Below are 223,969 nucleotides of genomic sequence, written 5' to 3'. Positions count from 1 at the left end.
AGTGGCGGGCAGGCAAAGCGTTCACCGTATGTCTCGGCCAATTGATCACAACGTTCAGCCGCATAGGGTGTGCCGATGATGTCCAGCCAGCTGAACGGACCACCCGACCACGGGGCAAAGCCCCAGCCCAGAATTGCACCGACATCGCCCTCGCGGATGTCTTCCAGAACACCCTCTTCCAGTGCGCGGACGGCTTCCAGAACCTGAGCAAACATCAGACGTTCCTGCACTTCGATCAGGTCAGGCTGGTCATCGGCAAGCGGATACTTCTCTTGCAGGCCCTTCCAGTATTCGACGCGCTTGCCCTTCTCGTCATAGTCGAAGAATCCGGCATTTGCCTTGCGACCCAGACGGCCCTGTTCCTCCATCCAGAAGATCAGATCGTCCGAGGGGCTTTCCGGATAGGCATCGCCCATCGCCGCCTTTGTCGCGCGGGCGATCTTGGCACCCAGATCAATCGAGGTTTCGTCGGTCAGCTGGATCGGGCCGACCGGGAAACCCAATTGCCGCGCGGCGTTGTCGATCAAAATGGGGCTGACGCCTTCAGTGACCATGCGCGCACCTTCGTTAATGTATGGAATGATGCAGCGGTTTGCGTAGAAGAAACGCGCATCGTTGACCACGATCGGGGTCTTGCGGATCTGACGCACATAGTCCAGCGCCTTGGCCACTGCACGATCCCCGGTTTCCTTGCCCTTGATGATCTCGACCAGGAACATCTTTTCGACCGGTGAGAAGAAGTGAATGCCGATGAATTGGTCAGCCCGGACCGAAGCTTTGGCCAGATCGCTGATCGGCAGGGTCGATGTGTTCGATGCAAAGATGCAATCTTCGGGGATAATCGCCTCGACCTTCTTGGTCATCTCAGCCTTGACGCCCATGTCCTCAAAGACCGCTTCGATGATCAGGTCACACCCTTTCAGGTTGTCCAGATCCGGCGTCGCGGTGATGCGACCCAGCATGGCCTCTTTTTTCTCAGCCGTGACCTTGCCGCGCTTCATGCCTTTGTCCAGGTAGGTCTCGGAATAGGCTTTGCCTTTGTCGGCAGCCTCCTGATCGCGGTCGATCAGAACCACTTCCATACCGGCCTGCGCCGATACCAGAGCGATACCAGCCCCCATCATGCCTGCGCCCAGAACGCCGATCTTCTTGACGGACTGATCCGGAACGCCTGCAGGACGCACGGCACCTTTTTCCAGTGCTTCCTTGTTCAGGAACAGCGATCGGATCATCGCACCAGACGACGGGTTCATCAGCACAGACGTGAACCAACGCGCTTCGATTTTCAGCGCGGTGTCGAAATCGACCAGAGCGCCTTCGTAAACCGCGCTCAGCAGAGCCTTGGCTGCCGGGAAGGCCCCTTGGGTCTTGCCATTCACCATCGCCGACGCGCCAACGAAGTTCATGAAGCCCGCAGGATGATAAGGGGCGCCACCGGGCATTTTATAACCCTTCGCGTCCCAAGGCTTGACCAGATCGGCGTCCTTGGCGCTCAGAACCCACTCCTTGGCTGCTGCCACTGGATCGGCTGCGATTTCGTCGATATAGCCTGCGCCCTTGGCTTTCTTGACGTCCAGCATTTTGCCTTCCAGCAACAGCGGAGCCGCCGCAATGGCGCCAACTTTGCGGACCATACGGGTGGTGCCGCCCGCGCCAGGGAAGATGCCGACCATGATCTCGGGCAGGCCGTACTTTGCCTTTGGGTTTTCGGCTGCAAAGATACGATGGGTAGACAGGGGCAGTTCCATACCGATGCCCGCAGCGGTCCCGGGCAGAACGGTAGCAATCGGCTTGCCGCCTTTCTTTGTCTTGGGATCCATGCCCGCCAGCTCGATCTTACGGAGCAGCGCATGCATCTGCATCGTACCTTCGAACAGGCCCTTGGCGGGATCGTCACCGGCCTGTTCTTTCATCACGGCCAGCAGGTTCAGGTCCATGCCGCCAGCAAAGGACCCCTCCTTGCCGCTGGTGATGACGATGCCTTTAACCTCGTCATCGGCCAGCGCCTGATCGATGCAATCGCTCAATTCTGCCAGCCCGTCAAAGGACATCACGTTCATGGTCTTCCCGGGCACGTCCCAGGTGATCGTGGCGACGCCGTCTGCGTCTTTGCTCAGAGTGAAATCAGTCATTGTCATCTCCAATCTGGTCAGCCGTCAGCGGGCTGCCATCCTTGCGGGTGAAGGAGAATCCGTTCTCATCAACCTTCACCATCATGTCCATGTCGCTGTAATAGCCGGTCTCGGTCGGGGTCCGTGTGCCCACCACCAGAAAGGTCATGGGCGCATCGGTGTTGTTCACAAGGTGATGGCCGTTGGCCTCACCTGCGGGCCAGGCGGCGCAATCGCCGGGCTGCATCTCGTGCTCGCCATCATCATCGACCAGCGTGCACGAGCCGCTGAGGATGATGGCAAACTCGTCCTGCTTCATGTGGTAATGGCGCAGCGATGACAGGCCCTGCGGATCCAGCCGCACGATGTTGACCCCGTATTGGGTCAGCCCGCCCGCATCGCCCACGCGCTGCGCAAAGCGACCTGTGGTCGCTTCGGCCAGCTTGCCGGGATAGGCCGAGCCGCCCTGAAACGGGATCTTAGAGAGATCCAGCTTGGGCATCAGACACGCTCGATAATGGTTGCCGCACCCATGCCAGATGCAATGCAAAGCGTGGCCAGACCGGTTTCCTTGTCCTGACGCTCAAGTTCATCCAGCAGCGTGCCGATAATCATTGCACCCGTGGCACCCAGCGGGTGACCCATCGCGATCGAGCCACCGTTGACGTTGACCAGTGCGGGATCGACATCAAATGCCTGCTGGAACCGCAGCACGACCGAGGCGAAAGCTTCGTTCACTTCAAACAAGTCCAAATCGCTGATCTTCATGCCATTGTCGGCCAAAATCTTTTCAGTCACCGGAACCGGGCCAGTCAGCATGATGGTCGGATCAGTGCCAATCTTGGCGGTTGCTTTGATGCGGGCACGCGGCTTGAGGCCGTATTTCTCGCCAAATTCCTTGTTGCCGATCAGAACAGCAGCGGCTCCGTCCACGATGCCCGAGCTGTTGCCGGCGTGGTGGATGTGGTTCACGCGCTCAAGATGGGGGTATTTCAGCATCGCAACCTTGTCGAAGCCAGGCATCTGTTCGCCCATCATAGCGAATGACGGGTTCAGCGCACCGAGGCTCTGCATGTCAGTGCCGGGGCGCATGTATTCGTCGCGGTCAAGAATGGTCAGGCCGTTCTGATCCTTGACGGTGATCACGGATTTCTCGAACCGGTTGTCGGCCCAGGCTTCCGCAGCACGTCTTTGCGATTCAACCGCCAGCGCATCCGCGTCATCACGGGTAAAGCCATACTCGGTCGCGATGATGTCGGCCGAGATTCCCTGAGGCACGAAATAGGTCTCCATCGCCAGCGAGGGGTCAACAGCGATTGCTGCACCGTCGCTGCCCATGGCCACGCGACCCATCATCTCGACACCGCCCGCAATATAGGCTTCGCCAGCGCCGCCTTTCACCTGGTTTGCGGCCAGGTTCACGGCTTCCATGCCCGAGGCGCAGAAACGGTTGATCGCGAGACCCGGGATCGACTGGTCGAGGTCGGATGCCAGAACGGCCGAGCGCGCAAGACAGCCGCCTTGCTCCATCACTTGCGTGACGTTTCCCCAGATCACGTCTTCGACGGCGTGACCTTCCAGGTTGTTGCGCTCTTTCATCGCGTTCAGGGTCAGGGCGGACAGGCGCACCGAGGTTACCTCGTGCAGGCTGCCATCCTTGCGGCCCTTGCCGCGCGGCGTGCGCAGGGCGTCATAGATATAGGCTTCGGTCATGGGTCTTCTCCTCAAGCTCGATCCGACGGGTTGCCGGGCATCAGGTCATAGGGGTGTTTCCAGCCGGGCTGTTCGGACAAGCGGGTCAGCCAGGCGTCGATATGGGGCCAGTCGGCACGGTCAAAGCCAAATGGTTCAGGGTAATACAGATAACCACAGCAGCTAAGGTCGGCGTTGGTCACACCATCACCAACGATCCAGTCGCGGCCGTCCAGGTGGTTGTTCAGGATCTCATAAGCTGCCTTCAAACGCCCTTTATTGAATGCAATGACATCAGGGTTGCGGTGCTGCTCGGGTAGAAAATTGATCAGGAACCGCGTCAAACCTGCCATTGAGCTGAGTTTGTGATTGTCCCACAAAACCCAACGCAGAATATCGTAGTCTTCTTCCCGGTCCTTGCCACCGAACTTGCCGGATTTCTCCGTGACATAGGCCTGAATCGCACCGGATTGGCTGGTGTGAAAATCTCCATCGACCAGAACTGGTGCTTCACCCAACTCGTTTACGTCAGCACGATATTCCGGCGTACGGGTTACACCTTTGAAGAAATCGACAAAGACCGGTTCCCACTCCAAACCGGACATTTCCAGAGCCAAAGCAGCCTTGTAGCTGTTTCCACTTTCTCCGAAGCAATGAAGTTTGATGGTCATGTGCTCGCCCCTCCCAAGGCGCATGTGGCTAGGCCGGATTTGAGTATTTTTGAAAAGATGAAGGGCAGTAGGTAATCTTTCATCAACCATCTTCGTATTCAGTGGTCGTGCGGTACAGGCTGGAGAGCCGATGACCGCAAAAGGTGAAGTCGTTCCTGTCCTGATGGCGAGTGTGCCCGGTGGCAGGGACGCATCGCCGCTTCATCTTTTCACAAATACTCCCGCCGGAGGCGTCCGGCATTCAAATTAAAGTCGCCGTTGAGTTTTCTCCGCAGCAGTTCACCTCTTCCGTGCCTCAAGTTCGGAATTGAAGATGCGCAGGCGGTGGGTCAGGTTCTCCTCATCAATCACGCTGTTGAAATTCTCGAACAAGAAAGACAGCGCTTCACCTTCGTCCAGACCGGCATCACGCGCGAACGCTTTGAGTTTGCGATACCCATCTTCAGTCATCGCAACCGGAAAGCGGCGGGTCAGGCGAAAACGTTTTGGCATTTGGTCTCCTCCGGTAAGCTGGGTCCGGGCGGTGTTGCCCGGACCCAGACTGAGATCAGAAGTTCGCCGCGTCCAGTGCCATTACCGTGTCCGCGCCGGTCTGGATTCGCGCCAGATGCATCGCTGTCGCGGGCAGGCGGCGGGCCATGTAGAAACGGCCGGTGGCAATCTTGGTCTCGTAGAATTCTTTGTCCGAGGCTCCACCATCCAGCGCTTCCTGAGCCGCTTTCGCCATTTGCGCCCACATCAGGCCCAGGCAAACATGGCCGAACATGTGCATAAAGTCATAGGAACCGGACAATGCGTTATTCGGGTTCTTCATGCCTTCCTGCATGAAATACATGCCAGCGGTCTGCAAATCCTTGGATGCGGCTTTCAGCGGTTCGATGAACGCCTTGTCGTATGCTTCGTTCTGGCCCGCGTTTTCCTTGCAGAAGGTTTTGACCATCTCGAAGAACGCCATGACGTGCTTGCCGCCATCCTGCGCCAGCTTGCGACCCACAAGATCAAGCGCCTGAACGCCATTTGCACCTTCGTAGATCATCGCGATGCGGGCGTCGCGGGTATATTGCGACATGCCCCATTCTTCGATGTAGCCATGGCCACCATAGACCTGCTGCGCCTGAACGGTCATGTCGTAGCCTTCGTCGGTCAGAAACCCTTTGATGACCGGGGTCAGCAGCGAGATCAGCCCGTCCGCATCCTTGTCTCCCGCGCGGTGCGCCTTGTCGATCATGGTCGCGCCCCAAAGGATGAACGCGCGCGCGCCTTCGGTAAAGCTTTTCTGATCCATCAGGTTGCGACGGATATCAGGATGCACGATCAGAGGATCGGCCGGACCATCCGGGTTCTTGACACCGGTCACATCGCGACCCTGCAAACGGTCCTTGGCGTATTCCAGAGCATTCTGATAGGCCGCTTCGGCTTGCGACAGGCCCTGCATGCCCACCCCCAGACGCGCTTCGTTCATCATGGTGAACATGGCGCGCATGCCCTTGTGCTCTTCGCCCAGCAGCCAGCCGGTGGCTTCGTCATAGTTCATGACGCAGGTCGAGTTGCCGTGGATACCCATTTTCTCTTCGATCTTGCCGACCGATACGCCGTTGCGCTCGCCCAGGCTGCCGTCTTCGTTCACAATGAACTTGGGCACAATGAACAGCGACACGCCTTTGATGCCCTCGGGGCCACCCGAGATCTTGGCCAGCACCAGATGGACGATGTTGTTTGCCATGTCGTGGTCGCCAGCCGAGATAAAGATCTTCTGGCCGGAGATCTTGTAGCTGCCGTCACCCTGCGGTTCTGCTTTGGTGCGCATCAGGCCAAGATCGGTGCCACAATGCGGTTCGGTCAGGTTCATGGTGCCGGTCCATTCACAGCTGACCATGTTGGGCAGGTATTTGTTCTTCTGCTCGTCTGTCCCGTGCGCCAGAATGGCCGAGGCTGCGCCATGGGTCAGGCCCTGGTACATGGTGAAAGCCTGGTTGGAGCCCGAGAACATCTCACCTACGGCTGTGCCGATCACGTAGGGCATGTTCTGGCCACCATACTCTTCCGGCATGTCAAGGCCAGTCCAGCCGCCTTCCTTCATCTGCTCGAAGGCGTCTTTGAACCCGGTAGGGGTGTACACGATACCGTTTTCCAACCGGCACCCTTCGGTGTCGCCAACAACGTTCAAAGGATGCAGGACGTTGGCGGCAACCTTGCCTGCTTCTTCGAGAACTGCGCCGGTGAATTCGGCTTCCAGTTCGTCATAGCCGGGGATGTCCGACTGTGAGACTTTCAGAACATCGTGCAGAATGAACTGCATGTCTTTGGTTGGCGCGTTGTAAACGGGCATGTGAAGCTCCCTTAATTCATATGTCCGGAAGGCAGGGCGAGGTTACTCGGCCGCCTTCTTTTCCTGTTTCATCGAGGCGATGACTTTCTCGCCCCAGCGCAACTGCTCTTTCAGATCGTCGATGGCCTGCGTCAGCTCTTCGCGGCGCGATTCCATGTCAGCCAGACGCTCGCACGCGATTTCATATGTGCGATTCATCTGGGTGACCTGTTGATCGCCCACATGGTAGAGATCCAGCAGCTGTCGAATTTCCTCGAGGCTGAACCCGAATCTTTTGCCGCGCAGGATCAGCTTGAGCCGCGCCCGGTCACGTTTGGTGAACAGACGTTTTTGGCCTTCGCGGATCGGGAACAGTAGTTCCTTTGCCTCATAGAACCGCAAGGTGCGTGGTGTGACATCATAGGTCTCGCACATCTCGCGGATGGTCATCACATCTTCGGTCATTCGTCATACTCTCGTCACTGGCGTCATGAGACATGAGTTGCGCAGTTGGTGGGTGCTTTACAACATGTGAGTGACGTTTACGTAATCCAGACGCTGCGTCACTTTGAAGTTGACGTAACATCCGTGCACGTAAGGGGCTTTTGGCGTAATTTTGTTACCGTTACGTCAACTGATTTCCGGCATGAAAAAACGGGTGCCTTGAAGGGGATGCGCATCGGTTTTGACAGGTTCTGCCACCTGCAATGCTTAGTTATGAAAAATCGGAAAAGGTTATTCCAGCGACTTGGCCGTTTGGTCGCGCAGGCTTTTGAGTTCGTCCATTGCCTCATCCAGCTGCTGTCGCTGCTGCTGAAGCTCACTCATCTGGCGGTCCGCCATTTCGACAAAGGTGGCCATCTGGGCCTCGTTTCCCTGATCTTCATAGATCAGTAGCCATTGGCGAATCTCTTCTAGAGGAAAACCAAACTTTCGGCCGCGCATGATCAGTTTCATCCGCGCGCATTCCCGGGCCCCGTAAAAGCGCGAACGCCCTTCGCGGTCCGGTTGCAAAAGCTCGATATATTCGTAGTAGCGCAGGGTGCGCGGCGTTACGTCAAACTCGGCGCACATTTCTTTGAATGACAAACGGTTGTTGGACATTCCCGGTCTCCTCGTCAGCAACCTAGGCGGTCCCGATCCCAAGCGCAACAGGTAGGCTTGCTCTTTACCGGAACACCGGCTCATAAAGGCGGTGCAGAGAACAGGACGCATACTTATGGTCGATAAGACAGTTTTAGCCCGCCAGTTTATCGAGGCGATCCCCCATGCGCGGGCATTGAACCTTACGCTCACGCAGATCGGCGAGGGTGAGGCAGAGATAACTCTGCCCTACAACAAAGACCTGATCGGGGATCCGCGTACAGCGGTGATTCATGGGGGAGCGATATCCACGATTCTGGACACCTGTTGTGGCGCTGCGGTGATGAGCCACCCATCGGCCCCCGGAGGAACCGCAACAATCGATCTGCGGATAGACTATATGCGCGCGGCGACGCCAGGTCAGACGATTACTGCACATGCCGTCTGTCACCATATCACGCGAAACGTTGCCTTCGTGCGGGCCACCGCAATGGACAACGACACGGACCTGCCGGTGGCGACAGCCTCAGGGTCCTTTACGGTTGAAGGGAAGTAATATGCCAAGACCTCGTCCCGAGCCGATGCAGGTGGTCAAGCAGCGCCGCGATGCAGCCCTGCGTGCGCTTGTCGACGGCGTACCGTATATACGTTTCCTGAACATCAGTTTTGACAGGCGCGGGGATGAGCTGACCGGCGTTTTGAATTTCGATGACAAGTTGATCGGCAATCCGTTTCTGCCTGCAATTCATGGTGGTGTGACGGCTGCCTTTTTGGAAGTGACAGCCGTTATCACGCTGAGCTGGGAACACATGTTCCCAAGTATTGAAAGCGGAGAGATCGATGCAGAGGCCATCGTGTCAGACGAAAGCATCCGGTTTCCCAAGACGATCGACTTTACCGTTGACTATCTGCGTTCGGGCTTGCCGCGAGACGCCTATGCGCGGGCATTTATCAGCCGGTCGGGGCGGCGTTACGCCTCGGTACGGGTTGAAGCCTGGCAGGACAATCATGCGAAACTGTTTGCGCAGGCCTCCGGGCATTTCCTGATGCCGCAACCGCCTCGGGGCAAGAGCTGACCATGCAGGACGCCTCGGCGCCCATCACGCATCGACGGGTGCTGAAGATCGCTGTGCCGATTGTCCTGTCGAACGCCACCGTTCCGATTCTGGGTGCAGTTGATACCGGCGTTGTCGGCCAGTTGGGGCTGGCTGCGCCAATCGGGGCGGTCGGGATCGGTGCAGTGATCCTGTCAACGATCTACTGGATTTTCGGCTTCTTGCGGATGGGAACCACCGGGATGGCGGCGCAGGCACGCGGGGCAGGTGACGCTGTTGAAACCCGGGCATTGCTGATGCGCGGCCTGATGCTTGGCGGCGCGGCCGGGCTGTTCTTTATCCTCACGCAAGTGGCTGTGTTCGCCGCTGCATTCGCCCTTTCCCCGGCAAGTCCCGAGGTCGAAACGCTCGCCCGCGCCTATCTTGAGATTCGAATTTGGGGGGCGCCAGCAACTATCGCGCTTTATGCGGTTACCGGATGGTTGATTGCGGTTGAACGCACGCGTGGGGTTTTTGTTCTTCAGGTCTGGATGAACGGATTGAACATCGTTCTGGACCTGTGGTTTGTGCTTGGTCTTGGCTGGGGTGTCGAAGGGGTTGCCATAGCCACTTTGATTGCGGAATGGACAGGTCTGGCGCTGGGCCTTTGGCTGTGTCGGGATGGGTTCGAAGACGGAATCTGGCGCGACTGGGCCCGCATATTTGATGCCGCTCGGCTGCAACGGATGTTGCAGGTCAACGGCGATATCATGATCCGGTCGGTTTTGCTAACCGGATCCTTCACGACTTTTCTTTTCGTCGGTTCGGATCTCGGTGATGTCAATCTGGCGGCCAATCAGGTCTTGCTTCAGTTTCTAGAAGTCACAGCTTTCGCGCTGGACGGGTTCGCCTTTTCCGCCGAGGCTTTGGTCGGAAGCGCGGTGGGTGCCAGAGACAGGTATCAGGTGCGCCGTGCGTCTGTCATGACCTCGCAATGGGGTGTTGGGGGTGCCCTGTTACTGGGTGCGGTTTTCTTCGTCGCCGGACCGGCGTTGATCGACGTCATGTCGACCTCACCGCAGGTGCGTGAGGCGGGGCGTGAGTTTCTCGTATGGGCCGCGTTGGCACCCGTTATTGGCGTGGCAAGCTGGATGTTTGACGGAATCTACATAGGCGCTACCTGGACCCGGGCAATGCGCAGCGCGATGTTCCAATCGGTTGTGTTCTATCTGGTTGCGCTGTTTATTCTGGTGCCAAGCTTCGGAAATCACGGCCTGTGGGCCGCGTTGATGGTGCTTAATATCGCGCGCGGCGTGACTTTAGGATGGCGCTATCCCAAGCTCGAGGCGCAGGTGGCCTAGAGCAGCGTAAGAAGGTTTTCCGGTGGACGCCCGATGGCGGCTTTATCCCCCGCAATGGCAAGCGGACGCTCAATCAGGATCGGGTTTTCGGCCATGGCCCGGATCAGGGCGTCGTCTGGCGAAGCCTTTGTCAGCCCCAGTTCCTTGAACCGGGATTCTCCGGTACGCATCATCTCAACGGGCGAAAGCCCCAATGCGGATTGTGCCGCTCGCAGCTCATCGATTGATGGTGCATCCTCAAGATATTTGCGCACCGTGACCCGTGCGCCATTCTCTTCCAGCAACGCAAGACCGGCGCGGGACTTTGAACAGCGCGGGTTGTGCCAATATTCGATCATAGCCAGTCCTCTCGTTTGCTGCCGACGGCTTGGGCTACATTCTCAAAGCCGTCGCGGGCCAGCAGTTCATCCAGCCCGTTCGCAATGTCAGCCGCCAGAGAAATGCCGCCATACACCATCGCCGTATAGAACTGCACAGCAGATGCCCCGGCGCAAATCTTGGCATAGGCCTGTTCCGCATTGCTGATGCCACCCACGCCGATCAGGGGAATGTCACCTCCGGTCAACTGGCTGAGCCGTGCCAGAACACGTGTTGATTTCTCGAACAGCGGTGCGCCGGACAATCCGCCGGTTTCACCTTTGTGCGAACTGCGCAACCCGTCACGCGACAGGGTGGTGTTGGTGGCGATCACGGCATCCACACGGGTCTCGCGCGCAACATCGGCAATGTCCTGCAACTCGGCATCGGTCAGGTCCGGCGCGATTTTCAGGAAGATGGGCAGTGGGCGAGGCAGCGCATCACGGGTTTCAATCACACCGTTCAAAAGCGCGCTTAGCGCCGCCTTGCCCTGCAAATCCCGCAGCTTTTCCGTATTCGGGGATGACACGTTGACCGTGGCAAAATCCAGATGCGCGGCACAATGCGCCAGCACCTTTACGAAATCACCCGCGCGATCCTCGCTGTCCTTGTTGGCGCCCAGATTCAGGCCGATCACCGCATTTTGGGGGCGATCAGCAAGCCGTTTTTCCATCACCTCCATGCCTTCGTTGTTGAAGCCAAAACGGTTGATCGCCGCTTTGTCCTCGGTCAGGCGAAACAGGCGTGGTTTGGGGTTTCCCGGTTGCGGGCGCGGTGTCACGGCCCCGACTTCGATGAAACCGAACCCTGCGCGCGACAGCGGCGTCAGAACTTCACCGTTTTTGTCGAAGCCCGCGGCCAATCCTACCGGGTTAGGCAGGTCCAACCCGGCAAGGCTTGTTTTCAGGCGCGGCGTTGTCACCGGCCCCGGCGCAGGCGCAAGCCCCGCCTTCAAAGCCCTGATCGACATCCCGTGGGCGGTTTCGGGGTCCATGCAGTGCAGGGCTGCAAGCCCGAATTTCTCGGTCAGTTTCATCCGAACGCTTTCCTGCTTTCGCTTGATCCGCACCGGATCAGGCGCGAGGTCTCTACCGCAGCCTGCCGATGGACCACCGCCGCCCGGTAGGCCGGATCGGTCACCATTTCAAGAAACGCATATGCAGTCGGATAGCGTGCGATAAAGACGGCATCCCATACCTCATCAGCCGGTCCGATCAGTGTCGTTTCAAAGACACCCCGCCATAGGATGCTTGCCCCGATACGGCCAATGATTGGGGCGGTTTCAGTCCCGTATTTCTGATAGGCCTGCGCCCCGGTCAACCCTGCGCCCGCCAATTCATGTGATTTGGGATACTGCGCCTCGGCGCGGAACTTCACCAGATTGAGCATTTCGATCGGCTGGTCGCGGTCCAGGGCCTTGAACGCCTCGAACTGGCCGCGATCCGGATCGACATAAGATATCATGCCATGTCCTCGGGAAACTGATGTGCCGTGCCGACAAAAGGCAGGGGTCGCGCCCAGACAACGTCGCTTAACCTGATCTGACGATACAGATGTGGAAACAGGGCGTCTCCTCGCGACACTTCCCATTTCAGGTCATCGCCCATGGCATCGGCATCACAGGCCAACAGCGTAAGCCCTTCAACGCCCGCAAAATGCTTGGCAGCGGTTTCAGCAGCTTGTTCAGCGGTAGAAAAGTGAACAAACCCGTCTGACACGTCAATGGGTGCTCCGTCTGTGGCGCCCAGACTTTGCAGTTCAGCCCATTCGACGGCTCGGAAAATCTTGTAGATCAGCATGATGACCTGATGCCCCGCACAGCGCTTGGAATCAAGCTGGATTTCTCCTTTGACTCTCGGTCGACATAAGCGCACGATCCCCGGCAATAATAACAGGGAGTTCCAAGATGTTGACCCGATTTTTAACTTCGGTCGCGGTGGTGGGCCTGACGGCGGGTGCCGCAGCAGCCGATTACAAGCTGACAATTCTGCACACCAACGATTTCCATTCGCGCTTTGAGCCGATCAACAAATACGACAGCGGTTGCGGTGAGGAAGACAATGCAGAAGGCAAGTGCTTTGGCGGATCGGCGCGCCTAGTAACGGCAGTTGCCGACGCGCGCGCACGGGCAGAAAATTCGATTCTGGTGGATGGAGGTGACCAGTTCCAGGGGTCCCTTTTCTATACCTATTACAAGGGCAAGGTCGCAGCCGAGTTCATGAACAAGCTGGGCTATAATGCCATGACCGTCGGCAACCACGAGTTTGATGACGGCCCCGAAGTGTTGCGGGGGTTCATCGACTCGGTCGACTTCCCGGTCCTGATGTCCAACGCCGATATTCACGACGAAGAGCTTTTGACAGACAGGATCAAGAAATCGACCGTTATCGAAGTAGGCGGCGAGAAGATCGGCTTGATCGGCCTGACCCCAATCGACACGGATGAGCTTGCCTCGCCCGGCCCCAATGTCACGTTTTCGGACCCGGTGCCAGCTGTGCAGGCCGAAGTCGATAAACTGACAGGTGAGGGTGTCAACAAGATCATCGTTCTCAGCCATTCCGGCTATGGCGTCGATCAGCGTGTCGCACAAGAGACGACTGGTGTTGACGTGATCGTCGGCGGGCATTCGAACACGTATCTTTCGAATGTGTCGGATAAGGCGGCAGGTCCGTACCCAACAGTGGTAAACGGCGTACAGATCGTTCAGGCCTATGCTTATGGCAAGTTTCTGGGCGAATTGAACGTCACTTTCGATGACGATGGCAAAGTGATCGAGGCAGCTGGCGAGCCTTTGATCATGGACAACGCAGTGACCGAAGATCAGGCCGCGCTGGACAGGATCGCGGAACTGGCGGTGCCTTTGGATGAAATCCGCAACAAGGTTGTTGCAAGCGCTGCAGAAGCCATTGAAGGGGATCGTTCAATTTGCCGCGTGCAGGAATGCCAGATGGGTAACCTGGTTGCGGATGCGATGCTGGCGCGTGTGGCGGATCAGGGCGTTCAGATTGCCATTGCTAACTCGGGTGGGTTGCGGGCTTCTATCGATCCCGGTGATGTTACCATGGGCGAGGTTCTGACGGTGTTGCCTTTCCAGAATACACTGTCGACCTTTGAAATCAGCGGACAGGGTGTCATTGACGCACTCGAAAATGGCGTAAGTCAGGTGGAAGAAGTGAAAGGCCGATTCCCGCAGGTCGCCGGTCTTAGCTTTACCTGGGACCCAAGCGTGGCACCGAACGAGGGGCGCGTCAGCGAGGTGATGATTGCCGAGGGTGACGGTTTTATTCCGATCGACCCGAACAAGACCTACCTGGTCGTCACCAACAACTACGTCCGCAACGGTGGTGACGGGTACAAGATGTTCGAAGGCGATGACAAGAACGCCTATGACTTCGGCCCGGACCTTGCGGATGTCACCGCGGAATACCTGGCGGAAAATGCGCCCTATCAGCCCTATGTAGACGGGCGTATCAAACAGAAGTAACTTGGTTTACGACAAAGACAAAAGCCGCATCCCTGTGATGCGGCTTTTTTGTTTGGGAACGGATCAGCTGAAATCATATTCCGGCCAGAGTTTCGGATCGAACCCGTCCAGCATCGGTTTGATGTGCTCAGCAACCCCGCGCCAGCCGCCGATAGACTTGGTCGAGATCTTGTTGCGCACCTGATCGATGCTTGCCGTACGTACCTGTTTGGTGTTTTTCTCGGGGTGCATCATCGTTTCGGTCCACTCCAAATCGCAGAACGCAGCGACCTGCTGGCTGTAGGTTTTCGGGTCGGCCACCAGTTCTTCGTAAGGTACCGTCAGAATACGATTTCCGAACACGGTATCCCAATGCGCCATATAACGACGATACATATTTGCCGAATGGGCGATGGCTTGCATATTCGAGGCATAGCGCATTCCGCCCGCAGGAAAACATCTGATCCATTTGGACAATCCAACATCACGCGGATCGCGCAGCATGTTGATAATCTTTGCCTTTGGGAAGGCAGACAGCAGGAATCCAATACGTTGATAATTGTGCGGCATCTTGTCGACAAAGGCGACAGAGTCGCCCGGAATGGGCGGCATCAATTCGAGGAATTCCCGCGCAAGCTCGGACGCTTTGGCAGCGTCATACTTCTGGCCTTTTTTCTCATACTCACGCGACAGATCGGCCCCCAAAGTCAGTTCGCCGCAACCGGAAATTCCGGGGGCTGAACTCAGCATCATTTCCATCAATGTCGTGCCCGAGCGAGGTTGACCCAGTACAAAGATCGGTGCTGGCCCCTCGGCAAAGCCGGACTCTGGTGCATCGGAATCGACAGGGAACAAGCTGGTGATCCGGAACAGTTTTTCCTCTTCATCCGCCGGGACATAGGGGTTGCCTTGGTGCTGAATTTCATTGGCCCGTGCATAATGCGGCATGGCGGCATTCAACCCGTCTAACTTTGAAATCAAATGCGCCTTGGCGAACTGGAGTTCCAGCTTATCATCTCCCTTTTCGGAGATGGCTTTATTAACGGCTTCCAGCAGCTCCGGAGCTTCTTCTGTGGTTGCAATTGCCGATAATTGCAGCAAAGCCGACATATGCTCGGGTTCGTTTTGAAGAACGCGCCTCAGTATTGCCTTGGACTCGTTCTTTTCACCCGTTTGGTGAAGGTTTACAGACTTAATAAGGGCAATCTTTGTGTTCTCGGGGTCCAACTCGTAGGCGCGGGCGACATCCCGCGAGTTTTCATCGTCAAAGCCGATATTGGCGTAAGCTCTGGCACGTTTTGCAAGAAGGTCCACATTGTCTGGATCGCTCTCCAGCTTCTTGCTCGCATGTTCGATCATCATGCGCCAATTGGTGCCTTTGAGGTGAATTTCATCCAGCACGCGGTTCAATTCCTGGTTGTTGGGGAATTGCTCCAGCTTTTGTTCGGTATAGTCTAGGGCTTTGGAAATTTGCCCGGTCTGCATCAATGCATTCGCCAGGTTTTCGACAAACTGCAGGTCGTCCGGTTTCATCCGCGAGGCTTCAACAAAATGCGGAATAGATTTCTTGTATTGCTTCATCTCGGTCAAAACAAAGCCGGCGATGGCATGATAATCCGAGTCTTTTGGGAATTTCTTGACACCCAGCTGGGCCTTTTTCAAAGCTTGCGGCAGCTTGCCTGCTTCCAGAAGCGCCAGTGCTTTGCTCTTGAGGGATTGCGTTGTCTGGTATTCCATGTGACCCCGTGAGATCCTGTGCCTGTATCAAGAATGTATCGGTGGTTCATTACCCATGTGCGGACGGTTTGCAATAACTCTTCCCAACGACGCAATGGCGCAGCTGTTTTCAGCGCGCCCGGCAAATGCGCTACCTGTGGTGCCGAATTTCAATGTTTGTCCGACAAATCAGGTACATGTCGTGCGTAGCGGCGAAACAGGCCGCCATCTGGATGCGCTGCGCTGGGGATTTCTGCCACATTGGTACAAGACCGAAACGGCGGGGCCGTTACTGATCAACGCCCGGGCCGAGACCCTGGCGGACAAGCCCGCCTTTCGCGATGCCTGCCGGACGCGCCGCTGCCTGATCATAGCGTCTGGGTTCTATGAATGGACAAAAACCAAACAGGGAACGCGCCTGCCTTGGTATATCCACCGTCAGGACAAAGCTCCCATTGCCTTTGCCGGGGTCTGGCAGGACTGGGGCCCTGAAAGCGAACGGCAGGGCACCTGTGCTATCGTGACGACGGCTGCCAACAAATGGCTTGAGGTCATCCATCAGCGAATGCCCTTGATCGTAGAACCCAATGACTGGCCATTGTGGTTGGGTGAAGCCGGAAAAGGGGCCGCGCGGCTGATGCAGCCGGGGAACGAGGATGTGTTGACCTTCCACCGGGTCGGGCCTGCGGTGAACTCGAACCGGGCCAGCGGGCCAGAGCTGATCGAACCTTGTGACGCGTGACCTTTTCATCGGAAACGCAGCAAGCTAGACCTTCGGCATGGCTCTGAAATTTCCTGACCTGACCCAACTTTACGCGCACGGCTATGATACCGTGATCGACGTTCGCAGCCCTGCCGAGTTTGCCGAAGATCATCTGCCGGATGCAATAAACCTGCCTGTGCTGAACAACGAGGAACGCGCCCGGGTCGGAACCATTTATGTACAGGACAGCCCCTTTCTGGCGCGCAAGCTGGGTGCTGTTATGGTATTCCGCAATGCAGCCAATCACATCGAACACCACCTCAGCCATCATGACGGAGCGTGGCGCCCCTTGGTCTATTGCTGGCGCGGTGGACAGCGTTCCGGATCATTCACATGGATGTTGCAGCAAATTGGCTGGCGCGCCGAAGTGGTAGACGGCGGCTATCGTACCTACCGTCGATTGGTGAACGCTTATTTGTACGATGATCCCTTGCCACATCGGCTGATCGCGCTGGATGGCTACACGGGCACCGCAAAGACCGATCTTTTGGCTCTGTTGCACGCACGAGGCGTACAGATTCTGGACCTTGAAGCGCTGGCCAACCATCGCGGGTCCTTGCTGGGCGAAAGGCCAGGGGGGCAGCCCAGTCAGAAGGGGTTTGAATCTGCCCTGTCCGCTGCGCTGTGTTCAATGGATCCGGCGCGTCCAGTCGTGGTCGAAGCGGAATCATCCAAAATTGGCAGCTTGATCCTGCCACCCAGCCTTTGGAACGCGTTGTGTAATGCTCCGCGTGTGAACATCACGGCTTCGATTGAAGCACGTTCGGCCTATCTGGTGCGGGCTTATGACGACATCCTGTCTGACAGTGACCGTTTGTGTGACCGGTTATCGCCGCTGCGGTTCCATCGCGGGCATGAGGTCGTGGACGGATGGCTGCGATTGATTGATGCGGGTCAAAAACAGGCGCTGACACAGGCGTTGATGGAACAGCATTATGATCCCGCATACACCAAATCCCGGCAATCCCGCCCGGCGCAAGTGTTGGCCAGTCTAGATGTGGAAACTTTGGACAATGCGGGGCTGAGCAACGCGGCCGCGCAAATTGAAAGCCTTCTGGATCAGCTTTGAAGGCGCAAACCCGGTGTGTCGGTCAGCTGGCCAATAATCATTGCCGGATATCCCGCGTCCAGAAGATCTTGCAGAAGGGTTTCGGCGTCCTTCGCATTAACGGCGGCCAGCAGGCCCCCGGCTGATTGCGGATCAAAAAGCAGCGCCGCCTTGCCCCCGGACGGAAGATTGGGCGCAATCGCGCTGTTGTCGGTGAAAATCGTTGACCGGACCCCCTGATCAGTCAGCGCAAGCGCACCGTCCATCACATTTACCGCGTCCAGATCAAGCGTGGCGCCGCAATGCGATGCGTCGCAGATGCCTTGCAGATGCCCGGCCAGACCAAACCCGGTCACGTCGGTCATCGCATGGGCGTTGGCCAAAATGCGGGCTGCATCGCCTTGGGGCTGTGTCATATGTTTGTAGGCTGCCGCGACCCAGGCCCCCTCGGCAAGACCGGCCATTTCCGCCGCCATCAGAACACCGCTTCCCAAGGGTTTGGTCAGGATCAGACGGTCCCCCGGCTGACCACCCGCCAATGTAATCGGGGTAGCCTTGCACAGGCCGGTCAACGTGAAACCGACCGTCATCTCGTCGCCCATTGAGCTGTGCCCGCCGACGATTTCCGCGCCCGCATCGCGCATGACGTCACTCGCGACGGACATGATTTCGGACATTGTGCGGCTTTGCAGGGCGGCAGACATGCGTGGCAGGATGATCGTTGCCGTGGCTGCCTGAGGTGCAGCCCCCATGGCCCAGATATCCCCCAGGGCGTGAATGGCGGCGATACGCGTCATAAGTGTGGGATCGTTGGTGAAAGCCCTCAGATGATCGGACGTCATGACTTGCCGCGCCCCGCCCGTTTGCAAAAGCGCGGCATCGTCGCCGGGCAGGGGGGTGACGTCGGTACGAGTAGGGGCGGGGAGGGATTTCAGGGCGATCTGCAATGCGTCGCGCCCGACCTTTGCTCCACATCCGCCGCACATGGGCTTTTCACCCAAAACCCCATCAAGCCCGGCGGCCCGGTCGCGGGGCAGGGTGGGCGGTGTCATTTGCGGCAGGTCGCGAAACTTGTTCATAAAGGTCTGGTCGATATGGTTCTTCCATGTCCACATCAACGGGCCGCTGAACGATGTTCCCAAACGCTCGGCCAGTGCTGACTTGCCACCCAGTGAGATCAGTTTGAGATAATCTTTTTGCGGTGTGTATTTTCGCATCTGTCCCGCGCCGAGCGCTGCGCGCAGATTATCGTACAAAACCGGCGCTTCGCGCACCGCATAGACACCAGCCTTCGGTCTGGGGTTCTCCGTAAGATGGGCACAATCCCCGGCGGCAAACACAGCCGGATCACTGGATTGCAGGTAGCCGTTCACGCGGATGTATCCGTCCTGAAGGTCAAGCCCTGTGTTTGCGACCCAGTCATAGGCGCGGGCTCCGGCGGCACCGGTCACGAAACTAGCCGGAATTGTGCGCCCGTCCTTTAGTTCCACGTGATCCTGCCCGATCCGGGTGATCACCGCGTTTTCAATCACCTCCACACCAAGGTCGTGCATTGCAATCCGGATTGTTGCCGCCGCCTTGGGTTTGGTTGCAGTCAGGGCCGACGCACTATCGATCAGGGTAATCTGTGCTGCCCGCCCCCTGGCCTTCAACGCATGTGCCATCGCCATGACCAGTTCGACGCCCGCGACGCCGCCACCGATCACAGCGACCGAGGCCGGGCCTTGATCCTTTAGATACTCGGCCCATTTTGCGGCAAAGGGTCCCAACGGCTTGGCTGGCACTGCATATTCCGCAAAGCCCGGCAGGGCGGGCATGTCCGACGTGATCCCTACATTGACCGAAGCCACGTCGAAGCCTACCGGAGGATGCCCAGGGACGTGCACTTCGTGTGTTTCGGTATCGATGCCATTGACCGTGCCCAAGATCACCCGCGCGCCTGCGAAACGGGCCAGTCTGACAAGATCGATATCCAGCTCCCACCGGTCGTAATGTCCGGCGACATATCCGGGCAACATCCCGGAATAGGGGGCGGTGGGGCCGGGGTTGATCACGGTTACCCGGGCGCCGGGCAAAGGGCTCATTCCCCATTTGCGCAGCAGCAGGGCATGGGTGTGGCCGCCGCCAATTAAAACCAGATCACGGGTCAGGGGCAGCGGAGATGTGTGCATTTGTGTTAATTCGCGCTGTGGTCCGGAACATCCTCGACCTGCTCGACCGCATGGGTGGCCCAAAGCTCATCCTCGCCAGCATCGGGCAGGTCACTGGGCAGTTCATGACGGTGAATGTGCCATTTTGCAATGAACAGGGCCGTGATCGGAGCCGTCAGGAATAAAAACAGCGTGATCAGAAGCTCGTGCAGCGACAGTTTGCCTTCCAGCAGAACGGAATGGGTGATCGAAGCCAGCAACACCCCGCCCACACCCAAAGTAGTCGCCTTGGTCGGCGCATGAAGGCGGGACATAGGGTCATTCAGCTTGATCATGCCGAAGGACCCGACAAACCCGAAAACACCCGAGATTATAAGGAAAACGGCGATCAGCAGCTCTGCAATGAATGTCATATCGCCCTCATTCGATGATGTTGCCGCGCAGCATGAAGCGCGCATATGCGACGGTCGAGACGAAACCCAGCATCGCGATGATCATGGCCGCTTCAAAGAAAATCTCGGTCCCTTTCGACAGGCCATAAAGGATCATCAGGGCAATCGTGTTGATGACCATAGTATCCAGAGCCAGAACCCGGGTCCCAACGCCGTCTGCGGTGATGATCCGCCACAGACACATCATGATCGCCGCGCCGAAACAGGCAAATGCAAAGTAGATTGCGTATTCGATCATTCGAAAATCTCCTTCAGGCGACGTTCATAGCGCTGCTTGATTTCGTCGCGCACCTGATCCGGGTTTGGTGCATCCAGGCAATGGACCAGCAGATTGTGCCCCTGTGCCGACAGGTCGCAACTGACGGTGCCGGGTGTCATCGTGATGGTCCCGGCCAGCACGGTTATGGCCTCGGGTGTCCGAAGCTCCAGTGGAATGCACACCCAGTTGGGCCGCCGGTCTTCATTGCGTTTGAACAGGACGATGCGGGCCACGGTCACGTTCGCGACGACAATATCCCACAGCACTACGATCATGTATTCGGCGACCATTGGCCAGTTGCGCAGCTTGGGCCTGTCGGGCCAGTAGGGTTGTGTGACAAAGGGAATGATGATCCCAAGGATCAGGCCAAAGACCAGAGAATTCAGCGACGGCTTGTTCGCCAGCAGGATCCAGACGATCGTCAACAAAATGGTCAGGTGCGGGTGCGGAAATATCCGGTGTAGCAGTTTCATCACTCGGCCCCTCCCAATACGGCAGAGATGTAGTTTTCAGGCGTAAACAGCTGCCCTGCGGTTTGGCTTGTATATTCCAGCGCAGGGCCCGCGAACAATGTTAGCAGGATCAGGCCGGCTACGGCGCCAAACACGGCAGTAAAGGCCAGACCGGGTTGTGGTTCAGGTGCGACCGGTGCGGGGGCAGCTTCATTTTCCGCTGGCTCTGCTATCGGAACAGCCTGAGTGTCGTAGCTTTTCCAGAAAATCAAAGTTCCGGCTCGGGCCAAGCCAATTATTGTGACGAATGAGCTGATCAGAATCACGGCCCAGACCGTCGTGGCATCCGAAGCATCGCGCGAGGCGTCCAGCACAAGCAGCTTGCCTATAAAGCCGGACAAGGGCGGCATTCCCGCCATCGCAATCGCCCCCACGAAGAACAGTGCGGACACCAAACCGCTTTGCGGCATCGGTGGCGTCGGCGCGATGGCCCCGCCGCGCCGCGCCATCACCAGATCGGCAACCAGGAACAGCAGGGCTGTCGCCAGCGTCGAATGGAAGACATAGTACAGCGCCGCGGCTGTCGCATCAGGCGTGAATTGCGAGATCGCGATCAACAGGGTGCCCATGGATGCAATCGCGCAGAACGCCACCATGCGGGCGATGTGTTTTGACCCCAGAATGCCGATAGTCCCGACAGCCAAAGTGACAAGTGCAGCAGGTTGCAACCACTCACCCGCCAGACCCTCTGTCGCTGCGACATCGGGGCCAAAGGCCAGTGTGAACATCCGCAGAATTGAGTAAGCCCCGACCTTTGTCATGATTGCAAACAGGGCCGCGACGGGCATTGGCGCATTGGCATAGCTGGCAGGTAGCCAGAAATGCAGGGGCAGAACGGCGGCCTTGATGCAAAAGACCAGCAGTAAAAGGACCGCGCCAACCCGCAGCAATGCTGTATCCTCGGCGGGGATTTCTGCAACCCGTAAGGCGATATCCGCCATGTTCAGTGTCCCGGTCACGCCATAGATCGTGCCCAACGCAAACAGGAACAAAGTCGATCCCAACAGGTTGTAAGCCACATATTGCACACCCGCCTTCAATCGCACCGCACCGCCACCATGGGTCATCAGGCCATAAGAGGCGATCAGCAGAACTTCGAAAAACACGAAAAGGTTAAAGGCATCTCCGGTCAGGAATGCGCCGCAGACACCCATAAGCTGAAAATGGAACAGGGCGTGGAAGTGTTTGCCCCGATCATCCCAGCCTGTTGCAATGGCATAAAGCACAATCGGCAAGGCAAGCAGAGCTGTCAGCAAAACCATCATAGCTGACATTCGATCCAGCACCATGACAATGCCAAACGGGGCGGGCCAGTTTCCAAGCTCGTAAACCTGAATATCTCCGCCCGAAGCCTGCGCTGTGATTGTCAGCGCAATCCCAAGCAAGGCCACAACACCGGCGACCGAAAAGATGCGCTGCAGATCCAGATGGTATCGCAGGACCATGATGCTAAACGGAGCCAGGATCGCGGGCAGGACGATCGGCGCAACGATCCAGTGGTTCATGCGTCTTCTCCTGCTGCGTCCACGCTGTCCTGCGCTGTCATGTCGATATGGTCATCCTTGGAGGACAGGTACGCGCTGAGCGAGATCATCACGATCACCGCGGTCATTCCAAAGGAAATCACAATTGCGGTCAGCACCAGCGCCTGTGGCAGAGGATCGGTGTAAGCGACGTCCTTGTATTTGTTCAGAACCGGGGGGGCGTTCAGCGCAAGACGCCCGGTCGCGAACAAGAACACGTTGACCGCGTAAGTGATCAGCGACAGGCCCAGAATGACCGGAAACGTCCGGCGGCGCAGGATCAGGAATATTCCGGCAGCGGTCAAGATACCGACGGCAGAGGCTACGAGCGCTTCCATCAGACCTGCTCCTTCTCTTGTTCTTGTTCCGGTGGAGAGTCCCGCAGGGGATTGATATCCATCGGGAATTCCTGTGCCATCCCGGGCTGCCACGCAAAGCGGGACAGGCTGTCGAGTGCCAGCATGACCGCACCCAGAACCGCAAGGAACACGCCCGTGTCAAACAGCATGGCGGTGGCCCATTCGAATTCCTCAAGCGGGGGCCAGTGGAGATAGCCAAAATCGCTGGTCAGGAAGGGGCGTTCATTGAACCAGGCCCCCAGACCCGTGGCGGCGGCGATCAGCACGCCCCAGCCAATGGTGCCGTGGTAATAAAACCGCTGCCGCTCAATCGCCCAGGTATAGCCGCTGGCCATGTATTGCATCAGATAGGCGATGGCGACGATCAGCCCGGCGATAAATCCGCCGCCGGGCTGGTTGTGCCCACGGAAGAAAATATAGGCTCCGACCATCAGCGCAATCGGCATCATCACGCGGGTCGCCACAACCATCATCAGCGGGTGTGAATCACCGGACTGGGGCCAGTGCGGTTTGCGATTCAGCAGGTAACTGCGGACATTGGTGCTTAGCACGGATTCCGTCAGCGCAAAGATAATCAGCGCGGCAATGCCCAGCACGATGATCTCGCCAAACGTATCAAAACCCCGGAAGTCGACCAGGATCACGTTGACCACGTTGGTGCCGCCACCGCCCTTATAGGAATTGGCCAGATGGAAATCTGAAATCGTTGGAAATGCAAAATCGCGCATCATCATCGCGTAGACCAGCGCGCCGGTGCCAAGACCTGCAACGACGGAAATCGCGGCATCCCGCCATCGTCGCGCTGCGCTGCTGTCCCATGGCGTCTCGGTCGGCAGGAAGTTCAGCGACAGCAGCAACAAGATCATCGTTACCACCTCGACTGAGATTTGCGTCAGGGCAAGGTCCGGAGCGGAAAGATAGTTGAACGCGATGGAAACGATCAGGCCAACGACGCCGATCAACACCAGCGACAACAGGCGGTTCCGGTGGAACCACATGATACCAAGCGTTGCGCCCACCAGACAAATCCAGCCGATGATCGGAATGATCTGCGCTGGCAGCGGAACGCGGGTTTCCACGCCGATGGTTCCTGTCGAATAGGCGTAATAACCAAGGCCCACGGTGAAAGCGACGAAGATGACCGCATAGCGGCTGAGAACACCGTTATGCATCTCATCGGTTATCCAGCGGCTTAATCTGGTCAGCGCGTCGATGATAGCCTCAAAGATTACCTTGGCCTCGGGCCGGGGCAGGGCATTCCAGACCTGCTCGCCGCGTTTGTGCAGCGCCAGCAGGAAAAGGCCGCCCAATGTCGCAACAACCGACATGTAAAGTGCGGGCGTGAAGCCATGCCACAGTTTGAGCGAGTAATACGGCAGCTTCTCGCCGCCTATCACCGCGCTGGAAACCACGGCGATCAGGGGGCCAACGATCGCGGCGGAATTCAGACCGATCAGGACGACCAGTACAACCAGCAGTGCGGGCGCCAGCCACAGCCCGACAGGCGGGTCATGCGGATGGCTGGGATAGTCTTCTCGCTTGGGTCCAAGGAAAACATGGCTGACGAAGCGGAAAGAATAAGCGGCCGAGAACAGCGCTGCCAAAAGTGCCAGCCCCGGAACCAGATAATGTGAATGCAACCAAGTGGTGTGAACGGTCTCTTCCAGCATCATCTCTTTCGACAAAAAGCCGTTCAGCGGCGGCAGACCCGCCATGGACAGGGCCGCGATGGTGCCGATGGTGAAGGTGATCGGCATCAGGTGACGCAGACCCCCCAGCCGTTTCAGGTTCCGCGTGCCGGTCTCGTGATCCACGATTCCGGCGGTCATGAACAGGGCGGCCTTGAAGGTCGCATGGTTGATTATGTGGAAAATGGCGGCCACGGCGGCAATTTTAGTGCCAAAGCCCAATAGCATGGTGATCAGGCCCAGATGGGATACAGTCGAAAAGGCCAGCAACGCCTTTAGATCATCCTTGAACAGCGCGATGACCGCACCCAGCAGCATGGTGATCAGACCAGTCGTGGCCACGATGTAGAACCACGCATCTGTTCCTGCCAGAACAGGCCACATCCGCGCCATCAGGAACAGACCGGCTTTCACCATGGTGGCCGAGTGCAGATAGGCAGACACCGGCGTCGGCGCGGCCATTGCGTGGGGCAGCCAGAAGTGAAACGGGAACTGTGCCGACTTGGTGAAGGCGCCCAGCAGGATCAGGATCAACGCTGGCAGGTAGTAGGGGGACGCCTGGATCAGCTCCTTGTTCTGCAAAATGACACTCAGGTCATAGGATCCAACGATATTGCCGAGGATCAGCATCCCGGCGATCATCGCCAACCCGCCCGAGCCGGTGACGGCCAAAGCCATGCGCGCGCCCTGACGGCCATCGGGCAGGTGTTTCCAATAGCCGATCAGCAGGAATGAGCTGAGCGATGTAAGTTCCCAGAAAACAATCAAAAGTAGGATATTGTCGGACAGGACAATACCAACCATCGCCCCCTGAAACAGCAGCAGATAGGTATAGAACTGCCCCATCGGATCTTCGCGCGACAGGTAGAACCGTGCGTAGAGGATGATGAGCAATCCAATGCCAAGGATCAGCAAGGCGAAAAGAAATCCCAGCCCGTCCAGCATGAAATTCGCGTTCAGGCCCAACCTCGGTATCCAGTCAAACCGGGCAGTCACGACGTCTCCGCGCATGACCGAAGGGATGTGGATCAGCAGCCCCATCAGGGCCAGAAATGTGGTCAACCCGGCTGCGGATGCGGCGGCATTTCGGCCCGCGCGGATCAGCAGTGCGGGAAATACAGCACCAAGGAAGGGAAGGGCCGCAATAAGGAATAGGGACAAGTGCGATACTCCGGTCTGGGCGGTCAGGGTGAGGTCAATTTTGTAAGGATATTTTGCCGACTGTCCAGAGATGGCAACTTTTTTGCCGGGCTCCAATGGATCACCAATGCATTGGTGGCATTGCGCATTAATGACGCGATCTTGATCTGCAAGCTGTGTTTCACCGCGCAACTTGCTGTCTGGTTGTGATAGAACCAGTGTCAGCGAACAGGAGGCTGAGGTGTGGCCGAAAAAATGAAACGATCCCGACGGTGGCTATTGATTGGTGGCGGTGCCGCGATTGCTGCCGGGTTTGCGATCAGGCAATACAGACTGATCCCCGAGGATCACAGCGGCGGCCGGATCAGTGTGGCCGACGCCCATGAGCAGGCTGTGGACGGGCGCGTTCTGCTGGTTGATATCCGCACACCGCGCGAATGGCGCGCCTCGGGAATAGGCGAGGGCGCGGTACCGCTGGACATGCGGCGCGAAGATTTCGTCGACGTTCTGACACAAATGACCGGTGGTGATCAGGCTGTTCCCGTGGCGCTGATCTGCGCCCGTGGGGTGCGGTCCGCGCGCCTCAGCAATCGTTTGATTGAAGCCGGATTCACAAATATCATCGACGTACCCGAGGGTATGTTGGGCTCGGCGGCCGGGCCGGGATGGGTAAGGACCGGTTTACCGGTCCGTAAATACAGTGAGGATGCAGGATGATCAGGGAAATCAGCCTGGCAGCAGTATTTGCCTTCACCGCGCAGTTGGCCTTGGCGGATTGTGCTGATCAGGGGGAAATTTGCGAAACCTCTTTGGGCGCGTATCACATCGAATTGCCCGGTGCGGAAAACCCGCCGTTGTTGGTGTTTCTGCACGGGTATGGCGGCAGTGGATCTGGCACGATGCGAAATCGCGGGATGGTCGAACCTCTGCTGGCGCGGGGGTATGCTGTGATGGCACCGGAAGGTTCGGACAGGCCCAACCGGGGCGGCAGAAAAAGCTGGAATTTTATTCCTGGATTTGGCGAACGGGATGAAACCGCCTTTCTGTCCGAAGTGGTTCAGGACGCGGAAAACCGGTTTGGAATCAATGCGGACCGGGTCATGCTGGGCGGGTTTTCGGCTGGTGGCTTTATGGTCAACTATCTCGCCTGCAAGGCGCCCGAGACATTTTCGGCATATGTTCCGGTGTCCGGAGGATTCTGGAGGCCACACCCGGAAACCTGCAAGGGTCCGATCCGGATGTTTCATACCCATGGCTGGACGGACAACGTGGTACCGCTTGAGGGGCGCGTATTGGGCGGTGGCCGGTTTCAGCAGGGCGATATCTATGCAGGGCTCGAAATCTGGCGCGAGGCAAATGGCTGCGTCGATCACAAACCGGCCGGCTTTAGCACAACGGGGAATTTCATGCGCCGCCGCTGGACCACCTGTGCCAAAGGCAGCGCGCTGGAGTTTGCCTTGTTCCCGGGCGGTCATACAGTTCCAGTCGGTTGGGCTGATATGGTCGTGGATTGGTACGAAGGGCTTCCCGGCAGCTGATCACTCTGCCGGGGTCATGTTGATCTTGCCTTCAACCAGTTGCTTCAGCTCGGCTCGGTAACGGCGGGCCGACCGGGTGATGGCAGGTTCGCGGAAATCCTCGCGCATTCCGACCATCCGGCGTGCGGCACCGGCCGAAACACCGCTGAGTGCCGATAGCGGAATGGCAAGTGCGAGACTGATGGCAATCGGAGCCAGCCAGATCGAGACCAGCCCGGACAGGATACCAACACTCAAGGCTATGCCACTGACGGTTTCCAATGCGTGACACAGGATCAGCGTGCGCAATCCGTAACTGCCACCGTCGCGTGCTTGCGGCGACCAGCCCCGCTGAATGCCAAGCGCTGTCCGGAAAACGGCGATCATCTGTTGCACCATCAAGATCGGCGCATACAGGATCGACAGAATGACCTCGGCCAGAAACGAGGTCAGGAACTTGAGGCCGCCTCCGAACTCGGAATAACGCACACCGCTTAGCGGCAAAGCCAGAACTCCCAGCACCTTGGGTGCCAGCAGCATTGCATACATCACGAGAATGATCAGAACGTGCCGGGTTTCCGACATTTCCGGCCATTGCGGGAACAGCGGATTATCGGGGCTGAAGTAATGCAGGACAGAGGCGTCTTTGCCCTGACCGATCAGTGCCCACATCAACAGCAGCGCAAACCACAGCGGTGACATCAGGTATCCTACGGCACCGTGGAACATGTGAAAACGCGAGACGGCCCGGAATCCAGTCGAGCCCAGCAGTTTCAGGTGTTGCAGGTTGCCCTGGCACCAACGCCGATCCCGCATCGCATGATCTATCAGTGTGGGGGGCGTTTCCTCGTAAGATCCCCGAATGCGCGGCAGGAACCGCACCGCCCATCCGGCACGGCGCAGCAATCCAGCCTCGACGAAATCGTGGCTCATGATCAGCTTGTCCTGACCGTTGAACGCACGCAGCTTGGGCAGTCCGGCACTGGTGGCGAAAGCCTTGGTGCGGATTATGGCGTTGTGGCCCCAATAATTGCCCTCTTGCCCGCACCAGCGCGCCAACCCTTCGGCAAAGGCGATGCCATAGACCCCATTGGCGAATTGTTGCATCCGGGCAAATACCGATTGCGCGCCGATCAGTTGCGGATAGCTCTGGATCAGCCCGGCACCGGGATCACGCGCCAAAGCATCGGTCAGCCGGTGTATGGCGCGACCGGTCATAAGGCTGTCCGCATCCAGAACCAGCATCGCGTCCCAGTCTGCGCCCCAGCGACTGACCCAGTCGGCGATGTTACCCACCTTGCGGTCGGTGTTCTGCTCGCGGCGGCGGTAATACAACTCCAGCCCCGGGGCGAGCGTGGTGCGCAGGGCTTCGACGCTGGCTTGTTCCTGTGCCGCGATTTCAGGGTCGCGTGTGTCGGACAGGATGAACATGGCATAGTGATGCTGCCCTCCGCGTGCCTGCAAATCTTCAAGCATGGTGCGGGCGTTGCCCAGTACGTTCCATGGCACTTCGTTGTATACCGGTGTCAAAAGGGCCACGCGCAGGGGCTGTGCTGTGCGCTTGCGCTGCGGACGATCCTGTCGCGACAGCGAAACCATACCCAGCAGAACGGTGCAGACCGTGAACGAAATCCAGAAGAAGTTGAACGAGATAAGCGCCAACAGGATGCCCTCGATCAGATTGATTCCCTGGGCGCTGAACCAGTCGCTCATAATCCACAGCAGGCCCAATGTCGCCACCATCGCCGGTGAAAACGCAAGCGCGCGCCAAAATCCAGTCGCGCCCGTGTCTGTGCCCGACGGGGCATCGGCATCGTGGAACCCCACGTTGAAATTCTGCGCGGGCATCGCCAGAGGTGCTTCAGGCGGCATGATATGCAGATCGCGGTTCATATGGTCCATCGGTAAAGCCACACCTCAGAGGCGGGCTGTTTGTCTTTCAGCAGTTGCGCGCGCAATTCGACATGATCGCGCCCATCAGGCTGGAACGAAAACGCCAGACGCAATCCACCCGTATCCGGGTTGCGTTGCAGAACACCGTCCGAGGTTTCGGCATGAGGGGAATCCACGAAGACACTGATCGCCTCGATATCATCGAACAAATCGCTGCCTTCGAAATCGATGACGGCCAAACGCCCCTCACCGAAGGTGTTTTCGCCCATGGCGGTGTTGGTCACCCGTGGCATCGGAGTGCGCTGAGGCTCCTCACCCCAGATCAGACGATAGGACAGATCAACCCGACTGCCTGCCGCATAGGGCTCTGCCGGACGCCAATAGGCGACGATGTTGTCATAGATTTCCTGATCGGCCGGTATCTCGACCAGTGTAACGGTGCCTTTGCCCCAGTCGTCCCGAGGCTCGACCCACAGACCCGGGCGCTTGTGATAATTCGCCTCAAGGTCGGCATAGTCCGAAAACTCGCGCTTGCGCTGCATCAGCCCGAAGCCGCGCGGGTTCTCGTCAACGAAAGACGATATTTGCAGGCGGGCCGGGTTTGCCAGCGGACGCCACAACACCTCGCCCGCGCCATTGCGGATCAACAGCCCGTCGCTGTCGTGGACGGCCGGACGGAAATCGTCGAACCGGCTGTGGTTGGTCTGGTCGAACAGAAACATCGAGGTGCCCGGCGCGATACCTACATGAGGTAGGTCTTCGCGGGGAAACAGCGTGGCCTCGACGTCGATAATGCAATCCGCCCCCGCCGTGACATTGAAGCGATAGGCACCAGTCACGCTGGGACTGTCCATCAGCGCATGTACGACCATATTCCGATGGCCGGGCTTGGGGCGCTCCAGCCAGAAACGGATGAACTCAGGAAATTCCTCGCCATCCGGGTCGCCTGTTTTCAGGGCGAGACCGCGTGCCGACAGACCGTAGACCTCGTCCAGACCAATAGCGCGGAAATAGCTGGCACCCTGCCAGACGCAGAACTCATCCGTCTTGCCGGGTCGGTGCATCTCGGTCCGCAGCCGTAGGCCTGAAAAGCCCAGAGTCTCGTCGATGGGCAATTGCGGCACATCTTCGGATTTGTCGAACATCCCCAGATCGAAATCGACTGGTGTTGTCATGCCATTTTCGACCGTTTCCACCTTGATGGTCCGGGGGAAATACAGGCCCGGTGTGAAGAAATCGACGTTGAATGGCGTTTCGGTTTCGTACCACAACGCCCGGTCCAGCCGAAAACGGATCGAGCGATATTGTTCGTAAGTCAGATCCTGCCATTCTTGGGGAACCATTTCGCGTTCCGCATAGGGGCGGCTGGCCAGTTCGCGGGCCAGTTCGATCACGTGGTCGCGGTCAAAGGGGACTGCGCCCCCGGTCGCATAGGCCGATGGGGCAAAGGCCAAGGCAGTCGTCGAGACTAGGAATGCGCGACGGGTGAAATTCATCTCTTCAATTTCCAGGGTTGAGACTTAAACCAAGCTGCCAGATAGGCCACACCGATGATCATGGCAAAGCCAATTATGTTGGCGACAAAGACGGTGGCAACATCCCGCCCAGCTTGATCGAGGGCAACGCCGATAAGTCGTGCTGCTGCCATGGAAAATACAAACACCGCAAGGGATTGCTGACCGACTTTGGTGATGACAGTCAGAAGGAATTGCCAGACACGCGCGCCTATTCCGTGACCCGTCGCTATCAGGCGGTGACCATGTTCGCCTGCCGCGACCCAGCCCAGATAGGCCAGTGACAGAAAATGGACATATCGCAGCGCACCAAACTCGGTCTTGTCGCGCAATTCGTCGGTCAGTGGCCAGATCTTTCGGATCGCAGCGCCCAACTCAGGCGCAGCGCTGTTAACCCAGAGGAAGACCTTCCAAGATCCAAACGGAGCTGACAGGATCAGGAACAAGGCAGCCGCCCAGACCAGAGATTTCGATACTGGTGGAGCGGGAATCCATCCGCGCATCAAGGCAAATCCGGTGAAGAACAGCAATTGCCAGCCAAACGGGTTGAAAAACCATTGCCGATCCGACCAAGGCTCGGCCGGAAGGGCCAGCGCGCCGGTCTGAGTGATGCACCAGATGGTCACAGATGCAGCCGCCATCAGCCAGAAACTGACACGGTACAGCGCGATGTAGAGCGGCATCAGCGCCAGTACCACCAGATACATCGGAAGGATGTCAAAGTAGTTCGGTACATAAGTCAGGGTAAAGATCCCCACCATCTGCGGGGCGGGATCATTGAAGAAATGCTGAAGGTTCAGGGACGAGACATAGGTTTTCCCGAACGCGCCGGTCAGGTCCAGCGCTGCCATTGTCATGGCGACAAAGAAGAACAGGGCAATATGGGCCCAATAAACCTGCCAGATGCGATAGGCCACTCGGGCCGTGCCCATCCACCAGCCTTTGTACAGGAACGCCCCGCCGAAGGCGATGGCCGAGGCCATGCCCGAACAGAACACGAAAATCTCGGTTGCGTCCGAATACCCAAAGCGCGCCGGGATCCAATTCGCCCAAGGATCATTGGGAATGTGGGCGATCAGGATGATGAACATCGCGATGCCGCGATAGAAATCCAGTCGCGGGTCACGCGTGCGGGCGGGGGCCGCAGCCGGGGCTGCGACGGGTGCAAAATCAGCAGCGGGCGATATGGTCGCCATACGGTCTCTGTCCTTCTTGGTCGTCTTGTTATTCGGCGGGGACGCTTTGCATGTCTCCGCCGTCGCGTGCCGCATCAATCAGGGCGCGGCGCGCGATGGCATAATTGTCTTCACCCCCGGCGCGCTTGGCGCGACGGTCATCCAGAATGCGTTCAACCGCATCAAGACGACCGGCCCGAAGCCCGGAATCGATGGTAATGCGTTCAAATACATCACGTTGCGCGTGACTGCCACCAGCCAGTTGCATTGAACCGCGCGCTGCCAACAGGTGATCAAATGCCGTGCCATAATGGCCGTCACCAAAGGCTTCAAGGCCCATGGCGGCCGCGACACCGGGATCAGCCATACGGCGGGTGGTGTCGTCATTGGCACGCGCTGCATCCTTGCTCATGCGGTTCAGCATTTTGGCTGTGGCGTCGACGCGATTGTCGCCTGTCAGTGCCAAAAGGTAATGCAGATCGGCGAAGATCAGGCAGCCGTCTTCGGTGCGTGCGGCACTCAGGTCAGCCAGTTCTTCCCAGCGATTTCCGACATTTACGCCTTCTAATTCAAGCCGCATCAGAAGCGAAGTTCCGTTCGAGATGTCGCGGTAATCGTCGGTTTTGTCCTTGCGGACGTGGTTGTCATACAGGTCCATCACCTGATCGACCTGACCCAGATCCAGATGCATCAGGGCCTTGTGCCACCAGACGTGATAGCGGAAGTTGTTGCAATGGGCCCAGGCCGCCTCGCGCCCGGCCAGCCAGTCAAGGCCCAGCTGCGCGTTGCCGGTCATTTCATGGACATGGGCCACCGCGTGCAGACCCCAGGCATCATCGGACACCATCCAAAGCGCCTGACGTCCCGCGATTTCGGCCTTTTCGTAGGCTCCGGTTTCTTCCAGCGCGAAGGAATGGCAGCCCAGCAGATAACCCCGACCGGGGTGATCGGGTTCATATGCAGGCATAACCCGTTCGATCGAACGGCGCATTCCGTCCGGATCGCCCAGAACGAAACGGGTCGCGTGGCTGAGTTTCATCGCCAACGTATCCTGCGGATGGTCGCGCAGGACCGCTTCGAACTTTTGCACCGCCTGTGTCAGTTGGCCCGCAAGATACAGCCCCAATGCATCGACAAACAGCCGCTCGCGCGTCGAGACGGGCTGCCGTTTCATCGCAGCATTGGCTGCTGCCAAAGCCTCGACCGCAACCGCCATCATCTCTCGTCGACCGAGAAGGGCCATGAACAGGCCTTTAACGGCATGGCCCAAAGCAAAATTGGGCTCAAGCTCCAACACTTTGCCCAGATGTTGGGGCGTAACCGCGGCATGTGCCATGAACCCAAGCAGAACACCATTCCAGGCTTCGACAGCTTCAGGCTGCGCCAAGGTGTTCATCTGTCCAAAAATGTCTTGTTTCATACTTGGGTCCAATCTGATTGCGGTATTTGACACTGTTTGATGTAACAGAGTGTGCGAGAGCGGCGTATCAGTATCGACCCCGCTCTCGAATTGGTGAAATGTCGTGTGTGAAAAAGTCGAAAAAATCCGCCGATTCAAAGGCATGTTTCAGCAACTTGCCGCCTAGTTGTGCAAGTGTTTCAATCGTCGAACGGGTTTTCAGCGTTTAATACCCAGTCAGTGTCCGCCCCGCAGGTGGGTGGTGCGCTGCGATATGTTACAGGCGTACGTGACAGGTTAAGGGGATTCCCGATCAGGTTCACCTTACCGGGCTGGGCCTGCATCGAAATCTGCATATTTCGTGCTGCTACCTGTTCCGTGTCAAAAACCTGATCCAGCGTCTGGACCGGACCAACAGGCACTTTCACGTCTTCAAGACCGGAAATTACGGATCGCGTATCCAGCCGTTGAACAGCCGGCCGAAGAATGGCGTTCAGCGCATCACGGTGTTCCAGTCGCGCCGGGTTGGTCACGAATCTGGGGTCGTCGGCAAGTTCGGGTTGTCCCAGGAAACCGCACAGTTTTTTGAATTGGCCATCATTTCCAACCGCCAGAATGACATGCCCATCGGATGTCTCGTAAACGTCATAAGGCACGATATTGGGGTGCCCGTTTCCGCGGCGTTGCGGAACGTTGCCAGAAGTCAGGTAATTGACGCCCTCGTTGATCAGCCATGCGATCTGAGAATCAACCAGTGCCAGATCGACCTGCTGACCTTCACCGGTCAGGTCGCGGTGGCGCAGTGCGGCCAGAATACCAACGCTCGCATACATTCCGCACATCACATCAGCGATTCCGACCCCCACTTTCATCGGCGCGCCTTCCGGGTCGCCGGTCAGGGACATGATCCCTCCATAGCCTTGCGCCATCAGGTCATAGCCGGGCTTGCTGGCATTTGGTCCGGTTTGGCCGTAACCCGAAATCGAGCAGTAAACGAGGCTGGGGAACTCCTGCGACAGGGTGGCATAGTCCAGCCCGTATTTCGCCAGACCGCCGGGTTTGAAATTCTCAATCAGAATATCCGCGTGTGAGGCCAGCCGTCGGATTTCCGCCTGACCTTTCTCAGTCGCGATATCCAGCGCCACGGATTTCTTGTTTCGGTTCGCTGACATGAAATAGGCGCTCAGGTCCGAGCGGTTGCCGTCGGCATCGGTGACATAGGGCGGACCCCATTGCCGCGTGTCGTCGCCCCCGGTGGCAGGGTTTTCGATCTTGATGACGCTTGCGCCCAGATCACCCAGCAACTGCGTGCAGGTCGGCCCGGCCAGAATACGGCTGAGGTCCAGAACCTTGACGCCCTTCAGGGGGCCCTCAGATGCGGCCATCGTATCCTCCACGGTCGATTTCAGCGGCGATGACGGTAAATGTCTCGGCCTTTACAGCAGCTTCAAGTGCTGCACGCAACTCTGCCCGGTTGCGGACAGTGTGGCCGTTCCCACCAAATGCACGGCCCATGGCGGCGAAGTCATGGTGGCCGAAATCCACGCCATTCTTGCCCATCTGCCGCTGCCGCTGTTTCAACTCGATAAGGGCAAGGCTGGCATCTACGAAGACAAGAAAGATCGGATTGCCGCCCATTTCAGCCGCCGTCGACATTTCCCCGGCGACCATCAGAAACCCGGCATCACCCGAAAAGCTGATCACCGGGCGGTCGGGCTCGGCCAGTTTCAGACCAATGGCCATTGGGACAGCACAGCCCATGGTGCAGAGCGCCGAGGATTGGATCAGCCCACGTTCTTCGCGGCAGTCCCACATCTGGCTCAGCAGAATGCGATGCGCGCCGCTGTCGGCGGTTGCCAGCGTTTCGGGGGGCAGGGTAGCGCGCGTTTCGGCGATGACCGCTGCGGGTCCCCAGTCCTCATCGGTGGGAAAGGCCTGTGCCAGAGCAGATTTGACCTGCGCGGGCTCACCACCCGGCCACGTTGCGCGGGCAGGGTTTCCCTTGGCGATGGCCTCCAGCGTCTCGCCCGTGTCGGCCACCAGATTAAGACCCGCCTGATGCATGTAGTGGTCATTGATCACCGCTGATATGTCGATGACGCGCTTTTCTTCGGGGTCCCAGATTTCGCGCCAGCCGGGGCGCATTTCGATCGGGTCATACCCCAGACACAGCACCAGATCGGCGTGTTCGACCAATGGGACAAGGTGCTTGTCTGCCAAAGGCGACAGGCCCGCGCCGCCCAAACACAAAGGGTGATCTTCGGGAACAACACCCTTGGCCTTGTAGGTGGTAACAAATGGAATTCCGAAATGTTCCAAAAACGCCTGCACCACACTGCGCGAGTCGTCATAGAGGACATCGAGACCGATAATGGCGATGGGGCGCTCGGCCTCGGCCACCCAGCGCCTGGCTTTTTCCAGGCATTCGCCATTGGGGCTGACAGGCGCGACCTTGGCCAGACGGCGGCGTTTCACACCCGTCACCGGCGTATCGGCGACCGAGATCGGAACATCGATATGGACCGGGCCCGGCCGCGGTTGCGTGGCCAGTGACACCGCCTTGTCTGCGATGATATCCGCGCCCTTGGCCGTCAGTGTAAACGTGCCCTTGGTGATGGAACGGTAAACCTGGCTGTGGTCCATAACCTGATGGGTGTAGGTCAGCGCTTCGTCCGCATCGACGCAACCGGTCAGAACGATCATCGGAACACGGTCCTGCAACGCATTGGCCACCACGTTGATGCCGTTCATCGCGCCCGGACCCAAAGTGGCGACCAGAATCGCAGGCGCGCCGTCGCGGTGATGCACGGCCTCGGCCATGAATCCGGCCGAGTTTTCATGTTTTGTCAGATGAAAAGTGATGCCCGCCTTTTCAAGCGCATCCACCAGTGTCAGCACCTCACCCCCCGGCATTCCAAAGGCGTGGCGGCACCCCGCTTCGTACAGGCGTTGGGCCAGAAGATCGGCGGCGCGCGGCGTGGGGTCCTGCATCAGTCATGCTCCGAGATAACCGTTTCGAAGCAGATTGCGGAGGACGCCACCAGACGCAAGGCGGATCACGTCAGTGTGACTATTTGACTGCGTCTTCAGCGACGGATTGAAAAGTTTTATCCAGTTCCGCGGCAATGTCCTGCAAGGCTTGCCCGCCTTCCGCCATGTAAGGGTCAAACACGAAACTGGGGGTCTTGTAAGACAGGGTTGCGGTTCCGTCCTCGTTCTCGGTGACATAGAAACGGATCGGTGCTTCGATCATCGCATTGGTAGAGGTTTCCAGCACCCTTACGGCGTAATCGTTGTTGAACGCGCCAATCACCATGTTACCCGGAATGGTGATCCCTCGTGCCGCAGCTGCCTTGGTGGGTCCAGCCTGCGTCACCACTATCAATCCGTTGTCCTTGATCGCAGCCTTGGTTGCATCGACCAGTTCCGAGTAGGTCTTGTCCGCGGGAAACACGGTCCAACCGGTTGGGGCGTCCTGTGCCCAAACGGGTAAAGCGATCAGGCAGAGCAAGGGAATGAGGGCTTTCATTGTCACGTATCCTGTATTGAGGTGCAACCTGTGTGCCAGACCTGACCGACCCGCGACATCACAAACCCGTGTTCATGTGCCCGTGCGTTACTTCCGTCGAGCCTTCAATAGGTAGATATCCATGATCCAGCCATGTTCGGCGCGGGCTTTCGCCCGGGTCTCAAGGATATTCTGCGCAACCTCATCCAGCGGGCCACTGATCAGAACCTCTTCTTTCATACCCACATAGGCGCCCCACCAAATGTCATAACTTGCCAAATCAAGGGTTTGGAACGAGCATTCGCCGTCCAGCATCACAGCGACGTTCGAGGCCGCATCAGGCCAGCCTTCATCCCGGATACGACGACCGGTTGTGACAACGTAGGGCGCGCCCAGATCATTGATCGGAATCGCATGGGCGGCGGTCAGCGCCTGCAAGGCGGTGATGCCGGGGATAACCTTGGTATTGGGTTGCGGGTTCAACCGGGCAGCGATGCGCAGTGAGCTGTCATAGAGGGACGGATCCCCCCAAATCAGCAGCGCGACATGCTGCGCCTCTGGATGAGCGGCTATGGCCGCTTGCCAGCGCAGGGCGATGGCGTCGTGCCATTCATCGACACCGCGCAGGTAGCCATCGTCGGCCCGGCGCTGGGGAATATCGAAATAGGCAATCTGCGGCGGCGTTTCGGCGACACGCTCGATGATCGCTTCACGCAGCCCGGCCAGATCAGCCTTGTTTTCCCCCTTGCGTGGAATCAGGATCAAATCCGCCGCCCGGATCGCCTGCGCGCCCTGAAACGTTACATGATCCGGATTGCCGGTACCGATACCGATCAAGCTCAGATCAATCATCGTCGAACTCCGCCAGCGGACCATAAAGGATCAGCGCCGGTGCTTTGCCAATCTCGGTTCTTAGCTGCTCTGCCAGCGCGCCAATCGTGGCGCGTTGCAGCTTTTGCTCGGGGGTCGAGACGGATTCGGCCATAAGCGCCGGAGTATCCAACGGCAATCCTTGCGTGTGCAGGGCTTCGACCAGCAGGGGAAAGGTGCGCTTGCCCATGAAAACGACGGTCGTGGCCTGCGGATCAGCCAGCGCCTTGAGGTTCAGGTCGTCGGGCAACTCACCACTGACGTCATGGCCGGTCACGAACTGGACCCGCCGGGCCGTGAGCCTGCGCGTCAATGGAATGCCTGCGGCCGCTGCCGCTGCCACTGCTGAGGGGACGCCGGGAATAATCTCATAGGCGATTCCGGCTGTGCGCAGGGCGACAAGCTCTTCCTCAAGCCGTCCGAACATACCGCCGTCGCCTGATTTCAGGCGCACCACATGCTGACCGGACTGCGCGTAATCCACCAACAACCGGCTGACATGGCCCTGCTTGGGGGACGGACGACCGGCCCGCTTTCCGACGCCAACCAGATCCGCATCGTCGCGCGCATGGCTCAGGATCGGGCCGCTGCTGAGATCGTCGAACAGGATCGCATCGGCCTTTTGCATCCGGTCCACCGCCTTGAGTGTCAGCAGTTCCGGATCACCGGGGCCAGAGCCGATGAAAGAAACAAAGCCGCTCATGCCGACGCCTCCGCAATCAGGTGAAAGAACGTGCCAGTGACATTGCCACGCAGTGATCCGGTTTGCGGACCTTCTTCCCCTTCGGCGTCAAACACGCGTGCCAATGGGGCGTCCGGTTGATCCACGATCGAGGAATAGTGGAACTCGTGCCCGCGCAAGGCTGCGCCTTTGGCAAAGCCGGGCATGGGGGCCAACAACTCGGCTTTTCTGTAGCCAAGATTGAACTTGCGCTTCTGGTAGGATGTGACGAGCCCCAGCAAGCCGGCCATTTCATGTTGCACGCCGTCCTTGTCGATCAGCGCCTGACCAAGTGCCATGTAGCCGCCGCATTCTCCGTGCACCGGCTTTGTTTCCGCATGTTTTCGCAAACCACTCAGGAAGGTGGTGGCCGCTGCCAATGTTCCGGCGTGCAATTCGGGGTACCCGCCGGGCAGCCAGACCAGATCGGCATCCGCCGCCGGAAGTTCGTTCGCCAAGGGGGAAAAAGGCAAGATCTCGGCACCCGCATCGTGCCACCCCTGCAAAAGGTGGGGGTAGGTAAAGGAAAAGGCGGCATCGCGGGCCAGCGCGATCCGCTGGGCGGGGGGGCGCGGCAGCGCGGCTGACGATGGCCCGCCGGGGCCTGAGGAAGCCGCCCGCTTGATTGCGTCAAGGTCCACATGTTCTCGCAAGAACGCGGCATAACCTACAATGGCGCTTTCCAGATCGGGATGTTCGACCGCCTGAATAAGTCCCAGATGCCGCTCGGGCAGGGTCAAATCACCACGCCGGGGCAGGACGCCCAGAACAGGCAGGCCCGCGCGCTCCATCCCCAGACGGGTCAGGCGTTCATGGCGGGGGCTGGCGCATCGGTTCAGGATCACTCCGGCAAAGGGCAGGTCAGGATTGTACATCCTGAACCCCAGCGCCGTTGCCGCCGCTGATTGTGCCTGCCCGCCCACATCCAACACAAGCACAACGGGCCAGCCCATGCGCAGGGCGGTCTCGGCGCTTGAACCGTGTCCAACTTCGCCGGGCTTTGCGACACCGTCGAACAAACCCATCGAGCCCTCGGCCACCACAATGTCAGCGCCTTCAGCCTGAGCGGAAATAGCGCTGAACAGGGGATCCGTCATTGCCCAGCTGTCCAGATTGAACGAAGCCCGCCCGGCAGCCGCCCGGTGAAAGGCGGGATCGATATAATCCGGCCCGCTTTTAAAGGGTTGCACGGTCAGGCCATCTTCGGCCAGCGCGCGCAAAAGGCCCAGCATGACCGTCGTCTTGCCGGTACCCGAAGATGGTGCTGAAATCAGAATACCCGGAGGGTTAGTCATCACCATGGCTCCAGCTTGACCAAGGGCTGTCGGCACTTTGCGGGCGATAGCGGCGGTCGTAATCTCTGGAATAAAGACAGCTTTCGTCAAATCCCTCACCGGCCAGCGCGGGGCCGACCATGATCAAAGCGGTGCGCGAGATGCTTTCGTCCAGCGACCCTTTCAGGGTTTCCAGCGTTGCGCGGATGATCTTTTCATCCGGCCAGCTTGCGCGATACACAACGGCCACCGGACAATCGGCGCCATAAGCCGGGATCAGGTCTGCGATAACCTTGTCCAGATTGCCGATTGACAGATGAATAGCCAAAGTCGCGCCGGTACGGGCAAAATTCACCAGCGTTTCACCTTCGGGCATGGATGACGCGCGCCCCGGCGTCCGGGTCAGAACCACCGATTGCGCCAGTCCCGGCAGGGTCAGTTCGGCGCCCAGGGCCGCTGCGGCGGCGGCAAAGGATGGTACGCCAGGGGTCACACTGACCGGAATGCCCATTTCTTTAAGGCGGCGGATCTGTTCGCCCATCGCCGACCAGACTGACAAATCGCCCGAATGCAGCCGCGCCACATCCTGACCCGCTTTATGCGCGACTTCGATCTCGGCCATGATCTGGTCCAGATCCATGGGCGCAGTGTTGATGATTTTTGCGTCTTTGGGGCAGTGGCTCAGAATTTCCTCGGGCACCAGTGATCCGGCATATAGGCACACAGGGCACGAGGCGATGATGTCGCGCCCGCGCAATGTCAACAGGTCTGCAGCGCCCGGTCCGGCGCCGATGAAATGAACGGTCATGTTTGTCCTCCGATGGCGATGGCGCAGGTGGCCAGCCGGTCGTCCGAAATGTGTCTGGGTGAAAGCAGCCGCGCGCCGGACCCGGCGGCGGCAAGGGCCGATGCTTCGGCAACGCTGCCGGTGCCATAAGTGGCGCGGCTGCGGTTAGAGCATGTCAGGGTGCGTTGTCCGGCCAAATCGGCAGCCGCCACGAAATGCAGCGGAAGAGCAAGGCTTTCCGCAAAGGCCACCAGCGCAGAGTGGCCGCTTTTGTCGGCAACCGTCGCCAGAGCTTGGACATCATGGCTGGCCGCTGCCGCGTCATAGGCGGCGCGCAAACTGTCTGTCGTCGCGTCTGATGAAAAGCCCAAACCTGCCACGATCATAGCGTCACGCTCCACTGTACGACTGGATAGGCAGCCTTCCAGCCGCGCCGCGGTCCGAGCGGTGCAGAATGTGCCAGTTCGATCCGCAAAAGGTCTCCGCCCAGGTCTTCGTGCCATCGCGCCAACAGGGCTTCGCTTTCCAGCGTTACCGCATTGGCGACCAACCGGGTGCCAGCGGGCAAGGCATCGCGAAGCCACGCCAGCAGGCTAGTGCTGAGCCCACCGCCGATGAAAACCACGTCCGGCAGGGGCAATCCGGCCAGCGCTTCGGGTGCGGTACCGTGGACAACTTGTAACCGATCCTGCCCCAGCGCGTCGGCATTGCGACGAATGCGTTCGGCCCTGTCGGCACGGGGTTCGATACTGGTGGCGGTCATGGTCGGGTCGCACATCAGCCATTCGATGCTGATCGAGCCGGTGCCACCGCCAATGTCCCACAGATGCTCACCTCTCTGTGGCGCCAATGCGGACAGGGTCAGCGCCCGGATCGGGCGTTTGGTGATCTGGCCGTCGGTTTCAAAAAGATCATCTGGCTTGCCCGAGGCCTTGGACAGTCCCCGCCCAGTGCCGGTCACTTCCAACCCGACGCAGACGGGATGATCAAAGGTTCCCAGCAAAGCTTCGGTCAGGCTCACTGTCTGGACGCTTTCACGCGGGCCGCCGAGGGCCTGCATCACATGCAACGCGCTGTCGGCAAATCCGGTTTCGCTAAGATATGTCGCCAGTTCAGCAACTGCCTTGCCGTCACGCAATAGCGCAATGGCATGAAGTCCCGGGGCCAGATGCGGTCGCAATCGGGTCAAAGGCGCAGCGTGCAGGCCAAAGGTCAGCGTGCTTTCCAAAGGCCAGCCCAGCCGCGCAGCGGCCAGCGAAAATGTGGACTGGCCGGGCAGGGCGGTCCACTCGTTGGCATCGAAGTTACGCGCGATGACGGACCCCGCGCCAAACCAGAACGGATCACCTGACGCCAGAACCACCGTCTGCCGTCCGCGCAGGCCTTTCAGGATCGGCAATCCGTCCGAGAACGGCACCGGCCATTCGACGCGCTCAGCCTCGTTTTCCGGCAGCAGCGACAGGTGACGAGGCGGCCCCATGATCACTTCGGCCCGGTCCAGCACTTGACGGCTTGCAGGCGACAGGCCATCAAACCCATCTTCGCCCAATCCCAGAACGGTCAGCCACGGAGTTTCAGACATGCCCAACCTCCTGATTCTTGGCGGCACGACCGAGGCCAACGCTTTGGCCAAAGCTGTTGCGGAACAAGGGATTGCGGCTGTGTATTCTTATGCGGGACGGGTGGAAACCCCGCGTCCGCAGCCGTTGCCGGTGCGAGTTGGCGGGTTTGGCGGCCCGGAAGGTCTGGCCCACTACATCCGTGAAAACGCGATCACCCATGTCGTGGATGCGACCCATCCATTTGCGGCGCAGATGAGCCGGAACGCGATTGAGGCGTGTCACACAACTCAGGTTCCACTGGCCGCCTTGACCCGCGCGGCGTGGAAGCTGCAACCCGGCGATGTCTGGCACCGCGTGCCCGATATCACTGCCGCCGTCGATGCGCTTGCAGGTGATCCGCAGCGTGTGTTCCTGGCTGTCGGGCGTATGCATCTTGAAGACTTTGCAGCCCAGCCCCAGCATCACTACCTGCTGCGTCTGGTGGACGAGCCTGACAGCGTGCCTTTTCCTTTGGCGCAGGTTGTCGTGGCCCGGGGTCCTTTTGCAGAAGCCGATGACTGCGCATTGATGCAGCAACACAGGACGCAACTTGTGGTGTCCAAGAACGCGGGCGGCTTGGGCGCGCGCGCCAAGCTGGACGCAGCGCGGGCGCTGGGCCTGCCAGTGCTTATGATCGAGCGCCCTGTTCTGCCAAAGCGGACCGAGCTTTCGACTGTCGCACAGGTGCTGGACTGGGTGTCTCATCCCTGATCCTCGACCGGGGTGAAGCGTGGCGTATAGACGATCGGCGTGCCTTTGCGTTCGATGACTCGGGTGCGCGACGAACCGACAATAACCACGGTCTGCATATCCGCCATCTCGGGCGTGGCCTCGGCCAGGGTAGAAACCCGGATCACCTCATCCGCTCGTGACACGGCGCGCGCAAACAGGATCACCCGCTCGGGCTCGCATTCTTCGCGTAGGATTTCCAGTGTCTTTACAAAGCCTTCCGGGCGAGACTTCGAGCGGGGATTATAGAAGGCCATCGAAAAATCGGCTTGCGCAGCCAAGCGCAGGCGTTTTTCGATTAGCGTCCAAGGCTTTAGGTTGTCGCTAAGGTTGATGGCGCAGAAATCATGCCCCATCGGAGCGCCCGCGCGGGCAGATGCGGCCAGCATTGCGGTGATCCCCGGCAGCACATCTACCTGAATGTCACGCCATTCTGTTGGGCCATTCTCCAACGCTTCGAACACAGCGGCAGCCATCGCAAACACACCGGGATCGCCCGAGGACACAACAACCACCCGCCTGCCTTCGACGGCCATTTGCAGCGCGTGTTGCGAGCGGTCGATTTCAACCCGGTTATCACTGGCGTGCAGGGTCAGGCCGGGTCGGTCGGCCACGCGGGCTACATAAGGGATGTAGCCCACCACATCGGTGGCGTCGGCCAAAGCCGCTGTAACTTCGGGGGTGACCAGCGTCTCGTCCCCCGGACCAAGGCCTGCGATCTTGACCCAGCCGCTCATGGTCGCCGCCCCTGACCGTGCACAACGATGATCGAGAAATACGGGGTGATCTTCCCGCAGGCTTCGGACAGTTTTGTCACCGTCTGGTTCGGCATTTGCGCATATTCGACAATCCAAGCGCGGTCGTACAACCCCGAGGTTTTCAGTGCGCGTTTTACCTTGTCGATGTTCCGCCCGATTTTCATCACGACCAAAGCATCTGTCTGCGCCATACGTTCAGCCAAAACCTCCTCGGGCAGGGTGCCGACCAGCACGGTCAGCACATCATCGCCCCATGTGATCGGATCGCCCGTGGCCGTCCACGCACCGGACATGCCGGTGATGGCTGGAACAACCTCGACCGGAGCTTCGTCACGCAACCGATTGTAAAGATGCATGAACGAGCCGTAGAAAAATGGATCGCCCTCACACAGGACCACCACATCCTCGCCCTGTTCCGACAGCGTCTTCAGGTGTGCTGTGCACTCTTCATAGAATGTGGCCAGCAACTCGTTATAACGTGGATCGGTGACCGGGATCTCGGTGGTCACAGGGTATTCCATCGGGAATTCAATCGCGCCTTCGGGGATCATCCCGTTGACGATTTTGCGGGCCTGACCGCTGCGACCCGGTTTGCGAAAGAATGCCACATGCTTGGCGTTGCGCAGCAGGCGATCAGCCCGGACGCTCATCAGATCCGGATCGCCGGGTCCAAGGCCCACACCGTATATGGTGCCCATCTTCATTCTGCCCGGCTTGCAATGGCGTTGATGGCCGCCACGGTGATGGCGCTGCCGCCCAGACGACCTTTGACAATGCAGGACGGCACCGGTTGCGCCTGCCATAGCGCATCTTTGGATTCCATCGCTCCGACAAATCCGACCGGGCAGCCGATGATCGCGGCAGGGCGCGGGCAATCCGGGTCTTCCAGCATGTTCAGCAAATGAAACAGCGCGGTGGGCGCATTGCCGATGGCGACCAGCGCGCCCTCCAGATGCGGCCGCCACAATTCCAGCGCAGCGGCGGAACGGGTGTTGCTCATCTCGGCGGCCAGGGGACGCACGCGTTCGTCGTGCAGGGTGCAGATTACCTCGTTGTCGGCAGGAAGACGGAAGCGGGTCACACCTTCGCTGACCATGCGCGCGTCACACAGGATCGCCGCGCCGTTTTCCAGCGCCGTGCGTGCGGTCTGCACAAACCCGGGTGAGAAATGTACAAACTCCTCCAGCCCGACCATGCCGGCGGCGTGGATCATCCGAACGGCGACCTGCTCTTCATCGGCATCAAAGCGGGCCAGATCAGCCTCGGACCGGATGGTGGCAAAGCTTTCCTTGTAGATCGCCGCGCCATCAGTTTCGTATGTATAGGGCATCAGGTGAAGTCCATAGTCATGAGTGTTTCCGGGTCGAGCCCGCGTTGGCTGGGCTCATCCCCCGCGCGGCCCTGTTTGACAAGATCAAATCGCCCGTTGTTGCCGACCACAGTGATGTCGGCCGGGCCCATATGGGCGCATCCCTTGGCGCAGCCCGAGACATGCAGGCGACCGGGAATGCGCCGGGCCAATGCACGGGCGATGTCGCGCGTTTCCACCTGCGCTTGCGGGCAGAACGGCGCGCCGGGGCAGGCGTCGGTTGTCATCATCGGATCGGCTCCGTCAGTGACAAAATCCGGGGCGGGTATCGCCGCCCCGCCTTCCAGCAGGATCAGCCGCCACGGTGTGACACGCAAGGCAGAAGCGCCGCTGGCTTCGATCAGTTCACAAAGCTTGTGCGCAGGCAGCGAGCCGAAAGCCGCGCCGTAGAGAGCACCCAGTTCACAGGGGCCGGGTTGCAGTTTTTCACCGAAAGGACCGGGGGCAAATCCCTGCCATTCCTGTGGCAACGCGTGGGTGACCCGCGCCATGCGACGTGTCTCGGCCGTGTAAGTCTCAGAAAACCACAGGGCCAATGCGATCACGTTGTCAATGGCGTTATCCTCGGTCACAGACCGCCCGGTTTTGCAGCCGTCGGCGCGCAGGATCGGACCGCCGGCACCCAGCTCCAGACGAATATCTGCAGAATCCGAGGCCAACAGGCGCTTCGGGCCTGTATCTATGGCAAAACCAAACTTAGCGGGCAGAGCAGGCAATTCGGCCAGTCGATCAATCAACTCCAGTGTCAGCCGCGCGGTCAAATCGCCCGCCTGATAGAGCGGAGTGACCAGAATATTGCGGCGTACTTCGATGCCGGGTTCCGTATCAAGCAAGTTCAGCGCTGCAAGTTCCACAAGCAACGGCTGGTGGTCGCGCTCATCCACGCCGCGCAGTTGCAGGTTGGCACGATTGGTCAGGTCAATGGTGCCGTTGCCGAACCGTTCAGCCAGTTCGCACAAACCAATAGCCTGCCTGGCACTCAGTCGCGCCAGACGCGGACGGACCCGCACGACCAGCCCGTCGCCTGACATCATCGGGCGATGTGCGCCAGGGCACCAGCCTTGAACGATAGGTGCACTCATCCCAAACCCTCCAAGTCGGCACGGATCGAATTCCGGCGTGTGTTCCAAAGCCCCGCTTCCAGCAATGCACGGAACCTGTCTTGCATGGCCTGATGGGCCTTCGGGTTGGCCTCTTGCAGAAAGGCATCAACGGCCTCATTGCCCAATGTGGCTTCGTGGTAGAGATCAAATAGATGCGGAGCGACGGTTCCGGACAGATGCGCAAAAGAGGCCATGTGATCCAGCGTCGCAGCAATCTCGGCGGCGCCGCGAAAACCATGGCGCTGCATCCCCGCGATCCAGCCAGGGTTGGCAGCACGGGCATGAACGACGCGGCTGATTTCTTCCGGCAGAGTCCGGGCGCGCGGATTATCGGGGTTGGTGTTGTCCAGATGGTAAAGCTGCGCGGATCCGCCGACGAATTTCTTGGCGGCGGCAAAACCGGCCTCATGCGTGGCATAATCGTTGGCCAGCAGCAGGTCAGTTTCCGTCAGATCCTGGAGGTGAACAAAACTGTCGGCCTTGGCGACACGATCCGTGATCCCCGCTTTGTCCTGCGCGATGTGTTCACCTTCCAGCGCGTACGAACTGGCCTCAAGCCATGCCTCCCCGGCTTGGGCGCGCGCCTCGTCCGTATAGGTCTCGGACAGATGGGTCATGTTCAGGCCGTAACTGCCGGGTGCCGGGCCAAACACCCGCGCAGCCGGGGCGTGACCGGCATAGGGGTTCCAGTCGGTCGCTTCGTCACGCTCTGACAATGCCCGAACCGCCTGACCATAGAGGGCTGACAACGTGGGGAACACATCGCGAAACAAGCCCGAAACCCGCAAGGTGACGTCCAGGCGCGGGCGGCTCAGGTCGGTGATGGGCAGCACTTCAATACCCGAAACCCGCTCGGATCCCTTATCCCAAACCGGCTTTACACCCAGCAGGTGCAGGGCCATGGCGAATTCTTCGCCCGCAGTGCGCATGGTGGCCGATCCCCACAGATCGACAATCAGCCCTTTCGGGTAATCGCCTTCCTCCTGCAAGTGCCGCCGTACCAGTTCCTCGGCCAGTTTCACGCCTTGCGTGTAGGCTGCGCGGGTGGGCACAGACCGCGGGTCGGTGGTGAACAGGTTTCGCCCGGTCGGCAGCACGTCAGAGCGGCCCCGATAGGGCGAGCCGGACGGGCCAGCCTCGATCCGCTTGCCAGCCAACGCATTGATCAGTGCCTTGCGTTCGGCATGGGCGGATGGGGCTGGGTCGAAACTGCCGATCACATCCGGAACACGCCCATAGACGTGCAGCCCGTCGCCAAACTGGCTTTCTTTGATATCGCAGACAAAGCGGTCGATGCGCGTGATTGCTTCCGCGGTGCTGGTGGCCTGGTTCAGGCCCAGATCGTGCTCCAGCCCAATGGCTTGCGCCTCATCCCGGATATCTTCCTGCAACCGGTCACGGCGTCTGGGGTCAAGGCCGTCCGCGTTTGAGAACTCGTCCAGCAGGGCTTCCAGTCGCACCATCCGGTCAGGCGTTCCGCTTTCTTTCATGGGGGGCGGGATGTGGCCCAGGGTCACCGCGCCGATCCGGCGCTTGGCCTGCGCGGCCTCACCTGGGTCGTTGACGATGAACGGGTAGATCACCGGCAGGTCACGGATCAGCGCCTCGGGCCAGCAGTCTGCTGATAGGGCGACCGATTTGCCGGGCAGCCATTCCAGTGTGCCATGCGCACCGATATGGATCAGCGCGTCCGCGCCAAGACCTTTGCGCAGCCACAAATAGAAGGCGACATAGCTATGGCGCGGGGTACGCGAAAGGTCGTGATAGTCGTCATCACGCAGTTCGGGTGTTCCGCGCTCTGGTTGCAGTGCGACCAGCGCCTTGCCGCGTCGCAAAGCCGTGAAGTGAAACGCACCCTGAGTGAAAGTTGGGTCTTGCTCAGGATTGCCCCATACGGTGTGCAGATCGGTGCGCAGGGTTTGGGGCAATTCAGCGAGTGCGCTCAGATAATCCTCAAGCGGCCACGATATCCGGGCGTCCAAGAGTGCGTCGGCAACCGGATCGCCAGCCGCGATGTCGTAGCCTTCACCGCAAAGATCAGACAGCATCGCCTCAGCCGAGGCCAGCGCGTCGAGACCAACCGCATGGGCCATTTGCCAGTCTTTGCCGGGATATGTGGACAGTACCAACGCGGGGATCTGGTCTGCCTTGGGTTTGTCATTCAGGGCAAGCCAGCCCGATACCCGATCGATGATCGCCTCGATCCGGTCCGACTCGGCCCGATGCGCAAAACGCGAGTATTCCAAATGCGGATCGCGCTTGCCCGGTTCTTTGAAAGAGACAACGCCTGCCGATATTCGCCCGTCCACTTCGGGCAATACCACATGCATGGCGAGGTCGGCGGGTGACAGGCCGCGTTCGGCCTCCGCCCAGGCCTTGCGTCGCGAGGTGGCGAGAGCGACCTGAAACACCGGCACATCCGCTGCGTCCAGAGGCGACGTGCCGGACGCGCCCTTGCCCGAGAATGAAGTGGCGTTGATGATCGCCGACGGTCGCAAGGCGACGACCTGTTCCCTGAGCCAGTCGGCAGCGGCTGGGGTCTTGAGCGACGGGGCAAACAGACCCACCGCCTGAAGCCCGCGGGCGCGCAGGCTGCGGATCAGGGCCGCGACCGGGGCGGTGTCTGCGGATGTCAGATACGCGCGATAAAAGGTGACAAGGATGCGTTTCGTATCGCTCTGGAATGCGGAACCCACCGGGACGACACCCTGATCTGGACACCACGCACCGCATTCGGGCAGGGTTTTCGCGCCCATCACTGGCCCGGCATAAAGCCCTGCTGCCAAGGCCATCTGGGCCAATGCGGCCTGCGCGGCGACTTCGCCGCCGGTGTCACACAGATGTGCCAGCCGCCTCAGGGTCGAGAGGGGCAGGGTCGAATACTCATCCAACCGAGTGTCTTCACGCCCATCCGCCGGTAAAACGGCTAACGCGATGCCTTTGGCTTGCGCCAGTGCCAGAACCTGTTGCAGCCCGTAAGACCAATAGGGCACGCCACCTATCAGACGGATCAGGATGCCCTTTGCGCCCTCAAGTGTCTGTTCGACATAGGTATCGACGGACAGAGGGTGCTTCAGCGCCGCAAGATTGGCCAGCCGCATCGTGGGCATCCGCCCCTCAGGCCCGCCGCCGCGATGCCAGCCCGCCGCGAAAGCGCCCAGGTCACTGTCGGAAAAGGACAGCACAACCAGATCACCCGGGCTTTGGCCCAGATCGGTTGGGGTCTCGGTTTCCTCGAGCCCGTGGCTTTCGCGAAAGACGACGTGCATGACTTACTCGGCAACCTCGGTCACACCCACGAGGATATCACGGATTTCGGCTTCTTTGATGTCGTCATGCTCGGCAATCACGACCAGGCGCGAGCGGCGCTCTTCACCGGGCTCCCACGGGCGGTCGTATTGGTGACGAACCCGCGCGCCGACAGCCTGAACCAGCAGGCGCATCGGTTTGCCAGCGACGGCGGCATAGCCTTTGACGCGCAGGATATTCAGCTCAGTCGCAAGACGTTCGATTCTGGCTACCAGTTCCGCAGGGTCGGTCTGTTCCGGCAACTCGACGATGATGCTCTCGAAATCGTCATGCTCATGATCGTGATGGCCATCGTGATGTGACGGGCGCGCGTCCATGTCATCTTCGGCGGCAGCCTCAAGGCCAAGCACGACACGTACGTCGACGACACCCTCTGCAACCTCGACGACGGGAAGCGGGCGCGGCGCCTCGGTGGCGATGATCTGTTTGGCTTTCGCGACACCTTCGGGACCTGCCAGATCGGGCTTGGTCAGCAGGATGATATCCGCGCACGAGATTTGATCTTCGAACACCTCGGACAAGGGTGTTTCGTGATCGATCGAGTCATCAGCCAGCCGTTGGGCATCCACCGCTTCAACGTTCGGAGCAAAGCGACCGGCGGCCACAGCCTCGGCATCGGCCAGCGCAATCACGCCATCAACGGTGATTTTCGAACGGATATCAGGCCAATCAAATGCTTTCAGCAGCGGTTTGGGTAGTGCAAGGCCGGATGTTTCGATCAGGATGTGATCCGGGCGCGGTTCCAGCGCCATCAGCGCCTCGATGGTCGGGATGAAGTCATCGGCCACGGTGCAGCAAATGCAGCCGTTTGCCAGTTCCATGATGTTTTCCGCAGGGCAATCCGGTATCGCGCAGGATTTCAGAATGTCGCCATCAACACCCACATCGCCAAACTCGTTAACAACAATCGCAAGACGCTTTCCCTGCGGGTTCTGCATCAGATGGCGCACCAGCGTGGTTTTGCCCGAGCCCAGAAAGCCGGTGATCACGGTGACGGGAAGTTTTTCTAGGTTCGACATGATCTCAGCCTCCAATCGGGGGAATGCGCGAGGCGCAGTTTTTGCGGAAATGTTCAGGACGGTCGCGCCACTTCACCAGACCATCGTCTGTGGCCAGATACTTGGTCACACCATCGATGATGACATCGACGTGATCGACTTCGTTCAGGTTCTCGTAAACAAAGGTCCAGCGATCCGGCCCGCCCCGAAGAACGATGGAACAGCCCTGATCGCAGTTCGAAAGGCATTCGACAGGTTTCAGAATGATGCCATCTGGCAGGGCAGCCTGTTCCAAGGCCTTGTGCAACAATGTGCCGGGACGCTCAGCATCATCCTCGAAGGGCAGACCCCGGCGGCAAGTCGTGCAGACCAGTAATTCTACCGGTGCGGTCTCGGTCATGTCTCTCATCCCCCCAAATCCTCTTCGCGGGGGACGGGGTTTCATGCGGGCACCACGTCTGCACATGGACCCGACACCGGAACACCCCGCCCGGTTTCAACTTCGGGTGTTGGCAGGTCTCCCGGCTTGCGGATGCCAGAGCGGTCGCTCTGTCGGATGTCCCGCCTTCCCGGCACAGGCCAGTGGCATTGGGCATCCTCTCCGGTCACGGTCGCGGGGGCGGCTGCGTTTGGCGGATGAACCGTTGACGCATTCCCTTTTCATCGGCTGTCGCCGACACCAACGACAGGGACATGCGGCACCGCTGACCCGCTTGTCAAGCGGTTCGCGCGCAACAAATAAGCCAAGGTGAAAAAAGCGACCTGTAGGCGTCGTTCGGCGGCATGAAGAACGTGTTCGGTATATGGTCGCATGACGGGAAAACGACGAACTTGGAGATGCGTCATATGAAAGTGGGATTTATCGGTCTGGGTAACGTAGGCGGCAAGCTTTCGGGATCCCTTTTGCGCAACGGCATTGATCTGACTGTGCATGACCTGAACGCGGATCTGGTGGCCGAGTTTGTCGCCAAAGGCGCAAAGGCGGCAGAAGGGCCCGCCCAGTTGATGCGCGATTGCGATGCGGTGATCACCTGTCTGCCGTCTCCGGCAGCATCGGACGCAGTCATGCAGGAGATGTTGCCCGAAGTGGGCCCCGGCAAGATCTGGATGGAGATGTCGACCACGGACGAGGCCGAAGTCAAACACCTGGGTGCCGAAGTCATATCGCGCGGCGGTGCGGCCGTCGATTGCCCGGTTTCTGGCGGGTGCCACCGTGCCGCGACGGGCAATATCTCGATCTTTGCGGGCTGCGACCGGGAAACGTTTGAACGAATTCTGCCGTTCCTGACGACAATGGGCCGCCGGGTTTTGCACACCGGTGAACTGGGCTCGGCGTCGGTGCTGAAAGTGATGACCAACTATCTTGCCACCGCCAACCTGATCACCTGCGCCGAAGCACTGGTTACGGCAAAGGCTGCGGGGATGGATCTGAACACGACCTATGAGGCGATCAAAATCTCGTCCGGCACGTCCTTCGTGCACGAAACCGAAAGTCAGGTCATCCTGAACGGGTCGCGCGATATTTCCTTCACCATGGATCTGGTGAAGAAGGATATCGGTCTGTTTCAGGAGGTCGCCGACCGCGCCGGGGTGCCGCTGGAAATAAACCCGGTGATGATCAGCATCTTTAACGATGGTATCGCGCGCTATGGCGAACGCGAGCTTTCACCAAATATTATCAAACGGCTGGAAGAGGCAACCGGCCTGGATATCACCGCCCCGGGCTTTCCAGCCGAAATGACGGATGATGAGCCGGAAGAGCCGGGATACGAGGTTGTGCCACAAGGGCGCGCCTGAACGTAAAGCATATACCAGACAAAATCGCGCCCCGTGAACGAGCAGGGGTAGGCAGGAGTTCCGAAAAACACGCAATATCTGGCCCGCAATTCGACAGAATCGCGGGCCATGAACGTCTGAAAATACCAAGCGTCGCACGCGCGTACTGCGGGGTTAAGTCAGCGATTAGGATGTGGTTGGAGGCGAGTACCGGATTATAAGATGAAAGTAAAAACTTAATAAAAATAATAAGTTAAGTTATTGATATCCTCCTGATTATCCGCCTTGTATCCTCCCTTTTGTATTTTGTTAACGAGTGTTCAGTTTTGTAAAGCTGACTTCCTCGATCCATCCTAGATGCAGTGGGTCTTCTACATTCTAATCATCACACCATATCTTAGAGCTTTCTCTTGTGCGTAAACACCATCGATAGCAGGATTGGATTTAGGTAATTGTTTTCAACAAGATTTGAGGCGGCAAAGGGTGGCAAATAATAATGAGACACGACTGGAAAATACCATCTCTCGTAGATCAACTCGCGGAAACCAATATCCCACTTTTTGAGGGGCAGGTTGTATTTGTAGTGGGCGCAAACGGGTCAGGGAAGTCTGCACTAATTACGCAGTTGTATCAGACAGCGGGTGCGCCGTCCGTAGTTAAGATAGCAGCCCACCGACAGTCTTGGTTGAACTCAAGTTCTGTTGACGTAACCCCAAAAGCCAGAATGGAGCTTCAAAGCACTATCAACGCTCGAGACAAGCAAGACGAAGCACGTTGGAAAGATGATTACGCCTCTCATAGAACGCAGATTGCCTTGTTTGATCTGGCTAACGCTCAAAACTCTGTAGGTCGAGATGTTCTGGAACTCTTAAAAAGCGACCAATTTGAATCCGCAAAAATCTATGCCAAAAGGCCATCTCCTTTGGAGGCATTGAACGATATTTTGTCGTTCAGTTCTTTGTCAGTTCAGCTTTCCATAAATGACGTTGGTGACGTTTTAGCGAGTCACGGCGGTGGGCCGACTTTCAACATTCCGCTCTTATCGGATGGCGAGAGAAACGCGGTAATGATCGCCGCGCAGGTTTTAACTGCAAGGCCCGGAACACTGTTCCTCATTGATGAACCAGAACGGCACCTGCATCGGGCAATAACGGAACCGATGTTGTCCGCGCTTTTTGAGAAGAGAAAAGACTGCTGTTTCGTTATTGCGACACATGAGCCAGAACTCCCTAGTTGTAATCCCGATGCGAAGGTCGTGATCGTGCGAAGTTGTAGTTGGACGGGAGCGCGAGCAAATGGCTGGGACATCGACGTACTTATGCCGGGTGTCGAAGTGCCCAGTGAAATCAGAAGGGCTATACTTGGTGCCCGTCGCAGGTTGTTGTTTATTGAAGGCAACGCCGGTGGAAGTTTGGATTTCCCTCTTGTTTCGGCGTTGTATCCCGAGGTTTCGGTCGTTCCACGTGGAAGTTGCCGTGAGGTGGAGCGTTCTGTTGCGGGGCTTGAAGGGACCACTGGACTACACTGGCTTAGCCCTATTGGATTGATCGATAGGGATGATAGAACGGATGATGAAGTGTCCGCGCTCGAGTCAAAGAAAGTTTTTGCGCTCGAACGAAGTTCGATTGAATCCGTATTCTATTCTTCATGTTCAGTAAATGAGATGGCTTTGGTTCAAGCTGAGGTCTTTGGTAGTGATGCAAAGAAGATGTCAGAGGACGCACAACGCGCTGCTCTAGCCGTTCTTGATACCGATACAAAAGAAGACCTAGCCGCACGACGCGCTGAACGTTCAGCAAGAAACCGTTTTCTTAGAAAACTTCCAGATTGGCGTCAGATCAAGCAGACGGAAGGCGCAAGAATCGTCGTATCGGAAGAGACAACGTTCAAAACAGAACTGGACAAACTTACTGATGCGCAAAACCGAAATGACTTGGATTTCATCGTCAGTAGATATGCTATCAAACACACAAGAATACCAAAGACGATTGCCGAGGCGATGCGGTTCAAAAGTGCATGGTACTTTGAAGAGGCCGTAGTGAATCGGACGAAGAGAAATATGGATTTCCAACTGGCGCTTCGTGGTCTGTTGGGAAACTTGGAGAGCCATCTGTCTAGCCTAAAGTAGAACCAGTTAAAAAGGCGGAAAAGTAACAAGAGTGAGTGGGGCGGTGACTTGCGTATGACACGTTCGGATTTTGAGCCAAAAATCTGAGCGGGTTAATATTACGTGATCCTTTCCCCGGCCCCCCCCTACCCCCTCAGTGAACCCCCAGTAAATTCATCAGTCACCACCCAGGGTACGCCCTTCGACCGGGCAGGGGATGAGCGCCTCGCAGATAACCCAGAGGTCACCGACGGCACAACATCTTGTGCTTCGGGAGGCGTAAGTCATGTCCGATCATCTAAGTAGTTGATATTGCTCAGTCTCAATGAGTCAATAATGGCGATTATGTTAAGTGTCATGATGTCCATGACCTAGCGGGATCACGCGGGGTTTGACCTTGAGTTGCATGCGCGGGGCATGAGCATACTCTTGGCCACCACTTAGACAAGCGCGTCGGTTAGGTGGCTCAGTTCGTCGTGTGTTTGGCTTGTTCTTGTCCTTTCCAGCGTGGTGGTCTGGATGTTCAAACTAAGGGCGGTATAGCCTTATTCCTCACCACAGATACTTGCGATATCGTAGGGGTTAACATATTGTAATCCTTACACAAATGCCGCGCAATTGTTATTGACATCGATGATTCCGCGCCTCTATTCAGGTCCCATAAGACACGGAATAGAGGGAATTACCAAATGACACTGACACACTTCGCGAACACCCAAGATGCAATTGCGTTCGCCATCGATGAGAAGATCGCCGATCTGCGAGAAGAACACGCGGTAGCAATGGGATCACTTGCTGATCAATACACCGACGACGAGTTCTACGCGTTGGAGAACAAGATCGACGACCTGCTCACCGTCGCGAGAAGCATGGGCTTGCCACAGTAGGGTCAATTACAGCTGACTTCTGAATTAACCCCAAAACGTCTCGGCTGGTGTCCATCTGGCCGAGGCTCTTAAACCCCTAAAACAGCGTTTTGTAGGTCACCCTACCTGACCTCTGTTTTTAGCCTCTTATTTCCCAATAAAATCAAAGGCTCACAGGAGCCAAGATGGAAGGTCGAGGACCTGCGAGGTCAACACCATCCGCGTCGTGGAGATCGACGGGAACCCGTGGTTCGTCGCCAAGGACGTGTTGGACGTTCTCGCCATCAAGAATGTTACCAACGCGACGTCTAACTTAGGTCAGACGGAAGTTAGGCTACTGAGACTGAACGGTGGTACACGCGGACGCCCCAACAAGCTGATCTCTGAGAGCGGCCTCTACAAGATCATCATGCGCTCCGACAAACCCGAGGCCCGTGCGTTCCAAAACTGGGTCACTCAGGTTGTCCTACCGTCGATCCGCAAGGACGGAGGATCACCCCATGACCGATGAGGGAACTCGGGTGCCAGAAACCCAATGAAACAAGGGGATTTGAATTAGTGCACCCTTATGAGACAGAGAAGAAACGAAAAGTTATACCTCAAGGTATCACCCAGAGTTCCCCCATAGGTTCACCCTCGGTAACTCCTCTGTGTTGATGATCGATGATGATCATTACCGGTCGATGACACCCTCGGTACACCTCGTTGTAAATCAATGGGTTGGAATTACTGCACGCTTATGAGTAACAGATACAATGAGATTTACCTCTAGTTACACGATCAGCTTCCTCTCGAGGCTTCACGGTTCCCCATCAGTGTACGTTGGGTGAATGTCCATCACCGACAACCATCAATCCTAATCCTTATGCCGCTTCGACCTTGGTCCTTGGTCGATGTTGGTTCAGGTCTCACACGCATCCCTGTCGTTACTGACGGGTCGATGTAGTGAGACCTTTTACCGTTTCATCTCGCCCGTGATGCACTGTCAGCTTGTGCATCTGGGCGGGTTGATGGGGGCGTCTCTTTATTCCTTGGTGGGACGCCCCCTAAGTATCCCCAAAGCACAACCCAGCGTAACCGTTCAGCGAGGCCGTCATGATTACCAGCCTCTACGGCGTCTGTGCCTCCGCTACATGCACTAATCCGCTTCCTGCCTATGAGATCACCCAACGGCTACCCCAGCGGTGGGGCTTGTGTTCCCGCTGTCAGTCGGTCGTCAGGAGCCGAGGGGTTCCACTTGGGGGCTTCATACCTGGTCACGCTATCAACACAGTTGCCCGGTCGGTCTTGAGGAAGACCAAGCCGACAAAATCAGAGGTTGTCGAGGCCGTCAGGTTAATCCGAGGTGGGCGGCATCGTGTCGGTGATTGGTCAGATCGACCCACATACAGGATGGCCGTACTGAGATACGGCAGAGCAAGGGAGCGGTTGCCGCATCTCCTCATCGGCAGACGACACGAGCCTAACGCTTCAGCCATTGTCAGGGCCTTCGTCCATTACGTTCTTGCCCGAGAGTTCCTCGATACGGGACACCGCTATAACGTCTTCCTTGCAGGAGGGACTTACATGGGCCGTCAGGGGCTTTGCGTCCCTCCCGGTCGCAAGGATGAGGTGCTGACCGGCGATGTCCAATACTCGAAGTACCGCCTGAGTTACGCTGACTTTGCCGTTGTCGGCACAGCCACGCTCAAGGCTGCTGAGAAGCTCGGTCTACGTCGATCTGACCGTGACCTAACAGCATTCATTGTTGTCACCTATGGACGTCTCCTCGCGTCTGGTGAGGTATTCCCACCGGTCTCGGTACCAATCCGGTCGATGCGTACCGACTTCCTCGGTGACTCGATATTCGACCACAAGTTACCGCGTTCACCCCACGTACCCCCGAGATACCACAAGGCACTTCGCAGGTCCTCTGGTCTGATCTCCGGGGTCTATCCCGAAGGCATCGACCCAGCCGCCACGACTTCGGGGTCAGATCGGACACCCCGACCGTCGCCCCCGCCCAAACCACACGCACCTCCGATGCCGTCTGCGGACTGGCTGTTTGACATGTAAGGACCACGACGATGCCCGTTGCCAAGTCGAAGAAGTCACCCCGGCAGATGTACCTCAAGACCTGCAACGCATGTGGTGAAGAACACGCAACCCACAAACCGAAAGCGTCGAGGTGCGAGACGTGCATCGCTGAGAACCGCAGGATTACCTACAAGACCTGCATCTCCTGCGGCGTGAAGTTCCCGGCACCGTTCGGTGATGAATACAATTGCTCGTCTTGTGCGGAAGCTCATGGGATTGGGCAGGCCGAACTCACCTCTGAACAACGCGAGATCATCAAGGCTGAGGAGACACTCGCTCGATGGAAGAACAAGGTGCTGCTCCTCGAGGCAGAACTCGACAAACGCAGCAACGCGAAACCCAAAGGTACAAAACTCATGAACGAAAAGACGAAGGCATCGGCTGTTGGTGTCGCATGGCTCGAGCTGTGCGCAAGGGACGGACAGGTCTCTGCGCTTTCGCAGATACATGAAAGGGACTTGGACGATGACACGAAGCTGCGTCTCGTCCTCGCGTATTCCCGCATTCGACTGAGGGGATACTCGGTCGAGGCAATCTCGAAGCTCTGCCCGGTACACCTGATGAGTCTGGACGAAGGCAAGGCAATCGACGGCCTGCCATTCGTAGAAACCCAAAACCCACCAACGCCGCAACAATTGGCCGAGATCGAACTTGGCTTGGCGTAATCCCTCAACTGAAAAGGACCAAGGAAAATGACAGTAGAAAGAGTCACGTTCGGAAGTGACGGACCCATTGAACAATCGATGCCATCCTCGAAAGGGTATGCCTCGAGTTCAGACTACTCGAATGGCGGCGTCACCGTGCGCACTGGCGGTTTCAACCGCGAGGTACACTCGACGACTGACCTCAACGACAACGATTTGATGACCGTCGATGGCATGGAGTTGACCGTCGCACAAGCCCGACAACTCGGTCTGTTGAACACAGCCTTTGACGAACAGTTGTCTTTCGGTGCTGCTCAACGGGCCGCACAGGAACACGGTGCAGCGCAGGAAAAGGCGTCTGAGCAAACCCAAGGTAGCAACACCGGTGTCGCTGAGTTTGACGGCGTGATCGATGGTCTTAACGCTTCACTTGATGACGGTGTCATGGAGTTGGGTGAGGCCCAAGAGTATGAAGTGGCATTCGGCCAATTGGCAATGTCCGGTATGACCATAGACCAAGCTGCCGAAACCATGCGCGGTCTTGCTGATGGTTCGGTCTCAGAACTGGACGTGTCCGGCGACACCCGCGCGATGTTCGAGAATGTACAAAGCACAATCACCAAGGCCGCAACGCAGAGTGCAATGCAGGAACTCGGGCAGGATGGTTTTGACTTCCTGACACAGGCGTCAGCCACAAATCCAGGAGTTGACCGCGTGGTGCGCCAGTTCGCTGTGGATCGTGCCGCAGGTAAAGCCGATGGCATCACTTGGGCCGAGTTCGCTCAGCACATCCGTGAACAGCTTGGTCACTAACCTTCGGTATCAGTACGAATGACCAATCTATCAGACATGGTTTGGGACACAGATATCGATCTGGTCCTGAACCGTATCCAACCCCGTGCCTGCGCTGACCCCGATTACTTTAACGAGACAGTCGATCTGATCGAAGACGGTTTTTCACCAACAGGGACCGGGCGGTTGACGCTCAGTGAACTCGAAGCATGGGCAGAACGTGTGAAGAAAGGAACCAAGGCCGATGCTCAAGATCAAGAGAGCCGATACATACCTGAGAACAACAATGTTCGCCACGTTGCCCCGCGAGAAAACCACGGGTCTGATGGTTCGTTACACCCATCACCCAGCCGATCCACGAATAGACGCGGCGATAATCGACGCTGAACACGCCAAGACCGGTCGTTTCGGGATCGGCTATCACTACTTGGTGCTTGTCGATGGAACGGTAGAGGTTTGCCGCCACCCGCTGTCGGTCGGTGCCATCGGTCGAGAGAACTTCACGAGAAGCCATATTCAAGTCGGCGTGGTTGGTGGACGGGATCGTGAGACAGGCAAGTTCTCCGAGACTTTGACATCTACCCAACGCGCCGCCCTCGAGGAACTTTACCAGAGGCTCGCGGATACTCTTGGTGTTCCACTCGAGATCGACGAGAGCCTAGAGAAGTACACCCTCGCACAGAACGAGAAAGACGAAGCCGCAGAAGCCGAACTCGAAGAACTCCTAGACCGTGCTGAGGCGATGATGACAGGCGCTTAAAGACGCCCAAGAACAACAATAAGAAAGCTGACCCCATGAAAAACCAAACCGAAATACCCGAGGAAACCCGCAGCTGCCGCCACTGTGCAGGACCAATTCCATCTCACAAGCAACGCAGCGCGATCTACTGTCATGGAAACTGCGCTCGCAAGTATTACTACCGCAAGTACACCTCGCAGAAACGCGCCGAGATCAACAAGCGGTCGAACCAAAGGCGGTACGTCAAAGACCTGCTGCCCCGCATTCAGTTGCTCAAGCGGGTCGCCTCAGAGTTACACGCAGGTAGCGACATGGGTTATGCCATCGCTGCGCTTGTTCACCGGCAGACGATAACCGATTGGCGGTGGTCGCTTGCCATCGGCTATGCCCAATCTCAAGAGGCACTCGTTCACCTTGCAGGTGGCCCTGAGTATCTCGAGGAGATCATCGAGGACGAACTCGAAGCGGTCGCTTTGCACTGACACGTCTGAGTATCCAAACAACCACCCTCGACCCCCGAAAACACCTCCCGTGATCCATTGATTTCATTAGCTTTTCCAAGGCTAAAATCGACCCTCCGCAGGGGTCGGTAGGCAAGTGCTGTTTTAGGGGATCTGAGGGCATTCCAAAGGACCCCCCAAATGGCCAACGCCATCACAATCGGTGACGCCAAACGTCACTACCAGAAACATACCCCGCTGCACGGTAGAACCCGCCAGCACACGGCAGACCTCGACGCGATCTCAAAGTCATCCACCCCGATGACCAAGGCAGACAGTCTGATCGCCAAACGCCGCGATGAGGTTATCGACCGGAAGATCGACGAGATGCTCACGCGGCTTCAAGGCCAACGTACCCGGCATCGCTACGACCAGTCCGCAGTGATCGCCCTCGAGCATCTGACCGAGGAACCTCTCGACCCCCACACACAGCTGCCGATCTGGCGGGACATGTTGCGCCGGTCGAAAGGCACGACCCTGCCCAAGGCTGAGTTCTATCGGGATGCCCGGTCGATCTTCATGCAGCACTCAATGTTCAACCCAACGGCTCAGTGAAGCCGCAACTTCAAAGGACTCAACATGACATCAGATACCAACCCCACACCGGGACCAGTGACCGACGAAAGCGAAAGCTGGACGCGCACTCTGTCCATCCTTGCGGCCCTCGATCAGGTTGCCCGAGAGATACGTGAAGAAGCCCGTCAGATCGAGGTGGCTTACCCCAACCGGATGAGTAAACCGGGGTACATCGAACGGGTCGAAATCGTCTCTGTCCTATCCAAAACATACGACTTCATGAACGCAGACATTCGCGCGATTGCACGGACTTGTGGCTTGACGATGCCCGAGGGGTTGAAGTGATGAAAGCGCCAAGCCTCAAACACTGTGCGCTTGAACGAATTTGGGGCAGGGCGAACCTTCTATCAAACCTCATCAATACCCAACACCTCAGTAGTTGTCGGCAATGCTTTTCTGAGCTGAACACTGTTGATCTTTGCACCCTCAGGTGAAACTCTGCCGACAACAAAATGAGCAGGAAGACATGTACGAGAACGCGTTCAACAAGATCGAGCGGGACCTCCGCGCCGAAGATGGCATCGCCAACGAGCTGGACTATGTAGAGCAGACATCTTGGGTCCTATTCCTGAAGTATCTGCATGACCTCGAAAGCGAGCGACGCGACAGAGCCGAACTTGATGGCGAAGACTACTCGCCCATTATCGAAGGCGACTACCGTTGGGACAATTGGGCGGCACCCAAGGTCAACGGTGAGTTCGATCACAAAACAGCACGTATCGGCGATGACCTGATCAAGTTCGTGGATCAGGAGCTGTTCCCGTATCTCGCGGCCTTCCGTCAGTCTGCCACCGGTCCGCAAACGATCCAGTACAAGATCGGTGAGGTGTTCACCGAGCTGCGCAACAAGTTTCGCTCCGGGTACATCCTTCGAGACGTGCTGGAGGCAGTAGACGGCTTGTCATTCAACACCCAAGCCCAACGCCACGAACTCTCAGAGCTGTATGAAACCCGCATCCGTCGCATGGGTAATGCAGGTCGCAATGGGGGCGAATACTACACCCCTCGTCCGCTTATTCGGGCAATGATCAAGGTAACTGACCCCAAGATAGGTGAAACGATCTACGACGGCGCAGTAGGCTCCGCTGGCTTCCTCTGTGAAGCCTACGACTACATGCGCACTGACAAACTGTCGGCGTCCGACTTCGAGACGCTGCAGACCCACACCTTCTACGGGCAGGAGAAGAAGGGTCTCGCCTACGTCATCGGTATCATGAATATGGTCCTTCATGGGATCGAGGCACCCAACCTGATCCACTCCAACACGCTCAATGAAAACGTGATGGATATCCAAGAGAAGGACCGCCACGACATCATCCTCGCCAATCCTCCTTTCGGGGGCGGAGAGCGGCGAGAGGTGCAGCAGAACTTTCCGATCAGAACTGGAGAGACAGCCTATCTCTTTCTCCAGCACTTCATTCGCAAGCTGCGAGCTGGTGGCAGAGCGGCGGTCGTTATCAAGAACACCTTCCTCAGCAACACCGACAACGCCTCGATAGCCTTACGCAAGGAGCTGCTGGAAGCGGCTGAGTTGCATACTATCCTCGACTGTCCGCAAGGGACCTTTCAGGGTGCTGGTGTGAAGACGGTGGTGTTGTTCTTCGAGAAGGGCGCACCCACAAGAGACATCTGGTTCTATCAGCTCGATCCCGGTCGCAGCTTGGGTAAGACCAATCCACTCAACGATGACGATCTGGCTGAGTTTGTGGAGCTGCAGAAGACAAGACCCAACGGGCCACAGAGCTGGATCGTGAAACGAGCCGATCTTGATGAAGAAACTTACGATCTATCAGTGAAGAACCCCAATGCACCTGAGGAGGCTCCCTTGCGGTCTCCTGAGGAAATCATTGCGGACATGCTGGCGCGAGATGCTGAGACAGCCAAGATCCTCGAAGACATCCGGGGGATGCTGTGAAGGACTTCATCAAAGTAGGCTGGGAAGCGAAACCACTTGGAGATGTGTGTAAATTCACTGGCGGCGGCACTCCTTCAAAGCAAAACACAAGTTTTTGGGGCGGTGACATTCCGTGGGTTTCGCCAAAGGACATGAAGTCTGACGTAGTGTCGGACAGTATTGACTATATAACCGATATTGCCGTCGAAAAGTCAGCCGCAAAAAGAATACCTGAGGGCGCTATCTTGATCGTAGTGCGATCAGGCATCTTGGCCCGAACAATTCCTATCGCAATCGCGGGTCGAGAACTAACGGTCAATCAAGACCTCAAGGCAATCATTCCCGACAAGCGACTAGATTGCCGTTTCCTCGCCTATTATTTCCAAGCCGTCGAACCTCTACTTTTGGATCGAGTAACAAGGGGGGCAACAGTCCACAAACTGGATATGCCCGTTATCAAGTCTCTCTCCATCCCCATCCCACCCCTCGAAGAACAACGAAAAATCGTTGCGGTACTGGACGAAGCCTTCGAGGGTTTGGCTCGCGCCAAGGAGAACGCTGAGGCGAACCTGCAGAGTGCGCGGGAGTTGTTTGAAAACTCCGTAGAAGCTGAACTTGAAGCCGTAGGACAATCAAAAGAAACCAGCCTTGGCGAACATATAGACTTGCTGGCTGGTTTTGCCTTTAAGAGCAAGGGCTATACCGAAGACCGCGACGCAATGCGGTTAATGCGGGGCGACAACATCGTTCCTGGAGCAGTTCGGTGGGAAGGCGCTAAGTATTGGCCTCTCGACGATTGCGAGGCATATGAAAAATTCCAGCTAGCGGCCGACGACGTATTGATCGCAATGGACCGCACCTGGATCAAAGCGGGCATTAAATTTGCGGTGCTTTCGGATGATGACGTCCCAAGCCTTTTGGTGCAACGTGTAGCAAGGATTCGTTGTTTGGCATCTCTTGATAAAAACTTTTTGGCGCTGCTGATCGGTAGCAAGTCTTTTGAGCGTTATGTGCTTTCTATCCAGACTGGCACAGGTGTCCCTCACATCAGCCCGACGCAAATTAGGGATTTTAGTTTCTCACTGCCGTGCATTGAGGCGCAGGCCAAGACTGTCGAGCGTTTGTCGATTGTAAAGGAAGGCTTTGACGAGCTTTCGGAAGCCTACTCCAACAAACTCCAAGGCCTCGAAGACCTCCGCCAGTCACTCCTGCAGAAAGCCTTCGCGGGTGAACTGACATGATCGAAGCGATGGCTCCGCATTTTGAAGCGTTTCAAAATAGCTTTTCAGTAGAACTCCGCCCTGACGATCCCGGGGGTAAGCCATGGGACAAGTTCTGCATTGGGCTGCGGGGAGTGAACAACGCGAGCCTCGCGCCCGCAATACCGCCGAAAATAGGCCGAGACGAGGTCTTTCGTATAGCAGGTAACCCTGACGTGGGAACTGCTGACGTAGCTGCCGCAGCCTTAGCTTGGGGCGGTATGAACATGGCCTATCACAAAGCCTTTTTCGAGGCCGCATCAAACGGGTGGCTCAGTGTTGCAGAGGCTATTCGGGCTGGCGAAGTGAATAGAGCAGATGCCTATGAGGCTTTTCGAATTCTCCGTGGACAAGGGAAGATGCCCGGAGTTGGACCGGCCTACTATACAAAGCTCATCTACTTTTTGGGCCGTGCAAAGGCGTCTGCCGATAACCCCCAAGGGTACATTGTTGATCAATGGACAGGCTGTTCGATGAACCTGCTACTCAAAGCACCTGTCATACATCTGAACGTTTCCATGTTTCCTGATAGGACTGGGACCTCCCCGCGTTATGACTTCAGGGTATCGGATGCCAACTCTGCCCAGATGTACGAGCAATTCTGTTGCGCCTTCGAAGAGTTGGTTTCATTGACTGGACACAGCATCGACGAAGTGGATCATGCATTGCAACGACAGGGATCATGGCGAGAGCATGTGAGGCAACACAGGAAACCATGAGCATCCACGACGAGACAGAAGCGGAAACCCGCACCAACCGTATTCTCCCGGCGCTTCAAGCCGCTGGATGGGGAGTTGTCGAAGGGTCTCGCATTCGGGAAGAGTTGATTTGCCCGGGACGCATACAGTCAGGCGGTACGCGTGGAAGAGGTCTCTCAGCTGATTATGTTCTGATGTACAAGGGCCAGAAGCTGGCGGCGCTTGAGGCCAAGCGAGCAGGCAAAAGCCACCGTGACGGCGTCGGTCAGGCAAAGGATTACTCATCACGGCTCGGGTCTCGCTTCGCCTATGCTTCGAACGGTTTGAAGTGGTACGAGATCGATATGCTCTCTGGAGCAGAAGGCGACATGGCGTTGCCGTTTCCCACACCCGATGAACTCTGGGATCGTACGTTCGCCGTTCAGAATGACTGGCGCGAACGCTTCGGTGCTGTAGACTTCGAGACAGACGGCGGCAAGTGGGAGCTGCGCTATTACCAGCACAACGCTATTGCAGCCGCCTTGGAAGCTCTAGCAAATGGCGACAAGCGGATATTGCTGACGCTTGCAACCGGAACAGGAAAGACGTCCATAGCCTTCCAGATCGCTTGGAAACTATTTCAGTCAAAGTGGAACCTGTCAGGTGAGCCGGTCAGGCGACCGCGTATCCTCTTCCTAGCTGACAGGAATATCCTCGCCGATCAGGCTTACAACGCATTCTCGGCGTTCCCGAACGATGCGGTTACTCGCATAGACCCCGACACGATCCGCAAGAACGGTGGCAAGCCTCCGAAGAACGCGAGCCTGTTCTTCACGATCTTCCAAACCTTCATGACGGGTGAAGGTGATCCGGTCTATATGGATTATCCCTCGGATTTCTTCGACTTCATTGTGATCGATGAGTGCCACCGAGGTGGTGCGAACGACCAGAGCGAATGGCGTCATTTGCTGGAGTATTTTGAACCTGCAGCACAGCTTGGCCTGACGGCTACCCCCAAGCGCAAGCACAATGCCGATACCTACGCTTACTTCGGCGAACCGGCTTACACCTACGCACTGCGGGACGGTATCGAGGACGGCTTCCTGACGCCTTTCAAGGTGCGTCAGATGGCAAGCACCATTGATGAGTATGTTTATGACGGCTCCGATGAAGTGATTGTCGGCGACATCGAGGCCGGTGAAGCGTTCACCGAGAGCGATTTCAATACCCGTATCGTGATTGAAGAGCGCGAGCTGAGCCGTGTGCAGGAATTCATGAGCCAGATCGACCAGCGACAAAAGACGTTGGTGTTCTGTGCTACACAGGATCACGCAGCTCTCGTACGTGACCTCATCAATCAAGTTAAGGACAGCACGAACCCAAATTACTGTCACCGCGTGACTGCCGACGACGGCGCAGTTGGTGAACAACACCTTCGCGACTTCCAAGACAACGAAAAGACGATCCCAACGGTTCTGACCACTTCGCAGAAACTCTCGACGGGCGTCGATGCGAGGAACATCCGCCATATCGTTCTGATGCGCCCAATTCGTTCAATGATCGAGTTTAAGCAGATCATCGGTCGGGGGACACGGACCTTTGAAGGCAAAGACTTCTTCACGATCTGGGACTTCGTGAAAGCGCATGAGAACTTCAACGATCCTGAATGGGATGGGGAACCGCTTGAGCCTGAAGCGCCCCGAGGTCCTCGTGTTCCACCGAGCGAACCCCCGATAGATGAAGGCGAACCACCAGAAAACGGTGAAGATGCGGATGACCTCCCCCGAGAGAAGATCCAAGTCGCGCTCTCGGATGGGACAGTTCGCAATATCAAATACATCGCGGCCACCACCTACTGGAGTCCCGAGGGCAAACCGATCTCTGCGGCGGAGTTCCTGAAGAGGCTTTTTGGTGATCTTTCTGGAATTGTTGCGGATGAAGACCAACTGCGGACGGTGTGGAGCGACCCTGACAACCGCGAACACTTTCGCGGACAACTGTCTGACCGAGGATATGATAAGGACAGGCTCGATGACATTCGGCGGTTAGTCGATGCTCCGGAGAGCGATCTGTTTGATGTACTGAGTTACATCCTTTTCACAAACGCCCCCAAGACGAGACACGATAGGGCTGACCGCGTTAGAGAAGGGTCGATGGATGTCTTTGAGGCGGAGACTAAAGACTTGCTGCTCGGCATCCTCAAGGCCTACGAAACAGATGGTGAGAGTGAATTGGCAACTAAGAAGTTGGGCCAATTTCTAGTGGCGCGATATGGCAGTATTGGCGAGGGCAAAGAGAAACTCGGAGGCCTTGCCGCCGTATCAGACGCATACCGAAGGCTGCAGCTGAGTCTCTACAACGATTAGCCAAAGTCTACTCTGCGGGAAATTTACCGGCTTGGCAGTAGTGTAAAATCCTGATCATCACCGGGTGGCAGATGGAACCGGGGGGTGCTGTCCCAAGCCTCAGACCACCTTAGTAATGTACTCGAACTTCAATCTCTCGATTGCTTCCTTCCGAACCTTCAAGCTCGGTCCTTCACCGTAAGAACCAGCCACATCGCCCGAACCGTGTCCGGTGATGAAGTCGTTTATCTCCTTGGATACGCCTGCGTCCCTCAGCATGTCCTTGAAGTTCCCCCTAAGTGAATGAACGACCTTTGTGGGGTCCTCAGTGACCCTGCGCACCCATGGCATCAATGCCTTGGAGGCAGGACCCTGCGTCTTACCATCGCGGTCTCGGGGAAACTCTGGGAACATCTGACCGGATTTACCCGTCTCGATCCACGTAAGGGCAGGGTGGACGGGTACCCGCCGCTTAGACCCCGAGTTCTTCACGATGGCACCCGTGAGGTCAAAGTATAGAACGCCTTGTTCCTCGTCCTCTTTGATGTCCTCCCACGTCAATAGAGCGGCCTCGTCGAGCCTCATGCCGGTGGTCGTCAAGATCGACAATAGGCGGCGAAGGTGCGGCTCCATGGGTTGCTCAAAGAGTGCCTTGAGTTCTCTCTTGGTAAATGGTGTGTAGCTTTGTTTTTTGGTTCCGAGGTTCTTGTCCAGCTTGATCCCTGCGAACACGTTTTGAGGAACCCAACCTTTACGCACTGCATGATCAAACATACGCCGGACGTAGCCGATCTTCTTATCGATGGTCTTTCGGCTTTTTGATGCACCGATGATTTCTGCGAACTCATGAACCTTGACCGCAGTGACGTCAGACAGGGCAATGTCCCCCGCGAAGTCCTTGAATTGCTCAAGGGCATGTTCCGCTTCGCGCTGTGTTTTGATCGTGCTGTACGGCTTGGTTTCAAGGTAATCTTTAGAAGCGTTAGCTAGGTAAACCGTTCCCGGCGCAGCCGCCCGCTCGGTGCCGCCAGCCTTCCATTCTTGGTATATCTTGAGAGCCTCAACCGCGTTTTCGTTGATTACGTCGATAACGTAGTCTTCGTCCTCGTCTTCTGTGTACTCAAGATTCTTGTGGTACTGAATCAGACCCTCTAGTTCCCCGATGTCCTCCATGCGTTGCACCTCGTCAGCATCACCGATCCAGCCGAGTAGATCACTGATAACGTCGCGTGGATCAGGCTTGCAGTTGTCGAGTTGAGCGTAGAGTTCAGCAGATATGTTGTGTTGCCTACGCTTGGCATCAGCCAAATCACTTGTACCAGTGGATTTCTTGAGTTGCTTCCTACCGTTGAAATGCTGGCGAAGCTCCGCAGGGATCGTCAGGAGAACGTAATATTTACCTTTGTTCTGCGCCAAGGTCGTCGCGGGGTAATCAAGCACCTGTATCCTCCAAAGTATCCTCCATGAGATACTCCAAGTGTCTAATATATTGAGAAAAAACACAATAAGGAGGATTGGAGGCGAGTACCGGAATCGAACCGGTGTACACGGATTTGCAATCCGCTGCGTCACCACTCCGCCAACTCGCCTTTTCAAGTAAAATCAAATACTTGCTGTGGTGTGACTGGGTTTTTAACAGCTTTCCTCTGGGGCGTCCAGTGGATTGCGCGCGAAATTGCCGGCAAGATCGAAATTTGCCGAAGTCCACGCCCAAGGAGTTGATCAAGATTCAGGTTGCGGCAACAGGGGCGTTGCTGGAAGGTTCAGGATATGGCACAAGCCGGACATCTTTGGGAATGAGACGAGATATCCAATGACTGACTTCGCAGCCCGGCGCCGCACAATGGTTGATACACAGATCCGCCCCTCTGACGTCACCAAGTTCCCGATCATTGAGGCGATGCTGAGTGTTCCGCGGGAAAGCTTCGTGCCCGATTCTCAACGCGAGGCGGCCTATGTGGACGGCCTGATTGATCTGGGGGACGGGCGCAGCATGTTGGAGCCGCGAACCCTAGCTAAAATGCTGGACGTGCTGAACATATCCAAGGATGAGATGGTCCTCGATATCGCTCCGGCAATGGGGTATTCCACGGCTGTCACCGCGCGGATGGCTGAGTTGGTTGTGGGTGTTGAAAGCGACGAAACCCTTGCAGCCGAGGCGCAAAACCTCTTGGCCGAAGCTGACGTGCACAACGCCATTATCCACGTCGGCGCGCTGGAACAGGGTGTGGCGGAACACGGCCCCTATGATGCGATCATGGTGCAGGGCGGTGTCGAGCAGGTGCCTGATGCCCTGTTGGATCAACTCAAGGATCACGGTCGGATCGTGTGTCTGTTTGTCAACGGCAACCTGGGCACCGTGCGGATCGGTCGAAAAACTGGTGGTCGCGTCAGTTGGCGTGATGTGTTCAATGCCAATGCTCCGGTTCTGGAAGGTTTTTCGGCAGAGTGTGCATTTTCGCTATAGTCCGCCGATAGATTTTTCTATCACCTTGATTAGTTGAAAAGAAGGCCGCAAACTGCCTGCAGGGCAGTGTAATTTCGTTTGAGAGGATTTTGGTATGCGTGGTTCGGCGACAGGTAAGCTGGTCAGGGCGTTTGCTGTGACCGCAGGACTTGCCATGAGCGTGATGCCAGGGCGTGCAGCGTGGGCAGACAACATAACGGATGCGTTCATCGGCGCGTATAACACCAGTGGTTTGCTTGAACAGAACCGGGCGTTGCTGCGCGCCGCGGATGAAGATGTGGCCATTGCGCTTTCTGCGTTGCGACCAATCATCAACTGGACCGTGCAGGTCAGCCAGGATTACACCCGGTCACGGGTCAATAACGTCGTGACGACAAACGAACCGTCGCGGTTCTTTTCGGGCCTGACGCTGAGCCAGCTTTTGTATGATGGCGGCGCGTCTGTGCTGGGCAAGCAGTCGGCGCAGGAAACGGTACTATCGACCCGGCAAACCCTGATCGATATCGAACAACAGGTTCTTATCCGCGCAGCAAATGCCTATCTGGGCGTCCTGTTGCAGGAAGAGACCGTGGCGATCCGCCAGAACAACGTGGATGTGTCAGCAGAGGAACTTAGGGCGTCGAATGACCGCTTCGAAGTGGGCGAAGTAACCCGGACGGATGTCGCATTGTCCGAAGCACAGCTGGCAAGCTCTCAGGCGGATCTGGCAGTGGCACGCGGTGAATTGAGCATTGCGCAAGCCGAATACGTGAATGCAGTCGGAAAGGCACCGGGGCGAACGGCTGGTCAGCCGAGCCTGCCCAATCTGCCGCGTTCCGAAGCAGAAGCTGTGAATCTGGCGCAACGCAACCACCCGGCCATTCTATCGGCTCAGCATCAGGTCAGGGCGTTTGATCTGGTCGTGCAGCAACAGCGGGCAAACCTTGGGCCGAATGTCAGCCTGAATGCCGATGCTGGCGTGTCCGAGCGCTATGACAACAATGACTATGTGAACGACGCGACCGTGTCGCTGAACTTCACACAACCTATCTACGCGGGTGGCCGGTTGGCGGCAAATGTCCGCCGCGCAATGGCCAGCCGGGATGCCTCGCGTGCGAATCTTCTGAACGTTCAAAAGAACATCACGCAGGGTGTGACCGACCGTTATGCGGCGTTTCAGGCGGCCAGCGCCAGCCTGAGGGCATCAACCGAGCGCGTTAACGCCTCGCAAGTGGCTTTTGATGGCATCCGGGAAGAGGCGACTCTGGGCGCGCGAACAACTCTGGATGTATTGAATGCACAGCAGGATTTGCTGGATGCACAGCTGGCAGAAGTCGCTTCGCGCACCGAACGGTCGCGGGCTGCCTATCAGTTGTTGCAGGCGCAGGGCCTTCTGACAGCCGAGCGTCTTGGGTTGGCGGTGCAAATCTATGATCCGACTTTGTATTACAATCTGGTCAAGAATGCGCCGGCACAGGTCAGCAAGCAAAGCAAGGATCTGGATCGCGTTCTCAAAGCATTGCGCCGGGACTGATCGACAATACTATTTGTTGTGAGGCGCGGATTGTTTGGCTACACTCGATCCAAGGATAGAGCGGTAGAGAACAATGTCTGATAATGTCGTGAAAGCAGGGATCGAAGACGTTCTGTCTTCGGTCAAACGTCTGGTCAGTGAAGACAGTCGTGATAAAACCGTCTCGGATCAAACGACTAAAGCACGAAAGCCGGGGCGGCTGGTGCTTACTGATGCTTTGCGGATCAGCACACCAGATCAATTGGGGGTGATTCCCGCTAAAGCTGTATCGGAACCCGAAGTTTCAGATGCCGCCAAGCCCATGTTGTTGCGCACCTGTGACATCGTTCAGACGGGTCAACCTGCGAACGCGGACCAGGACAAGCCAGAAACAGCCGAGACGAAACACGCCCCGTCGGATGATGCAACAAGCAGCCTGAGTGCAAAGATTGAAGCGCTGGAAGCGGCAATTGCGCAAACAGAAGATCAGTGGGAACCGGACGGTGACAGCCAGGATGCATATTCGGGCACACCGTCACACGCGCTGCCATGGGATGTCGAAGAAGAATTTGCCGCTGCGATGTCGATTGATGCTGCCGGTGGTGACGAACCAGAGGCGGTTCAGCAGGACGAAGACGCATCTTGTCAGGCGGAATTCATCCGGTCGTCTCAGGCTGTTGTGTCTGATGCTGATGCCGAAGAACCTGATTCCGACGAAAACGTCAGGACGATCGACATGGATGAAGACGCTCTGCGCACCTTGATCGCAGAGGTTGTCCGCGCCGAGCTGCAAGGAACGATGGGTGAGCGGATTACACGAAATGTGCGCAAGATGGTCAGGCGAGAGATCGCCCGCGCTCTTGCGGCTCAGGATCTGGAGTAACTCTCAGCCACGGTGCGGGGGCTGCGCGAGGCTGAGCAGCAGGTCAAGGTCCATGTGGCGCTCCAGATGATCGGCCAGATCGTCCAGCGCCTGCTCGACGCCGTCCTCATAGGACAGGTCCGAGGTCACGCCTAACGCTGCCAAATACCGCGCCCGGAATGCGTCGGACGAAAAGATACCGTGCAGATAGCTTCCCTTGATCCGCCCGTTTGCGCTGGCCGCGCCTTCAGGGCGGCCTTCGACCTCAAGCCATGCATTGGTGCAATCCGGGCCGTCTGTATGGCCCATGTGGATTTCGTATCCGGTGACCGGCTCTCGGTCCGGCAAGGCATGGGCCGTACGCAGAACAACTTGCTTTTGTTCTCCCATGACCGTGTCTACATCCAGCAACCCCAACCCTTCGACCTTACCTGGTCGACCGTCCACGCCATCGGGGTCAGAAATGGTCTTGCCCAGCATCTGAAAGCCACCGCAAAGACCCAGCACATGCCCGCCGCGCCGAACATGACCGTACAGGTCGATGTCCCAGCCTTGTGCACGGAAATAGGCCAGATCTCCGATGGTGGATTTGCTGCCCGGTAGCAAAACCAGATCGGCATCGCCCGGCAATGCGCGTCCGGCCGGAATGATCTCGACACTCACACCGGGTTCGGCCGACAATGGATCAAGGTCGTCGAAATTCGCCATTCGTTCAAGCTGTGGCACAACAACCTTGCAGGTGCCGCCTGTGTGAGAGCGGATGTCCATCATATCTTCGGCCGGAAGTTTCCAGGCGTCATGAAACCACGGCACAACCCCAAGACAGGGCCACCCTGTACGAGAGGCAATATCATCGCGCCCTTCGTCAAATAGGGACACATCGCCTTTGAACCGATTGACGGCGAAGCCCCGAATTCGCGCAAGATCGCCGTCGTCCAGAACCGCCTGAGTGCCGACGATCTGTGCGATCACACCGCCGCGGTGAATGTCGCCAGCAAGTATTACAGGTATGTTCGCAGCGCAGGCAAAGCCCATATTGGCGATGTCACCCTTGCGCAGGTTTGTTTCGGCCGGGCTGCCCGCCCCTTCGATCAGAACCAGATCCGCGTCGTTGCACAGCCGGTCAAAGCTTTCCAGTGCGGCGCTTAGCAGCCTGGATTTATCCTTGCGGTAATCACCGGCTTTCATGGTGCCCGCGCGCTGCCCCTGAACAATGATCTGCGCGCCGGTATCAGTTTCAGGTTTTAGCAATACTGGGTTCATATCCGTATGCGTCGCCCGCCTTGCCGCCCGTGCCTGAAGGGCCTGTGCGCGACCGATTTCCCCACCGTTTTCTGTAACAGCAGCATTGTTCGACATGTTCTGAGGTTTGAAGGGCGCAACCCGAAGACCCCGCCGTGTAAAAGCCCGCGCAAGCCCCGCCACCAGAACGGATTTTCCGACATTGCTGCCGGTGCCTTGAATCATGATGGCGCGAACCATGGATTGTCTCCTACCTGTCAAGGCGCAGATGACCTGATTTAGGCGGGCAGGGGAAGCCCTGAACTCACCCTGACGCCCAGGATCGTGGTGGGATACGCATAGAAAAACGCGCTCTGATGGCAGAGCGCGTTTTTTCTGAGTTGAAACAGCCTTGGATCAGGCAGCTTCAGCCTGCTGAGCGGCATTGCGACGCTCGCTTTCTTCACGCGACAGCGCGACCGAGGTCCGCACGCCACGGCCAACGAACTCCATCAGTCCGCTGACAACCCGCTCGTTCGGGTCGATTCCCGCGCAAGACAGCACTTCGCGTCCATCGCGCGAGCGCGCCCAACGGGCGATTTGTTCCGGGCCATTGCCATACTTCTTGTCATCGGCAATGGCGTCATCGAGTGCGGCCAACACAACGGCCGCGAAAAGTTTGCGAGCACGATTGCCTTGTTCGTTGTTAAAGGCAGTGCCGTCAACGAAATCTCTCATCTCGTCTTCCTTGTTTTTCTTGCTCTTGCAATTTTCGGCGTGACGGTCCTTATGACCGATAAAGTGCGATTCGGATACAGCTAATATGCATAGTTGCGTTGCGTCACTTGCATATCTCGCTGCACGTGCAGCACTAGGTTTGGTTGTCTTGTCAGGTATGTTCCCGCCAGATATAGGAGGCGCAACTGACGCATCAACCGTTTGTGAAGGAATTATGTAATGCCCAAGATAAATGGGAACGAAATTCGCCCCGGCAATGTGCTTGAGCATAACGACGGCCTTTGGGCCGCGGTCAAGGTTGACCATGTGAAGCCCGGCAAGGGCGGCGCTTTCGCGCAGGTCGAACTGCGCAACCTGCGCAATGGTTCGAAACTGAACGAACGGTTCCGCTCGGCTGACAAGGTTGAGCGTGTGCGCCTTGAACAGAAGGATCAGCAGTTCCTGTATGAAACCGATGGCATGCTGGTCTTCATGGATGCCGAAACATACGAACAGATTGAATTGCCAGCGGATTTGCTGGGCGAGCGTCGTCCGTTCCTTCAGGATGGCATGACGATTGTTGTCGAATTCTACGAAAGTGAAGCGCTGAACGCGACGCTGCCGCAGAAAGTAACCTGCAAGATTGTCGAAACCGAGCCGGTCGTAAAAGGTCAGACCGCCGCGAACTCGTTCAAGCCTGCAATTCTGGACAATGGCGTGAAAGTCATGGTGCCGCCGTTCATCGGTCAGGATGAAATGATCATCGTGAACACCGAAACGATGGAATATTCCGAACGCGCGTGACGTTTCGTCGCTTTTTGTGTCAGACCGCGCAAGCAGCCGCTGCGCGGTCTTTTTTATGCACTGTTGCGGTACCGGTAATGCGCGGGGTCCGGGCCGAATAGTTCTAGCATCAGCTCGTATTTGATGCGGTTGGCACTGACTTGTCTGTAAAAGGCGATCAGGAACGCGGTCGGGCCCTGTATCCGGCCAAGCCCGCTGATCGCGGCCACCACCGTGCCGACATCGGTCTTTCCTTGCAGCACCAGATAACCGCCCAACATCAGAATACCTACGGTTCCGGCGCCGTTGATTACGCTCAATAGGAACTTGGCCGAAAGCTTCCAAAGAAACATGCGCCGCCTTGTGTCATAGATGTCGTCGAACAGGGCATTGATATCCCGCTCGACGGCATCGATATCCTCGGTGGTCAGCCTATCAGTGGCGCTGCGCAAAAGGCGGACGCGTTCGGCGACAAACGTGTTCACTTTGCGTTGCGACACCAGAACGATAATGATCTGCGGCACAATCATGGAAAACGCGATAAGGCCAAGGCCTGGCTGCGTTGAGGATATGTACCCGATCACGCTGACCAGCGTTCCAACCTGAACCACCGGGTCCGAGAACGCGCCCCCTGCGAACTTGCCCAGCTCCTCAGCCTCGGCTGAGATGGCGGTCGTCATGGTACCTTTGCGCAGATTTTCACCCGTTTCCTTCAGGTCGGTAGCACGCCACAGCAAGCGTTGCCGGATCAGCCGGATCATGTCTTCGCCCAATGTACCCGCGCGAAAACCCAGAACCCATTTCAGGGCGAGGCTTAGCAGGATGACAATCATCATGCCGATGCCCAGCAGAACCAGCTTTTCGACATGAAGATCGTTGGACGTAAGGTGGTTGACAATATCGCGTTGAAATTCAAGCGGAACCGCGGCAAGCGCAGCAATGGCAATGGATAACAGAATGAGGACAATCTGCCGTCCGGCGCTGGCGCGCCAAATCGCGGAGTAAAGCTGAAACATGCGGGTATCCGTGTTGCCCCTGTGCCGACACATTGGCAGGGCTGGGTAACGGGTTCAAACTTTACGAGATAAACGGCGGATAAGGCCGTGCCGATTTGGCAACAAGTTATTCTTGGTCCGTCAGGCGAACCACGACGTCTCCGGCCAACATGTCTGCATTCGCACGGTCAAAGCGCAGATACGCGATTCCGTGTCCGCCTGATTGCGTGAACAGGGTGCCGACAGGTTTGCCGTTTGCGGCAATCTCAGTCCCCACCGGAACCGAGCCTTCGACAAAGACCCGCCGCAAGCCTTTGCGTAATTCTGTCTTGTGCTTCATGCGCGCAGTCACTTCCTGACCGACATAGCAACCCTTTTTGAAGTCCACGCCGTTCAGCGCCTCGAACCCGGATTCGAGGATATAACTGTCTGGCGTCAGTTCGACCCCAGCCTCGGGGATGCAGTGTCGAACGCGCAGCGCGTCCCAGTCGGTTCCGTCATCGCCTTCCGAAGCTGTCGAGTAATCGCGCCAACCCATATCCGGGTGACGAGGGTCAGGAAGGGCGGTGTCCGGTGCTGGCCCAGTGCCGCGTTGCAGATGTAGATCCGTGCCTTCGATTACTACATCCGCCCGGAGTTTGTACATGTTCAGGCGCTTGATCAGGTCATTTGCAAAAGGCTCGGCCACGTCCAGCAGCACTCCACCGTCATCGCGTTTCAGAAAGAAATCGGCCAGATACTTGCCCTGTGGAGTAAGCAACGCCGTATAAACAAGCCCATTGCCCAGCCCCCGAACGTCATTGGTGACAAGGTCCTGCAAAAAGTCTTCGGTGTCCGAGCCGGTCAGGCGCAGGATGCGGCGGGTGAGCATGGCTTGGTCCTCGTCATTGCCTTTGGCCTCGTGATATAGGAAGTCCCGCAGTCAAGACCAGAGGTTATCGGACGTGCCCGCACCCGTCACTGTAGTGATTCCAACCTTGAATGCCGCCGGTTCCTTGCCTGCGTGCCTTGAAGCCCTGATGGAAGGGGTGCATTCCGGGCTGATCAGGGACCTGATCGTCAGCGATGCAGGCTCAACAGACCAGACGTTGAGAATTGCAGAAGATGTTGGCGCGCTTGTTCTGAAAGGTGAGCCGTCGCGCGGCGGTCAATTGCGCCGGGGGTGTGCGCAGGCTGATGGTGAATGGTTGTTAATCCTTCATGCCGATACCGTGCTGCAACAGGGATGGGCCGAGAGCGTAAGCGCCCATCTACCCTCCAACGCACCAGCTGCGTTTCGGTTGGCTTTTCGCGCGCGTGGGTTTGCGCCGACCTGGGTGGCCGGATGGGCCAATTTGCGCAGCAGGCTGTTCGGTTTACCGTACGGAGATCAGGGGTTTCTGGTTCCGCGTGATGTCTATCTGGCGGCTGGTGGGTATCCGGACCAACCCTTGATGGAAGATGTGGCGCTGGTGCGCGCATTGCCACGGATCGCAATACTCGAGTCGCGCGCCTTTACGAGCGCGGAGCGCTATGAACAGGCAGGTTGGACTCGACGGGGCATGCGGAACTTGTGGACACTTCTGCGCTATTTTCTGGGGGTTGATCCACAGGTGTTGGCGCGGGGCTATCGACGTTGAGCGCCCGGCGCAATTCGACCAAAGATTTTCCCAGTCGAAACGGGGCAGCAAAGCTAACAAGACAAAGCGCCACGATTTGCAGAACCAGAATATGGGCATTGGCCTGCAGGTATTCCCATTCGTCCTTCAACTTGCCGACCTGCTGGATCAGATCGTCATAGCTTTGTGCCAGGATCTGATAATCTCCGGCAATCGCGGGTACCTTACGGCGCATGTTGTCGATGGCCACCTGAGTTTTGTCGTCCAGAGACGTGAATACGAGGAACTGGTCGATATTGAAAGCATCAGCTTTTGCCGTCATATCCCGCAGCTCGTCCATTTCATCTTTGCCCTGACTTCCGAACAGGAAGTGCAGGCCCTGCAGGGGGGCCACTTCGTTGGTTACGGCGATGAACAGGGGCAATTCCGAGTTGCTGGCAGTTGATGCCGACAGGAATTCAACCTTGTCGCACAGCACTGCCGTGTCAGGATCGTAAGCAGGGTCGCAGAAACGCAGACGAAACCGTGCGGCATCCCGGTCGAATGCCAATGTTGCGGCGTAGGCTACATCAATCTGGCGATCCAGTCGCGAACTGTCCGACGTATAAAGCCCCGCCAGAACAGCCACCAATGCGCCGATGCCACCCAGCACGACCCAGACCAGATCGGCCAGTTTCCATGCCCTGTGCCCTGCTGGCTTGCGGAACAAAAAGGCGGTGCCGATCGATCCTGACAGAAAAAACAGGATTAGCAGGGGCAATTGGTTGTCTGTCACAAAACTCATGTGCCCGATCTTAGAACGTGATGCGCGTCCTGCAACCGGGATCACGTGCAGTTGTAACTTCTTACCGGGCACAAGGGTGCAGGACGAGACCGGAAACGGCTTGCGGACACGTCCCCAACAGTGGCGGTAATTTGACCACTGGAATCCGGCTTGACAAAAATCCCGGTTTTGGCAGACACCACGCCCAAGTGAAATGGGGCCAAAGACCCTTTTTACGCACGAATTCTGCGGGAAAGGTTCGGGTATGACCCTGTTCGTCATTCTGATTATTCTGTCGGCGGCGCTGCTGCATGCCGTATGGAATGCCATCGTGAAAACGGCAGCGGACCGCACCACCATGCTGGGTCTGGTCGCGTTGGGTCAGGTCTTGCCGGCGGCGGTTATGGTGATGGTGCTGCCGCTGCCGAACACGCAGAGCTTTGTCTATATCCTGCTCTCGACCGTCGTGCATTTCGGCTATTACTTCATGCTGGGCAAGGCCTACCAGCATGGCGATCTGAGTGTGGTTTACCCCATAGCACGCGGGATTGTTCCGGCACTGGTCTCGCTTTGGGCGATGGCGCTGGTGGGCGAAGTTCTGCCCTGGCAAGCCTGGGGTGGGATCGCCTTAATCGCGGTTGGCATTCAGCTGAGCAGCTGGGCGGCGCTGCGTTCGGGTGTCGGGCGCAGCGCGCTGGGATTTGCGCTGGGAACCGGGTTCTGCATTTCGATCTATTCGGTGGTTGATGGGATTGGGGTGCGGCTGTCAGGCAATACGCTCAGCTATTGGGCGTGGGGGGCCTTTCTGCACCTGTTCATTGTAGGGTTTATCGGGGTCAGGAAACGCACCACCCTCAAAGACCTGCCAGTCAGAATATGGATGACGGGCCTTTTGGGTGGGCTGGTTTCGATGACAGCGTATGGTCTGGTGCTTTACGCCAAGAACTTTGCGCCGCTTGGGGCGGTTTCGGCCCTGCGGGAAACCTCGGTCATCTTTGCGGCGCTGATCGGGTTCATTTTCCTGAAAGAAGGCAACTGGATGCGACGCCTGGGCGCCGCGGTCCTCATGGCGATTGGCGTCGCGCTGATCGGCACGGCGGTCTGATCCGGTCCCCGAGCCATGGCGAGACGCGTTATCCGGCTGCGCCTTCTGACTGAAGCGTCCGGAAATACCGGATCGTTGCGTCCAACCCTTCCTTCAGCTGTACTGTGGGTTCCCAGTTCAGCAGGGTCCGCGCCAGCGTGATATCGGGCTGACGTTGTTTCGGATCGTCCTCGGGCAACTCTTTGAAACTGATAGGGGTTTCCGCGCCAACAAGCGCCTGCACCTCGCTGGCCAGCTCGTTCATCGAGAATTCGTTGGGATTGCCCAGATTAACGGGGCCGGTGACGTCCTTGCCTGTGTCCATCAGGCGGATGAACCCTTCGATCAGATCATCCACGTAGCAGAATGACCGGGTCTGCGTGCCGTCGCCAAAGATCGTGATCGGCTCGCCCGTCAGGGCCTGCATGATGAAGTTCGACACAACGCGCCCATCGGCGGGGTGCATTCGGGGGCCGTAGGTGTTGAAGATGCGGGCGACCTTGATCTCCAACCCCATCTGCCGGTGGTAATCAAAGAACAACGTCTCGGCACACCGCTTGCCCTCGTCATAGCACGAGCGCGGCCCAACCGGGTTCACGTTGCCCCAATAGTCTTCGGTCTGCGGATGGATCGTCGGGTCACCGTAGACCTCAGACGTTGAGGCCTGAAAGATCTTGCATTTCAGGCGTTTCGCCAGACCCAGCATGTTGATCGCGCCATGCACGCTGGTCTTGGTCGTCTGCACCGGGTCGTGTTGATAATGCACGGGTGAGGCGGGACAGGCGAGGTTATAGATCTCGTCCACTTCCACAAACAGCGGGAAGGTCACATCGTGGCGCATGAACTCGAACCGCGGGTTGCTGTGCAGATGGTCGATATTGCGCTTGGTGCCGGTGAACAGGTTGTCGACGCACAAAACCTCATGCCCCTGATCCAGAAGCCGGTCGCACAGATGCGAGCCCAGAAACCCGGCCCCACCGGTTACGAGAACACGTTTTCGACTGTCATAAAGGCGGGCCATTGCAAATCCTTAATCGTTAAATCCAAGCCAGCTTGCCACGGGGAAGCCGGGTCTTGATCTGATTAGTAAACCGAAGGGATTTGAATTGCAGTAGATTTTGGTTTTTTGAGGGCGCGTGTGGTGGTGGTGGGTCTTCCGCCCCGTCAATGCTTGATGCGAGGCATCAAGCACGCACCCGACCCGCCCCCAGGGCGGGCGCGAGGATTTTGATCGGGTAGGATGGGTGTTTACACGCATCTCGATGCGGGCAATTTGATAGGTGCGAACATCCACCCTGCGAATGTTAGCTGCGAAAAAACTTCTGAAAGAAACTAAATGGTAAATGAAGCTGAGAACCTCTTCGAACACTTAAAGACGGACTTCTTTAGGTTGCGTGTTGAATGGAGGTTGTACCGGTCGCTATGGGGGACCAATAAAGAAACCTTTGATATGCTCCAGTCAATTTCGGCTTCAACCTCTCAAACCTTGGAGGCAATCGTTTTTGAAAGAGTTCTACTTGGATTGAGAAAGCTAACTGATCCACCGCATGGTAGAAGAATGAGTGCAAAGTCTGTTTCCATACGTGCTTTGCCAAAGTACTTTGACGATGGTGAAAAGACACTTACCAAACTTGTTTCGAGTAGCCTTAGGTCTTCGAGCTTTGCTCGAAACTGGTCAGACAAGCGGATTGCACATTCGGATTTTGAATAACGTGTAGGAAACGCGCAACTCGAACCCGCCAGCAGAGCAAAGGTCGAGAAGGCTTTAGAAAGCATCGCGACAATCGTCAAATGGATCGCGCTAAACCACTTTGATACAACGTTGATTACTCATCCAATACCGCCGCTTTCCGACGAGAGAACGTTTCTTCGTTGTCTTTATGAAGGAAAACAGGAAATGGAACGTAAACGCGAACTGTCTAAACAGCTTTCTCTTCAAGGCAGGTATGAGGAAAGAAACAAGTTGAGAGAAATGCCCGATTGGCTCAAGAGGTCTGAACCGCCGATAGACTCTTAACCCTCAAACATCCAACTCCTCCACAAACCGCGCGTTCTCCTGAATGTATTGGAACCGCAGTTCGGGCTTCTTACCCATCAGGCGCTCGACCAGATCGCCGGTTTCGCCGGGTTCATCCTCGTCGATGGTGACCCGGATCAATTTCCGGGACTTGGGGTCCATCGTGGTCTCTTTCAGGTCCTTGGCGTCCATTTCGCCCAGACCCTTAAAGCGGGACACGTCGATCTTGCCCTTGCCGCCCAGACCTTTTTTCAGCCATTCGTCGCGCTCGGCCTCGTCCAGACAATAGACGCGTTTGGCGCCCTGGGTCAGGCGATAGAGGGGCGGGCAGGCCAGGTAAAGGTGGCCCGCGTCAATCATCGGGCGCATCTGGGTGAAGAAGAACGTCATCAGCAAGGAGGCGATATGCGCCCCGTCCACATCCGCGTCGGTCATGATGATGACCTTGTCATAACGCAGGTCGTCGACGTTGAACTTGGTGCCAAGCCCGACACCCAACGCTTGGGTCAGGTCGTTGATCTCGGCATTGGTGCCCAGCTTGGAACTGGCCGCGCCCAGCACGTTCAGGATCTTGCCGCGCAGGGGTAGCAGGGCCTGCGTTTTGCGGTCGCGACCCATCTTGGCCGAGCCACCCGCAGAATCGCCTTCGACGATGAATAATTCGGTGCCGTCGCGTGTTGAACTGGAACAGTCCACCAGCTTGCCGGGAAGACGAAGTTTCTTAGTGGCGGACTTGCGTTGTGTTTCCTTCTCGGCCCGACGGCGCAGGCGTTCTTCGGCCCTCAGGATGAGGAAGTCGAGGATCGCGCCGGCGGATTTCGTATCAGCCGCCAGCCAGTTGTCGAAATGGTCGCGGACCGCGTTTTCGACCAGCCGCTGCGCCTCGACCGTGGCCAGGCGGTCCTTGGTCTGGCCCACGAATTCCGGCTCGCGGATAAAGCACGACACCAGCGCGCAGCCACCTGTCAGCAGGTCGTCGCGGGTGATTTGCGCGGCCTTTTTGTTGTTGATCAACTCGCCATAGGCCTTGATCCCCTTGAGGATCGCAGCCCAGAAACCGGCCACATGGGTGCCGCCTTCGGGGGTGGGAACGGTGTTACAATAGGATTGGATGAACCCGTCACGCGACGGTGTCCAGTTGATCGCCCATTCGACCTTGCCGGGGGTGCCGAATTTCTCGTTGAAATCGACGGTGCCCGCAAAGGGTTGCTCGGCATAGGTAGACGAGCCGTTCATCGTCTCTTTCAGGTAATCCGACAGGCCGCCGGGAAAGTGGAACGAGGCCTCAAGCGGGGTTTCACCGTCATCGATGGCGGTTTTCCAGCGGATTTCGACGCCCGAGAACAGATAGGCCTTGGAGCGGATGGACTTGAACAGCCGCGCGGGTTTGAACTTGTGATGGCCAAAGATGTCCGGGTCGGCGTGGAAGGTCACCGTTGTGCCGCGCCGGTTCGGGGCCGCGCCAACCTTTTCGACCGGGCCAAGTGGGATACCGCGCGAGAAACGTTGTTCATATAGCTGCTTGTCCCGCGCCACCTGCACGACCATCGAATCAGACAGCGCGTTCACCACCGACGCACCAACCCCGTGCAAGCCACCCGAGGTCTGGTAAGCCTTGCCCGAGAACTTGCCGCCCGCGTGCAGGGTACACAGGATCACCTCCAACGCGGACTTGCCCGGAAATTTTGGATGCGGGTCGATCGGGATACCGCGCCCGTTGTCACGGACGGTCAGGGCGTAGTCGGAATGCAGCTCGACCTCGATCCGGTTGGCATAGCCTGCCACGGCCTCGTCCATCGAGTTGTCGAGGATCTCGGCCAACATATGGTGCAGCGCACGCTCATCCGTGCCGCCAATATACATGCCGGGGCGTTTGCGAACCGGTTCCAGCCCTTCGAGCACCTCGATCGAGGAGGCGTCATAGGTAGAAGTGGCGCTGGGCGTCAACAGATCTTCGGGCATGGGTGCTGCTCTTGTTTTTGGGTTTCCGCCATTATGGCAGGTGATGTGGTCCGGGGGAAGAGGGACGCGAGGTGTTGTGCGTTTTCTGTCAAGCCGCTTGCAATCCGTGCAGATAACCAGTCCTTTGATCCCGGTAAAGCGGAGGTGAATAAATGAGCTGGATCAGAACCGTTCCGTTCGAAGACGCGACTGGAAAGTTGAAGAAACTCTACGAACGCGTGACCGGGCCGAACAATAACGTAGACAACATCATGATGGCACACAGCCTTCGACCGCATTCGATGGAAGGCCATATGGCCATGTACAAGGCAGTGCTGCATCATTCGGGCAACAAGATACCGAAATGGTTTCTGGAAGTGCTGGGGGTTTGGGTCAGCTCACTGAACCGGTGCGGGTATTGCGTCGAGCATCACTTTGCAGGTCTTCAGCGCTTGCTGGGTGATACGGTGCGTGGCAACGCGATCAGGGCAGCGATTGAGGCGCGCGATCCCTCGGCTGCACCGCTGGATGCGGCGCAAATGGCTGCGATGGATTATGCCCGCAAGCTGACCGAAGCGCCGGGCGATCTGGTCGAGGCGGATGTCAGCGCCCTGCGCGACGCGGGGTGGGATGATGGCGAAATCCTAGAGATCAATCAGGTTTGCTCCTATTTTTCATATGCAAACCGGACGGTTCTGGGGCTTGGGTGCTCAACCGATGGTGATGAGTTGGGGTTGTCGCCGAACAACTCTGACAACCCTGACGATTGGGGGCACCGGTAAGGTGCTACAGATATCGTTGGTGCTGCGACAAAGGCTGCCTGGCTTGCCGTTGCGCGCGGGTGGGGCCTGATTACGTCAGGCCAGTCCATTCCAGAATGGCCTGCGCCACGGCCCGCGGGTTTTGATGATGCAACCAATGATCGGTCCCAGGGATCGTGACACGGGTGAGGTGGGTGGCAAACGCCTCCAGCCCCTCAGTGGCTTCCGGTAAAAGGGCTTTGTCATCCGGCCCCCAAATCAACAAGTGCGGACACCTGACATGCAACCGGTCGAGCGGCAGGTCGGGCAGGTCTGTCGCGGGGACACCGGGTTTGGCGACAACCAACGGAGAGGCTCTGTACCAGTTCAGCATCGCCTGCAGCCGACCGGGTCGGGCCCATTCAGTGCGGTAGTCGGCCATGCGAGCTTCGGTCAACCAGTCCAGCCCCATACCATGGCGAAAGAACTGTTCCAGCATCGCAAAGTTGTTTTCGGACAGTTTTTGTGCGGCATCGGGTGCTCGCAGCAGATTGATATATTGCGAGGCTGTGGATTGTGCGCCACCTGAGGCCATGGCGCGTTGAAACGGCACCGGATGTACGCCGTTTGCAATGATTAACCGATCAACGAGTTCCGGGCGGAACATGGCAACGCCATAAGCCACCGATGCGCCCCAGTCGTGACCCAGCAGCGCAACTGGCGCGCCGCAGGTTTCAATCAGTGCGGCCATGTCTGTGACCAGTTGCGACAGGGTATAGTTCTGCACCCCTTCGGGACACCAGCTTTGGCCATAACCGCGCTGGTCCGGAGCAATACAATAAAAGCGTTCTGCCAGATGAGGCGCAAGATCGGCCCAGGCACCGCTGTATTCGGGGAAACCATGCAGCATCAATAATGGTGGCGCGGCTTTGTCGCCCCATGTCCTGACGTGGAAAGAATGGCCGTTCAGCTTGAAAAAAGACGTCTGCATTGGAACAAGGGATCCGCGCTGGAAATCATGGGTTTTTGAGGCATCTATTTGACACCAATCAAAGCGCATTTCCGAGCTTTCTGCTAGCCACCCTTCAGGACAGTAGAAAAGGACAGGATGTATGGACGCCATTGCCACGACCAACGCAGAACCCACCCAGATCAAGACCACGCTCACCAAAGACACCGACCCTTCAGCGCCCAGCCCCGAGAAAATCCGGCAGGCGTTTGAAAGTGGGAAATACCCCTATGGCCGCAAAATGGCCCGGTCGGTGTATGAGACGCAAAAAGCCAATCTGCAGGCCGAGCTTTTGAAGGTTCAGCTGTGGGCGCAGGAAACGGGGCAGCGGTTTGTCTTGTTGTTCGAAGGGCGCGATGCCGCCGGCAAAGGGGGTACGATCAAGCGGTTCATGGAGCACCTGAACCCGCGTCAGGCCCGTGTCGTTGCATTGAACAAACCCACCTGGGAAGAGAAAGGCCAGTGGTACTACCAGCGCTACATTCAAGAGATGCCGACCGTGGGCGAGATGGTGTTCTATGACCGGTCCTGGTACAACCGCGCGGGTGTGGAGCGGGTCATGGGGTTCTGCACGCCCAACGAATATCTTGAGTTCATGCGGCAAACGCCCGAGTTGGAACGGATGTTGGTGCGCTCGGGCATTCAGCTATACAAATACTGGTTCTCGGTTACACAGCAAGAGCAGCAACGCCGTTTCAAAAGCCGTGAAACCGACCCCTTGAAGCAATGGAAACTGTCGCCCATCGACAAGGCGAGCCTCAGCAAGTGGGATGATTATACCGAGGCGAAAGAAGCCATGTTCTTTTACACGGATACGGCTGACGCACCCTGGACGATTATCAAGTCAAATGACAAGAAACGCGCACGCCTGAACTGCATGCGTCACTTCCTGTCCTCGCTGGATTACCCTGGCAAGGATCACGATATCGTGTGCGAGCCTGATCCGCTGATCGTAGGGCAGGCGCATCACGTTATTCACCGGTCCGAGCATATTCTGGGCACCGCGTTGCATCCCGACGCCCGCTGAGCATCAAAATGCCCGGCCACAGGGAAAGGTCGGGCACCAAAGTCTCAATCTGAAATATTGCAGATCCGCTCTTGTCCCGCGCCAAAGCCGCGCATATGGCTGGAGCGATGACAAAGGTGATGACATACCCGGCCCATTTTCGGGCAATTGCCGTTCTCGGCCTGCCACTGGTTGGCGGTCATCTGGCGCAATACGCAATCGGCTTGACCGACACCATCATGCTGGGTTGGTACGGGGTCGAGGCGTTGGCGGCCGTTACCTTGGCCAACAGTTATTATTTCGTGTTGTTTTTGTTTGGTGCGGGATTTGGATGGGCCGTCATGCCCATGGTTGCCACAGCGGCGGCGGAAGGGGACGAGACCAGCATTCGCCGCTCGACCCGGATGGGGCTATGGTTGTCGTTGCTGTATGCCGTGGTTGTCATGCCCTTGCTGTGGTGGTCCTATCCGATCCTGATCGCCATGAAGCAGGAACCGCAAATTGCTGAAACCGCAGCCGAATATCTGCGAGTTGCCGGTTGGGGATTGTTTCCGGCCCTCATTGTGATGGTGTTGAAAAGCTATCTGGCGGCATTGGAGCGAACGCAGATTGTTTTGTGGATCACAATTGCGGCGGCGGCTGTGAACGGGCTGACCAATTATGCGCTGATCTTCGGCAACTGGGGTGCCCCCGAACTGGGCGTGACAGGGGCGGCAATCGCCTCGATCACGACACAAGTTGTTTCGCTGATCGCGGTTGTTATCTATGTGATCCGGACGTTGCCAGAGCACAGCCTATTCCAGCGGTTCTGGCGACCGGATTGGGAAATGTTTGCCAGCGTATGGAAGTTGGGTGTACCCATCGGCTTGACCACATTGGCCGAAGTTTCACTGTTCGCGACTTCTGCGGTGATGATGGGCTGGCTGGGTCAGGTCCCGCTGGCTGCGCATGGGATCGCCCTGAATCTGGCTTCTGCCACTTTCATGGTTCACCTGGGGTTATCAAATGCGGCGACCATCCGGGCTGGCAATGCGCTGGGTCGTCGGGACAGGGCGCATCTGGAAAAGGGTGCAATTTCCGTGACTGGTATGTCGCTGGTCATGTCGGTGGCAACCATCATTCTGTTCCTGACCTGCGCCGAGCCTTTGATTTCCCTGTTCATGGAAACAGATGACCCGCAGCGGGGCCAAATCCTGACTATCGGTACCGGATTGCTTGCCATGGCGGCTTTGTTTCAGCTGGTCGACGGCGCGCAGGTGATTGCGCTGGGCCTGCTGCGCGGGTTGCAGGATGCCAAGATCCCAATGGTCATGGCGGCGCTCAGCTATTGGGTCGTAGGGATTCCCGCGTCGTATTATTTCGGCTTTGTCCGTCATATGGACGGCATCGGCGTCTGGCTGGGCCTGGTGCTTGGTCTCGCCTTCGCAGCCGTGCTTCTCATGACCCGATTCTGGATGTATTCGGTACAGCAGATACAGGCATCGGCCGAGCCCGCCTAGTCTTTGTCCAGCCGATCTGCCTTTTTTCGCACCAGTACCGTACGCAGGTCGTGCATGGCCATCAATAACCTGTCTGTCACATCCTCCAGCTGCGTGTCGCTTGCCTTGGACTGTGCCCATTGCGTGGTCAGATTCAGATAGTCGACCGCGCGATGGATATCGTCAATGTCGCGCTGGGCCAGCAGGGCCCGGCGCTCTTCCATCCATTGGGCAATCTCGGCCTGATCCCGGTCTGACAACGTCCGCTGCCCGTGCGGCTTGACCTCGCCATTGCGGATATTGATGACGGCAATCTGGTCCATCTCGATCCGGCGCTGACGGTTTTCCGTATCGATCCGAAACACCGCAGCACCGTTTTCACGTATGCGAAAGTAATACTCAGGCAGTTCGGCGGACATGGTCACCTCAGAGAAGCACAAAAACGCTGGATGCGGCTGCAAGCTTCGGTCAGTGCCGCGTCGGACGTAGCATAGCTGACGCGGAAATTCGGCGACAGGCCAAAGGCGGCGCCAAATACAACGGCCACGTCGGCTTCTTCCAGAAGTGCGGTTGCAAAGGCTTCGTCGTCTACCAGAACGGTCCCAGCGGGCGTCGTCTTCCCGATCAATCCGGCGATAGACGGATAGACATAAAAGGCCCCTTCGGGTGTGGGGCAGGTGACGCCATCAATCTCGTTCAGCATCCGAACCACCAGATCGCGCCGGCGCCTGAATGTCTCGTTATTCGGGGCCAGAAAATCCTGAGTTCCGTTCAGGGCCTCGACGGCAGCCCACTGACTGACCGAGCAGGGGTTCGAGGTGGATTGCGACTGGATCTTGCGCATGGCCGCGATGATTTCGACCGGACCGGCAGCATAACCGATGCGCCAACCGGTCATGGCATAGGCTTTTGAAACCCCGTTGCAGGTGAGGGTTCGGTCAAATAGACCGGGTTCAACCTCGGCCGGGGTGCAGAACTCAAACCCGTCATAGGCCAGATGTTCGTACATGTCGTCCGACATGATCCAGACATGCGGATGACGCATCAGAACATCGGTCAGCGCCTTCAGTTCATCCCGACTGTACCCTGCGCCCGTTGGGTTCGAAGGCGAGTTAAAGATGAACCACTTTGTCTTGGGCGTGATGGCGGCTTCCAGTTGTTCTGGGGTCAGCTTGAAACTGTTTTCCAGCGTCGTCTCGACCACAACAGGGGTGCCACCGGCCAAAAGCACCATATCGGGGTAGCTGACCCAGTACGGTGCAGGGATGATCACCTCGTCGCCTTCATTCATCGTCGCCATCAGAGCATTGTACAGCGTTTGCTTGCCACCGGTCCCGACCGAGATCTGGGCCGGCGAATAGTCCAGCCCGTGGTCACGTTTCATCTTGGCACATGCCGCTTGTTTCAACTCGGGGATACCGTCCGGCGCGGTGTATTTGGTTTTGCCTGCTGCGATGGCCGCAACAGCGGCGTCTTTGATGTTCTGGGGCGTGTCAAAATCCGGCTCACCAGCGCTTAGGCCGATGACATCACGTCCGGCGGCCTTCAGCTCGGCTGCCTTGGCTGTCATGGCGATGGTGGGTGAAGGTTTGACGCGTGACAGTGTCGCAGACAGAAAACTCATGCTCGGCCTCGGTTTGTATGTTCAGCCCGACTGTCATAGGGTGCGTCCGAGTGACGATCAAGCAGTATAGACAATGTGAGATGGAGACCCGAATGAATGATGAAAACGACTGGTACGGTCCGGATTCTGCGACATTCGGAGACCGTCTGGCAGGCGCACGCGAAGCCGCGGGAATGACGCAGGCGCAACTGGCGCGGCGTCTTGGGGTCAAAAAGGCGACAATTTCAGATTGGGAAAACGATCTGTCCGAACCCCGGGCCAACAGGCTGTCAATGATGGCGGGCATGGTCAATGTCTCAATCATGTGGTTGTTGACCGGCGAGGGCGACGGCATGGATGCGCCCGTGGATGAGGGCGAAGGCGGGATGGAACTGTCCTCGGCCGTGGCCGAACTGCGCGCCATCCGTGCGGAAATGCGCGCCTGTTCTGAACGTGCAGCGCGTCTGGAAAAGAAAATGCGTCAGATGCTGGAGCAGAAGAATTGAGCGAACCCCGGGATGTGCGTATCAAGCGCATGCAAATGCGGTCGATGCGACGCGGCATCAAAGAGATGGACATTATCCTGTCCGCCTATGCGGGGCGCAACCTGGCCGACATGGATGCCGACGGTCTGGATGTCTATGACGCGCTGTTGCATGAAAACGATCAGGACCTTTATCAATGGGTTACAGGGCAGGTGCAGCCTCCGGCGCGATTTGCCAGCCTGATTGCAGACATAGCTCAAACCTTTCAGAAATAAGGCAAAGTTCCGCTTAACCGATTTTTCGGATTTTCGGTTCATCGTGTGTCAAACAGCGCGACTGAATCGGAGGGTCGGATGAGTATGGAAATGCAGGTCTCCACGCCAGAGACTAAGGGTTTCATAACCAGCTATCTTGAGGCGCTGGCCCTTGTGGAGCGACTGCACCGGTTGTTGCTGGATGTCATCAAGGATGAGTTTGAGCGCGTCGGCGTATTGGAAATCAATGCGGTTCAGGCGTTGTTGCTGTTCAATATCGGTGATCACGAAGTCACGGCAGGCGAGCTGAAAAGCCGTGGGTACTATCAGGGCAGCAATGTCAGCTATAACCTCAAGAAACTGGTTGAGATGGGCTATATGCACCACCAAAGATGCGAGATTGATCGCCGTTCAGTTCGCGTGCGCCTGACGCCGCAAGGCAGGGAAATCCGCAATATCGTGTCCAAGCTGTTTGCGCGTCACGCCGAAGGCCTGCAAGGCAGGGGGGTGCTTGGGCTTGAAGGCATCGAAGATATCACCAGTTCGCTGCGTCGCGTTGAACGGTACTGGACGGATCAGATAAGGTATATCTATTGATCAGTGGCGGGCGTCAGACAGGACAAGACTGTCCAGCTCACGAAGAAGTTTGCGAGTCATGGCCTCTTCATACGCCTCAAAGCCCAGTGCCACTTCTACGAACGCGTTTGGCCCCAAAATGACCCAGGCTGAATAATAAGCTGAAAGTTCACCCACCTGAACATATCTCCGATCACCTTCCTTCGGATCGTCAGCGCCGATCACCAGCCCGTTAATCGTGATCCCGCCATGTCGTAAACTGGCTTTCACATCCCGTGGATGCGGTCCAAGGTTATGTTTACCATCTCCGGACAGATCCAGCGTACGGCGCCAGCACTCCCTTTGCTGATCAAGCAGGGAAGAGCCAAATAACATGGCCGACCCTACCGCCGTTCCTTGCGGTGCTGTGCTGCGCGAGGTCCGGATCAAGCGATCACTGATTGCGATCAGGTCGGCGGGGGACCGTACTTCTGTCCACTCCAGCAGCATCCGTTCATGTCCCCGCTCGCTCCATTCGAAGATCGCCAGACGTAAGGAGGTTGCGCCGTCCGACAACATCAGCTGGCTGACTTCGGGGCGGCTCAGGGCCGACGCCAGCCCGTCCAGTTGCAGCCTGTATTCCCGGCTGTCCACCGAACCCGACACATCCAGCCCCAGCGCAAGGGCCTGCCGGCATTCGCCAAAGGCAGGTCCTGATATCAGGCAAGCCAGAAAGACGATCACCTGACGTATCATGGGCCTTCATTCCGTAATGCACTGATTTGCAGACCGCTCAGTTCCCGTTTCAGTTTCTTTCGCATGGCGCGCTCGAAATCTTCAAACCCGGTGGCAATTTCCAAAAAGGCGCCGGGCCCGTGCAGGACGTTATTTTCGAAGAAAGGGATCAGGAACAGCTCTCCCTCGAAATCCGCCGCGTTGATCACAAGCCCATTCACGACAATGTTTTGGAAGGGAAAGTGCCGATAGGCGATCTGCGGCCCATAGCCATCGTTGTTCGTGCCGTCGCCGGACAGGTCAATGGTTTGAAACAAGCATTGCGGCGCTTGCTCCATAAGGGTTGCACCGTATGCCAACGCATAGCCCATAGCTGTTGCCGATCCGCCGTCAGATCGGACGGATTGGCTGACCTGGCTGGATGCGAACAGCAGATCACCAACGTCATCGATCATTGTCCAGTTCAGGACGACATTTTGGGTTGAGCGGCCACTCCACTCATATACCGCCAGGGCAACGGGCATCGGTGAAGAAAAGAAGGCCTCTTGCACTTCGGGTGCAATCAAGGCGGCGGCTAACCCCTGCCGTTGCAACACATCTTCGGCCTCATCGACTGAAACGGAAATATCCATCGCCAAGGCCAGCGCCAAGCGACATTGCTCGGCCTTGACAGGGCTGGCCTGAACGACCAGCCCAAACGCTATCAGCCAACGGATCACCAGTGACCACTGCTCTCCATGCTGGCCCAGGGTTCGGCTGGTTCAAGTGCTTCGCCATTCTGCAGAAGCTCAACCGAGATATTGTCGGGCGATCGAACGAAAGCCATGCGACCATCCCTTGGCGGGCGATTGATCGTAACGCCGTTGTTCTGAAGATGTTGGCAAACCTCGTAGATATTATCGACACCGTAGGCCAGATGGCCGAAGTGACGGCTGTCGGCGGGCAACTCATCATCGCCGTCCCAATTGTACGTCAACTCGATCGGCGCGTCTTCTTGTCCCGGAGGGGCCATGAAGATCAGAGAAAATCGCCCGGCTTCACTGTCATACCGGCGTGTTTCTTTCAGACCCAGAAGCTCGTAAAACGCCATGGATTTTTCCAGATCCTTCACGCGGACCATGGTGTGAAGATATTTCAGCGCCATTTCGGCCATCCTTTTTCGACTCACATTGCCAAGAGCTTAGCGCTCCGCCTCGATGTGTCGATAGAGCCCTCAGCAGCAATTTGTTTTTTGCGTCCGCTGCGGCATATATCGCGGTTCCTGTGCCGGGATCGGCGATATATAGTAGCAGGCGACTCATTGCCAGAAAGGAAGATTCGATGCCGCTGTCCCCTGACCAACAGGCCGAGATCGACGCGCAACGCGCGCAATCGCATCCCACGCGTCGAGTTGTCTCGGCGGGAATGGAAGACCACCTGTACACGGCGCATCAGGTTCTGGATCATGGCTTTGTCCGCGTGATCGACTATATGGGGGACGATGCCGCCATCTGTCAGGCTGCGCGCGTTTCATATGGCACAGGCACCAAATCCGTTCAGAATGACGAGGGGTTGATCCGGTATCTGATGCGGCACTGGCATTCCACGCCATTCGAAATGTGCGAAGTCAAATTGCATGTGAAATTGCCTGTGTTCGTGGCGCGGCAGTGGATCCGGCACCGGACCGCCAATGTGAATGAATACTCGGCACGGTACTCAATTCTGGATCGCGAGTTTTATATCCCAGCCCCAGAACATGTGGCGGCACAGTCCGAAGTGAACAATCAGGGCCGTGGGGCAACGTTGGAAGGCGAAGAGGCCGCGCGCGTATTGGAAACCCTCAAGGCCGACAGCACGCGGTGCTATGACAATTACGAGTCCATGATCAGCCAGGACGGGCAGCAGGGGCTAGCACGTGAACTGGCCCGCATGAACCTACCCGCAAACGTCTATACGCAATGGTATTGGAAGGTGGATCTGCATAATCTGTTCCACTTCCTGCGCCTGCGGGCCGACCCGCACGCTCAGTATGAAATCCGCGTTTATGCCGAGGCGATGTGCAAGATCGTCGCTGATTGGGTGCCGTTTGCGTATAAGGCGTTCGAGGATTACCGGCTGGGTGCGGTGAACCTGTCTGCCCAGATGGTCGAAAGCCTGCAACGCATGCTGGCAGGAGAGGCGGTCACGCAAGAAAACTCGGGGATGACAGCGCGCGAATGGCGTGAGTTCGAGGCGATCATTCGCAAATAGAGCTGACGAGCTGCATAGCTTTTGTCTATACGTGTCGTCATGGAATTGTTACACTTGTTCCATGGCCCGCATTTTGCATTTTGCTCTGTTATGTCTGTTTTTTGGTCTCGCCTTGCCTGCGCAGGCCAAGTCCCCCATAGCTGAGGTTTTGTGCGAACCGACGCTCCGGTTGCACCAGAAACTGGAAAGGCAGTTCGGTGCGCGGCGCGTGGCATCGGGTGTTCGCGGGCCGGAACAGATTATGGAAGTCTGGGCAAGTCAGCACGGGGACTGGACCATGGTTGTCACCTACGCGACAGGCACATCCTGCATCGTTGCCATGGGCGAAAACTGGAATACCCACGCCGACGCCAAGCCCGCGCGAGGGTAATGGAACGAAACCGGTGGGGGATGGATAACGGCCGGAAATTGGCCGTCATCCTTAATGATCAACCGCGTGTTTAGCGGGATGTCGTTACAGTGGTTTCAAATCAGCTGCCATTTGGCGGCCGTCGCGTCCGTCCTGCAACTCGTACGAAACTTTTTGGTTGTCTGCGAGTCCGGTGAGGCCGGACCGTTCTACGGCCGAGATATGTACAAACACATCTTTGCCCCCTTCGTCAGGGGCAATAAATCCATAGCCTTTAGTGGTATTGAACCATTTCACGGTGCCGGTTGGCATGTCCCGTGTCTCCTTCTACTTACGCATTGTCCCACAAATTGGTGGGGGCTGTGGTCAGCGTCACCACGAAAAAGTTGTTTTGGCACTGGCTGAACAGTCCAATTCGTGTGTTTCGCCTTTTTCAACATTGCACGGTGAAGTAAAAAATCAAGAATAACCGCAAGAAGCGGGCAAGATTGCTTAAAATCAAAGCATGGGCAGGAGCGTCAAAGACATGCAGCTTTATGGATTGAAAAACTGTGACACCTGTCGCAAGGCATTGAAATCGCTGCCAGACGTCAAATTTTCTGATGTACGCAGCGACGGTGTGCCGGATTCGGTGCTGTCACGGGCCTTTGCCGAGTTCGGCAATGACTTGCTTAATACCAGATCGACGACATGGCGCGGATTGGACCAAACCCAGCGTGCCAAGGCCCCTTTGGAGCTTTTGAAAGAGCACCCGACCCTGATGAAACGCCCATTGATCGAAGTCGATGGCAGGCTGTTGTTGGGTTGGACAGCTGAAACCCGTGCTCAGCTTGGCATTTCCTGAACGGGTGCTTATCTGCGTGAAAGCTACAATGAGGGTTCTCAATGCGTAATGCCGCAATGTTATTGGGTGTAATCGCCGGGTTGATCGGAATGATCGTCGGGTTCTTCGGCTATGCAAAGGTGGTCGTGGTTGACCATGTCGGCGAGATTGACGGAGTTCTAAGCCAGGTCGACAATCCTGATCTGGTGCAAGCCATTTCGATTATCGCGCCCTTGCTGGCAATCGCGGGCGGGGCCATGGCACCAGCGCGCGCGTTGATTGGCGGGGTCTTGTTGCTGGGGTCAGCGGCTGCGATGTACTACGCCTTTGGTTTTGGTGTTTTCACCATGTTCCCGATCACATTTGCCGGGATCGCCGGGATACTTGGGCTGGCCGCGGGAAAACCGGACCAGCCCAAGGCACATTTCTAAGTTACTTAAGGCGAAGGATCCGGTCGAGCGAGATCGGCCCTGCGCCGTTGATGACGATCACCAGCATCAGGAAGGTCCACATCGTGCGCTGATCCATCAGGGACGGCGCCGCGTCGAACAGGCTGCCCAGTTTCACGCCATGGCCGGTGACGTCGACAAGAGTCTGTACCCAGATAAAACCGATCATGCCCAAAGCCGCCAGACGCGAGAACAGTCCAACCAGAAGAAGGGTCGGAAGAACAAATTCGGCAATTGTTCCCATGAAGATGACGATGCGTTGGAAGAACGTCATTTGGGAGACGTCATACAGAACAGCCTCGGCCGCTTTTGGGAATATCTGACCAAAGGCACCTGCCGAAGGCGAAAAGATCGATCCGTCGATCTTCAGCATGGCTGAGTTCCAGTAATAAACCAGAAGAACCGCAACAAAGACCAGTCGTGCCAGCGTAGGGGTCAACCAGCCAGACGCAAGGTCCAGTTTTCCCATGGTGTTATTGTAGGTTGAGATCAAAGCAGTCATGTCTCCAGCCTTTCGATAGTCACAGAGGTTATTGCACCGCCCTGCAACAGCAGTGCCAGAGTGGTTCCAAGATCAAATTCAGGCAGTTCGGCAGTTGTTTTTTCAAATGCTTCACCGATTGTGTCGCCGCTCAGCATATGGGCGATCCAATCTGCACCACCTGCCGGAAGCAGATTGGGTGTGGGATCGAATTCGGCGCGGGTGATCAACACATCCTCGGCCCGTGCATCCGGTTTCGGAGCATTGGTTTCCATGTTGAAGCGCCAGATTGCGTGAATGGGCCAATCCGAGCGGATCACCTGCATGGCCGGTGCAAACTGCAATCGGGCCTGCATGACCTGTTCGGGCTCGACCGCTAGGACATCTGCCGGTGCAGGTTCGCTGTCGGAGGCGTGGTAGGACTTGCGCAAGGCAATCTCCAACCGGGCCACGTCCGGCAGGTATCCAAGGTGGGAAAGTTGAGGCATTCCGGCCAGAAAATCAGGAAACGCCTCGCCATAAAACATCATCAGCGGAGAGGAGGGCGGATGTTGACGCAGGAAAATCCCGGCCAGCCCATCCATGTTCTGCGCCCCTAGCAGTTTGGCAATCACGGGAAACGCCTGATGCATCGCCTCGGTCAGCGACACCGCAACATTGTTGCGGTACACGCTGAACCTGCGACCGGCAGGTCGCGCGCCGCCATCCAGTAATCCACCGGGAACGGGCGCTGACGCATCCATCATGGCCGCGCGGAATTCAGACTGCGAAACGCTCATACCGGTATCCGGTCCAGAGCGGATTGCGCGCGAACGGCCTCATCCCGCAGAACAGGCCAATCCGGCACATCCGTGTCCCATTCGATCAGAACGGGTTTTGGCCCCGAACGCTCCAGCACATAATCCAGCAGAGTCCACACCGGGTCGACCACTTCTCGTCCGTGACTGTCGATTAGCAGCGGATGACCGTGATCGTCTTCATCCTCATCATGGCCGCCAAGGTGAATTTCCGACACTTTTTCAAGCGGATAAGCGTCAATATAGCCTTGCGGCGAGAAATCCAGATTGGTGGCTGAGACAAAGACATTGTTTACGTCAAGCAACAGGCCGCATCCGGTGCGCTTTGCAATCTCCCTCAGGAAATCAGGTTCGGACCAGGTGCTTTCCTCGAAGGCCAGATAGCTGGACGGATTTTCCAGCAGCATCTGCCGCCCGACAGTGTGCTGGACCTGATCGATATGTTCACAAACCCGCGCTAGAGTTTCGTCTGTATAGGGCAGGGGCAGCAGGTCGTTGTAGAAATGGCTGTCATGGGTGGACCAAGCCAAATGTTCGGAAAAGCTTGCGGGGTTCAGCCAGCCGACCAAGTGTTTCAGCCGGGCCAGATGATCGGGGTCCAGCGCGCCTTCACCGCCAATGGACAGGCCAACGCCATGGACCGAGATTGGGAAATGTTCGGAAAGGTGGCGCAGCTGCGCCAAGGGCCGCCCGCCGTCGCCCATATAATTCTCGGCATGGATTTCCAACCATGCGACGGGCTGTGCGTGTTCAAGTATCTGAGCGAAGTGTTGCGGCTTGTAACCAACGCCCGGCGCTGCGGGCAGGCGGTTTGACCGGCAGGTGTCATCCAACATGGGCCAGTTCCTTGATCACGAAAGGGAAAGGGCGGGCGATGGTGCCCGCCCCTTGAAATCGTCAGGCCAGTCTTATGCCGGCAGGTCGCGGTCCAGCGCTTCCAGCGAACCTTTGCGCGGTGTGCCGTTTGCTTCCGCAGGCAATTCGATGTCGGCGCAGGTGCCTGCGTCAACCAAGGTCCATGCGTTGCCCTGATAATCAACGGTCGAGGTGCCCGCGCAGGTGGTGCCGGGGCCTGCGGCACAGTCGTTCTGACCGGCCAGCGATACGCCATAGCACTTTTCTTTTGCCTGTGCGCTTGCTGTGGTTGCGACACCCGATACGGCGGCTGCGACTGCGGTTGCGATAACCAGGGACTTAGCTGTGTTCGACATCTCGGTAATCCTCTTGATGACTGGGTATGTCTGCTTGTGACAATGACAAAGGTAGTGGCTTGGTGGGCAGAGTTGAATTCACGAGCCCGTGTCTCACAAGCGCGTCATGGGGCGGCCTGCCCCCTTGCAGCGTAATACACTGTTTTTGATGAAGAAAGGGTGAAATGTTACAATCCGACCCCTTAGTAGGGGTCGGATTTTTTTGGAAATGGTGCTGTTTGTTACAGCAGATCTGGCGGGGTGGCGGCGTGTGCCAGCTCTTTTGTTACAACATCAAGCGGTTGTACCTGGGTCTGTTTTTCACCCAGTCGCCGCACGCTTACGGTGCGTTCGTCAACTTCGCGGTGACCGACGGCCAGAATTACAGGTACTTTGCCGACCGAATGCTCACGGACCTTATAGTTGATCTTTTCATTGCGGATGTCGGCCTCGGCCCGCACACCCGCAGCACGCAGGGTTTCGACCACTTCGGTGACATAGTCGTCCGCGTCGGACGTGATGGACGCGACGACGACCTGACGCGGGGCCAGCCAGAACGGCAATTTGCCTGCGTGTTCCTCGATCAAGATACCGATGAAGCGTTCGAACGAACCAAGTGTTGCGCGGTGCAGCATGACCGGGCGGTGCTTGGCCCCGTCGGCGCCGATATAGGTGGCATCCAGCCGTTCGGGCAGAACGAAATCGACCTGGAAGGTGCCGCATTGCCAGTCACGCCCGATGGCGTCCGTCAGCACGAATTCCAGTTTCGGACCATAGAATGCACCTTCGCCCGGGTTCAGTTCCGGTTCGATCCCGGCGGCACGGGTGGCGGACAAAAGCGCCGCTTCGGCCTTGTCCCAGACATCGTCCGATCCGGCGCGGGTTTCGGGACGGTCTGAGAACTTCACCGAAAAATCCTCGAATCCCAGATCCTTGTAGATCACACTGAGGAAACGGATGAATTCGGCGGTCTCCGCCTCGATCTGTTCTTCGGTTGAAAAGATATGGGCGTCGTCCTGCGTGAACCCGCGCACCCGCATGATGCCATGCAATGCGCCAGAGGGTTCGTACCGGTTGCACGATCCGAACTCGGCCATACGTAGCGGCAGGTCGCGATAGGATTTCAGACCTTGCTTGAAAATCTCGACATGGCAGGGGCAGTTCATTGGTTTGAGCGCGTTGACGGCCTTTTCGCGGGCATGTTCCTCGTCGACTTCGACAATGAACATGTTTTCCTGGTACTTGTCCCAGTGGCCTGAACGTTCCCAAAGCTTGCGGTCAACGACCTGCGGCGTGTTTACCTCCACATAACCACCCCTGCGCTGCTGACGGCGCATGTAGTCCTGCAACTGGGTGTAGATGGTCCAGCCATTGGGGTGCCAGAAAATCTGACCGGGGGCTTCTTCCTGCATGTGAAACAGGTCCATCTCGCGGCCCAGTTTGCGGTGGTCGCGCTTTGCGGCCTCTTCCAGCATATGCAGGTGGTCTTTCAGCTTTTCCTTGCCGGTGAAGGCCACGCCGTAAATGCGTTGCAACATCGCGCGGTTGCTGTCGCCGCGCCAATAGGCGCCAGCGATGGACATCAGCTTGAACGCATCACCGGGAACCTGACCGGTATGTTGCAGATGCGGACCGCGGCACAAATCCTGCCAGTGGCCGTGCCAGTACATGCGCAACGGCTCATCCCCGGGAATGGCTTCGATCAGCTCAACCTTGTAGGGCTCGTTATTGGCCTTGTAGAACTCGATGGCCCGTTCGCGGTCCCAAACCTCGGTGGTGACAGGGTCGCGCTTGTTGATGATCTCTTTCATCTTTTTCTCGATGAGACCAAGATCTTCGGGCGTGAACGGTTCGTCCCGGTCGAAGTCATAATACCAGCCGTTTTCGATAACGGGTCCGATGGTGACCTTGGTCGCAGGCCAGATTTCCTGCACGGCGCGGGCCATGATGTGGGCCAGATCGTGGCGGATCAGCTCGTTGGCCTGGACGTCATCCTTCATGGTGTGGATGGCAATTTGCGCATCGGCTTCGATGGGCCATTGCAGGTCCCAGTGTTTGCCATCAACGGTGGCTGAGATGGCTTTTTTGGCCAGCGAACTTGAAATATCGGCAGCCACCTGCGCAGGCGTAACCCCTGCGTCATAGGAACGTGCATTGCCATCTGGGAAAGTGAGAGAGACGGATTTTGAATCCAGGGCCATGTCGGCTCTCCTCGTCGGTTTGGCGCCCACTGAACGCCCGGTTGCGGGTTATTTGCGTCTGGCTGATGTGGCAGGTGGATATGCCTGTGTCAAGTGTAGGGGCGAGGGGCCAGCCCCTCGCGCTCCCCGGAGTATTTGAAAAAAGATGAAGTGGGCGGAATTGCACTCGGGGGTGGGGCGTGCATGATGCAATAAAAGGAAAGAAGGTTTCATGGCAGCGACGAATTTTCTGGAGACGCCGCAGGGGCGGCGACTGGCTTATCACAAGACCGAAGGGGCAGGGCCGACCATCGTTTTTCTGGGTGGGCTCATGTCGGATATGGAAGGCACCAAGGCAGTCCATCTGGAAGCTTGGGCGCAGGCGCGGGGGCGGGCCTTTTTGCGGTTTGATTATTCCGGTCACGGCGAAAGCTCTGGTGCTTTCACGGATGGCTGCATTGGGGATTGGCATGAGGACACTGTTGCTGCGGTCGATGCCTTGACCAAGGGGCCGCTGATTGTTGTCGGCTCGTCCATGGGAGGGTGGCAGGCGCTTTTGCTGGCCAAGGCCATGCCGGACCGGATAGCAGGTATGGTCACGATCGCCGCCGCGCCGGATTTCACGGAAGATGGCTATTGGGCTTCATTCACCGATAACCAGAAAGCCGCCCTGGAAACGGTCGGGCATGTCGAGTTGCCGTCCGATTACATGGAGCCTTATATCGTCACCAAACGGATGATCGAAGATGGGCGGCAGCGCCTTGTACTGCGCGACACGTTGAACCTGCCGTTCAAGGTTCGTTTCCTACAGGGAACAGCGGATACAGCCGTATCGACGGAAACGGCCGTTCGGTTGCTGGACCACGCAACAGGGCCGGACATGCAGCTTCTTTTGGTCAAGGATGCCGATCACAGGTTCTCGGATGATGCATGTCTTGGCTTGATCGAGGCGGCGGTTCTGGACGTGTTGGGAGACGCATGATACGGCGTTTGGGACGGCTTCTGGGGCGCTTGTTCCTTGCGTTGATTGCCCTCGGCGGCCTTGTCTACTGGTTTGGCCCGCGCGAAGAGGTGAACTTGCACCCAAGCTTTGATCCGCGCAAGTTTGGTGAGGGCGTACAGGTTTATTTCGAAAGCACCGAAGCCGCGTTTGACGATATCGTTCCGGGTGTCGAAAAACGAGTAGTCTGGCAAGATGGCCATAACGAGCGGCGCACCCCGTATTCCGTTCTTTACATCCATGGCTTTTCAGCAAGTTCCGAGGAAATCCGGCCAGTACCAGACCTTGTGGCAGACGCCCTGGGGGCCAATCTGGTTTACACACGCTTGCAAGGTCACGGGCGAACCGGATCAGCCATGGCAGAAGGCACTGCCTCGGGCTGGATGCAGGACACCGCCGAGGGATTGGCAGCCGCGCGTGCTGTTGGGGACAAGGTGATTGTGATCTCAACGTCGACCGGTGCGACGCTTGCAGCCGCCGCCGCTTTGGATGCCAGCCTCAGCAAAGATGTTGTCGGCATGGTCTTTGTCTCACCTAATTTCGGGGTCAACACGTCTGCGGCCTGGATCCCCACTTTGCCATGGGCAAGGGATTGGTTACCGGTCCTGATGGGGGACGAACGCGATGTATCGGGGCCAGACCCGGAGAAGAACAAATATTGGTCTACTGTCTATCCGTGGGAATCGGTCGTACCGATGTCCGTTCTGGTTGAAAAAGTCTATGCGCTGGATTTCTCGAATGCCCTGGTGCCCGTGCTGTTCTGGTTCTCGGACAACGATCAGGTGGTGCGCCCTGACCGAACCCACGAGGTCGCCAAACTGTGGGGTGCACCAACATCCGTCAAACTGGTGACAATGGGCCCCGAGGATGATCCGTCATCTCATGTTATTGCCGGTCGCCTGATGTCGCCAGGGCAGACCGGCGCGGCTGTGGACGGTATTCTGGATTGGCTAAAAGGGCTGGGGGTGGAATGATGGCGGCCTCGGGTCGTGGGACGATGCGAAAGCCGGGCAGTATGTGGAGCCTTGAGACGTTGGGGCGCGTTCGTCTGTCCCGGTATTTCTTCATGCGCGATTTCCTCTATTCCGAGATCGGGAACTTTCACCAGAAACAGAACATTCCAGACAACCCGGATCTGGCAATCGAGACAGGACGTGCGTTCTGTGAAACTCTGCTGGACCCTCTGGAAGAGACCTTTGGCAGGATCGCCGTGCGCTCGGGCTATCGCTCACCGTCGCTAAACAGGTTTGGGAATGAAAACAAACTGAACTGCGCCCGGAATGATCACCCGTTGGAATGCCACATCTGGGATCGTGGGGCCGGTGATGCGCGGATTGCCGGGGCGTCTGTTGTAATTCCCTGGTTCGCGGATCAGTATGCGCAGGGCAGGGATTGGCGGGATCTGGCATGGTGGATGCATGATCACCTGGATTACTCCGAGATCTGGTTTTTTCCGAAACTCTGCGCTTTCAATCTGGTGTGGCGCCCTAAACCGCAGCGCCGGATTGACAGCTACATTGCGCCACGCGGATGCCTGCTGAAACCGGGCGCTGAGCCCGAGGAAAGTACAGCTTCACGACGGTCCCGCTATGCTGACTTTCCGGCTTTTCTGGCAATCGCCTATCCGTGACGTTCCGCTGGTTTGAATGTAATAAACTCTCAACCTGACTACAAACCCAAAGACTCGGAAAACCGAGCGCATGGAGGCCCCGTGTGATCGAGCCGCTGGTACTGCTACCTGGACTGATGTGCGATGCCCGACTGTATCGCCCTCAGATCGAGGTGTTTTCGCAGACGCGACCCGTAACCGTTGCGCCGATTTCCGCAGGTGAGCGTATCGAAGAGATCGCCTCGGGTTTGCTGGACCAGCTTCCACATCGGTTTGCACTGGCCGGATTAAGCATGGGTGGTGTGGTCGCGTTAGAGCTGATCCGCCGGGCACCGGAACGTGTGTCACGCCTGTGCCTGATGGCCACTGATGCACAGGCGGACACGCCTCAAATGGCTGCCAGTCGCGAAGACCTGATCATTGGCGCGCAGGGTGGCCGGTTGGAGGAGGTCCTGCGGAAACTTGTGGGGTCCGACACGCTGGCACCGGGCCCGCAGCGCATTCCCATCCTGAACGGCTTGTTGGCAATGGCACAGGATTTGGGTGTTGAAACCTTCGTGCGTCAAATGCGTGCTCTGCAACGCCGCCCGGATCAACAGGCCGCATTGCGCCGCATCAAGGTGCCCACGTTGGTTCTGTGCGGTGCGCATGACACTCTGACACCGGTTAAACGACATTCTTTCATGGCAGAGCTCATTACCGGAGCGGAACTGCTGGTTATTGAAAAGGCGGGTCACTTGCCGACCCTCGAAACGCCCGACATCGTCAATGAGGCGCTGCAAACCTGGTTGGACGCCCAGCAACGGTTTGATTACTGGTAAAGCGTCGCGCGTTCGGTCTTTGAAATGACAGTTGGCGTCACTACGGGTTTACCGGTTTCTCGGTCGAAAAACGGTGTGTTCTTCCATCGCCCAGACAGGCGCGATCCGACGGCCCTGCGCAACAGTCCAAAAATAGCGGGGCCGGGATTTTCGTGCTTTTGCTTTCCGTTCGGTTGGGGAACAAACCCACGTGTCGTGACGGGCCCAAGCGCTGAAGCACCTCCCGCAACCCTGCCGACGATAACGCCAGCAAACGGGAGTTTCGCGGTTTTGGGCGTTGCCGCCAAAGGTGCGTTACAGCAACTGGCGTACCAACGCAGCATGCCCTTGGGGCTGAGTTGCATCGCCGCAAGATACTGACTTCCGGTGCTGATTTCGATCTCATCCGGTGCGATCTGAAAAATCTCGACAGGCGCAGGTGCAGGGTCGGGTTGCTTGAAATATAGTTGAGCGGCACGGCAATCGTGACAGAAACACTCAACATGTGTCCCTTGCTGAACACCGCGGGGTGAAATGCGTCCCTGCAAGTTGCCGCATTGGCAGGAAAAGGTAAGGCCATTTTGCGCTGACCCACTCATTTCGGTTAGGCAACCTTGTTGGAATTGGCCGCGCGACGGTTTGGTTTTCGCGCATTTTCGTTCATGAAATCAATCACAAGAGGACGAATGTTGTCGCGCCAGCTGCGGCCTGCGAAGATACCATAGTGACCGGCGCCGGGTTCAACGTGGCTTGCCTTTTTGCTGTCGGGCAGGCCGGTGCACAAATCCAGCGCGGCAATACACTGGCCGGGTGCAGAGATGTCATCATTTGCACCTTCGACAGTCTTCACCGCAACATCGGTAATCTTACTGATGTCCACCTTGTGACCCGCGACCACGAACTCGTTTCTCGCAATCTCTCGATTCTTAAAGACCCGCTCGACCGTCGAAAGATAGAACTCGGCAGTCATGTCCATCACGGCCAGGTATTCGTCGTAGAAGCGGTTATGGGCATCCTGATCCGAGGCTTCGTCCCGCATGACGCGCTGGATCTGGTCGGAAAACGCTTTGGAGTGACGATCTGCATTCATGGACATGAACGAGGCCAATTGCAGCAGTCCCGGATAGACCATGCGCCCTACGCCCTTGTACTTGAAGCCAACACGCTGAATCATTGTTTCTTCCAACTGGCCCATAGTGACGCGACGGCCGAAGTCTGTCACATCGGTCGGCGTGGCGTCCGGATCGACGGGGCCACCAATCAGCGTCAGAGTGCTTGGCTGGGCTTTGGGTTCAATCTCGGCCAGGTACGCCGTTGCAGCCAATGTCAGAGGCGCAGGTTGGCAAACGGCAACAACATGGGTGTCTGGCCCAAGCTCTTTCATAAAATCTACAAGATAGAGCGTGTAGTCTTCGACATCGAATTTGCCTGCGGATACAGGGATATCGCGCGCATTATGCCAATCTGTGATGTAGACTTCGCAATTGACCAGAAGGCTTTTCACCGTCGAGCGCAGCAACGTTGCATAGTGCCCGGACATCGGGGCAACCAACAGCACTTTGCGGGGTTGTTCTTTCCGGCCATTGACGCGGAAATGTACCAGATCACCAAAAGGGCGTTCCAGAACAGTTGTGATTTCAACCAGGTGGTCCTTGCCATCTTCGCAGGTGAATGTGCGAATACCCCAATCGGGCTTTGCCACCATCCGCTGGAACGTGCGCTCGGTCACTTCACCCCAGGCGGCCATCCAGTTGAATGCGGGGTTCGGCACCATGGAAAACATCGGATAAGACGCCATCGCGCTGGCGGTTGCACCAAGCCACTGGTTGGTGTTTCTCGTAGTTTCCATCAGGTCGTAGGTCATCATGTAGCGCATAAATGGGGCCTCCTGAGTGTCAGCCTGATAGTTCGGACCATTCGTCGCTTTGCCCCCCAGCACCCACGACGTTATTCTGCATAGCAGCGAGGTTAGGGGGGAATTGTTAAAATGACAACTAGTGAAGACCACATGCCAGACGTATCCGAAGAACACATTGAACGCCTTAAAGAAAATATGGATAAGGTCGAGAAGTTATCGAAGCGCCTGATTGAGGTCATGGCTGTAAAACGGCCCCACACGCCCGCGCTGGACGGCCCGAATCAAGAGCTTTTCGCACGAGCAGCAAGTGCCTATTGGGCAGAGGCTTGGCAAAATCCCGCCAAGTTGCTGGAACAGCAGATAGAATTTTGGGGCAAGTCAGTGTTGAACTTTGCCGAGGCGCAGAAAGCACTGACTGCGTCTGACGCGGAAAGCGAAGCACCCAAGCCAGAAGACAAGCGATTTTCGAACCCCCTTTGGGAGACCAATCCCTATTTCCGTCTGATCCGCCAGCAATACCAGACCAATGCGCAAGCAATAGCGCAGGCTGTTGCGTCCGTGGATGATCTGGATGCCAAAGACAAAAGGCGGCTGCAATATTTCTCGCAACAAATCGTCGACATGATGGCGCCGACAAATTTTCTGGCGACCAATCCGGATGCCTTGCAAAAAGCGGTCGAAACTGAGGGCCAGTCACTGATCAAGGGGTTGGAAAACCTTGTGTCAGATCTTGAGGCCAATAATGGAGAATTGGTCGTCAAACTGGCAGATGAAAGCGCTTTTGAGGTCGGCGGTAATCTGGCGACGACGCCGGGGGAGGTGGTTTATCGCAACCGGATGATGGAACTGATTCAGTACAAGCCAGCTACCGAAACGGTCTACGAGACCCCGATTGTTCTGTTTCCGCCCTGGATCAACAAGTTCTATATTCTGGACCTGAAAGCCCAGAACAGCATGATCAAATGGATCACCGAACAGGGGTATACCCTGTTTGTTGTAAGCTGGGTCAATCCGGACGAAAGCTATGCCGAAACAGGCATGGAAGACTACATTCAGGACGGTTTCCTGACTGCAATCGAGACGGCCAAGAAGATTTGCAAGGTCAAACAGGTCAACGCTGTGGGGTATTGCATCGCGGGCACCACCCTGAGCCTGACGCTGTCTCTGCTGAAACAGCGCGGAGACAAATCGGTCAAATCGGCGACCCTGTTCACCGCATTGACGGATTTTTCCGATCAGGGAGAGTTCACGCCCTTCCTTCAAAACGATTTTATCGACGGAATCGAAGAAGAAGTGAAAAAGGAAGGTGTTCTGCGGTCGTGGATCATGGCGCGCACTATGTCCTTCCTGAGATCACGTGACCTGATTTATGGCCCGGCCATTCGCAGCTATATGATGGGTGAAGTGCCCCCAGCCTTTGATCTGCTGTACTGGAACGGTGATGGAGCCAACCTGCCTGCGAAAATGGCGGTGGAGTACTTGCGTGGACTATGCCAGCGCAACGAATTTGCCACCGATGGCTTTGAGTTGCTGGGGCATAAGCTAAAGCTTGGTGACGTTGATGTGCCCCTGATGGCCATCACATGCGAAACCGATCACATCGCGGCATGGAAAGACTGCTATCGCGGTGTGCAAAAGATGGGCTCGCGATCAAAAACTTTCGTGGTTTCCGAGTCGGGTCATATTGCGGGTATTGTGAACCCGCCCAGCAAGAAAAAGTACGGGCATTACACTAACCCGGATTTGAAACCAGACGCCGCCACCTGGTTGAAGGAAGCCGACTTTCATGAAGGGTCATGGTGGCCCATGTGGGATGCCTGGCTGAAAAAGCGGTCGGGCAAGCAGGTACCGGCCCGCAAACCCGGCGATTCGAAGCACCCGAGCCTGGCTGCTGCACCCGGAACGTATGTAGTGGCAAAACCAAACGACTGATTTCATTCTGAAATTTAAAATTTTCTGCAATGCAGCAAGAAAAAACTTGCAATGCTGCATTGCAGCAATCATATTGTCCTCAAGCTGATGAAACCCGGGGTGGGCCCGGACTGGCTAAAAGGATTATGACAATGGCTAAGACCCAAGACTTTACCGCGATCATGAAAGACATGATGGGTGCATTCCCCGTGGACACAACCGCAATGGAAGGCGCATTCAAATCGACCGCTTCGCTGAACGAAAAGCTGTCGGGCGTTGCTCTGGAAGCAGCTGAGAAATCGGCAGAGATCTCGAGCAAATGGACAAAAGACACGTTGGCCAAACTGACCGAGATGTCGAAAGCCAAGGCAGAGCCTGCCGACTACGCAAAAGCAGCAACCGATTTCGCAAGCGCGTCCGCTGAAGTTGCAGCCGAGAACATGGCCGCTTTCGCAGAAATCGCAAAAAAAGTTCAGACCGAAACCGTCGAACTGCTGATGGCTGCTGGTAAAGAAGCTGCGGAAGAAGCATCCGCCGCTGTTAAAAAAGCAACCAACGACGTGACCACGGCCGCTAAAAAAGCTGCTGCTGCGAAGTAAGAAAAGTCAGCGAAACGCACCCGACCCTCCCTATAGGTGCAATCGCGTTGGGCAGGTCCATTGACCTGCCCTTTCTTTTTGTGCTGCACTCGCATAACCTGTGCTGCAACGCATCATCCTTGGGGAGGGAACCCGGTGTCGGACCAAGAAAAACCGCTGCTGATCAAGCGCTATGCCAGCCGTCGGCTGTATAACACCGAGACCAGCGATTACGTGACGCTCGAAGATATCGCGGGATTCATCCGTGACGGGCGCGAAGTACAGATCATCGACCTGAAATCCGGCGACGACCTGACACGGCAGTATCTGCTGCAAATCATTGCTGAACATGAAAGCCGCGGCGAGAATGTGTTGCCGGTCAATGTTCTGAATGATCTGGTGCGCAGCTACATGCTGCCGGGCGGGGGCATGATGCCGCAATTCCTGCAAAGCTCGTTCGATATGCTGCGCGAAAGCCAAAGCAAGATGATGGAAAACATGAACGCCATGAACCCGATGTCCCAGATGCCGGGTTTTGAAGCGTTGCAAGCACAGCAGCAGGCATTTCTGAAGGCTATGACGGGTGGGTTGTCTGGCAGATGGTCCTCGCCAGAGAAGGAAAGTGAAAAGTCAGAGCCGAAAGAGGATCTTGACGATATCAAGAAACAGTTGGCTGAACTTCAACAGAAGCTTTCGAAACTGAAATAGGGTGAGCCGGAGGAAAAGGCCCACCATTTAAGTGGGCCAGTTCTAGTCTCAGGTACCGTAGACCGGCATTGGGCCGGTCACTTCGCCAACGGCGGCCAGCAAAATATCTGCAATCACGTCCAGCTCTGCGCGCGTCAGGCGTACGGGCAGTCGGACGTCACACGCTTTCATCAGCATGTCACGTGTTTGCGGAAGCTCGAACGTTTCCGGCAGGAATTGCCAGTTCCAGAAGGCGCGCGCATTGTCCTGGCTCAGGCCAAAGACCTGAACTTTGACACCGCGTGCCTCGGATGCGGCGGCAAATGCGCGAATCTCGTGTTCCTGCAACCCAACCAGATTGAACTGAATCGAATCCGGCGCGCGCTGCTCGGGGGGCAAGGGTGCGGGCACGTTGATATGGGGTGAGGTATTCAAGCGTCCGGCAACATAGTCGTGGTTCGCCAGACCGTCGCGAACACGACGGGCCAGTTCCGGGATCTGCGGGCGGATCACAGCGGCGCTCAGGTTGTTCAAACGCAGGTTATAAAGCGGCAACTTGTTCTGCCAGCGAGCGAAGGCCTCTTCCAGCTCGGGCGAGTTGTCGCCGTGCGGTCCTTTGTGTTTCTTCCAGTTATGTTCGTACGCGCCCGACATGATGACGGCACGGGCCACCAGATCAGCATCGTTTGAGATCAGAATACCGCCTTCGCCCGCATTGATCATCTTGTAAGACTGAAACGAGAAACAGCCGACCTTGCCGATGGTGCCGATATTTCTGCCATGCCAGGTCGTGCCCAGCGAATGCGCAGCGTCTTCGATCACCGGGATGTCACGCGCGTCGCACAGCGCCATGATCGCGTCCATATCAGATGTGTGGCCGCGCATGTGACTGATGATCACCGCCTGAACGCTGTCGAGCTTGCCCTCGAAATCGGCCATGTCGATGCGATAATTCTCACCCACTTCGCACAGAACCGGGATGCAGTCCGCGTGAATGACTGACGAGGGAACCGCGGCAAATGTGAAGCCGGGGATCAGGACGCGCGCATCGCGCGGCAAACCCAGTGCCTTGAGTGACAGAAACAGCGCAGCAGAACAGGACGAAACAGCGAGAGCGTATTTTGTGCCCAGCAGTTCGGCAAACTCGGCCTCTAGCAAAGACACCGGGGCATCTTGCGGGGCGGTATAACGAAACAAGTCGCCCGACTGCATCAGGGCGTCGATGGCTTCTTTTGCTGCTTCTGGGATGGGTTCGGCGTCATGAACGTTTGGTGGAAGCGTCATATTTGGATTTCCCGAATTCTATCTTTGGTAAAGATAAAGCTATTCAGGTGGCAATCCAAGCCCTCAATCGCCGCGCCAGCGGAAATTCACCAATTTGTCACAAGTAACGTGGATCAGATCCCAAGCCGGTCCCGCAAGGCGAACCATGTCATTGCCAGCACCAGCAGCGGGTTGCGCAGGGCGGACCCGCCGGGGAAGGGCAGAGTTGGCACGCGGGCCATTGTATCGAACCCTTCTGCCTGTCCCTGAATGGCCAGCGCCATCAGTTGCCCGGCATGGGTCGCGGTGCCTACACCATGACCGGAATAGCCGGAAGCAGACAGAATGTTGGGTGCGATACGCACCAGATAAGGCATCCGCCGCATGGTAATGGCCAGCGTCCCACCCCATGCATAGTCGATTTTGGCGTCGCGCAGATGTGGGAAAATCTCGGTCATCGGCTTGCGGACCTTCGCAGCGACATCCGCAGGAAAACGATAGCCATAGCTTTCGCCGCCACCGAACAAAAGCCGGCCATCGGCGCTGAGGCGGAAATAGTTCACCACGAACTTGGTATCCGCGACCGCGACATCCTGAGTCAGGACCCGCGCAGCCTCGCTGCCAAGGGGTTCGGTCGCTGCAATGAAGTTGTTGATGGGCATGACACGGGCCGCGACGGTCCGGTTGAGATTGCCAAGATAGCCATTGCAGGCCAGCATAACATGGTCGGCCCTAACGTTCCCCCTGGCGGTCCGGATCAGGGCAGGCCGGGTTTCGTCAATACCGATGACTTCGGTACCCTCAAAGATGCGAACACCCGCTTTGGCCGCAGCCTGTGCCAACCCCAGCGCAAAGTTCAATGGGTGCAGATGAGCGGCCCCCATGTCCAGATACCCGCCCTTGTAAGCGGGTGAGGGGCACAGTTTGTGGCCTTCTTCTTCATCCAGTAGCTTGATCTGGTCATAGTGATACCGGTCGGACAGATGGCCTGCATGGTTATGCAGCTCTTTTCGTTCTGAAGCTGACAGACCCAGAACCGCGACACCGGGTTGCAAGTCGCACGCGATCTGATGCTTGGCGATCAGTGATTTGACCAGATCCTTGGCGTCTTCGGCCAACTCCCACAGCTTTGCGGCATCCGGGTCGCCAACAAGACGCTCGAGGTCTTCCTGATCCATCCGCTGCGCGCTGCCCAGTTGGCCACCATTGCGCCCCGAGGCACCAAATCCGACACGGTGGGCTTCAAGCAGAACGACATCTAACCCCGCCTCGGCCAGATGCAATGCTGCGGACAGGCCTGTGTAGCCGCCGCCCACAACGCAGACATCCGCCGAAATATCTTCGGCCAAAACAGGAAAGCGTTCCGTTGGGTTTGCCGTCGCGGCATACCAGCTGGCAGGATATTCGCCCTTGCGGTCATTGGAATAGAGCAGGTTCACGAAAAGTCTCAGACGTTGATCAGCAGATGTTCCCGTTCCCACGGAGAGATGACCTGCAGAAATTCTTCATACTCGGCCCGTTTTACGATGCCATAGACACGGGCAAACTCGGGGCCAAGGATTTCGTGCAGGGCGGTGGCTTCGTCAAACAGATCCAGCGCATCGCCCATGACCTGCGGGATATCCCCTTCGCCTTCATAGGCGTCACCATAGAATTGACGACGCGGACGCTCCTGTTCGACCAGACCCAGATAGCCGCACGCCAGCGACAGGGCGATGCCCAGATACGGATTGCAATCCATACCGGCGATGCGGTTTTCGACACGGCGCGATTCAGGTCCGGACAGAGGAACGCGAATGCCGGTAGTGCGGTTGTCGCGAGCCCATTCCAGATTAATCGGCGCCGCGTGGTCTTTCACGTAACGACGATACGAGTTCACATAAGGTGCCATCACGGCCAGACCGGCGGGCAGATGGTTCTGCAGCCCGGCAATGAAGTGATAGAACGCGTCCGTTTCGCCGCCCTGCGGGCCCGAAAAGATGTTCTGGCCGGTCTCCATGTCGATAATCGAATGATGGATATGCATGGCCGAGCCCGGCTCTTCCTCGATCGGTTTGGCCATGAAGGTTGCAAAACAATTATGCCGCAATGCCGCTTCGCGGATCAGGCGTTTGAAGTAGAAAACCTCATCAGCAAGTTTGACCGGGTTGCCGTGGCGCAGGTTGATCTCCAACTGGCCCGCACCGCCTTCCTGGGTGATGCCATCGATTTCGAACCCCTGATGTTCGGCAAAGTCATAGATATCGTCGATGACCGGGCCGAACTCGTCCACCGCAGTCATCGAATACGCCTGCCGCGCCGCAGCGGGGCGGCCAGAACGCCCCATCATCGGCTTGATTTCCTGTGCGGGATCGACGTTGGGGGCGACCAGAAAGAACTCCATCTCTGGCGCAACAACCGGTTTCCAGCCTCGGTTGTGATACAGCTGGACCACGCGTTTTAACACGTTGCGTGGGCTATAAGGGATCGGATCACCATCCCGGTCATAGGCGTCGTGGATCACCTGCAGCGTCCAGTCCCCGGTCCAGGGCGCGGCTGAAGCCGTCGAATAGTCGGGCTTCAGGATCATGTCCTTTTCGATGAACCCGTCGTCACCCGCGGCTTCACCCCAGTCCCCCGTGATGGTCTGGAAGAAGATGCTGTCGGGCAGGTGAAAATAGGATTGCTTGGCGAATTTCGTGGCAGGCACGGCCTTGCCACGCGCAATTCCGGGAAGGTCCGAGATGATACATTCAACCTCGTCCAGCCGCTGTCCGTGGAAATAGGCTTTGGCGGCTTCCGGCAGTTTATCAGTCCAATCAGCCATCAGGCTCTCTCTTTCTTTAAAAACTCGGCCATATGGCGCGCGATTGTGGCGTTGTCATCCGGAGCGGTTTCGCGATTTGCGGCCTCGCGCATCAGGTCTTCGGGGACGACGCCTTTTCCCCGTGTGCGCATCAGGCCCGCGACAAAACCATTGGTGAATTCGGGGTGGGCCTGAACCGTCCAGATCGTGTCTCCATAAGCCAGCATAGCGTTTTCGCAAAATGCGTTCTGACCCAGAACGCGCGCCCCTTCGGGTAGCTCGACAACCTGATCCTGATGCCAGGCATTCAGCCAGACAGTGTTGCCGTCAAACTCGTATTCAGTGCGTCCGACAGCCCAACCGCCCTTGAATTTCTCGACCTTGCCGCCCAGTGCCTGCGCGATAATCTGATGCCCAAAGCATACGCCGATCAGTGGCTTTCCGCTTTGCTGTATCTCTCTGACCAAGTCTTCCAGTGGGGCGATCCATGGCAAGTCTTCGTACGCGCCGTGGCGCGAACCGGTAATGACCCAGCCATCTGCGTCATCCGCGCTGCTTGGGAATATGCCGTCGACTACGGCGAAGGTCTGGAACTCGAATCCGTTGCCACCGAGAAGTGCAGGAAACAGCTCATCATAGTCGCCGAATTCGCCATGCAACGCATCTGGTGTGTGGCCGGTTTGTAATATGCCGATTTTCATGTGTCACCAAATTTGATCAAATTCACTCTAGCTGAGTCCGAATGAGGCGGCAAGGGGGGTCAAACCGCCTCGAGATAGCTCAGCCAGTGATCTTCAGGAGTGATACGCTCAAATCGTTCAACTTCCTGTCGCTTAGTCATGGTCAGGTACTGGATCAGGTCAGCCGAGAAAAGTCGGGCGACCAGGGGGTCGGTTTCAAACCTGTCAATTGCAGTTGCCCAGTCCGGCATCAGTTGGGGCAGGTCTTCAATATCGTAAGCATTGCCTGTGATCGGGGCAGGGGGGTGCAGGCCGTCTTCGATCCCGACAAGGGCTGCGCCCAATACCGCCGTCAGCATCAGGTAAGGGTTGATGTCACCACCCGCGACGCGGTGTTCGATGCGCCGCGCTGCCGGTGCTCCACCCGGGATGCGAATTGCGGCTGTTCTGTTCTCATAGGCCCAGCAGGCCCCGGTCGGCGCATGCGCACCCGGTACAAGCCGGGTGTATGAATTGCCATGCGGAGCAAAAATCAACGTGCTGCCTGGCATGGCCGCCACACAACCCGCGACAGCGGAATGCAGAATGCTGGTCCCTTCAGGCCCGCCATTGTCGAACACATTGCGACCGCGTTGGTCCAGCACTGAGAAGTGCACATGCATCCCATTGCCCGCATCATCGGCATAGGGTTTTGACATGAATGTTGCGGCAAACCCGTGTTTGCGCGCAAGGCCGCGTGTCAACGCCTTGAAAAGCCACGTATCGTCGGCGCAGCGCATGGCATCCTGATGATTCAGGTTGATTTCGAACTGGCCAACGCCACTTTCCGAGATGGCGGTTTGTGCGGGGATGTCCATGGCGGCGCAGCCATCGTAGAGGTCTGTAAAGAAATCCTCGAACGCATCCATTTCAGCGACCGACAGAACGGATTCGTGCAGCAGGCGGCGCCCGGTGATCGGGTTCAACGGAGGTTGCGGTTGCGCGCCCGAGGCATCGATGAGTGTGAATTCCAGTTCGGTCGCCGCGACGACCGACCAACCGCGTTTGGCATATCGGTCAAGAATGGCAGACAGAGCGTGACGCGGATCACCCGCAAACGGAGTGCCTGCATCGTCAAACAAGCTCATCGGAACCAGCGCCGTTTCTTTCGGAAGCCAGGGGACAGGCACCGGGCCCCGGTCGGTTGGTCGCAGCACGCCATCAGCATCGCCCGTTTCAAACACCAGCGGGCTGCCGTGGATGTCCGCGCCCCAGAGATCGACATTGAGCGCCGAGAACGGCATTCGCACTGCACCTTTCTCCAGCTTGCTCGCATATTCAGGGGGCACGCGCTTGCCCCGCATCTGACCGTTCAGGTCACAGGCAGTCACACGAAAACTGTGCAGGGCGCTCAGGTCCATTTGGGGCTCCGTCAATTCTGTTTCCCCGTGATGTACTTCAATGGATCGGATTTGTCACCAAATTTGATCAAATTTTGATTTTTGGGTCAGATGCGGCTGCTCGACATAGATTTTTGGTTGAGTGCAAAAGTGGTCCTGCCGACAAAGCTCGCGTCTCGCATTTCCAGCAGTGAAAACATCATGGGAGTATCTGTTAATCCATTGAACATATTCCACAATGGCGATGTCTGCGGCAAGTCAGAGAGTGGTTAGATTTTCCCAGTGTTGAAAGCGCGGCGATCGGATTTGATGCGACGCCTGAATCCGCAAAGCAGCTTCTTTTGACCACTCCTCGAAAATTGGCTTATTTCGACGATTTTTCTATGATAGCTGCGGGTTTCGTACTCTTGAGGATAGTTGAGTTGACTGCACGTGGAAGAGATAACATTCAACACCATGCCACGCTGAGCATTGCGCCGATGATGGATTGGACCGACCGCCACTGTCGGTATTTTCATCGGCTGCTTAGCTCGGAAACCCTGCTGTATACCGAGATGGTAACCGCACCGGCGCTTGTTCGGGGTGGGGCGCTGCATCTGTTGGATCATTCACCGCAGGAACATCCCGTGGCTTTGCAGTTGGGTGGGTCCGATCCGGAGGAGCTGGCGCAAGCGGCGCGTTTGGGTGCTGATGCAGGATATGATGAGATCAATCTGAACTGTGGGTGCCCGTCGGACAGGGTGCAGTCTGGTACTTTCGGGGCGGTTCTGATGAAAGATCCAGCGCGGGTTGCAGAATGCGTCGCAGCAATGCGCGACGCGGTTAATGTGGATGTCACGGTCAAATGCCGCATCGGTGTGGATAATCAAGAGCCCGAAGAAGCTCTGCCTGCGTTTCTTGAGCAGATCAGTGCGGCAGGTTGTCAAAGAGTAACGATCCATGCGCGCAAGGCGTGGTTGCAGGGGTTGAGCCCCAAGGAAAACCGCGATGTTCCACCGCTTGATTATGACCTTGTGCATCGGATGAAAGCCGCGTTTGCGGATCTGCATATATCGATCAATGGTGGTATCGCCAGCTTGGATGAAGCAGCAGCACATCTGGACGCGGGTCTTGACGGTGTCATGATCGGTCGGGCGGCCTATCATCAACCCGGTGATATCCTGGCAGATGCTGACCGGCGCATATTTGGCGTTGGAACCGTTCGCGATCCGATGACGGTTGTTCAAGAAATGGTGCCCTATGTTGAGGGGCACCTTGCCAATGGCGGGTGTTTGCACCAGATCACGCGGCATATGCTGGGTCTCTTTGCGGGGCGTCCCGGTGCGCGGGCATGGCGGCGCGCCTTGTCCGAAGGGGCCGTGCATGAAGGGGCCGGGCCAGAAGTCATGCTACAGGCCCTGAACCACATAGCGCCGATGGTCGAGGTTTAGACGGCAAAAGGGGGGACGATGCCCGAGACAATTTTGCTGGCCCAGATGATGGGCCTTTTGCTTGTGATCGGCGCGCTGGCCGGTGTGCTTGCCGGGCTGTTGGGAGTGGGCGGCGGTATCGTTCTGGTCCCCGCGTTCTTCTATGCGTTTCAAACGCTTGGCTATGGCGGCCCGCAACTGATGCAGCTCTGTCTGGCGACGTCGCTGGCCACGATCATTGTAACGTCGATGCGGTCAGTTCTTGCCCACAACAAGAAGGGTGCGGTGGACTGGGATATCCTGCGCGATTGGGGGCCGGGTATTGTCGTCGGCGCAATTGTCGGAGTGTTGGTCGCATCGGCCCTGCGGACCGAGGCTTTGCAGGCACTGTTCGGAATTCTGGGCATGGTGATCGGTGCCTATCTTGGGTTGGGTCGCGCAGAATGGCGGTTGGGCGACTCAATGCCCGGCGGTATCAAACGGGCCGTCCTATCCCCGCTGGTCGGGTTTCTTTCCGTTCTGATGGGCATCGGCGGCGGCAGTTTCGGTGTGCCGCTGATGAGCCTCTATAACACCCCTATCCACCGCGCGGTCGCGACCGCGGCCGGGTTTGGGGTGATCATCGCCGTACCGTCGGTCATTGGGTTCTTGTTTGTGGATATCGCGCCCGAGCATCGCCCCCCGTTGACCATTGGCGCGGTTAATCTTGTGGCCTTCGGGATCGTTGTCGCAATGACAATGATCACCGCGCCCTGGGGGGTAAAGCTGGCCCATGCAATGGACCCAAAACCGTTGAAACGTGTCTTCGCCGTGTTCCTGACGCTGGTCGCTCTGAACATGCTGCGCAAGGCCGTTGGCTTATGAGCGATTTTTCTGCCCGGGGCTGGGTGAAATTCCCGTATGATCCGGTGCTGGCCGAATGGGTGAACCACGCTTTGCCTGCCGCACGGGCGTCGACAACGGACCCGGCCCACGCGGAATGGTTGGATTGCGAAGGGACGTGGTTCATCGGTGTCGACGCACTGCCCAATGACACGAAGGGCAGGGTCGGGCAGTCCGGGTCTCTGACCGGAAAGGCCATGGCGTTCATCGACAAACACTTTGGAGATTTACCGCTGCACAAGGGGCAGGTTTCTGTCGTTTATCCGGGTTATCCGCGCCCGCGCCGGGGCGAGAATGAAGCGGCCACCCGGTACCGTCGAAACAGGGATGCGGCCCATGTGGACGGTTTGCGCCCAACAGGGCCGGATCGCCGCCGCCGGGTTGATGAACCTCATGCCTGGATTCTGGGCATTCCACTGACCGAGGCCAGCGCAGACGCGTCTCCGATGGTGGTGTGGGACGGCAGTCATGACATTCTACGGACCGCGTTCAGGCGGGCGCTTGAAGGGATACCGCCTGAGGTCCTGCACGACGTTGACATAACGGATATCTACCAATCCGCCCGTCGCGAGGTGTTTGCGACCTGCCCAAGGATCGAGGTGCCTGCAAAGCCGGGAGAGGCCTATCTGCTGCACCGCCATTGCCTGCACGGGGTTGCTCCCTGGGCCGCAGGGGCGACGGCGGGGCAGGATGGTCGAATGATCGCCTATTTCCGCCCCGAATGCTCCGGTGGAGTAGCCGAATGGATCGAATCCGCCTAACGTCCTGTCATTATTTGGCTTTGGAGGTTTTGACCGATGATGACGGTTCATACGAATTCTGACGGTGCACTCATAGAAGTCGAGTTGTCGGGGCAAGTGACCAGCGCCGACTACGCCAATACTCTGGTTCCCGCGATCGAGGCTGCGCTGACCGAACATGACACGGTTCGGCTGCTGGCAATAATCCAACCTGAATTCCAGGGGTACGATCTGGGCGCGGCCTGGTCCGACACCAAGCTGGGGTTAAGCCATTGGCGAGGTTTCGACCGGATCGCAGTTGTTGCTGACCAGGGCTGGGTGCAGACAAGCGTTCGTCTGGCTGCCCCCATCCTGCCCTGTCCGGTTCAGGTGTTCGATCTGGTCGAGCTTGAGGCGGCCCGACGCTGGATGCGTGAGTCCCTGGGATCGATCCACGTGACTGACCTGAGCGGCCCATGTGTTCAGATCAGCCTATTGGGCAAGCTGGACCCTGAATGGTACAAACAGGCAGAACGTGATCTGGATGCATTGTTACAGGACCGGCCAGGGTTTCGCCTGCTGATAGACCTCAGGGAGTTTGACGGCTGGCAAGGGCTGTCAGCGCTTGCGGCGCATTTTCGGTTGGCCAGCCGACATATCGGACAACTGGACCGAGCTGCCATCGTTGGGGACAAAAGCTGGCAGCGCATGGCGCAGAAGGTCGCCAGCCATGTGTTAGGGACCCGGACACAGTTTTTCCCGTCCGAAGAGTACGAGAACGCCAGGGCTTGGCTTGCCGCCGGATAAAACCTTCGACTGTGGAACGCCTGAGCAGGCAACACCCAATCGGTCAAGGTTCGTGATGCAGCCTCAAATCCGGTTGTGCGATGTCAGGCATGATTCGACTGCTGACGGCGGATTTTCACAGCTTCAGCCCCAACTTTCCCAGTCTTGGCAAAGTCGAATCGAAAAGTGACGTAAGGAAATTATGGGCTTTTGTGAGTTTTTCTTGATTGAGGCGTCAAAAACGATCAAAGGCCGCGTGTTTTCCCCCTACTTGTGACGGGAAATACCTTTAGCCACACCCTGTCGCTGCGGGTTACCACTCACGTTGAACCTCAATGTTCAAGAGCTAGACCCCCTCGGAGCTCGAACTCGACCCGCAGTGGCACGGTTACTGGAAACGGGACGTCCGCAATGCCACTTAAGACTTTGATCGGAAGACTCACTAATACCAGAAAGACCAAACGTGCGGCTGACGTGCTGCAATCGGAATGCGCGCGCAATGATGATCGGCGGCCCAAAACCAGCCAATCCGAGATTGCGCTTCTGTTTCAGAAAGAACTGCGTGGCACCGCGCCGAACGCACCTATCCCGAAAAGGGCCGCACAGTCGGCAGAAATGTCATCAAAACGTCTACGCTGATCGGTCAGGAGCCATTCATGCGAGCGGCACGCCCGCCGCGCCGCTTGCTGAGCCGCGGTTTACGAGACGGCAGGTCGTTCATGATTTCAGCGCGTTCGCTGCTGTCCATCCTGGACCAGCGAGAGATCTCGTCAATCGTGCGGTAACATCCGGTGCAGATACGCTCGGCTGGATGGACAACACAAATCTGGACACAAGGGCTTTCGACCTCATTGCGCTTCCAAACCATGTTCGTCATCGATCGGTCTCCGACCTGTTACAAAAAGCGCAGCCTGTCCAGCGCTCCCTGCAAGATATAACCTGCTGCAACGTGATCAATAACCTGTCCGCGACGTTTTCGTGACGTATCCGCCTCAAGCAGTGCTTTTTCTGCCGCAACCGTACTCAGCCGTTCATCCCAGAATCCGATAGGTAATTCCGTCAGACGGGACAGGTTTCGCGCAAATGCCCGCGTAGATTGGCAGCGCGGCCCCTCTGTGCCATCCATGTTTTTGGGAAGACCCAACAGAATGCCGCCAATCTCGCGATCCGTAGCAATTTCAATCAACCGGGCGGAATCGAGTGTGAATTTCTTGCGCCTTACAGTCTCCAACGGGCTGGCCACGCCCCGCATCCGGTCGGAAACTGCGACACCGATGGTCTTTTCGCCCAGATCCAGCCCAATCAGCGCTTGCATCGGGGGCAGCGCCTTGGCGAAGTCTTCGAAAACGTCGTGGATCATTTCGCAATCCCTGCTTGCAGGGCTGCGGCATCAATGATCTGCAAGGCCTCGGTGTTTCCGGCAAACACCTCCAGCGCCTCATTGTGGATATCCATGGCCCGTTGGCCCTGACCCAGAACACCCAGTGCGGCGATCAAACGAGCCCATTCCTCGGGTGCGCCGCCTTCTGTCGCCAGGCGGTCGGACAACTGATCCACCATTCCCTGAATCATCTGCTGCCGTTCCTCGGGGCTCATTTCCGCTGCTGCGGCCATGTCTTCGCGACTTGGTCCGGACGGTGCGCTCATGTCCGGTGCATTGAAAACCCCTGCCCGAAAGGCCAACTCATCAATCTGATCCCGGATCGCACCTGCCCATGGTGCGCCTGTTGGGGCTTCCCTCAGCGTTTCAACCCAAATGCGGTAGGCAAGGTCTGGTCGTCCGGTCTGAACCAGCATTTGCCCCCAGTAATACCGGGCCGGACCGTGATGAGGATCGCGTTTCAAAGCTTCGGCAAGGGCCTGTTCAGCTTCGGGCGACACATATCCACCCGCAGCCAGGATCATCATCTCGGCAAAATCCGCGTAATGCTCGGCTGTGGCTGCGTCGCTTGACAGTTCGATCACCCTTTGTTGCGCGGTATATCCGTCCTTGAAGTTCCCTGAATTGGTCTCATGCTGCGCCAAAAGCATCTGCCCCTGCAAATCATCCGGGCGGGCCGCAACGGTCTCTCGCAACTGCTTGAGAAGGGACGCGTAATTTTCGTCAAGCTGCGCCGCTTGAGGTGGGGTCGCCAGTTCTTCTGCGGCGTTCTGGGACGGGCGATTGGCACGGACCTCCTCGGCCAGTTCCAGTCGCGCGGTCAGGGGCATGTCGGGCAACCCGACGGCGCCAATACGATGATACATCGCCATCGCGCCCCCGATGATGATCAGCATGACAACCGGGATTGTCACAATCGAGACGGTCCGTGATGGCCCGGCACCCGAGCCACCCTTTTTCATCTGTTCGTCAGCGGCAAGAATTCGTCGGGAGATTTCGGTGCGGACCCGTTCCGCATCTGCCTCACCAATCACCCCGCGCGCCAGATCCCGGTCCACACCGGTCAGCTGTTCGCGATACACCCGCAGATCGTACGCCGCCGCAGGTTCATCCCCGCGGCGTTTGCGCAGCAATGTGAAGCTCAGAAATGCCGCAATCAGAAGCGCGACAAGAAAAATCAGAACCCAGAACGTCATGGCCCCTCCGAAGATACTGCCCTGACTTAGACCTGTGGGGCGTCCGACAAAAGGGACAAATGGCCGCGAATGAACGACATGTCGCAATAGTGCGATATTGCGGCGTTGCGCGGCGCGGTTAAACTGTCGCCGCGCGGCATATCTGCGCGCAATCACCGAACCGGATGGATTCGCTTATGAAACACTACTCAGCCTTTGCTGTCGCGCGGGAGGCCCTGCGCTATCACACCGGATGGGAACGCGCCTGGCGTTCGCCCGAGCCCAAGAAACGTTATGACGTCATCATCATCGGTGCTGGCGGGCATGGTCTTGCAACCGCGTATTACCTTGGCAAGAACTACGGCATTCAGAATGTCGCGGTGATCGAAAAAGGCTGGCTGGGTGGTGGTAACACGGGTCGAAACACAACGATCATCCGTTCGAACTACCTGCAGGATCCTTCAGCGGCGATCTACGAGAAAGCACGTGGCCTTTATGAGGATCTGAGCCAGGATCTGAACTACAACATCATGTTCAGCCCGCGTGGCGTGATCATGCTGGCGCAGACCCAGCATGAGATTCGCGGCTATCAGCGCACGGCCCATGCAAACGCCCTTCAAGGTGTGAAGACCGAATGGATCGGGCCCGAACGCGTCAAGCAACTTGTGCCTATCATCAATCTGGACGGTCCCCGCTATCCGGTTCTGGGCGGGCTCTGGCAGGAACGCGGGGGCACTGCGCGTCACGATGCCGTGGCGTGGGGCTATGCGCGCGCCTGTTCGGCGATGGGTATGGATATCATCCAACAATGCGAGGTCACCGGCGTACGCTCGGAAAACGGTCGTGTCGTCGGCGTAGACACCACCAAGGGTGCCATCGATTGCGACAAGCTGGGTATCGTCGTTGCGGGCCACTCCGGTCAACTGGCCGAGATGGCGGGCTTCCGTCTCCCGCTGGAAGCCGTCGCATTGCAGGCACTGGTATCCGAACCCATCAAACCCTGCATGGACGTGGTCGTGATGGCCAACACCGTTCACGGCTACATGTCGCAGTCTGACAAGGGCGAGATGGTGATCGGTGGTGGTACCGACGGGTTCAACAACTTCACCCAACGTGGCAGCTTCCATCATATCGAGGAAACCGTCCGCGCCTTGGTCGAAACCTTCCCGATGATCTCGCGCCTGAAGATGCTGCGCCAGTGGGGTGGGATTGTGGACATGACCGGTGACCGCTCGCCTATCCTGTCGAAAACTCCGCTGCAGGGCTGCTTTATCAATGGGGGCTGGGGCACCGGCGGCTTTAAGGCAATCCCTGGCTCGGGCTGGGGCATGGCGCAGCTGATGGCCACAGGTCATTCACCTTTGACCGAGGCCTTCTCGCTGGACCGCTTCAAGGAAGGCCGCTTCATCGACGAAAGCGTGGCCGCCGGGGTGGCCCACTGAAGGTGGGTCCGAGGTTGCCAAGAAACAGAATTCTGGTTGGCCGCTGCGCCAACCAACCGCCAAAAGGATGACAACATGCTGATCCTGAATTGCCCTTACTGCGGCGTTGATGCCGAAGAAACAGAACTGGCCGCCGGTGGCGAGGCGCATCTGAAGCGTTTTGGTCCCGGCTCGTCGGATGACGAGTTCCACGACTACCTGTTCATGCGCGAAAACCCCAAAGGCGTGCACTTTGAACGTTGGCGCCATGCCAATGGCTGTGGCAAGTGGTTTCACGCGGCGCGCTGCACAAGCACGCTAGAAGTGTTCGGCACTTACACGGCTCAGACCTCCGAGCCACCGCAGGACATCAAAGAGGCCATCGCCGCAAAGCGCCCTGGATGGACCTGGAGAGAGTTCTCCTGATGCTTCATCTTTTCACAAATACTCCCGCCGGAGGCTCCGACGCCTCCACCCGCGAAAGGTCCGCACAATGAGCACCCGTCTCGCAAAACAAGGCCGGCTGATTGACCGGTCGAAAAAGGTCACGTTTACCTTCAACGGCACGTCGATGCAGGGCTATGAGGGCGACACGCTTGCCTCGGCGCTGCTGGCCAACGATCAGATGATGATGGGCCGGTCGTTCAAATACCACCGCCCCCGCGGCGTTGTCGCCAGCGGTGCGGAAGAACCAAACGCTCTGGTCGGGCTGGGGCAGGGCAACCGGTTTGAACCGAACCAGCGCGCCACCACGACCGAGCTGTTCAACGGCCTGACTGCGATTTCGCAAAACCATTGGCCAAGCCTTGAACACGACATCGGCGCGGTGAATACGGCATTCGCCCGGTTCCTGCCGGCTGGCTTCTACTACAAGACGTTCATCCACCCCAAACCGTTCTGGAAGCACGTCTACGAGCCGTTCATCCGTCAGTCTGCCGGTCTGGGCAAAGCGCCCGACAAGGACAGCCGCGATGCCGATACCTATGAGCACTTCTATGCCTTCACCGATGTTCTGGTCATCGGTGGCGGTGTGGCTGGCCTACAATCGGCAAAGGCGGCGGCAGCTTCGGGTGCCAAGGTTCTGCTGATTGAGCAGAGCGCACATTGGGGCGGTCGCGCTCCGGTTGACGGCGGCACAGTCAATGATGAGCCTGTGGATAAGTTCGTGGAGCAATTGGTTTCCGAACTCGAAACAATGGACAACGTCACCATGCGCTCCCGCTGCATGGGCGCGGGTGTTTATGACCATGGTTACGTTCTGGGTTATGAACGCCTGACAGACCACACGCCGGGCGTGCAAGGCCCGCGCCACCGCCTCTGGCGTATCCGCGCCAAGCAAATTGTAACCGCAACTGGCGCAATTGAACGCCCGTTGTCCTTTGCAGGTAACGATGTTCCGGGTGTGATGCTGGCTTCGGCCATGCGCGATTATGCCGTGAACTGGGGTGTCACCTCGGGCGAACGTGTCATCGTCGCCACCAACAATGACGACGCCTATCGCACCGCGATTACGCTGAAGCAAGCGGGTGTGGATGTTTTGCGTATTGTTGACGCACGGGCAACGGCTGGACCTTTGGCAGAGGAAGCCCGCCAGTTGGGTATCCGCGTTGATCCGGGCAAGGCCATTGCCAAGGTCAAGGGCGGCAAGCGCGTCAAAAAAGTCGCCATCTGCAACCAGGAAGGTGTTGGAGGCGCTCGTGAAGAGGTTGAAGCAGATGCAGTGGCCATGTCGGGCGGCTGGTCGCCGGTCGTTCATATGTGGTCTCATTGCGGTGGCAAGCTGACCTGGGATGACGCGAATGCCTTTTTCCGCCCCGATCCCTCGCGCCCGCCGCTGGGCGCAAATGGCGAAGGTTTTGTTCTGGCCGCCGGGGCATCGAATGGCGCGTTGGCGCTGGGCGATGTTCTGACTGACGCCCACACTGTAGGAAAAGCAGCAGCCAAGGCGGCCGGATTTAAGCCCAAAAACATCAAGGCTCCGGTTGGCGAAACCACTGCAGAAGCTCCTATGGAGGCTGTCTGGCTGATGCCAGCAAACGCAGAAATCCAGCTGCGCATGAAATCCTGGCTCGACTTCCAGAATGACGTCAAAGTCTCGGACGTCCAACTGGCTGCGCGCGAGGGCTATGAGAGCGTTGAGCACACCAAGCGTTACACCACACTTGGTATGGCGACGGATCAGGGTAAGTTGAGCAACATCAATGGCTTGGCGATCCTCGCTGATGCGTTGGAGTCCGAAATCCCGAAGGTCGGCACCACGACCTTCCGCCCGCCTTATACACCCATCTCGATGGGCGCGATCGGCGGTGAAGCGCGGGGTGAAGTGTTCCAGCCGATCCGTCAGACCCCAATGCACAACTGGCACGACAAGAACGGCGCGGACTGGGAGCCGGTCGGCCACTGGCGCCGGACCTACGCCTATGTCCGTCCTGGTGAATCCGTGCATGACGCCGTGAACCGTGAGGTGAAGAACACCCGCGAAAACCTTGGCCTGCTGGACGCCTCGACGCTGGGCAAGCTGATCGTCAAAGGCCCCGACGCTGGCAAGTTTCTGGACATGTTGTACACCAACATGATGTCCACGCTGAAGGTCGGAAAATGCCGCTATGGCCTGATGTGCTCGGAAAACGGCTTTCTGATCGACGACGGCGTGGTCGCACGCATCGATGAGGACACATGGCTGTGCCACACCACCACCGGCGGTGCCGAGCGTATCCATGGTCACATGGAAGAATGGCTACAAACCGAATGGTGGGACTGGAAAGTCTATGTCGCCAACGTGACCGAGCAATATGCTCAGGTCGCTGTAGTCGGCCCCAATGCCCGTAAGGTTCTTGAAAAGCTGGGCGGCATGGATGTCAGCCGCGAGGCGCTGCCCTTCATGGAATGGCGCGATGGCAAGATCGGCGCGTTCGACTGCCGCGCCTATCGCATCTCGTTCTCGGGCGAGTTGTCCTACGAGATCGCCGTTCCCGCCTCGCAGGGTCAGGCGTTCTGGGATGCCCTGATGGAAGCAGGCAAGGAATTCGGTGTGATGCCTTATGGCACAGAATGTCTGCACATTCTTCGGGCCGAGAAGGGCTTTATCATGATCGGCGACGAGACCGACGGCACCGTGATCCCGCAGGATCTTGGGCTGCACTGGGCGCTGTCGAAAAAGAAAGAGGACTACCTCGGTAAACGCGCCCATTTGCGCAGCCATATGGCGGACCCCGAGCGCTGGAAACTGGTTGGGCTTGAGACTGTGGATGGTTCTGTTCTGCCTGATGGCGCATATGCAGTGGGCGAGGGTGTGAATGCCAATGGTCAGCGCAATATGATCGGGCGGGTCACCTCGACCTATTACTCGGCCAACCTCGGTAAAGGGATCGCTATGGGCCTGATCAAGCACGGCCCGGACCGGATGGGCGACGTGGTCGAGTTCCCGGGCACCGACGGCAAAACCTACAAAGCCAAGATCGTGGACCCGATCTTCTTCGATAAGGACGGGGAGAAGCAGAATGTCTGAACCTATCAGCGCATTGAACCACGCCAGCTATGATGGCATCGCTAATGTCAGGGAATGTGGCCTGCAAGGCATGATCACCCTGCGCGGTGACTTGTCCGACAAAAGCCTCGCCAAGGCCGTCAAGGACGCGACTGGGCAGAACGTACCCGGTCAGCGCGAGGCGCTGGTCAGCGGAGATACCGGCGTATGCTGGATGTCACCGGACGAGCTGCTGGTGCTGGTCCCTTATGCCGAGGTCGAGGCCAAACTGGCCGCAATTATCAAAGCTTTGGGAAAAACTCACGCACTGGCCGTCAACGTCTCGGATGCCCGCGCGGTCTTCACAATATCAGGCGCCAGCGCACGAGAAGTGTTGGGCAAAGTCGCTCCGGTTGATCTGTCGGCCGAGGCCTTCCAACTCGGCCAAATCCGCCGTTCGCGCCTGGCGCAAGTGGCAGGTGCGTTCTGGATGGACGATGCCGAAACTTTCCGCGTGGTCTGCTTCCGTTCGGCTGCGGATTACGTTTTCAAACTGCTGAAGGTTGCGGCGCAACCGGGCAGTGAGGTTGGCGTTTACTGACCTGTCTACACATCTGACGTTTTATTCGATGGCCGCCTCGTCCTGGACAGGCGGCCATCGAATTTTGTGCTGCTGCAAAGCGATTTGAGTGTGGGACACACAACAGGGTCTGTCGAGAATTTCGTTGCGCGATTTCTCCTGTTGCGGGAGCGGTGTGATTGGGCTAACGATCACCAAAAGGCTGAAAAATAAGAACTTTATTATGAATTTCTTTAGACTAATCGCAAGCGGCTTAATTGCTATTTCAACTATACCTAATGTGGCCATAGCCGAGACTTATTCAGAGACATTTGAGTGTGTTTTTGCCAAAGGCCTGGCAAATCGGCCAACTCCGACCCGCGTTGTTTTTTCAGTTGACGTGTACGGGCGCCAGGCGTTGCTCCACGAAGTTGAAATGCGGGGTATAGACACGCCGAAAAGATCGGCTTCTATCAACAGAAACAGCTTTCGGGTACTTTCGATCAGTTGGCCGGGCGACGCCTATACGTTTTCACGAACTGGCAGACGAACCAGAAGCGGTGACCCTCGCAGGATGGTTCTTGATTTAGGGCGCCAAGAGTTTTCGATTTTCCTGAATCGCGAAACAATGAAGGCAATAGCCAGCTCGAATTCGGATGTACAATCTTCACATGACGGAAACGCAAACGGGATCTGCGTTGAGATACCATTCCAAAGGTAAGGAAAGAGCGGAGTAATACTTTGAAAAAGATAGCATTTGCATTGACGCTTGGACTGTTGTCCACACCTGTTGTTTCAGCTTCTCAAACCTTTACAGAGACGTATGAGTGCAAGTTTGGCCATGGCCTTGTCAACAAACCGACTCCCGAATTCCTTGTGTTTTCGGTCGATGAATATGGTCGTTCCGCCTATATCCATGAGATCGAGATGCCAGATATCGATACACAGCCAGGACCAGCCAGGGTCAAGCGCGACAGTATTCGAAACTTGTCGGTTGCCTGGGTCGGTCGAGACTATGTCTATTCTGCGACTGGCAGAAGCTACGCGTCGAACGAGTCGCGTATTGACGCGATCGATCTACTCAATCACGAGTTCACAGTGTTTCTGGACCGCCGAACTTTGAAGGCGACCACACGATCAACCTCACACAGTGCGTACCTGCCGCGAGATGGTTTTGCCCGAGGAAAATGCAAACAGATACCCACACCATCCAGTTGACAAAAAGGTGCTGAAAATGAAAAGAAAATTTCTTGCTATTGGTTTTTCTGTATTGGCCGCTGCCGCGCAAGCCGAAGTTGCGAACTATATGTGTGAGCTTCATAGTATGGAAGCTCGGGGGTGGATCCCGCCCGAGGTTTGGCTGAGTGTTGATGCTGAAAACAAGCGTGCTCGGGCTTATGATTGGGTGATCGGCGAAGACAACAGATCGGCGGGTAGGAACGAACAGCAACCCAAGGACACCAAGTTCAAGGTCAACCGACGCGGTGAATACCAGATGAATTGGCGGGTCAGCCTCATGGCGAACTCGGGCGGTCAAGTGCGTGTGTCCTACACCGCAATGATGAACCCGCAAACGAATGAGTTCGAGATGATTGCGCGTTTTCCGCAGGCGAATGTAACTAACCGGCCAAGCGGTGTCGGACGCTGCAAAGCGGTCAATACCCACACGCTATACTGATATTCGGATCGCGGAAGGGGGGAGCGTTTCGCGCGTTCTTCCCAATCCGCAGACAGCTGTTTCTGATCGTACTAGGACGTGAAAAGATAGGTCTGGAAGCGGGTCAAGGCACCCTCATCCGTCATCGAGTGATCTGACGCAGCACCTTCCCGCTGGCATGTATCGTAAAACGACAATAGGTCGGCCAGATGCTTCATTCTGTCGGCTCGGTCTTCCTCATTCAGTAGTGGCGCATGTGTTGACAGCAGCAATGGGGGACGATGCTGTTTGAGCCAGGGTATTAGCGTGGGAAGTACAAAAAACTCCGCCCCTTCAATGTCCATTTTGACCAGTGAAACCTTCGACAGATCACAGGTCGACTGGAACTGCTCCCATGTAATCGTCAGCGCGTCATTCCCATGGGCTTCATTGTACAGCAGGGATGTGGTCGAATCCCCGGGCTCACCCCAGACCGACGCCATGCGGGCCACGCCGAACTTGTCAGACAAAGCGACCCCGAAGGCTGAGACATTCCTGATCTGGTTCAGGTCCAGATTCCACGCCAGAAATCGATAGGCCGAAGGATCTGGCTCAAAACACCAGACATGGCGAGCCTTGCGCGCGCCGTATAAAACGGTCGGTCCGATCCATGCGCCGATATCCAGGTAATCGCTTTCAGGCGAAAGATACCGGTCGAGAACAGCAAAGGTTTCAGGCTCCCACTGGCCTGTGGAGGCTTTGCGCCAGAACTTTGAGTGATAAGGGTCCAGACGAAACGGCTCACCGTTCAGGTTGCCCGCATAGTAACCGCGGGCGCGGTAGAACATCTTGCGCGCCTGTGTCAGCATCGCCTGCCTCCGGGTTTTCTTGTCTCGGCCCTTGACCTGCGGCGGCTGCCAAAGCATTTAACCTTGGGAACCGCAACTCAAATTTATACAGGGGGCCGACATGGCTTTTGAACTTCCTGATCTTCCTTATGCACATGACGCGCTGGCAGCCAAGGGTATGTCCGCGGAAACACTGGAATATCACCACGATCTGCACCACAAAGCCTATGTCGACAATGGCAATAAACTGATCGCCGGCACCGAATGGGACGGCAAGTCGCTGGAAGAGATCATCGTTGGCACCTACGACGCAAATGCCGTCGCGCAGAACGGTATCTTCAACAACATCAGCCAGCTGTGGAACCACAACCAGTTCTGGGAAATGATGGGCCCCGGCGACAACGCCATGCCCGGTGAGCTTGAGAAAGCTCTGACCGAAAGCTTTGGTTCGGTCGACGAATTCAAATCGCAGTTCAGCGCCGCTGGTGCCGGTCAGTTCGGCTCGGGCTGGGCGTGGCTGGTCAAGAACGCGGATGGTTCGCTGGCCGTGACAAAGACCGAAAACGGCGTGAATCCGCTGTGCTTTGGTCAGACTGCGCTGCTGGGTTGTGACGTTTGGGAACACTCATACTACATCGACTTCCGCAACAAACGTCCGGCTTATCTGTCGAACTTCCTCGACAATCTGGTGAACTGGGAGAACGTCGCGTCGCGGATGTAAGTCATTGAACCGACGCCGGTTTATCAAGGGCCTGCTGGCGGTGACGCTGGCAGGCCTAATCACATCAGTCTACGGGTTTTTCATCGAACCCGCCCTGCGGCTGCGCGTGCGAAAATGGCGCGTCCGGCGAGAGGATTGGACTGCGCCGCCGCTCAGGATTGCCGTACTGGCAGATTTGCATCTGGGCGAACCTTTGGTCGGGCTGGACCGAATAAAACAGGTGGTACGGCGTACGAATGCGCTTGCGCCGGATATGATCCTGCTGCTGGGTGATTTCTTCGCAAGCCACAAAGGCGTTTTGCGTCCTGTCGAAATGAAAGATCTGGCACCGGTTCTTGCCAACCTTGAGGCCAAGAACGGTGTCTTTGCTGTACTTGGCAATCACGACTGGTGGGATGACCGGCAGGCGCAGCGCCGTGGTGCTGGCCCCAACCAATATGTCGATGCGCTGGAGCAGAGCGGAATTACGGATTTGTCGAATACCGCCATCAAGCTAGAAGCTCTTGGTTTCTGGTTGGCGGGTCTTGAAGACCAGCTTGCGATCTGGCGCAACGGTAAACCGCAGGGGCTGGATGATCTGTCGGGGACACTGGCGCAAATCACCGATGATGCCCCGGTTGTGATGATGGCGCATGAGCCCGACATCTTCCCTCAAGTACCCGACAGGGTGGCTTTGACGCTATCCGGTCATACGCATGGCGGTCAGATTCGTCTGTTTGGCTGGTCGCCGATCGTGCCCTCCAAATACGGCAACAGATATGCCTATGGGCATGTGCGCGAAGGCGGGCGTGATCTGGTTGTGTCCGGCGGCATTGGATGTTCCATCCTTCCGGTTCGATTTGGTGTAACCCCCGAGATCACGGTTATCGAACTGTCTGCCTAAAGACCTGAGGCTTCACCAAATCGACCAGCCCAATGTCTTGCCCGCATATGTGCGGCAACGATGCAAAGCTGCGTTCGGTCAGACACTTTCGCGACCTGCCGGGTTTACCGCAGCTTATCGCGCAGGGCCGTCATTGCTGTTTCTGCATCTTCAGCCCAAATGACAAAGTCACCCAGTGATCGATCTGCAAAGCCTTGCCCGATCACCTGATGCAACAGGGTTTTCAACGCATCCCAATAGCCGTTCACATTGACGATGACGATGGGTTTGTCGTGCAGGCCCAGCTGCCGCCAGGTAAGCGCTTCAAAAAGCTCGTCCAGTGATCCCGGCCCGCCGGGCAGAACAACGACGGCGTCAGCATTCATGATCATGACCTTTTTCCGCTCGTGCATGGTTTCGGTGATCACGAAATGGGTCAGGTCGGTCTTGCCGACCTCTCGTTTGACCAGATGCACCGGAATGACACCAAAGGTCTCGCCACCGGCTTGTTGCGCGGCCCGGGCGACTTCGCCCATCAGCCCGACATCTCCGGCACCGTAAACCAACCGCCAGCCTTCCTGCGCAAGCAGGCTGCCAAACTGTCGTGCGGTTTCAGAATAAGCCTTCTCGGCCCCATTGCGTGACCCGCAATACACACAGACGGATTTCTGAGACATGAAAGAGACGCTCCGGGGTTGTGTCAGAGGTTTTGACCCCTGATAGCGGGATTGATAGATTGGCTCAACTGTCCGCTGGAAGGCTTTTGAAGACAAAGCTTTTGTACGGCGGGGTGAAAGGAAAACAATGGACGCCAAATCGGGAAACGGAAGCTCGGGCAATTTTGTCTGGGGTGTGATTGCGGGTCTGGTTGCCGTGCTGGGCGTTGGGGGTTTGTATCTGTCCGGCGCTTTCACCAAAGCGCCAGAGCCTGAGGCGGATGCACCGCAGGAACCCGCGTCCGTTGCAGCCACGCAGCCGCAGGAACAAGCCGCCGAAGCGCCCGCAGAAACCGCCACAACAGAACCAGCTGAGCAGGCCACCGTAACACCGGATGAGGCACCAACCGCTGAACCTGTCGAAGATACGGCTGCGGCAACAGATGTTGTTCCAGATACTGAACCTGCGGCGGCTCAATCGGAAGAGAATGCACCGGCACGCACGGCCCCCCCGGTTTTAGATCAGATTTTTGTTGAAGCAGATGGAACGGCGCTTCTGTCAGGTGACGCCGAACCGGGCAGCCAGATTGAAGTTCTGTTGAACGGTGAAACCGTGCACACGTTCACGGTGGACAGCAGCGGGCAGTTCGCCGAGTTCGTCTCGATCCCCTTCAGCGATGCCGCGCAGGGGCTAATCCTGCACAGCAAAAACGGCGGGCAAACAACCCGGTCTGACGACTATCTGATCGCCGCTCTGCCGAAGCCGGTCGAAGAAGAGCCGGTTGCGCAGAAACCTGATGCTGCCGATCAGGGCGAAACAACCGAAGCTGAAGAACAGATAGCCTCGGCGGTTGTCGATCCAGAGACCGAAACCCAAGCTGAGACCGAAACATCAGACCCTGTGGCGACCGCGCCAGAACCCAGCGAAGCGCAGATTGCCGACCAGTCGGCAGAGACATCTGAAACGGGTCAGCAGATCGCGGTACTGCGGTCGGGCGAAGAAGGCGTTGAACTCGTGCAGCCACCCGTGGTTCGGGATACCCCGCCGGAACAGGTCGCGCTGGATACCATCGGGTATTCTGAGACCGGTGATGTCCAGTTGACCGGGCGAGTACAGGACGGCGCGGCCATCAGGGTGTATCTGGACAATCGTCTGGTTGCCGACCTCACTCCGGAACAGGATGGATCCTGGCGGAGTGATCTGGACGGTATCGACCCCGGTGTTTACACGTTGCGTGTTGACGCGGTGAACACGGACGGGAAGGTCCTCAGCCGGGTCGAAACCCCGTTCAAACGCGAGCCTGTGGAAGTTTTGGAAGCAGCATCAGGTGGCGGTGACGGAACGGCCGCGCAGGACAATGCCCCGGCAATCCGGTCGGTCACTGTGCAGCGGGGCGACACGCTGTGGGCGATCTCGCGTGACCGCTTTGGTGATGGCATCCTGTATGTGCGCCTGTTCGAAGCCAACCGCGACTTGATCCGCGACCCGGATCTGATCTATCCGGGGCAAATCTTTACGATACCGGAATAATCAACGCGCTGGCCCTTTGCGGGCCAGAGCCTTTCTCTGACCGCAGACAAGGTACGTGATGAGACGAACATCTCCGATGGCCTCGAGTGACGGGGTGCAGAGCGGCGGGCGCAGTTCAGGCTGGCGCACAATCCGCAAGGTCGCGCCCTACCTCTGGCCGCAGGACGAGGTTTGGGTAAAGCGCCGCGTGGTTATTGCCATGGCGATGCTGGTTTTGGCCAAACTGATCGCGGTTTATACCCCAATCCTTTACAAAGGCGCCGTTGACTCATTGGCAGGTGAAGGCGTGCCGCCGCTAGCGCTGGGCGCAGTGGGTGTGACGGTTGCCTACGGCGTGGCGCGCATGATGACGGTTGGGTTCCAGCAATTGCGGGACGCCGCCTTTGCCCCTGTTGGACAGCGGGCCTTGCGGGCGCTGGCGCTGGAGACGTTCAGACATATCCATAACCTTTCCATGCGCTATCACGTCTCGCGCCGCACCGGCGGGCTGAGCCGTATCATCGAGAGGGGCGTCAAAGGCGTTGAATTCCTGCTGCGTTTCCTGCTGTTCTCAATCGGGCCGCTGATCCTTGAGCTGTTGCTGGTAGCGATCATCCTGATGTGGTTGTTCGACGTCTGGTATCTGGTCGTCGTCGCCGTCACCATCGGCCTTTACATTTGGTTCACCTTTGCCGTGACCGAATGGCGGGTAAAGCTGCGGCGTGAGATGAACGACCAGGACACCGAAGCCAATCAGCGCGCCATTGACAGTTTGCTGAACTTCGAAACCGTCAAGTATTTCAACGCGGAAGCGCGCGAAGCTGCACGTTACGACGTGTCGATGAAAGCCTATGCCGGGGCGGCGCTGAAAACCGCCTATTCGCTGGCGTTTTTGAACTTCGGCCAATCCTTCCTGATTACCTGCGGTCTGATCGGAGTTATGGTTCTGGCAGCAATTGGCGTTCAGAATGGAAACCTGACCGTGGGCGACTTTGTCATGGTCAACGCGTATATGATCCAGATCACCGTTCCGCTGAACTTTCTGGGGACGGTCTATCGTGAGATCCGGCAATCGCTGGTTGATATGGGGCAGATGTTTGATCTGCTCGAACAACCTGCCGAAGTCACCGATCAGCCTGATGCACCCGAGCTTGTTGTCAAAGGTGGTGAGGTCACACTTGAGAATGTGCATTTTGGGTATGACCCCGAAAGGGAAATCCTCAAGGGTGTTTCCTTGATGGTTCCGGCCGGACAGACGGTCGCAATCGTCGGGGCGACTGGGTCTGGCAAGTCGACCATCGGGCGGCTGTTGTTCCGGTTTTACGACGTGACCAAAGGCGCGCTGAAGATCGACGGGCAGGACGTTCGGGACGTGACCCAGACCAGCCTGCATGCAGCGATCGGCGTTGTGCCACAGGATACGGTGCTGTTTAACGACACCATTCGCTACAACATTGCGTATGGGCGCGACGATGCCACCCCTGAGGATGTCGAGGCCGCAGCCCGCGCCGCCCAGATTCATGACTTTATCACTTCGCTGCCCGACGGGTACGACACCATGGTGGGTGAGCGCGGTCTGAAACTGTCCGGCGGCGAAAAACAACGGGTTGGCATAGCGCGGACATTGCTGAAGAACCCTCCGATCCTGTTGCTGGACGAGGCGACCTCGGCCCTGGATACCGACACGGAACAGGACATCAAGGATGCGCTGGCGCGCGCAGGGGAAGGGCGCACCGTGATCACGATTGCCCATCGCCTCAGCACCATTGCCGAGGCTGATCGGATTGTTGTTCTTGAGGCCGGTGAGATCATCGAACAGGGCACACATGACGAGCTGTTGGCACGGTCTGGGCGATATGCTCAACTGTGGAACCGCCAGCAGTCGGACAGTGAGGCCGCCTGAGGGGCTCATCTTGCCCTGCGGAATGTGCTAGGATGCGCCGTGCATGAAGGGGAACGCCATGATCAATGGATTAGCAAGACGAATAGTACCTGTCGCTGTTGCGGTTCTTCTTCCGGCTATGGTCGCAGCTGACCCGATCGAGGGCGTTTGGAAGACCGAGCCTGATCGAAAGAACCTGATCTCGCATATCCAGATATCCGCCTGCGCGGACAAGTTCTGCGGCACGATACTTTCGGCTTTTGATTCATCGGGCAAAGAAGTTCAAACGCCGAATATCGGGAAAAAGCTGTTCTGGGACGTGTCCAGCGAAGGCGGTGGAAAATACGGCGGGGGTGAGTTCTGGGTTCCCCTGATCGACGTTGACGCTGTTCCACAGATGACGTTGCAGGGTGACAAGCTCATGGTCAAAGGCTGTGAACATTCGATTTGCGCGCACCAGACCTGGTCCCGACTGTGACGACAGAAAACGAAAAGGACCGGAAATCCCGGTCCTTTCATTCTTATTCTGCGGCTTTTAGCGGCGATCCAGGAATGTGATCTATAGGCTCGTCTCGCGGCCGGGTCTCGGATTGTGACGGCTCATCCCACACAATCTCGGTCGCCTGGAGCTTGCGGGCCGAGCGGCCAATAGCCATGTCCTGCGCGATCTGACTGGACCGCCCCGCAGTCACACGGGCAAGCCCGCGGCTGAGCCAGACAGCGTAAGTTGTCACCCAGACACGCAGTGCCAGAAGCGACGGCGTCACGATCAGTGTAAGAACAGTGGCGATGCCAAGACCAAAGACAACCGCTGTGGCCAGCTGTTTCCACCACAGGGCGGTGGGACTGTCGATGGAATAGCCGCCGTTGATAAAGTCCAGCGAAAGCCCAAACATCATCGGGGTAAGACCTGCCATCGTGGTCAACGTAGTCAGCAGAACCGGGCGGATGCGGGATTCCGCAGTGCGGACGATTGCATCGATCCTCGGCATATAGGCACTGTATTCCTGATAGGTATCGATCAGAACAATGTTGTTGTTCACCACAATTCCTGCCAGCGCAACGATACCGGTGCCCGTCATGATGATCGAGAAGGGTTGCTCCATTACGATCATGCCGATCAGAACCCCGGTGGTCGAAAGAACAACCGCCAACAGCACCAGCACCGAATTGTAGAACGAGTTGAACTGGGCCAGCAGGATCACGAACATCAGCCCCAATGCGCCCATGAAGGCGTTCACCAGAAATGCGCCGGATTCTTCCTGCTCTTCCTGATCACCGGTCCATTGCCAGCTGATCGAGTTGGCAAAGGGGCTGGTTTCCAACCATTCGGTCAGAACTGCGATCCGCTCATTCGGGTTGATCAGGGCGAACTGCGCGTCTCCTGCGTCAATCACGCTACGCAGTTGATCAATACTCTCTGCACCGGTCAGTTGAACTAGTTCGTAGGACTTTCCACCGTCGCCGTCTAGCACGGTGCCGGTAGGAGTATAACCGTCGGTCACTTCACGCATTACGGCCAGACGTTCTTCTTTCCCGTCCGGCCCTTTGGTCACAACCTTGCTCAGCCCCGGTTCGACATCCGCCTTGACGTCATAATAACGTTGCTGGTCGACACGGTTGATCTGGGCCAGTTTCGCCACGGGTTCCCGGGTCACGAAGTTCGACAGCGGAACCAACCCGTCCGGAGTGCGGACCTTGAGCGTGTCCAATGTCGACAGCACGCGATCCTGTTCCGGCAATCGGACACGGATCTCGATCTCTTCATCCGTGCTGTCGGGGCGCATCTCACCCAGCAGGATGCCGCGTGTTACCAACTGCACCATGGCACCGACGGTGGCCACATCAGCACCGAACCGGCCGGCCTTGGCCACGTCGACGTCGATCTGCCAGTCGATGCCCGGCAAGGGCAGGGTGTCTTCGGTTTTGATCAGCCCCGGCGTTTCGTCAAAGACCTGGCGCGCGGTGACGGTGGCCGATGTAAGCTCGTCCCAACCATCCCCCTTGATGCGCAGGTGAACGGGCTTGGCCGAGGCCGGGCCCTGTTCCAATGCCAGAATTTCAACAACGATACCGGGTATTGTCGCAAGTTTGTCGTTAAGATCGTCGATTACGTAATCGCCATCAAATTCAGGAGCTACAAAGTGGCGTTCAAACAATCCCCACAAAGCGGATTCTGAAACGTTCGGGCGATCTTCCCATGGGATAATTTCGAACTGGACGCGCCCCACCGTATCGGCCGGTGCCTGCGCGCCGCCGGTATTCTGGTTCAGACCGCCTTCGCCTGCAAAGGAAAAGACGTTGATTACTGCCGGATGAGATCCAATGATCTGTTCAGCCTGCAGCACCATCTCGTCTTTTTCGGCCAGTGACAGGTTGCCACGGGCACGGACGTAAGCAGTTGCCTGTTCCGGTTCGCTTTCAACGAAGAATTCGACACCTCGGGATTCCTGCGGGAACCAGACGAAGGTCACGAAATACACGGCAGAGAAAACTGCCGCCAGCGACACGATCGGCATGATCGGGTTGCCGACAAGGAACCCGATCACATGTCCGAAAGGTGTGTGTTCGTCCGCCGTGTGAACGTGGTTTTCTTCCGCCCGCTCGAACTTGGCTGCGCTCAGCGTTACAGACCCGGCAAAGGCCCCGAACAGGAACAGCAGGGCACCAGCGACCACTCCTCCGGGCAGCAGATAGTCAGGGTTCAGAACTTGCATCGCACCCAGGAAAATCATGTAGAGCGACGGGGGTACCATCACTGCCCGAACCCACCACCGGGTACGCGCCCGGAGCCAGTTCGAAGACCGGTCGAAAACACGGCTCAGACGCCCCGAAACGCCTCCCATGACCGGCAGGTAGATCAGCGCCACAATCAGCGAAGCCGACAGAACAAAGATCAGCGTGACCGGCAGCATCCCCATGAATTCGCCCGGTATACCGGGCCAGAACAGCATGGGCAGAAAGGCACATAGCGTCGTCGCGGTCGAGGATACGATGGGCCAGAACATACGTTGGGCCGCCTCGACATAGGCATGCATCGGGCCGACACCTTCCTTGATGCGTTTGTCTGCGTATTCCACCACCACGATGGCACCGTCGACCAGCATCCCCACGGCCAGGATGAGGCCGAACATAACGATGTTCGAGATACTGATGCCCATGACCGCAAGAAACGCGAAACACAGAAGGAACGAGGTCGGGATCGCAAAACCGACCAAAAGCGCGGCCCTCGTACCCAAAGATGCCAGAACCACGATCATCACCAGGGCGATTGCAGTCAGAACCGAGCCTTCAAGCTGGCTGACCATTGAACCGACAATGCGGCTCTGGTCGTTTGACGTCCCAAGCTCGACCGCCGCCTGAAGCTCGGGCGGCCATTTTGTCTTGGCCTCAGCAATGGTTTCCTTCACCTGCGTTACGGTGTCGATCAGGTTATATCCCTTGCGTTTGACAACCTGCAGCGCGACGGTCGCTTCGCCGTTGAAACGGGCGGTACCTTCGCGATCTTCAAAAGTGTAGTTGATCTGTGCAAGCTCACCCAGCGTTACAACCCGGTCGCCATTGACCTTGACCGGCAAGGCATAGACATCCTGCGCCGTTTTGAATGACGATGGGATCTTGACCGAGAATGTACCCTGTGCGGTTTCGACTTCGCCTGCTGCGATCAACTGGTTGTTGTTTCGCACGACATTGATCAACTCGGCCGCGGTCACGTTGTACGCCTCAAGCCGCAGGGGGTCGATGATGACCTCAAGCAACTCGTCACGATTGCCCGCGATACCCGCTTCGAGAACGGAATCCAGCGCCTCAAGCTCGTCCTGCAAATCCTTGGCGACACGGGCCATTGTGCGTTCCGGAACAGCTCCGGTCAGGTTGACGATGACGATCGGGAATTCGGAAAAGTTGATTTCCGTCAGCGAGTATTGTTCCGCACCTTCAGGGAAATCAGCCTGGGCCGTGTTCATGGCATCGCGCACGTCCGCCATGATCGAGGTCTTGTCCCAGCCGAATTCAAACTCCAGCGCGACCCCGGCATAGCCTTCGGCCGCAGTCGACGTCATTTCCTTGAGCCCGTCGAGATCCGCCAGCTCGGTCTCCATCGGCTTGACCAAAAGGTTTTCCGAGTCTTCTGCTGAAATTCCGGGAAACTGCACCGAAACGAAAAGGGCAGGGATTTCGATATCCGGTTCACCCTCTTTCGGAAGCGAGACATAGGCTAAGCCGCCTACGACCAGTGAAATGGCGATGAACGCCATAACCATTCGGGCCCTGCCTGCGGCCCATGCGACGATACCCGTCATTGCGAGGCTTCCCGATAAGTTGGTGCAACGGTAACACCGCGGATCACGAATTCCTGCCCGACCACGATGATATCAACCGTTTCCGGAAGACCGTCGATCCAGACACCTTCGGCGGTGTCGCGCAGGATGCGGACTGGCATGAAGTCAACAACGTTGCCTGCGCCAACTGTGCGCACACCCAATTGCCCTTCGTTGCTAAGAGTCAGCGCCGATTGCGGCAGCAGGTGGGCTTTCGCGCCCTCGGCGGCGATGCTGATTGTCGCCGTCTGACCGTCGCGAATGGTCAAGTCGGGGTTCGGAACGGTGATTTCCACCTCGAATGTACGTGTTGTCTCGTCCGCGGACCGGCTCAGGAACGTGACCCGACCGCCCAGTTGCCGACCGGTCACAAGTGTTGCCGATGCTTCGGACCCAACAAGCACCCGATTGACTTCGGTCTCGGGTACGAAGCCGACCAGCTTGATCGGGTCCAGTTGAATGACAGTCGCGCAAAGTGATCCAGGCTGCATCAGGCTTCCCAGTTCTGCAGTGTCGCTTTCCAGCAAGCCCTTGAAGGGGGCTTTGATGGTCAGGCGGCCAACCTCTCGCTGTGCGGCCTCGACTGCTGCCGCGGCTGCTTCGATGCCTGCACGCGTGGCTTCCAGTCCGGCTTCGGCTGTTTTCACACCGGCTTCCGCTGAGCTCATCACCGCTTCGCTGGAGATGCGACGGGTTTCCGACGCATAGCCGGTTTCAGCCAGTTTGCGCGAGGCTGTCAGATTGATCTCGGCCTCGGCAACAAGCGCATGTGCCTCTGTCAGGCGTGCTTCGGCTTCGGGTATGCGGCTCTGGGCTTCCAGTTTGCCCGCCATGGCTTCGGCCAGTTGTGCCGGGCGCGTGCCGGGATCAAGCTCGCATAATATATCGCCCGCCTCAACAAACGCACCTTTACGTTTAGGTTCAGAGATAACGGTGGACGTGGTTTCCGAAAGTACTTCGACCTGCCGGTTTGCCTTGGTCTGACCGCGCAGCAGCACGGCGCTGTCAATTTCACGCGCTTGCGAGCGCAGGGCGACAACACCCACTGCAGAGATATCGGAGTTATCGGTTTCCGCTGCTTCGTCTTGTGTTGCTTCCACGGCATCACCGCGTCCGGCAAAGGCGAACAAGGTGTCACGTTCAAACACCAGAAAATACAGTGCAACAATCACGAGAAGGGCGTTGATGAATGAAATCAAACGCATACAGTGTTTCTCCTAAGAATCTGCGCCATTAATACTTGGGCTGTCACGCCATGAAATGGGGTCTGTTCGGCATCTTTTCCATACTGAACTGAATAGTTCGGTTTGCATTTTTTCGCAAGAGGGAAGCAAAGCGGTCAAAATGTGCAAAATCGGACCCTTGGCTTGGCGTTGGTGCCGGGGTATGACATGGCGCACTTATACAAGATAGACAGCCCGGGGGCTTGGATGAGCGATATTGACAGTTTCATTGATGAGGTCACCGAAGAGGTGCGCCGCGACCGGATCTATGTGTTGCTGCGCCGCTGGGGCTGGGTGGGTGTCGTCGCCGTCGTGTTGATCGTAGGCGGTGCCGCTTTCAATGAATACCGCAAGGCGCGGGACACGGCGCAAGCTCAGCAATTGGGTGACACCATTCTTGCTGCGTTGTCCGAAAATGACCCGGCTGCAAGGGCTGCTGGTCTTGCGCAGGCAGAGGCGATGTCACCGGGCGGGAAAGCCGTGCTGGATATGTTGCTGTCCGCGTCACAGGTCGAATCCGGATCCCGAGAGGACGCGGTCAACAGCCTGAACGCGGTTGCCGTTCAGGGCGACCTGCCGGAGATTTACCGCGCGATTGCAAGCTTCAAATCGCTGCTGTTGCAAGGCGATACTTTGCCTGCCGCCGATCGACGGCAACAGTTCGAGGCGTTGGCATCCCCCGGAGCTCCTCTGCGGTTGCTGGCGGAAGAACAGTTGGCCCTGATTGACGTGGCCGACGGCAATGTCGATGCTGCGCTGGACCGGTTGCAGGCGCTGCGGCAGGATGCCGAGGTGGGTATCGACCTGCAACAGCGCGCCGCGCAAATGATCATTGCTTTGGGTGGGGAACCTGAACCATTGGTGGCGCAGCAAGGCTGACCAGGCGGGACAAAAGACTTAACGACAGGCGAGTTCGGAGTATCATGGTAAAAAGATTTTTTTCCCGCACGGGAATGCCTTTTGCGGCGCTGGCCCTGACCGCATTGGCGGCCTGTGAGCCGCCCGAAGCCATTCTGCCGGGTGAACGCGAGGATATTCGCCCTGTTTCAGATCTTGAAACGGTCGAAAAGCGCGGCTCGCAACCGATCAGCTTGCCGGGGCAACAGGTCAACGCCAATTGGTCCCAAAGTCCGGGAACGCCCGCGTACCGGACCACGCATGCCGCCTTGCGCGCGACGCCACAGCGGATCTGGTCTGTTTCGATTGGGCAGGGTGACTCGCGCAAGCAGCGCATTACCGCCGAGCCGGTGGTTGCGGGAGGATTGATTTTTACACTGGATTCGGGGGCGACCGTTTCAGCGGTCACACCGCAGGGGCAGTTGGCATGGGAGACCGACCTGATCCCGCCAAGTGATGGCGACTCGGATGCAACAGGTGGTGGTTTGGCTTATGCCGACGGCGTCCTTTATGTGTCGTCAGGGTTCGGTCGGCTTACTGCGCTGGACGCCAAATCGGGTTCTGTGCGCTGGCAAAAACGCTTGGAAGCGACTGGCAGCGGCGCACCGCTGGTGAACGACGGGCTGTTATACGTTGTGGCCGGAGACGAAACCGGCTGGGCTGTAAACACCAAGGACGGACGCATAGCCTGGCAATTCGAAGGCACACCAAGCGTCGGGAACGTTCTGGGTGCGCCTGCGCCTGCAATAGCGTCTGATCTGGCCGTATTTGCCTTTGGCTCGGGCGACGTAGCCGCCACGTTCCGCCGCGGCGGTATCCGTCGATGGAACGCGTCTGTGGCAGGGGGGCGTCGCGGGCGCGCTGCGGCACAAATCGTCGATGTGACCGGCGGTCCGATGGTTGTTGGCAACAGTATCTACATCGGCAATCACTCGGGCCGGACCGTCGCATTTGATGCCGCTTCCGGCGAGCGCCAGTGGACGGCGGATGAAGGTGCGGTCGATACAGTCTGGCCTGCGGGCAACAGCATTTTCCTGATCAGTGATCGCAGCCAGCTGGTGCGCCTGAACGCGGCGGACGGGTCTGTCATCTGGGCGCAGGACCTGCCGGGCTTTGTCAAGGACAAGCGTGGCCGCCGGGGACCGATCTTCGCGCACTACGGCCCAATTCTGGCCGGGGGTCGTATTGTCGTTGCATCCAACGACGGGTATCTGCGGTTCTTCAATCCAGTTGACGGAACACTGGTACATCAGGCTGAAGTTCCCGGAGGCGCGACAGCATCCCCCGTTGTGGCCGGGCAGACGCTGTATGTTGTTTCGACCAAAGGTGATCTACACGCTTTCCGTTGACGGCAAGATGCGTTAAAGGGCGCAACTTGAGTCTTGAAAGTAGAGTATCATGTCGCTGACCCTCGCCATCGTGGGGCGCCCGAATGTGGGCAAATCCACATTGTTCAACCGCCTCGTAGGCAAACGTTTGGCGCTGGTCGACGATCAGCCTGGTGTGACGCGTGACTTGCGCGAGGGCGAAGGGCGTCTGGGCGATCTGCGCTTTACCGTAATCGACACGGCCGGGCTTGAAGACGCGACAGATGACAGTTTGCAGGGCCGGATGCGCCGCCTGACCGAGCGCGCCGTGGACATGGCCGATGTCTGCCTGTTCATGATCGACGCGCGGGTCGGGCTGACGCCCACGGATGAGATGTTTGCAGAAATCCTGCGCAAGCGGTCCAAGCACGTGATCCTTGCGGCCAACAAGGCTGAAGGCAGCGCAGCGGATGCCGGGGTGCTCGAGGCATACAATCTGGGTCTGGGTGAACCGGTGCGCATGTCGGGTGAACATGGCGAGGGGATGACCGACCTTTATGCTCAGCTGATGCCATTGGCGGATGCAGCCGAGGAAAAGCAGGTCGAAGAAGCCCCGGAAACAGATATTGAGTTGGATGAAGACGGTGAGGGCGAAATGCCCCTGATCACCGCTGCCAAGCCGTTGCAGGTGGCCGTGGTCGGCCGTCCGAATGCGGGCAAGTCCACGCTGATCAACAAGATCATCGGCGAAGACCGCCTGTTGACGGGGCCCGAGGCCGGGATTACCCGTGACGCTATCAGCCTGCGGATCGATTGGGCCGACCCGGACGGAGAAAGCACTCCGATGCGGATCTTTGACACGGCGGGAATGCGCAAGAAAGCAAAGGTACAGGAAAAGCTTGAAAAGCTTTCGGTGTCAGACGGTCTGCGCGCGGTGAAGTTCGCCGAGGTTGTCGTCGTACTGCTGGACGCGGCCATTCCGTTTGAACAACAGGACCTGAGAATTGCCGACTTGGCCGAACGTGAAGGCCGGGCTGTTGTTGTTGCTGTAAACAAGTGGGACGTCGAGGAAAACAAGCAGGAAAAGCTGCGGGAGCTGAAAGAAGCCTTTGATCGCTTGCTGCCGCAGCTGCGCGGTGCCCCTCTGGTTACCGTCTCGGCGAAAACGGGCCGCGGGCTTGAGAGATTGCGCGCCGCCATCCTGCGCGCCCATGATGTCTGGAACCGCCGTGTGCCAACCGCGGCGTTGAACCGGTGGCTGACTGCCATGCTGGAACAACACCCGCCGCCGGCCCCGCAGGGCCGCCGCATCAAGCTGCGCTATATGACCCAGGCGAAAACGCGGCCGCCGGGTTTTGTTGTGATGTGTTCTCATCCCGATAAGATGCCCGAAAGCTATACCCGCTATCTGGTCAACGGGCTGCGTCAGGACTTTGACATGCCTGGCACCCCAATCCGTCTGACGCTGCGCGGGCAGGGTGACAAGAACCCATATAAGGGGAGGCGCAAGAAGAATGCGGGCGCCTTGGCCAAGCATCTCAAAGGCCGCGCGTAACTGCGCCAATTTTCAGCATCTTACCTCACGGGGGCGTGACAGTTTCTGTTCTCCACGCTAGCATTCATGCGTGTGCATTTGTTTGGGCACGCACTGCTTGCACGCGGACTAGCCGCACCTAGATTTGAACAGAAAACTGAACGGCCATCGTAAGGAGACGGCTGGATGGATTTGAGGGAATATACAAGACATTACGCGGTGCAGGACAACAGATTGGCCGCGGCAAGTTATTTTGGCACATTTGCGGTGTATTTCGCGTCGCTGACCGTTGCGATCACATTTGTTGATCGATGGTACATCATGATACCCGCCGGGATCGTGTTCGCCTTTGCCGCAGTACGGCTTTATGTGCTGCAACATGATTGCGGGCACCACTCTCTGTTCGAGACACGTATGCAAAACGAATGGGCAGGGCATGGCCTGTCTCCCTTCACTTTCGCCCCGTTCGAGGTGATGAAACAGAACCACAATTTGCACCATGCGGGCATCGGAAATCTTGAGCACCGCGAGACAGGTGAAATTCACACGATGACCCTGCGAGAGTGGAATGCAGCTGATTGGAAAACACGTTTGTTTTACCGGCTGTATCGCAATCCGTTCATCCTGGTTCCGGCCGGCGCGTTGTTCACCTATTTCATCCGATACCGCTGGCCCAAGAATACGGCGCGTTTTGGCGCCAAAGGTGTGGTGTTGCACAACCTGTCGATCGTTGTTTTTCTTGGATTGTTGTATCTGATCGCGGGTATGACGGGCATTTGGGTCTGGCTGGTGTTTTCCTTTTTGGGTGGAATGCTGGGCGTCTTCCTCGTTTATCTTCAGCACAATTTCGAAGACACCTATTGGGATCGCCGCCCTGACCTGAATCCTCAGACAGCAGCGCTTAAGGGGTCATCCGCGCTGGATTTCGGATGGTGGTTCGATATGGCTGTGGCTTGCATCACGTTGCATGATATCCACCATTTCAACGCGCGTATCCCATCATATCGCCTGCGTGCCTGCCACTATAACCTGCCGCCGGAATATACCCCCCGCCGGATCAAGTTTCCCGAGGCCGTGGCGGCATTGAACCTGAAGCTATGGGACGAAGATGCCAAGCGCCTTGTACCCTTTCCGAGAGACAACCGAGCCGCTGGTCTTGCCCATAACTAAGCTGGCAGAACAGGGACGACCACCACACAGCTTGCGGGCCCGTGTATCTTTTGTATATACGAGCCAGTAATCAGACAGAGAAAGGACCCAGAATGACCGCTGTGACCGACATAAAAGGTGTAGGAGAGGCACTTGGCCAGGCCCTTGTTGCCAATGGCTTCAAGACGGCCGAGGCGATAGCCAAGGCCACTCCTGCTGATTTGGTCAAGGTCCCTCGGATCGGTGAGGCGCGCGCGTTGGTTTTGATTGCATCTGCCAAAGATGCCGTTGCTGCAAAACCGCCTGCTGCGAAACCGGCAACACGCCGAACTGCGGCCCGGACGCCCGCGACGCGCAGACCGACCGCACGCAAAGCCGCGCCACGCAAAACAATCGCCGCAGCCGCAGCCGAGAAACGGGTCGAGGAAGCCGCACGCAAGGCAGCAGAAGAAAAAGCAGCCGCCGAAAAAGCCGAGACTGCTGAAAAGAAAAAGGCCAAAGCCAAGGCTAAGGCCGAAAAAGCCGCGAAGAAGCGCAAAGAGATGGAAGCCGCCTTTTCCAAGGCCAAAGACAAGGTGAAAGCCAAGTCCAAAAAGGACAAAAAGTCAAAAAAGGACGGAAAAAAGAAAGACGGCAAGAAAGGCGGAAAGAAGAAGGACAAGAAAAAAGCGAAGAAGTAAAACCTCTTCGCCTTCAGTTGATGTCCTAACCGGTGCCTGACGGTGCCGGTTTTGTGTGTCAGGCCAAAGTACCGTCAAGTTGCAGGGTCAGCTTGCCGCCCAGATAGGGGCCAAGTACCTCGGGCAGCGAAACAGTGCCATCTTCATTCTGCCCATTCTCCAGAACTGCGATCAGGCAACGTCCGACAGCCAGGCCGGAACCGTTCAGAGTATGAACAAATTCGGGTTTGCCACCACTTTCAGGCCGGAAACGGGCATTCATCCGACGCGCCTGAAACGCACCTGTGGTCGAGACCGAGCTGATCTCGCGATAGGTGTCCTGTCCGGGCAGCCACGCTTCGATGTCATAGGTGCGGCGCGCGCCAAAGCCCATATCACCGGTGCACAAAACAACAGTGCGATAGGGAATACCCAGCTGTTCCAGCAGATCCTCGGCGCAGCGCAACATGCGCTTTTGCTCATCGTCTGACGCGTCGGGATGGGTGATCGAGACCATCTCGACCTTTTCGAACTGGTGCTGGCGCAGCATCCCTGCGGTGTCCTTGCCCGCACTTCCGGCCTCGGATCTGAAACAGACAGTATGGGCGGTCATACGGATGGGCAGCGCAGCCTCTTCAAGAATGTCACCAGCCACTGAATAAGTCAGCGTGACCTCGGAGGTTGGGATCAACCACCAGCCATTGGTCGTCTGATAGCTGTCGTCACCGAATTTAGGCAGTTTATCAGTGCCATACATCGCCTCATCCCGAACCAGAACCGGTGTCTGCATTTCTGTCAGCCCGTTCTTGTCGATATGTGTGTCCAACATGAACTGGGCCAGCGCACGGTGGAGCCGGGCAACCCCCTTGGACAGGTTCACAAACCGGCTGCCGCTGGTTTTAGCGGCGGTTTCGAAATCCATTGCGGCTGCGACGGCGGGAATGTCGTAGTGCTCTTTCGGTGCAAAGCTGAAATCGCGCGGGGTGCCCCAGCGGTTGGCTTCGACATTGTCGTTTTCGTCCGCGCCTTGCGGTACGTCATCGGCGGGCAGGTTGGCGATGCGGGCCAGTTGATCGGTTAGCAAGGCATCCAGATCCTTGGCCTCGGTCTGCATCCGGGCGACTTCGGCCTTTTTCTCGGCGACCAGCGCGCGCAGGCGTTCGAATTCAGCCTCGTCGCCGCGCCCTTTGGCTGCACCGACTTCCTTGCTGGCCTTGTTTTGTTCGGCCTGTGCGGTTTCGGCAGCCAGAATCTTGGCACGCCGGCTTTCGTCCAGCCTCAGCAGATCTGACGACACCGGCGCGTCCCCACGGCGCGCTAAGGCGGCGTCGAAAGCGGCAGGGTTTTCGCGAATGGCGCGGATGTCGTGCATGTCTCAGATCCTTGAATGCGTGAATCACTGAACCCGCTTATGCACCATCTGCGGGGCAGGGTGTAGCACCGGTTACGTCTTATCAGCGTCTTCGTGGGTTTCATGCGCCAGATGGCCCTCCCATGCCCCGGCCGGTATTTTAGGCTCAGGCGGGTCAGCCACATAAGAAGGCGTCATGATCTGCACATTGTTTTCGTTAAATACCGCAACAATGTTTCGATGCAGGTCCGAACGGATTTTGGGAATGATGCTGCCGCGGGTGGTATAGCCGTTGATCTGATAGTTGATCGCGTAATCGGCCAACGCCGTCCACAGCACAAAAGGTTCAGGATTGGCCTTGATACCTTTGGTGCGGTTGGCGGCCTCAATCAGCATCGCCTCAACCTTTTCAGGGGGTTCTTCGTAGCCGATGCCAACGGTCGTGTGCAGCAACAGCCCGTTACCATCAGTTTTCTTCGAAAAGTTCACGACATCTGAATTCATCAACTGTGCATTGGGGATTGAAATCAGTTCGTTCTTGATCGACTTAAGATGGGTCTCCATCAGTTTGATCTGAACGACATCGCCGATATGGTCTCCGATTTGGATACGGTCGCCGATTGAGGTAGACCTGCGGTAAATCACAAACAGCCCGGCCAGCATGTTGGACACGACTGAATTCGCGCCCAAAGACAGCATGGCGCCGACCAGAAGGGTTAACCCCTGGAACGCGGCCGAGTCTGAGCCCGGAATATAGGGAACCGCAAAAACCAGCGCGATCAGAATAACGACGACACGGGCAATGTTGAACGTCGGGTTGACCCAGTGTTTTTCGAAATCACCCATTTCGAACGAACCGGCTTCGACCGCATCAAAGAACACGCGCAGACCTTTGATGATATACAGCGTGACCCATGTGATCAGGCCCAGCATAATCAGATTGGGGATATAGCTGAGGATGCCCCGGAAGATAAGCAGCACCGGCTCGGTCAGATAGGTTAGCAGAAGCTGTGCGAAATATCTGGTTTCCGCAAAAGCCAAAAGAACAAAGGACAGGTAATAGTAGAAACCGAGAAAGAAGATGATCAGCAGCACGAAGTTCAGACCATAGCGGATAAGGGCCGCGATTGCTTCGGCCTGAACGCTTTTGGCTGTCGCCGTTTCGACATCCTTTAAGTAGCGTTTTACCAGCTTCAATGTGCGACGCCTGATCCGACGGTGCAGCCACAGGATTGTGACAACAAACAGGGCAAATCCCAACGTCCAGGCAGCCGCTTCGATAGCACCGGAAACGCGCGCCTGATCGGTTCGGTTGGCTCGATACGCCTCAATGGATTGTTTGATCGCATTGCCATGCAAAACGCTCAGAACACTTAGTTCCATCTGATCCAGTTCAGAGTCAGCTTTAGTAACGATCGAGATTCTTTGGCCATCGGCCAGAATCCAGATGCCAAATTCGGTCTCTTCATATGTGATCTCGACCAAAGGTGCTTCCGACGCTTCCGCAACCGCAATGATCTTGTTCTGTACGTCCTCGGCGCGCTCCGGAGCAGGCAGAGCGCTTGATCCTCGCACCTGAAACAGAACGTCCCCGTCCACGATGACCGGGGCCATGAACGTGTCCGATTCCGAAGTCTCGGACAGGGGCGATTCAGCGGGTGCTTCCTGCGACAAGGCCGCACCAGACAGCCACACGCTCACCGACAGGGCAGTCAGTAAATAAAGCAACGAAAGGAAAGGCTTGAGTGGCCGTGTCATGTGTCCCCCTTCAGATAAACTATACCCGGTTTCGGTTATGTTCCTAGGACATATCTGCAACGCTTTGCCCGTAGTTGCCGGGACATGCCTGTATTCAAGTGGGTTACATGACCGCCTTTGCTTGCAAACCGACATTTCAAAGCATAGGTTCCGCCCAAATTTGCGGAACTGTGCCGCAAGACTAGAACAAAGGAATGTCCCATGGATGGTGGCGCAATCGCCCAGTTTCTCCCGCTGATCCTGATCTTCGCGATCATGTATTTCCTGCTGATCCGTCCGCAGCAAAAGAAGATGAAGGAACATCAGGCCATGGTTGATGCCGTGCGTCGGGGTGATCAGGTGATCACGCAAGGCGGCGTGATCGGCAAGGTATCGAAGGTCAAGGAAGGCGATAACGAGATCGAGGTCGAAATCGCCGAGGGCGTCAAGATTCGCGTGGTCAAATCGACCATCGCCCAGGTTCTTAACAAGACCGAGCCGGCGAAGTAACTTCGCGCGACAATTCCTTGAAAAGGCAGGGTAATGCTGCAATTTGATACCTGGAAGCGGGTTCTGATCTGGCTGGTCTGCGTGACCGGTCTGCTCATGGCCCTGCCAAACGCGTTTTACACGCGGGTCGAGCAATCCAACGACGCCAAGGCTGCGATCGAGCTGGGCAATGACACGCCGCAGATACAGGCTGAAGCCGCGCAATGGCCGAACTGGCTGCCGTCATCCCTGGTCAATCTTGGCCTCGACCTGCGCGGCGGTGCGCATCTGCTGGCTGAAGTTCAGGTGCAGGACGTCTACGAATCCCGGATGGAGGCGATGTGGCCGGAAATCCGCGACGCGCTGCGCGATGAACGTGCCACGGTGGGAACCATCCGCCGTCAGGACTCGGCCGCGGATGAGATTCGCGTGCGCATCAGCCAGCCCGAAGGAATGCCACAGGCGTTGGAGGTTGTTCGCGGTCTGGCCCGGCAGGTGCAGACACTGACAGGTGTAGGTGCCACAGATATCGAAGCCCGTGCGGATGGCGACACGATTGTTGTTCAACTGTCCGAGGCAGAAAAACTGGCCTCGGATGATCGCACGGTGCGTCAGGCGCTGGAAATCATCCGCCGCCGGATCGACGAAGTCGGTACGCGAGAGCCCACAATCCAGCGTCAGGGGACGGATCGCATCCTGATTCAGGTGCCGGGTATCGGCAGTGCGGGCGAACTTAAGGAAATTATCGGAACAACGGCACAGTTGACGTTTAATCCGGTTGTCGGGCGCGGAACCGATCCGGATGCCGTCGCAGGCGTCGGTGAAAAAATCGTGCCGTCGATTGACGAAAACGAAGTTTATTACAACATCGAATCCGCTCCGGTCGTGACAGGAGAGGAACTGGTCGACGCCCAGCCGTCCTTCGATCAGAACGGCCGCCCTGCGGTCAACTTCCGGTTCAACACATCCGGTGCGCGCAAGTTCGGGGATTATACCCGTGACAATATCGGCGCACCCTTTGCCATCGTGCTGGATGACGAAGTGATCTCGGCCCCCGTGATCCAAAGCCATATCCCGGGCGGGTCGGGCATCATCACCGGTAACTTCACCGTTGAGGAAAGCACCAATCTGGCCGTCCTGCTGCGTGCCGGTGCTTTGCCTGCGGGGCTGGAGTTCCTGGAAGAACGCACCATCGGCCCCGAACTGGGGCAGGACAGTATCGACGCAGGTAAAGTTGCCACAATCGTGGCCTTTGTCGCGGTGCTGGTATTCATGGCGCTCAGCTATGGCCTGTTCGGTGTCTTCGCCAATATCGCGCTGATCATCAACGTGGGCCTGTTGTTCGGCTTGCTGTCCCTGATCGGCGCAACACTGACACTGCCGGGGATTGCGGGGATCGTTCTGACGGTCGGTATGGCAGTGGATGCCAACGTGCTGATCTTTGAGCGCATCCGCGAAGAACTGAAATCCGCCAGAGGTCCGGCCCGCGCCATCGATCTGGGCTATGAAAAGGCGTTGTCGGCCATTCTGGACGCCAACATAACCACTTTCATCACCGCCGTTATCCTGTTTGCCATGGGCAGCGGCCCTGTGCGCGGGTTCGCGATCACTCTGGGCCTGGGTATCCTGACATCCGTCTTCACCGCGATCTTCGTGACGCGCCTGATGGTTGTCATGTGGTTCGAACGCCGCCGACCGAAAACGATCGAGGTTTGATCATGAGACTGAAACTCGTACCCCAGAACACCTCGTTCGACTTTTTCAGTCGCTGGAAAATCTGGCTTGGAATTTCCGGTCTGATGATGGTGATCGCGTTCACCTCTTTTCTGCTGCAGGGGCTGAATTTCGGGATCGACTTCCGGGGCGGCACCACGATCCGGACCCAAAGCGCACAAGCAATTGACGTAGGTGTATACCGCGATGCTTTGTCTCCGCTACAACTGGGTGACGTCACCATCACCGAGATCTTTGATCCAAGTTTTGGTCCTGATGAAAATGTCGCGATGATCCGTATTCAGGCTCAGGAAGACGCCGAAGCGGTCACAGCAGACGTGATCACCCAGGTCGGCGAAGCGCTGGCTGCCGCAGACCCCGGACTCAAACTGCCCTTTGAAAGTGTCGAATCCGTTGGCCCAAAAGTCTCGGGCGAGTTGATCCAGACGGCTGTGATCGCGGTTGTCTTGGCCATCGGTGCCGTTCTTGTCTACATCTGGCTGCGCTTTGAATGGCAGTTTGCCTTGGGGGCGGTTGCCGCATTGGTGCACGATGTGATCCTGACCATCGGCATCTTCTCGGAACTGCAAATCCGCTTCGATCTGGCGATCATCGCGGCGCTGCTGACCATCGTCGGCTATTCGCTGAACGACACGGTTGTCGTCTTCGACCGGGTGCGCGAGAATCTGCGGAAATACAAAAAGAAGGACCTGAAAGAGGTTCTGAACGTATCGATCAACGAAACCCTGAGCCGAACGGTGATGACCTCGGTCACAACATTACTGGCGCTGATCTCGCTTTATCTGCTGGGTGGGGACGTCATCCGCGGATTTGTCTTCGCGATGATCTGGGGTGTCGTTGTCGGGACCTATTCGTCGGTCTTCGTGGCTTCGACCATCCTGCTTTGGCTGGGGGTCAAGCGCGACTGGTCCAAACCGTCGAATACGGCGGGCAACCAGTTTGCCAATATTGATGCCTGAGGCTCTACAACAGGCCTTGGCCCTGCCGGGCCTCACTTGGCTGATCCTTACCATTGGAGCCGCGGGACTTGTCCGCGGCTTCACAGGTTTTGGCACCGCGATGATCTTTGTGCCGGTGGCGACTCAGTTCCTGCCTATTGCAGATGTGGTCTTTCTGATGGCCGCCACCGGTATTGCATCAACCTTTGCCTTGGCTCCGCAGGCGTGGCGGGATTGTGACAAGGTCGAAATCAGCACTCTGGGCTTTGCCGCAACGATAACCGTTCCGCTGGGGCTGTGGATCATGGTGCAGGTGGACTCGGTTGCGCTGCGCTGGGTTGTTTGCGGCATTACCGGTCTGACCCTGCTGGCCGTGGTTACTGGCTGGCGGTGGGAGGGTAAACTGGCACTGCCCGGACGTCTCGCCATCGGCGGTAGCGCAGGCGTTGTCGGCGGCATGACCGGGCTGACAGGTCCGGTTGTCATCGTGTTTTATCTGGCCAGTTCCACCGACGTGCGCAAGATTCGTGCCAACACCATCATTTTTCTGGCATTGCTGGACGTTGTCATCGTTTTCAACATCCTCATCAGCGGTGCCGCAGATTTGTCGATCCTATGGATTGTCCTGCTGCTGTGCGTGCCTTATCTGATCACTACGCTTATCGGCAAGGCATTGTTCGACCCGAAACTGGAACGGATCTACCGCCTCGCGGCCTATTCGGTCATCCTGATTGCGGTCATTTCCGGACTGCCGCTTCTGGATTGAAGAAGGGACATCATGCGTCTGAATCAGATTACTTTTGCAGATGCCAAACCCATAGACGGTTATGGCCCCGGTTTTTTTCGAATTGGTGGCGATGTCTTCCACGGCGCTGTCCTGACAGGCCCGGCAGGCCCGGCAGAGTGGGGCGGCTATGACGACCGACACCCCCTTCTGGACCTGGCGGGCAGAATCGACGTCCTGCTTATCGGCACGGGCGCAGACATGGCCCACATCCCCCAATCGCTACGGGTTGAGCTGGAAAATGTCGGAGTTGGTGTTGAAATCATGAACTCCCCCGCCGCCTGCCGCACCTACAATGTGCTGCTCGCCGAAGGTCGCCGCATCGCACTTGCCCTGATCCCTGTCTGACGGGATTCTCTTCATCTGGCCAAAAATATCCCGGGGAGTGTGAGGGGCTGGCCCCTCACTCCGACATGTGTCAGCTGTGGTGCGCTGGCATCCTGCGGCAAATCTCGCCTTTTGCCCCTGCGGACAATCCGCTAAGCGGGTCTCATGACTTTGACTGTAACAGATCTGTCGATCACACGTGGCGGTGTTCCCGTCCTAGAGGGCCTCAGCTTTCAGCTGTCGCCGGGCAAGGCTCTGATCCTGCGGGGCCCAAACGGGATCGGCAAAACGACGCTTCTGCGCACGTTGGCTGGCTTGCAGCCTCCGCTGGAAGGCAAGATCGAAGGGGCCGAGGACCGGATCGCCTACGCGTCCCATTCGGACGGGCTCAAACCGACATTGTCGGTGACTGAAAACCTGACATTCTGGGCAGCGGTCTTTGGTACATATGACATCCAGCCGGCGCTGGACGCTTTTGAGTTGAACGAACTCGCCGACCGTCACGCCGGCAATCTGTCGGCGGGCCAGAAACGGCGGTTGGGGCTGGCGCGGATGCTGGTCACAGGGCGGCCAATCTGGATGCTGGACGAGCCGACCGTCTCGCTGGACAGGAACGCGGTGCAAATGTTTGCCGATGCGGTGGGGGCACATCTGGGGCAGGGCGGGTCAGCCCTGATCGCGACCCATATCGACCTTGGCCTTGATGGCGAGGTTCTGGACGTCGGTCCTAACAAGGCCAAACCCAAACCCATCGACGATTTCGACGGAGGTTTCCTGTGATCGCCCTGTTGCTGCGCGACCTGAAACTGGCTTTCCGCGCAGGCGGCGGGTTTGGGCTGGGTCTGGCCTTTTTCCTGATCGTGACTGTGATGGTGCCATTTGCCGTGGGGCCGCAATCCTCGCTGCTGTCCACGATTGCGCCCGGTGTGCTCTGGCTGGGGGCCTTGCTGGCCTGCCTTCTGTCGCTTGACCGCCTGCTGGCACTGGACTGGGAAGACGGCTCGCTCGACCTGCTGGCCACGGCACCGCTGCCGCTTGAATCGGTTGTCACAGTCAAGGCGCTGGCCCACTGGCTGACCACTGGTCTGCCGCTGGTTCTGGCCGCGCCGTTTCTGGGTGTCTTGCTGAACCTGCCGCTACCGGGGTTTTTCTGGCTGGTGATCTCGCTCCTGATCGGTACCCCGGCCATGAGCGTCATCGGGACATTTGGTGCTGCGCTCACCGTTGGTCTGAAACGTGGCGGGCTATTGCTGTCGCTTCTGGTGTTGCCGCTTTACGTCCCCACCCTGATTTTCGGGGCCGAAGTTGCCCGGCGTGGAGCAACAGGGATGGAGGTGCAGACGCCACTGCTGATGCTGGCCGGGATCACGGCGGCAACCATCGCATTGTTGCCCTTTGCCAGCGCTGCCGTGCTACGTATCAATCTGCGGTGAACCGCGACAAGTTTGATGGATGTCAATTGAGAACCACCCCAACTCGGACTAGATAGGGCCCATGTCAATCGCAGCCAAAGCCAACGCCCTCTGGGAATATGCCAACCCGCGCAAGTTTCTTGAAACCAGCGAACGGGTCCTGCCGTTTTTCTGGATCGTCTCGATCCTTTGCATCGTTGTCGGTCTGACCTGGGGCTTTTTCTTTACACCGGACGACTACAAGCAGGGGTCGACGGTCAAGATCATCTATCTGCACGTTCCGGCGGCGTTGATGGCGATCAATTGCTGGCTGATGATGCTGGCCACCTCATTGGTCTGGTTGGTGCGCCGCCATCATGTCAGCGCGCTTGCGGCACGCGCTGCTGCACCGATCGGGATCGTAATGACCCTGATTGCGCTGCTGACCGGGGCCATCTGGGGACAGCCCATGTGGGGTACATGGTGGGCCTGGGACCCGCGCCTGACATCGTTTCTGATCCTGTTTCTGTTCTACCTTGGCTATGTCGCCTTGTGGGAAGCTATCGAGGATCCTGATACCGCAGCCGATCTGACCTCGGTTCTGTGCCTGGTTGGGTCGGTCTTTGCGATCCTCAGCCGGTATGCGGTGAATTTCTGGAATCAGGGCCTGCATCAGGGCGCATCGGTCATGCGGGCCGGGGCCGTTACCGGGGCGGATACGGAAGAGAAAGTCAGCAATGTCTTTTTCTACCCTCTGCTGGCCTGCATCATCGGATTTGTTCTGCTGTTCATCGCCTTGGTGTTGTACCGCACCGGAACGGAAATTCGCGCCCGTCGTATCAAGGCGCTACAGGCACGGGAAAGGGTAGGCGGATGATCCCCGATCTTGGAAAATATGCAGACGCTGTTTTGTCGTCTTATGCTGTTTCCATCGCTCTTATCGTGGCGCTAGTTGCGTTCAGCGTGATGCGCGGGCGCAAGGTGCGCGCGGAAATGGAGAAGGTCGAACAGAGGATGTCGCGCAATGGCTAAAGTCTCGCCCCTTATGATTGCGCCGCCTCTGATTTTTGGCGCATTTGCGGTTCTCGCAGGCATCGGCATGTTTCGCGAAGATCCCAACGCCTTACCCTCGGCCCGCGAAGGGCAACCAGCGCCGCCCGTGGTTCTAACCGAGTTTCCGGGAAAGACCCTTTTCGACGACGAAACGCTGCGCGACGGAGAGGTCAAGCTGGTCAACTATTGGGCCAGTTGGTGCGCGCCATGCCGTGCCGAGCATCCCAACCTTGAGGCATTGGCAGCTGAAGGCATCCCGGTTTACGGCATTAACTACAAAGACAAGCTGAGCAATGCCGTGGCTTTCCTGGATAATCTTGGCGATCCGTACACTGCCATCGGCCGCGACGAACAGGGCCGCATGGCGATTGATTGGGGTTTGTACGGTGTTCCCGAGACCTACGTGATCGACGGTGATGGAACGATCATTCTGCGCTTTGCAGGCCCGATCACGCAACGTGTCATCGAAAACACCATCCGGCCTGCGCTTGAGAAAGCGGCAGAGTAGGGTCTTTCAACCTCTGGTTCAGGCGAGCTGGTAGGTTTGGAAATCCTGCTCGACCTCAAGAAAATCGTTGATTCGCAGAAAATCGCCTTTGTCGGCACGCCAGTTCAGGTAGGCTTCAAGCGCGTCGGGGTTTTCCCAGATGTTAACAACGACTTGTTCGTTGTTTGCGGGCGAGAGCAGAAGATAAGCGGCACGACATCCGGGGAATTTTCGGGTTTCGGCAACCAGATCCCCGATCAGTTTGGCAAGCGCCGCGAATTTCCCCGGCAGGGGCGTGGATTTGACAATGACGACTTCCTGCATACGCTTCTCCGGTTTTTGTAGCAGGGTCAAGGAATCCACTTAAAAATGCGTGAACGGGATACTGAAATACAGAAAAGGAAAGGGCGCCCCGCAGGCGCCCCTGTCATTTGTCCAGACCGGTTAGGCTTAGTTGGCCTTCGCCAGATTCCTCAGCACGTATTGAAGCACACCGCCGTTTTCGATGTATTCGATCTCAGGCGCGGTATCGATCCGGCATTTCAACTGGATGGTCGTCTCAGCCCCATCTGCGTAGGTGATGGTGCAGGGCACGTCCTGCAACGGCTCGACCGTATCCAGCCCGTGAATTGAGACGGTTTCGTCCCCTTTCAGACCCAGGGTTTTGCGGGTATCTCCACCGGTGAATTCGAACGGGATCACGCCCATGCCGACCAAATTGGACCGGTGGATTCGCTCAAAGCTTTCTGCAATCACGGCTTTGACGCCCAGCAGTGCGGTGCCCTTGGCCGCCCAGTCGCGGCTTGAGCCTGCGCCGTATTGTTCGCCACCAAACACGACTAGCGGAGTGCCATTGGCCTGATAGGCCATCGAGGCATCGTAGATCGAAGTCTGTTCACCATCCGGACCTTTGGTGTATCCGCCTTCAACTCCGTCCAACATCTCGTTCTTGATGCGGATATTGGCGAAGGTGCCGCGCATCATGACTTCGTGATTGCCCCGTCGCGAGCCATACGAGTTGAACTCGCGCGGCTGAACCTGACGGTCGGTCAGATACTTGCCAGCCGGCGTCGTGGTAGCGAATGATCCCGCAGGTGAGATGTGGTCGGTGGTTACCATGTCGCCCAGAATGGCCAGAACCTTGGCGCCTTCGATGTTCGAGATCGTGCCCGGTTCCGCCCCCATACCCTGGAAATAGGGCGGGTTCTGGATGTAGGTCGACGTTGGCGGCCAGTCATAGGTTTCCTGTTGCGGAACCTCGACGCTTTGCCATTTCTCATCCCCCTTGAAGACATCCGCATATTTCGACTGGAACGCTTCGCGGGTTACGGTTGCTTCGACCAGTTCCGCGATTTCGCTTTGGGTTGGCCAGATGTCCTTCATGAAGACGTCGTTGCCATCCTTGTCCTGACCGATGGGCTCGGACGTCAGATCGATGTCGAGCGTACCTGCCAGCGCATAGACAACAACCAACGGCGGCGAAGCCAAGTAGTTTGCGCGGACATCCGGTGAGATACGGCCTTCGAAGTTCCGGTTGCCGGACAGAACCGACGTGGCGACCAGATCGCCCTCGGCAATGGCTTCCGAGATTTCTTTCTGGATCGGGCCCGAGTTGCCGATGCAGGTGGTGCAGCCGTACCCAACAAGGTTGAAACCGACCTTGTCCAGATCTTCTTGCAGTCCAGCGGCCTCAAGATAAGCAGATACAACCTGCGAACCGGGTGCCAGCGAGGTTTTAACCCAAGGTTTGCGGTTCAGACCCAGAGCTGCGGCTTTGCGAGCCACAAGGCCTGCACCGATCATCACGTAAGGGTTCGACGTGTTGGTACAGGAGGTGATCGAAGCAATTACAACCTTGCCCGACTCCATGGTGTAGTCTTCGCCCTTGACGGCGACTTCCTTGCCCATGGGGCGCTTGAAGGTCTCTTCCATTTCCTTGGTGAAAGCGGCCTTGGCGCCGGTCAGCGCGACGTAGTCCTGCGGGCGTTTCGGGCCTGAAATCGCAGGAACGATTGTGCCCATGTCCAGTGACAGAGTGTCAGTGTAGATCGGCGCATAGTCCGGGCCTCTCCAAAACCCGTTTTCCTTGGCATAGGCTTCGACCAGCGCGATGCGGTCTTCGTCGCGGCCGGTGTTGCGCATGTAGCGCAGGGTTTCTCCGTCGATCGGGAAGAAGCCGCATGTCGCTCCGTATTCCGGCGCCATATTGGCGATGGTTGCACGGTCAGCCAGCGGCAGGCGGTCCAGCCCTTCGCCATAGAATTCGACGAATTTGCCCACCACGCCCTTGGCACGCAGCATTTCGACAACTTTCAGAACAAGGTCTGTACCGGTGGTGCCTTCGACCATCGAGCCGGTTAACTCAAAACCGATCACCTCAGGGATCAGCATCGAGATCGGCTGACCCAGCATTGCGGCTTCGGCCTCAATCCCGCCAACGCCCCACCCCAGAACGGCCATGCCGTTGACCATGGTGGTGTGGCTGTCAGTGCCAACCAGTGTGTCGGGATAGGCAACTTCTTCGCCGTTCTGATCGGTGTCAGTCCAGACAGTCTGTGCCAGATATTCCAGGTTCACCTGATGACAGATACCGGTGCCGGGAGGCACAACGCGGAAATTGTTGAACGCGTTCTGACCCCATTTCAGGAACTGATAACGTTCCATGTTGCGCTCGTATTCGCGGTCGACGTTCATCTGGAACGCACGCGGGTTCCCGAACTCGTCGATCATGACCGAGTGGTCGATAACCAGATCGACCGGGTTCAACGGGTTGATCTTCTGTGCGTCGCCGCCCAGGCCCTTGATCCCGTCGCGCATGGCGGCCAGATCGACCACCGCTGGAACACCGGTGAAGTCCTGCATCAGCACGCGGGCAGGGCGGTATGCAATCTCGCGCGGGTTCTTGCCGCCATTGGCACCCCATTCGGCAAATGCTTTGATGTCATCGACCGAGACCGAAAAGCCGCTGTCTTCAAATCGGAGCATGTTTTCCAGCACGACTTTCAACGCGGCAGGAAGGTTGGAAAAATCACCCAAACCGGCCTGCTGCGCGGCGGGGATCGAATAGTAGGAAATGGATTTGCCATTCACGTTCAGGCTGCGGCGTGTCTTAGCGGTATCCTGTCCGACTTTAATGGGCATCGGGTGGCCTCCCTTCTCAAATGACTTGGATTTCGGGCATCGCTGAATGTTATCTGCATCACCCAAGCCGCTGGTTCAAGGTTCAATGACACTGGATTTGCAATTTTGTATACCATTGCACACATTTAGGCGGAGAATTGCAAGTACCGCCCTCAAGAAACGTTGATTGGCGGTTGAAGGGCAAAACGGCTATCCCAGAGAACACCCGCTTTATCCGAGAGTTTTTATGTTCAGACCCGCTGCTTTGACCGCCCTGATATCCTGCCTGCTCGCCACCCAGCCCATGGCCGGTGAGGATCCTGTGGTGGTTGAGCTGTTCACCTCACAGGGGTGTTCGTCTTGCCCGCCGGCGGACCGGATCATGCATGAGCTGGCGAAACGCGACGATGTCATCGGGCTGGCGCTGCATGTCGACTATTGGGATTACATCGGCTGGAAGGACGAATATGCCGATCCTGATCACACGCTCCGGCAACGGGCCTATGCCCGCGAAAACGGAAAATCCATGATCTATACGCCCCAGATGATCATAAATGGTCAGCACGATATTGTCGGCGCTCAGGCTCAGGAGCTCGACCGTCTGATTAATGCGCATCTAAAGGCCGCCCCCGAGGCAGCGGTGACAGCAATCCGAGACGCTGACGAAGTGACCGTGAGTGTGACGCCTGTGGAATTGCCCGCAGGTGAGATCTATGACGTGCGTATCGTTCAGTATTCGCCTCTGCGCCATGCCTCGATCCGCCGTGGTGAACTAGCCGGGCGAGAATTGGATTATGCCAATGTTGTCGAGACCTGGCAGATTGCGGGCCGGTGGGATGGGCAAACGCCGCAGACATACTCGGCGCAGCTTGAACCAGGCTTGCCAGCCGTCGTGCTTGTGCAAAGGGCCGGTCATGGGCCAATAGTTGCCGCGTCTTGGGCCAAGTGATCAGGGCATGTCGTCCGGTTGAACGCCAAGCCCGTTCCAGCTTTTCCAACGTCGATGGATCCAGAACCACTGTCCCATATGCTGCCGCACGATCTGTTCCAGATCGTCATTGGTGAACTGAGTCATCGTCTTTGGGTCCGTGTGCGGAACGGGATCATGCAGGATGATTTCAAAGTCGATGCCATTAGGCTGGCGCACGGCATAGCACGGTATCAGTACGGCCTTGTACTTGATGGCCAGCTCTGCGTTCAGCACGGATGTCACGGCAGGCTTGCCAAAGAATGTCAGCTCTTCGCCCCCCAGCGCATGCAGGTCGGACACGATGGCAATGATTCCACCGTTCTTGAGTGACCGGACCATTTCGACCATACCACGCCGCCCCTGTTCGAACATCGGCGCGCCGGTTTTGTAAAAGGCTTCGACATAGGCGTCGTTGAAATAGGGATTGGCCATCCGCCGGTAGAGGCATCCAATCGGCTTGCCGCTGTGTTTCTGCAGGGCAACACGCGCGGCCAGATAGTGACCGAAATGCGCCGTGATCATCATCACCGGACGCCCTTCGGCAATCGCGGCGTCAAACGCAGCAATACCGGGCCCGGATATCTTGGCGTTCACCTGACGTTCGATGAAACCTTCGGGTGAGAAATGCTCCATTATTGCCCGACCGGCATTATCCGACACGTCACGATAGATCTTTGTGATCTCGGCGTCAGACAATTCAGGGCAGGTGAGCTTTAGATTCCGGCGGACACGGGTGCGAAATCCAACGACGGGCGCAAGGGTTTTCATGATTGCACCCATGGTTGCTATGCGCCTTTCATAAGGAAGCAGGCGCATAGCACCGATGATTCCCTGCAGGAGCAGATTGGCGACATAGTATTTTCCAAGCTCAAACCGGCTGAGCTCCGACTTTTCGACGGGCATGGAGGTGTCTCACCGCGTGTTGCGAAATGTTGCCTCAGACATACAACCCGGTACCCGTAACCTCAAGCACCCTGGCGAAATGGCTGCCCTAACGATCTGGCGGGTGCGCCTTTTCCTGCCTCAACCCGTGTTTTCGTCGTCTTCCTTTTCAATCAGCGCAATTGTTCCGGCGTCAGACAAGGTACGAACCGTCCCAACGATCTGGGTCATGGCATCTTCGGCCTCAGATTGCTTGACCCGCCCGCGTTCCGCGATTTCCTCGCGCAGGTTTTCTGCCATGCGGGAGGAGATATTCGACAGCAGAAACTCGACAGATGCCTTGTCATCATCCGCGGCGGCACCAGCAAGGGCCGCGACCAGAACAGGCTGATCGACTTCCCTCAATATGGCTGGAACATCACGTGGGGAAATCCGGCTGGAGATATGGGCGAAGGTAAAGATCGAGCGGCGCACCAGATCGGCAAAATCGGCGTCGTCCTCATCCAGCGCGTTCAGCAGGTCGTCGCGCGTGGCGGACGCAGACTGGTTCAGAATCGCACCCACACGCGCGCCCGGACCGTCATTGAAGGCCTGAACAGGCCGCTGATCCAGTTGAGCAGCCAGTGACCAGCCGATCCGCTCAACCGCTTCGGGTGTGACATTTGCTGTTTTCGAAATTGCGTAGGTGATCCGCCGCGCCACCGGACCCGGCATGTGGCCCAGCATCTGCGCCGCCTGTGCCGTATCCATTTTTGAAAGCATCACAGCGGCCACTTCAGTGCTTTCCGCCTGTGCCATGGCCGCAAGGTCCTGGGCCGGAATGTCGCGCAACCTTTGCCAGGGATCACCGATCTGGCGAACTCCGGCAACTTTGCGCAAACGCGCCGCTGTTGCGGGCGTGATCTTTCCGCTGACGGCATCCAAGGCTCCGGCAAGCCCATGTGGAAAGGCCAGACCGACATTGTCCAGGGCTTCGCTGAATTCCTGTGCCACAGCACCCAGAGTCACCCGGTCCACAAGGCCCATTTCCCCCAATTGGTGTGTCAGTTTTTCTTGCAGGTCATCGGGAAGTTCCTCCAACGGAAGATCGGCGCCTTCGTTCAACAACAGGCGCACGACGACAGCTGCCTTCTGACGGCTGGTCAAAGATCGGGGAACAAGGCGCGGGTTGTCGCCACCCTCTGCGGAAAACGGGGCCGAAGCCCCTTGAACCGTTTGAATTAATGCGTTGGTGTTCTGCATCTGCCTGTGGAGCCAAAGTTTTCGAACCACAGGCAGATTAGAGAGAGTCGGGTTAAATAACCCTGAACCTCAATAGCTGTATGTCAGGCCCGTTCGGATCGCTTCACGCAGCGACGCCTCGGCCCATGTGCCTTCGCCGCCTCGGGCCTTTATTTCACGCCATTGCTCGATCGCCAGATCGGTTCGGCCTTCGGACACAAACCCCTGCGCCATGTAGCTGCGCGCCAAAAGATTGTCTGGGTTGGCATTGATCGCGTTTTGATAAAAGACATTTGCCAGTTCCAGCTCGCCCATTTTGCGATAGGTGAAACCCCAATAGGTCAGGACACGATCGTCCTCCTGATCCATGATGCGCAGAATGTCCTGAGCGTGCCCGTATTGCCCGTCATAAGCCAGTTCGCGGACCGCATTATACAGCTGATCATCGGTCAGGTTAGACTTGTCGGGTTTGACGCATTTTCCACGGGTTTCGTCATATACACGGCCGAACAGGCATTTCTTGGTCGTATTCGTGGGTTTCGGCGGGCTGCTGCTGTCACCGCCTGCGGCATGGACAGCTGGCGCGAAGGCAAAGGCTTGCAAGGCAAGGGCAGAAGCTAACAAAAGGCGCATTTCTTTACTCCGTTCTCGGGGCTCTTATTGAAATCATAGTGTGATCTACAAAAAAGCTAACAGTGGAACGGTCGCTTTTATTCACGAACTGGACAAAAATTGTCAGCTGTTGACAGATTTTGCACAGCTTTTTGTTTCAGTATCCCAGGCCGTACCGGGTGCGCAGGATTGGGTCTGTTTGGAATGTTGTTCGCAGGCAAGCCCGACCGAGGCCACAAGAACCAGTGCCAATGCGCTTAGGAGTGTTCGGATCATGATGTTTCCCTCGTATGGAAAAAGCACATGCAGGATACCGCATTTCTGTTGATCTGGCAAAAAGCAAGGGGGTGCCCTGCATGTGGCAGAGCACCCCCGGCTAACAGACTGAAAAAATATCCGTTATTCCCCAAACACACGCGCAAAGATCGTATCGACATGCTTGGTGTGATACCCGAGGTCGAATTTCTCTTCGATCTCCGCAGGGCTGAGTGCGGCAGTTACATCAGCATCCGCCAACAGTTCCTCCTTGAAGTCGGTGCGGTGTTCCCAAACCTTCAACGCGTTGCGCTGTACCATGGCATAGGCGTCCTCACGGCTGACACCTGCCTGGGTCAGGGCCAGCAGAACCCGCTGGCTCATAACAAGGCCTGGGAACTTGTTCATGTTTTCCAGCATGTTTTCCGGGAAGATCAGCATTTTGTCGACCACACCTGTCAGGCGGGCCAAGGCAAAATCCAGCGTGATTGTGGCATCCGGACCGATCATGCGCTCGACAGATGAATGCGAGATGTCGCGTTCGTGCCAGAGCGCAACATTCTCCATCGCCGGTATTACGGCCGCGCGGACCATGCGTGCCAGACCGGTCAGGTTCTCAGTCAGCACCGGGTTTTTCTTGTGCGGCATCGCCGAGGAGCCTTTCTGGCCCATCGAGAAGAACTCAGCCCCCTCCAGTACCTCGGTCCGCTGCATGTGGCGGATTTCGATGGCGATGTTCTCGATGCTGCTGGCGATGACGCCCAGCGTTGCAAAAAAGGCCGCGTGGCGGTCGCGCGGAATGACCTGCGTGCTGATCGGCTCAGGCACCAGACCCAGCTTGTCACAGACATGTTCCTCGACTTGCGGGTCGATATTGGCAAAGGTACCAACCGCGCCGCTGATCGCTCCGGTGGCGATTTCCGCACGTGCATCGCGCATCCGGGACAGGTTGCGGTCCATCTCGGCGTAGAAGCGGGCAAAGGTCAGACCCATGGTTGTCGGTTCGGCGTGGATGCCGTGGCTGCGTCCGATACGAACCGTGTCCTTATGTTCCAACGCGCGGCGCTTGAGCGCGGCCAGAAGCCCTTCTAAATCGGCAATCAGGATGTCGGCGGCGCGGGTCAGCTGTACGTTGAAACAAGTGTCCAGAACGTCCGAGCTGGTCATGCCCTGATGCACAAAACGCGCCTCTTCACTGCCGACATGCTCTGCAAGATGGGTCAGGAAGGCGATAACGTCATGCTTGGTGACGGCCTCGATCTCGTCGATGCGGGCGACATCGAATTCCACATCCTTGGCTTTCCAGACAGCGTCCGCATTTTCGCGCGGGATCACGCCCAGATCCGCCATGGCGTCGCACGCGTGCGCCTCGATCTCGTACCAGATGCGGAACTTGGTCTCAGGCGACCAGATGGCGACCATGTCGGGGCGGGAATAACGGGGAATCATAGGCGACGGCACCTTTTTTGCAGATTGGATGAGGCGTTGGCGCGGGGTTTAGCTGCGTGCGAGGTAGGGAACAAGATGCGAGAGCGCATATGAGACGGTTTGCCCTGATTCTTGCCGTCTGTTCGGGCTTTTCAGCAGCAGACGGGTTCGGGAAACTGTCTTGCAAAGGATATGGCAAGGCAGTGACGGGCAGGGTGCCGCTACAAGGCAGGTTTTGTACCCGCATTAGTTCTCACCGGATCATGCAGCCAGTTGGGGTTGATGCCCGTCTTGACCTTGCTGCCAAGCGATGCTGGACAAACAGCACATTGACTGTTCAATCTGAAAGGAAGGAAATAATCAGGTTATTGAGATATGCGTTTGTTTTCACGTTCGATACTTGCCCTCTGTGGTGCTTTTTGCGTCGGCGCAGCTGCACCAGCACTGGCTGACACACCCGTGACCTACACCGAGGAAGGCCGAGCGCTTTTTCGGTTTGACGTACCCGACTTCTGGATCCTTCGCACCGGCGGCCCGCGCGAGATTGAGGATACCGAACTGGGCGATGCCCGCGCGGTCGCGCGGGTTATGGGGCTCCGGCCGGTGACAGACGACGCAGTGTGGATGGGTTTCGTATCACCTGCGGGGGTTGGAACAATTCAGGGCGGCGTCCGGTACTTGCAGGATATCGACAAGTTTCTGGTCAAAGACCCGACGACGACCAGCACCAGCGATACCCGTATTGGCGGGTTGCCAGCCCGCGTGTTTCGGGGCACCGGGCACCGGGACGGCAAGGGAGTAAGCTTTACCGCCACCGTCATTGACCTTCCGCAAGGCCGGGTTGCCATCGCAGTTGCTATTCTGCGGGACGGGGCAGACCCGATTTATGCAGATGATCTGAACGCCGTATTCGCGTCGTTCCGGGCACTTCAGTGAGGGAGGGAGCGATGAGCATCAGACTGATCAAACGGATGTCCCTTGCGCTGGGGTTGGGGATCGCGACTTTGACGCTGTCGGCCTGTGACGGTGTGACGGTTGGGGTCGGGTACGGGTATGACCCGTTTTACGACTCGATGCTTTGGAACGACTACTACCATGACGTTAATGTGGATATTGACGTTGATCGTCCCAACCGACCTGATCGACCAGTGCGTCCCGAGCGTCCGAGACCGCCTGTGGCCAAACCTCCCGCGCGCCCGCGCCCACCTGTCGCGCGTCCGCCGGTTGCCCGCCCGCCCATTCATCGACCGGGCCCGCGGCGCTAAGGAACAAAAGGCCGCCTGTCAGGCGGCCTTTCTTATGAAAGAAGCTCGGTCGTTATGTGGGCCGAGCCTTCGAGCGTCCGGTGAACCGGGCACTTGTCCGCAATCTCAAGCAAACGTTGCCTTTGCTCCTGATCCAGCGGGCCGCTCAGGCGGATTTTCCGGCGAAACTGGTCCACCTTGCCATCATTCACCAATCCGGCATCCTGTGCGTGAACCTTGTCATGACACACATCGACGCTGACATTTGTCAGGGGCCAGCCTTTGCGCCGGGCGTACATGCGTATTGTCATCGATGTGCAGGCCCCCAAACCGGCCGAGACAAAGCCATAAGGCGACATGCCCTTGTCCGTACCGCCGTAAGATGCGGGCTCATCCGCGACCAGATGGTGGTTTGGACCCGCCTGAATATCCTGCATGAACCCGCCCGGATCTGCTTCGGTTATGCGCACAACGCCCTCTGGCGCTCCCGGTGGCGGAGCGGGTGGGCACAGTTTCACATAGCGTGAAACCCAAGCGGCAATAACATCCGCTGCATATTCGGCGTCAGAGGCGCGCGTGATCAGATGATCGGCGTCGTCGAGAGTTACAAAGCTTTTGGGGTGTTTCGCGGCCAGAAAGATCGCGCTCGCATTGTCGATGCTGACCGTTTCGTCGCGTGGGGCATGAAGGATCAACAGGGCGGCTTTGAGGTCGGCGATTGCAGATGACAGGGCCGATTTGGCAATGTCGTCCACAAAAGCTTTACCTATGCGGAAGGGGCGACCACCCAAAGAGACCTCGGCACTGCCATCCTCTTCGATCTGAGGCAGCGCCGCCTCAAAGTGATGCGACACATGGGCGGGGTCAGCCGGTGCACCCAATGTCACGACGGCTTTTACAGTCGGAATACCAGCCCGCGCCCGCAACACCGCCGCGCCCCCAAGCGAGTGGCCGATCAGCAGGGCAGGTGCCATTTTTCGACCAGCCAGATATTGCGCGGCTGAAATCAGATCCTCGACATTCGAAGTGAAGGTCGTATTGGCAAACTCGCCTTCGGAATGGCCCAGTCCGGTGAAATCGAACCGCAGCACCGCAATGCCCATGGCAGCCAGTCGGGCAGAAATGCGCCGGGCGGCCGGGATATCCTTGGAGCAGGTAAAGCAGTGGGCGAACAGGGCCGTAGCCAGCACCGGTCCGTCCGGCAAATCCAGTCGCGCCGCCAATTGGCTGCCGTCATGTCCGGCAAAAGTGATGCGTTCCGTGGGCATGTCGGCTCCTTGAATGGTACGGGGGAACACGCCCAATACTGTGTATTTGCCCCTTGGGTCACAACCCTTAAGTCACACGCGTAACGGGAAGGTGAGAACGAATGGGTGTTTCACAGACTGCGCAAGATCCCTGCCGCCTTCGGGCCGCATGGCGGCAGAGCTCTTACCTTCTTTTAATATCAAAAAATTTGATGATGGTTCAAACAAACATTCGTTTCACTTATGTCTCTCCACATCCCATTTGTGGTTCCTGAAAGCTGAAACAGGAGACACAGATGTCACATGCAGATATTGCACCCCGGATACCCGACCTGCGTTCACGTATGATCCTGGCTATAGTTTTGGCCGGCGTTGCCGGGTTCGCGATTGGCCAATCCTGGCCCGCGCCCCAAGGTGGTTCACAGGTTCAGGTCAGCCTTGCCACGGAAGATTGGCATGGAAATGTCCGCCGGTCCCATTGGTCGAATTGAGGGCCCGGCCTTATTCGATTCCCATCAATTGGGGGTCAAAGGGATATCTGGACAGGTTCTCATACCCGGTTTCGGTAATGAGAACCTGATCCTCAAGCTTGATGCTGAAATCGCCACCGACTTCGCCAACGCAGGCTTCGACGCACAGCACCATGCCGGGCTCCAGCGGATAGTCATATGCGCCTTCGACGGCTTTGTCCGGATACGCAACCAGCGGCCATTCATCACACAATCCCACTCCGTGCATCAGGCAGCCGTATTTCTGCGCCTGAAACTTGTCATCAAGCCTGTGCGACATGGCGGTAAGTTCCGGGATCATTACGCCGGGCTTCAGCATCTGCATGTTGGTCATGATATGTTCATGCGCGTGCTGCATGGCATAGATCATGTCAGGGCGGGGTTTTTGGTCGCCAATCCACCAAGTGCGCGAGATATCGATGCATATCCCGTATGACCCGATCAGGTCGGTGTCGAAGGCGATGATTTCGTTTTGCTGCGTGATGCGGGGCCCGCATTCCTGGAACCAGGGATTCGTGCGTTGGCCTGATGCCAGCAGGCGGGTTTCAATCCATTCGCCACCGCGCCGGATGTTTTCCGCGTGCAGAACAGCCCAAATATCATCCTCGGTTGTCTTTCCATTGCCGACATTCGCGCGTGCAAAGCGCTCCATCTCCGCCACAGCGGTTTCGCAGGCGTGATTGGCACAGCGCATGGCCAGAATCTCATCCGGTCCCTTCACGGCACGGGTCTTTTCGGTCAGCTCTTCACCTTCCATGACCTCAAAGCCCTGCGCCTCAAGCGCGCGCAGACCATGCAGCATGATCTTGTCGACAGCCAAACGTTTGTTGCCGCCGCCATGCGCATCGATCAGTACGCGCACCTCGTTCGAGAAAACATCTGCCGCAATATCCACCTTGTCGCCACGGTCGAAGTAAAACAGGTCCGCGCCTGACCGCTGCTCGCGCACCAGCGGATTGAACGTGCTGAGGAAAGGTGAGTTCTTGTAGTCCCAGATCACCATATAGCCATTGGCACATAACAGCACCGCGCGAAACGGGTTATGCGTATTCCACAACTGCATGTTCGTGCTGTCGGTTGCGTAGCGGATGTTCAGCGGGTCAAAAACCAGCAAGCCACCATATCCGCGATCAACGATGGCCTGCGTCAGTCGTTTCCAGCGGTGTTCCCGCATCCGGGCAAGATTGGGCAGTTCCAGCCCCGCAGCAGCCCATTCGTCAAAAGCCAGCTGTGTCGGTCCGATCTCGATCCGGTCATTTTCGTTTGGCGTGCCATCACCCAGCGTAGCGCCTCGGCTGGGGTCAATCTTGCGCGTGTCTCGGTAATGCTTGTTCATGACGGACCTCGTTGCTTGTTCAGTCAAACCTAAGGTGCCCATATCGATCGTCTTGGAAAAATGCGACGGCGATCCTGTCGTTTTCGACCGACAAATATTTCGACCCATGCTAAGCCACTGGTATGAATAAAATTCTGCAAGATAATATACCGTATGATGTCGGCGACCTACGTGCTTTACCGGGTATCCAGCCTGCAACGATGGAAAACTGGTTGCATCGGGACGAGGCTTTTGTCGGTCAGATGCAACGCCGGCAGAAGCTGCTGACGGAACGCCGCGAAGACGTTCTGGCGCTTGATCCGCAGGCTGAACCGGCCGCTCGGGAACTGCTCGACCTTGTGCTGTCGCAGGTCTATCCCAATGCGGATGAAGAAGTCGTGAGACCCGACGGAGTAAGTGTCGCAGTCGACCGGGCGCAGCCGCTTGATACATTGTGCAGGCTGGTTCAGGAGGATTTTTGCATCCTGCAAAAGCGCGGAACTGTACATGTATTGACCGGCGCAATCCTGTGTTTCCCGGCCAGCTGGCTTTTGTCGGAAAAATTCATGCGACCACTGATCGACATCCATGTGCCTGTCGCAAGTTACGACGAAAATATAGCCAAGCGGGTGCAGCGCCTGTTCGACGGGATACAGCCCGGTCGTCCACTCTGGCGCTTTAACGCGCTTTGGTATGAAGACCCCGAACTGTTTCAGCCCCGAAGCTCCAGTGACAGGCGGGGCGACACAGATCGACGTAAAACGTCCTACTTGCGAAGTGAGCGGCAAACCCTGCTGCGCTTGCCGAAAACGGATGCGGTCGTCTTTTCAATCCACACTTATATTCTGGCCGCGAACGCGGTTCCCAAAATGGAAAACCCCGCCTAAAGGCGGGGCATCCAAGGAGGGTCTTCTGTAATTCTCTTATTGGCCCAAGGCGGCCGCAACATCGGCAAACGCGTTCGTTGCGTTCAGGGCAACTATCGCGAAGGTAAAGACAAGCACCTGTGTGTTGAGGCGAAAATCTTCACCCCGGATCAGATTGACAGCAGCCATTGACAGGGCAATCGGGGTCGAAACGCCAGCCAGTACACCCGTCATGCACCAACTGCTGAGACGCAAAACGTCACTTGGCTTTACGACACCATCTTCGTCATCGAACGTTTCCTGACCTGGCCTGTTTGTATCTTCACTGCGAAACGCGATGCTGAGCAATTGTTCATCTGTCAGCTGGATCGGGCGGGACGTCGAAGCATGAAGAACACTTATGGTGTCATCGTTCTCGGGCAAATTCATTGCCGAAAACTGCCCGGTCAGCGACTGAAAAATTTGTTTTCTGTCGCGTGTTCGGCTGGGGGTCAGAGTGTCAAAGGCGCTCATGAACTGCTCGACCGTCAGAACCGTGTGTGGCGACAGCCATTCAACGCGCCGGGTCGAACAGATATCGACCATGCGATACAGAATGACGACCATCATCAGTTCCGAAATCTCGGAGTCATCCAGCAGGGGGGAAACCGGCGTGATCGAAAGAACCAACCTGTTTTGCGGATTTGCGGCGCGGGGTTTTGTTATCGTTTTTAGCCCCGCGGCGCGATCCATACGCTCGTACCGGTCTTCCTGCTCGGGGGTGCCTGTATCCAAGGTCAGTCGCACAAGGTACTGACTTGAAACAATGCTTGCTTCGGAATTGCTCAGCAACGCCTTGCGTTCGACCAGATGGCCGTAATCTTCCAGCGTCGTGGCAACGATTGTGCCAAAACGCTCGATCGCGCCATTTGCGTCGCCATTGAATTGCAGGCCGCCATGGTAGCTGTGCTTCCGAGCCACTGCACTGTCCTTTTTTGCGTACTGTTCAGCAAACACTGTAACAACCATTCGTGAGGAGAATTTGGCGGAAAATGCAAAAAAGGTAATATTACCCCGGCATTGGTTACGCATTGGAAACCAAGAAACTAAAGGCTTTTGTTTGTCACTGTGGCGGAAATGTGGCGAAAGCGGGTGCGGAGTGTGTTTTTGGTGCGACCGGGCTATTGGTCGATTCGGGCGGCCATGATTGCTATGGATTGCTGATAAACAGAGGCCGCGTTCCACTGTTGCAGCACTTGAAAATTCCGCTCCCCTGGCTGATAGCCACGCCCCGGCTTCCACCCTTTCTTGCGAAGAAAATTGGCGGTCGAGGCAAGCGCGTCGGTCATGTCATAGAAGTCCACCCGACGGTCGCCGGTGGCATCGACGCCATAGGTCAGGGCGTTGCCCGGCAGAAACTGAGTGTGACCCAACTCGCCATGTTTTGCCCCTTTTGTCGCCACGGTAATGCTTCCTGCATCGACCAGTTTCAGTGCCCCGATTGCGTGCGGAACAAAGAACTCGGACCGGCGACAATCATAGGCCAGTGTCGTGATTGCGGAAACAACCTGACTGTCTCCCATAAAATTGCCAAAGCCGGTTTCCATGCCGTGAATGGCGATCAGAACGCCCGCCGGAACACCGTATTGCCGTTCAAGAGCAGCATAGAAATCGGGATTTGCCGCCTTGCGTTTGCGCCCCTGCGCGACGATTGCATCAGCGCCTCTGACACGCATGAATTTGTCCAGCGTGTATTTGAAGCTTTTCTGATTGCGATCCGCCGCAATTGTGCCCGTGGCGTATTGCGCCTGAGCAAGCGCCTGAAGGCCCATCTTTTTCACACCAGCCTTGCGGGCCTGCTGGGCGAAATCGGCCTTCCAGGCCTCGAACCCCGCGCTGGTATTCCCACAAGGCGCGGCCAGAAGGGGCGAAGACACAAGCAGGGCGATTAATACGTAAAGACGAAACATGAGGATAATCCGATGGTGTTGAAATCTGTGGCCAGCCTACCTTGAGCTTTGAATTGGGCAAAGCGGTTCGTTGGAGTGTCTCCAACCGTTCCTGCAAATGCCTGTTGATTGATCTGCGGAGTGCCTTTGAAGGATTTCAGATCCTCAGCATCGGGCGCATAGCAAGGGCGAAGGTAAAAAGTGTGTATTCTGCGCTATGGCGCCCGATGAGGCTGAACAGCGACAGACCGGCGCAAATGAAACAGGGGCGCCCGTTTGAGCGCCCCTGCAAATCCATGCCGTGGTTGCTTAGCAGCTGTAATACATGCCGTATTCAACCGGGTGTGGTGTGTGCTCGTAGGTTTCGACCTCTTCCATCTTCAGGGCGATGTAGCCGTCGATCTGGTCCTTGGTGAACACGTCACCTTGCAGCAGGAAGTCGTGATCCGATGCCAGCGCTTCCAGAGCTTCACGCAAGCTGCCGCAGACAGTCGGGATACCGGCCAGTTCCTCGGCAGGCAGATCGTACAGGTTCTTGTCCATGGCTTCGCCCGGATCGATCTTGTTTTTGATGCCGTCAAGGCCGGCCATCAACAGAGCGGCAAACGCCAGGTAGGGGTTTGCAGCCGGATCGGGGAAACGAGCCTCGACACGTTTTGCTTTAGGGCTTTCGGTCCATGGAATACGGACACAACCCGAACGGTTACGGGCCGAGTAGGCGCGCAGAACGGGGGCTTCGAAACCGGGGATCAAACGCTTGTAGCTGTTGGTAGCCGGATTGGTGAAGGCGTTCAGGGTCTTGGCGTGCTTCAGGATACCGCCGATGAAGTACAGCGCTTCGTCCGAAAGATCAGCGTATTTGTCGCCCGCGAACAGTGGCTTGCCGTCTTTCCAGATTGACATGTTCACGTGCATGCCGGTGCCGTTGTCACCTGCGATAGGCTTCGGCATGAAGGTTGCCGATTTGCCGTACGCATGAGCCACGTTGTGGATGACATATTTGTACTTTTGCAGCTCATCCGCCTGCTTGGTCAGGCTGTCGAAGATCAGGCCCAGCTCGTGCTGGCAAGACGCAACTTCGTGGTGGTGCTTGTCGACCTTCATGCCCAGACGCTTCATGGTCGACAGCATTTCCGACCGCAGGTCCTGCGCTTCGTCGATCGGGTTCACCGGGAAGTAGCCACCCTTGACGCCCGGACGGTGGCCCGTATTGCCCATTTCGTATTCGGTGTCGGTGTTCCAAGATGCGTCAGTTGCATCAACTTCGTAGGATACCTTGTTGATTGTGTTCGAATAACGGACATCGTCAAACAGGAAAAACTCGGCTTCGGGACCCATATATGCGACGTCACCGATTCCTGATGCCTTCAGGTATGCTTCGGCTTTCTGCGCTGTGCCGCGCGGATCACGCTCATAGGCTTCGCCTGTATCGGGTTCGACAACCGAGCAGTGCACGCAAATGGTTTTCTCTGCGTAGAACGGATCAACATATGCACTTTCGGTATCGATCATCAGCTTCATGTCCGAAGCTTCGATCGACTTCCATCCTGCGATGGACGAACCATCAAACATGAAGCCTTCGTCCAGGAAGTCTTCGTCGACCTGATCGGCCATCAGGGTCACGTGCTGCAGCTTGCCGCGGGGGTCGGTGAAACGGACGTCGACATATTCGGCGCCCTCTTCCTTGATCAGCTGAAGAACTGCGTCCTTGCTCATTCTCTTGATTCCTCTGACTTGAAGATTGGTATGTTAGAGCGCGTCCGAGCCGGTCTCGCCGGTGCGGATGCGAATAGCTTGTTCAACCGGAGAGACAAAGATCTTTCCGTCGCCGATTTTGTCGGTCTTGGCAGCCGACACGATGGCTTCGATGGCGGCATCAACCTGGTCATCGTCCAATACGACCTCGACTTTTACCTTAGGCAAGAAGTCGACAACATATTCCGCGCCACGATACAGCTCGGTATGGCCTTTCTGACGGCCGAAACCTTTGACTTCGACGACGCTGAGACCCTGAACACCTACGTCCTGCAACGCCTCTTTCACTTCGTCCAGTTTGAACGGCTTGATGATCGCTTCGATCTTTTTCATTCCGGCTCACCTTGAATGGTTGTCTCAGGCGCAGTGATCACGTCTAAGATCGGGCGGCAACGTGATTGCGGTATCGGTCGGGTCGGTATCCGTTGAAATCAGGCTCTGTGCTAAATTTTAGGCGGTTTGCACAAAAAGTAATCGAAATAGAATCGTGCGAAGGTGTGATATGACGGAATTGCTGACAGCAGCGCAGATGAAAGCCATCGAGCACGCGGCCATCAGGTCCGGTGAGGTTACGGGTTTGGAACTGATGGAGCGGGCAGGGCAATGTGTTGTCGAGGCGATCTTCGAGGAATGGCCGGATCTGGACAGGCGAGGGGCCAGCCCCTCGCGCTCCCCGGAGTATTTGGAAAAAGATGAAGAGGATCCGCTGCGTGCAGTCGTATTGTGCGGGCCCGGAAACAACGGCGGTGACGGGTTTGTCGTGGCGCGGCTTTTGCGGGAACTGGGCTGGAAGGTTGAGGTATTCCTGTATGGCGATCCCGAAAAGTTGCCGCCGGATGCCCGGGTGAATTATGAGCGATGGGGTGGTTCGGCAAAGGATGTATCTGAGATCGCACGGGGCAGAATCTTTTATCCGGATATTCTCATCGACGCATTGTTTGGGACCGGTCTAACAAGATCGATTGAAGATGTGAGGCTATGGGAAGTTCTTTGGGCATATGATGACGCAGAGACGGCATGGGAGTTGCGGCGTCAGGATGGAGGTACGCACATAGTTCCTCCACGCACGGTCGCGATAGACGTTCCTTCAGGTCTTTGCGCAGACTCAGGTAAAGTCGTGGGAGAACTTTTCCCTCAGCATGGACGTCGCTGTGCACGATCAGCACTTACGGTTTCGTTTCATTCGAGAAAGCTTGGCCACGTGCTGAGTGAGGGACCATATTTTTGCGGACATGTTGTCACGAAAGATATCGGGTTGAGGCAGGATGCGGGGGGCGACGAGATTTCGAAGGCTGTGGATAATCTGCCTGGGGTTTGCCTTGGTAAGAGTATGAATGAGCACAAATACACCCATGGGCATGCCCTGATCCTTTCGGGTGGGCCCGGCAAGACAGGTGCGGCGCGCCTGGCCGCGCGGGGGGCGTTGCGGATTGGGGCAGGGTTGGTGACGCTGGGGGTGCCATCCTTGGCTTTGGCAGAGGTGGCGAGCCGGATCACCGCCCTCATGCTACAGTGCGTTGATGGTTCTCAAATGCTGTCAGACGTACTGCAGGACGTGCGGATGAACGCCCTTTGTCTTGGCCCTGGTTTGGGGTTGGAGCGAGCGCGGGACCTGGTGCCGGTCGCCCTGATTGCGAAACGTGCGACGGTTCTGGATGCGGATGCGCTGACGGCATTTGCGGGCGATCCCGGAAACTTGTTTGAAATGTTGCATGACCACTGCGTTCTGACCCCGCATGGCGGTGAGTTTGCGCGGCTGTTCCCCGATCTGGCTGAAAAGCTGAGCGAAACGCCGGTCAGAGGCCCCGCCTATTCCAAGGTAGACGCAACGCGAGAGGCATCGGCACGCGCGGGCTGTGTCGTGTTGTTCAAAGGGCCGGATACTGTCATTGCGGCGCCGGACGGGCGATGTTCGATCAATGCCGCATGCTATGATCGCGCAGCCCCTTGGCTTGCAACCGCCGGGTCAGGCGATGTGTTGGCCGGTTACATCGCCGGGCTACTGGCGCGGGGATTCGATGCGATGGCGGCGGCTGAGACAGCAGCATGGCTGCACGTGGAATGCGCGCGTCTTTTCGGGCCGGGATTGATCGCCGAGGATCTGCCTGAGCAGTTGCCCGGTGTTTTCAAACAGCTGAATATCTAGTTGTTTTGGGCAGAAAGCAGCTCAGGCTCTGTCAGAATGGCATGTTTTCGCTGTCAAGATGTGCGCAGATGCATACCGCATATTTGCCAGATGCATAGGCAGGCATCACTAATCGTTTGCAAGCTGCCAGTACGAGCTGGAGCCGTATCTTGTAAGTTAATGAAAAATAATGTAAAATGTCAAAGTTATTTGTATGTTCTGTTGCTAAAATACAATTCTTGCGTAAGACAGGGCGCAGACCACTGGAACGCTCGGATTCAGTAAACAAATGGGCAGTATCTGAACCCCGAACCAACTATGGTGAGTGAAATGACCCCAAATATCAAAAAGATATCGGTTGCCGCCTTTCTGACTGCCACGGTCGCTGTTCCGGCAGCCGCAGAGCTGAAATACGAAAATAACAGCGGCGGCTATGTGCTGCTTTACGGGCAGTTAAACCCGGCCTTGATTTCGGTTGATGACGGCCAAGATACCGAGACCCGGGTCCTCGACAACGATCTGTCGAACAGCCGGGTTGGCCTGCGTCTGATGCAGCCATTTGGCCAGAACGAGTTTACCTTCCGCTTGGAATCGGCGTTGGGATTGCCGAATTCGACTGAATGGAACCAGAACGGTACAAACTTTAGCGGCTGGACCCGCGACGATATCCGGTTTGTGGATTTTGCCTTGAAGGGCAGCTACGGCAAGTTCTCGGCAGGTCAGGGCAGCATGGCGGCAGATGGTGCTGCAGAAGTGGACCTGTCCTATGTCGGCACCGCGCTGTATTCGTTCACAAACGATGAGAACTCTGGCTTTTTCTATCGCGGCACAAACGGTGTGCTGAGCGGTATTACGGTTGGTGACAGTTCCAGCAACTTTGATGGCTCACGTCGTGGGCGCGTCCGGTATGACACTCCAACGGTTAACGGATTCTCGGCCGCTTTTGCATATGGTCAGAACATTCTGTCCAGCAGTGACGATGATGACTACTACGATGTCGGCGTGTTCTATGAAAACACCTTTGCAGGCGGTGTAGAGTTTGCGGCAGCTGTCGCGTATTCGGTGCGGGAGCGGGATGACAATTCAGGGGATCGCAAGGATACACTCGGTTCGGCCTCGGTGCTGTTGCCCAGCGGTCTGGGGTTCACGATTGCCGGCGGCACGCGTGACGATGACCGAGCTGGCCAGACGGACCCGAATTACTGGTACGGCAAGGTCTCGTACGAGGGGAACTGGGTATCCTGGGGTAAGACAGGTGTCGGCATCGACTATTATGACGGCGCGGATTTCGAAACCAACGGGTCCGACACCAAGGCATGGGGTATCGCTGTCGTGCAGAAGGTCGAAGCGATCAATACCGATGTTTACCTGAAGTATCGCAACCACGATTTCGATGACGGAACGTCGTTCGAAAACAACGAAGCCTGGGTACTGGGCGCGCGCTGGAAGTTTTAATTGCCTTCCAGCGAGCCAACACGAACGCCCCGGTTTTCGGGGCGTTCTTTTTTGCCAAAACCAGGTTGATTCAGCCTTTGCCCCTTGCACGTTGGCGGCTGGGCAAATAGAAGGCGTCAAATTTGCCCGGCGCGCCCGTTTTGCGCGCCCCGAATCCTATGGGGACTACCAAAATGCAGGTTACCGAGACGCTGAACGAAGGTCTGAAACGCGGCTACAACATCGTTGTGACCGCAGCCGAACTGGACGACAAGGTCAATGAAAAGCTGACCGAAGCACAGCCGGAAATCGAAATGAAAGGCTTCCGCAAAGGCAAGGTGCCGATGGCGCTGCTGAAAAAGCAGTTTGGCCAGCGCCTGCTGGGTGAGGCGATGCAGGAATCCATCGACGGTGCGATGAACAAGCATTTTGAAGACAGCGGCGACCGCCCCGCGCTGCAGCCCGAAGTCAAGATGACCAACGAGGACTGGAAAGAAGGCGACGATATCGAGGTCGCGATGTCCTACGAAGCGCTGCCCGCGATCCCTGAGGTCGATCTGAAATCGGTCGCGCTGGACAAGCTGATCGTCAAGGCGGATGATGCCGCCGTCGAGGAAGCGCTGAATAACCTGGCTGAAACCGCTCAGGACTTCAAAGCCCGCCGCAAGGGTTCGAAAGCCAAGGATGGCGACCAGATCGTGTTCGATTTTGTCGGCAAGGTTGATGGCGAAGAATTCGAAGGTGGATCGGCCGAAGATTACCCGTTGGTTCTGGGGTCAAACAGCTTCATCCCCGGTTTTGAAGAGCAACTGGTCGGTGTGAAGGCCGAGGAAGAAAAAGACGTCAACGTGACATTCCCGGAAGAATATGGTGCCGAACACCTGGCCGGAAAAGACGCGGTCTTCACCTGCACGATCAAGGAAGTGAAAGAGCCGGTTGCAGCCGAGATCAACGATGAGCTGGCGATGAAGTTCGGCGCCGAGGATCTGGCCGCTCTGAAAACTCAGATTTCGGAACGTCTCGAAGCAGAATATGCGGGCGCGTCGCGCGCGGTCATGAAGCGGGCCCTGCTGGACGTGCTGGACGAAAAAGTGTCGTTCGACCTGCCACCGTCGCTGGTTGAAGCCGAAGCCAAGCAGATTGCACATCAGCTGTGGCACGAGGAAAACCCTGAAGTAACCGGTCATGACCACGGTGAGATCGAACCCACCGATGAGCACAACAAGCTGGCCGAACGCCGCGTGCGTCTGGGTCTGCTGCTGGCCGAGCTGGGCCAGAAGGCAGAGGTGGAAGTCACCGACGCCGAGATGACCCAGGCGATCATGAACCAGGCGCGTCAGTACCCGGGTCAGGAACGCCAGTTCTTCGAGTTCGTGCAGCAGAACGCTCAGATGCAGCAGCAACTGCGCGCGCCGATCTTCGAAGACAAGGTTGTCGACTATGTGTTCGAGCTGGCGCAGGTCAGCGACAAGGAAGTCAGCAAGGACGACCTGCAAAAAGCCATTGAGGCATTGGAAGAGGAATAATCCTCTTCCTTCCCTCTTTGTTCAGAGAGGGGTAAAAAAAACGGAGCCGCCTGTAAACAGACGGCTCCGCATGGGTGGCTTTTGTATCTATGAGGTGAGGGGGTCAGGCCTCATGAGCAAAAGCACGGGGGGTATCTAGCAGAGCGATCTTCTGCTCTGGTGTGAACGTATCCGAGAGCGCTTCGATCAGCTTCAAAACGTCTTGGCGTTCAGCTTCGTTTCTTGCGGCGCTCATCTGTTCCACAAAATACTTCTCAAGTTCGGTCAGTGGCTTGTGATCCTGATTGGCCGGGCTCTGGGTTGCTGCCTTCTTGGCTGCAAACAGTGCCAGTGCCTCTTCGTCATCCATAAAGACGTTCTCATGGATGCCTGCAAACTCACGCAGACCCGAGATGCGTTCATCGGTGCAATCCAACAGGGCGGCCAGTGCCGAGACTTTCCCCATGGGAACCGTTTCACCGACATAGTCGTATGGCGCGCAGTTCGACCGTTTCAAAACCCGGTCCATGACCGGATCGATTACGGTGATGATATCCTGAATACCTGCGTTCTTGGCATATTCCAGAGAGCCGATCATCAGCTCGCAGGTGGCATAAGAGACAGAATTCTTTTCCTTGCCGCGTGTAAGACGCTGCGTGTCCACGCAGAAGCGTGTCGATTCCCACATGGTTGCGCTGCGAAGTGGTGCTTCCCCGCAAAGGATTGCCGAAAACACATCCGACAACATATGAGGTCCTGTGGTCTGAAGGGCACGCACGGCTGCGACGACATTCCCCCCGTCGTCGAGTCCGATTACATATGCCGGGTCCAGATGATCGAATTCATCAATTTCCTTACCGTCTTCGATCTTTACGTCCCATCCAAGACGTCCGCCAAAAACACGTGCTCTCAACTCGAACATTTCGTCAAGAACTTCGCTGAACATGTGTCTGTTCAGGCCATCTACCACGATGATCATTTCTTCCCCCTTCGAGTGGTTGTTCGGTAATACTGACGTTACCGCTCTCGAAAGATTTTTCTATTGGGGGATTCCCGTATTTTGGCGAAATTTGGGGATTTTTTTGTTTATCCCGGGGTAATAAGCCCGATCGCGATAGCCCGCCCTACGGCCTGCGGGGTGGTCAGCGCACTAAGCTTTTCCCGGCTAGAACGCAAGTGTACTTCTACGGTTCGGTGCGAAATCGACAAAATATCGCCGATATCCTGCTGCGACTTACCTGCAGCGACCCATTGCAGGATTTCCGCTTCGCGAGAGGACAATGTCGGATGATATAGTGCGCCGGTCAGCTGATCTGAGGACACGACGTTGTCGTGGATGTGCACGGCCATGGCCTGCAAATCGCCGATAAAGTTCGTGTAAAGCTTACGCCACTCTTCCTTGCTACAATTTCGGGTTGCGCTCAGCAGGCCAATATCACCGTAGGGGCCACGTACCGGGATCGTAACACCCTGACTGGGCAAGCCAAAATCGTGAGCATCCCGGAAAACGCGTTGAAAATCTGGGCTTCTTTCGAGACGGCTCCAATCCACCGGCGCGATACTGCGGCGGGCCATGTGGATGGTCGGATCGATCATGATCAGGCCCTGTTTCTGGTAGTGCTCCGTCCAGGCGTCGTCATAGGTGACAAAGCCAGCCACAGTTCCTGCCGCCGGATTCATGCCAGCGTAGGCAGCATGATCCATGTCATGCTTCTCACAGATTTGCCTTAGAAATTCGGTATATCGAACTTCTGAATCCGGCAGGGTGCTCAGATCGACAATTTCCATGTGGCGCCTACCAGCTGTGGCCCATCTTGCTGCCCGATGGTGTCGTCGAGCATGCGTATTACACAGAGTGGAACCCGTTTACCTCACCAAGTCAGAACATCATACTTTTCTAAACATGACAAGGACAGGTCTAAATTGTCTGTGCAATATCGCATATTGCGACACCCAATAGAACATTTTTGTCACTATTCAGTTTCAAGTGCTGATTCCGATCGAATTCTGACGCGAATGACCGTCAGGGTGTTGGCCTAAGCCCGGTTTCGACCAGCATTCCTCGGGCTTTAGCTTCGGGATAAAAACCTTTGGCGTACAGAAAAATTGCCCTGCGTTGGTCCCCATCTGAAAGCATCCACGCCCCGCGCAAGTACTTCCCGGCAAACTCAAGGTTGGTGTCGGCGTCCAGCAAACCTTCGGCTTTGCCGGTGTATCCCATCGAGCGCGCCGTGGCTGGCAGGATCTGTAGAAGGCCGTAATAGGGCCGGTTGACGGCCCATGGTCGGTGTGTGCTTTCGCGAATGGCCAGCTTGTGAACCAGTTCCCGCGGAATCTCGTAATGGTCCGCCCATCTGTTGATCGAAGCTCTCAGCTCGGGCGTTTCATTCGGGTGGAGCGGCGGGTCAAAATGTGGCGTACCCGCCTTGGAGACCTGGTCTGCCCCGCAGGCAACCAACGACACAAATAGAAACAGTGCCAGGAAACTTTGGCGCAGATAAACAAGCATTTTTCGGTCCTCTGGATTTCGGCGGCAATGATACGGAACGACAATGAGCCTTCAAGCGTACACGGGAAAATGGGCTGAAACTTGCCGGTACGACATGTGAATACAAAGGGAAAAAAGAAAAGGCCGCGCTTTGGCGCGGCCTTTAGAATGCTCACAAGCGGCCAGATCAGGCTTTGGCTTCGTCTTCTGCAACCGGTGCCGCGTCGGCAACCATGTCATCATCATCCGAAGCGGCCGAGCCGATGTCGTCGAACAGTTCGGCGATCTCGAATTCAGCAGCGGCTTCTTCTTCAGCAGCCAGTTCCTGAATCGATTTGCCCGAAGCCTGCAGTTCAGCTTCTTCTGCCGAACGGGCCACGTTCATCTTGATTTCGACTTCAACTTCGGGGTGCAGTTTCACTGCGACAGTGTGCAGACCCAGTTCCTTGATCGGGGCGATCAGGATGATCTGTTTCTTGTCGACGGTGAAACCTGCTTCGGTTGCGGCGTCAGCGGCGTCACGCGGGGTGACCGAACCGTACAGAGCGCCGGCATCCGATGCCGAGCGAATCACGACGAACTGCTGACCGTCCAGCTTTTCAGCCAGGGCCTCAGCTTCTTTTTTGGTTTCCAGGTTGCGGGCCTCAAGCTGCGCTTTCTGGGCTTCGAACGACGCGATGTTGGCGTCCGATGCGCTCAGGGCTTTGCCTTGGGGCAGCAGGAAGTTGCGGGCATAGCCAGGCTTGACGTCAACGACGTCGCCCATCTGACCCAGTTTCGCAACGCGTTCCAGCAGGATAACTTGCATGTCAGTCTCTCCTTACTTCACAGCGTAGGGCAGCAGGGCGAGGAAGCGAGCGCGCTTGATAGCACGGGCCAGTTCACGCTGCTTTTTCGCCGAAACGGCAGTGATGCGCGAAGGCACGATCTTGCCACGCTCAGAGATGTAGCGCTGCAGCAGACGGGTGTCTTTGTAGTCGATTTTCGGCGCATTTTCACCCGAGAACGGGCAGACCTTGCGGCGGCGGAAAAATGGTTTTGCGGCCATGGGTTATAGTCCTTTTCTCAGGCGTTGATCAGCGGCGCTCGCGGCGTTCGCCACGTTCGTCGCGCTTCTGCATCTGAACCGACGGACCATCTTCGTGGCCGTCGACCTTGATGGTCAGAACGCGCATGACATCTTCATGCAGACGCATCAGGCGTTCCATTTCCTGCACCGCGCCCGAGGGGGCATCGGTTTTCAGAAAGGCATAGTGGCCCTTGCGGTTTTTGTTGATCTTGTAGGCCATCGTCTTGACGCCCCAGTACTCGCTGTCAACCAGCTTGCCGCCGTTGTCAGCCAGAACGGTGCCGAAATGTTCGACGAGGCTTTCCGCCTGCGCGTTGGACAGATCCTGACGCGCGATCATTACATGCTCATACAGTGGCATGTGCACTCCTGTTTATATCAAGGCGCATTTCATAGGCGGGGCCAAACATTCCTTCGCGACCCTGCCACGAGAGGCTGCGCGATTCATATGACTGCGAAGGATGGCCCCGTATACACGTCTGAGCCGCAAGGGCAAGCCCTGCCACACATGCCTCTGAGACGCCGCCCAAATTCCTTTGGGTCGCCCAATTGCTGACGCTTTTCGGCTCAAAGTTGTTTTGCATACCGGGCATCAACCGGATCAACAGAATTTCGAAAGTAACCTTAAAAGGGTGACGCGTTATGACCGCTACTAACACAAACGCATATCAGGAAAACGTTGCCGGCTCGCGCTTTGAGAATTCGGTGCCGGTAATGATCACATTTGCACCGAACTGGAAGGCCCGCCTGATACTGGCGCGGATGGTCGGGGCGTTTTTGATCGTTTCCGCGTTTTCAATGTGGTTGATGCCCGGATCGGTCGTTGGCGCAGATGTTTGGCCGATCAAGATGGCGGCATCCATGCTGTTTCTGGTCGTTGGCGTCGCCTTGTTGACAATCGAGGTTTTCGACCCGCGCCCTGACGCCTATTTCGACCCGATCCGCCGCGAAGTCCGGGTATTGCAAAAGAACGAAGACGGACGCCCTCAGACTGTCCTGCGCCGCAGCTATGACTCGCTGGGTGGGGCGCGTTTTGAAGAGAATGAGGTTCACCTGTTTGACGTGGACGGAAGTCTTTTGATGAAGCTGCCGCTTGAATCGGCGGATGTCAGCCGGGCGCTGAAAGGGCAGCTCAGCAAAAGCGTAACAATTTTCGGTTGATTTTTATTCTGTTCAAAAAAGAACAGAAGTTGTGAATCAAAAAAGGTTGTGTGCCGCCCTTGGGCGGCACATTTTGTATTCAAGCAGTCCTGACGGACTGCATTCACAAAACCGCGGAGATTGATATGAAATCCACCCTTCTTGCTGCTGCATTGGCCGTATCAGCGACAACGGCATTCGCCAGCGCCGAGAAATACGTGTTGGATCCCAGCCACAGCCAAGTCATTTTCAGCTATGACCACCTTGGGTTTTCAACCACGACTGGCATGTTTTCCGGCTTTGAAGGCGAGATCATGTTCGACCAGGAAAACCCCGCCGCTTCGAGCGTGAGTGTGTCGATGCCCGTTTTGGAGATGTTTACCGGCTGGAAACCCCGTGAAGATCACTTCATGACCGAGGATTTCTTTGGCGCGGCCGAAGGAGATTTGATCACCTTTACTTCGACAGGAATCGAGGTGACTGGTGAAAACACCGCGAACATCACCGGCGATCTGACGATGAACGGTGTGACCAAATCGGTTGTTCTGGACGCAAAGCTCAACAAGGCTGACACCCACCCGATGGCAAACAAGCCCTGGGCTGGTTTCAACGCGACAACAACGCTTGTCCGTAGCGAATTCGACCTGGGTCAGTTTGCACCGTTTGTCAGCGACGAAGTGCAAATCCAGATTTCGGTCGAGGCACAAAAAGCTGAGTAATCACAGAATCACGAACAGAAAAACGCCGGTGATCAAATCACCGGCGTTTTTTTTGCCTTACTGACCGCGTGCCGCTGTGAGTTCTACGGATACTGCGACGGTAAAGCCCAGCGAGTCTTCGGTAGGCTGCGATGTGCCTACATCAAACTCCAGCCGGTTAAGCTCGATTGTGCCCGCCATGGTGGCTGTGTCGCCCTGAAGATCCAGCGAGAAGGGCAAAACGACATCGATCGACTTGTCGCGAATTGTAAGCGGACCGCGCGCCTCGTAACCATTTTCGGTTTTATAAAGGTCGGCTTTGAACTGAGCAGTCGGGAACCGGGCGTTGTCGAAGAAATCCGGTCCCATGGCCTGATCGGTTACGGTTCCAAGACTAAGCGAGCTGATGGCTATCGTGACATCGACAGACCCTGCCGGGCCCGGCTCTGTGGGTTCGTCAAAAGTAATTGCGGCCGTCCAGTCCGAAAACGAACCTGTGACGGGGCTATTCAGTTGCGAAATCGTAATCGACAGCGTGCCGTTCTGAACCTGCCATTCGGATTGAACCTCGGTCAGTTGGACATCCGGTGCTTCACCTACGTTAGGGGTAAGCTTACCCGTTGCCCAGCCTCCGGTGACGACGACACCCCAGACCACCAATGCGGCGACGGCTGGAATCAGTGAATGGGTTTGATGTGGTGGTTCCGGCACATCAGACAGGCCCGGTAACATCCGGCGCAATGTGCCGTCCTTGTCGATGACGTGATGTTTCAGCGCACCTGCAACGTGTAGGACAAGGGAAACAACCAGAACCCACATGAAAAGCCAATGCAGAACTCCTGTAACCTCGGCCACGGCGGTGGATTTCGGTACAAAAGGCAGGTTTTGGCCGAAGGGCCAAAGGATTGGGGCAAAGCCTTCGGTCGCGGCGTGGTGAATCCAGCCGGTCAGCGGCACAAGGACCAGCGAACCGTAAAGCAGCCAGTGGACGGTTTCAGCGGCAAAGGCTTCGGGCTTGTTGTCAGCATTCAGAAGGCCGGGCTTGGTTTGCGTGAACGCCCAAAGAATGCGGGCCAATGCCACGAAGAACACGGTAACCCCCACGGTTTTATGCAATGAGAACACGCGCGCCGCACGGGCAATTTCCAACTCGGTAGGGGCCGTTGCCGAGTGCAGTACCGCATGCGCCAGATTATCTGCGACCCAGCCGAGGGGCAAAGCCGTGAAGATCAGCAAGGCGGTCAGCCAATGAAACGTCTTTGCGATGCTGCCGTAGCTTGAAAAGGAATTGGTCGATTGCATATGTCGCGCGCTCCGGGATTCTTGGGTGTGCCCAAGGTAAGGCCGGATGAAACAGACACAAGTGAGCGCGGGTGCACACAAAAGGTGCCAGAATGCAGAAAGCAGGCAATGCTTGTGCCAGACGGTCAGTCAGTTTACACCCCGCCGCAACCTGACACCATCCATGAGGTTGCAATGACACTCGCGTTCGTTTTCCCGGGGCAAGGCGCCCAGACCATAGGTATGGGCAAAGCTCTGGCTGAGGCTTACCCGGCGGCTCAGGCCATCTTCGATGAGGTGGACGACGCGTTGGGCGAGAAGTTGAGCAGCCTGATCTGGGACGGCGATATTGCTGACCTGACACTGACCCAGAATGCACAACCCGCGTTGATGGCAACGTCGATGGCAGCCATGCGCGCTTTGGAAGCCGAAGGCGTATCTGTCAGCAAGGCGGCTTTTGTGGCGGGGCATTCACTGGGTGAATACTCGGCTCTGGCCGCAGCGGGTGCCTTGTCTGTTGCAGATACTGCGCGTCTGTTGCGCACCCGTGGTCAAGCCATGCAAAGCGCCGTACCCGTTGGCGAGGGGGCCATGGCCGCCATTCTGGGGCTGGATCTGGAGGCCGTGCGCGCCGTGGCGGAAGAAGCCGCACAGGGCGAGGTCTGTCAGGCCGCAAATGACAACGATCCCACACAGGTCGTCGTGTCGGGTTCAAAAGCCGCTGTCGAGCGCGCAGCCGAGATCGCCAAGGAAAAAGGTGCAAAACGTGCCGTTATGTTGCCGGTAAGTGCTCCATTTCACTGTGCGCTGATGAAACCTGCTGCAGATGTAATGGCAGAAGCGCTTGCTGCCGTCGAAATTAAGGCCCCTGTCGTACCTTTGGTGGCCAATGTGCGCGCTGAGGCTGTCAGCGACCCGGATCTGATCCGTCAATTGCTGGTCGAGCAGGTGACGGGTTCGGTTCGCTGGCGGGAAAGCGTGCAATATATGGCGGCTCAAGGCGTGACTGAAACATGGGAAATCGGCGCTGGCAAAGCGCTGTCCGGTATGATCCGCAAGATCGATCGCGAAATCGCGGGCAAGGCTGTGGGTACACCGGAAGACGTCCAGAAGGCCATTCAGGCCGAATCGTAAGCTCAATTCGCGTTGTAACCGACGCAGCAAGAGGGAAACCGAATGTTTGATTTAACAGGTAAGAATGCGCTGATCACCGGTGCTTCGGGCGGTATCGGAGGCCACATCGCACGGGCGTTGCATGGCGCAGGTGCAACGGTTGGGTTGTCCGGTACACGCGTTGAACCGCTTCAGGCTCTGGCCGACGAACTGGGTGAACGCGCGCATGTTCTGCCCTGCAATCTGAGTGACCCGGAAGCCGTTGAAGCGTTGCCAAAGCAAGCGGTCGAGGCGATGGGATCGGTGGACATTCTTGTAAACAACGCCGGAATCACGCGCGACAACCTGTTCATGCGCATGTCTGATGAAGAATGGCAAAGCGTCATTGACGTGAACATGACCTCGACCATGAAACTGTGCAAAGGGGTGATCCGGGGCATGATGAAGGCGCGCTGGGGTCGTATCGTCAATGTCTCGTCCGTTGTGGCCGCAATCGGTAATCCGGGGCAGGCGAACTATGCCGCATCGAAGGCCGGTATGATCGGGTTTTCCAAGGCTTTGGCCCACGAAGTCGCGACCCGCGGAATTACTGTGAATGCCGTGGCACCTGGATTTATCACGACGGCAATGACCGAGAAACTGACCGAGGAACAGAAAAAGGGTCTGTTGCTCAAGGTTCCAGCCGGGCGCATGGGCGATCCGGAGGAAATTGCAGCTGCCGTTCTGTATCTTTCCAGCCCCGAAGCGGGCTATGTTACCGGAAGCACCTTGCATGTGAACGGCGGTATGGCCATGTTGTGAGCGCGACAGGGGCGAGTGCGAAAGCGTTTGCCTCTTGCGTCGACTATGCTATAGGCGGCGCATCTATGCGGGGCCGGTCGTTCAGGTCGGCCTTCTATTTCCCGGTTCGCCGGGACCGAAACCGCCCAAAACGGGCAAACCAAAGCCAACCCGTGCGGGCAAGGGCAGAATCGGGCGGACCGCCCTGTAAAGGAATGAGGAATAGACATGAGCGACGTCGCAGATCGCGTTAAGAAGATCGTTGTTGAGCACCTGGGTGTTGAAGAAGATAAAGTCGTGGAAAACGCGTCCTTCATCGACGATCTGGGCGCAGACAGCCTGGACACTGTTGAGCTGGTCATGGCCTTCGAAGAAGAGTTCGGCATCGAGATCCCCGATGACGCAGCCGAGACCATCCAGACCTTTGGCGACGCCGTCAAGTTCATCAGCGAAGCGTCCTAAGCGTTTCTTTCTGATTAAAATCGGCGCTTCCGGGCAACGGGGGCGCCGTTTTTTTATGCCTGCCCGAATTTCGGACTTGCGTGGCTATTGTGGCCTGCGCACTGTTTCCACTGAGGCAAAACTCAAAGTGGACAGGGCATGATAAGATCCACTCCGATGATAAATACCGCGCGTTTGACGCTGTGCGCTATGCGCCCAGAGGACTTTGACCGGTTCGCGGAAATCTGGCGTAACCCTTGCGTCGTGCGGCATATCGGCGGTTCTCCCCGATCGCGTGGCGAAGCGTGGGATTCTTTCCTGCGTAATGCGGGGCATTGGCAGATGGCCGGTTTTGGTCAGTGGGGCGTAATGCAGCAATCGAATCGCAAGCTGATCGGGCAAGCCGGATTCTTCTATAGCAACCGATGCATGGGCGACGATTTCGACGGCTTCCCCGAGGCAGGGTGGGTTCTGGTCCCCGAAGCACAGGGGCAGGGATTGGGATACGAGGCCGCCAAGGCTGCGCATGACTGGTTTGACCGGGTGATTCCCGGACCGTTGGTCGCGATGATAAACGCTTCAAATACATCCTCGCAGAAACTCGCCAAAAAGCTTGGCTATGTTTTGATGCGGGAAGGGGTGTATAATGAAACCCCGGTACACTTGTTACGACGCAACGGACCGCCAGCCCGCGCGTAAATTCGCCACTTAATCAGTATGCCGCAAAATGGCCAAACTGTGCCGATCCCGGAGATTTCGGGCGGGCATTCCAGTTGTATGGTGCCGGGGATTTCAAAACGATTGAGCGGAGGACCGAGCTCATGAGGATTTACCCCACGATGGAACTGCAGAACGGCCGGTGTGTCTCGCTGGACAAGGGTCGTCTGGAAGAAGCGATGATCTGGCACGTGAATCCGGTAGAAACCGCACGGAGCTGGGCAGAGGCGGGTGCCGAATGGATGCACCTGACGGATTTCGACGCGATCGAGGGCAAGGATACCAACGCGCAGCTGGTCGGAGATATCATTCGCAAGGCCGAGATTCCGGTGCAGCTGGCGGGTGGCATGCGCACGCGCGAACAGATTGAGCGCTGGATCGACAAGGGCGCGGGCCGCGTTGTGGTTGGCACGCTGGCCGCGCGCGAACCGAACCTGGTCAAGGAACTGGCCAAGCTTTACCCGGATCAGATCGTGCTGTCGGTTGATGTCTGGCAAGGCCTTGTTATGACTGACGGCTGGCGCAGCCAAAGTGCGTTCACGCCCGAAGCCTTTATCGACGCGTTCGGCGATGCGCCTTTTGCCGCCATCGTGGTGACGGATATCGACAGCGACATCGAAGATGTCGAGGCAAAGCTGGGTCTGATCTCGCGATTGGCAAACCATTCGCGTACCCCGGTGATTGCCAGCGGTGTCGTGCGCACGGCAGACGATATCTCGCGGCTGGCATACATCCCCAATATCTCGGGCGCGATTGTCGGGCGCGCGTTGTTCCGCAAGACACTAGACTTGGCCAAAGCACTTGAAACTGCCAAATCGGCCCACGAGCCAGTCGCGCAGTTTCAGTAAGCAACTCCGCCCTTTCGGCTGAACGCGCGAAAGGGCGGTTTTGACAAGCGCCGAATTTCCGGTTTCCTTGGGCATTCGGCGGCAGAACGCCGGGGCGGAAAGAACCGTTGCTCTTGCCCCCGCACCCCGGGCCGGGGTATGAGCGGTTCTCATAACAGGAAGCAGGCAAGAGGCACTTCATGCGCAGAGTCGTTGTAACCGGTCTTGGATTGGTCACTCCTTTGGCCAGCGGGGTCGAGGAAACCTGGTCGCGGCTGCTGGACGGAGAGTCCGGCGCAGGCCCAATCACGCATTTCGATGCAGAGGCAAGCGGGGTCGCAACGACCTACGCCTGCGAGGTGCCGCGCGGCGACGGAACCAACGGGACCTTCAATCCCGATGACTGGATGCCGCTGAAAGAGCAGCGCAAGATCGAAGACTTTATTCTGTATTCCATCGCAGCCGCCGAAATGGCCTGTAAGGATGCAGGCTGGCTGCCGGAAGACGAAGAATCGCGCCTGCGTACTGGTGTTCTGATCGGCTCGGGCATTGGTGGTCTGGGATCGATTGCCAATACCGCGAACCTGATCCGCGACAAGGGTCCGCGCCGGGTATCTCCGTTCTTCATTCCGGGCGCACTGATCAACCTGGCCTCGGGTCAGGTATCAATCCGCCACGGGTTCAAAGGGCCGAACCACTCGGTCGTGACCGCGTGTTCAACCGGGGCGCACGCAATCGGCGACGCCAGCCGCATCATCCGGGCGGGTGACGCGGATGTCATGGTGGCAGGTGGTGGCGAGGGCTGCATCTGCGAGATCGGTATTGCCGGGTTCAACGCATGTAAGGCGCTGTCGACCAAATATGCAGATAATCCCAAGGCTGCCAGCCGACCCTATGACGTGGACCGTGACGGTTTCGTTATGGGAGAGGGCGCTGGCATCGTGGTTCTGGAAGATTACGAGCACGCCAAGGCGCGTGGTGCCAAGATATACGCCGAAGTTCTGGGCTATGGTATGTCGGGCGACGCCTATCACATCACCGCCCCGTCCGAGGATGGCGACGGGGCCGAACGCTCCATGAGAGCGGCGTTGCGCAGCGCCGGGCTGGAGCCGAAAGACCTGGATTACATCAACGCGCATGGCACCTCGACCATGGCGGACACGATCGAACTGGGTGCTGTCGAGCGCCTGTTGGGCGAGCATGCCGGGAATGCGACGATGAGCTCGACCAAGTCGGCAACCGGTCACTTGCTGGGTGCTGCGGGTGCGATTGAGGCGATATTCTCAATCCTGGCGATCCGCGATCAGGTCGCACCGCCAACAATCAACCTGGACAACCCGGCAGTTGAAACTCCGATTGATCTTGCCCCCAACGCCAAGCGCGAGCGTGAGATTAACGTGGCGTTGTCGAACTCGTTCGGGTTTGGCGGAACCAATGCCAGCGTGATCTTCGGAAAGGTCAGTTAAATGTGGCGGGCCATCGCTTCGAATGCGCTGACCATCCTGGTGGTCGGCCTGTTTCTGGTGGGCGGTCTGATCCTGTGGGGACAGTCGCAGTACAAGGCCGAAGGCCCGCTTGAAACTGCGATTTGCCTTCAGGTCAAAAGCGGTTCGAATATGACACGTGTCAGTCGCGATCTGGAAGATCAGGGTGCCATTCGCAGTTCAATTCTGTTTCGGATGGCCGCTGACTATACCGATCAGGCGCAGCGGTTGAAAGCGGGCAGCTTTCTGGTGCGCGAAGGCGCGTCTATGGCGCAGATCATCGAAGAAATCACCAGCAGCGGCGCCAGCACTTGTGGGTCGGAAATCGAATACCGTATCGGTGTGACACGCACCCAAACCCGCGTGCGTGAATTGAACCCGGCAACATTGGATTTCGTCGAGATTGCTTCATTTGATGCGGAAGAGGAAGAAACGCCTGATGCCTATACCGAGAAGCGCAACGAGGCTGACACGCGCTATCGCGTGTCGCTGGCCGAAGGTGTGACCTCGTGGCAGGTGGTTGAAGCTCTGAAATCATTCGAAGCGCTGTCAGGTGAAGTGACCGAGATCCCGGCTGAGGGCATGTTGGCCCCGGACAGTTACGATGTTGTGGCCGGACAGGATCGCAATGCGATTTTGCAGGCCATGCAGGACAAGCAACAACTGCGGATCAACGCGGTTTGGGAAAGCCGCCAAGGCGGGTTGCCGCTGGACACTCCTGAAGAGATGCTGATCCTTGCGTCTATCATCGAAAAGGAAACCGGTGTTCCGGAGGAACGTGGCCAGGTCGCCAGTGTGTTCGTGAACCGCCTGAAACAGGGGATGCGCCTGCAAACAGATCCGACCGTCATCTATGGCGTGACAAAGGGGCAGGGCACATTGGGCCGCGGGTTGCGGCGCAGCGAACTGAACCGTCCGACACCGTGGAACACCTATCAGATTGATGGGCTGCCCCCCACGCCGATTGCAAATCCGGGTCTGGCGAGCCTTGAAGCTGCGGTTGCGCCGGATGACACCAACTATGTATTCTTCGTCGCCGACGGCTCGGGCGGTCATGCGTTTGCAGAAACCCTGCAGGAGCATAATCGCAACGTTGCCAAATGGCGCGAAATTGAGGAACAGCAAAGCTCGGGGAATTAAGCCCGGCGGAATGCTGGTTTTGCTAACAAAAAACGCCGACGCCGGTATGAAAACTGGCGTCGGCGTTTTCTTTGGCAGCCTGTTCAGTCCTTAGGCGGCTGAACGTCTTTTGTTGGGACGGCGCCGTCTGCTGCTGGAAGGTTTCCCATCACCGTTGGCCGGTTTGGGTTTAAACCCGCGACGGCGGTTGTTTTGACGACGTGCAGGTTGCTGAACCTCGACCCCTTCCGGCATGGTGCCGCTTGTGACAGGGATTTCAATTTTCATCAGCTTCTGGATCTGACGCAGCAGGTCGACTTCTTCCGGTGCACAGAACGCGATCGCTTCCCCTTCGCGCCCGGCACGGGCGGTGCGCCCGATACGGTGGACGTAATTGTCGGGTACGTCGGGCAGGTCGAAGTTGATGACATAGGCGACACCGGGGATGTCGATGCCACGCGCGGCAACGTCGGTGGCCACCAGTATGTTCACCTCTCCAGCGCGGAAGGCATTGATGGCCCGGTCACGCTGGCCCTGGCTTTTGTTCCCGTGAATGGATGCTGCGTTGAAGCCATCGGCGACCAGCCCTTTCACCAGCCGCTCGGCACCGTGTTTTGTGCGGGTGAAGACCAGCGTCAGTGCATCCGCGTCCTGAGACAGGATATGGCGAAGTTTAGAGGGTTTTTCGGCTTTTGGAACAAAATGAAGGGACTGAGTGATCTTGTCCGCCGCCTTGCCCGGGGGTGAAACCTGCACCCGCTGTGGATTGTTCAGATAGGCACGGCTGAGCTCCTCCATCTGTTTCGGCATTGTGGCCGAGAACAGCATGGTCTGGCGGGGTGTTCCCAGTGCAGGCGCGATGCGACGCAGAGCGTGAATGAAGCCCAGGTCAAGCATCTGATCTGCTTCGTCCAATACCAGATGGCGCACCGAACCAAGGTCAACAGCGCCGCGTTCCATCAGGTCAATCAGGCGCCCCGGGGTGGCGACCAAAATATCGGTGCCGCGGGCAAGGAACATCACTTGTTTGTTGATCGACTGGCCACCAACAACTGTGGCGACCCGCAGCTTTGTTCCTTTGGTGAGGGTGCGCAAACTGTCGGCGATCTGGTTCACCAACTCGCGTGTAGGGGCGAGGATCAGCGATTTGGCTGTTTTGGGATCGGGCTTGCCAGGTTGTGCCAGCAGGTGGTCGATCAGAGGCAGGCCAAAGGCCAGTGTCTTGCCGGTGCCGGTTTGGGCCAGCCCGAGGATGTCATGCCCGTTCAGGGCCAGCGGAATGGCCTGGTTCTGAATCGGGGTGGGTTGTGTGAAATTGGCGCGTTTCAACGCGTCGTTCAGTGTCGGCGCGAGGCCGAGCATATCGAAGTCGAACAAAAAATTATCCTTTACGGCCCGCAGGTTAAACCGCACGAGCAGGTGGTGACTGGCCACGTTCATGTGACCGGCAGGGTTGTGCGAGACCTCGGGATGCGCGGGCGAATCCAGCGCCATCCGGCCATCGCGTAAAGAACCCTGCGTGAAGGGGAACCGGGAGTTATGTGTTGGCGCTGTGGGGCCTGAAGCCCGACGATGCTCACGCGGTGGCGCCGTGATGAGGGGCACATGAGGGTTTCGGGGGGGAATGTCAAGGACTGGTTTTGCAGCGCGCAGGACCCTGACGCGCCGAAATCGGGTGACGCGGGTGATTTTGCACCCGATTTCGGAAATGTCAGATTTGTACACGCGTCCGCGCGGGGTTTGTACAATTTGTACGCTCCGAAAGCGGTACGGCGGTAACCCTGTGTTAATCCCTCTGGTCGGTGAGGCGGTCAGGGCTTGGGAAGCCCAAAGGACGGGTCGGCGTTTTGGCCGAGGATTACCGCAGCCGGAAATTCACTGTCCGTTAACCCTCACCGTACGATCCCTGTTGCGCGACTGTTGCGTAAACCCTTGACTTTGCGCGCTTTATCCCGTATAGGTTGTGTCATGCTAGAAGAAGTGGGCGAACGGCCTCGGGGTGACCCGGTGGCCGTTTTTTCGTTTCTCTCGTGCGGAGAACACTCACGCATGAGGTCACAGGCAAACATGACTTTGATTACCCCGGAAGAGCGGATTTCCCAGACGGCTGAACTGTTGCAGTCCCTGGAAAGGTCCATTCGCGATCTGCGGCAAGCGGCAGAAGACCTGCGCAAACAGATCGGTGCCGGGGAGGATGCAGATCTTGCTGGTTCAGCCAAGCAACTCGGTCAGCTGGAGGGGCTGATCCGAAGTTGCCAGAAAGTGGAGACAAGCTTTGTCGAACAACATTACAGACAAGCCGGAATTGCCCAAGGGGGCTATGCGCTCGACCTTGAGCGGGCCCGATTTGAGATCGGGTGCAGGCTGGCTCGCCTCCGCCGATGCTGCGGTGCGGGAGAGATTTCTGAGTGAGATCGGGGAGGGGGGGCTGTGTGCCCTCCCTTTCCTGTTTGAATTCTGGGCGCTGCCGCATCAATTGCCGCCCGAGGGCGACTGGCGGTCCTGGGTGATCATGGGCGGGCGTGGCGCGGGCAAAACGCGGGCAGGGGCCGAATGGGTCAGATCGATGGTCGAGGGGCCGAAACCGCTGGACAAGGGCGAGGCCAGCCGCGTGGCGCTGGTGGGTGAAACATTCGATCAGGTGCGCGATGTCATGATCTTTGGCGACAGCGGGATATTGCAATGCTCGCCCCCGGATCGGCGGCCCGTGTGGAAGGCATCCGAACGCAAGCTGATCTGGCCCAACGGGGCCGAGGCGCAGGCGTTTTCAGCACATGATCCCGAAGGGTTGCGCGGGCCGCAATTTGATGCGGCCTGGGTGGATGAGCTGGCCAAGTGGAAGAAGGCGGGTGAGACCTGGGACATGCTGCAATTTGCGCTGCGCTTGGGCGAGCGCCCTCGGGTCTGCGTGACCACAACGCCGCGCAATGTGAAGGTTTTGAAGGAGTTGCTGGCGTCACCCTCTACCGTGCAGACCCATGCGCCGACCGAAGCGAACCGGGCCAATCTGGCGGCGTCGTTTCTGGAAGAAGTGCGCGCGCGCTATGCGGGTACGCGGCTGGGGCGGCAGGAGCTGGACGGGGTGCTGCTGTCAGACGCGGAAGGAGCGCTGTGGACGGGTTCGATGCTGGAGGCGGCGCGCTGTGCGCAGGTGCCCGAATTGGATCGCATCGTGGTGGCGCTGGACCCGGCGGTGACATCCGGGTCAGGCGCGGATGCCTGCGGGATCGTGGTGGTTGGCGCGCAAGTGCAAGGCCCGCCTGAGGCGTGGCGGGCGTTCGTGCTGGCTGACCGGACGGTGCAGGGCGTTGGCCCGGCGGGCTGGGCGCAGGCGGCGATTGACACGATGGATGAGTTCGGGGCCGAACGGCTGGTGGCCGAGGTCAATCAGGGCGGGCAACTGGTGGAAGAGGTCGTGCGGCAGGTGGACCCTCTGGTCCCTTATCGTGCGGTGCGGGCGTCACGCGGCAAGGTCGCGCGGGCCGAGCCTGTAGCGGCGCTGTACGAGCAGGGGCGGGTGGCCCATGTGGCCGGGCTGGACGCGCTGGAGGAGCAGATGTGCCAGATGACGGCGCGCGGGTTCGAGGGGCAGGGCTCACCCGACCGGGTCGACGCGCTGGTCTGGGCGCTGCATGAGTTGGTGGTGGGGCCTGCGGGGGCGTTTCGAAGGCCGAGGGTGCGGGCGTTGTGAGCCTAGCGATGGCGAAGTAATGACGACAACAAAGCTTTAACCAAGCTTTTCTATCAACTGTTTGCGGCTGGTTTCTGGAGATATGGCAGTGTATAGGCCAAGCTATGCAAAAGGTCACAGTAACCAATACTAACAGATTTGATTTAAAAGATATTCTTGACCCCGACGAAAAGCTACTTTGGTCAGGTGGACCGGGTTACGGAACCAAGTACTTTCAAGTTGTAGGTGACGAGCGTAAGCTCCATTTCTTTAACTTAATTGCTTGTGTTGTCATGTGGGCGACGCTGCCGTTCATCAATGCCGACGCCCAGTTTGGTCCCGGTGATGCGCTTTGGATTTATGGGGCCACGACATTCGCCTTTTTCTTGTTTTCAACAGGCATCGCGAGCCAGCGTCAGTATGTGCTGAACAACCTGGCCTACTTTGTCACAGATAGGCGCGTGATTGTTTGTAGGCGCGGTAGAAATTGGAGACTTGGTGTACGGCTCTATGTCATATCGTGTGAGCATTCAGCAACGTTTCCGTACTCTGTTGTCGATACGCGCCCTTACCCGTCACTTGAGGTTGGTATTCTTCTTTCCGAACAGCAAGTACAGCCATTCGGACTCGGGCTTTCTCACCCAGGTCATCCAATTCTCTTTGGCAGGACGCATTATCCCATTTTGCTAGACTATATTCCGGATGCCGAGCATCTAGTTGCGACTATTCGGTCGTGTTGCCTTGACAGGTAGGACCATGGATTTCATCGGAAAAGTACTGAAGTTCCCGTCTGCAGCTGAGTTGCCGGTTCTGAAGCAAGGGTTATTTGTCAGACTGATCTTCGTTGCAATCTTGCTGTTTGCGTCGATTTCAGAACAACGATCGCTCCTCTACTACGTACTAACCCTACCTTGGATATACTTGATACTGATGTTCAGCGTGATCGAAAGCAGGTTTGCGAACCGAAACGATCCGCGTGATTGACCCGTTGCGCACCCCCCGTACGCCCCGTTCCCAAGGCTTAAACGTCTTTCCGTCATAACTCCTTTCAACAAGCCGGGCAGAGCGGCGGCAGAAAGGAGCACAGATGGTATTCGATTTCTTGCGTCGTGGATCGGCTGGGAGCGCGCCCGAGGCGAAGGCGAGCGCGACCGGGCCTGTGGTGGCGTGGCAGACCGGCGGGCGCGTGGCGTGGAGCCCGCGGGACACGGTGTCGCTGACGCGGACGGGGTTTTCGGGCAATCCGGTGGGGTTTCGGTCGGTCAAGCTGATTGCTGAATCGGCGGCGGCTCTGCCCTTGATTTTGCAGGGTCAGGGGCAGCGTTTCGATGCGCATCCGATTCTGGCCCTGTTGCGACGCCCGAATGCGGCGCAGGGGCGGGCAGAGATGCTGGAGGCCCTGTTCGGGCAGCTGCTGCTGTCGGGCAATGCTTATGTCGAGGCGGTGCAGGCCGAGGACGGGCTGCCGGTTGAACTGCATGTTCTGCGCTCGGACCGGATGAGCGTTGTGCCGGGGGCGGATGGGTGGCCCAAGGCCTATGATTACAGCGTCGGCGGCAAGACGCACCGGTTCGCGGCCGAGGCCATCTGTCATATCAAGACGTTCCACCCGCAGGATGATCATTACGGGTTCTCGCCGATGCAGGCGGCGGCGACGGCGATTGATGTGCACAACAGCGCCTCGCGGTGGTCGAAATCGCTGCTGGACAATGCCGCGCGGCCCTCGGGGGCGCTGGTGTGGAAAGGCGGTGATGGGCACGGAATGATGGCCGAGGAGCAGTTCCGCCGCCTGTCCGACGAGATCGAGCAGAACTATCGCGGGGCGCGCAATGCGGGTCGGCCGATGGTTCTGGAGGGGGGGCTGGATTGGAAGCCGATGGGCTTTTCCCCCTCAGACATGGAGTTTCAGAAGACCAAGGAAGCCGCCGCCCGCGAGATCGCGCTGGCCTTTGGGGTCCCGCCGATGCTGCTGGGGATACAGGGCGACGCGACCTATTCAAACTATCAGGAGGCCAACCGGGCGTTTTACCGCCTTACCGTGCTGCCCCTGGTGACGCGGGTGGCGGCGGCGGTGTCGGAGTGGCTGACGGGCTTTACCGGCGAGGACCTGATCCTGAAGCCCGATCTGGATCAGGTAACGGCCCTGTCTGCCGAGAGGGATGCGCAATGGGCGCGGGTCAACCGGGCGGAATTCCTGAGCGATGTGGAAAAACGCAGGTTGCTGGGTCTGCCGGAGCGTGCCGATGGCTGAGGGGTATCCGCCGTTCGACTGCGCGCCGGGGCTACGTCTGGCCGCGCATGAGCGGGTGGCCGAGATCCAGCACGCGCATCTGTGCAGGCGGCTGGATCAGATCGAAGAGATGATGGAGCGGCTGGAGAAACGGCTGTGGCTGACAGTCTATGGTGTGGCCGCAGTGATCCTGGCGCAGGCGTTTCAGTCATTCCTGGTGGTAACGCCATAAGTTCAGTGGGTTACATGGAGAAGTTCATGGATTTGGAGCATAAGTTCGCAGGGTTTGGTGACATCCTGTCAGTGACCGAGGATGCGGTGATCGAAGGCTATGCCAGCCTGTTCGGGCAAGTCGATCAGGGCAGTGACATGGTGCAGCGCGGGGCCTATCGCGCCTCGCTTGAGGGGCTCGCCAAGGCGGGTCAGCGGGTCAAGATGCTGTGGCAGCACGACCCGGCGCAACCCATAGGTGTCTGGGACGAGGTGCGCGAGGACGACAAGGGCTTGTGGGTCAAGGGTCGCCTGCTGGAAAGCACCCAGAAAGGCCGGGAAGCGGCCGAGCTGATCCGGGCGGGTGCGATGGATGGCCTGTCGATCGGCTATCGCACCAAACGGGCCGTGAAGAATGACAAGGGCCACCGGGTCCTGACCGAACTGGAGCTGTGGGAGGTGTCGCTTGTGACCTTCCCGATGCTGCCCAGTGCGCGGGTGGCGGCAAAGGGGAGCGACCCCGATGCCGAGAACACCTGGCGCAGTATTGCCGAGGTGTTCAACGACGCCCGGCAGGAGCTGGCGCGGACCTAGCGCGCCTCAAACCCACCCAAAAACAGGACATGCTGATGAGCAAGACCGAGATCCCGGCCTTGACCGGAGAGGGTGCGCCCCTGGTTCAGGAGGTGAAGCAGGCGATGGCTGGCTTCGTGAATGAATTCAAGGGCCTGAAGGCTGAAGTTAAAACAAAATTGCAACAGACAGAAGAGCGACTGACCATGCTGGATCGTAAATCAACCATCGCGGCGCGCCCGCATCTTGCGGCCTCGACCCTGGACGGTGCCCCGCACCAGAAGGCGTTCGACGCCTATGTACGCTCGGGCGAGGATGATGGGCTGCGCGGGCTGGAAATGGAGAGCAAATCGCTGTCCACCGCCGTCAACAGCGATGGTGGGTATCTGGTCGATCCGCAGACCGCCGAGACGATCAAGTCGGTTCTGAACGCAACCGCGTCAATCCGTTCGATTGCGTCGGTGGTGAATGTCGAGGCGAATTCGTTCGATGTGCTGATCGACCATACCGATGTCGGTGCCGGCTGGGCAGATGAGAATTCGGCCACTTCCGAAACCGGAACCCCGTCGATTGACCGTATCTCGATCCCGCTGCACGAGTTGAGCGCGCTGCCCAAAGCCTCGCAACGTTTGCTGGATGACAGCGCGTTCGATGTCGAGGGCTGGCTGGCCGGTCGGATTGCCGACAAGTTCGCCCGTGCCGAGGCGGCGGCCTTTATCACGGGTGATGGTGTGGACAAACCCAAGGGTCTGATGATCCACCGTGCGGTATCCGATGACACGTGGTCCTGGGGCAGCCTGGGGTATGTTGCCACCGGCATCGATGGCGGCGTCGATGCGGATGCGATTGTCGATGTGGTTTATGCGCTGGGCGCGCAATACCGGGTCAATGGCACATTCGTCATGAACTCGAAAACGGCGGGTGTGATCCGCAAGCTGAAAGACAGCGATGGCCGCTTCCTGTGGTCGGACGGTCTGGCCGCCGGTGAGCCCGCGCGCCTGATGGGCTATCCGGTACTGATTGCCGAGGACATGCCGGACGCGGCCTCGGACAGCTTTTCGATCGCGTTTGGCGACTTCAAATCCGGTTACACTATCGCTGAACGCCCCGATCTGCGCGTGCTGCGCGACCCATTCAGCGCCAAGCCGCATGTCCTGTTTTATGCGACCAAGCGTGTGGGCGGTGATGTGAGCGACTTTGCAGCCATCAAGCTGGTGAAATTCGGCATCGCTTAAGCGGTGACGAATCCGGGGGGCCATCGGCCCCTCGGGCGGCGGGCGCGGGCCGGGGTGAGATCCCCCGCGTTGTCTAGCTGCTCCCCTCCGTCCGAGCAACGTGGGGCGGCGCGTGCCCGTCATTTTCCTGACTGAGGCCCCCGGTGGGGTCCGAGATTGCGGAGTGAATGGATGATGTTGATCGAAGAAACCGCCATCGCGGATGCGGCGTTGCCGGTGGATCAGTTCAAGGCGCATCTGCGGCTGGGCAGGGGCTTTGCCGAGGATGACGTTCAGAACGAGGTGCTGAAGGGGTTCCTGCGGGCGGCCATGGCCGCGATCGAGGCGCGCACCGGCAAGGTTCTGATCGAGCGCGACTTTTCATGGAGCCTGAGCGGTTGGCGCGATCCGTCGGGCGAGGTTTTGCCGGTTGCTCCGGTGACATCGGTGCTGGCCGTGACGCTGACCGATGCGGCAGGTTCTGAAACCGTTGCGGATGCGGCGGCGTATAGGCTGGAACGCGATGGTCAGCGCCCGCGGTTGCGGCCGGTCGGGTCGGCCCTGCCTGCGATTGCAACGGGGGGTGCGGTGAAGATCGCCTTCACGGCCGGGATGGCCACGGATTGGGCCGGTTTGCCTGCCGATCTGGGCCAGGCGGTACTGTTGCTGGCCGCGCACTATTACGAATACCGGGACGAGACCGCGCTGGGCGCGGGGTGTATGCCGTTTGGCGTCACCAGCCTGATCCAGCGCTATCGGATGGTGCGCTTTGGTGCGGGGGTGGTGCAATGAATACGCCGCGTCTGAACCGCAAGCTGGTCCTTGAGGCCCCGATGCGCAGCGCTGACGGGGCCGGAGGATATACCGAGGCATGGGCCGCGCTGGGAACGCTGTGGGCCGAGGTCACGGCGCGCAGTGGCGCGGAACGGCAGATCGCCGGCGTTTCCGTCTCGCGCGTGGGGTATCGCATCGTGGTGCGGGGCGCGCCCGAGGGGGCGACCATGCGCCCGGCGCCGGATCAGCGGTTTCGCGAAGGCAATCGCCGTTTCGTCATCCGCGCCGTGGCTGAGCGCGACGCGCGCGGCCAGTACCTGACCTGTTTCGCGGATGAAGAGGTGGCGGCATGAGCTATGGCGTATCAGCCGCCTTGCAGGCGGCGGTGTTTCAGCACCTCACCGCGGATGCGGATGTCAGCGGCCAGTCCGGTGGCGCGATCTATGACGCGGTGCCCACGGGAACGGTTCCGCAGACCTATGTGACATTGGGCCCGGAAGAGGTCCGCGACGCCTCGGACCGGTCGGGCGCGGGTGCGATCCACCGCTTTACGGTTTCGGTGGTGTCCGAAGCCGCCGGGTTTGGCGCGGCAAAGACGCTGGCCGGGGCGGTGTGTGACGCGCTGGACAATGCGCCGCTGGTTCTGAGCCGCGGGCATCTGGTCGGGCTGTGGTTCGAGCGCGCCTCGGCCCGGCGAACCGGGACAGGCGGCAGCATCCGCCAGATCGACCTGAGATTCCGCGCCCGCGTGGAAGACGACTAAGCAATCAACGGAGAGAGCACATGGCTGCCCAGAACGGAAAAGACCTTTTGGTCAAAGTGGATATGAACGGCACGGGCCTGTTCCAGACCATTGCGGGCCTGCGGGCCACGCGGATCAGTTTCAACGCCGAAAGCGTGGATGTCACCAGCCTGGAAAGCCAGGGGGGCTGGCGCGAGCTGTTGTCGGGGGCGGGCGTCAAATCGGCCTCGATCTCGGGCTCGGGCGTGTTCAAGGATGCAGGTACGGACGAACGCGCGCGGCAGCTGTTCTTTGACGGCGAGACCCCGGCGTTTCAGGTGATTATCCCCGATTTCGGCATTGTCGAGGGGGCGTTTCAGGTGACGGGCATCGAATATGCAGGCTCGCACAACGGTGAGGCGACCTATGAGATGAGCATGGCAAGCGCCGGTGCGCTGAGCTTTACGGCGCTGTAATCGCATGGCCAATCCGTGGACGGGCGAGGTGGCACTGACCATCGATGGAGAGCGGCGGGTGCTCAAGCTAACGCTGGGCGCTTTGGCGGAACTGGAGCAGGAGCTGAACACCGGATCCCTGGTCGAGCTGGTGCAGCGGTTCGAGGGTGGCGCGTATTCCAGCAGTGACGTGCTGGCGCTGATCGTTGCCGGATTGCGGGGCGGGGGCCGGGATACCAGCCGCGCCGACCTGCTTCATGCCGAAATCGAGGGCGGCCCGATGGCTGCGGCCAAAGCGGCGGCCGAACTGCTGGCCCGCGCCTTCATGGTGCCGGAAACGACATGAGCGGGTTTGACTGGCCCGCCCTGATGCGGGCCGGGTTTCTGGGGCTGCGGCTGACGCCGGATCAGTTCTGGCGTCTGACCCCGGCAGAACTGCGGCTGATGCTGGGGCAGGGCGCCGGGATGTCCGCGATGAACCGGGCAGGCCTTGACGCGCTGCTGGCCGCCTTCCCGGACAAGCAACAAGGAGAGCGTGATGACGGATCGTGACGGGTTTGACGACTTGCAGGAACGGGGCGCGGCGCTGGGCGATGCCCTGGGTGATGCTGCGACGATGGCCGCGGCGTTTGACAGCCAGATGAAGCGGATCAGCGCCGCATTCGAGGAAACCGGCAAGGATGTCGCCACGTTGGAGCGGGGCATGTCCAGCGGTTTGCGCAAGGCGTTCGATGGCGTGGTTCTGGACGGGATGAGCCTGTCGGGCGCGCTGGATGTGCTGAAGAACTCGCTGATCCAAACGGCTTATGCAGCCGCGATCAAGCCGGTGACGGATCATTTTGGCGGATTGCTGGCAAACTCGGTCGGCGGGTTGGTGCAGGGTCTTCTGCCCTTTGCCGATGGTGGCAGTTTCAGCCAGGGCCGGGTGATGCCCTTTGCCAATGGCGGCGTGGTCAGCAGCCCGACAATGTTTCCAATGCGGGGCGGCACCGGGCTGATGGGCGAGGCTGGCCCCGAGGCGATCATGCCGCTGGCGCGCGGCACGGACGGCAAGCTGGGCGTGCGCACGCAGGGCGGCGGGCATTCGGTGAATGTGGTGATGAACATCACGACCCCGGATGTGCAGGGGTTCCGCCGCTCGCAGGGGCAGATTGCAGCACAGATGAGCCGTGCGTTGGGGCGCGGCAATCGCAACAGGTAAATCAGGGAGCAGGTGATGACTTTCCACGAGGTGAGATTTCCCGCCAGCCTGAGCTTTGGCTCGGTCGGGGGGCCCGAGCGGCGCACGGATATTGTGACGCTGGCCAACGGGTTCGAAGAGCGCAACACGCCCTGGGCCCATTCCCGGCGCAGATATGACGCGGGGCTGGGGATGCGCTCGCTGGACGATATCGAGACGCTGATCTCGTTCTTCGAGGCGCGGCAGGGCCAGATGTACGGGTTTCGCTGGAAGGACTGGTCGGATTTCAAATCCGGCAAGGCCACGTTGGATGTCGATGTCGGAGATCAGGTTATCGCTCGCGGCGACGGTGTGCGGACCGAGTTTCAGCTGATCAAGACCTATAGCTCGGGCGGGGTCAGCTATGCCCGCCCCATCGTCAAGCCGGTGCTGGGGACGGTGCGTCTGGGGCTGGATCAGGACGAAATCCGGGAGGGCGTGGAATTCGAGGTTGATCTGGCAACAGGCCGGATCACCTTTGCCGACCCGCCACCGGAAGAGGTGGATATCACCGCCGGGTTCGAATTCGATGTACCGGTGCGGTTTGACACCGACAAGATCCATACCAGCGTCGCCAGTTTTCAGGCCGGAGAGGCGCCGAACGTTCCCGTGGTCGAGGTGCGTGTCTGATGGCTGTGGATGAACAGGGCCTGCACGCGCATCTGCAAAGCGGAATGACCACCGTGTGCCGGTGTTGGGCGATCAGACGCCGGGATGGTCAGGAATACGGGTTCACCGATCACGATCTGGAGCTTGGCTTTGACGGATTGACATTCAGGGCCAGCACCGGATTGACGGCGGCGGCCATCGAGCAGGCCACCGGCCTGTCCATTGACAACACCGAAGCCATGGGCGCGCTGTCGGATGCGGCCATTCGCGAAGAGGATATAGAGGCGGGGCGGTTCGACGGGGCCGAAGTGCGCGCGTGGCTGGTCAACTGGGCCGACCCGGATCAGCGTATCCTTCAGTTCCGGGGCTCGATCGGGGAATTGCGGCGCGCAGGCGGCGCCTTCCACGCGGAGCTGCGTGGCCTGACCGATTTGCTGAACCGCCCATTGGGGCGCGTGTATCAGAAGCCTTGTACTGCCGTATTGGGGGACCGGACCTGTCGGTTCGGCATGGATACGCCCGGCTATTGGATTGAGGGCGCCGTCACCGGTTTCGATGGCGGAACCGTTCTGCTTGTGGCAGGCGGGGGAACCATCGATGACGGGTGGTTCGAGCGCGGCAGGGTCGACGTAGTGTCGGGAGCGGCGAAGGGGCTTTGGTCATCAATCAAGCATGACCGGCAGGTGGCGGACGGGCGGCAGATCACGCTCTGGTCCGGTTTCGGGGAAAGCCTTGTGCCGGGTGACACGGTCAGGCTGCGGGCGGGGTGCGACAAACGCATGGAGACCTGTCGTTTGAAGTTCAACAACCTGCTGAACTTTCAGGGATTTCCCGATCTTCCGGGCGAAGACTGGGTGATGGCCGTTCCCAAACAGAGCAAAGCCAACAGCGGAGGGAGCCTGAGGTGACGATACACAGGCAGGATATTGTCGCAGAAGCGCGCAGCTGGCTGGGGACGCCTTATGTGCATCAGGCCTCGACCAAGGGGGCGGGCACGGATTGTCTGGGCCTGCTGCGCGGCGTCTGGCGCGCCGTGATCGGACAGGAGCCCGAGGCGGTTCCGGTCTACAGTCTGGACTGGTCCGAGCCGCAGGGCGAGGAACGCATGTGGGCGGCGGCGCGGCGGCATCTGGTCGAAATACCGGCCGCCGATTTCGCGGTCGCAGATGTGCTGCTGTTCCGGATGCGCGATGGCAGCGTGGCCAAACATCTTGGCATCGTCAGCGTCGCAGGCTCTGAGCCGAGGTTCATTCACGCCTATTCCGGTCATGGCGTCGTCGAGAACGCGCTGAGCGGGCCATGGCGTCGCAGGGTTGTTTCCTGTTTCGAATTCCCGTTGGAGGTGCTCTGATGGCTACTATTCTTCTTTCCGCAGCCGGGGCGGCGCTGGGCGGGTCAATCGGTGGCACCGTTGCGGGCCTGTCCACCGCGATCATAGGCCGGGCCATTGGCGCAACGGTCGGGCGGGTCATCGACCAGAGGTTCTTCAGCCAGTCGGTCATGGGCAGTGGCAGCGAAGTCGTCGAAACAGGTCGCATGGACCGGTTCAGGCTGACGGAAACCGGCGAGGGCGCGCCGGTGACTACGGTCTTTGGGCGTATGCGCGTGGGCGGTCAGGTCATCTGGGCGTCGGACTTTCTTGAGACCGAGACCCGGGAAACGCAGGGCGGCGGAGGCGGGGGCAAAGGCAAACCCAAGGCGCCCGAAGTGACCACCGTCAGCTACAGCTATTCGATTTCGCTGGCCATTGCCGTTGGTGCAGGCGAGATCGCCGATGTCGGGCGCATCTGGGCAGACGGGGAAGAACAGGACCGATCCGGGCTGAACATGCGCATCTATCACGGCACGCAAGAGCAGTTGCCCGATCCCCTTATCGAAGCAATCGAAGGGGCAGGCACGGTGCCGGCCTATCGCGGTACAGCCTATGTCGTGATCGAGGATTTCCCGCTTGCGAGTTTTGGCAACCGGGTGCCGCAGTTCTCGTTCGAGGTGGTGCGCCCCGCGCAGCGCGACATGCCTGATTACCCAAGCGCCCTGCCGCAGATCGTGCGGGGCGTTGCGATGATACCGGGCACGGGCGAGTATGCGCTGGCCCGTTCGCAGGTGAATTATACGCAATCCGGGACAAGCTGGGCGGCCAATGCGCATTCCGCGTCGGGTGTATCGGATCTTGTGAGCTCGACCCGTGCGCTGGAGACCGAGTTGCCAAATTGCGACGCGGCCTCGTTGGTGGTGTCGTGGTTCGGTGACGATCTGAGATGCGGCACATGCACGATCCGGCCCAAGGTCGAACAGAGTGGCACGGACAGCCGCAACATGCCATGGATCGTGTCGGATCAGGTTCGAAGCACGGCGGGTCAGGTCACCCGGCAGGACGGCCGCCCGGTCTATGGCGGAACACCCGCAGACCCGGCGGTGGTCGAGGCGATCCGACACCTCAACCAGTCGGGAAAGCGGGTCATGTTCTATCCGTTCATCCTGATGGAGCAATTGCAGGGAAACGGGCTGCCCGATCCCTGGTCGGAGGCCACAAGTCAGCCCCACCTGCCTTGGCGGGGACGGATCACGCTGGATGTGGCGCCGGGGCGCGCAGGGTCTGCTGATCAGACCGCGGCGGCGGACGCGCAGGTGGCCGCGTTCTTTGGGACGGCAAGTGCTGCGGATTTTACGATCAACGAAGGATTTGACGCCCCGGTGGACACGGGCGGCGGCAGCGGCACCAGCGGCTCGGGCCCGGTGCTTGGCGGGCGGCCGGATGATCGCGGGCCTGGCGATTTGCAATGGGTAAACGGTGGCGGCACGTTTGGCGGCTTGCTTGGTAATGGTCCCGTTCCGGCCACGAAAATCGTCAAATACTCCGGCCCGCAGGAATGGGGCCTGCGCCGGTTCATTCTGCACTATGCCATGTTGTGCAAGGCGGCTGGTGGGGTGTCGTCCTTCTGTATCTCGTCCGAGATGCGTGGCCTGACCCAGATCCGCGGGGCCTCGGGGTTTCCCGCCGTTGCGCAACTGCGTGCGCTGGCGGCAGAGGTGCGCCAGATTCTGGGCCCGGACACCAAGATCGGCTATGCGGCGGATTGGAGCGAGTATTTCGGATACCAGCCGGATGGAAGCGGTGACAGGTATTTTCACCTCGACCCGTTATGGGCGGATGACAATATCGATTTCATTGGCATCGACAATTACATGCCGTTGTCTGACTGGCGTGATGGCGAAAATCACGTGGACGCCGAGGGTGGTGCGCCGTCGGTCTACGACCTTGGGTATCTGCGCGACAATATCGAGGGGGGCGAGGGGTATGACTGGTATTATGCCGCGCCGGAAGAGGCCGATGCACAGATCAGAACGCCCATCGAAGATCAGGAGCATGATGAGCCATGGGTCTGGCGCTACAAGGACCTGCGCGGCTGGTGGTCAAATCTGCATCACGAGCGGATCGGTGGCGTTCGTCAGCCCAATCCGACCGACTGGGTGCCCGGATCAAAGCCGATCTGGTTTACCGAGTTGGGATGTGCGGCAATCGACAAGGGCACGAACCAGCCGAACAAGTTTCTGGATCCGAAATCGTCTGAATCGCTGTTGCCTGCATATTCAAACGGACTGCGTGACGATTTCATTCAGGTCCAGTACCTTGCGGCGACCCTTGGATATTGGAGCGACCCGAACGTCAACCCGGTGTCGCAAGTCTATGGCGGACCAATGCTGGACCTGGCGAATGCCTATGTCTGGGCGTGGGATACCCGCCCGTTTCCGACCTTTCCAAATCTGCGAAGCCAGTGGGATGATGGGGCAAACTATGACCGGGGGCATTGGCTGAACGGCCGGTCCGGCTCGCGCACGCTGGCCTCGGTCGTGACTGAGATATGCCACGCGGCAGGGGTGACGGATATCGATGTTACCGGGCTTTATGGCGTGGTTCGGGGATATGTCATCGAAGATGTGACAAATGCGCGGTCGGCTTTGCAGCCGCTGATGCTGCGCTATGGGTTCGACGCGATCGAACGGAACGGCATCTTGCGCTTTCAGATGCGCGATGGCTATGGCGCGATTGCCCTGAACCCTGATCATCTGGCGATCAGCGGTGATCTGGATGGCACGGTTGAGCACCGGCGAGAAGCCGAGGCCGAGATGACGGGCCGCGTGCGCCTGCGTTTTGTCCAGTCGGATGCGGATCACGATCTGGTTGCGGAAGAGGCGGTTCTGCCCGAGGACAGCACGCATTCGGTCTCGGTCAATGAGATGCCGTTGTCCATGACACGCACCGAAGGCCGGCAAACGGCTGAGCGCTGGTTGAGCGAGGCCCGTGTTTCCCGCGATACGGTGCGGTTTGCCTTGCCGCCATCGCTGCTGCATCTGGGCGCAGGTGATTTGGTGCGGTTGTCAGAAACCGAAAACAGCCCCCTTTACCGGATTGACCGTCTGGAATCTGCCGATCTGCAACTGGTCGAAGCGGTCCGGGTTGAACAGGGCGTGTATAAGGCATCGCACCTGCACGACGACCCGGCGGTTGTCAGGCCCTATGCCGCGCCCGTTCCCGTGCTGCCGGTGTTTCTGGACCTGCCGCTGATCACCGGGGCAGAGACCCCGCATGCACCCTATCTTGCGGTGACCGCTGATCCATGGCCGGGGGCCGCAACGGTTTATTCCTCCTCAACCGATGAGGGGTACAGCCTGAGTGATGTGATCCCCGGTCAGGCCATTGTGGGCGTGACCGAAACACCGCTGAGGCGCGCCAGTATCGGCGTTTGGGACGAGGGCCCGGCGGTGAAGGTGCGACTGTTGGCCGGTCAGCTGGAATCGCGTCCGCGTGGCGCGGTTCTGAACGGTGTCAATCTGGCGGCCATCGGCGACGGAACACCCGGCAACTGGGAGGTTTTCCAGTTCTCGGATGCCACGCTTGACTCCCCCGGCGTTTACGCCCTGTCCGGGCGGTTGAGGGGCCAGTTGGGGTCGGATGCCCTGATGCCGGATGTCTGGCCGGACGGGTCCATATTCGTGTTGCTGAACGATCAGGTGCAGCAGATCAACCTGTTGCGTAACGAGCGGGGATTGGCCAAGCATTATCGCATCGGCCCGGCGACCCGTGGTTACGACGATCCGGCTTACCAGCACCTGATCGCCTCATTCGACGGCAATGGTTTGCGCCCGTATTCCCCGGTTCACCTTCGGGTGCGATCCGACGTAACCGGCGATCACCTGACCTGGGTGCGGCGCGCCCGGTTGGACGGGGATGACTGGTCAGGGCTGGAGGTTCCGCTGGGCGAGGAAAGCGAATCCTATCTTGTGCGTGTCTTTGCTGGGGGAACCCTTATCCGTGAAGAGATGACATCCCTGCCAGGGTGGTCATATTCGGTGGCATTGAAGGCGGCAGATGGTCTGACCGGGTCATATGAGGTCGGGATTGCGCAGGTGTCGGCCATTTACGGCCCCGGTGCGATGGCGCGTCTGGTTGTCGGGTAAGCGGCACGATGCGACCGCTATTGCACGGTGATCTAAGTGCCGCGGCGCGCGCCTTGTTGGCGGCGCCGCCGCCAGAGCGGACCCGCTTATGCGTCCGGATGATCCATGAAGCGGAACTGGCCGACATACACCGGGCGCGCACGGGTCAGCTGCATCCGGTTTACGGCAACGGATCGCTGATGGCGGTTGCGCGCAACAGGGTGCTGGCCGATGAGCCGGGGTTTGACGATTTGCAATATTGTCAGTGTTTTTCGATGGTTTTGCACCATCTTGCCGAGTTTCTGATCACCCGGTCGCGCAGCTGACGCATTTGCTGGCGGCCAGATTCAGAGACAATCGCCCATCGGGAATACGGTCGCCGCAATCTTCGCAATATCCGTATTCCCCCTCGTCCAGCCGCTTTAACGCGGCTTGAAGGCGGCGGGTTTCGACATTGCGATTCACCTGTTGCGCCTTTGCCATCGCCTGGTTTTGCAACGCATCCATGCGGCTGAGCCGACCAACCGCCTGCTGATCCAGCTCAACAACGGCCTGAGCCTGCTGGCCTGATGCGGACAATTGATCCAGTTCGGCCAGACGCTCGTGAATTCGTGTTTCAAAATATGTGCGCTCGGACTCATTCATTTTCGTTGTATCGCGGATCACGGGTTTGCGTTTGGCCTTTTTGCCACTAAATGGCATTCTAGGCGCAGCAAAGGATCAAAAGCTATGTTTGAAAAACGCAGCCCCGTGACACCGGTCGATCCGGTCTGGAACCGTATCACATCCGAGGCCCAAGCAGCCGTCGAGACAGAACCGCTTATGGGCGGGCTTGTGCACGCCTGTATCCTGCATCACCGCAGCCTTGAGCGAGCGCTGTCCTATCGGATCGCGGCCAAGCTGTGTTCGAACGAAATGTCGATGATGGTTCTGCGCGAGATCGTGGATGAGGCCTATGCAAACGATCCCGGTTTGCTGGAAGCCGCCCGCGCCGACCTGATGGCGGTTTACGAGCGTGATCCGGCCTGCCATCGGTTGCTGCAGCCAATCCTGTATTTCAAGGGCTATCAGGCCATGCAGGCCTATCGCGTCGCGCATTGGCTGTGGCGCAAGGGGCGCTTTGATCTGGCCTATTTCTTCCAGATGCGATCGTCGGAGATTTTCGGCATCGACATTCACCCGGCCGCAAGGATCGGCAAGGGGATCATGATCGACCACGCCCATTCCATCGTCATCGGTGAGACCGCCGTGGTCGGAGACAACGTGTCGATGTTGCATTCGGTGACGCTGGGCGGAACCGGCAAGGAAGAGGAAGACCGCCATCCCAAAATCGGAGACGGTGTTCTGATCGGGGCCGGGGCCAAGGTTCTGGGTAACATCAAAGTCGGCCATTGCAGCCGTATCGCTGCCGGTTCGGTGGTGTTGCAGGACGTTCCGCCGTGCAAGACCGTTGCCGGTATCCCGGCCAAGATCGTGGGCGAGGCCGGATGCGATCAGCCGTCAATCTCGATGGACCACATGCTGGGCAAAGATCAGTAGGTCGATTTAAACTAACAAAAAAGGACGCCTCGATATTCGAGGCGGCCTTTTTTTTAGGTCGGTATGGCTTACGCCAGCATGACCATCGGGTTTTCCAGATTGTCGACAATGGCCTTGAGCAGTTCGGCCCCCAGCGCGCCGTCGATGACGCGGTGATCAACGGACATGGTGACAGACATCACGGTTGCCACGGTCAGCTCGCCATCATCCCCGACAACCGGTTTCTTGACGCCGGTGCCGACGGCCAGAATACCGGCATGGGGCGGGTTCACGATGGCATCGAAATTGTCGATGCCGAACATGCCCAGGTTCGAGATGGCAAAGGTGCCGCCCTGATATTCATGCGGAGCCAGCTTGCGCTCGCGTGCGCGGGCGGCAAGGTCTTTCATCTCGGTCGAAAGGGCTGACAGGGATTTCATGTCAGCGTCTTGCAGGACCGGCGTGAACAACCCGCCTTCGATTGCGACCGCAACAGCCACATCTGACGGTTTCAGTTGCAGCACCCGGTCACCTGCCCAGACGGCATTACAGGCCGGAACCTGTTGCAGCGCATTGGCAACGGCTTTGATGATGAAGTCATTGACGCTGAGCTTGACGCCACGGCCTTCGAGTTGCTTGTTCAGCTGACCACGGAATTTCAACAGCGCATCCAGCTTGATATCGCGGCGCAGGTAGAAATGCGGAATGGTCTGTTTGGCCTCACCCAGGCGTGCAGCAATGGTTTTGCGCATACCGTCGAGCTTGATTTCCTCGTACGGGCGGCCTTCGTACATCCGCGCGACCATATCCGCCGATGGACCAGACGGAGCTGCAGGGGCAGCTGCGGGCGCGGCGGCGGCGGGAGCAGTGGCAGGAGCTGCTGCCGGAGCGGTGGCAGTTGCGCCTTCGACATCAACCTTGACGATGCGACCATGCGGGCCGGAACCGGCAATCTGCGTCAGGTCGAGACCTTTTTGCGCAGCAATCCGGCGGGCCAGAGGCGAGGCAAAAATCCGACCACCATCAGCCTTGGCCGGAGCGGCCGGGGCAGGGGCGGGCGCCTCGGGTGCCGCTGGCGCGGCAGCCTCGTTGCCCGCGACGGCTGCGGGGGCAGCCGCCGGTGCAGCAGCCGGAGCCGTGCCAATGTCATCGGCGCTTTCGCCGTCTTCCAGCAGAACCGCGATGGCGGTGTTGACCTTGACCCCTTCGGTGCCCTCGGGAATCAGGATCTTGCCGATGGTGCCTTCGTCAACGGCCTCGAATTCCATCGTGGCCTTGTCGGTTTCAATCTCGGCCAGCAGATCACCGGAGGAGACGGTGTCGCCTTCCTTGACCAGCCATTTGGCGAGCGTGCCTTCCTCCATGGTCGGGGACAGGGCGGGCATCAGAATTTCTGTAGGCATCTGTCTGTCGCTCCTTACCGGTAGGTCACTTGTTTGACGGCGGCGATCACCTCATCGGTGGTGATCAGGGCCAGCTTTTCGAGATTGGCGGCATAGGGCATCGGAACGTCCTTGCCAGTGCAATTGATGACCGGCGCGTCGAGGTAATCAAACGCCTCCTGCATCACGACCGAACTGATATAGCTGCCGACGGACCCCTGCGGCCAGCCTTCTTCCACTGTCACCAGCCGGTTGGTCTTCATCACCGAATTGATGATGGCGCCAGTGTCCATCGGGCGGATGGTGCGCAGGTCGATCACTTCGGCGCTGATGCCGTCTTCGGCCAGCTTGTCAGCAGCTTCCAGCGCGTATTGCATGCCGATGCCAAAGCTGACGATGGTCACGTCCGAGCCTTCGCGCCAGATGCGGGCCTTGCCCAGCGGAATGGTGAGGTCATCCACCTGCGGCACTTCGAAAGAGCGGCCGTAGAGGATTTCGTTTTCCAGGAACACAACCGGGTTGGGGTCGCGGATGGCCGATTTCAGCAGACCTTTGGCATCAGCAGCCGAATAAGGCATGACGACCTTCAGACCGGGGATCTGCATGTACCACGCGGCATAGTCCTGGCTGTGCTGTGCGGCCACGCGGGCCGCGGCCCCGTTGGGCCCCCGGAACACGATGGGGCACCCCATCTGACCACCGGACATATAAAGCGTTTTGGCCGCAGAGTTGATGATCTGGTCAATCGCCTGCATGGCGAAGTTGAAGGTCATGAATTCGACAATCGGTTTCAGACCGCCAAAGGCCGAACCCACCGCGATACCGGCAAACCCGTGTTCGGTGATCGGGGTGTCGATCACGCGCTTGGAGCCAAATTCATCCAGCAGACCCTGCGATATCTTATAGGCCCCCTGATATTCAGCGACTTCCTCTCCCATCAGATAGACGTTTTCATCACTGCGCATTTCCTCGGCCATTGCATCGCGCAAGGCTTCGCGCACGGTTTCGGACTTCATCTCGGCATCCGCGGGCCAGTCGGGTGACAGGTCCACCGCTGGAGCAGCGGGGGCCGCTGCGGCAGGAGCCGGGGCCGGGGCTGCTGTGGGGGCGGCCTCGGGCGCCGCTGCGGCTGCGGGGGCTGCTGCGGGCAGGGCCGAGGCGTCTTCGCCTTCTTCGACCAGCACTGCGATAGGGGTGTTCACCTTGACCCCTTCGGTGCCCTCGGCGATCAGGATCTTGCCGACGATGCCTTCATCGACGGCTTCGAACTCCATCGTTGCCTTGTCGGTTTCAATCTCGGCCATGATGTCGCCCGAGGATACGGTGTCGCCTTCCTTGACCAGCCATTTGGCCAGCGTGCCCTCTTCCATCGTGGGGGAAAGGGCGGGCATGAGAATTTCGGTTGCCATGTCTTATTCGTCCTCTCAGGCGTAAATGTCAGTCCAGAGCTCTTCGACCGAAGGCTCGGGGCTTTCTTTCGAGAATTCGGCGGCCTGATTGACGATCTCCTTGATTTCCTTGTCGATCGCTTTCAGGTCATCCTCGGTCGCGTGCTTGCCGGTCAGTAGCAACTCGCGCACATGTTCGATCGGGTCGCTTTGTTCGCGGACCTTCTGAACCTCTTCGCGGGTCCGGTACTTGGCCGGGTCGGACATCGAGTGGCCGCGATAGCGGTAGGTCTTGATTTCCAGGATATAGGGGCCTTTGCCTGCGCGACAGTGCGCGACAGCTTTTTCACCCGCTTCCTTGACCGCCAGCACATCCATGCCGTTGACGATCTCGCCCGGAATGCCGAACGCCTCGCCGCGATGGAAGATGTCCTTGGTCGAGGTTGAGCGGGACTGTGCGGTGCCCATGGCGTATTGGTTGTTCTCGATCACGAAAATCACCGGCAAGCCCCAGATGGCCGCCATGTTGAAGGTCTCATACACCTGACCCTGGTTCGCGGCACCGTCCCCGAAATAGGTGAAGGTCACGCGGCCGTTTTCCTTGTACTTGTCGGCAAAAGCCAGCCCCGCGCCCAGCGGAACCTGCGCGCCGACGATACCGTGCCCGCCGTAGAAGTGCTTTTCTTTCGAAAACATGTGCATCGAGCCGCCCTTGCCTTTGGACAGGCCACCGATGCGCCCGGTCAGTTCGGCCATCACGCCGCCCGGATCCATGCCACAGGCCAGCATGTGACCGTGGTCGCGATACGAGGTGATGCGCTTGTCGCCTTCCTCTGCTGCGGCCTCAAGCCCGACAACAACGGCCTCTTGTCCGATATAAAGGTGGCAGAACCCGCCGATCAGGCCCATACCATAAAGCTGACCGGCCTTTTCCTCGAATCGGCGGATCAGCAGCATCTCGCGGTAGTATGTCTGGAGTTCTTCCGCAGAAACATTTGGTTTCTTTGTGGTTTTTCGCGCAGCCATCGTGGCGATCTCCCCCTTTCGGACAGATAGTTTAGCGTTAAACTATCTCATAAAGCATTTGGGGCTTTCTGGCGAGGGTAAATGTGACGCAGCGTTCGCCACGGCGCATCCCGGCCGAAACGCCGGGCCTGAGTTGCCTTTTCTGAATAGGGTACTTGATCAGCGGATCACGATTTCGTCCGACCGGATCATGCCCAGAACCGAGCGCGCCTGCTGGTCCAGCAGGTCCAGATCCAGATAGGTGTCGGACAGACGCCGTGTCAGGTTTTCCATCTCGGCGATTTCGACATTCAGTTTTTCCAGACTGCGTGACAGAGCGTCCCGTTCCGCCGCAATTTCGACCCGCCGGAACAGGCCGTAATCCCCTTGAACAGCGGCAAAGGTGAAATACACACCCAGCATGAAAGCCACCGAGAAGAAGAGAACTGCACCCAAACCGGGCCGATGGGAACGGGACACTCTGTTTACCGCCGTATGAAAACTTGCCTCAATAACGGGCTCTTTCCGAGCCTCTGATCGCACTATGTCACAGGCGATTCGGGTTGTGAATCCCCTGATTCGGTTTTTTCATCAGTATTTCGTGTGCGTCCCGGTTAAAGCTCAGCGCCAGGACTGAAGCTGCTGATTTCTTGCGACCGTCTGCTCTTTCATACAGGTCCAGTAGAACATGGGCGCAGCGCTGCCGCCGCCGGATAGTTCCTTGTCGCAGGTGGCGTCCCGCGCCTTTAGCCACGCACGTTGTTCCGCCAGAAGGGCATCGCCGTTGCCACGTGCATCAGCGACCGGCTTGATCTGTTTCCACAACCGGTTGAGGTCGCGGTCAACGGCTTCCCATTGTTCCTTGGCACAGAAATTTGCATCAAGCTGTGTCTGGCCACCGCAACTGGATTGTGCTGTTGCAGGCCACGGCATTGCGAGAAGGATGAGCAGGTATAATGACCTCATGGTATAATCCCCCATTCAAATAGGGGATAATACCATGAACCCTGACAAGCGGCCAAATGCGGTCAGCGTCACTTATTGTTCCAGCGCAGCGACACCGGGCAGGGTTTTGCCTTCCATCCATTCAAGGAACGCACCGCCTGCGGTCGAGATATAGGTGAAATCCTTGGCCGCCCCCGACGCGTTCAGCGCCGCAACCGTGTCACCGCCACCTGCGACCGAAATCAGCTGACCCGACCGGCTGAGGGCCGCGGCTTTCAGGGCCGCGGCATTGGTGGCCGCGTCGAACGGCTCCAGTTCGAACGCGCCCAGCGGGCCGTTCCAGATCAGGGTCTGGCTTTTGTCGAAAATCGCGGTAATCGCGGCGACGCTTTCAGGGCCCGCGTCCAGGATCATGCCATCCTCGGGGCACTGGTCGGCTGGCAGAACCTTGTGGGGTGCGTTGGCTTCGAATTTCTCGGCCACTACAATGTCACGCGGCAGGACGATCTGGCAGCCCGAGCTTTCGGCTTTGGCCAGAATTTCGGCTGCGGTGTCCTTCATTGCGGTTTCAGCCAGTGATTTGCCAACGCTGATGCCTTGGGCGACAAGGAATGTGTTCGCCATGCCACCACCGATCACCAGGTAATCGACCTTGTCGATCAGATTGCCCAGCAGTTCCAGCTTGGTCGAGACCTTGGCGCCGCCGACAACCGCCGTTACCGGGCGCTTGGGCGCACCCAGCGCGCTTTCCAGCGCCTGCAACTCGGCCTGCATCAGACGGCCCGCACAGGCGGGCAGCAGACGGGCGATGGCCTCGGTCGAGCTGTGGGCGCGGTGCGCGGCTGAAAACGCATCGTTGCAATAGACATCGCCCAGCTTGGCCATGCCAGCGGCCAGATCGGCGTCGTTCTTGGTTTCGGCCGCGTGAAAGCGCGTGTTTTCGAGCAGCAGGACCTGACCGGGTTGCAAGGCTCCGGCGGCCAGTTCCGCCTCGGCCCCGACGCAATCGGCGGCAAACAGAACCTTGGCACCAAAAGCGCTTTCCAAAGTCGGGACCAGTTGTTTCAGTGACAGGCTTTCACGCCGTTCGCCACTAGGACGGCCAAAATGGGCCAGAAGGATCGGTTTGCCGCCAGCGGCCAGAATATCGCGCACCGAGGGGACGATCCTTTGGATACGGGTGGCGTCGGTCACAACACCGTCAACCACGGGCACGTTGATATCCACACGCACCAGCACGCGTTTGCCGTTCAGGTCCATATCGTCCAGTGTTTTCCAGCCCATTGTGCGATCCTTGTCGTTGGCAACCGATTTAGGCGGTTCTTTTCCTGCATTTTGCCCTCAGGTCAATGCGTCACTTGGCATTCGCACGTGTGCGTCATAGGTATTTGCGCAAGATAAACGACAGGAGGGCCTCATGGCCGAGATCAAAGACCCCGAAAACACAATCATCATCGAGCTGAAAGGCGGCAATGTCGTCATCGAGCTGCTGCCGGATGTAGCGCCGTTGCACAGTGCGCGGATGAAGGAACTGGCCCGTGGCGGTGAATATGACAACGTGGCGTTTCACCGTGTGATCGACGGTTTCATGGCACAAACCGGCGACGTGCAGCATGGTGATATGGAAGACGGGTTCAACCTGCGCATGGCGGGCACCGGCGGTTCGTCACTGCCGAATGTTCCGGCAGAATTTTCCAAGCTGCCCCATGATCGCGGCACGCTGGGCGCGGCGCGCTCGCAGAACCCGGATTCGGCCAATTCGCAGTTCTTCATCAACTTCAAGGACAATCACTTCCTGAACGGTCAGTACACGGTCTATGGCCGGGTCATCGACGGGATGGAGCACGTCGATGCGATTGTACGCGGCGAGCCGCCTGCAAGCCCGGACCGCATGATCAGCGTCAAGGTGGCCGCAGATGCATAAACTGGCTGCGGCTTTTGCCCTGCTGGCAAGCCCGGCGCTGGCCAGCGGTTTGCAGATCGAGGTCGAAGGGGAAGGGGCCAATGGCACAATCTCGATCGACCTGTTCGAAGATGTGGCACCCCAGCATGTGGAACAGATCACCGCTCTGGCTGCTGACGGTCAGTATGACGGCGTCGTGTTTCATCGCGTAATCGATGGCTTCATGGCGCAAACCGGCGACGTGCAATACGGCAACTCGGGCGCGGACGGCTTCGACATGCGCTATGCCGGGCGCGGCGGGTCGGATCGCGCGGATCTGCCGGCCGAGTTCTCGGACGTGAGTTTTGACAGGGGTGTTGTCGGCATGGCCCGGTCCAGCGATCCGGATTCGGCCAATTCGCAGTTCTTCATCATGTTCGCCCCCGGCCCGTTTCTGGACGGCCAGTATACCGTGGTTGGTCAGGTGACCGACGGTATGGATGTGGTCGACGCGATCAAGCGGGGCGATGGCCAGAACGGTGCGATCATCGGTGCACCGGATGTGATGAAAAAAGTTACCGTTACCGAATAAGATGATTTAGCCCGGCTCAAGCGCCGGGCTTTTTCTTTGACCTATTGATCGATGAAATCGCGGATGGCACGGGTATAGGCACCGGGATCCTGAAAAGATGCGAAGTGGCTGACATCATCCAGAACAAGCAACTTGGCGCCCGGAATCGCGTCAGCAATTGCTTGTGAATGCGCCATCAGAATGGCCTCGTCATGTGCGCTTTGAACCACAAGTGTCGGGACGGTGATCGATGACAGCGCCTCAAGCCCACCGGGTTTTTCGGTGCCCCACATGGCGGCCACCCCACCAAGGAATGCCTCGAACCCGTCAGGAGTCGGGGACATGGCCGCATAATCTTGCGCCATCATGCCCACATAAGTGCCAAACACCTCGTTGGTTTCCACCGAAGGATCGATCCCGTCCAGTGTGACATTGCCTGCATGGGCAAAGTGACTGACCAGCCGATCCGGGTTGGTGGTCGAGATTGAATACCCGATATTTGCCCCGTCGGACCAGCCGACCAGATGCACCTGATCGACACCCAGATGATCCAGCAGCGCCAGATAATCCTGCGACAACAACGCGTAGGAATAGGGGCTGCCATCGTTGGTGGATCGTCCGTGCCCGCGCGTATCCGCCACGATTACCCTGTGATCCTGGGACAGGTCGGCAACCTGCGCGGCCCAGACATCGCCATGGGCAAGCCCACCGTGGATCATCAGAACCGGGGTGCCGCCCGCATCGCCATACGTGGCGTAATACATGTCGATGCCGTTGATCTCTGCCGTACCCGCTTCGGTGGCGGCGGGCATCTGGGGGGCTTGCGGGATGCTCAGCCATTTGTCTTCGGCCCAGCCTGCCGTCGCGGCGCAGCTTAGGAAAAATGCTGTGGTGAATGTCTTCATTGTATCCTCCCGTTGAACCAAAGGCCGTAACCAAGCCAGATTTGACGGAAGGATACCGTGTTTTTCAGTAATCGGGATAATTACCTTTCCCGCGCGGATCAGTCATCCGAGGACATTGCTTTCCAGATCAAAGCGCCGATTGCGCCGCCAATCAGGGGGGCTACCCAGAACAGCCAGAGCTGAGCCAGTGCAGGGCCGTCGGCAAACAGGGCAACGCCGGTTGAGCGCGCCGGGTTGACGGAGGTATTCGTCACCGGGATTGAGATCATGTGGATCAGGGTCAGCGCCAGACCGATGGCAATCGGAGCGAACCCGGCGGGTGCCTTGTCCGACGTCGCGCCCAGAATGATCAGAATGAAGAAAGCGGTCATCACGATTTCGATGATCAAAGCCGACATCAACGAATATCCCTGTGGTGAGGCCTCACCATACCCGTTTGACGCGAACCCACCGACACCAGCGAAATCGGGTGCCCCGCTGACGATCAGGTACAGAACCACTGCGGCGGCAATTGCGCCAATGACCTGTGCAACCCAATAGGGCAGAAGGTCTTTGGCCGGAAACCGTCCTCCAATCATCAGGCCCAAACTGACGGCCGGGTTGAAATGCCCGCCCGAGATTGGGCCGACCGTGTAAGCCATCGTCAAAACGGTAAGGCCAAAGGCAAAGGAAACACCAAGCCAACCGATGCCGACATCTGCCACACCAGCCGCCAGAACGGCACTGCCGCAGCCCCCCAGAACCAACCAGAACGTGCCGAAGAACTCGGCAAGTAGTTTCGATGACATAGAAAATCCTCCGCCCAATAATGAGGTTAACCGTAATTCAAGAATTAGCTTATGTTAAATTGTTGCGAACGGGGAATTTTTTTCGACGCTTCCTCAATCGGGTCAGAACGGACCGCTGTGCCATTGAGCGGGATCAAGATGAAAAAGCTTTGACAGCTGTTCATAGATTGCCGGGTCAGAGGATTTCAGTGCATGTGGACGTTCAAAGAACACTTCGACCGAAACGGCAAAGAATTCTTCGTGCCCTTCCGCGCCGTAGGGATCGATCACTGTGGGTTTTCCGTTTTCCACGGCGTGAACATGTGTCTTGTAACCGTTCAGAAAGGCGGTTTCCCATTCGCCAAAACTTTGTCCATTGCTGAGCACGGGAACACCATTGGTTGCGCCCGAGAGGTCATCAAGCTGGTGCGCGAACTCGTGAAAGACGACGTTCCGGCCATCGTGATCATTCAGGGCACCGCGCTGGCTGTGGGCCCAGGACAGGATCACGGGGCCGCGGTTCCAGCTTTCCCCGCTGCGGATGATTTCCTGTTCGGTGACGACATAGCCACTGTGGCGGCGCTGTTTTGACTTGAAGGCACCGGGGTAAACCAGAATGGTCGTCAGGTTGTCATACCACTGGTCCGTATTCACCACGAGCAGACAGGCTTGTGCGGCAATCGACACCTGCATGTCTTCGGTGACGTCCAGCCCGTCGCAGCCGACGAAATCGACCTGATCAAGAAACAGGTTGATCTTTCCTTCCAGCGCCCCGCGCAGGTCTTTGGGCAGTTTCCGGATTATCGGCACCTGAGCGTTCACAATATCGCGCTGGTGCCGGGACAGCGACGTGGCCAGCAAGGTCAGGCGGGTTTGTCGTTTCGACCAGAAGTGAAAGGCGGCAGCGCCAGCGATCAGCGCGACAACCGTCAGAAAAAGCAACATGGATCGACTGTAGCGTGATCAGTTAGGGACGAAAACGGGAAACCCGGATCAACCGGGCACGCAAAAGAAAAGACGCCACGGGTTTCCCCACGGCGTCCTGACAAGAAATGCAGTCTGCTTACTGCTTGACTTCTGCCGCCGGGTTCGATCCGGCTTTGGCGCTGCGGCCGGGGTTCAGGGGGTCGTCCTGACGCTGAACCGAGCCTTCGAAATGCGCGCCGCTTTCAATGGCGATGGTCTTGTGGATGATGTCACCTTCGACACGGGCGGTCGAGGTCAGGCGAACCTTGAGACCACGCACGCGGCCAACGATGCGACCGTTGATCACAACGTCATCTGCGGTGACTTCGCCCTTGATCGTTGCCGATTCACCAATGGTCAGCAGATGGGCGCGGATGTCGCCTTCGACAGTGCCTTCCACCTGAATGTCACCGCTGGTCTTGATGTTGCCGGTGATGTGCAGATCCGAGGACAGAACCGAGGCCGGCGGCTTGGGTTTGGGTGCCATTGCAGGTTTCGCGTCAGCCGGAGCAGGAGCCGCTGGGGTCGCCGGAGCGGCTGGTTTGGCCGCCTCGGGTGCTTTGGGTGCGGGCTCGTTGATTTTGCTTTTAGAAAACATTTTTCGCAGCCTTGATGTAAGTCATTGGGTTTACGGGATTTCCGTTCACGCGCACCTCGTAGTGCAGATGCGTGCCGGTGGACCGTCCGGTGTTACCCATATCAGCAATATGATCCCCGCGCGAGACCCTTTGGCCGACCTTTACGTTGATCTTGGTGTTATGAGCATAAAGTGTCTCAATTCCGAACGCGTGCTTGATTTTCACAAGGCGTCCGAAGCCTGATTGCCAACCGGCATGCGTGACCACGCCATCAGCGGTCGCAAAGATATCGGTGCCAGTCGCTGCGGCAAAATCCGTGCCGTTGTGCATCCGGCTACCGCCGGTTTTTGGGTCGCGGCGGCGACCATATCCGCTGGTAAAGCGAAACGCGCTTTTGACCGGGCTGGCGAAGGGGGCCTTTTCCGCCGCAATCCGGTACAGGTTCAGCTGGTCCATCTGGCGCAGCAACGTGTTTGCGCGGACTTCTTCGGGCGAAAGCTCGTCTTCTTCGCCGCGTGTGCTAAGGGATAAAGGGGTCAGCGGACCGCCCATACCGCTATATCCGCGCCGGACCTCTTCGATGATGCGATCTGTCGGCATTCCGGCCTCTCGGAACATCTTGTCCAGAGGTTCGACCGAGATGACCATCGCCTCTTCCAACTGGCGGAAAATCTCGTCGCTGCGTTCCTGCATCAGACGGATTTCCAGTTCCAGGTCGTCCCGCTGTTCCAACGCGTCCTGCGCGTTGGTGGCGATCAGGTCGCGTTCTTTGGCGGTTCGCGCCAAGGCGTCCGTCATAAAGGCCATCTGCACCGGGGCGCTGGAAACCGCGGCATACATATCGGATCCGCTGGTGTCCTGTTTCAATTGGGCCAGCTCTGAGCGCGCCTCCTCGCGCTGTTTCATCGTGGCGCGCAATGTCGTCTGGATGACTTCAATACCTGTCTCAAGCTCGCGGCGACGGTTTTCCGAGGCCAGCAGTTCCGACTGCATCGCGGAAATCTGGTCCAGCGCGGCATTGAATCGGTCCTGAGCGGCCAGTGCCTCATGCGCGCGGGAATCGCGTTCTGCCGACAGGGTGTTCAGGCGTTCCTGATAGATGGCCTGATCGCGCTTTGCCTGTTCCCGGAAATTCCCGGCCCCGATGCTGTCCATCAACAGTATGGCTGTCGCAACAGCTGTCCATCCGACCATGACGGCAACGCCGGCCACTGCGACGACCTGAGTTTCCGAACTGAGCCGGATAAATTTTGTGTCTGTGTCGGATTTCAGAAAGACCCGGCGTTCCGGGAAATGCCTCTCAAGCAGTGAGTGCAGTTTTATTGCCAGACGTGTTCGCACGCGCCCTACCTTTCATCCCCAAGATCGGAACCGGTCGTGAGTGCCTGCCGTCCCTTGCGCCGATTGCATAAAGCGGCAGGGGCGTTCGGGCAAGTTTGTTGACCAATCAGTTGCAAATGGCGCTGATATCCCGCAAAGATCGGCGAGATTTTGCCGAAAATGACGCAGAAGTGTCAGTTCGAGAGGTCTCCGGGTGCGGGCATGTCTTCGGTCAGGGGCCAGTAGAAATCGGGGGGCAACCCGGCTTCGGCCCGTTTTTCTTCGTTGAAGGGGGGCTTGAGAACACCGTGGAAGTACCGCCGGACCAGCGCGTGAAACACATCCTTGGGGTCGGCGTTTTCGCGGCCACACAGGAAGTGGAACCATTTTGAGCCGTAAGCGACGTGGCCGACTTCTTCGGCATATATCACTTCGAGCGCGGCGATGGCCTGCGCGGCCTTGGCCTTGCGGAATATCTCGATCATGCCGGGAGTGACATCCAGCCCACGCGCCTCAAGCACCATGGGTACAACGGCCAGCCGCCCCATCAGATCTTCGGCTGTATCTTCGGCGGCGCGCCACATGCCAGCATGGGCGGGCAGGGCGCCATAGTGGCTGCCCATCTGTTCCAGACAATCGCAGACCATCTCGAAATGGCGCGATTCTTCTTCGGCGCATTTCACCCAGTCATCATAGAACCCAATGGGCATGGGTACATGGCCAAAGCGCGCGATGATGTCCCAGTGCAGATCAACGGCGTTCAGTTCGATATGGGCAACCGCGTGCAGCAGGGCAATGCGCCCGGCCTCGGTACCCGGTTTCCGTTTGGGTACCTCACGCGGGGACAACAGCTCGGGCTTGTCCGGACGCGCGGGGGACAGGGGCGGTGATGCGGTGCCGATCTCGATCGGCTCACCCTCGGCCTTGCGGGAGGCAAACCACGCGGCGGCATGGGCTTTGGACAGGGCGGTTTTGGCCCGCCCGTCCGCTGTTGTCAGAACCTCTGTCGCCATCTGTGTCAGTGTTTTGGGCACCGGGTCGCTCCGCCTTTGGCATGTCAGCGCGGGTGATAGACCGGATGGCGCGGCAGGTCGAGAGGGGGGCTTAGAGCGCCTTCACCGCTTCCAGCACCTCATCCACATGGTCGGGCACCTTGACCTTGCGCCAGACCTTGGCAATGCGTCCCTCGCTATCAATGACAAAGGTCGATCGCTCGATCCCCATCGATTTCCGGCCATACATGTTCTTTTCAACCCATACGCCATAGTCTTCGCAGACGGTCGAACCTTCGTCCGACAAGAGCGGAGTGGTCAGCCCGTGTTTGGCGACAAACTTGTCATGCTTGGCGACGCTGTCCCGCGAAATGCCGAAAACGTGAGCCCCTGCCTCGGTAAACGCCTGAAGCTGCTCTGAGAAACCGATGGATTCCTTGGTGCAGCCCGGCGTATCATCACGGGGATAGAAGAACAAAACCACGGTGCCACCGCGCAACGCCGAAAGCGTCACCTCGCCACCGCCGTCGCGCGGCAAAGTGAAGTCGGGGGCGATGTCTGAAACGTCGGGCATTGGAAACTCCGCTAAAGGTTTTTAAAGGCTGCCCGTCATCATAGGGCAACGCGTGCGGGTTGGAAGGCGTGGATAGCAAATTGAAGCAGCACGAAGACGACGAAGCAAAACCGGGCAAGCCCGTGCGCCGTCGGTCGCGCCGCCGCACCGCTGGTCTGTGGGCTATGCGTGGGGCCATCGTGCTGGTGCTTCTGGCGATGTTTACCGGTTTCATGGTCGTGGGACAGAGAATGCACGCGCCGGTCTGGCTGCGCGATAGGGTCGAAGCCCGGCTGGAACGGGCGCTGGGCGGGCTGCAAATCCGGTTTGGAGACGTCAGTTTCATCATTCACGAAGGCTGGCGACCCCGTCTGCGGCTGACCGATGTTGCCATCAGTGACGCGGCGGGCCAGCAGATTGCGCAGGTATCCGATATGCGCGCCAGCCTGGCCATGCGCCCCTTGCTGCGCGGTCAGGTCCGGCCCAAGCGCATCATTCTGAGTGGCGCGCAGATCGCCATGACCCGCGATCAGGACGGGGCGCTGACCCTGACCGTGGGATCGGGCAGCGCGCCGGTTCAGGAAGCGCCGGACCTTGCACAGCTGATCGAGACCTCGGACGAGGTCTTTCAATCTCCGATACTGTCGGCGCTGACCTCGGTCGAACTTGATGCGATTACGCTGGATTACCGCGACCTGCGGCAGGGGCGGTCGTGGGTTCTGGACGGTGGGCATATTCAGGCGAACCGCAGTGATAACGAAGTGCGGCTTGCAACCGGGTTTTCGGTTCTGGCCGGGCGTGACTATGTCAGCAGTATCGAGGCCAACTATACCAGCGTGCTGGGCACGCCTGCCGCCAGCTTTGGCATCTCGGTCACCGATCTTCCGGCCGAAGACATAGCAGGCCAAAGCCCGGCCCTTGCCTGGTTGCAGGTTCTGCGCGCACCGATTTCAGGGGCTTTGCGGGGCAGTGTCGATGAGAACGGGGCCACAGGAACCGTGTTCGCAACCCTCAATCTGGGGGCCGGGGCGGTGCAGCCCAACCCGGAAACGCGCCCGGTTCCTTTCGAATCTGCCCGCACGTATTTCACCTATGACCCGAAAGCCCAGATGCTGGATTTCAATGAGGTTTCGGTGGTGTCGGCCTGGGGCACAGTTCAGGCCGATGGAAAGGCGTTTCTGCAAGGGGCTGAAGACGGTGTGCTGGACAGTCTGGAGACGCAACTGCGCTTGTCCGGGATCAATGTGAACCCGGCAAATCTTTTCCCGGAGCCGATTCAGCTGTCGCGTGCCAGCGTGGATTTCAAGATGGCGTTCAACCCGTTCCAGTTGCGCCTTGGCCAGATGACTATCGAGGATCCGGGTCATACCGTGCGCGCCTTCGGGGTTTTGCACGGGCGTCCAGATGGCTGGGCTGTGGCGCTGGATGCCCATCTGGATCAGATGAGCTCGGACAATGTTCTGAGTTACTGGCCCGAGCGTCTGGCGCCGAAGCCACGGGAATGGGTGACGGAAAACCTCTATCAGGGGGTTTTGTCGGACATGGATTTCGCCCTGCGTCTGGAGCCCGGTTCCAAACCGGATCTGTATCTTGATTTCGGGTTCGAGCAAGCCAAGGTTCGCTTTGCAAAGACCCTGCCGCCAATCGAAGATGCACAAGGTCAGGCCAGTCTGATCGACAGCCGGTTTACGGTCACCGCGCAGCAGGGGGTGGTGGTCGCCGATGACGGGGGGAGTGTGGATGCCGCGGGGACGTCCTTCATCATACCTGACACGGATATCAAGAAATCCGCGCCCGGCATCGCGCGTATTCAGGCAAGGGGCAGCGTGACTTCTGCATTGTCGCTGCTGGACCGACCACCGCTGGAATTGCTGAGCAAGGCCGGGTTACCCGTTGATG

Annotated in this window: 226 protein-coding genes, 1 tRNA gene, 3 pseudogenes and 1 riboswitch (2 of these 231 only partly in view); of the genes and pseudogenes, 118 read left to right on the top strand and 112 right to left on the bottom strand. The window is 57.9% G+C overall.

What is annotated here, in order from left to right:
• The 8 genes from ACR0ES_RS04505 to ACR0ES_RS04470 all read right to left on the bottom strand — a co-directional run.
• Positions 1-2,132, bottom strand: the 5' portion of a protein-coding gene (locus ACR0ES_RS04505; protein ID WP_480772930.1) for a 3-hydroxyacyl-CoA dehydrogenase NAD-binding domain-containing protein. Its footprint begins 70 nt before the window's first position; only the first 2,132 of its 2,202 coding nucleotides appear in the window; the start codon lies at positions 2,130-2,132; its stop codon lies off the left edge, out of view.
• Positions 2,125-2,613 carry a cupin domain-containing protein gene (locus tag ACR0ES_RS04500; RefSeq protein ID WP_480546468.1) on the bottom strand — a complete coding sequence of 163 codons (489 nt, stop codon included), beginning with the start codon at positions 2,611-2,613 and terminating at the stop codon, positions 2,125-2,127. Before ACR0ES_RS04500 ends, ACR0ES_RS04505 begins: the two co-directional genes overlap by 8 nt.
• Positions 2,613-3,824 carry an acetyl-CoA C-acetyltransferase gene (locus ACR0ES_RS04495; protein ID WP_480869646.1) on the bottom strand — a complete coding sequence of 404 codons (1,212 nt, stop codon included), beginning with the start codon at positions 3,822-3,824 and terminating at the stop codon, positions 2,613-2,615. The genes ACR0ES_RS04500 and ACR0ES_RS04495 overlap by 1 nt, the downstream gene beginning before the upstream one ends.
• An 11-nt stretch (positions 3,825-3,835) precedes the next feature.
• On the bottom strand, positions 3,836-4,474 hold the full coding sequence (locus ACR0ES_RS04490; protein WP_480484256.1) for a glutathione S-transferase family protein: 639 nt from the start codon (positions 4,472-4,474) through the stop codon (positions 3,836-3,838).
• Between the two features lie 279 nt (positions 4,475-4,753).
• A complete protein-coding gene (locus tag ACR0ES_RS04485; protein ID WP_209503252.1) occupies positions 4,754-4,966 on the bottom strand; it encodes a hypothetical protein in 213 nt (70 codons plus the stop codon).
• A gap of 55 nt (positions 4,967-5,021) precedes the next feature.
• Complete coding sequence (locus tag ACR0ES_RS04480; protein ID WP_480869644.1) at positions 5,022-6,803, bottom strand: acyl-CoA dehydrogenase C-terminal domain-containing protein; 1,782 nt, start codon at positions 6,801-6,803, stop codon at positions 5,022-5,024.
• Between the two features lie 42 nt (positions 6,804-6,845).
• On the bottom strand, positions 6,846-7,247 hold the full coding sequence (locus ACR0ES_RS04475) for a MerR family transcriptional regulator (protein WP_209503256.1): 402 nt from the start codon (positions 7,245-7,247) through the stop codon (positions 6,846-6,848).
• A gap of 270 nt (positions 7,248-7,517) precedes the next feature.
• Complete coding sequence (locus tag ACR0ES_RS04470; protein ID WP_267364662.1) at positions 7,518-7,886, bottom strand: MerR family transcriptional regulator; 369 nt, start codon at positions 7,884-7,886, stop codon at positions 7,518-7,520.
• Positions 7,887-8,001: 115 nt separating this feature from the next.
• On the opposite strand from ACR0ES_RS04470, the gene ACR0ES_RS04465 reads away from it, so the two are divergent.
• The 3 genes from ACR0ES_RS04465 to ACR0ES_RS04455 are packed head-to-tail and all read left to right on the top strand — an operon-like array spanning position 8,002 to position 10,260.
• Complete coding sequence (locus tag ACR0ES_RS04465) at positions 8,002-8,421, top strand: PaaI family thioesterase (RefSeq protein WP_480546472.1); 420 nt, start codon at positions 8,002-8,004, stop codon at positions 8,419-8,421.
• A gap of 1 nt (position 8,422) precedes the next feature.
• Positions 8,423-8,941, top strand: coding sequence for a PaaI family thioesterase (locus ACR0ES_RS04460; protein WP_267364663.1), 519 nt, complete (start codon positions 8,423-8,425; stop codon positions 8,939-8,941).
• Between the two features lie 2 nt (positions 8,942-8,943).
• Positions 8,944-10,260 (top strand): MATE family efflux transporter, encoded by a 1,317-nt coding sequence (locus ACR0ES_RS04455; RefSeq protein WP_480869643.1) that lies wholly within the window; start codon positions 8,944-8,946, stop codon positions 10,258-10,260.
• Here ACR0ES_RS04455 and arsC read toward each other — a convergent pair.
• Genes arsC through ACR0ES_RS04435 form a run of 4 tightly spaced genes read right to left on the bottom strand, consistent with a single transcriptional unit; the run spans position 10,257 to position 12,416 of the window.
• A complete protein-coding gene (gene arsC, locus ACR0ES_RS04450) occupies positions 10,257-10,598 on the bottom strand; it encodes an arsenate reductase (glutaredoxin) (protein ID WP_480869641.1) in 342 nt (113 codons plus the stop codon). The genes ACR0ES_RS04455 and arsC overlap by 4 nt on opposite strands.
• Positions 10,595-11,653 carry a quinone-dependent dihydroorotate dehydrogenase gene (locus tag ACR0ES_RS04445; protein ID WP_480538202.1) on the bottom strand — a complete coding sequence of 353 codons (1,059 nt, stop codon included), beginning with the start codon at positions 11,651-11,653 and terminating at the stop codon, positions 10,595-10,597. The genes arsC and ACR0ES_RS04445 overlap by 4 nt, the downstream gene beginning before the upstream one ends.
• Entirely contained in the window at positions 11,650-12,081 is a 432-nt protein-coding gene (locus tag ACR0ES_RS04440) for a DUF1330 domain-containing protein (RefSeq protein WP_480538200.1), read from the bottom strand. The genes ACR0ES_RS04445 and ACR0ES_RS04440 overlap by 4 nt, the downstream gene beginning before the upstream one ends.
• Positions 12,078-12,416: a DUF952 domain-containing protein gene (locus tag ACR0ES_RS04435; protein ID WP_209503272.1), complete on the bottom strand. Its 339-nt coding sequence runs from the start codon at positions 12,414-12,416 to the stop codon at positions 12,078-12,080. The genes ACR0ES_RS04440 and ACR0ES_RS04435 overlap by 4 nt, the downstream gene beginning before the upstream one ends.
• A 107-nt stretch (positions 12,417-12,523) precedes the next feature.
• Between ACR0ES_RS04435 and ACR0ES_RS04430 the strand changes: the two genes are divergently transcribed.
• A complete protein-coding gene (locus tag ACR0ES_RS04430; RefSeq protein ID WP_480484248.1) occupies positions 12,524-14,101 on the top strand; it encodes a bifunctional metallophosphatase/5'-nucleotidase in 1,578 nt (525 codons plus the stop codon).
• Positions 14,102-14,164: 63 nt separating this feature from the next.
• Here ACR0ES_RS04430 and ACR0ES_RS04425 read toward each other — a convergent pair whose 3' ends face one another.
• The gene (locus tag ACR0ES_RS04425; protein ID WP_480538196.1) at positions 14,165-15,817 is read right to left on the bottom strand and encodes a tetratricopeptide repeat-containing sulfotransferase family protein; all 1,653 of its coding nucleotides are present in this window, start codon (positions 15,815-15,817) and stop codon (positions 14,165-14,167) included.
• Positions 15,818-15,872: 55 nt separating this feature from the next.
• Here ACR0ES_RS04425 and ACR0ES_RS04420 point away from each other — a divergent pair, with 55 nt between their 5' ends.
• Positions 15,873-16,538, top strand: a complete 666-nt coding sequence (locus ACR0ES_RS04420; RefSeq protein ID WP_480869638.1) for an SOS response-associated peptidase — start codon at positions 15,873-15,875, stop codon at positions 16,536-16,538.
• Positions 16,539-16,575: 37 nt separating this feature from the next.
• On the top strand, positions 16,576-17,628 hold the full coding sequence (gene mnmH / locus ACR0ES_RS04415) for a tRNA 2-selenouridine(34) synthase MnmH (RefSeq protein WP_480869636.1): 1,053 nt from the start codon (positions 16,576-16,578) through the stop codon (positions 17,626-17,628).
• Here the strand turns inward: mnmH and selD are convergent.
• The 7 genes from selD to ACR0ES_RS04380 are packed head-to-tail and all read right to left on the bottom strand — an operon-like array spanning position 17,619 to position 25,711.
• Positions 17,619-19,778: a selenide, water dikinase SelD gene (gene selD / locus ACR0ES_RS04410; protein ID WP_480772924.1), complete on the bottom strand. Its 2,160-nt coding sequence runs from the start codon at positions 19,776-19,778 to the stop codon at positions 17,619-17,621. The genes mnmH and selD overlap by 10 nt on opposite strands.
• Positions 19,779-19,783: 5 nt before the next feature.
• Positions 19,784-20,170 carry a Na+/H+ antiporter subunit G gene (locus ACR0ES_RS04405; protein WP_209597047.1) on the bottom strand — a complete coding sequence of 129 codons (387 nt, stop codon included), beginning with the start codon at positions 20,168-20,170 and terminating at the stop codon, positions 19,784-19,786.
• A 7-nt stretch (positions 20,171-20,177) separates the two neighbouring features.
• A complete protein-coding gene (locus ACR0ES_RS04400; protein ID WP_209503286.1) occupies positions 20,178-20,447 on the bottom strand; it encodes a K+/H+ antiporter subunit F in 270 nt (89 codons plus the stop codon).
• Positions 20,444-20,941: a Na+/H+ antiporter subunit E gene (locus ACR0ES_RS04395; RefSeq protein WP_209504851.1), complete on the bottom strand. Its 498-nt coding sequence runs from the start codon at positions 20,939-20,941 to the stop codon at positions 20,444-20,446. Before ACR0ES_RS04395 ends, ACR0ES_RS04400 begins: the two co-directional genes overlap by 4 nt.
• The gene (locus tag ACR0ES_RS04390) at positions 20,941-22,485 is read right to left on the bottom strand and encodes a monovalent cation/H+ antiporter subunit D (protein ID WP_480869633.1); all 1,545 of its coding nucleotides are present in this window, start codon (positions 22,483-22,485) and stop codon (positions 20,941-20,943) included. Before ACR0ES_RS04390 ends, ACR0ES_RS04395 begins: the two co-directional genes overlap by 1 nt.
• On the bottom strand, positions 22,482-22,841 hold the full coding sequence (locus ACR0ES_RS04385; protein WP_209503290.1) for a Na+/H+ antiporter subunit C: 360 nt from the start codon (positions 22,839-22,841) through the stop codon (positions 22,482-22,484). The genes ACR0ES_RS04390 and ACR0ES_RS04385 overlap by 4 nt, the downstream gene beginning before the upstream one ends.
• Entirely contained in the window at positions 22,841-25,711 is a 2,871-nt protein-coding gene (locus ACR0ES_RS04380) for a monovalent cation/H+ antiporter subunit A (protein WP_480869631.1), read from the bottom strand. The genes ACR0ES_RS04385 and ACR0ES_RS04380 overlap by 1 nt, the downstream gene beginning before the upstream one ends.
• Before the next feature lie 234 nt (positions 25,712-25,945).
• Between ACR0ES_RS04380 and ACR0ES_RS04375 the strand changes: the two genes are divergently transcribed.
• Positions 25,946-26,407 carry a rhodanese-like domain-containing protein gene (locus ACR0ES_RS04375; protein ID WP_480869691.1) on the top strand — a complete coding sequence of 154 codons (462 nt, stop codon included), beginning with the start codon at positions 25,946-25,948 and terminating at the stop codon, positions 26,405-26,407.
• On the top strand, positions 26,404-27,228 hold the full coding sequence (locus ACR0ES_RS04370; RefSeq protein WP_480869629.1) for a CE1 family esterase: 825 nt from the start codon (positions 26,404-26,406) through the stop codon (positions 27,226-27,228). The genes ACR0ES_RS04375 and ACR0ES_RS04370 overlap by 4 nt, the downstream gene beginning before the upstream one ends.
• Here the strand turns inward: ACR0ES_RS04370 and mdoH are convergent, their stop codons facing one another.
• The 13 genes from mdoH to cbiE all read right to left on the bottom strand — a co-directional run bounded on the left by mdoH (position 27,229) and on the right by cbiE (position 41,930).
• A complete protein-coding gene (mdoH, locus tag ACR0ES_RS04365) occupies positions 27,229-29,100 on the bottom strand; it encodes a glucans biosynthesis glucosyltransferase MdoH (protein ID WP_480772953.1) in 1,872 nt (623 codons plus the stop codon). It lies immediately after the preceding gene.
• Positions 29,097-30,596, bottom strand: coding sequence for an OpgD/OpgG family glucan biosynthesis protein (locus tag ACR0ES_RS04360; protein WP_480772920.1), 1,500 nt, complete (start codon positions 30,594-30,596; stop codon positions 29,097-29,099). The genes mdoH and ACR0ES_RS04360 overlap by 4 nt, the downstream gene beginning before the upstream one ends.
• Positions 30,593-31,810: an OpgC family protein gene (locus ACR0ES_RS04355; protein WP_480772919.1), complete on the bottom strand. Its 1,218-nt coding sequence runs from the start codon at positions 31,808-31,810 to the stop codon at positions 30,593-30,595. The genes ACR0ES_RS04360 and ACR0ES_RS04355 overlap by 4 nt, the downstream gene beginning before the upstream one ends.
• Positions 31,811-31,838: 28 nt before the next feature.
• On the bottom strand, positions 31,839-33,209 hold the full coding sequence (locus ACR0ES_RS04350) for a tetratricopeptide repeat protein (protein ID WP_480772918.1): 1,371 nt from the start codon (positions 33,207-33,209) through the stop codon (positions 31,839-31,841).
• Between the two features lie 179 nt (positions 33,210-33,388).
• Positions 33,389-34,573, bottom strand: a complete 1,185-nt coding sequence (locus ACR0ES_RS04345) for a CaiB/BaiF CoA transferase family protein (protein WP_480772917.1) — start codon at positions 34,571-34,573, stop codon at positions 33,389-33,391.
• Positions 34,560-36,179, bottom strand: coding sequence for a thiamine pyrophosphate-binding protein (locus ACR0ES_RS04340; RefSeq protein ID WP_480772916.1), 1,620 nt, complete (start codon positions 36,177-36,179; stop codon positions 34,560-34,562). Before ACR0ES_RS04340 ends, ACR0ES_RS04345 begins: the two co-directional genes overlap by 14 nt.
• 79 nt (positions 36,180-36,258) lie before the next feature.
• Positions 36,259-36,717 (bottom strand): DUF302 domain-containing protein, encoded by a 459-nt coding sequence (locus ACR0ES_RS04335; protein WP_480585105.1) that lies wholly within the window; start codon positions 36,715-36,717, stop codon positions 36,259-36,261.
• An 87-nt stretch (positions 36,718-36,804) separates the two neighbouring features.
• Positions 36,805-37,548, bottom strand: a complete 744-nt coding sequence (gene cobF / locus ACR0ES_RS04330; protein ID WP_480504556.1) for a precorrin-6A synthase (deacetylating) — start codon at positions 37,546-37,548, stop codon at positions 36,805-36,807.
• Positions 37,541-38,269, bottom strand: coding sequence for a uroporphyrinogen-III C-methyltransferase (cobA, locus tag ACR0ES_RS04325; protein ID WP_480772915.1), 729 nt, complete (start codon positions 38,267-38,269; stop codon positions 37,541-37,543). Before cobA ends, cobF begins: the two co-directional genes overlap by 8 nt.
• On the bottom strand, positions 38,266-39,588 hold the full coding sequence (locus ACR0ES_RS04320; RefSeq protein ID WP_480485190.1) for a cobyrinic acid a,c-diamide synthase CobB: 1,323 nt from the start codon (positions 39,586-39,588) through the stop codon (positions 38,266-38,268). The genes cobA and ACR0ES_RS04320 overlap by 4 nt, the downstream gene beginning before the upstream one ends.
• Positions 39,575-40,369, bottom strand: coding sequence for a precorrin-4 C(11)-methyltransferase (cobM, locus tag ACR0ES_RS04315; RefSeq protein WP_480484231.1), 795 nt, complete (start codon positions 40,367-40,369; stop codon positions 39,575-39,577). The genes ACR0ES_RS04320 and cobM overlap by 14 nt, the downstream gene beginning before the upstream one ends.
• Positions 40,366-40,734 carry a cobalamin biosynthesis protein gene (locus tag ACR0ES_RS04310; protein WP_480484230.1) on the bottom strand — a complete coding sequence of 123 codons (369 nt, stop codon included), beginning with the start codon at positions 40,732-40,734 and terminating at the stop codon, positions 40,366-40,368. The genes cobM and ACR0ES_RS04310 overlap by 4 nt, the downstream gene beginning before the upstream one ends.
• Positions 40,731-41,930: a precorrin-6y C5,15-methyltransferase (decarboxylating) subunit CbiE gene (gene cbiE / locus ACR0ES_RS04305; RefSeq protein WP_480485191.1), complete on the bottom strand. Its 1,200-nt coding sequence runs from the start codon at positions 41,928-41,930 to the stop codon at positions 40,731-40,733. Before cbiE ends, ACR0ES_RS04310 begins: the two co-directional genes overlap by 4 nt.
• Between cbiE and ACR0ES_RS04300 the strand changes: the two genes are divergently transcribed.
• A complete protein-coding gene (locus ACR0ES_RS04300; protein ID WP_480484228.1) occupies positions 41,929-42,660 on the top strand; it encodes a cobalt-precorrin-6A reductase in 732 nt (243 codons plus the stop codon). The genes cbiE and ACR0ES_RS04300 overlap by 2 nt on opposite strands.
• Here ACR0ES_RS04300 and cobJ read toward each other — a convergent pair.
• From cobJ to ACR0ES_RS04265, 7 genes are read right to left on the bottom strand one after another with little or no spacing between them, the layout of a single operon-like run.
• Entirely contained in the window at positions 42,651-43,415 is a 765-nt protein-coding gene (cobJ, locus tag ACR0ES_RS04295; RefSeq protein ID WP_480504566.1) for a precorrin-3B C(17)-methyltransferase, read from the bottom strand. The genes ACR0ES_RS04300 and cobJ overlap by 10 nt on opposite strands.
• Positions 43,412-44,140 carry a precorrin-2 C(20)-methyltransferase gene (locus ACR0ES_RS04290; RefSeq protein WP_480504568.1) on the bottom strand — a complete coding sequence of 243 codons (729 nt, stop codon included), beginning with the start codon at positions 44,138-44,140 and terminating at the stop codon, positions 43,412-43,414. The genes cobJ and ACR0ES_RS04290 overlap by 4 nt, the downstream gene beginning before the upstream one ends.
• Positions 44,137-44,766: a precorrin-8X methylmutase gene (locus tag ACR0ES_RS04285; RefSeq protein WP_480772913.1), complete on the bottom strand. Its 630-nt coding sequence runs from the start codon at positions 44,764-44,766 to the stop codon at positions 44,137-44,139. Before ACR0ES_RS04285 ends, ACR0ES_RS04290 begins: the two co-directional genes overlap by 4 nt.
• Entirely contained in the window at positions 44,766-45,887 is a 1,122-nt protein-coding gene (locus tag ACR0ES_RS04280) for a cobalamin biosynthesis protein CobG (RefSeq protein ID WP_480772912.1), read from the bottom strand. Before ACR0ES_RS04280 ends, ACR0ES_RS04285 begins: the two co-directional genes overlap by 1 nt.
• Complete coding sequence (gene cobN / locus ACR0ES_RS04275; protein ID WP_480772911.1) at positions 45,884-49,177, bottom strand: cobaltochelatase subunit CobN; 3,294 nt, start codon at positions 49,175-49,177, stop codon at positions 45,884-45,886. Before cobN ends, ACR0ES_RS04280 begins: the two co-directional genes overlap by 4 nt.
• 3 nt (positions 49,178-49,180) lie before the next feature.
• Positions 49,181-50,236: a cobalamin biosynthesis protein CobW gene (gene cobW, locus ACR0ES_RS04270; RefSeq protein ID WP_480772910.1), complete on the bottom strand. Its 1,056-nt coding sequence runs from the start codon at positions 50,234-50,236 to the stop codon at positions 49,181-49,183.
• Between the two features lie 4 nt (positions 50,237-50,240).
• On the bottom strand, positions 50,241-50,615 hold the full coding sequence (locus ACR0ES_RS04265; RefSeq protein WP_480484221.1) for a DUF1636 family protein: 375 nt from the start codon (positions 50,613-50,615) through the stop codon (positions 50,241-50,243).
• A 94-nt stretch (positions 50,616-50,709) separates the two neighbouring features.
• Positions 50,710-50,914, bottom strand: a riboswitch (cobalamin riboswitch).
• 84 nt (positions 50,915-50,998) lie between these two features.
• On the opposite strand from ACR0ES_RS04265, the gene ACR0ES_RS04260 reads away from it, so the two are divergent.
• The 15 genes from ACR0ES_RS04260 (at position 50,999) to hsdR (ending at position 66,487) form a co-directional block, all read left to right on the top strand.
• Positions 50,999-52,012, top strand: coding sequence for an NAD(P)-dependent oxidoreductase (locus ACR0ES_RS04260; RefSeq protein ID WP_480869626.1), 1,014 nt, complete (start codon positions 50,999-51,001; stop codon positions 52,010-52,012).
• A gap of 475 nt (positions 52,013-52,487) precedes the next feature.
• A complete protein-coding gene (locus ACR0ES_RS04255; RefSeq protein WP_480869624.1) occupies positions 52,488-54,119 on the top strand; it encodes an AAA family ATPase in 1,632 nt (543 codons plus the stop codon).
• Positions 54,120-54,787: 668 nt separating this feature from the next.
• Positions 54,788-54,985, top strand: coding sequence for a hypothetical protein (locus ACR0ES_RS04250; protein WP_480869621.1), 198 nt, complete (start codon positions 54,788-54,790; stop codon positions 54,983-54,985).
• Positions 54,986-55,190: 205 nt separating this feature from the next.
• Positions 55,191-55,475, top strand: coding sequence for a BRO-N domain-containing protein (locus tag ACR0ES_RS04245; RefSeq protein ID WP_480869618.1), 285 nt, complete (start codon positions 55,191-55,193; stop codon positions 55,473-55,475).
• Between the two features lie 1,055 nt (positions 55,476-56,530).
• Entirely contained in the window at positions 56,531-57,019 is a 489-nt protein-coding gene (locus tag ACR0ES_RS04240) for a hypothetical protein (RefSeq protein WP_480869616.1), read from the top strand.
• A gap of 11 nt (positions 57,020-57,030) precedes the next feature.
• Positions 57,031-57,705 (top strand): hypothetical protein, encoded by a 675-nt coding sequence (locus tag ACR0ES_RS04235; protein ID WP_480869613.1) that lies wholly within the window; start codon positions 57,031-57,033, stop codon positions 57,703-57,705.
• A 27-nt stretch (positions 57,706-57,732) separates the two neighbouring features.
• Positions 57,733-58,497, top strand: a complete 765-nt coding sequence (locus tag ACR0ES_RS04230; RefSeq protein WP_480869612.1) for a hypothetical protein — start codon at positions 57,733-57,735, stop codon at positions 58,495-58,497.
• Positions 58,498-58,720: 223 nt separating this feature from the next.
• Positions 58,721-59,236 (top strand): peptidoglycan recognition protein family protein, encoded by a 516-nt coding sequence (locus tag ACR0ES_RS04225; protein ID WP_480869609.1) that lies wholly within the window; start codon positions 58,721-58,723, stop codon positions 59,234-59,236.
• Positions 59,237-59,271: 35 nt separating this feature from the next.
• On the top strand, positions 59,272-59,697 hold the full coding sequence (locus tag ACR0ES_RS04220) for a hypothetical protein (protein ID WP_480869607.1): 426 nt from the start codon (positions 59,272-59,274) through the stop codon (positions 59,695-59,697).
• 159 nt (positions 59,698-59,856) lie between these two features.
• The gene (locus ACR0ES_RS04215) at positions 59,857-60,270 is read left to right on the top strand and encodes a hypothetical protein (RefSeq protein WP_480869604.1); all 414 of its coding nucleotides are present in this window, start codon (positions 59,857-59,859) and stop codon (positions 60,268-60,270) included.
• 24 nt (positions 60,271-60,294) lie between these two features.
• Positions 60,295-60,576 carry a hypothetical protein gene (locus ACR0ES_RS04210; RefSeq protein ID WP_480869602.1) on the top strand — a complete coding sequence of 94 codons (282 nt, stop codon included), beginning with the start codon at positions 60,295-60,297 and terminating at the stop codon, positions 60,574-60,576.
• Positions 60,577-60,757: 181 nt separating this feature from the next.
• On the top strand, positions 60,758-62,206 hold the full coding sequence (locus tag ACR0ES_RS04205) for a class I SAM-dependent DNA methyltransferase (RefSeq protein ID WP_480869601.1): 1,449 nt from the start codon (positions 60,758-60,760) through the stop codon (positions 62,204-62,206).
• Positions 62,203-63,426 (top strand): restriction endonuclease subunit S, encoded by a 1,224-nt coding sequence (locus tag ACR0ES_RS04200; protein WP_480869599.1) that lies wholly within the window; start codon positions 62,203-62,205, stop codon positions 63,424-63,426. Before ACR0ES_RS04205 ends, ACR0ES_RS04200 begins: the two co-directional genes overlap by 4 nt.
• Entirely contained in the window at positions 63,423-64,163 is a 741-nt protein-coding gene (locus tag ACR0ES_RS04195) for an 8-oxoguanine DNA glycosylase OGG fold protein (RefSeq protein WP_480869596.1), read from the top strand. Before ACR0ES_RS04200 ends, ACR0ES_RS04195 begins: the two co-directional genes overlap by 4 nt.
• Positions 64,160-66,487, top strand: coding sequence for an EcoAI/FtnUII family type I restriction enzme subunit R (gene hsdR, locus ACR0ES_RS04190; RefSeq protein WP_480869594.1), 2,328 nt, complete (start codon positions 64,160-64,162; stop codon positions 66,485-66,487). The genes ACR0ES_RS04195 and hsdR overlap by 4 nt, the downstream gene beginning before the upstream one ends.
• Before the next feature lie 99 nt (positions 66,488-66,586).
• Here hsdR and ACR0ES_RS04185 read toward each other — a convergent pair whose 3' ends face one another.
• Together ACR0ES_RS04185 and ACR0ES_RS04180 are read right to left on the bottom strand one after the other, a co-directional pair.
• Positions 66,587-67,906, bottom strand: a complete 1,320-nt coding sequence (locus ACR0ES_RS04185) for a DUF6538 domain-containing protein (protein ID WP_480869592.1) — start codon at positions 67,904-67,906, stop codon at positions 66,587-66,589.
• 75 nt (positions 67,907-67,981) lie between these two features.
• Positions 67,982-68,055: transfer RNA gene (locus tag ACR0ES_RS04180), tRNA-Cys, on the bottom strand.
• A 224-nt stretch (positions 68,056-68,279) separates the two neighbouring features.
• Here ACR0ES_RS04180 and ACR0ES_RS04175 point away from each other — a divergent pair.
• The 3 genes from ACR0ES_RS04175 to ACR0ES_RS04165 all read left to right on the top strand — a co-directional run bounded on the left by ACR0ES_RS04175 (position 68,280) and on the right by ACR0ES_RS04165 (position 71,308).
• Positions 68,280-68,933 (top strand): protein-L-isoaspartate O-methyltransferase family protein, encoded by a 654-nt coding sequence (locus ACR0ES_RS04175; RefSeq protein ID WP_267363657.1) that lies wholly within the window; start codon positions 68,280-68,282, stop codon positions 68,931-68,933.
• Positions 68,934-69,027: 94 nt separating this feature from the next.
• Positions 69,028-70,446 carry a TolC family outer membrane protein gene (locus tag ACR0ES_RS04170; RefSeq protein WP_209503355.1) on the top strand — a complete coding sequence of 473 codons (1,419 nt, stop codon included), beginning with the start codon at positions 69,028-69,030 and terminating at the stop codon, positions 70,444-70,446.
• Positions 70,447-70,519: 73 nt separating this feature from the next.
• Positions 70,520-71,308 (top strand): hypothetical protein, encoded by a 789-nt coding sequence (locus ACR0ES_RS04165; RefSeq protein WP_480869590.1) that lies wholly within the window; start codon positions 70,520-70,522, stop codon positions 71,306-71,308.
• A 3-nt stretch (positions 71,309-71,311) separates the two neighbouring features.
• Here the strand turns inward: ACR0ES_RS04165 and ACR0ES_RS04160 are convergent, their stop codons facing one another.
• Positions 71,312-72,769, bottom strand: coding sequence for a cobyric acid synthase (locus ACR0ES_RS04160; protein WP_480869587.1), 1,458 nt, complete (start codon positions 72,767-72,769; stop codon positions 71,312-71,314).
• 156 nt (positions 72,770-72,925) lie between these two features.
• On the bottom strand, positions 72,926-73,246 hold the full coding sequence (locus tag ACR0ES_RS04155; RefSeq protein ID WP_037310273.1) for a DUF6280 family protein: 321 nt from the start codon (positions 73,244-73,246) through the stop codon (positions 72,926-72,928).
• A 219-nt stretch (positions 73,247-73,465) separates the two neighbouring features.
• On the opposite strand from ACR0ES_RS04155, the gene efp reads away from it, so the two are divergent.
• Entirely contained in the window at positions 73,466-74,029 is a 564-nt protein-coding gene (gene efp / locus ACR0ES_RS04150) for an elongation factor P (RefSeq protein ID WP_209503361.1), read from the top strand.
• Between the two features lie 53 nt (positions 74,030-74,082).
• Here efp and ACR0ES_RS04145 read toward each other — a convergent pair whose 3' ends face one another.
• Together ACR0ES_RS04145 and ygfZ are read right to left on the bottom strand one after the other, a co-directional pair.
• Complete coding sequence (locus ACR0ES_RS04145; RefSeq protein WP_480558264.1) at positions 74,083-75,024, bottom strand: ABC transporter transmembrane domain-containing protein; 942 nt, start codon at positions 75,022-75,024, stop codon at positions 74,083-74,085.
• Between the two features lie 106 nt (positions 75,025-75,130).
• Positions 75,131-75,874: a CAF17-like 4Fe-4S cluster assembly/insertion protein YgfZ gene (gene ygfZ / locus ACR0ES_RS04140; RefSeq protein WP_480564086.1), complete on the bottom strand. Its 744-nt coding sequence runs from the start codon at positions 75,872-75,874 to the stop codon at positions 75,131-75,133.
• A gap of 73 nt (positions 75,875-75,947) precedes the next feature.
• Here ygfZ and ACR0ES_RS04135 point away from each other — a divergent pair, with 73 nt between their 5' ends.
• On the top strand, positions 75,948-76,622 hold the full coding sequence (locus ACR0ES_RS04135) for a TIGR04283 family arsenosugar biosynthesis glycosyltransferase (RefSeq protein WP_480869585.1): 675 nt from the start codon (positions 75,948-75,950) through the stop codon (positions 76,620-76,622).
• 7 nt (positions 76,623-76,629) lie between these two features.
• Here ACR0ES_RS04135 and ACR0ES_RS04130 read toward each other — a convergent pair.
• Positions 76,630-77,385, bottom strand: a pseudogene (locus tag ACR0ES_RS04130) (hypothetical protein); the annotation flags it as partial.
• 244 nt (positions 77,386-77,629) lie between these two features.
• Here ACR0ES_RS04130 and ACR0ES_RS04125 point away from each other — a divergent pair.
• Positions 77,630-78,469, top strand: a complete 840-nt coding sequence (locus ACR0ES_RS04125; protein WP_480564089.1) for an EamA family transporter — start codon at positions 77,630-77,632, stop codon at positions 78,467-78,469.
• Between the two features lie 28 nt (positions 78,470-78,497).
• Here ACR0ES_RS04125 and ACR0ES_RS04120 read toward each other — a convergent pair whose 3' ends face one another.
• On the bottom strand, positions 78,498-79,469 hold the full coding sequence (locus ACR0ES_RS04120; protein WP_480485203.1) for a UDP-glucuronic acid decarboxylase family protein: 972 nt from the start codon (positions 79,467-79,469) through the stop codon (positions 78,498-78,500).
• 315 nt (positions 79,470-79,784) lie between these two features.
• Here ACR0ES_RS04120 and ACR0ES_RS04115 point away from each other — a divergent pair, with 315 nt between their 5' ends.
• Positions 79,785-80,159 carry an AbiU2 domain-containing protein gene (locus ACR0ES_RS04115; protein WP_480869582.1) on the top strand — a complete coding sequence of 125 codons (375 nt, stop codon included), beginning with the start codon at positions 79,785-79,787 and terminating at the stop codon, positions 80,157-80,159.
• Positions 80,160-80,468: 309 nt separating this feature from the next.
• On the opposite strand, the gene parE is transcribed toward ACR0ES_RS04115, so the two are convergent.
• The gene (parE, locus tag ACR0ES_RS04110; RefSeq protein WP_209596923.1) at positions 80,469-82,427 is read right to left on the bottom strand and encodes a DNA topoisomerase IV subunit B; all 1,959 of its coding nucleotides are present in this window, start codon (positions 82,425-82,427) and stop codon (positions 80,469-80,471) included.
• 152 nt (positions 82,428-82,579) lie between these two features.
• Here parE and ACR0ES_RS04105 point away from each other — a divergent pair, with 152 nt between their 5' ends.
• Positions 82,580-83,188: a carboxymuconolactone decarboxylase family protein gene (locus tag ACR0ES_RS04105; RefSeq protein WP_480564101.1), complete on the top strand. Its 609-nt coding sequence runs from the start codon at positions 82,580-82,582 to the stop codon at positions 83,186-83,188.
• A 70-nt stretch (positions 83,189-83,258) separates the two neighbouring features.
• Here the strand turns inward: ACR0ES_RS04105 and ACR0ES_RS04100 are convergent, their stop codons facing one another.
• On the bottom strand, positions 83,259-84,137 hold the full coding sequence (locus tag ACR0ES_RS04100) for an alpha/beta fold hydrolase (RefSeq protein ID WP_480484210.1): 879 nt from the start codon (positions 84,135-84,137) through the stop codon (positions 83,259-83,261).
• A gap of 121 nt (positions 84,138-84,258) precedes the next feature.
• On the opposite strand from ACR0ES_RS04100, the gene ppk2 reads away from it, so the two are divergent.
• Positions 84,259-85,182: a polyphosphate kinase 2 gene (gene ppk2, locus ACR0ES_RS04095; protein ID WP_480484209.1), complete on the top strand. Its 924-nt coding sequence runs from the start codon at positions 84,259-84,261 to the stop codon at positions 85,180-85,182.
• Between the two features lie 107 nt (positions 85,183-85,289).
• Complete coding sequence (locus ACR0ES_RS04090) at positions 85,290-86,660, top strand: MATE family efflux transporter (RefSeq protein WP_480484274.1); 1,371 nt, start codon at positions 85,290-85,292, stop codon at positions 86,658-86,660.
• Here ACR0ES_RS04090 and ACR0ES_RS04085 read toward each other — a convergent pair.
• Both ACR0ES_RS04085 and ACR0ES_RS04080 read right to left on the bottom strand, forming a co-directional pair.
• A complete protein-coding gene (locus ACR0ES_RS04085; protein ID WP_480473472.1) occupies positions 86,657-87,058 on the bottom strand; it encodes a hypothetical protein in 402 nt (133 codons plus the stop codon). The genes ACR0ES_RS04090 and ACR0ES_RS04085 overlap by 4 nt on opposite strands.
• Before the next feature lie 2 nt (positions 87,059-87,060).
• On the bottom strand, positions 87,061-88,263 hold the full coding sequence (locus ACR0ES_RS04080) for a pyridoxal phosphate-dependent aminotransferase (RefSeq protein WP_480484208.1): 1,203 nt from the start codon (positions 88,261-88,263) through the stop codon (positions 87,061-87,063).
• Between the two features lie 92 nt (positions 88,264-88,355).
• On the opposite strand from ACR0ES_RS04080, the gene ACR0ES_RS04075 reads away from it, so the two are divergent.
• The 3 genes from ACR0ES_RS04075 to ACR0ES_RS04065 all read left to right on the top strand — a co-directional run bounded on the left by ACR0ES_RS04075 (position 88,356) and on the right by ACR0ES_RS04065 (position 89,578).
• Positions 88,356-88,748, top strand: a complete 393-nt coding sequence (locus tag ACR0ES_RS04075) for a helix-turn-helix domain-containing protein (RefSeq protein ID WP_267366820.1) — start codon at positions 88,356-88,358, stop codon at positions 88,746-88,748.
• 29 nt (positions 88,749-88,777) lie between these two features.
• Positions 88,778-89,002, top strand: coding sequence for a succinate dehydrogenase assembly factor 2 (locus ACR0ES_RS04070; protein ID WP_480565240.1), 225 nt, complete (start codon positions 88,778-88,780; stop codon positions 89,000-89,002).
• Positions 89,003-89,080: 78 nt separating this feature from the next.
• Complete coding sequence (locus tag ACR0ES_RS04065; RefSeq protein WP_480484207.1) at positions 89,081-89,578, top strand: MarR family winged helix-turn-helix transcriptional regulator; 498 nt, start codon at positions 89,081-89,083, stop codon at positions 89,576-89,578.
• Here ACR0ES_RS04065 and ACR0ES_RS04060 read toward each other — a convergent pair whose 3' ends face one another.
• From ACR0ES_RS04060 to ACR0ES_RS04050, 3 genes are read right to left on the bottom strand one after another with little or no spacing between them, the layout of a single operon-like run.
• Complete coding sequence (locus tag ACR0ES_RS04060) at positions 89,579-90,292, bottom strand: DUF1194 domain-containing protein (protein WP_480869579.1); 714 nt, start codon at positions 90,290-90,292, stop codon at positions 89,579-89,581. It abuts the gene before it with no gap.
• Positions 90,289-90,990: a DUF1194 domain-containing protein gene (locus tag ACR0ES_RS04055; protein ID WP_480869577.1), complete on the bottom strand. Its 702-nt coding sequence runs from the start codon at positions 90,988-90,990 to the stop codon at positions 90,289-90,291. Before ACR0ES_RS04055 ends, ACR0ES_RS04060 begins: the two co-directional genes overlap by 4 nt.
• Positions 90,987-91,415: a VOC family protein gene (locus ACR0ES_RS04050; protein ID WP_209503395.1), complete on the bottom strand. Its 429-nt coding sequence runs from the start codon at positions 91,413-91,415 to the stop codon at positions 90,987-90,989. The genes ACR0ES_RS04055 and ACR0ES_RS04050 overlap by 4 nt, the downstream gene beginning before the upstream one ends.
• 176 nt (positions 91,416-91,591) lie before the next feature.
• On the opposite strand from ACR0ES_RS04050, the gene thyX reads away from it, so the two are divergent.
• Together thyX and ACR0ES_RS04040 are read left to right on the top strand one after the other, a co-directional pair.
• Positions 91,592-92,500, top strand: coding sequence for an FAD-dependent thymidylate synthase (thyX, locus tag ACR0ES_RS04045; protein ID WP_480484204.1), 909 nt, complete (start codon positions 91,592-91,594; stop codon positions 92,498-92,500).
• Between the two features lie 61 nt (positions 92,501-92,561).
• A complete protein-coding gene (locus ACR0ES_RS04040; protein WP_480484203.1) occupies positions 92,562-92,870 on the top strand; it encodes a hypothetical protein in 309 nt (102 codons plus the stop codon).
• An 84-nt stretch (positions 92,871-92,954) separates the two neighbouring features.
• On the opposite strand, the gene ACR0ES_RS04035 is transcribed toward ACR0ES_RS04040, so the two are convergent.
• Positions 92,955-93,161, bottom strand: coding sequence for a cold-shock protein (locus tag ACR0ES_RS04035; protein WP_008758035.1), 207 nt, complete (start codon positions 93,159-93,161; stop codon positions 92,955-92,957).
• Positions 93,162-93,375: 214 nt separating this feature from the next.
• Between ACR0ES_RS04035 and ACR0ES_RS04030 the strand changes: the two genes are divergently transcribed.
• Both ACR0ES_RS04030 and ACR0ES_RS04025 read left to right on the top strand, forming a co-directional pair.
• A complete protein-coding gene (locus tag ACR0ES_RS04030) occupies positions 93,376-93,693 on the top strand; it encodes an ArsC/Spx/MgsR family protein (protein WP_480869574.1) in 318 nt (105 codons plus the stop codon).
• Positions 93,694-93,734: 41 nt separating this feature from the next.
• On the top strand, positions 93,735-94,103 hold the full coding sequence (locus ACR0ES_RS04025; RefSeq protein WP_480484201.1) for a hypothetical protein: 369 nt from the start codon (positions 93,735-93,737) through the stop codon (positions 94,101-94,103).
• 1 nt (position 94,104) lies between these two features.
• Here the strand turns inward: ACR0ES_RS04025 and ACR0ES_RS04020 are convergent, their stop codons facing one another.
• The 5 genes from ACR0ES_RS04020 to thrS all read right to left on the bottom strand — a co-directional run bounded on the left by ACR0ES_RS04020 (position 94,105) and on the right by thrS (position 98,790).
• On the bottom strand, positions 94,105-94,623 hold the full coding sequence (locus ACR0ES_RS04020; protein ID WP_480504609.1) for a DoxX family protein: 519 nt from the start codon (positions 94,621-94,623) through the stop codon (positions 94,105-94,107).
• A complete protein-coding gene (locus ACR0ES_RS04015; RefSeq protein ID WP_480869571.1) occupies positions 94,620-95,381 on the bottom strand; it encodes an HvfC/BufC family peptide modification chaperone in 762 nt (253 codons plus the stop codon). The genes ACR0ES_RS04020 and ACR0ES_RS04015 overlap by 4 nt, the downstream gene beginning before the upstream one ends.
• Positions 95,378-96,235: an MNIO family bufferin maturase gene (gene bufB / locus ACR0ES_RS04010; protein ID WP_480869568.1), complete on the bottom strand. Its 858-nt coding sequence runs from the start codon at positions 96,233-96,235 to the stop codon at positions 95,378-95,380. The genes ACR0ES_RS04015 and bufB overlap by 4 nt, the downstream gene beginning before the upstream one ends.
• 72 nt (positions 96,236-96,307) lie before the next feature.
• Entirely contained in the window at positions 96,308-96,610 is a 303-nt protein-coding gene (locus tag ACR0ES_RS04005; protein WP_209503410.1) for a BufA1 family periplasmic bufferin-type metallophore, read from the bottom strand.
• Positions 96,611-96,831: 221 nt separating this feature from the next.
• Entirely contained in the window at positions 96,832-98,790 is a 1,959-nt protein-coding gene (gene thrS, locus ACR0ES_RS04000; protein WP_480869565.1) for a threonine--tRNA ligase, read from the bottom strand.
• 211 nt (positions 98,791-99,001) lie between these two features.
• Here thrS and ACR0ES_RS03995 point away from each other — a divergent pair, with 211 nt between their 5' ends.
• The 4 genes from ACR0ES_RS03995 to ACR0ES_RS03980 all read left to right on the top strand — a co-directional run bounded on the left by ACR0ES_RS03995 (position 99,002) and on the right by ACR0ES_RS03980 (position 102,199).
• Positions 99,002-99,751 carry an alpha/beta fold hydrolase gene (locus ACR0ES_RS03995; protein WP_480869562.1) on the top strand — a complete coding sequence of 250 codons (750 nt, stop codon included), beginning with the start codon at positions 99,002-99,004 and terminating at the stop codon, positions 99,749-99,751.
• The gene (locus tag ACR0ES_RS03990) at positions 99,748-100,743 is read left to right on the top strand and encodes an alpha/beta hydrolase (RefSeq protein WP_480869560.1); all 996 of its coding nucleotides are present in this window, start codon (positions 99,748-99,750) and stop codon (positions 100,741-100,743) included. The genes ACR0ES_RS03995 and ACR0ES_RS03990 overlap by 4 nt, the downstream gene beginning before the upstream one ends.
• A gap of 41 nt (positions 100,744-100,784) precedes the next feature.
• Positions 100,785-101,399, top strand: a complete 615-nt coding sequence (locus ACR0ES_RS03985) for a hypothetical protein (protein ID WP_480772952.1) — start codon at positions 100,785-100,787, stop codon at positions 101,397-101,399.
• Positions 101,400-101,482: 83 nt separating this feature from the next.
• A complete protein-coding gene (locus ACR0ES_RS03980; RefSeq protein WP_480772886.1) occupies positions 101,483-102,199 on the top strand; it encodes an alpha/beta fold hydrolase in 717 nt (238 codons plus the stop codon).
• Here ACR0ES_RS03980 and ACR0ES_RS03975 read toward each other — a convergent pair.
• Both ACR0ES_RS03975 and phaZ read right to left on the bottom strand, forming a co-directional pair.
• Positions 102,190-102,777 carry a DUF6151 family protein gene (locus ACR0ES_RS03975; RefSeq protein ID WP_480473455.1) on the bottom strand — a complete coding sequence of 196 codons (588 nt, stop codon included), beginning with the start codon at positions 102,775-102,777 and terminating at the stop codon, positions 102,190-102,192. The two genes, ACR0ES_RS03980 and ACR0ES_RS03975, sit on opposite strands and share 10 nt — an antisense overlap.
• A gap of 5 nt (positions 102,778-102,782) precedes the next feature.
• Positions 102,783-104,054, bottom strand: coding sequence for a polyhydroxyalkanoate depolymerase (gene phaZ, locus ACR0ES_RS03970; protein WP_480869557.1), 1,272 nt, complete (start codon positions 104,052-104,054; stop codon positions 102,783-102,785).
• A 111-nt stretch (positions 104,055-104,165) separates the two neighbouring features.
• Here phaZ and ACR0ES_RS03965 point away from each other — a divergent pair, with 111 nt between their 5' ends.
• The 3 genes from ACR0ES_RS03965 to phaR all read left to right on the top strand — a co-directional run bounded on the left by ACR0ES_RS03965 (position 104,166) and on the right by phaR (position 107,233).
• Positions 104,166-105,968, top strand: a complete 1,803-nt coding sequence (locus ACR0ES_RS03965; RefSeq protein ID WP_480869555.1) for a PHA/PHB synthase family protein — start codon at positions 104,166-104,168, stop codon at positions 105,966-105,968.
• Between the two features lie 131 nt (positions 105,969-106,099).
• Entirely contained in the window at positions 106,100-106,546 is a 447-nt protein-coding gene (locus ACR0ES_RS03960) for a phasin family protein (RefSeq protein WP_209503426.1), read from the top strand.
• A gap of 135 nt (positions 106,547-106,681) precedes the next feature.
• A complete protein-coding gene (phaR, locus tag ACR0ES_RS03955) occupies positions 106,682-107,233 on the top strand; it encodes a polyhydroxyalkanoate synthesis repressor PhaR (protein ID WP_480869553.1) in 552 nt (183 codons plus the stop codon).
• A gap of 48 nt (positions 107,234-107,281) precedes the next feature.
• On the opposite strand, the gene ACR0ES_RS03950 is transcribed toward phaR, so the two are convergent.
• From ACR0ES_RS03950 to ACR0ES_RS03930, 5 genes are all read right to left on the bottom strand, one after another.
• Entirely contained in the window at positions 107,282-108,496 is a 1,215-nt protein-coding gene (locus tag ACR0ES_RS03950; RefSeq protein WP_480869552.1) for a DegT/DnrJ/EryC1/StrS family aminotransferase, read from the bottom strand.
• Between the two features lie 113 nt (positions 108,497-108,609).
• Complete coding sequence (locus ACR0ES_RS03945; RefSeq protein ID WP_480869548.1) at positions 108,610-109,914, bottom strand: NAD(P)/FAD-dependent oxidoreductase; 1,305 nt, start codon at positions 109,912-109,914, stop codon at positions 108,610-108,612.
• Positions 109,915-109,922: 8 nt separating this feature from the next.
• Positions 109,923-111,281 carry a glutamine synthetase family protein gene (locus ACR0ES_RS03940; protein WP_209596891.1) on the bottom strand — a complete coding sequence of 453 codons (1,359 nt, stop codon included), beginning with the start codon at positions 111,279-111,281 and terminating at the stop codon, positions 109,923-109,925.
• Positions 111,281-111,961, bottom strand: a complete 681-nt coding sequence (locus tag ACR0ES_RS03935; protein WP_480484188.1) for a type 1 glutamine amidotransferase — start codon at positions 111,959-111,961, stop codon at positions 111,281-111,283. Before ACR0ES_RS03935 ends, ACR0ES_RS03940 begins: the two co-directional genes overlap by 1 nt.
• 59 nt (positions 111,962-112,020) lie before the next feature.
• The gene (locus tag ACR0ES_RS03930; RefSeq protein ID WP_480546534.1) at positions 112,021-113,340 is read right to left on the bottom strand and encodes a glutamine synthetase family protein; all 1,320 of its coding nucleotides are present in this window, start codon (positions 113,338-113,340) and stop codon (positions 112,021-112,023) included.
• Between the two features lie 401 nt (positions 113,341-113,741).
• On the opposite strand from ACR0ES_RS03930, the gene dusA reads away from it, so the two are divergent.
• Genes dusA through ACR0ES_RS03910 form a run of 4 tightly spaced genes read left to right on the top strand, consistent with a single transcriptional unit; the run spans position 113,742 to position 117,136 of the window.
• The gene (gene dusA / locus ACR0ES_RS03925) at positions 113,742-114,749 is read left to right on the top strand and encodes a tRNA dihydrouridine(20/20a) synthase DusA (protein WP_480869546.1); all 1,008 of its coding nucleotides are present in this window, start codon (positions 113,742-113,744) and stop codon (positions 114,747-114,749) included.
• A gap of 18 nt (positions 114,750-114,767) precedes the next feature.
• A complete protein-coding gene (locus ACR0ES_RS03920) occupies positions 114,768-115,592 on the top strand; it encodes a sulfite exporter TauE/SafE family protein (RefSeq protein ID WP_480869544.1) in 825 nt (274 codons plus the stop codon).
• Positions 115,589-116,371, top strand: a complete 783-nt coding sequence (locus ACR0ES_RS03915) for a hypothetical protein (protein ID WP_480869542.1) — start codon at positions 115,589-115,591, stop codon at positions 116,369-116,371. Before ACR0ES_RS03920 ends, ACR0ES_RS03915 begins: the two co-directional genes overlap by 4 nt.
• 36 nt (positions 116,372-116,407) lie before the next feature.
• Positions 116,408-117,136 (top strand): SpoIIAA family protein, encoded by a 729-nt coding sequence (locus ACR0ES_RS03910; RefSeq protein ID WP_480869539.1) that lies wholly within the window; start codon positions 116,408-116,410, stop codon positions 117,134-117,136.
• Between the two features lie 622 nt (positions 117,137-117,758).
• On the opposite strand, the gene ACR0ES_RS03905 is transcribed toward ACR0ES_RS03910, so the two are convergent.
• Genes ACR0ES_RS03905 through ccmI form a run of 3 tightly spaced genes read right to left on the bottom strand, consistent with a single transcriptional unit; the run spans position 117,759 to position 119,692 of the window.
• Positions 117,759-117,992, bottom strand: coding sequence for a DUF1289 domain-containing protein (locus ACR0ES_RS03905; protein WP_209503450.1), 234 nt, complete (start codon positions 117,990-117,992; stop codon positions 117,759-117,761).
• A gap of 18 nt (positions 117,993-118,010) precedes the next feature.
• Positions 118,011-118,475, bottom strand: a complete 465-nt coding sequence (ruvX, locus tag ACR0ES_RS03900) for a Holliday junction resolvase RuvX (RefSeq protein WP_267365234.1) — start codon at positions 118,473-118,475, stop codon at positions 118,011-118,013.
• Positions 118,472-119,692, bottom strand: coding sequence for a c-type cytochrome biogenesis protein CcmI (gene ccmI, locus ACR0ES_RS03895; protein WP_480772878.1), 1,221 nt, complete (start codon positions 119,690-119,692; stop codon positions 118,472-118,474). Before ccmI ends, ruvX begins: the two co-directional genes overlap by 4 nt.
• Positions 119,693-119,868: 176 nt before the next feature.
• Between ccmI and ACR0ES_RS03890 the strand changes: the two genes are divergently transcribed.
• The 5 genes from ACR0ES_RS03890 to ACR0ES_RS03870 all read left to right on the top strand — a co-directional run bounded on the left by ACR0ES_RS03890 (position 119,869) and on the right by ACR0ES_RS03870 (position 126,795).
• A complete protein-coding gene (locus tag ACR0ES_RS03890; protein WP_267365236.1) occupies positions 119,869-121,113 on the top strand; it encodes a sarcosine oxidase subunit beta family protein in 1,245 nt (414 codons plus the stop codon).
• 75 nt (positions 121,114-121,188) lie between these two features.
• Positions 121,189-121,518: a sarcosine oxidase subunit delta gene (locus ACR0ES_RS03885; RefSeq protein WP_480473438.1), complete on the top strand. Its 330-nt coding sequence runs from the start codon at positions 121,189-121,191 to the stop codon at positions 121,516-121,518.
• A 67-nt stretch (positions 121,519-121,585) separates the two neighbouring features.
• Positions 121,586-124,600 (top strand): sarcosine oxidase subunit alpha family protein, encoded by a 3,015-nt coding sequence (locus ACR0ES_RS03880; protein ID WP_480485225.1) that lies wholly within the window; start codon positions 121,586-121,588, stop codon positions 124,598-124,600.
• The gene (locus ACR0ES_RS03875) at positions 124,593-125,159 is read left to right on the top strand and encodes a sarcosine oxidase subunit gamma (RefSeq protein WP_480480299.1); all 567 of its coding nucleotides are present in this window, start codon (positions 124,593-124,595) and stop codon (positions 125,157-125,159) included. The genes ACR0ES_RS03880 and ACR0ES_RS03875 overlap by 8 nt, the downstream gene beginning before the upstream one ends.
• 1,132 nt (positions 125,160-126,291) lie before the next feature.
• Positions 126,292-126,795 (top strand): hypothetical protein, encoded by a 504-nt coding sequence (locus ACR0ES_RS03870; protein ID WP_480480301.1) that lies wholly within the window; start codon positions 126,292-126,294, stop codon positions 126,793-126,795.
• A 71-nt stretch (positions 126,796-126,866) separates the two neighbouring features.
• On the opposite strand, the gene ACR0ES_RS03865 is transcribed toward ACR0ES_RS03870, so the two are convergent.
• Complete coding sequence (locus ACR0ES_RS03865) at positions 126,867-127,622, bottom strand: FkbM family methyltransferase (RefSeq protein ID WP_480869537.1); 756 nt, start codon at positions 127,620-127,622, stop codon at positions 126,867-126,869.
• Positions 127,623-127,722: 100 nt separating this feature from the next.
• Between ACR0ES_RS03865 and ACR0ES_RS03860 the strand changes: the two genes are divergently transcribed.
• The gene (locus ACR0ES_RS03860) at positions 127,723-128,322 is read left to right on the top strand and encodes a superoxide dismutase (RefSeq protein ID WP_170704218.1); all 600 of its coding nucleotides are present in this window, start codon (positions 127,723-127,725) and stop codon (positions 128,320-128,322) included.
• Between the two features lie 4 nt (positions 128,323-128,326).
• Positions 128,327-129,205 carry a metallophosphoesterase gene (locus ACR0ES_RS03855; RefSeq protein WP_480869534.1) on the top strand — a complete coding sequence of 293 codons (879 nt, stop codon included), beginning with the start codon at positions 128,327-128,329 and terminating at the stop codon, positions 129,203-129,205.
• A gap of 104 nt (positions 129,206-129,309) precedes the next feature.
• Here the strand turns inward: ACR0ES_RS03855 and ACR0ES_RS03850 are convergent, their stop codons facing one another.
• Positions 129,310-129,861, bottom strand: a complete 552-nt coding sequence (locus ACR0ES_RS03850) for an LOG family protein (RefSeq protein WP_267366848.1) — start codon at positions 129,859-129,861, stop codon at positions 129,310-129,312.
• Positions 129,862-129,988: 127 nt separating this feature from the next.
• Here ACR0ES_RS03850 and ACR0ES_RS03845 point away from each other — a divergent pair, with 127 nt between their 5' ends.
• From ACR0ES_RS03845 to ACR0ES_RS03835, 3 genes are read left to right on the top strand one after another with little or no spacing between them, the layout of a single operon-like run.
• Positions 129,989-131,371: a LysM peptidoglycan-binding domain-containing protein gene (locus ACR0ES_RS03845; RefSeq protein ID WP_480504659.1), complete on the top strand. Its 1,383-nt coding sequence runs from the start codon at positions 129,989-129,991 to the stop codon at positions 131,369-131,371.
• A 58-nt stretch (positions 131,372-131,429) separates the two neighbouring features.
• Complete coding sequence (locus tag ACR0ES_RS03840) at positions 131,430-133,253, top strand: ABCB family ABC transporter ATP-binding protein/permease (RefSeq protein ID WP_480869531.1); 1,824 nt, start codon at positions 131,430-131,432, stop codon at positions 133,251-133,253.
• A gap of 58 nt (positions 133,254-133,311) precedes the next feature.
• Positions 133,312-133,710, top strand: a complete 399-nt coding sequence (locus ACR0ES_RS03835; RefSeq protein WP_480538149.1) for a DUF2147 domain-containing protein — start codon at positions 133,312-133,314, stop codon at positions 133,708-133,710.
• A 43-nt stretch (positions 133,711-133,753) separates the two neighbouring features.
• Here the strand turns inward: ACR0ES_RS03835 and ACR0ES_RS03830 are convergent, their stop codons facing one another.
• On the bottom strand, positions 133,754-137,533 hold the full coding sequence (locus ACR0ES_RS03830; RefSeq protein WP_480558206.1) for an efflux RND transporter permease subunit: 3,780 nt from the start codon (positions 137,531-137,533) through the stop codon (positions 133,754-133,756).
• A complete protein-coding gene (locus ACR0ES_RS03825) occupies positions 137,530-138,756 on the bottom strand; it encodes an efflux RND transporter periplasmic adaptor subunit (RefSeq protein WP_480480316.1) in 1,227 nt (408 codons plus the stop codon). The genes ACR0ES_RS03830 and ACR0ES_RS03825 overlap by 4 nt, the downstream gene beginning before the upstream one ends.
• Before the next feature lie 225 nt (positions 138,757-138,981).
• Here ACR0ES_RS03825 and ACR0ES_RS03820 point away from each other — a divergent pair, with 225 nt between their 5' ends.
• The 5 genes from ACR0ES_RS03820 to ACR0ES_RS03800 all read left to right on the top strand — a co-directional run bounded on the left by ACR0ES_RS03820 (position 138,982) and on the right by ACR0ES_RS03800 (position 144,341).
• Entirely contained in the window at positions 138,982-139,653 is a 672-nt protein-coding gene (locus ACR0ES_RS03820; protein ID WP_480869529.1) for a hypothetical protein, read from the top strand.
• Positions 139,654-139,697: 44 nt separating this feature from the next.
• Positions 139,698-141,020, top strand: a complete 1,323-nt coding sequence (locus tag ACR0ES_RS03815; protein ID WP_480564196.1) for a PQQ-like beta-propeller repeat protein — start codon at positions 139,698-139,700, stop codon at positions 141,018-141,020.
• A 49-nt stretch (positions 141,021-141,069) separates the two neighbouring features.
• Entirely contained in the window at positions 141,070-142,533 is a 1,464-nt protein-coding gene (gene der, locus ACR0ES_RS03810; protein ID WP_480480322.1) for a ribosome biogenesis GTPase Der, read from the top strand.
• A gap of 165 nt (positions 142,534-142,698) precedes the next feature.
• On the top strand, positions 142,699-143,682 hold the full coding sequence (locus tag ACR0ES_RS03805; protein WP_480869527.1) for a fatty acid desaturase: 984 nt from the start codon (positions 142,699-142,701) through the stop codon (positions 143,680-143,682).
• A 92-nt stretch (positions 143,683-143,774) separates the two neighbouring features.
• The gene (locus tag ACR0ES_RS03800; RefSeq protein ID WP_480830536.1) at positions 143,775-144,341 is read left to right on the top strand and encodes a helix-hairpin-helix domain-containing protein; all 567 of its coding nucleotides are present in this window, start codon (positions 143,775-143,777) and stop codon (positions 144,339-144,341) included.
• Positions 144,342-144,399: 58 nt separating this feature from the next.
• Here the strand turns inward: ACR0ES_RS03800 and serS are convergent, their stop codons facing one another.
• Both serS and ACR0ES_RS03790 read right to left on the bottom strand, forming a co-directional pair.
• Positions 144,400-145,692, bottom strand: a complete 1,293-nt coding sequence (gene serS / locus ACR0ES_RS03795) for a serine--tRNA ligase (RefSeq protein WP_480830538.1) — start codon at positions 145,690-145,692, stop codon at positions 144,400-144,402.
• A gap of 72 nt (positions 145,693-145,764) precedes the next feature.
• Entirely contained in the window at positions 145,765-147,429 is a 1,665-nt protein-coding gene (locus ACR0ES_RS03790; RefSeq protein ID WP_480485242.1) for a mechanosensitive ion channel family protein, read from the bottom strand.
• A gap of 201 nt (positions 147,430-147,630) precedes the next feature.
• Here ACR0ES_RS03790 and yajC point away from each other — a divergent pair, with 201 nt between their 5' ends.
• The 10 genes from yajC (at position 147,631) to ACR0ES_RS03740 (ending at position 154,632) form a co-directional block, all read left to right on the top strand.
• Positions 147,631-147,918 (top strand): preprotein translocase subunit YajC, encoded by a 288-nt coding sequence (gene yajC / locus ACR0ES_RS03785; protein ID WP_209503494.1) that lies wholly within the window; start codon positions 147,631-147,633, stop codon positions 147,916-147,918.
• A gap of 33 nt (positions 147,919-147,951) precedes the next feature.
• The gene (secD, locus tag ACR0ES_RS03780) at positions 147,952-149,613 is read left to right on the top strand and encodes a protein translocase subunit SecD (protein ID WP_480480332.1); all 1,662 of its coding nucleotides are present in this window, start codon (positions 147,952-147,954) and stop codon (positions 149,611-149,613) included.
• A 2-nt stretch (positions 149,614-149,615) separates the two neighbouring features.
• Positions 149,616-150,590, top strand: coding sequence for a protein translocase subunit SecF (gene secF, locus ACR0ES_RS03775; protein WP_480869524.1), 975 nt, complete (start codon positions 149,616-149,618; stop codon positions 150,588-150,590).
• A complete protein-coding gene (locus tag ACR0ES_RS03770) occupies positions 150,583-151,335 on the top strand; it encodes a sulfite exporter TauE/SafE family protein (RefSeq protein WP_480869521.1) in 753 nt (250 codons plus the stop codon). Before secF ends, ACR0ES_RS03770 begins: the two co-directional genes overlap by 8 nt.
• 12 nt (positions 151,336-151,347) lie before the next feature.
• Positions 151,348-151,701 carry an Mth938-like domain-containing protein gene (locus ACR0ES_RS03765; RefSeq protein ID WP_480869519.1) on the top strand — a complete coding sequence of 118 codons (354 nt, stop codon included), beginning with the start codon at positions 151,348-151,350 and terminating at the stop codon, positions 151,699-151,701.
• A gap of 144 nt (positions 151,702-151,845) precedes the next feature.
• On the top strand, positions 151,846-152,460 hold the full coding sequence (ccmA, locus tag ACR0ES_RS03760; RefSeq protein ID WP_480480340.1) for a heme ABC exporter ATP-binding protein CcmA: 615 nt from the start codon (positions 151,846-151,848) through the stop codon (positions 152,458-152,460).
• Positions 152,457-153,113 (top strand): heme exporter protein CcmB, encoded by a 657-nt coding sequence (gene ccmB, locus ACR0ES_RS03755; protein ID WP_480480342.1) that lies wholly within the window; start codon positions 152,457-152,459, stop codon positions 153,111-153,113. The genes ccmA and ccmB overlap by 4 nt, the downstream gene beginning before the upstream one ends.
• 61 nt (positions 153,114-153,174) lie before the next feature.
• Positions 153,175-153,948: a heme ABC transporter permease gene (locus tag ACR0ES_RS03750; protein ID WP_267366837.1), complete on the top strand. Its 774-nt coding sequence runs from the start codon at positions 153,175-153,177 to the stop codon at positions 153,946-153,948.
• Positions 153,945-154,103, top strand: coding sequence for a heme exporter protein CcmD (gene ccmD, locus ACR0ES_RS03745; RefSeq protein WP_209503508.1), 159 nt, complete (start codon positions 153,945-153,947; stop codon positions 154,101-154,103). Before ACR0ES_RS03750 ends, ccmD begins: the two co-directional genes overlap by 4 nt.
• Positions 154,096-154,632, top strand: coding sequence for a DsbE family thiol:disulfide interchange protein (locus tag ACR0ES_RS03740; protein WP_480772869.1), 537 nt, complete (start codon positions 154,096-154,098; stop codon positions 154,630-154,632). Before ccmD ends, ACR0ES_RS03740 begins: the two co-directional genes overlap by 8 nt.
• Positions 154,633-154,650: 18 nt before the next feature.
• Here ACR0ES_RS03740 and ACR0ES_RS03735 read toward each other — a convergent pair whose 3' ends face one another.
• Together ACR0ES_RS03735 and acnA are read right to left on the bottom strand one after the other, a co-directional pair.
• Positions 154,651-154,935 (bottom strand): putative quinol monooxygenase, encoded by a 285-nt coding sequence (locus ACR0ES_RS03735; protein WP_480869517.1) that lies wholly within the window; start codon positions 154,933-154,935, stop codon positions 154,651-154,653.
• A 126-nt stretch (positions 154,936-155,061) separates the two neighbouring features.
• Positions 155,062-157,752 (bottom strand): aconitate hydratase AcnA, encoded by a 2,691-nt coding sequence (gene acnA / locus ACR0ES_RS03730; RefSeq protein ID WP_480869516.1) that lies wholly within the window; start codon positions 157,750-157,752, stop codon positions 155,062-155,064.
• Positions 157,753-157,978: 226 nt separating this feature from the next.
• Here acnA and ACR0ES_RS03725 point away from each other — a divergent pair, with 226 nt between their 5' ends.
• The gene (locus tag ACR0ES_RS03725; protein WP_480869513.1) at positions 157,979-158,680 is read left to right on the top strand and encodes a DUF1223 domain-containing protein; all 702 of its coding nucleotides are present in this window, start codon (positions 157,979-157,981) and stop codon (positions 158,678-158,680) included.
• Here the strand turns inward: ACR0ES_RS03725 and ACR0ES_RS03720 are convergent, their stop codons facing one another.
• The 5 genes from ACR0ES_RS03720 to purB form a co-directional block, all read right to left on the bottom strand.
• Positions 158,681-159,604: a lysophospholipid acyltransferase family protein gene (locus ACR0ES_RS03720; RefSeq protein WP_480480353.1), complete on the bottom strand. Its 924-nt coding sequence runs from the start codon at positions 159,602-159,604 to the stop codon at positions 158,681-158,683.
• A 120-nt stretch (positions 159,605-159,724) separates the two neighbouring features.
• Entirely contained in the window at positions 159,725-160,825 is a 1,101-nt protein-coding gene (locus ACR0ES_RS03715; protein WP_480772866.1) for a flagellar motor switch protein FliG, read from the bottom strand.
• Between the two features lie 69 nt (positions 160,826-160,894).
• Positions 160,895-161,437 (bottom strand): tetratricopeptide repeat protein, encoded by a 543-nt coding sequence (locus tag ACR0ES_RS03710; protein ID WP_480584906.1) that lies wholly within the window; start codon positions 161,435-161,437, stop codon positions 160,895-160,897.
• Positions 161,438-161,539: 102 nt separating this feature from the next.
• Complete coding sequence (locus ACR0ES_RS03705) at positions 161,540-161,692, bottom strand: hypothetical protein (RefSeq protein WP_480869510.1); 153 nt, start codon at positions 161,690-161,692, stop codon at positions 161,540-161,542.
• 123 nt (positions 161,693-161,815) lie between these two features.
• Entirely contained in the window at positions 161,816-163,120 is a 1,305-nt protein-coding gene (purB, locus tag ACR0ES_RS03700; protein WP_480869508.1) for an adenylosuccinate lyase, read from the bottom strand.
• A gap of 354 nt (positions 163,121-163,474) precedes the next feature.
• On the opposite strand from purB, the gene ACR0ES_RS03695 reads away from it, so the two are divergent.
• Both ACR0ES_RS03695 and ACR0ES_RS03690 read left to right on the top strand, forming a co-directional pair.
• The gene (locus tag ACR0ES_RS03695) at positions 163,475-164,035 is read left to right on the top strand and encodes a hypothetical protein (protein WP_480772864.1); all 561 of its coding nucleotides are present in this window, start codon (positions 163,475-163,477) and stop codon (positions 164,033-164,035) included.
• Positions 164,036-164,046: 11 nt separating this feature from the next.
• Positions 164,047-164,364 (top strand): hypothetical protein, encoded by a 318-nt coding sequence (locus tag ACR0ES_RS03690; protein WP_480772863.1) that lies wholly within the window; start codon positions 164,047-164,049, stop codon positions 164,362-164,364.
• Between the two features lie 32 nt (positions 164,365-164,396).
• Here the strand turns inward: ACR0ES_RS03690 and ACR0ES_RS03685 are convergent, their stop codons facing one another.
• A complete protein-coding gene (locus ACR0ES_RS03685) occupies positions 164,397-165,611 on the bottom strand; it encodes a bifunctional alpha/beta hydrolase/OsmC family protein (RefSeq protein ID WP_480485262.1) in 1,215 nt (404 codons plus the stop codon).
• Positions 165,612-165,886: 275 nt separating this feature from the next.
• On the opposite strand from ACR0ES_RS03685, the gene ACR0ES_RS03680 reads away from it, so the two are divergent.
• On the top strand, positions 165,887-166,081 hold the full coding sequence (locus ACR0ES_RS03680) for a hypothetical protein (protein ID WP_480485263.1): 195 nt from the start codon (positions 165,887-165,889) through the stop codon (positions 166,079-166,081).
• 10 nt (positions 166,082-166,091) lie between these two features.
• Here ACR0ES_RS03680 and dddP read toward each other — a convergent pair whose 3' ends face one another.
• Positions 166,092-167,435: a dimethylsulfonioproprionate lyase DddP gene (gene dddP / locus ACR0ES_RS03675; protein WP_480485264.1), complete on the bottom strand. Its 1,344-nt coding sequence runs from the start codon at positions 167,433-167,435 to the stop codon at positions 166,092-166,094.
• A 122-nt stretch (positions 167,436-167,557) separates the two neighbouring features.
• Between dddP and ACR0ES_RS03670 the strand changes: the two genes are divergently transcribed.
• Positions 167,558-168,301, top strand: a complete 744-nt coding sequence (locus tag ACR0ES_RS03670) for a heme-dependent oxidative N-demethylase family protein (RefSeq protein ID WP_480564226.1) — start codon at positions 167,558-167,560, stop codon at positions 168,299-168,301.
• Positions 168,302-168,337: 36 nt separating this feature from the next.
• Here the strand turns inward: ACR0ES_RS03670 and ACR0ES_RS03665 are convergent, their stop codons facing one another.
• The 4 genes from ACR0ES_RS03665 to ACR0ES_RS03650 form a co-directional block, all read right to left on the bottom strand.
• Positions 168,338-169,240 carry a hypothetical protein gene (locus ACR0ES_RS03665; RefSeq protein ID WP_480545397.1) on the bottom strand — a complete coding sequence of 301 codons (903 nt, stop codon included), beginning with the start codon at positions 169,238-169,240 and terminating at the stop codon, positions 168,338-168,340.
• Positions 169,241-169,440: 200 nt separating this feature from the next.
• Entirely contained in the window at positions 169,441-170,229 is a 789-nt protein-coding gene (locus tag ACR0ES_RS03660; RefSeq protein ID WP_480564229.1) for a lytic murein transglycosylase, read from the bottom strand.
• Positions 170,230-170,517: 288 nt separating this feature from the next.
• Positions 170,518-171,924, bottom strand: a complete 1,407-nt coding sequence (glnA, locus tag ACR0ES_RS03655) for a type I glutamate--ammonia ligase (protein WP_267366350.1) — start codon at positions 171,922-171,924, stop codon at positions 170,518-170,520.
• A 33-nt stretch (positions 171,925-171,957) separates the two neighbouring features.
• On the bottom strand, positions 171,958-172,296 hold the full coding sequence (locus ACR0ES_RS03650) for a P-II family nitrogen regulator (protein WP_209503542.1): 339 nt from the start codon (positions 172,294-172,296) through the stop codon (positions 171,958-171,960).
• Between the two features lie 169 nt (positions 172,297-172,465).
• Here ACR0ES_RS03650 and ACR0ES_RS03645 point away from each other — a divergent pair, with 169 nt between their 5' ends.
• From ACR0ES_RS03645 to tig, 3 genes are all read left to right on the top strand, one after another.
• Positions 172,466-174,109, top strand: coding sequence for an NAD(P)H-hydrate dehydratase (locus ACR0ES_RS03645; protein WP_480869506.1), 1,644 nt, complete (start codon positions 172,466-172,468; stop codon positions 174,107-174,109).
• A gap of 309 nt (positions 174,110-174,418) precedes the next feature.
• Entirely contained in the window at positions 174,419-175,543 is a 1,125-nt protein-coding gene (locus tag ACR0ES_RS03640) for a porin (RefSeq protein WP_480504712.1), read from the top strand.
• Between the two features lie 173 nt (positions 175,544-175,716).
• Positions 175,717-177,048 carry a trigger factor gene (gene tig / locus ACR0ES_RS03635; RefSeq protein ID WP_480504714.1) on the top strand — a complete coding sequence of 444 codons (1,332 nt, stop codon included), beginning with the start codon at positions 175,717-175,719 and terminating at the stop codon, positions 177,046-177,048.
• A gap of 103 nt (positions 177,049-177,151) precedes the next feature.
• Here tig and ACR0ES_RS03630 read toward each other — a convergent pair whose 3' ends face one another.
• From ACR0ES_RS03630 to rpsF, 6 genes are all read right to left on the bottom strand, one after another.
• The gene (locus ACR0ES_RS03630; protein WP_209503550.1) at positions 177,152-178,006 is read right to left on the bottom strand and encodes an acyl-homoserine-lactone synthase; all 855 of its coding nucleotides are present in this window, start codon (positions 178,004-178,006) and stop codon (positions 177,152-177,154) included.
• Between the two features lie 107 nt (positions 178,007-178,113).
• A complete protein-coding gene (locus ACR0ES_RS03625; RefSeq protein WP_267364591.1) occupies positions 178,114-178,815 on the bottom strand; it encodes a LuxR family transcriptional regulator in 702 nt (233 codons plus the stop codon).
• Positions 178,816-179,050: 235 nt separating this feature from the next.
• Complete coding sequence (locus ACR0ES_RS03620; RefSeq protein ID WP_480504716.1) at positions 179,051-179,536, bottom strand: transglycosylase SLT domain-containing protein; 486 nt, start codon at positions 179,534-179,536, stop codon at positions 179,051-179,053.
• 166 nt (positions 179,537-179,702) lie between these two features.
• Complete coding sequence (rplI, locus tag ACR0ES_RS03615) at positions 179,703-180,323, bottom strand: 50S ribosomal protein L9 (RefSeq protein ID WP_480772858.1); 621 nt, start codon at positions 180,321-180,323, stop codon at positions 179,703-179,705.
• Positions 180,324-180,335: 12 nt separating this feature from the next.
• Positions 180,336-180,563, bottom strand: a complete 228-nt coding sequence (rpsR, locus tag ACR0ES_RS03610; RefSeq protein WP_005608650.1) for a 30S ribosomal protein S18 — start codon at positions 180,561-180,563, stop codon at positions 180,336-180,338.
• Positions 180,564-180,591: 28 nt separating this feature from the next.
• A complete protein-coding gene (rpsF, locus tag ACR0ES_RS03605) occupies positions 180,592-180,945 on the bottom strand; it encodes a 30S ribosomal protein S6 (RefSeq protein WP_209503558.1) in 354 nt (117 codons plus the stop codon).
• A 281-nt stretch (positions 180,946-181,226) separates the two neighbouring features.
• Here rpsF and ACR0ES_RS03600 point away from each other — a divergent pair, with 281 nt between their 5' ends.
• Together ACR0ES_RS03600 and ACR0ES_RS03595 are read left to right on the top strand one after the other, a co-directional pair.
• On the top strand, positions 181,227-181,745 hold the full coding sequence (locus tag ACR0ES_RS03600) for a hypothetical protein (RefSeq protein ID WP_209596809.1): 519 nt from the start codon (positions 181,227-181,229) through the stop codon (positions 181,743-181,745).
• Between the two features lie 125 nt (positions 181,746-181,870).
• Positions 181,871-182,443: a YceI family protein gene (locus ACR0ES_RS03595; protein WP_209503563.1), complete on the top strand. Its 573-nt coding sequence runs from the start codon at positions 181,871-181,873 to the stop codon at positions 182,441-182,443.
• A 57-nt stretch (positions 182,444-182,500) separates the two neighbouring features.
• Here the strand turns inward: ACR0ES_RS03595 and ACR0ES_RS03590 are convergent, their stop codons facing one another.
• Positions 182,501-183,724 (bottom strand): cytochrome b/b6 domain-containing protein, encoded by a 1,224-nt coding sequence (locus ACR0ES_RS03590; RefSeq protein WP_480545403.1) that lies wholly within the window; start codon positions 183,722-183,724, stop codon positions 182,501-182,503.
• A 174-nt stretch (positions 183,725-183,898) separates the two neighbouring features.
• Between ACR0ES_RS03590 and fabD the strand changes: the two genes are divergently transcribed.
• The 7 genes from fabD (at position 183,899) to mltG (ending at position 190,205) form a co-directional block, all read left to right on the top strand.
• Complete coding sequence (gene fabD, locus ACR0ES_RS03585) at positions 183,899-184,837, top strand: ACP S-malonyltransferase (protein ID WP_209503566.1); 939 nt, start codon at positions 183,899-183,901, stop codon at positions 184,835-184,837.
• Positions 184,838-184,879: 42 nt separating this feature from the next.
• Positions 184,880-185,617 (top strand): 3-oxoacyl-[acyl-carrier-protein] reductase, encoded by a 738-nt coding sequence (gene fabG, locus ACR0ES_RS03580; RefSeq protein WP_480504723.1) that lies wholly within the window; start codon positions 184,880-184,882, stop codon positions 185,615-185,617.
• A gap of 207 nt (positions 185,618-185,824) precedes the next feature.
• Positions 185,825-186,058 (top strand): acyl carrier protein, encoded by a 234-nt coding sequence (locus ACR0ES_RS03575; RefSeq protein WP_050602116.1) that lies wholly within the window; start codon positions 185,825-185,827, stop codon positions 186,056-186,058.
• A 138-nt stretch (positions 186,059-186,196) separates the two neighbouring features.
• Positions 186,197-186,736 (top strand): GNAT family N-acetyltransferase, encoded by a 540-nt coding sequence (locus ACR0ES_RS03570; protein WP_267364575.1) that lies wholly within the window; start codon positions 186,197-186,199, stop codon positions 186,734-186,736.
• Positions 186,737-186,858: 122 nt separating this feature from the next.
• Complete coding sequence (locus ACR0ES_RS03565) at positions 186,859-187,602, top strand: 1-(5-phosphoribosyl)-5-[(5-phosphoribosylamino)methylideneamino]imidazole-4-carboxamide isomerase (protein ID WP_480564242.1); 744 nt, start codon at positions 186,859-186,861, stop codon at positions 187,600-187,602.
• Between the two features lie 179 nt (positions 187,603-187,781).
• Complete coding sequence (gene fabF, locus ACR0ES_RS03560; protein ID WP_209596796.1) at positions 187,782-189,047, top strand: beta-ketoacyl-ACP synthase II; 1,266 nt, start codon at positions 187,782-187,784, stop codon at positions 189,045-189,047.
• Positions 189,048-190,205, top strand: coding sequence for an endolytic transglycosylase MltG (gene mltG / locus ACR0ES_RS03555; RefSeq protein ID WP_480772856.1), 1,158 nt, complete (start codon positions 189,048-189,050; stop codon positions 190,203-190,205). It abuts the gene before it with no gap.
• Positions 190,206-190,295: 90 nt separating this feature from the next.
• Here mltG and ACR0ES_RS03550 read toward each other — a convergent pair whose 3' ends face one another.
• Positions 190,296-191,561 (bottom strand): DEAD/DEAH box helicase, encoded by a 1,266-nt coding sequence (locus ACR0ES_RS03550; RefSeq protein WP_480869689.1) that lies wholly within the window; start codon positions 191,559-191,561, stop codon positions 190,296-190,298.
• Positions 191,562-192,251: 690 nt separating this feature from the next.
• Between ACR0ES_RS03550 and ACR0ES_RS03545 the strand changes: the two genes are divergently transcribed.
• The 20 genes and pseudogenes from ACR0ES_RS03545 to ACR0ES_RS03450 all read left to right on the top strand — a co-directional run bounded on the left by ACR0ES_RS03545 (position 192,252) and on the right by ACR0ES_RS03450 (position 207,624).
• Positions 192,252-192,596: a hypothetical protein gene (locus ACR0ES_RS03545; RefSeq protein ID WP_267366896.1), complete on the top strand. Its 345-nt coding sequence runs from the start codon at positions 192,252-192,254 to the stop codon at positions 192,594-192,596.
• Positions 192,505-193,875: a DNA-packaging protein gene (locus ACR0ES_RS03540; RefSeq protein ID WP_480869686.1), complete on the top strand. Its 1,371-nt coding sequence runs from the start codon at positions 192,505-192,507 to the stop codon at positions 193,873-193,875. Before ACR0ES_RS03545 ends, ACR0ES_RS03540 begins: the two co-directional genes overlap by 92 nt.
• A 104-nt stretch (positions 193,876-193,979) precedes the next feature.
• Entirely contained in the window at positions 193,980-194,606 is a 627-nt protein-coding gene (locus ACR0ES_RS03535) for a hypothetical protein (RefSeq protein ID WP_480564253.1), read from the top strand.
• Positions 194,607-194,941: 335 nt separating this feature from the next.
• A complete protein-coding gene (locus tag ACR0ES_RS03530) occupies positions 194,942-196,105 on the top strand; it encodes a phage portal protein (RefSeq protein WP_267365008.1) in 1,164 nt (387 codons plus the stop codon).
• Positions 196,098-196,316 (top strand): GTA head formation protein, RCAP_rcc01685 family, encoded by a 219-nt coding sequence (locus ACR0ES_RS03525; protein ID WP_480480401.1) that lies wholly within the window; start codon positions 196,098-196,100, stop codon positions 196,314-196,316. The genes ACR0ES_RS03530 and ACR0ES_RS03525 overlap by 8 nt, the downstream gene beginning before the upstream one ends.
• Positions 196,317-196,330: 14 nt before the next feature.
• Positions 196,331-196,888 (top strand): HK97 family phage prohead protease, encoded by a 558-nt coding sequence (locus ACR0ES_RS03520; RefSeq protein ID WP_480564259.1) that lies wholly within the window; start codon positions 196,331-196,333, stop codon positions 196,886-196,888.
• A 35-nt stretch (positions 196,889-196,923) separates the two neighbouring features.
• Positions 196,924-198,102: a phage major capsid protein gene (locus tag ACR0ES_RS03515; protein WP_267365002.1), complete on the top strand. Its 1,179-nt coding sequence runs from the start codon at positions 196,924-196,926 to the stop codon at positions 198,100-198,102.
• 171 nt (positions 198,103-198,273) lie between these two features.
• Positions 198,274-198,873, top strand: coding sequence for a head-tail connector protein (locus tag ACR0ES_RS03510; RefSeq protein ID WP_480869504.1), 600 nt, complete (start codon positions 198,274-198,276; stop codon positions 198,871-198,873).
• On the top strand, positions 198,870-199,208 hold the full coding sequence (locus ACR0ES_RS03505; RefSeq protein ID WP_480772852.1) for a phage head closure protein: 339 nt from the start codon (positions 198,870-198,872) through the stop codon (positions 199,206-199,208). The genes ACR0ES_RS03510 and ACR0ES_RS03505 overlap by 4 nt, the downstream gene beginning before the upstream one ends.
• A complete protein-coding gene (locus tag ACR0ES_RS03500; RefSeq protein ID WP_480492978.1) occupies positions 199,205-199,618 on the top strand; it encodes a DUF3168 domain-containing protein in 414 nt (137 codons plus the stop codon). The genes ACR0ES_RS03505 and ACR0ES_RS03500 overlap by 4 nt, the downstream gene beginning before the upstream one ends.
• A 20-nt stretch (positions 199,619-199,638) precedes the next feature.
• On the top strand, positions 199,639-200,052 hold the full coding sequence (locus ACR0ES_RS03495; protein ID WP_267364994.1) for a phage major tail protein, TP901-1 family: 414 nt from the start codon (positions 199,639-199,641) through the stop codon (positions 200,050-200,052).
• Between the two features lie 4 nt (positions 200,053-200,056).
• Complete coding sequence (locus tag ACR0ES_RS03490; protein ID WP_267364992.1) at positions 200,057-200,377, top strand: gene transfer agent family protein; 321 nt, start codon at positions 200,057-200,059, stop codon at positions 200,375-200,377.
• Complete coding sequence (locus ACR0ES_RS03485; protein ID WP_267364990.1) at positions 200,374-200,583, top strand: rcc01693 family protein; 210 nt, start codon at positions 200,374-200,376, stop codon at positions 200,581-200,583. The genes ACR0ES_RS03490 and ACR0ES_RS03485 overlap by 4 nt, the downstream gene beginning before the upstream one ends.
• Entirely contained in the window at positions 200,570-201,232 is a 663-nt protein-coding gene (locus tag ACR0ES_RS03480) for a phage tail tape measure protein (RefSeq protein ID WP_480504745.1), read from the top strand. Before ACR0ES_RS03485 ends, ACR0ES_RS03480 begins: the two co-directional genes overlap by 14 nt.
• 15 nt (positions 201,233-201,247) lie before the next feature.
• On the top strand, positions 201,248-201,880 hold the full coding sequence (locus tag ACR0ES_RS03475; protein ID WP_267364987.1) for a DUF2460 domain-containing protein: 633 nt from the start codon (positions 201,248-201,250) through the stop codon (positions 201,878-201,880).
• Positions 201,880-202,767 (top strand): DUF2163 domain-containing protein, encoded by an 888-nt coding sequence (locus ACR0ES_RS03470; protein ID WP_480869501.1) that lies wholly within the window; start codon positions 201,880-201,882, stop codon positions 202,765-202,767. Before ACR0ES_RS03475 ends, ACR0ES_RS03470 begins: the two co-directional genes overlap by 1 nt.
• Positions 202,764-203,210 carry an NlpC/P60 family protein gene (locus tag ACR0ES_RS03465; RefSeq protein WP_480869498.1) on the top strand — a complete coding sequence of 149 codons (447 nt, stop codon included), beginning with the start codon at positions 202,764-202,766 and terminating at the stop codon, positions 203,208-203,210. Before ACR0ES_RS03470 ends, ACR0ES_RS03465 begins: the two co-directional genes overlap by 4 nt.
• A pseudogene (locus tag ACR0ES_RS03460) lies at positions 203,210-204,541 on the top strand (baseplate multidomain protein megatron); the annotation flags it as partial. The gene ACR0ES_RS03465 and the pseudogene ACR0ES_RS03460, both read left to right, overlap by 1 nt.
• A gap of 162 nt (positions 204,542-204,703) precedes the next feature.
• A pseudogene (locus ACR0ES_RS03455) lies at positions 204,704-207,319 on the top strand (baseplate multidomain protein megatron); the annotation flags it as partial.
• An 8-nt stretch (positions 207,320-207,327) separates the two neighbouring features.
• Positions 207,328-207,624, top strand: a complete 297-nt coding sequence (locus tag ACR0ES_RS03450; protein ID WP_480545415.1) for a DUF7742 family protein — start codon at positions 207,328-207,330, stop codon at positions 207,622-207,624.
• Here ACR0ES_RS03450 and ACR0ES_RS03445 read toward each other — a convergent pair.
• Positions 207,605-207,943, bottom strand: a complete 339-nt coding sequence (locus tag ACR0ES_RS03445; protein WP_480826450.1) for a TraR/DksA family transcriptional regulator — start codon at positions 207,941-207,943, stop codon at positions 207,605-207,607. The genes ACR0ES_RS03450 and ACR0ES_RS03445 overlap by 20 nt on opposite strands.
• 84 nt (positions 207,944-208,027) lie before the next feature.
• Between ACR0ES_RS03445 and cysE the strand changes: the two genes are divergently transcribed.
• Positions 208,028-208,837 carry a serine O-acetyltransferase gene (gene cysE, locus ACR0ES_RS03440; RefSeq protein ID WP_480473363.1) on the top strand — a complete coding sequence of 270 codons (810 nt, stop codon included), beginning with the start codon at positions 208,028-208,030 and terminating at the stop codon, positions 208,835-208,837.
• A 68-nt stretch (positions 208,838-208,905) separates the two neighbouring features.
• Here the strand turns inward: cysE and ACR0ES_RS03435 are convergent, their stop codons facing one another.
• The 6 genes from ACR0ES_RS03435 to ACR0ES_RS03410 form a co-directional block, all read right to left on the bottom strand.
• Positions 208,906-210,219 (bottom strand): pyruvate dehydrogenase complex dihydrolipoamide acetyltransferase, encoded by a 1,314-nt coding sequence (locus ACR0ES_RS03435; RefSeq protein WP_480492986.1) that lies wholly within the window; start codon positions 210,217-210,219, stop codon positions 208,906-208,908.
• 14 nt (positions 210,220-210,233) lie between these two features.
• Positions 210,234-211,607: a pyruvate dehydrogenase complex E1 component subunit beta gene (locus ACR0ES_RS03430; RefSeq protein WP_480485309.1), complete on the bottom strand. Its 1,374-nt coding sequence runs from the start codon at positions 211,605-211,607 to the stop codon at positions 210,234-210,236.
• Positions 211,608-211,622: 15 nt separating this feature from the next.
• On the bottom strand, positions 211,623-212,612 hold the full coding sequence (gene pdhA, locus ACR0ES_RS03425) for a pyruvate dehydrogenase (acetyl-transferring) E1 component subunit alpha (protein WP_209503593.1): 990 nt from the start codon (positions 212,610-212,612) through the stop codon (positions 211,623-211,625).
• A gap of 159 nt (positions 212,613-212,771) precedes the next feature.
• Positions 212,772-213,071: an FtsB family cell division protein gene (locus ACR0ES_RS03420; RefSeq protein ID WP_209503595.1), complete on the bottom strand. Its 300-nt coding sequence runs from the start codon at positions 213,069-213,071 to the stop codon at positions 212,772-212,774.
• Between the two features lie 141 nt (positions 213,072-213,212).
• Entirely contained in the window at positions 213,213-213,557 is a 345-nt protein-coding gene (locus tag ACR0ES_RS03415; protein ID WP_209503597.1) for a lysozyme inhibitor LprI family protein, read from the bottom strand.
• A gap of 72 nt (positions 213,558-213,629) precedes the next feature.
• Positions 213,630-214,820 carry a phosphoglycerate kinase gene (locus tag ACR0ES_RS03410; protein WP_480869495.1) on the bottom strand — a complete coding sequence of 397 codons (1,191 nt, stop codon included), beginning with the start codon at positions 214,818-214,820 and terminating at the stop codon, positions 213,630-213,632.
• A gap of 133 nt (positions 214,821-214,953) precedes the next feature.
• Here ACR0ES_RS03410 and ACR0ES_RS03405 point away from each other — a divergent pair, with 133 nt between their 5' ends.
• Positions 214,954-215,460: a peptidylprolyl isomerase gene (locus tag ACR0ES_RS03405; RefSeq protein ID WP_209503601.1), complete on the top strand. Its 507-nt coding sequence runs from the start codon at positions 214,954-214,956 to the stop codon at positions 215,458-215,460.
• Positions 215,453-216,010, top strand: a complete 558-nt coding sequence (locus ACR0ES_RS03400) for a peptidylprolyl isomerase (protein ID WP_480480435.1) — start codon at positions 215,453-215,455, stop codon at positions 216,008-216,010. The genes ACR0ES_RS03405 and ACR0ES_RS03400 overlap by 8 nt, the downstream gene beginning before the upstream one ends.
• A 41-nt stretch (positions 216,011-216,051) precedes the next feature.
• On the opposite strand, the gene ACR0ES_RS03395 is transcribed toward ACR0ES_RS03400, so the two are convergent.
• The 7 genes from ACR0ES_RS03395 to ACR0ES_RS03365 all read right to left on the bottom strand — a co-directional run bounded on the left by ACR0ES_RS03395 (position 216,052) and on the right by ACR0ES_RS03365 (position 222,091).
• A complete protein-coding gene (locus ACR0ES_RS03395; RefSeq protein WP_480869493.1) occupies positions 216,052-216,894 on the bottom strand; it encodes an alpha/beta fold hydrolase in 843 nt (280 codons plus the stop codon).
• Between the two features lie 98 nt (positions 216,895-216,992).
• On the bottom strand, positions 216,993-217,682 hold the full coding sequence (aqpZ, locus tag ACR0ES_RS03390; RefSeq protein ID WP_480869491.1) for an aquaporin Z: 690 nt from the start codon (positions 217,680-217,682) through the stop codon (positions 216,993-216,995).
• A gap of 102 nt (positions 217,683-217,784) precedes the next feature.
• Positions 217,785-218,606 (bottom strand): M90 family metallopeptidase, encoded by an 822-nt coding sequence (locus tag ACR0ES_RS03385; RefSeq protein ID WP_480485314.1) that lies wholly within the window; start codon positions 218,604-218,606, stop codon positions 217,785-217,787.
• 118 nt (positions 218,607-218,724) lie between these two features.
• The gene (locus ACR0ES_RS03380; protein ID WP_209596778.1) at positions 218,725-219,225 is read right to left on the bottom strand and encodes a bactofilin family protein; all 501 of its coding nucleotides are present in this window, start codon (positions 219,223-219,225) and stop codon (positions 218,725-218,727) included.
• Positions 219,215-220,546 carry a M23 family metallopeptidase gene (locus ACR0ES_RS03375; protein WP_267364276.1) on the bottom strand — a complete coding sequence of 444 codons (1,332 nt, stop codon included), beginning with the start codon at positions 220,544-220,546 and terminating at the stop codon, positions 219,215-219,217. Before ACR0ES_RS03375 ends, ACR0ES_RS03380 begins: the two co-directional genes overlap by 11 nt.
• 173 nt (positions 220,547-220,719) lie before the next feature.
• Positions 220,720-221,538: a ferritin-like domain-containing protein gene (locus tag ACR0ES_RS03370; RefSeq protein WP_480869683.1), complete on the bottom strand. Its 819-nt coding sequence runs from the start codon at positions 221,536-221,538 to the stop codon at positions 220,720-220,722.
• Between the two features lie 91 nt (positions 221,539-221,629).
• A complete protein-coding gene (locus ACR0ES_RS03365; protein ID WP_480492993.1) occupies positions 221,630-222,091 on the bottom strand; it encodes a peroxiredoxin in 462 nt (153 codons plus the stop codon).
• Between the two features lie 68 nt (positions 222,092-222,159).
• Here ACR0ES_RS03365 and ACR0ES_RS03360 point away from each other — a divergent pair, with 68 nt between their 5' ends.
• Positions 222,160-223,969, top strand: partial view of a YhdP family protein gene (locus tag ACR0ES_RS03360; protein WP_480869490.1) — the 5' portion only. The gene runs 1,574 nt beyond the window's last position; 1,810 of the gene's 3,384 nt are visible here — the first part of the coding sequence; its start codon is at positions 222,160-222,162; its stop codon lies off the right edge, out of view.

The organism is Ruegeria sp. N7 (genome assembly GCF_056531345.1).
The sequence above is the reverse complement of the archived record's forward strand: the minus strand, read 5'-3'. Positions and strand labels throughout refer to the sequence as shown.

Excerpts from the sequence above, each read along its gene's own strand:
- ACR0ES_RS03725 (WP_480869513.1), top strand. The coding sequence starts at position 157,979 with ATGTTCAGACCCGCTGCTTTGACCGCCCTGATATCCTGCCTGCTCGCC.
- ACR0ES_RS03645 (WP_480869506.1), top strand. The coding sequence starts at position 172,466 with ATGACGGAATTGCTGACAGCAGCGCAGATGAAAGCCATCGAGCACGCG.
- ACR0ES_RS03975 (WP_480473455.1), bottom strand. The coding sequence starts at position 102,777 with ATGAGTGGGTCAGCGCAAAATGGCCTTACCTTTTCCTGCCAATGCGGC.
- ACR0ES_RS04065 (WP_480484207.1), top strand. The coding sequence starts at position 89,081 with ATGAGTATGGAAATGCAGGTCTCCACGCCAGAGACTAAGGGTTTCATA.
- ACR0ES_RS04360 (WP_480772920.1), bottom strand. The coding sequence starts at position 30,596 with ATGAATTTCACCCGTCGCGCATTCCTAGTCTCGACGACTGCCTTGGCC.
- ACR0ES_RS04020 (WP_480504609.1), bottom strand. The coding sequence starts at position 94,623 with ATGACTGCTTTGATCTCAACCTACAATAACACCATGGGAAAACTGGAC.
- ACR0ES_RS04310 (WP_480484230.1), bottom strand. The coding sequence starts at position 40,734 with ATGATCGTGGCAGGTTTGGGCTTTTCATCAGACGCGACGACAGACAGT.
- hsdR (WP_480869594.1), top strand. The coding sequence starts at position 64,160 with ATGAGCATCCACGACGAGACAGAAGCGGAAACCCGCACCAACCGTATT.
- ACR0ES_RS04490 (WP_480484256.1), bottom strand. The coding sequence starts at position 4,474 with ATGACCATCAAACTTCATTGCTTCGGAGAAAGTGGAAACAGCTACAAG.
- ACR0ES_RS03750 (WP_267366837.1), top strand. The coding sequence starts at position 153,175 with ATGTCAATCGCAGCCAAAGCCAACGCCCTCTGGGAATATGCCAACCCG.
- ACR0ES_RS04350 (WP_480772918.1), bottom strand. The coding sequence starts at position 33,209 with ATGAAACAAGACATTTTTGGACAGATGAACACCTTGGCGCAGCCTGAA.
- ACR0ES_RS03715 (WP_480772866.1), bottom strand. The coding sequence starts at position 160,825 with ATGCAGAACACCAACGCATTAATTCAAACGGTTCAAGGGGCTTCGGCC.
- ACR0ES_RS03995 (WP_480869562.1), top strand. The coding sequence starts at position 99,002 with ATGGCAGCGACGAATTTTCTGGAGACGCCGCAGGGGCGGCGACTGGCT.
- tig (WP_480504714.1), top strand. The coding sequence starts at position 175,717 with ATGCAGGTTACCGAGACGCTGAACGAAGGTCTGAAACGCGGCTACAAC.
- ACR0ES_RS03620 (WP_480504716.1), bottom strand. The coding sequence starts at position 179,536 with ATGCTTGTTTATCTGCGCCAAAGTTTCCTGGCACTGTTTCTATTTGTG.
- ACR0ES_RS04445 (WP_480538202.1), bottom strand. The coding sequence starts at position 11,653 with ATGAAACTGACCGAGAAATTCGGGCTTGCAGCCCTGCACTGCATGGAC.
- ACR0ES_RS04340 (WP_480772916.1), bottom strand. The coding sequence starts at position 36,179 with ATGCAGGACCCCACGCCGCGCGCCGCCGATCTTCTGGCCCAACGCCTG.
- ACR0ES_RS03365 (WP_480492993.1), bottom strand. The coding sequence starts at position 222,091 with ATGCCCGACGTTTCAGACATCGCCCCCGACTTCACTTTGCCGCGCGAC.
- ACR0ES_RS04215 (WP_480869604.1), top strand. The coding sequence starts at position 59,857 with ATGGCCAACGCCATCACAATCGGTGACGCCAAACGTCACTACCAGAAA.
- ACR0ES_RS03840 (WP_480869531.1), top strand. The coding sequence starts at position 131,430 with ATGAGACGAACATCTCCGATGGCCTCGAGTGACGGGGTGCAGAGCGGC.
- ACR0ES_RS04195 (WP_480869596.1), top strand. The coding sequence starts at position 63,423 with ATGATCGAAGCGATGGCTCCGCATTTTGAAGCGTTTCAAAATAGCTTT.
- ACR0ES_RS04070 (WP_480565240.1), top strand. The coding sequence starts at position 88,778 with ATGCAAATGCGGTCGATGCGACGCGGCATCAAAGAGATGGACATTATC.
- ACR0ES_RS03765 (WP_480869519.1), top strand. The coding sequence starts at position 151,348 with ATGCGTCTGAATCAGATTACTTTTGCAGATGCCAAACCCATAGACGGT.
- yajC (WP_209503494.1), top strand. The coding sequence starts at position 147,631 with ATGGATGGTGGCGCAATCGCCCAGTTTCTCCCGCTGATCCTGATCTTC.
- ACR0ES_RS03920 (WP_480869544.1), top strand. The coding sequence starts at position 114,768 with ATGCCCGAGACAATTTTGCTGGCCCAGATGATGGGCCTTTTGCTTGTG.
- ACR0ES_RS03740 (WP_480772869.1), top strand. The coding sequence starts at position 154,096 with ATGGCTAAAGTCTCGCCCCTTATGATTGCGCCGCCTCTGATTTTTGGC.
- serS (WP_480830538.1), bottom strand. The coding sequence starts at position 145,692 with ATGCACGACATCCGCGCCATTCGCGAAAACCCTGCCGCTTTCGACGCC.
- ACR0ES_RS03395 (WP_480869493.1), bottom strand. The coding sequence starts at position 216,894 with ATGAAGACATTCACCACAGCATTTTTCCTAAGCTGCGCCGCGACGGCA.
- ACR0ES_RS03435 (WP_480492986.1), bottom strand. The coding sequence starts at position 210,219 with ATGCCTACAGAAATTCTGATGCCCGCCCTGTCCCCGACCATGGAGGAA.
- ACR0ES_RS04355 (WP_480772919.1), bottom strand. The coding sequence starts at position 31,810 with ATGGCGACCATATCGCCCGCTGCTGATTTTGCACCCGTCGCAGCCCCG.
- ACR0ES_RS03685 (WP_480485262.1), bottom strand. The coding sequence starts at position 165,611 with ATGCCCACGGAACGCATCACTTTTGCCGGACATGACGGCAGCCAATTG.
- ccmI (WP_480772878.1), bottom strand. The coding sequence starts at position 119,692 with ATGACGTTCTGGGTTCTGATTTTTCTTGTCGCGCTTCTGATTGCGGCA.
- ACR0ES_RS04030 (WP_480869574.1), top strand. The coding sequence starts at position 93,376 with ATGCAGCTTTATGGATTGAAAAACTGTGACACCTGTCGCAAGGCATTG.
- ruvX (WP_267365234.1), bottom strand. The coding sequence starts at position 118,475 with ATGATCCACGACGTTTTCGAAGACTTCGCCAAGGCGCTGCCCCCGATG.
- aqpZ (WP_480869491.1), bottom strand. The coding sequence starts at position 217,682 with ATGTCATCGAAACTACTTGCCGAGTTCTTCGGCACGTTCTGGTTGGTT.
- ACR0ES_RS03815 (WP_480564196.1), top strand. The coding sequence starts at position 139,698 with ATGGTAAAAAGATTTTTTTCCCGCACGGGAATGCCTTTTGCGGCGCTG.
- ACR0ES_RS03410 (WP_480869495.1), bottom strand. The coding sequence starts at position 214,820 with ATGGGCTGGAAAACACTGGACGATATGGACCTGAACGGCAAACGCGTG.
- ACR0ES_RS04430 (WP_480484248.1), top strand. The coding sequence starts at position 12,524 with ATGTTGACCCGATTTTTAACTTCGGTCGCGGTGGTGGGCCTGACGGCG.
- ACR0ES_RS04485 (WP_209503252.1), bottom strand. The coding sequence starts at position 4,966 with ATGCCAAAACGTTTTCGCCTGACCCGCCGCTTTCCGGTTGCGATGACT.
- ACR0ES_RS03915 (WP_480869542.1), top strand. The coding sequence starts at position 115,589 with ATGAGCGATTTTTCTGCCCGGGGCTGGGTGAAATTCCCGTATGATCCG.
- ACR0ES_RS03705 (WP_480869510.1), bottom strand. The coding sequence starts at position 161,692 with ATGATCCGAACACTCCTAAGCGCATTGGCACTGGTTCTTGTGGCCTCG.
- parE (WP_209596923.1), bottom strand. The coding sequence starts at position 82,427 with ATGCCCGAAGATCTGTTGACGCCCAGCGCCACTTCTACCTATGACGCC.
- ACR0ES_RS04115 (WP_480869582.1), top strand. The coding sequence starts at position 79,785 with ATGGTAAATGAAGCTGAGAACCTCTTCGAACACTTAAAGACGGACTTC.
- ACR0ES_RS04210 (WP_480869602.1), top strand. The coding sequence starts at position 60,295 with ATGACATCAGATACCAACCCCACACCGGGACCAGTGACCGACGAAAGC.
- ACR0ES_RS03805 (WP_480869527.1), top strand. The coding sequence starts at position 142,699 with ATGGATTTGAGGGAATATACAAGACATTACGCGGTGCAGGACAACAGA.
- ACR0ES_RS04175 (WP_267363657.1), top strand. The coding sequence starts at position 68,280 with ATGACTGACTTCGCAGCCCGGCGCCGCACAATGGTTGATACACAGATC.
- ACR0ES_RS03690 (WP_480772863.1), top strand. The coding sequence starts at position 164,047 with ATGAGCATCAGACTGATCAAACGGATGTCCCTTGCGCTGGGGTTGGGG.
- secD (WP_480480332.1), top strand. The coding sequence starts at position 147,952 with ATGCTGCAATTTGATACCTGGAAGCGGGTTCTGATCTGGCTGGTCTGC.
- ACR0ES_RS03960 (WP_209503426.1), top strand. The coding sequence starts at position 106,100 with ATGGCTAAGACCCAAGACTTTACCGCGATCATGAAAGACATGATGGGT.
- ACR0ES_RS04440 (WP_480538200.1), bottom strand. The coding sequence starts at position 12,081 with ATGATATCTTATGTCGATCCGGATCGCGGCCAGTTCGAGGCGTTCAAG.
- bufB (WP_480869568.1), bottom strand. The coding sequence starts at position 96,235 with ATGTTGGATGACACCTGCCGGTCAAACCGCCTGCCCGCAGCGCCGGGC.
- ACR0ES_RS03820 (WP_480869529.1), top strand. The coding sequence starts at position 138,982 with ATGAGCGATATTGACAGTTTCATTGATGAGGTCACCGAAGAGGTGCGC.
- ACR0ES_RS03680 (WP_480485263.1), top strand. The coding sequence starts at position 165,887 with ATGTCACATGCAGATATTGCACCCCGGATACCCGACCTGCGTTCACGT.
- dddP (WP_480485264.1), bottom strand. The coding sequence starts at position 167,435 with ATGAACAAGCATTACCGAGACACGCGCAAGATTGACCCCAGCCGAGGC.
- ACR0ES_RS04005 (WP_209503410.1), bottom strand. The coding sequence starts at position 96,610 with ATGTCGAACACAGCTAAGTCCCTGGTTATCGCAACCGCAGTCGCAGCC.
- ACR0ES_RS03825 (WP_480480316.1), bottom strand. The coding sequence starts at position 138,756 with ATGCGTTTGATTTCATTCATCAACGCCCTTCTCGTGATTGTTGCACTG.
- ygfZ (WP_480564086.1), bottom strand. The coding sequence starts at position 75,874 with ATGCTCACCCGCCGCATCCTGCGCCTGACCGGCTCGGACACCGAAGAC.
- fabG (WP_480504723.1), top strand. The coding sequence starts at position 184,880 with ATGTTTGATTTAACAGGTAAGAATGCGCTGATCACCGGTGCTTCGGGC.
- ACR0ES_RS04335 (WP_480585105.1), bottom strand. The coding sequence starts at position 36,717 with ATGAAAGCCCTCATTCCCTTGCTCTGCCTGATCGCTTTACCCGTTTGG.
- acnA (WP_480869516.1), bottom strand. The coding sequence starts at position 157,752 with ATGCCCATTAAAGTCGGACAGGATACCGCTAAGACACGCCGCAGCCTG.
- efp (WP_209503361.1), top strand. The coding sequence starts at position 73,466 with ATGCCCAAGATAAATGGGAACGAAATTCGCCCCGGCAATGTGCTTGAG.
- ACR0ES_RS04500 (WP_480546468.1), bottom strand. The coding sequence starts at position 2,613 with ATGCCCAAGCTGGATCTCTCTAAGATCCCGTTTCAGGGCGGCTCGGCC.
- ACR0ES_RS04480 (WP_480869644.1), bottom strand. The coding sequence starts at position 6,803 with ATGCCCGTTTACAACGCGCCAACCAAAGACATGCAGTTCATTCTGCAC.
- thyX (WP_480484204.1), top strand. The coding sequence starts at position 91,592 with ATGCCGCTGTCCCCTGACCAACAGGCCGAGATCGACGCGCAACGCGCG.
- ACR0ES_RS03950 (WP_480869552.1), bottom strand. The coding sequence starts at position 108,496 with ATGACGCTTCCACCAAACGTTCATGACGCCGAACCCATCCCAGAAGCA.
- ACR0ES_RS04205 (WP_480869601.1), top strand. The coding sequence starts at position 60,758 with ATGTACGAGAACGCGTTCAACAAGATCGAGCGGGACCTCCGCGCCGAA.
- ACR0ES_RS03520 (WP_480564259.1), top strand. The coding sequence starts at position 196,331 with ATGGAGAAGTTCATGGATTTGGAGCATAAGTTCGCAGGGTTTGGTGAC.
- ACR0ES_RS04465 (WP_480546472.1), top strand. The coding sequence starts at position 8,002 with ATGGTCGATAAGACAGTTTTAGCCCGCCAGTTTATCGAGGCGATCCCC.
- ACR0ES_RS04040 (WP_480484203.1), top strand. The coding sequence starts at position 92,562 with ATGGCCCGCATTTTGCATTTTGCTCTGTTATGTCTGTTTTTTGGTCTC.
- ACR0ES_RS04265 (WP_480484221.1), bottom strand. The coding sequence starts at position 50,615 with ATGACCGAGACCGCACCGGTAGAATTACTGGTCTGCACGACTTGCCGC.
- ACR0ES_RS03965 (WP_480869555.1), top strand. The coding sequence starts at position 104,166 with ATGACAACTAGTGAAGACCACATGCCAGACGTATCCGAAGAACACATT.
- ACR0ES_RS04300 (WP_480484228.1), top strand. The coding sequence starts at position 41,929 with ATGCCCAACCTCCTGATTCTTGGCGGCACGACCGAGGCCAACGCTTTG.
- ACR0ES_RS03940 (WP_209596891.1), bottom strand. The coding sequence starts at position 111,281 with ATGGCTGATTGGACTGATAAACTGCCGGAAGCCGCCAAAGCCTATTTC.
- cobM (WP_480484231.1), bottom strand. The coding sequence starts at position 40,369 with ATGACCGTTCATTTCATCGGCGCCGGACCGGGCGCTGCAGACCTGTTG.
- ACR0ES_RS03830 (WP_480558206.1), bottom strand. The coding sequence starts at position 137,533 with ATGACGGGTATCGTCGCATGGGCCGCAGGCAGGGCCCGAATGGTTATG.
- ACR0ES_RS03600 (WP_209596809.1), top strand. The coding sequence starts at position 181,227 with ATGACCGCTACTAACACAAACGCATATCAGGAAAACGTTGCCGGCTCG.
- ACR0ES_RS03735 (WP_480869517.1), bottom strand. The coding sequence starts at position 154,935 with ATGCAGGAAGTCGTCATTGTCAAATCCACGCCCCTGCCGGGGAAATTC.
- ACR0ES_RS03720 (WP_480480353.1), bottom strand. The coding sequence starts at position 159,604 with ATGCCCGTCGAAAAGTCGGAGCTCAGCCGGTTTGAGCTTGGAAAATAC.
- ACR0ES_RS04015 (WP_480869571.1), bottom strand. The coding sequence starts at position 95,381 with ATGAGCGTTTCGCAGTCTGAATTCCGCGCGGCCATGATGGATGCGTCA.
- ACR0ES_RS04025 (WP_480484201.1), top strand. The coding sequence starts at position 93,735 with ATGCGTAATGCCGCAATGTTATTGGGTGTAATCGCCGGGTTGATCGGA.
- ACR0ES_RS04050 (WP_209503395.1), bottom strand. The coding sequence starts at position 91,415 with ATGGCGCTGAAATATCTTCACACCATGGTCCGCGTGAAGGATCTGGAA.
- ACR0ES_RS03640 (WP_480504712.1), top strand. The coding sequence starts at position 174,419 with ATGACCCCAAATATCAAAAAGATATCGGTTGCCGCCTTTCTGACTGCC.
- rpsR (WP_005608650.1), bottom strand. The coding sequence starts at position 180,563 with ATGGCCGCAAAACCATTTTTCCGCCGCCGCAAGGTCTGCCCGTTCTCG.
- thrS (WP_480869565.1), bottom strand. The coding sequence starts at position 98,790 with ATGGCCCTGGATTCAAAATCCGTCTCTCTCACTTTCCCAGATGGCAAT.
- ACR0ES_RS04370 (WP_480869629.1), top strand. The coding sequence starts at position 26,404 with ATGATCAGGGAAATCAGCCTGGCAGCAGTATTTGCCTTCACCGCGCAG.
- rpsF (WP_209503558.1), bottom strand. The coding sequence starts at position 180,945 with ATGCCACTGTATGAGCATGTAATGATCGCGCGTCAGGATCTGTCCAAC.
- ACR0ES_RS04220 (WP_480869607.1), top strand. The coding sequence starts at position 59,272 with ATGAAAAACCAAACCGAAATACCCGAGGAAACCCGCAGCTGCCGCCAC.
- ACR0ES_RS03535 (WP_480564253.1), top strand. The coding sequence starts at position 193,980 with ATGCAAAAGGTCACAGTAACCAATACTAACAGATTTGATTTAAAAGAT.
- ACR0ES_RS04125 (WP_480564089.1), top strand. The coding sequence starts at position 77,630 with ATGACCCTGTTCGTCATTCTGATTATTCTGTCGGCGGCGCTGCTGCAT.
- ACR0ES_RS04260 (WP_480869626.1), top strand. The coding sequence starts at position 50,999 with ATGAAGAACGTGTTCGGTATATGGTCGCATGACGGGAAAACGACGAAC.
- ccmD (WP_209503508.1), top strand. The coding sequence starts at position 153,945 with ATGATCCCCGATCTTGGAAAATATGCAGACGCTGTTTTGTCGTCTTAT.
- ACR0ES_RS04165 (WP_480869590.1), top strand. The coding sequence starts at position 70,520 with ATGTCTGATAATGTCGTGAAAGCAGGGATCGAAGACGTTCTGTCTTCG.
- ACR0ES_RS03430 (WP_480485309.1), bottom strand. The coding sequence starts at position 211,607 with ATGGCAACCGAAATTCTCATGCCCGCCCTTTCCCCCACGATGGAAGAG.
- ACR0ES_RS03880 (WP_480485225.1), top strand. The coding sequence starts at position 121,586 with ATGAGCACCCGTCTCGCAAAACAAGGCCGGCTGATTGACCGGTCGAAA.
- ACR0ES_RS04075 (WP_267366820.1), top strand. The coding sequence starts at position 88,356 with ATGAATGATGAAAACGACTGGTACGGTCCGGATTCTGCGACATTCGGA.
- ACR0ES_RS03385 (WP_480485314.1), bottom strand. The coding sequence starts at position 218,606 with ATGTTGCTTTTTCTGACGGTTGTCGCGCTGATCGCTGGCGCTGCCGCC.
- cobN (WP_480772911.1), bottom strand. The coding sequence starts at position 49,177 with ATGCACGTCGTCTTTCGCGAAAGCCACGGGCTCGAGGAAACCGAGACC.
- ACR0ES_RS03545 (WP_267366896.1), top strand. The coding sequence starts at position 192,252 with ATGACTTTGATTACCCCGGAAGAGCGGATTTCCCAGACGGCTGAACTG.
- ACR0ES_RS03985 (WP_480772952.1), top strand. The coding sequence starts at position 100,785 with ATGTGGAGCCTTGAGACGTTGGGGCGCGTTCGTCTGTCCCGGTATTTC.
- ACR0ES_RS04120 (WP_480485203.1), bottom strand. The coding sequence starts at position 79,469 with ATGGCCCGCCTTTATGACAGTCGAAAACGTGTTCTCGTAACCGGTGGG.
- arsC (WP_480869641.1), bottom strand. The coding sequence starts at position 10,598 with ATGATCGAATATTGGCACAACCCGCGCTGTTCAAAGTCCCGCGCCGGT.
- fabD (WP_209503566.1), top strand. The coding sequence starts at position 183,899 with ATGACACTCGCGTTCGTTTTCCCGGGGCAAGGCGCCCAGACCATAGGT.
- cbiE (WP_480485191.1), bottom strand. The coding sequence starts at position 41,930 with ATGTCTGAAACTCCGTGGCTGACCGTTCTGGGATTGGGCGAAGATGGG.
- ACR0ES_RS03595 (WP_209503563.1), top strand. The coding sequence starts at position 181,871 with ATGAAATCCACCCTTCTTGCTGCTGCATTGGCCGTATCAGCGACAACG.
- ACR0ES_RS04230 (WP_480869612.1), top strand. The coding sequence starts at position 57,733 with ATGACAGTAGAAAGAGTCACGTTCGGAAGTGACGGACCCATTGAACAA.
- ACR0ES_RS03540 (WP_480869686.1), top strand. The coding sequence starts at position 192,505 with ATGCGCTCGACCTTGAGCGGGCCCGATTTGAGATCGGGTGCAGGCTGG.
- ACR0ES_RS03570 (WP_267364575.1), top strand. The coding sequence starts at position 186,197 with ATGATAAGATCCACTCCGATGATAAATACCGCGCGTTTGACGCTGTGC.
- ACR0ES_RS03800 (WP_480830536.1), top strand. The coding sequence starts at position 143,775 with ATGACCGCTGTGACCGACATAAAAGGTGTAGGAGAGGCACTTGGCCAG.
- ACR0ES_RS03515 (WP_267365002.1), top strand. The coding sequence starts at position 196,924 with ATGAGCAAGACCGAGATCCCGGCCTTGACCGGAGAGGGTGCGCCCCTG.
- ACR0ES_RS04385 (WP_209503290.1), bottom strand. The coding sequence starts at position 22,841 with ATGGAAGCGCTCGTAGCCTCTGCCGTCGGTATCTTGACCGCTGCCGGA.
- ACR0ES_RS03930 (WP_480546534.1), bottom strand. The coding sequence starts at position 113,340 with ATGGACCTGAGCGCCCTGCACAGTTTTCGTGTGACTGCCTGTGACCTG.
- ACR0ES_RS04080 (WP_480484208.1), bottom strand. The coding sequence starts at position 88,263 with ATGAGTTTTCTGTCTGCGACACTGTCACGCGTCAAACCTTCACCCACC.
- phaZ (WP_480869557.1), bottom strand. The coding sequence starts at position 104,054 with ATGCGCTACATGATGACCTACGACCTGATGGAAACTACGAGAAACACC.
- ACR0ES_RS03525 (WP_480480401.1), top strand. The coding sequence starts at position 196,098 with ATGGCTGAGGGGTATCCGCCGTTCGACTGCGCGCCGGGGCTACGTCTG.
- ACR0ES_RS03590 (WP_480545403.1), bottom strand. The coding sequence starts at position 183,724 with ATGCAATCGACCAATTCCTTTTCAAGCTACGGCAGCATCGCAAAGACG.
- ACR0ES_RS03845 (WP_480504659.1), top strand. The coding sequence starts at position 129,989 with ATGGACGCCAAATCGGGAAACGGAAGCTCGGGCAATTTTGTCTGGGGT.
- ACR0ES_RS03475 (WP_267364987.1), top strand. The coding sequence starts at position 201,248 with ATGACTTTCCACGAGGTGAGATTTCCCGCCAGCCTGAGCTTTGGCTCG.
- ACR0ES_RS04105 (WP_480564101.1), top strand. The coding sequence starts at position 82,580 with ATGAGCTGGATCAGAACCGTTCCGTTCGAAGACGCGACTGGAAAGTTG.
- ACR0ES_RS04495 (WP_480869646.1), bottom strand. The coding sequence starts at position 3,824 with ATGACCGAAGCCTATATCTATGACGCCCTGCGCACGCCGCGCGGCAAG.
- ACR0ES_RS04280 (WP_480772912.1), bottom strand. The coding sequence starts at position 45,887 with ATGAGTGCACCTATCGTTCAAGGCTGGTGCCCTGGCGCACATCGCCCG.
- ACR0ES_RS04235 (WP_480869613.1), top strand. The coding sequence starts at position 57,031 with ATGCCCGTTGCCAAGTCGAAGAAGTCACCCCGGCAGATGTACCTCAAG.
- ACR0ES_RS04420 (WP_480869638.1), top strand. The coding sequence starts at position 15,873 with ATGTGCGGACGGTTTGCAATAACTCTTCCCAACGACGCAATGGCGCAG.
- rplI (WP_480772858.1), bottom strand. The coding sequence starts at position 180,323 with ATGCAAGTTATCCTGCTGGAACGCGTTGCGAAACTGGGTCAGATGGGC.
- ACR0ES_RS03500 (WP_480492978.1), top strand. The coding sequence starts at position 199,205 with ATGAGCTATGGCGTATCAGCCGCCTTGCAGGCGGCGGTGTTTCAGCAC.
- ACR0ES_RS03905 (WP_209503450.1), bottom strand. The coding sequence starts at position 117,992 with ATGACGAACATGGTTTGGAAGCGCAATGAGGTCGAAAGCCCTTGTGTC.
- ACR0ES_RS03850 (WP_267366848.1), bottom strand. The coding sequence starts at position 129,861 with ATGTCTCAGAAATCCGTCTGTGTGTATTGCGGGTCACGCAATGGGGCC.
- ACR0ES_RS03510 (WP_480869504.1), top strand. The coding sequence starts at position 198,274 with ATGATGTTGATCGAAGAAACCGCCATCGCGGATGCGGCGTTGCCGGTG.
- ACR0ES_RS04425 (WP_480538196.1), bottom strand. The coding sequence starts at position 15,817 with ATGGAATACCAGACAACGCAATCCCTCAAGAGCAAAGCACTGGCGCTT.
- purB (WP_480869508.1), bottom strand. The coding sequence starts at position 163,120 with ATGATTCCCCGTTATTCCCGCCCCGACATGGTCGCCATCTGGTCGCCT.
- ACR0ES_RS04035 (WP_008758035.1), bottom strand. The coding sequence starts at position 93,161 with ATGCCAACCGGCACCGTGAAATGGTTCAATACCACTAAAGGCTATGGA.
- cobW (WP_480772910.1), bottom strand. The coding sequence starts at position 50,236 with ATGTCGAACCTAGAAAAACTTCCCGTCACCGTGATCACCGGCTTTCTG.
- mltG (WP_480772856.1), top strand. The coding sequence starts at position 189,048 with ATGTGGCGGGCCATCGCTTCGAATGCGCTGACCATCCTGGTGGTCGGC.
- ACR0ES_RS04390 (WP_480869633.1), bottom strand. The coding sequence starts at position 22,485 with ATGAACCACTGGATCGTTGCGCCGATCGTCCTGCCCGCGATCCTGGCT.
- ACR0ES_RS03380 (WP_209596778.1), bottom strand. The coding sequence starts at position 219,225 with ATGTTTTCTAAAAGCAAAATCAACGAGCCCGCACCCAAAGCACCCGAG.
- ACR0ES_RS03875 (WP_480480299.1), top strand. The coding sequence starts at position 124,593 with ATGTCTGAACCTATCAGCGCATTGAACCACGCCAGCTATGATGGCATC.
- ACR0ES_RS03670 (WP_480564226.1), top strand. The coding sequence starts at position 167,558 with ATGAATAAAATTCTGCAAGATAATATACCGTATGATGTCGGCGACCTA.
- ACR0ES_RS04470 (WP_267364662.1), bottom strand. The coding sequence starts at position 7,886 with ATGTCCAACAACCGTTTGTCATTCAAAGAAATGTGCGCCGAGTTTGAC.
- pdhA (WP_209503593.1), bottom strand. The coding sequence starts at position 212,612 with ATGGCTGCGCGAAAAACCACAAAGAAACCAAATGTTTCTGCGGAAGAA.
- ACR0ES_RS04225 (WP_480869609.1), top strand. The coding sequence starts at position 58,721 with ATGCTCAAGATCAAGAGAGCCGATACATACCTGAGAACAACAATGTTC.
- ACR0ES_RS03405 (WP_209503601.1), top strand. The coding sequence starts at position 214,954 with ATGGCCGAGATCAAAGACCCCGAAAACACAATCATCATCGAGCTGAAA.
- ACR0ES_RS03450 (WP_480545415.1), top strand. The coding sequence starts at position 207,328 with ATGCGACCGCTATTGCACGGTGATCTAAGTGCCGCGGCGCGCGCCTTG.
- ACR0ES_RS04395 (WP_209504851.1), bottom strand. The coding sequence starts at position 20,941 with ATGAAACTGCTACACCGGATATTTCCGCACCCGCACCTGACCATTTTG.
- ACR0ES_RS04090 (WP_480484274.1), top strand. The coding sequence starts at position 85,290 with ATGACAAAGGTGATGACATACCCGGCCCATTTTCGGGCAATTGCCGTT.
- ACR0ES_RS03865 (WP_480869537.1), bottom strand. The coding sequence starts at position 127,622 with ATGCTGACACAGGCGCGCAAGATGTTCTACCGCGCCCGCGGTTACTAT.
- ACR0ES_RS04170 (WP_209503355.1), top strand. The coding sequence starts at position 69,028 with ATGCGTGGTTCGGCGACAGGTAAGCTGGTCAGGGCGTTTGCTGTGACC.
- ACR0ES_RS04145 (WP_480558264.1), bottom strand. The coding sequence starts at position 75,024 with ATGTTTCAGCTTTACTCCGCGATTTGGCGCGCCAGCGCCGGACGGCAG.
- ACR0ES_RS04405 (WP_209597047.1), bottom strand. The coding sequence starts at position 20,170 with ATGACATTCATTGCAGAGCTGCTGATCGCCGTTTTCCTTATAATCTCG.
- ACR0ES_RS04100 (WP_480484210.1), bottom strand. The coding sequence starts at position 84,137 with ATGCAGACGTCTTTTTTCAAGCTGAACGGCCATTCTTTCCACGTCAGG.
- ACR0ES_RS03370 (WP_480869683.1), bottom strand. The coding sequence starts at position 221,538 with ATGGCGACAGAGGTTCTGACAACAGCGGACGGGCGGGCCAAAACCGCC.
- ACR0ES_RS03490 (WP_267364992.1), top strand. The coding sequence starts at position 200,057 with ATGGCCAATCCGTGGACGGGCGAGGTGGCACTGACCATCGATGGAGAG.
- ACR0ES_RS03935 (WP_480484188.1), bottom strand. The coding sequence starts at position 111,961 with ATGAAAATCGGCATATTACAAACCGGCCACACACCAGATGCGTTGCAT.
- ACR0ES_RS03650 (WP_209503542.1), bottom strand. The coding sequence starts at position 172,296 with ATGAAAAAGATCGAAGCGATCATCAAGCCGTTCAAACTGGACGAAGTG.
- ACR0ES_RS03485 (WP_267364990.1), top strand. The coding sequence starts at position 200,374 with ATGAGCGGGTTTGACTGGCCCGCCCTGATGCGGGCCGGGTTTCTGGGG.
- ACR0ES_RS03445 (WP_480826450.1), bottom strand. The coding sequence starts at position 207,943 with ATGAATGAGTCCGAGCGCACATATTTTGAAACACGAATTCACGAGCGT.
- ACR0ES_RS03470 (WP_480869501.1), top strand. The coding sequence starts at position 201,880 with ATGGCTGTGGATGAACAGGGCCTGCACGCGCATCTGCAAAGCGGAATG.
- ACR0ES_RS03860 (WP_170704218.1), top strand. The coding sequence starts at position 127,723 with ATGGCTTTTGAACTTCCTGATCTTCCTTATGCACATGACGCGCTGGCA.
- ACR0ES_RS04290 (WP_480504568.1), bottom strand. The coding sequence starts at position 44,140 with ATGAAGATGGGCACCATATACGGTGTGGGCCTTGGACCCGGCGATCCG.
- ACR0ES_RS03835 (WP_480538149.1), top strand. The coding sequence starts at position 133,312 with ATGATCAATGGATTAGCAAGACGAATAGTACCTGTCGCTGTTGCGGTT.
- ACR0ES_RS03660 (WP_480564229.1), bottom strand. The coding sequence starts at position 170,229 with ATGTTTCGTCTTTACGTATTAATCGCCCTGCTTGTGTCTTCGCCCCTT.
- cobF (WP_480504556.1), bottom strand. The coding sequence starts at position 37,548 with ATGATTGATCTGAGCTTGATCGGTATCGGTACCGGCAATCCGGATCAT.
- ACR0ES_RS04285 (WP_480772913.1), bottom strand. The coding sequence starts at position 44,766 with ATGCCCTATACATACGAAACTGATGGCGCGGCGATCTACAAGGAAAGC.
- ACR0ES_RS04455 (WP_480869643.1), top strand. The coding sequence starts at position 8,944 with ATGCAGGACGCCTCGGCGCCCATCACGCATCGACGGGTGCTGAAGATC.
- ACR0ES_RS04460 (WP_267364663.1), top strand. The coding sequence starts at position 8,423 with ATGCCAAGACCTCGTCCCGAGCCGATGCAGGTGGTCAAGCAGCGCCGC.
- ACR0ES_RS03480 (WP_480504745.1), top strand. The coding sequence starts at position 200,570 with ATGACGGATCGTGACGGGTTTGACGACTTGCAGGAACGGGGCGCGGCG.
- ACR0ES_RS04160 (WP_480869587.1), bottom strand. The coding sequence starts at position 72,769 with ATGGTTCGCGCCATCATGATTCAAGGCACCGGCAGCAATGTCGGAAAA.
- ACR0ES_RS03910 (WP_480869539.1), top strand. The coding sequence starts at position 116,408 with ATGATGACGGTTCATACGAATTCTGACGGTGCACTCATAGAAGTCGAG.
- fabF (WP_209596796.1), top strand. The coding sequence starts at position 187,782 with ATGCGCAGAGTCGTTGTAACCGGTCTTGGATTGGTCACTCCTTTGGCC.
- der (WP_480480322.1), top strand. The coding sequence starts at position 141,070 with ATGTCGCTGACCCTCGCCATCGTGGGGCGCCCGAATGTGGGCAAATCC.
- ACR0ES_RS03505 (WP_480772852.1), top strand. The coding sequence starts at position 198,870 with ATGAATACGCCGCGTCTGAACCGCAAGCTGGTCCTTGAGGCCCCGATG.
- ACR0ES_RS03885 (WP_480473438.1), top strand. The coding sequence starts at position 121,189 with ATGCTGATCCTGAATTGCCCTTACTGCGGCGTTGATGCCGAAGAAACA.
- ACR0ES_RS03630 (WP_209503550.1), bottom strand. The coding sequence starts at position 178,006 with ATGATCATCGTGGTAGATGGCCTGAACAGACACATGTTCAGCGAAGTT.
- ACR0ES_RS04375 (WP_480869691.1), top strand. The coding sequence starts at position 25,946 with ATGAAACGATCCCGACGGTGGCTATTGATTGGTGGCGGTGCCGCGATT.
- mdoH (WP_480772953.1), bottom strand. The coding sequence starts at position 29,100 with ATGAACCGCGATCTGCATATCATGCCGCCTGAAGCACCTCTGGCGATG.
- ACR0ES_RS03790 (WP_480485242.1), bottom strand. The coding sequence starts at position 147,429 with ATGACACGGCCACTCAAGCCTTTCCTTTCGTTGCTTTATTTACTGACT.
- ACR0ES_RS03710 (WP_480584906.1), bottom strand. The coding sequence starts at position 161,437 with ATGCGCCTTTTGTTAGCTTCTGCCCTTGCCTTGCAAGCCTTTGCCTTC.
- ACR0ES_RS03890 (WP_267365236.1), top strand. The coding sequence starts at position 119,869 with ATGAAACACTACTCAGCCTTTGCTGTCGCGCGGGAGGCCCTGCGCTAT.
- ACR0ES_RS04155 (WP_037310273.1), bottom strand. The coding sequence starts at position 73,246 with ATGAGAGATTTCGTTGACGGCACTGCCTTTAACAACGAACAAGGCAAT.
- ACR0ES_RS04060 (WP_480869579.1), bottom strand. The coding sequence starts at position 90,292 with ATGATACGTCAGGTGATCGTCTTTCTGGCTTGCCTGATATCAGGACCT.
- secF (WP_480869524.1), top strand. The coding sequence starts at position 149,616 with ATGAGACTGAAACTCGTACCCCAGAACACCTCGTTCGACTTTTTCAGT.
- ACR0ES_RS03575 (WP_050602116.1), top strand. The coding sequence starts at position 185,825 with ATGAGCGACGTCGCAGATCGCGTTAAGAAGATCGTTGTTGAGCACCTG.
- ACR0ES_RS03530 (WP_267365008.1), top strand. The coding sequence starts at position 194,942 with ATGGTATTCGATTTCTTGCGTCGTGGATCGGCTGGGAGCGCGCCCGAG.
- ACR0ES_RS03695 (WP_480772864.1), top strand. The coding sequence starts at position 163,475 with ATGCGTTTGTTTTCACGTTCGATACTTGCCCTCTGTGGTGCTTTTTGC.
- ACR0ES_RS04085 (WP_480473472.1), bottom strand. The coding sequence starts at position 87,058 with ATGTCCGCCGAACTGCCTGAGTATTACTTTCGCATACGTGAAAACGGT.
- ACR0ES_RS03625 (WP_267364591.1), bottom strand. The coding sequence starts at position 178,815 with ATGGAAATTGTCGATCTGAGCACCCTGCCGGATTCAGAAGTTCGATAT.
- ACR0ES_RS04320 (WP_480485190.1), bottom strand. The coding sequence starts at position 39,588 with ATGGTGATGACTAACCCTCCGGGTATTCTGATTTCAGCACCATCTTCG.
- ACR0ES_RS03495 (WP_267364994.1), top strand. The coding sequence starts at position 199,639 with ATGGCTGCCCAGAACGGAAAAGACCTTTTGGTCAAAGTGGATATGAAC.
- ACR0ES_RS03400 (WP_480480435.1), top strand. The coding sequence starts at position 215,453 with ATGCATAAACTGGCTGCGGCTTTTGCCCTGCTGGCAAGCCCGGCGCTG.
- ppk2 (WP_480484209.1), top strand. The coding sequence starts at position 84,259 with ATGGACGCCATTGCCACGACCAACGCAGAACCCACCCAGATCAAGACC.
- ACR0ES_RS04400 (WP_209503286.1), bottom strand. The coding sequence starts at position 20,447 with ATGATCGAATACGCAATCTACTTTGCATTTGCCTGTTTCGGCGCGGCG.
- ACR0ES_RS03565 (WP_480564242.1), top strand. The coding sequence starts at position 186,859 with ATGAGGATTTACCCCACGATGGAACTGCAGAACGGCCGGTGTGTCTCG.
- ACR0ES_RS04240 (WP_480869616.1), top strand. The coding sequence starts at position 56,531 with ATGGGCCGTCAGGGGCTTTGCGTCCCTCCCGGTCGCAAGGATGAGGTG.
- cysE (WP_480473363.1), top strand. The coding sequence starts at position 208,028 with ATGTTTGAAAAACGCAGCCCCGTGACACCGGTCGATCCGGTCTGGAAC.
- ACR0ES_RS04475 (WP_209503256.1), bottom strand. The coding sequence starts at position 7,247 with ATGACCGAAGATGTGATGACCATCCGCGAGATGTGCGAGACCTATGAT.
- cobJ (WP_480504566.1), bottom strand. The coding sequence starts at position 43,415 with ATGAGCGGCTGGGTCAAGATCGCAGGCCTTGGTCCGGGGGACGAGACG.
- ACR0ES_RS04250 (WP_480869621.1), top strand. The coding sequence starts at position 54,788 with ATGACACTGACACACTTCGCGAACACCCAAGATGCAATTGCGTTCGCC.
- ACR0ES_RS03990 (WP_480869560.1), top strand. The coding sequence starts at position 99,748 with ATGATACGGCGTTTGGGACGGCTTCTGGGGCGCTTGTTCCTTGCGTTG.
- ACR0ES_RS04345 (WP_480772917.1), bottom strand. The coding sequence starts at position 34,573 with ATGGCCGCATCTGAGGGCCCCCTGAAGGGCGTCAAGGTTCTGGACCTC.
- cobA (WP_480772915.1), bottom strand. The coding sequence starts at position 38,269 with ATGAGCGGCTTTGTTTCTTTCATCGGCTCTGGCCCCGGTGATCCGGAA.
- mnmH (WP_480869636.1), top strand. The coding sequence starts at position 16,576 with ATGGCTCTGAAATTTCCTGACCTGACCCAACTTTACGCGCACGGCTAT.
- selD (WP_480772924.1), bottom strand. The coding sequence starts at position 19,778 with ATGCACACATCTCCGCTGCCCCTGACCCGTGATCTGGTTTTAATTGGC.
- ACR0ES_RS04435 (WP_209503272.1), bottom strand. The coding sequence starts at position 12,416 with ATGCTGATCTACAAGATTTTCCGAGCCGTCGAATGGGCTGAACTGCAA.
- ccmA (WP_480480340.1), top strand. The coding sequence starts at position 151,846 with ATGACTTTGACTGTAACAGATCTGTCGATCACACGTGGCGGTGTTCCC.
- ACR0ES_RS03415 (WP_209503597.1), bottom strand. The coding sequence starts at position 213,557 with ATGAGGTCATTATACCTGCTCATCCTTCTCGCAATGCCGTGGCCTGCA.
- ACR0ES_RS03770 (WP_480869521.1), top strand. The coding sequence starts at position 150,583 with ATGCCTGAGGCTCTACAACAGGCCTTGGCCCTGCCGGGCCTCACTTGG.
- ACR0ES_RS04255 (WP_480869624.1), top strand. The coding sequence starts at position 52,488 with ATGAGACACGACTGGAAAATACCATCTCTCGTAGATCAACTCGCGGAA.
- glnA (WP_267366350.1), bottom strand. The coding sequence starts at position 171,924 with ATGAGCAAGGACGCAGTTCTTCAGCTGATCAAGGAAGAGGGCGCCGAA.